A 195,824-nucleotide genomic window follows, 5' to 3' on the forward strand; every position below is an offset into this window, starting at 1 on the left:
TAATCAATTTGGTTTCTAGATATAAGAATTCTTTCTAGCTTTATCTTTTTATACAATATTGAAAAAAGTTTACTAATTATATCACTAATGATTATTAGAGTTAAGTTGAAACCAAATATAACACTTCCACCTAATAACGTACCAAATATCATTATCTCGATTAGTGCTCCTAAGAAAATAATATTTGTTAAATGCATTGAATATAGTAAAGATTTTTGTGACAACTGAAAGCTAGAACAAATTATATAAAAGTAACCTACTATGAAAACATTTGAATAAATCAGGTATTCTTTTGATATAAGGTATATTATTATATAATCGTTTAGTAAAATTAACATAGATATTAAAAGTGTAGTGAAAATAAACGAAAAAGTGTTAATTCCTTTTATAAGATTAGTGTTCTCTTTACGTTCAATAATTGATGATATATAAGGAAATATAGCTGATTCAAAACTTTTGTACATTGATCCTACCATATTAACTATTTTCTTGATTGCGCCAAAAACACCTACAATTTCAGTCGAAAAGAATGTATTAATAATCCAAATAATAAACATTTGTTTCATTTCAACAATATTATTACCAAAGAAATTGAAACTGTTATCCTTATAGATTTCTTTAATAGATATCAAAGAATTGATCTTTATATTTATAGTATTTTCAAACCTCATATATATAAAATACAGCTTTTTCCATGATAATAAAAGTATTATAAATAATTCTGTAGTGAGGTAGGTACATAAATAATGCAAGGCACTATCAAAAAAATCAAAATATATTAAAAGTAATATAATCAAAAGTCTTAATAAATTTCTTAAAATTGTTACCACAGTTATATAATTATAATCTTTATACATTAATGAGATATTGACTAAATATGTGTTTATTTGACTGAACACTAAATAACTAATAAAAACAATAATTATGCTAAAGCTTAAGTTATATATATATAAGGAAACTATAAAAGTTAATATAATTGATAATAATAAGATAAAACCACCAAAGTTCATATAAAACCTTAATATGCTATACTCCCTAGCCATGTCTTTTTTTTCTATACTATTTATTATTAGAGGAAGGATAGTATTTCCAGATACAACTTGATTTAGTATAGTTAATATTCCACCCAACGAGAAAACTAAAGTGAAAACTCCATATTCCGACGCGGATAAATGTTTAAAAACTAGAGGAAATGAAACCAGACCAATAATTGTCGTAGTAACATTACTAAAAATTAGCTTTTTGGCGTTTGCAAGAATTTCAGAATTATACTTTCCCTTATTCATGAAAAATTGTCTTCTTATATTTATAATCAGATGACAAATAATATTCCTCTGAATTAATTAAACTATTTAATAAATCACTATCTCGATAACTAATTAATTTGGCAGGATTACCTCCTACTATTGCAAAATCAGGCACATTTTTTGTGATAACCGCTCCAGCAGCAACTATTGCACCTTTACCTATATTTACATTTGGTAAAATTATTGCACTGTCACAAATCCATGCACCTTCTCCTATAATACAATGATATGTGTGATCAACATTATCATAAGGAATTGATTTTATCTGTTCCTTATAATTATGATTTGATGTTAATATTCTAACATTTGGAGCAATTATAACCCCACTTCTTATTGTAACTTTTCCTTTAGCATTAATATATACTCCAGGCCCTAAGTGAACAAAATTACTAATGATAACGTTAGATGGATAATGAATTTTAACTGAATGATGAATTTTAGTCTTATCTCCAATAAACTTTAGGCTTAATGATAGTCTTTTTATAAATACTTTATGTTTTGCCCATCTTATAACTTTTAAAAGCTTCATAACAATTTCTCCTCTATTAAATTGCCTAATTTTTAATATATTTTTACAAATTTATAGCATAAGCTTTTATTTAATGGAAACTAAGACACTATTATTAGTATAATATAATACAATACCAATAATCCACCATGTATCAAATGAATTTATGTTATTATGTGTGGAAATAAAAAACAGTACTACTACAATTAAGGATAAACACATTTTTCTAATATGTATTTCTTTTATTTTAATGGATAAACTAATTACTTTTTTAATATACAAAGTAAAGATGAGTAAACCTATTAATCCAGTTTCCGATAGTATTCTTAGAAAATCATTATGTGTAACTAGAAAATCATATTGAAAAAAAGTAGATAGAAAAGAAAAATCTGAGTATCCGTACTTATTGTTCATAAAGTATTCGGGGAAATTGTTATAACCCACTCCAAAAATCGGATATTCTAAAAAACCATCTATTGCTAATGACCATACTCCAATTCTTTGTGCATTACTTTCACTTAATTTATGAGCAAAATCCTGTAATAAAAAGGCTTTTGACCAATAAAATATCAATAAAAAAGTAACTATACCAACGGGAATAAATTTAAATATTTTTTTAAAATTTATTTTTGAACTTATAATAAAAACAGCAATAAGACCAATTATTGCACTACTCGAACTAGTAGATATAATACCTAAAGTAAATATTACTATGGTGAGAATGTCCTTATAGTTTATTGATTTTGATTTAAACATAAATACGTAAATGGTTAGTGATAAGACTAAATAAAAGCCTAAGTAGTTTGGATTTGAATAAACAACTTCCGATCTTGTATTTAATAAGACAAATTCGAGAAGGGCAAACGTAGATAAAATCACTCCATTGGTTGTAATTGCTGAAAGATAAATTTTAATATTTTCTTCATTTGTTGTGCTTCTTACCAATATTAAGGCTATTAATATAAAAGTAAAGTTAGTAATACCAGATATAAATAAGCTATTATAACTAGCGTTAATTCCGGACATCATTATTGTTAGTAAAAATAGTAATTCGTACTTATTTAATACTATCTTTTTCCTCTTACTAAGAAATAAAAATACGATTTTACTAAATCCCATAATAACAATTATTTGCAATAACTGCCTATATATAGGAACCGAGAAATTTGCAGAAAAATAAGGTATTAACGCAATATACATATATGAGAAAAACTCTACCTTATTTTTATATTTGATATAGTAAAATATAAAAATAACTGTCATTGCTATAGGTAATACACTTTTTATAATTAACAACGTATTACACCTCAATTGTTTTTACATTTAAATAACTATAAGGATTAAAAACACTTAGCAGTAATATACTAATATCTTATTACAGTTCAGAAACATACAGTATCTTAATAATAATCAATATCACACAAATAACTCACATATTATAAATATCTATAATATAAATTTATAGAGTATCTAGGTAGATTGTTTCTAATCTTTTTATTTCTTCTATTACAGAAAATCCTGCTTTCTCAACTTTTGAGCTTGCTATTTTCCTATCATTTTGTTTGGAACATTTTAGTATGATACTCTCTGCCCATTGTTCTGAGGATTCACTTAACGGCAGTCTTTCGCAATAATCTTCTACAACAATCTCATTAGTAATTTCATTTGAAATTATACATTGTAATCCAGAGCATTGTGCCTCCAATACAGCATTTGGAAATCCTTCATAAAAAGATGGAAACAAAAAGCAATCCATCGCAGAAAGTAATTCAGGAATATCTGACCTTTTCCCTAGAAAAAAAACTTTATTTTGAAGACCTAGTTGCGCTACTAAATTAATTACTTCTTCTCTTAATGGGCCAACACCAACTAAATACAATACAGCGTTTGGTTTTTTATGAACTATTTTTTGAAATACATTTATTATAAACTTATGGTTTTTAGCATAAAGAAAAGCTCCTATATTCCCGACAACAAATTTTTCCTCTACATTCATTTCTTTTCTAATCAGATAGCGTTTTTCTCCACTAAATTCATATTTATTAATCTCAATTCCATTATTTATAATTTCAAAATTAGAACCTCTGCCAAATAGCCAGTTACCAGCTAATTGAGATACTGCAACCAGTTTTAGTCTTTCTCTCGGTAATTTTAAAAAATTAATATAATGTAGTAAATTTGTTATTATTGATTTAGATGCACCGGCACTTCTACTATGCAGAATTACTTTAGAACCATATTTGAGTGCAATAAATATAGGTTCTATATAGCTCAATGTATTTAGATGACAATGAAAAATATCAAATTTTTCTTTTCTAAATAAAGCTTCTAAGTCCTTCTTATTTTGCATAATTGATTTACTTCTCGGAGTTATCTTATAAAATTGACTTCCCATTTTAGTAAATTCATCATAAAAACACACATCTATTTCATTAGTATCTAAGAAATCGAATTGAAATGAAGATTTGTCTATATGAGTTAAAATTTTATATAAATAAGTTTCAATTCCACCTCTATTAGAACTAAGACCGTAATGGAGTACTCTAATCAAGTTTCATTCACCTTCTGTCTTCTATAAACATTTCAATTATTTCCTTTTTGTACTTGTCAAAAACATTATTCCATTCATACTTAGTAGTAGCATCAATATAACCATTCGTTGCTATTTGATTTCTTAAAGTATGATTATTAATTAATTCCTCTAGTGCATGTTTAAGTGACTTTGAATCCCCTGGTTCTATCAATAACCCATTTATGTTATGCTTTATAATTCCAGATATCGCACCTACATCACTAACAATAAGCGGTAATCTCATTGCCATAGCTTCTAATATCGTCCTTGGCATTCCTTCGCTTACTGACGGCTGAATATAAATATCGGATTCATTCAAAATCGGTACAAACTTTTCTTGAGGTATCCAAGTAATTAAGTTGATTTTTTCATTACCTTTTGCTAACTTCATAAAATCTTTTAGCAATGGACCGCCACCAATTAAAGTAAGTTCTATGTCGTATTTCTTTTGTAATTCTAAAATTGTATTTATAGCAACATCATATGACTTCTCCCATACAAACCTTCCTACACTTACAACTTTTACTTTTTGATTAATTATATTATTAGTTTTTGGCATATTAAATAACTTCGTATTAACTCTATTTGGGATTACGACTATATTTGCCTTTACTTTATGTTCAGCTAACATATCCGACATTTTTTCACTTAATGAACGAACTTTTGTGGCATTAGAAAAGGAATATCTAATCATTTTCGCAATTACTTTATTATGAATTTTCCCACTACCCAATATATTGAAGTATTCTAATCCATGTATTTCAACCATTATAGGTGTTTTCGTTATTTTAGATACAATTGTTGCTAAATATCCACCTAATAAAGGACACTGAGATAACATAATATTTATTTTATACTTTCGAATAATTCTCAACATATAAATACTAGTAAAAAAGAAAGATTTAGCCTTTCCCAATTTTGGAACTAAGTGAAGATAAATATTTCCTTCTTTATAAGTATGAAACCTATTATCTTTTGATCTAGCCATAATATGATATTGATCAAAACCTCTAGAAAGTTCACACCAAATTCTTCTAGTTGCATGTTTAACACTTAGATCTGGGAATTCATTGGAGCTAATATGAAGTAAGTTCTTCATTCAAAATATCCTTTCTATATACATATCACTTACTACCTCAGTTGAATATTTTTTTACGGTTTTTAAATTTTCTTGAGATAGCACTTTTAAGTTTTCCTTATCACTAATTAAAGTACTAAGCTTTTCTTTGAACATTTTTATATCTTTTTTAGGTACCACATACTTTTTCTGTAAGGTGCCGAAGATATCATTAGTTCCCCCTGCATCTGTAGCTACAATTGGAAGACCACAAGCCATCGCTTCAATTACAACACGTGGGAACCCCTCTGTATAAGAAGGATTAATAAATATGTCCGCAGCTTTATAAAAATCTTGAACTTCTTTATTTGGTTTTGAACCTAATAGCTTAATTCTGTCACTAGCAGTGGAGTGCTTTATTAGATATTCAAGATGTGGTTTTTCTGGACCTTCACCAATAATCACTAATGTTGCATTTAGATCAGTTAATCTCTCATCTTCAATAATATAAGGAATATATAAATCTGTTTTCCTAACAGGTGATAGTCTATGAACCATCAGAATTATTTTTTCAGATTGGTTAAACCCTAAGCGCTCTTTAATCTTTTGTTTCTCATCAGAAGATGGAGGAGTAAACCTCTTTATATCTATATCATTGTACAGTAGCATCATTTTCTCTCTGTTAATTTTCAACTCATTAATATAGTAATCAATCATAGACTCTGGACCAGTAACAAAATGATTTACATTTGTCTTTACAAACCAAAATTTAGAATATGAAAAAATAAACCATATTATTTTTTTAAAAAAAGGTTTTTTCGCGTCTATTTCGTAAGTAGTTCCGCTATGCCAATAATATGTTTTTGCCCCATGTAACCTGGCCGAAACTATTGAAATAATCGCTGAATTCAAGGTGATTCTAACAAATATTTTTTTGTAACCATTTTTGATTAACCTAACTAAAATAGTATACAATTCAATGACTCTTTTGATATTGTTTTTTTCCTTTTGGCAAATTACTTGTATATTTTTATGATTTATTGATGGGACATCATCACACTTTTCAATTATTAGCACTATCTTTATACCTTTATCCGCCATAGCTAATAGCAGGTTTAATATATGATAAAAGTGTTGAACAGATTTATTTGAATAATGATTAAGAACATATACCATCTTTCTATCCATTATTAACTCCCTTATTATTAGTATTAGAGGTTTTAATATAGAAATTTTCTAACCATACTGAGCTATCCACGACATCATATTTTGCTTTTTTAATATTAAATAACATATTACCTCTTTTATACCCTTCAGAAGATCGCAAAATAGACTTTGCCCAATCAGATGTGGACGCATTTAATGAAAAATACTCCAGTGAACTAGTGAAAGAAACTTCCTGTGTAATTGTATCAGATGCTAGGATTTTTAAGCCCGAGGCCTGTGCTTCTACTAATGTTACAGGTAAACCCTCGTACAAAGAAGGAAATAAAAATATATCCATCGCCTGAAGCAATTCTGGAATATCAGGAATAACACCTGTGAAAATAACATTTTGAGATAAAGAAAGATCATTTACCTTTTTCTCAATAGATTGTCGAAGCATCCCATCACCAATTAATAACAACACGACATCTTTTTTCCTATCATAAACCTCTTTAAAAATTTCAATTATAAAATCATGATTTTTTTGTGGATGAAACCTACCAATGTGTCCAATCACAAACTTATCTTCTAAGTGGAGTTCTTTTCGCTTTTGTAATCTAGTTTCTTGATTATAGATGAATTTCTTGGTTTCTATTGCATTATTTAAAATATAAAAGTTGTCCCCTGTACAAGCTCTTTTGCCATACAACCAAATACCTGCTTTTTTTGAACAAGAAAATAGATAATCAGCAGTTAATCTTATTGGAAATTGCATAACATTTTTTACAAAAGCAGAAAAGCCCGTTCCAGAAGAGGTGTTATGGCTATGGGCAATAGTGGTTAAACCGTGTTTTTTGGCTATTCCAAGATAAATTGCTGCTGTACTTCTAACATGCCCATGAATAATTTTATATTCCGGATATTGAGTTAGAAAGTTTTTCCAACTCCTTTTATATTGTACATGATTCTTGCCTTTATATTGAGGCATACGGTATACTTTACCACCTAATAACTTTATTTCATCATCATAATCACATTTATCTTCAGTATGAACAATAAAGTCAAACTGAACCTTTGAACGATTAATGTTACGGTACAAATTCATAATCATAGTTTCTGCACCGCCTCGATTCATTTCTGCAAAAACTTGTAAAACTCTAATCGGAGCTAACATTACAAATTCACCTTATACCATTCAATTGCGGCCCCAATTCCTGTTTCAAAACTCCATTCAGGACTATAACCAAATAATTCCTTCGCTCTACTAATATCAGCATTACTATGTTTAATATCACCTTTACGGTCGGGTCCATAATTGGGTTTTATATTTTTTTCTAATGCTTTACATAATACATTATAAATATCAATCAAATATTCTCTGCCGCCATAAGCAATATTATAGGCTTGCCCTGCTGCCTCATGGGATGCATTACAAGCTTTCAAGTTAGCTTCAATTACATTTTCGATGTATGTAAAATCCCTACTCTGCTTACCATCCCCATTAATTGTTGGAGCTTCATTATTTAACAATTGTTTAATAAACTTTGGAATAACCGCTGCATAGGCACCCTCAGGATTCTGTCTTCTTCCAAACACATTGAAATAACGTAATCCGTATGTATCTAAGCCATATAACTTGGTATATAATCTCCCATATTCCTCATTAACTTTTTTAGTAAGAGAGTAAGGTGATAAGACATTCCCTTCCCTTCCTTCCTTTTTAGGAAGATTAGGTTCGTCCCCATATACCGACGAACTTGAAGCATAAACAAATTTTTTCACACCTGTTTGTCTTGCTGCTTCCATCATATTTAAAGTACCTTTTATGTTTACCTCTTCATAAAACAAAGGCATCTCAATACTTCTTGGAACACTCCCCCATGCAGCTTGATTTAAAACATAATCGATTCCTTCACAAGCTTTCATACATGTCTCAAGATTGCGAATATCACCCTCGATAAATTCGTAATTAGGATTATCTAAAAACTCTTCTACATTTTCTTTTTTACCAGTTGAAAGATTATCTAGCCCTCTAACTTTATAGCCTAATTTAAGTATTGCCTCTACTAAATTGGAACCAATAAAACCTGCTGAGCCAGTAACTAAAAATTTAGCCCCAACTGGAAACTCTAAATTTTGGTATCCCATTTTATAGCCTCCAATATAAAAAGCCCATTTGCTCTGCTTCTTTTCGATTAAACATTCCCTTTATGTCCATTAATACACAATTGTTTATTTCAGTATCTAATTCATATTCTGATGCAGCAGCAACTTCCTTCATTGCTTCTAAAGCTAATATTTCTGTTGTTCCGTACATCTTCTTAATATCTTTTAGACCTATTTCTTTAAATTCTTCATGCGGTACTGCGAATATAACTGCATCCATTTCTTTTATCTCTTCCATGCTGGATGGATTGATTCTATACTCATGCCATAGATCTTCTTTGTCTACAACAGGATCAACCACTTTTACTTCAATCCCATATTCTTCGAGTTCTTTGATCACATCTACTACTTTAGTATTTCTAACATCAGGACAATTTTCTTTAAAAGCAACTCCGAAAATAGCTACTTTTGCTCCATTTATTTGTTTATTAGCCTTGATCATTTTCTTTACTGTACTTTCAGCTACATACTTACCCATATCGTCGTTTATTTTTCTTCCAGAAAGGATAATCTGTGAGTAATAACCCATTTGCTCTGCTTTATATGTTAGATAGTATGGGTCAACACCTATACAATGGCCACCAACGAGTCCTGGGGAAAATTTAAGGAAGTTCCACTTCGTCCCCGCAGCTTCAAGTACGGCCTTTGTATCAATATCCATTTTATTAAAGATGATAGAAAGCTCGTTCATAAAAGCTATATTAATATCACGCTGTGCGTTCTCTATAACCTTTGCAGCCTCAGCCACTTTAATACTTTCAGCTCTATATACCCCAGCTTCTACAACTAGCTCGTATACTTTTGCAGCAATATCTAATGTCTCTTCATCCATACCTGAGACTACCTTTATTATCGTTTCTAACCTATGCTCCTGATCTCCGGGATTGATTCTTTCTGGAGAATACCCGACTTTAAAATCTACTCCACACTTTAGTCCTGATTCTTTTTCTAGTATAGGTACACATATATCTTCAGTTACTCCTGGATAAACAGTTGATTCAAAGATAACAATTGAACCTTTTGTTAAGTTTCTACCTAAAGTACGACTTGCAGATTCTATTGGCGTAAGATCTGGTGTGCGATCTTCCTTTACAGGTGTAGGGACTGCTACGATATGAAATTTTGCCTCTCTAAGCCTTGCTTCATCTGAAGTGAATTCTACAGATGTGCTTTTAATTACTTCGTTTCCAACTTCTTTTGTTGGGTCTATACCATTTTTATAAAGTTCAATCTTTTCTTTATTAACATCAAATCCTATTACATCAATTTTTTTAGCAAAAGCTACCGCAATAGGCATACCAACATAACCTAGCCCAATTAACGAAATCTTTTCTTCTCTGTTAACAATACTTTTATATAAATTCATCTCAGACTCTCCCTTTTTATTATAATTCCATTGACTTCATAATCGTTTTATTTATAATCTTCACATCATATTTCCTCGATGCAATTTTTGCACTTTCGTCACCCATGGTTTGAATAACTTCTGGATTTGAAATCATGTATTCCATTCTATCTACTAATCCATTGATGTCCTTGACCTTAACCAAAAATCCATTTAGTCCATCTGTAACAGTTTCTCTACATCCAGGTGCATTACTTGTAATAATAGATCTTCCCATTGCCATTGCTTCTAATACCGTTTTAGGAGTACCTTCATGATAAGATGGAAGTACATAAGTGGTACATTGAGTGATAAATGGTCTCACATCGTTTTGCTCACCAAAATATTCTATAATTCCGCTTTTTATATATGGCTTCAATTCTTCAGGTTTTAGTGCAGAAGGATTGCTATCGTAAGGACCTACAAGCAAACAACGAACCTTTGGATGACTTTTTTTAACTTCTTTACACGCTTCTAAGTATTCCATTATTCCTTTATCTTTAATAAGTCTACCGATAAAAAGAAATGACGGTTCTTGTGGGAAAGGAGTTGGTTTGAATTTATCAAGATTCACTCCGGAACCATTTATAATAACAGTTTTATCATCTTTAATCAGACCATTCTGAGTAAACTCATTTTTATCATCATGATTCTGAAAGAATACTTTCTTGCTGAACTGACAAGCAAACCGATATTCCATTTTCATAATCGTTTTTACTATTTTATTTTTTAAGCCTGTCCCCCTGAATATTGAGCCAAGTCCAGCTATCAAAGGATAGAACTCAGTAATACCATTTATCTTTGCAGCAATACTTCCATAAACAACTGTTTTGGCTTGATATGCGAATACTTTGTCCGGTCTTTCCTTTTTCATAAACTCATGAAGAGACATAATAGTTCTTAAATCTTTTAGTGGGTTCATTCCATTACGGTCTACATCTAGCTGTCTATACTGAATATTGTATACTTCGAATTTACTCTTCCAATCAGATACTGGTTCTGAACCTAACGCAATAACTGTATGGCCATTTTCAATAAATTCTTTCATCATATCCAATCGGAACCAAAACAATGAGGACGTATGGCTTGAAAGTACAGCTATTTTCATATCATTGCTCCTATCCTCTTTTTTGAATAATTCTGCTTTACTTTATATACTCTTGAACCTCAATTTGTATCCCTTCTTCAAAAGTCATGGGATTATAACCGAAGTCAAATTTCGCATTATGATGGGAATAACTTCTGTTCTCTCCCATTCTTTGAACTCTTTCTATATAATCAATTCTTCCTACAGTTAGTGTTTTAAGAATCCTTGCCATAAAAACTCCAAAGCCTAAGGGTACGCTTAGATATATGGTTTTTTTGTTCAGTTCTTTGCTTATTAATTTAAATACTTCAATCATTTTGATTGGCCTTTCACCTGAAAGATCGTAAGCCTTGCCTCTAGTTCTTTCTGGTGACATCAATACAGTAAAGAATGCTCGTCCTAAATCTCTTGCATTGACGGGTTGGATAAAACTGTTTCCTCTATTGATTACAGGCATTATTCTAAACTTATCCACCAACTTAATAAATTTACTCATATTGCTGTCACTTAGATCGCCGTAAATCATTGACGGCCTGAGTATTGTAATACTTGGGCAATTAGGTTCTTTAGTTAATTCTGAGATTTGTCCCTCTATAATCTTGTATCCTTCTGAAGCATTTTTGAATTGTGAGTATATCCCTGTAGTGTGAACCAAGATTGCTCTTTTTACTTTATTCTTAATAGCAGCTTTAACTACTAAAGGTGAATGATGGATATTATATATGTGCATGATTGTTTCAACCTCATGCATTATTCTTTCAACGAACTCTAGGTCATCTAGATTCCCAACAACCTTCTCTATATTTAATCCACTTTTATCCAATAATGTTGTATCAGAGGACCTTCTAACAATACAGCGAATAGGACCATCATAATTATTTTTTATAAGTTCTTGAAGAAAATATTTTCCTGTATGACCAGTAATTCCGGTGACAAGTAACATTTCTACACCTCTGTTATTCTATTTATTTACCAGTAGAACCTGTATTCTCAGTACATGAGACTTTCTGTTTACCCGTCCCACCTTCAACAACCCCATCACTCTTAACCACACTCAAAATGGTGCCAAAGAAACACTTAACATCCATCCAAAAACCAATATTCTCAACATATTCCCCATCTAGTTTGGCCTTAACCCCAATAGGAAGCTCATCTCTACCATTAATCTGCGCCCACCCAGTCAATCCAGGTGGTACATTATTTGCACCATACTTATCTCTTTCTTTAATAAGATCATATTGATTCCAAAGTGCTGGTCTTGGACCAATAATACTCATCTGCCCAACAAAGATATTCCAAATTTGAGGTAACTCATCTAGACTTGTCTTTCTTAAAAATATTCCCACTTTTGTGATATACTGCTCTGGGTTACCTAATAAATGAGTCGGCGTATCCTTTGGAGTATCTACTCTCATCGTGCGAAATTTCAAAATATTGAAATATGTTTTATTAATACCCACACGCTTTTGCTTAAACAATATAGAACCATTCGAATCTATTTTTATTGCTACTATTAAAATCAGAAAAATAGGGGAAAGTAAAACTAGTCCTATTAGAGAAAAAACAATATCTATTATTCTTTTAATTTTCAAATACATTGCTGTCACACTCCAACTTCAAAACTAAACTCATCTACCTATTTTTCATATAAATAAACTAACCCAGCATAAGCACTCTTTCCAAAATCCAATAAACCATACCTCTAGTTTATGGCTACAGTTTTATTCTGATAATCTTCAACCCGACCATTCGCTACATTCAACAAATACTCTCTCATCTCTTCAATTGTCATATTCTCAAATCCAAGAATAAAGTTATGAACGATAATCGGATTTATAGGACCAGCCTTCCCAATACAAATCTTAGGAAAAACCTGCTCTGAATGCACTTCGTTTTCATTTAGTAACTCCTCATACATCTTCTCCCCAGGCCGAATCCCCGAGAACCTAATCCCAATCTCATCCACACTATACCCAGACAACTTAATCAAATTCTTCGCCAAATCCACAATCTTCACCGGCTCACCCATATCCAACACGAAAATCTCCCCACCACGAGCCAACACACTAGCCTGTATCACTAAACGCGACGCCTCAGGGATCGTCATAAAATAACGAGTCATGTCAGGATGCGTAACCGTAACCGGCCCACCCGCTTGAATCTGCTTTGTAAATAGTGGAATCACACTCCCTCTACTACCCAAAACATTCCCAAATCGTACAGCCACAAACTTGGTATGACTATTCCGATCAATCTCCTGAATAACCAACTCCGCAAACCGCTTTGTTGCACCCATCACATTTGTCGGATTAACCGCCTTATCAGAAGAAACCAAAACAAACGTCTCAACACCGAAGGTGTCAGCTGCCTCCGCCACATTCTTCGTCCCAAAAATATTATTCTTCACTGCTTCCTCAGGATTTCGCTCCATTAACGGAACATGCTTATGAGCAGCGGCATGGTACACAATATCCGGTCTATGCTTATCCATAACCGTAAACATCTTATTCCGATCCTGAATATCCGCTATCTCTGTAACCAGCTCTATTTCGGGCCCTATAACTCCAAGTAACTCCATCTCAATGGTATAAATACTATTCTCCCCATGACCTAAGAGAATCAATTTTTTCGGATCAAATCGCAAGATTTGCCTACAAATCTCCGACCCAATTGAACCACCTGCACCCGTTACTAACACAACTTTTCCAGCAATGTTTTGTTCGATTTTTTCCGTATCCAATTCAACAGGTTCTCTACCTAACAAGTCTTCCACCTGAACATCACGAAAATGATTAACCGATACCTTCCCAACCATTAAATCCTCGATCATCGGCATAATCTGGGTCTTCGCCTTTGTCTTGCTACACTCTAGGAAAATATCATGTAACTCCTTCTTACTTAAGGAAGGAATCGCAATCACAATATGATCAATTTGTTTGTCCTGTACAACCTGTTCAATATCAGCTGCGCCGCCTACTACTGGGATCCCTAATATGTGAAGCTTATGCTTCTTTTTATCCTCATCAATGAAGGCAACAGGCTTTAAATCAGCATCCCTGTTCTGCAATAGCTGACGAACAACCATTGTCCCGGCTGCCCCTGCTCCAATGACTAACGTTCTTTTCTTCAGCTTTGAATCCTTCACATATCGACCTCGTAGGACTCTCCATATAAAACGTGATCCTCCGATTAAGATCATATGAATCATCCATGCAATGACCAGTCTGCGAGAATGTAAATCTTGAAAAACAAGTAATTGTACAATACCTGCCATCATAATCGATAGTGTGACAGATTTCCCAATCGCTATTAGCTCTGGGATACTCGCATACTCCCATGCCTTCTTATACAAATGGTAAACCGATGCAAAAACATGATGACTTACTAGCAAGGTTACGGAAGTAATAGCCAATGCAGTGATTGAGAATCTAGTGAAGTTAGGATGTAATAAAAAATAACTAATATAAATGGCTGCTAAGACTATGATTGAATCAACTGCTATTAGAAAAGCTAACCTTTTTCGATATGTCATTCTCTTTTGCCCCTTTCATTGGACTTTGAATTGTTTTACCGTATAAGTTTTGGAAATCATAAAGAAACAACATTTAATACTTTACGTAACAAAACCACCACTGGTTTGATTACGTAAAGCATTAATATTCGGGCATCCAACCCAACCTCACACCACACTACTGACGACAAACGTCTAAGGCTATTTATTCACCCACAGCATGACCGAGTGCCTCCATTGATACAGGTTAGGAGACATCACCCCATAATAATAGGAAGTTTTATAGGTTTGTAGATCTATAAAGCTTCCTTATGAATTTCTAAAATAATCCCAAAAACTTCTTCTGCTTCATTCTACTCGGGCTGTCCCTAAACACCGTTTCACCTAGAACTAGTAGCTCTGCATTCTCTTTTAGCATATAGACGGCTTGGACACCGAATTCCTTGTCCAGCTCTTCATAGGCTTGTCCTAGACGGAAAGATCGAGTGCTGATGTTATGAGCGTCACTCGCAATAAAATGCGTAAGATTATTCTCTAGTAACTGAAGCGAGAATGTACGTATTTTCTTCCCTAAATCCCCCACAACACTAGAAGCCGTCACTTGCGTGAGTGCACCCTTTTCTACCAAGTTGTACAGTATATCTGGATTCTCTATCATTTCCTGATTTCTCTCCGGATGGACAATAATTGGAGTAATCTCTTTCATCTGAAAATCATATAACAGTCTTTCCGTATATCTCGGAACATGATTGGAAGGTAGTTCTATAAACAGGTATTTCCCAGAATCATTCAAAGTTAGTATTTTACCATTTTGATAGTCTTCTAGAATTTCACCATAAATTCGAGGTTCTTGCCCTGGTAGGATCTTTAGTGGGATGTTTTCTACTACTAATGCTTCATTTACTTGTTTTACTTTTTCTACGATGATTTCTTTTGTGTTTTCATACTTCCTAGTAAAATGGGGAGTGCCCATGACTTGGGTGATACCATCTGAAACGGCCGCCTTCGCCATTATGATTGACTCATGGATGTCTTTTGGCCCATCGTCAATTCCAGGCAATATGTGACAGTGTATATCAATCATGACAATTCTCCCCCTTTTTTTACAATTTGCAACACTTATCTAATAGTAACACGGATGAATCATGATAGAAACGGGTGTATTTTGTCGAATCGTGACAACATACACATCAATTTTTTCCATAATAGTAGTAATACTGGCTATCCTTTTGCTGCTTGTTGTTCAGTACAACACCTAATAGCTTGGCTTTGGCATTCGTTAATAGTTCTTTTGCCCTAATGGCCAGCTCATTTTCTGTTTTTCCACTACTAACAACCATCACAACACCATCACACTGATTGGCTAGTACTTGAGCATCCGTCACCGCAATCACTGGCGGTGTATCAAAGATAACGATGTCAAATTGTTCGTATGCTGTTGCTAGTAAGTCTTTCATTGCTCTTGAACCCATGAGTTCAGCAGGGTTCGGTGGAATGGGTCCACTTGGAAGTACATATAGGTCTTCTTGCTCTGTTTCTCTACTCGCACTCTCGATCGTTGCTTGTTTTGTTAAGACATTCGTTAAACCAACATGATTGTTTAGGCGGAATGTATAATGAACTGTTGGTTTTCTTAGATCTGCGTCTATTAATAGAACCTTTTTACCCTGTTGGGCGAATACAACTGCGATATTGGCTGCTGTCGTGGACTTTCCTTCACCAGGACCAGCGGAAGTGACCATAATCGATCTAACATCCTGATCGACTGTGGAAAACTGGATATTCGTACGAATCGTCTTATATTGTTCAGATATCGGTGATTTTGGATTCGTCACCGTCACTAAGTTTCTATTTAATGCTTGAATGAATTTTTTTGAATTACGAACCAACGGATTCACCTCTTGATCTACGACTATTTTGGTTTGGTGCATCACCTTTTTGCTCCACTTCTTGTGTAATAACAGTAATTGCACCAAGCACAGGCAGTTCTAGTAATCTCTCAATATCCTGTTCAGTCTTAATTGTGTTATCTAAATACTCAAGTAGGAATGCTAGACCAATTCCTGTCATGGCCCCAACGATAAGTGCAATAGCCATATTTAATGCTGGACGCGGCTTAATTGGATCTGGATTCTCCGCCACTTCTGCTTTCGATAAGATGCTCACATTATCTACGTTCATGATCGTTGCAATTTCTTTTTTGAATACATTCGCAATTGTATTGGAAATATCTACTGCCATTACAGGATTTTCATCTTCTACTGTAATAGAAACGACCTGGGAGTTGTTTTCACTAGAAACAGCAATTTTTCCTATTTTTTCTAGCTTTAATTGGTCCTTTACTTTTTCAAGAATGGTCGGACTTTGAATAATGACACTATACGTGTTAATCAACTGTAGGTTCGTTTGCACTTCGCCAACGTTATACGCTTGTTGATCCGTTTTTGTCTGGTTCACCAGTATTTGAGTTGACGCTTGATAAACTGGTGTTAAGAAGAAATAACTTACAACCCCACTTGTCATCGTCGCTACCAATGTAAGGATCATAATAAGGCCAAGACGTTTTCTTAACGTCTGAAATAACTCTTTTAAACTAATCGTTTCTTCCATAATTTCCTCCTGAATGACTATAGTAAAATCGCACTAATATTCTAAGCTGGGTTTTATTTTTCTTTTTGATTGCTCTTGCTTACTCCACTTGAGTATAACAGTAATAAAATGCAACTTATCCCCCTAAAATTTTACCAATTTAAAACGTTAGTTAATTGGAGATTTCACCATCACTTATAAAGTAAGTAAGTAGAAACTCCGCCCATACTTCATGACCCTTTGCGCTCGGAATAGATTTAATCGAGAATGATGGATCTGGAGATAAGTATTTTTCTAGTTCACTAGATTTATAATCTGGCCAAGCACCCCAATGGTTTAGGTACGTATATTCGTTTTCAACTGCATATCGCTCTAGTTCTGCTACTTCCTTTGGATAATACGTAGCATTGTACAGCGGATTTGCTGGCTGAAGGAATATATAAATCTCTTTGTTCGCCTTTGTAAATTCATTCACGATATCATCGATATTATTCAATCTCTGTCTCAATTCAACTTCCCCGTTATCCATTAAGATAAAAGGCTCTAATAATAAGACATCCGGCTTTTGCGAAAGTGCTTCATCGAGTAGATTTTCTTTTAGCACCTCTGTCGAATTTTTATCTTGAATTTCTACGATGGAAATCTCGAATAGTTGTTCTCCGTATGTTTTGATTAGTTTCTCCTTAAATAACGTAGGCCATCCTAATGAATCTGAAGAAGTTGACTTCGAACCTAGGATAACGAATTGTAATGGTTTCTTTTCTTCGTCAGCATTTTTTAACCTATTCTTTAGTTCATCTGGAAGATTTTGCGTAAGTTGTTCTAGACTAGTTTCTTCATTAGAGCTACTAGTAACCGATTCCGGCTTAACAACTGACTGCACATCCTCTTCAATCTCTTCGACTAATGTACTTTTCATCCCCACATAGGTTGAGATTTTATCATTCCAATGAATCTTTCCTACAACGATTGAACCAACAGTTAAGAAAAGGACAATAACAAAAGCGGCTAATTTCATATTAATTAATCCCATCCTTGCAAATATATGTAATTTCTAAATTCCTCTTTTTTAGTTCTAAAGATCTACAAAAAACGTCAATACGACAAACGAAATACACCTTATATTACCCTATCCCACTACATTACTCAAACGAATTTCTACACTTTAACCAATCTTTTACGTTATTTTCTATAATGCGACAAATTCCGACAGGGATAGAGGGACAGGTACCTCGTCCCTACCCATCCAAAGGTAATGTGCATATTCGGCTAATATTTTTGAGAGGAACCAATTCTGGCTGGTTTACAGAATTTCACTCTTTAGTACGAAGGACTTCCGAACGAACAAAAGCATGAGATCTGTAAAAAATCTCATGCTTTCTTTTAGTATTTATCTTATATTAAAGTGAATTCATAACTACAGTTAATAATCCACCAACAATTGCCGCAAGAATCGGAAAAGAAATGTATAACATTACTTTTTTTCGTTCCTTCTGTTTATAAATCTCTTCTGGAGTAATCCACTGTGACATCTAATATTCCCCCTAATCTGTTGTGTTTATGTCGAATCATGTCTAATATCGTCGGAACAGAGAAAGAATTCATGGGTCAATTGGACTGTTTTTAAGGAACGAGAGGGACAGGTACTCAGTCCCTCTTTCATTACTTCCCCCCTTCATATTCTATCTATGGTTTACTCAACAAAACAAAAATAAAGCCGGGAATTTAAATTCCCGGCTTCAGATATATGTATTATTGCCTAGGTTCTTTCTACCTAAAAAGTTCTCTCCGGCGTTTCTTGCCTACTTTAATATATAACGTACCGTCTTCCATACATCGAAACATACGAATCCTAAAAAGTGATAAAGGTGTCCATATCTCTTTAAACACATAATAAGGCATAGTTCGTTATTCCCCTCTACTCTTTATAGGCAGCTTGGCTGGCATATCCAATTGATTTAGCCCCAGTAGCTTTGCGTCGCCTCTTTTCAAAGGGTTTGCCATTATCTTTTTTACTAGAATATCAAAGATCTATTAATTAATTTGTAGAATATTGTTGTCGAAAGTGGATTTTCTTTCTACATTTTTTTTGAACTGACTAAGGTTCACTCCACTAAAAAAAGCGATAAACTTTTTAAAGTATGATCACTTCTTTAGTCCATCTCATTTACTTGTTACTTCAATGTTGGATTCGATACTATTATCTCAGTATCTCCCGAGATCTTATATTCTTTCAGAGTAGAAGGAATGATGAAATGATCTCCCTTTTTAAATGGAAAGTCACCTTCTTTAGTTTGAACGACACCATCCCCCTCAAGAACACTAAACAAATAATAGTTATTATTTGTTTCTCTTACAAAGCTACCCTTTCCTTTCCAATGTTGGACAGTGAAGTAATCCTCTTCAATAAGAAGTTTACTGACAAATCCTTCTTCCACAGTTACAGATGGCCTAAAAGAAACATCCTTATGAGGGATGCTTGAAACGTCAATAGACTTCTCAATATGAAGTTCTCGAAGATGACCCACTGAATCTCTACGATCATAGTCATAAACTCGGTAGGTGATATCCGAACTTTGCTGCGTCTCAAGAAGTAGTATTCCTTTTCCAATCGCATGTATGGTACCACTAGGAATATAGTAAAACTCTCCCGGCTTCACCTTGACTCTTCGTAATAAATCGTTCCATGCTCCGTTTTTAACTAGCTGTTCAAACTCTTCTTTTGTTGAGGCATGGTGACCAAAAATCAACTCCGAATCTTCCTCGCAATCGATGATATACCAGCATTCAGTCTTACCAAAAGGATAATTTTCTACTTCTTTCGCATATGTATCGTCAGGATGTACCTGTACGGATAAGTCTTGACTGGCATCTAAAATTTTTGTAAGTAGCGGAAACTCCAGACCTTCTTGGTGCGCAAACAATTCACGATGATTTTGCCATGCCTCTAGTAAGGTTTTCCCTTGTAATGGGCCATTTAGTATTTCATTTGGTCCATTTGGATGTGCTGAAATCCCCCAACACTCACCCGTTGTTTCAGTTGGAATATTATAGTTGTAAATTTCTCTTAGCTTTGTGCCGCCCCATATTCGGTCTTTGAAAACGGGCTTAAGAAAAATGGGTTGTTGGTACATAAAACAAACTCCTTTTTTGAACTAATTTATGATTCCGATCAAGCCTGTTTATATGACTACTAGATAGGGTTTTAAATCAAACAGAACCTCAATAATCTTGTCCATAGTAAATCTCGATTGTTTCCAACGCAAAGGCATTGCAATTATTTCCCTTTTCCGGGCAACATCTGGCTAGTGACAAAAGCCAACTCATCGTCTACTAGTACGATACGAAAGCCGTGTATCCCTAAAGGTACACGGCTAGCTATATACGGATGCATTTGGGGTTTTATCTAACATTTCTCAAACATCAAAAGCGCCTCTTCATCTGCAATAATAGTCAAACTTCGGTGGTTTCTTAGAACGGTCGCAGGTACTTCTTCTCTTATATTCCCATGCAATAGTTCGTTTAATGCTTCTGCCTTTTTTTGACCTGAAACTAATAGAAGAATACTCTTGGCCTCCATAATGGTCTGAATTCCCATGGTTATGGCTTGCTTAGGCACGTCTTCAAGTTTAGTAAAGTACTGGGAGTTCGCAAGTCTCGTTGATTCCGCTAAATTCACAATATGGGTACGAGAGGAAAACGGCGTATTGGGTTCATTGAAGCCGATATGACCGTTTTGTCCTATTCCGAGTATTTGCAAGTCTATTCCACCACTTTGCTTGATCAGGTCTTCATATCGATTGCACTCTTCTGTTGTATCTGAAACGAGTCCATTCGGAATGTGTGCATTCTCTTCTTTTATGTTGATATACTGGAACAAGTTCTGTTTCATATAGGAATGATAGCTGTTAGGATCCTGCCGAGTTAGCCCTACATACTCATCAAGGTTAAAGGTTTGAATGTCGGAGTAGGAAGTATGATTTTGCTGATGGTCTTCTATTAATCGTTGATAGGTTTCAATTGGCGTTTGACCTGTTGCTAGGCCAAAATTCATGAATGGGTTACTTTTTACAGCATCTATTATGATTTGAGCTGCTTTTTTGCTTAATTCACTTTTCCCTTTTTCCACATACATTCTCATAAAGGAGTCCTCCTTTAGAATTCTTGATGATACACTAATTTACCTAGGCAAAATGTCATGACTACTTGATAATCCTTGTTAAGTACGACAATATCCGCATCTTTTCCAACCTCTAGACTTCCTTTACGATCAAGCACACCTATTTTGCATGCAGAGTTGTAGGATGTCATTCTTACAACTTCTAGAAGTGAACAGCCAGTATAGGACATGATGTTACTTAGAGCTTCATCCATTCTAAGGATACTACCAGCAAGAGTTCCATCCTCTAGCCTAGCTTCGCCGTTTTCCACCTTCACCTTTTGTCCACCTAATTCGTACACACCTTCTGCCAAGCCTTTTGCACGCATGCTGTCGGTTATCATAATCAGTGAGTCGAAACCCTTTATCTTAGTTGTTAGCTTGATCATTTCAGGTGATACATGAATGCCATCTACAATTAATTCAGCTGTTACATTGTCATGAAGATACACTCCACCCACTACGCCTGGCTCACGATGATGGATGCCTCTCATCTGGTTATAAAGGTGAGTCGCATGGCTGAGGCCATGGTCAACAGCTTGCGCAAACACTTCATAGGCAGCATCACAATGCCCAACAGAAGCTACAACCCCAGTAGAGTGCAGATGCTGTATTAAACGAAAATCCTTGTCTTTCTCCGGTGCTAGTGTAACAATCTTAATCTGATCTCCAGAAAGTTCTTGCCATCTTTGGAACTGTTTGGCATCTGCCTCTAGCATATATTTTACTGGCTGTGCACCCGCTCTTTTTTCGGACAAAAAGGGTCCCTCTAGATGAACACCTAGAACTTCTGCTCCGTCTTGGAGTTCTTCATTTCTAGTATATGAAGCAATAGTGGACAATGCTTGTTCAATTGTCTCTATACTCTGTGTCATTGTTGTCGGAAGAAAACCTGTCACACCTTCACTCGGAAGATAGTGACACATTCCCTTCAATGATTCCAATGTAGCATCCATTGCATCATGCCCTGCTGCACCGTGGATGTGGATATCGATCATCCCGGGTATCACATGATAGCCTTCAGGGATTTCTTTCACTTCATCAACATCTTCGGATATGCTTTCTCCGATATCCTGAATCTTTCCGTTCTCTATAAGTAAGGAACAATTAGGACGTATTGTCTCTAGTTGATAGACCGTTCCACCTTTTAATAGAATTCGTTTTTTCATTAAATGGCTCCTATTTCAGGCCAATGTAACTCAATTCCCTGATTGATTAGGAGCTCCTGAAATTCGCGAAGTAAGCTTTCGTTTTCTCGGATTTCAGTTGGGAGCACACCTTTATCAATGGCAAACGAAGCGAGGTACCCTGCAGATTCTCCTATATTCCATTCCACTGGATGAACTCGATAGCAGCCGTTTGTGATATGGGTTGTTCCAATATTTTTACAAGCAGGTAATAGGTTCTTTACTCTAATCGGTAAAAGGCTTCCAAGTGGAATTTCAAATGGTAGACTTTTCGCATAGAAAAAAGAGTTCGTTACGATAGTTGGATGGAGATCAATTCTGTAACATCCTATCCCGATGGTATCTTCATACCGTTGAATTCCTTGGTCACCACGTGTGTCGGCATTAATGTGCTCCTCTACAACGGTAAATTGCGCTTTGATTCGTCTCGATTCCCGAATGTAAGGGTACATGGCTAATCCGTCAGATGTTCCAAGCACATCTGAACGAAGACGAAGTCCTGGGTAGCCATTTCCTCCATCTACTCGAGGTGCTTCCGTTTGGAGCCAGTATAGCAAGGACAAACTTACCTGTTTAGCACCCTCGATATGCTTTGCTCGTTCTTCCTCAGTTACATCAATAATGGACCCGAGCCAATAATCATTTTGTGGCCAATTGATTAACGAAATATCGCCTTCGTAAAATCCTGGCTGATACAACGAAGGGTCTATGATACGACGATATTCCCATAAGCCAAGACCCTCCTCATCATTAAACATTCTAAAAGGTTTAGATCCGCCTGTATCAGCATCAGGAGCATACCAGCTTAATTGCTGGTGTTCAAGGAACGGGGCCTTATATTCTCGCCACCAGTCATACGATTCAGGTTTATCAATAACAAAATTCTCGCCTTCGATATAATCTAATGCCATGACATAGGTGATCGGCTGCATATCCATCGGGCTTGGTTCAGCTGGTGCATGGAGTTCACCGGTTTCCGCTCTTGATTCTGCTCCTGTCACATACTCTACTCCTGCAAGAGGAAGAACATCTCCGCATTCTGTGGCATCAAGAAAATAGTGGCCTAGTAGTATCGTTTCGTTGCCAGTGACAAGGTTTCTTACTGTTACTGATTGGACAAAATCACCATCTGATTCAGCATGGACGGCCTTCATTTCGGTATATAGCTGAATTTTCCCATTACTAACATAAGGTGCAAGCATATCCTGTAGGACTGTTAAAGCCACCTTAGGTTCATGACAGAGCCTGCTAACCCAGCCATCACCAGGATTTAATCGGTTTTGGTTTCTTGCCTTCTCTGTCAACGGATAATTCTGCTTGTAATACTCTCTCACCCGGTTTCGAAACTCACGATATGTAGCCGTACAGCCGAAGGACTCAATCCATTGATGCTCATCAGGAGGAACACCTTGGCTTGTTACTTGTCCACCTATCCATTTTGTTTCTTCTGTCATAATCACTTTTTTATTCATTTTGGCAGCTGATAATGCAGCAATAGTTCCCCCTATGCTTCCACCAATAATGATAATATCTGCTTTTAAAGTTGTTCTCACCACCACAAAAGCCTCCATTCTATTTTCTTAGTGGGACAGAGGGACAGGTTATCTGTCCCTCTTTTTTCAGTAGGGATTAGAGAGGGACAAGGGACCTGTCCCCTTGTCCCCAAAAGGAAGGAAACCAGCTCCAACTATGCCAGCTTGGTCTCCAAGTTCCGCCTTCTTAATGAGTAATGAATCTTGCATGCTTTCGTATAAATACCCCTTAACTAGAATCGTTAATTCATCTAGTAGTAATGGACTGGCATTCATGACTCCCCCACCTAGTACAAAAACAGAGGGGTTCAAGGTGTGGGCGAGGTTCGATATCCCAATCGCCATGTAATTTACAGCCTGGTTAACCATTTGCTTTGCCGACTCATTACCTTCACTTGCCAATTGAAACACATCCTCTGCTCGAGACACTGCAGGTCCAAGAAGTTCTTTTCCGAGTAGTCCAATGGCTGTTCCTGAAGCAACAGCCTCTAGAGCTCCTCCGTTCAGATTCGATTGCTTTTTACCATATGGGACAATGATCATATTGCCGATTTCTCCCGCATTTCCAGTTGCACCCTGAAGTATTCTTCCATTCAAGACAATCCCAGCACCAATTCCTGTGCTCCAGGTAATATAAACGACAGACGAATATCCCTTCCCAGCCCCTTTTATCGCTTCGGCAAGTCCCGCAACATTTGCATCATTATCAACAAATACCGGGACGGAAAAGACGTCTTGAAGGATTGACCTAATTGGAACATTACTCCAGCCAGGTAAGTTAGGAGGATCCATCACCACCCCAATAAAAGGATTCAGCGGGCCTGGTGAGCCAATGCCAATGCCAACAATGTGGTGTGTTCCCGCTACCTTCTCAATCATACCTTTGATTTTGCTAATCACATGCTCAGGTCCAAGGCTTGCTTCTGTTGGTTCTTTTAGAATGGTTATGATATCGCCTAGTTCATTGAGAAGGGCAACCCTAACATTCGTTCCACCAAGATCTACTCCAACGGAATACTGATTGCTAGACATCAGCATGCACTCTCTCTTTAGAAGAGACCTTTACTCCTATTTCAAAGGTACGGTCCCACGGTAGGTAGACTTCATCAAGAGATAGCTTCCATTTAGGATGGTAGTCTAGAATATGGCTATAGTGTTTATATTGTTCTGTAAAATGATGGCGAACGGTTTCTACTAATTCTTCCTTATCTACGTCTCCCGAGATTTCTCTTCTCACGATTTGACGAACATGACCTTGGTATAAATAATCATCTAGCAAACGAACACAGATTTGTTCAAAAAGGGCTTGCTGTGATTTTGCTTCTAGGATGTTCATCTTCTCTTGTTGAAGATAGACCATTGCGGCTTGGGCAACGACGGTTCCTAGTGTATTTCCGGCTGTATTCCAAGCTCCAAATCCCGAGAGACGTTGAAATATCCCAGACTGTAACAATGGAGGAAGCATCCGTTCATCCGCACCATTGGCATAAGCAAGATCGGCAACTGCGACGCTCTTTCCTTTGGCCACATAGTGTATTAAACGTCGCACCCACTCTCCAATATTACGGTCAGGAGTGTCGACCTCTTCTAAAAATTTTTGAAGAGCTAAATCACCCTGTCGTTTTCCGGGAACGTTAACCGCTAGCACGATATCTGCTTCTAATGAGTTATCAATCGTATAGCTGCCAATCACATGAATTTGTCCTTTAACTGACTCACATATCGGTCGATCTTCATACATGGCAGAGGATAACGCCCCTCTCTCCCCACTGTAAAACGGAAAGAATACTGGTGGCTTTACTCCCTCAAGCTGAAGAATCATTTTGGTTACTAACGAAGCGCCAACCTCATCTGCTCCTGGATATATATAAACCAGCTCATGTAATGAACGCTCATGAACAACTTTTGCTAACCATTCTTGTTCTTGAATATTAAAGCCATATTCGGCTGTATCATCCTGTGGAAATACTAAGGTGTCGAGAATACCTTGTTCCAAGAGATCAAAAAAAGATAGACTCATAGATAAGTTACGTTTTCTTGTAGTTAGATAATCTTCTAGTATGCTATCAGGAATTTTCGCTCTAGCTTGATCACGATTATCAAGAGCCTCTCCACTCTTCGTCTTCTCATATTGATGCTGGTAAAAGGAATACGCCCATATATGTGAACCATGATCCTTCCAATACTCTTTTTCCTCTTCGTTTACATTGTTATTGGAAATTCGCATGGTCGCACTAAACAGCATGATTTTTTTATCTGGATAACTTGCTTTTATATGTTGAATGATGGCCAATCTTTGTGTGATATCTTCAAACTTATCCTCGCTGATCCTTGAGGGAACAAGTCCACCATATCCTAGCATATCTGCAGATAGTACAAATCCATCTACAACTGGTGCTACATCTAGCAGCCACTTTTTCAAAGCTTCTAAATCAGCGGGCTGCTTTAGAAAACCAAGTGACTTTACCTCAGGAACTAGTACCTCCCAACCACCAATTCTAGCAAGCTGACATGGCAACTCTCGGGTGACAGGTCTAGCATCAACTGGTAAAAGAGCAATTTTTCTCTTCATAGCTACCGCTCTCCTTTAAAGGTGATTTCATATGTACCAATTTCTTTTGCTGAAAGACGGGCTACAGTAGGCTCAATTGTCTGTAGTACATGACCCTTGAAATTAACTTTTTCTATGTTCACTATTTTTCTACTGCTAGAAAATGCAAAAGACTCCATGTGTTCTGAAGGATTCCATAAACGAAGAACTAGTTTGTCATTTTTGACTCGAATACTACTCCATTGAATAACAGTAGAGTCCAGTTCTATGATCTTTTGCATAGACATATCTACAATTTTTCCAGAATAAAAACGTGGTGGTACTCGGTACTGGTGAGCACTCTTAGCTATTTCATGATTCTCTCGCTGACTTCCCACTTCAAAAGCAAACTCGTACTCATATGTTCCTATACATTGTGCCTTTGGTGTTTCCATGTTCGGTCCCGCTCCGCCACCACGTGTCCTAAGATCATCTCGTGATAACCACCCAACACTTCTTAATAGGGTCACTTCTATTGAATCAGAGCACACCTGATATTCCTGCAAACCTCTATGATAGAAAGCAAAATCTTCGGCTGCGATGAAAGAATAACTTGGATCTACTACGACCGGTACTTCTTTTTGCTTTGGAGCGTCAAACTGTTCCGTTCTGTTTGTTTCTCGTTTCACAACATCAAACGCAGAATCACTAAACGAATGGCTGATTTTTTTCCCAAGTGGAAACTTCAAGCGAAGACGTTGGTCCTTTGCCTGGTTTACTAGCATAACGTTTGCATAAATCTTGGAGTCACCTTCGAATACTTCAAGTGTGACATGAGCTATGTTTGTTACCCTCTCATTAGATGCTCCACTTCTATCATCGTTAAGACCCGCCGGAAGCTGAAGCTCCACCATATAGTTAATTCTTTGGTAATGCTTTTGGATAGAGATTGTAGGTTCGCCTACTATCACACCATTTGAAACCACATCAATCATTGGTGGTGAGTAGTTATATTCATCCCCTGCATCTAATGAGCTGTATAAATGAAGAAACCCATTATATTCCCGGTTCAAAGATTTATGGTATGCAGAAATTGTCCCATCTTTTTCAACCTTAATAAGAACTTCAGTATTCTCAATTGTTGTACCTACTGAGCTACCTATTGAAGCTTTCGTTCCTTCTGCTAGTTGGAATGCTGTTAATGAAAGGGAAGCAAGGTTCTCAACCTTTAGCGCCACATCAAAGGACGTTCCGTGCTTGAAGTCTGGAAATGCATCTAGTGGGGATTCGAATTTCCTATCTTTATAGCTATTTATAATGATGTGTTCATATTGGTTTTGATGTTCATCTAGTATGATAAATTCTTTTTCCTCATGTAAGAAAATAGTACCCTTTATCCAGCCCGAAAATGGCGTTGGATGCGGATTGAAAACGACAAATTGGCTGTCATCCTCAAATGGCTTTCTTGAAGCCTTGCCTGTTGCCGCAGGATCAGATATTCCTAACATGGAAAGTGCATCCTGCTGCAGCATATGTAAACGTTGGGATAGCTTTTCTGTACGAACTTCCATTTCATCATGAACTTCGTCTATACTACAGCCACATATACTATCGTGGGGATGGTTTAACAATAGTTGCTTCCATGTATCCTCTATAAAGCGATGTGGTACCTTGCCACCCATTATGGAAGCAAGCGTTAACAATGGCTCGGTATAGCCGACAAGCTCATCCTCTACCCTTTGATTCTGTTGCTTCACATACACCCGAGTTGAAAGGACATTCGGCAACACATAACATTGCTCATTCCCTCTCATTTCACCTTCATAGACGGAGAGATTGTTCGTTTTTTCCCGAATTGACTGTAAGTAAACCTCATAACTAGCTTCAATAAATTCAACCTCTTCTATTGAGCCATTTAATTCTTGGATTCGTTCTTTCATATTGTAAAAGGCAGGCATTAAATGATCTCCGCCATTGGTTAATAGAAGATTACGAGTGGTAGCAAAAGGTTTAACCTTTTCCACATAGTCTCTCATTTTAGTGATATAGTCTTCCTCATTCAATAAAGGTTGATAATAACCTTCAGGAAGAAAGACGGTTAATACCTCTGATCCGTTTGGTGCTTTCCACCAAAACTCGGATTGTTCCGGATTAATTCCTCTCCAAAGAATCGCATTATCTATTCCAAATCCTTGGAGAAGTTGCGGCATTTGCCCGACATGTCCGAATGTATCAGGTAGATAACCTACTTGCTGCGGTCTTCCATACTTTTTAGCGAGTGAGATTCCAATCTCTAAGTTTCGAATAAGAGATTCCCCAGATACTAAGAATTCATCAGCTAGAACAAACCACGGCCCAATGATCATTCTTTCATCTTTGATATAGCCTTTTACCTTCTCAAATTGCTCGGGCTCACAAACCTCAAGGTAATCTTCTAACGCAGCCATTTGTCCGTCTAAGACAAACTTCTTAATCTCATTAGAATCAAGCCCCTTTATAATCCGGTCCATCACATGGGTAAATCGGTAACGGAATACCTCAAAGGGAAGATACCACTCGCGGTCCCAATGAGTTTGAAAGACAATATAGCAAGTATAGCGTTTCTCCATCATCCTTTTACCGCTCCTTTCATCGCCCCTTCAATAAAGTGGCGCTGAAGAATCGCAAAGAAAATGATGATTGGAAGAACAGAGATGACTGAACCTGCCGCAATATAGCGCCAGTTATTCGAGAAGCTTCCAGCAAGTGTCGTTAACCCTAACGGTAAGGTGTACATGCTTTGATCATTTAGGATAATCAGTGGCCACAGGAAATCTCCCCATGCCATTACAAACGTGAAGATGGCCAGTGTAACAACCGAAGGCTTGACAAGTGGCATTAAAATTCTCCACCAGATTTGCCATGAGTTTGCCCCGTCCATTCGAGCTGATTCATCCAATTCATATGGAATGGTTAAGAAAGCTTGTCGCATGAGGAAAATACCAAATGCTGTTGTCGCATGAGGCAAAACCAAACCTGCATACGTATTTTGAAGTCCTAATTCTAGGCATAATAGATAGATAGGTATCATTAAAAGCTGAAAGGGAATCATCATCGTACTGATAATGAGAATAAAGACAATGTTCTTTCCTCTAAACTGCATACGTGCAAGTGGATAGGCAGCTAATGAGCAAAAAATGAGATTTAACGCAACTGTTAACACCGCCACAATGGAACTATTCATTAAATAAGTCCAGAACGGAAAGGCCTTCATTACTTCTACATAGTTTTGTAACGTAAATTTTTCGGGAATGAACTGTGGTGGATAGGCAAAGATATTTTCACTTCCTGATTTCAACGAAGTCGATAACAACCACAGAAAGGGACCTACCATTAGAATGGTGACTACAATTAATAATGTATAACTGATGATTCGACCAACTAGCTTTTTCGTGGTCATTGGTTTTTTAATGGTTTTCGTACGAATGATCGTTTCAGTACTTTGCAGTGGCGAATTCATGTTGGTCACCCCTTTATATCCGTTTCTTTTTTACTCATGAACTTAATATTTATGATCGATAAAACTAGTGTTATTAGAAACAAGATCACACCTGCAGCACTTGCATACCCCATTCTCAATTTCCCAAATGCTTCTTCATAAATATAGAAAACTAAGGTTTTCGAGCTGTTCAAAGGTCCTCCACCCGTCATCACGAAAATCTCTTCAAATACTTTCATCGCTGAAATAGAAGACATAATAGTAACAATCATGATAGATGGCATTAATAAAGGTATGGTAATATATAACATTTGTTTAAACTTACTTGCCCCGTCAATATCAGCTGCTTCGTACAAATCAGAAGGTATTCCTTGTAGACCAGCTAAGTAAATCACCATATAATAGCCAAGCCCCTTCCAGATCGTGACTGCCATAACCGAGAAGATAGAAGTCGTTGGTGACGTTAACCAATGGACAGGTTCACCAATGATTCCCATGCTGTCAAGAAGGTAGTTGAGCACTCCCTTATCGGCATACACCCATTTCCACGTAATTCCTACTACTACCATAGAAGTAACAACTGGAACATAATAGGCTGATCGGAAAAAGCCGATTCCTTTAATCTTTTGGTTCACAAGAATCGCTAAAAAAATCGGAAGTATGACAAGCGAGGGAACAACAACAATTAAATAGAGAAAGGTTTGAAAGAGGACCTTCCAAAACATATCATCTTGGAATATTTCTTTATAATTATCCACCCCGACAAATGCCGGCTCTGTCACCATATTGTAATCGGTAAAGCTAAGCCAAATCGCATTTAGCATGGGGTAAAAAATAAATGCACCTAGGACAATACAGCCCGGTATTAAAAATAAATAGGGAGTTAACGGACTTCTTTTCATAACAATATCCCTCTTTTCTTAGCAGCATCCATTGCCAGTTTGGCCGCTCCATACATACCAGCCTTATTTCCTAAAACTGCAGGTACGACGTTTATAGGAGACTGGTACTTTGCTAGTTTTTCTAAAAATAAATCCCACCAATAGATCTTTGAATCAATCACACCACCACCGATGATTACCACTTCTGGATCTATTGACACAGAGAGGTTATAGCAGGCTAATGCTAAGTAGTCCAAGTATTGATTCACTACTAGATTAATGGCTTCTTCTTTTTGATTGGAACATTTCTCAAATATCTCTCTTCCATGTTGAAACGGTGTTTTTACAACAGAATTTACTTCTTTCAATAGTGCACTTCCTGATAAATATTGCTCTATACACCCTAACTGTCCACAATTGCATGGTCTTCCAAACGGTACAAGAATGACATGTCCCCATTCTCCACCTTGATGGTGAGCTCCACTAGCTAGTGATCCGTTCATCACATTTGCTCCACCAACACCTGTCCCAAGTGTAAGCATAACTGCGTTTTGATAGGATTCTCCCACCCACAGTTCTCCTACTAACGCTACATTCGCATCATTTTCGACTACACATGGAAGTCGGTACTTTGATTCAATGACTTCCTTTATATTGGTTCCTTGCCAGTCCGGAAGGTTATCTGTCGCATAGACTACTTCACCTGAAATGGCATTGACTCTACCAGCAGTACCTACTCCAATGTAGTCAATGTTAGGTTTCTTTAATAGACGTTCTATAACAGACATTAGGGAAGCGGTTATTCCGTCTCTTCCTTTATGGATAGCGGTTTCTACCTCAACCATATCTAATACTGTTCTATCGTTTGAGATAACCATTCCTTTGATTCCTGTTCCACCAATGTCAATACCTATTACATTCATGCTTTCACCAACTTTTTAAACAAGCTTATTTAACACAGCACGCGCTGTACGTTCTTTCATCAAAACTGACTTCTCTTTATCACTCAGCGCTATACCTGTGCATAATAAATCAATGACAAATAACTGAGAGATTTTAGCTGCTAGGGATCCACCTTCTAGTGGCGATTCCTTTCCACCGCTTAGCAAGACGCAATCTGCTAACTTCGTAATAGGGGAACGAGCATAATAAGTGATGGCGATAATCTTTGCACCATTATCTTTTGCTACCTGTAAGGAGTCAATTGTATCTTTTGTACTCCCTGAAACACTCAACCCTATGACTACATCTGTGTTGTTAAAGGTAGCAGCCGTCATTGCTTGTATATGCGGATCAATAATGGCATCTGTCCGCTTTCCGATTCGTATAAATCTATTTTTGGCATCTAGGGAGGTTAATCCAGATGTGCCTACACCAAAAAAATGTACACTATTTGCATTCTCTATAAGAGTGATTGCTTTTTGAAGCATATTTTCATCCATCATATTCACGGTCTCATCAATCGCCATCTTCGTATAGGCAGCGATGGAGCCTATGAGGCTATCTGAGTCCTCTTCTTTTTGCTCTTTTACTGACGATATATCCTTAGCGATAGCTAGTTTAAATTCTTGATAACCCTTTAAACCAATCTTTCGGCAAAAACGAAGAACGGTCGTTTCCCCGACACTCGCAATATCCGCTAAATCGGTAACAGAGTAATAGATGACTTTCTCCATTTGTTCTAGTACGATATCCGCTACTTTTTGCTCTGATTTTGTAAGTGATGGATAATAACTACTAATAAGCCCGCCTAATTTGCTTCTCGTTTGTTGCGTTGTGTTTGTCATGCTCATGACCATCCTTTGATATCAAATTCACGAATTTTTTCGTTATGTCTTGTGGGCGGGTAATAGCCGAGCCTACCACAACGGTATGGGCACCAAGCTGTAGTGCTTTATTAGCTTGCTCAGGTGTAGAAATTCTCCCTTCTGCGAAAACAGGTATGGATAGTTTTTTCACCAGTTGGTCAATAAGTGTAAAATCGGGTTCAACTGATTGAGTAGAGTATGGAGTATATCCTGACATCGTTGTTGATACACAGTCACACTCAATTTCCTCAGCGTATACCCCTTCTTCAAAGGTAGAAATATCAGCCATTACAAGTCTATCTTTAGAATGAATGTAGCTAACAAGGGCTTCTAACGATTCTCCACCAGGCCGATCACGTCTTGTTGCATCAATAGCAATCATTTGAACGCCTGACAAAAGCAATTCGTCTACTTCCTTTTTTGTTGGTGTAATATAAACGGTACTATTCATATAATCACGTTTAATTAGACCAATCACTGGTAAATCAACTACTCTTCTTATCGCCGAGATATCCTTTAAACCGTTAGCCCGTATTCCTACTGCTCCACCCATTTTGGCGGCTATTGCCATTTTCCCCATCACTTCAGCACCGTGAAGCGGTTCATCCTCCAATGCCTGACAGGAAACAATCAATCCACTTTTTACATCTACAAAAAAATTCTTGCTGTCTTTCATTTCGTCACCACCAGTTCAAATTCCTACTTGAAAAGCTGAAGAACCCCATTTAGATCCGACTAGCAAATGTTCTTAAAACATAAAGGCGTTCTTTGCCTTTTTGGCCTTTTTGGTTTGAGGTTATTTGACCTCGAGGATCTGGGTGCTAAAGCTAAACACTACACTTTTTACAACAACTTCTTTTAGAGGATGTTCAAAAAGTCCGGCAAAAATAGCTTCGAATTTCTTCGTCAGCTCGTCTTTTCCGCTCCTCACGTATACAAAACATACGTGCAGGAAGCTCAAGACTTCACAGGCTCTTTTAGAAGAAAAAGGGAGAAAATCTCTCCCTTTTTCACTTTTCTTATTTGGCTAATAATTCATTCCATTTTTTTTCAGCTTGTGCAATTGCGTCTTCTGTAGACATTTCACCTAGCATCGCTGCTGCAAGTGCTTCGTTCATTGCTGTTTTTAATTCATTGAAGCTCTTCATTGGTGGAATTAACACTTCGCTATCACGTAATTGCTCGGCAGAAACTAGACGAGCTTCGTCAATTGGTGTTGGCTCAGCTGGAAGCTCTGTAAAATACGGATCATCAAGTGCTGATTCAATTGAAGGTAAGATTGGAACAATTTTATCAAATTTAACTTGATTTTCAGCATTTGTAAGGAAGATTGAGAATTTCACTGCTGCATCCTGATGTTCACTTTGTGTTGGAACAACTAGGTTCATAGCTGCTACGTTTTTCTTGTTTGTTTTACCTGTAATGATTGGTGCTGTCTTTGTCGCAGCCAGAACATCTGGTGCGTTTTCCTTCACTGTGTTTAGGAATTGTGGACCTGAAGCAAGGATCGCCAGCTCGCCAGCTTGGTACAGATCAACCGCTTTTGAATGTCCTTCTGTTAATACTTCACGTGGAATCAAGTCATTTTGATACAGGTTCACGAAGAACTCAAATGCTGCTTTTCCTTCTGCTGTATTAAATGTTGCTTTCGTCATTCCTTCATCTGTTAGGTCAACACCCATCATCACCATTGTTTCTAGTAAATGACTTCCATCAAGTGGTGGGAAGAATGCATACTTGCCTGTTTTTTCTTTTACTGCTTCTGCCACTGCTGTTAAATCTTCAAACGTTGCCGGAGCCTTATTCGGATCAAGTCCCGCTGCTTCGAAAATATCTGTGTTATACATCGTTACTTGTGAAGATAAGTACCAAGGGATACCGAACGTTTTACCATTAAATGTGTTTGATTTCCAAATACCTTCAAAGTATTCACTTCTAACGTCTTCTGGTACCATTTCCTCCATATCCACTAACGCATCTAATTCAGCTAACTGAGAAGCGAATTGTGGATTTAGATTGGCTACATCTGGAGCTGTTTTAGAAGCTACAGCAGTTAGAATCTTTTTCTCCATGTCACCCCATGGAATGTCTACCCATTTCACAGTAATATTTGAATTTTCAGCTTCGAAATCAGCAATGACTCCATTAATGTAATCATCGAATGTTGGTGATAACTGCATGGTCCAGAATTCAATTTCTACTGGCTCAGACGTTTCTTCATTTGCTGGTTTTGTTGTTTCCTCTGTTTTTTCAGCATCTTTAGGTTCGCTTGCTGTGTTATCAGCACCACAAGCCGCAGCAACCATCATCATAAGCATGAGTACTAAAGCAAATAACCAATTCTTTTTTAACATGAATCGTTCCCCCTTTAATTTTGTAAAAAATAATTAAGCGTCCGCAACAAATCTCTTCTCCAAAAATCCCATAGATGGTGTTCGTCTTCTTCGTAATATGTAACCATGGCTCCTTTATCTTCTAAACGAATTCTCATTTTTCGATTAGTAGTTAGGATATACAGCTGCTGGTTGGATATAGGTGAGATGAACTCATCCTCGTGACGACCAACAGCTTGGTAGATACGAACATCTTCTAGGCATTTAACAGATTGTAGTTGAGTAAAATTTTCTTCTGACAGTGCTGCGGACTGCATTAATACGTGAGTAAATTGCGCTGGTTCTTTACAAATTAGTGATAAAGAAACCGAGCCACCGAGTGAATCTCCAAGTAAGCCGATTTTGTGAATACACATACCCTTTAGGTGTAAGTCTAGCCTGACAGATGGGAGTAACTCCTCCAAGAAAAAGGATATATACTCCTGATGATGATCCCCGCTAGGATGATAAGAGTGATACCTCTGGATGGAATCGCCAGGTGGGATTAGAACTACGAAAAGTCCACGTTCAAACGTTACTTGTTTCGAAATTCGGTTCAGGGTTGTTTCCATTTGCCCAAGCTCCATATAATCCAATCCGTCTTGTACAAACAGTACGTCCACGTTTTTTGAATCAAACAACTCCCAGGTGAAAATGGTGTAATCCTGTTGAATATGAACACTACTGATAACGCTTTCTTTTTTTACAAACAAAAAAAATCACACCACCATTCATAGGCTATTGCCTATTTAACTAGAAGTCTACCATAGAATCTAAACATTGTGAATATATTCTCCAATATTTATTTTTATGGTGGATGATAACTCCAATTTATGATGACAAAAAATGAATTATGCCATTCTTTATCTAATGATTTGTAAAAGCTAACTATTTAAAAATGAAGGTACACTCTGTATATACATACTCTTATTCGTTCTTTTCTTATTACCTATCTAAACCCTCACGTATAAACACCCTCAGCTCGAATCTAGAATAAACTAGACGAGAATATTTTTTCCTCCTTTTTAACCATTTTCGGAGAATATATTCATTTGTATAGAATATTGTGATAACATACTAGACAATTAAACGAGTTTTGATTAGAGGGGACACGACTATTACTTTGAAAGCGTTACCATCTATAGAGTTATCCTCTATTCAAAACAATAAAAAACTAGATGACTGACACTCTAGTTCCCGTTTAGACATACGAGGAGGTGGATTATACTCAGATATCAATATCTGACTACAACAAAAGAACTAGCTTATGAGGATCATTTATTAATAGAGTGAGAGGAGAATTGGAAGTGAAAATAGTAACGACTAGGTTAACCAGAATAACCATGACTTTATTCATGATCATCGGCTTGATTATTTCAAGTCTAGGCACAGAAACGAATACATCTGCAGCGTTTAAAGAGGATGTTGTGAAGGCGAAAAACGGAAAAACTCATGTAATTAATGGATTTAACCAACTAAGAGGTGGTAATCAATTAGTTGCTTACACTCCTGAGTTTGGTGAAAGCACGAAGAACAACCGATGGGGCGTAGAAGTCGTTGTTGAAAACAATATAATTACTGAAGTCCGAGATGGAACGATCGCTGGAAACGATGCGTTTTATGACGCACCAATCCCTGACAACGGTTTCGTCCTATCTGGCCACGGTACAGCTAGAACATGGATTATTAACAATCTTCATGAGGGTGAGACTGTAGAAATTCTTTATGATATCATCTCGGATCCAACAAAGACATCCACTTTTTCAATAAAGAGTATTGATCCACAAGCTCCTCATGCATTCCCAGGTGGTCGTGGTGGGAATGAGCTAATTGCTTACACTCCCGCCTATGAATCTGCAACAACAGGGACAAACCAATATGGAGCCGAGGTAATTGTTCGAAATGGGATTGTTGTTGAAATGTCCGGTAGTAACTCTCCAATACCTCAAGATGGTTTTGTTTTATCAGGCCATGGCTTAGCTAAGGATTGGTTGCTTCAGTTTACTCAAGTTGGCGCAAAAATTACGATGAATAAAGAAACGATGAAAGTTACAGCTACTATTGATGCAAGCAGTTATATTCGCGCATCTGAATTAGTTTTAAAAGAAGCAGAAGCGTCCATTGAAAATGCTGAGCAAAAGTTTTTAGATGTGCCTTTAGAGCAAGCAAAGTTAACAATTCAAGAAGCTAAAGATGTCATTGTCGAAGCTGAAGCAGCTTTTGAGGTAGCTGATTGGACAAAAACGATCGAGCATTCTGAAAAGGCTACTCAACTTGCAAAGAATGCCTCATTTTTAACAGTTGAATCACGTGTAGTGGATGCTCGAGGCGTATGGCACCGTCCAGTTGAAAAGAATCGTGAGGAGATCATCGCAACATTAGATCGTCTATCAGAGTCAAACTATAATATGTTGTTTTTAGAAACATTTTTCCACGGATACACTATTTATCCAGGTAAAATTGCAGAGCAAAATCCTGATTTCCTAGGATGGGATCCTCTAGCAGTGTTTATCGAAGAAGGGAAAAAGCGAGGAATTGAAGTACATGCATGGGTACATACTTTCTTCGTCGGACATGAGTCGTTACATCCACCAGGACCCATCTTAAAAGAGCATCCCAATTGGGCTGCAGTGGACCGCCAAGGTGATTTACCTTCAAAAAAAGAAGTCGGTTATTATTATGTAAATCCAGCATTACCTGAGGTTCGAGATTTCTTATCAACACTATTTAACGAAACAACTTCAAACTATGACTTATCCGGATTGCACCTAGATTATATTCGTTATCCTGTCAGTATGCCGTATGATGTTGGTTACAGCTATGACGAATATAGTCGAAGCGAATTTAAAAAGGAAACTGGATATGATCCATTAGAAATTACCCCAGATGGCAACCCAGAAGCTTGGGAAAAATGGAATGTCTGGCGCGAACAACAAATAACAACCTTTGTCGAGCGTATTTATAAAGAGACAAAGAGTTTAAATCCTGAAATTGATTTATCAACTGCTGTTTTCCCAGAGGTAAGTGACGCGATCGATCAAAAGTTCCAAAACTGGATTGATTGGGTTGAAGCCGGCTATATGGACTTCATTACCCCTATGGTCTATTCGGTCGATAAAAATTATGTTGCAAAAGCTACAGAGGATTTTCTAAACAATATGAAGTCACCTGTATTATCTTATATTGGGTTAGCTCCATTTATTGGCTTCAGTGACGATTTGCTAGTTAACCAAGTAAATAGCGTTTATCAAAAAGGGGCATCTGGTCAAGTACAGTTCGCCTATCATAATCTAAAAGACTTTCACTTTAACTCTCTTAAAATTGGACCACAACGAAAAGAAGCAGTTGTACCTCACCGCGATCCTATGAACGCCGCTTCCATGCTTGTGTCTGATATTAAACGTAAAGTACGTGATGTGTATGTTGCAAAAGGCGCGATGAAAAAGACTGTTCAAACACCACTTACAGCTAAGCTCAACCAGATAATTCACAAACTAGAAAAGAAAGATATCAAAGGAGCCCTTCAGCACAAGAATGTCGCAGAGGAATTCATCAACGAAAGACAGAAACAAATCAATGAACATGTTATAGAGCACCTTCATCGAGACTTCGATCAGCTTGAGAAAATCTTGGAATTTGCCGAGTTTGATCAAGGGAGATAGTAGATTACACCTCTGTTTTTTAGATAGACTTTTATTGCGAAAGTAAGCAGACTATGTTTGATCTGCTTACTTTTTTACTTTTAAACAAAAGTAAATTTGTCTCTTTTATACCTTGATCTAGATTATTTCAAGATAACAAAAACAAGAGGTACTTTAAACAAACGTTTGATTAACTATAGAGGCAAACACCTTTATAATTGCTTTTGTATTAGCTATTTATAAATCGTCATCATTCCAATAAATAAATTTGTTTTACTAACATAAGTAGATTTTTGATTATTTAGCCAAGATAATTGCAGATTAAAAGAACCCCCGTTTATATTTTATATCGGGGTTCTTTTGATATATTTTGATATAATTAGATTTTTTTAGCTCCTAAATATCTAGCTTTATAATATTTTTCACTTAATTTACTTACTCTTACACCCTTTGAAGAACTAGCGTGAACGAAACTGTCGTTACCAATAAATATCCCCACATGAGAGGGTCCTTTTTTATAGGTTTGGAAGAATACTAGATCACCTATTTCAGGAGTATTCACTGTTGTACCAGCCTTCCACATATTTGCCGCAGTTCGTGGTAACTTTTTTCCAGCACTTGTTGAGAAAACATAGCCTATGAAGCCACTGCAATCAAAGCCTTTTTTAGTAGTACCGCCATAACGGTATGGAGTTCCTACTAGAGACGTTCCCAAATTAACTAATTGATCCGTGTTTACATTTTGAAAAGCAGATACTTCAAGTGTGCCCGGAAGTACATTTGAAGCCAATATGACTAAGGTTAGAACGATAGATAAAAGTATTTTTTTCATTTTTTTCATTCTCCTATGTAACTTTTATATTGTCAGAAAATTTAACTATTTATAGTATAACAAGTTTCATAGGTTAATAGAGTTACACTTTTGTAACAATTTCAGGTTATTATTACAATTTTGTAACAATGTGTCGAAGAATTACATGTGCGCATACAGACAAAAGCCATGTACCCACTAGGATACACGGCTCTTTCTGGCTATATCTTATTTATTTTGTACCATCCAGTAGATTAAGATCCCAAGTATCTACCTCTTGCCCATCTACTACTATTTTTCCAGATTGAATTGAAAATGGCTTATTAAATGTATAACTGACGGGCTCATTTTGATAGCTTTGGATTGATATTTCTTCATTAATATAATACTTATGGGGCTATAGTTTTTCTAAAATCTTTTTACTAGCCCTTTTACTATACTGCTTAGCTTCCACGCTAGAACAAAGAACAAAAAACAGGGTCCAATCCAACTGGACTAGACCCTGTTTCAACTTGTATTTTTTATTACTTCAACAATGCTTCGATCTTAGCAAGAATCACAGGATTAACTGCAAGTTCTCCGCCGAAACCTTCTACAAATTCAATATTGCTAGCTTTTAGATATTCTTCTGTTGAAGTATGAAGACTGTCTCCAACAAGTAGGATACCTGTATTGCTCTTAGCTGCAAGAGCTCCACCAGAAAGTGCATCTGGGAAGTTCTTTGAAGTTGAAAGGTACATCTTTGTTGAACCTTTTGCAAAGTGTTTGATAACCTCGATATTAGTATCGAACTCTGTTTCACCTGCAAGACGTGTCACAGATGGGAAATCCTTCACAACTGTGTTCGGGATAATCATTTCTCCACCAATTACGATTGTTTCTTCAACACCTAGTTTAGCTAATGCATCTTTCGTAGCTTTAGGAGCTTCATTACTATTTACTAATAGAATTGGTAATCCTTCCGCACCCGCATATGATGCTACAGAAAGAGCATCATGGAACATTTCCGCACTCACTACTACAGCTTTCTTTGATCCAGTAGGAGCAACTTCATTCGCAATTGCTACAGCTGTATCGTACTCTGTTGCACCAGCTAAGCGAACAATTTCAATTCCGCTGTTAATAGCTTTTAACTGAGCTACTACCGCAGGAGTGATAGCTAACTCTCCACCAAGAATATAAACCTTCTTAGCTCCAAGTCTTGCAATTTCTGCACTAATAGAAGCATCTAAATTTGCTTTTTCCGTTAATAAAAGTGGAGCATTGTGCTTTGCTGCAAGTGGAACTCCAGATAGAGCATCTACATAGTGGTCGCCACGAGCTAATACGACTACATCTGAAGACTCCCAACCATCTGAGCTAATCATTGCTGACGTATCATATAACGTTTCCCCAGCAATACGTGAAGTATGCTGATCACGATATACAGTTACTTCTTTCGTCACTTCATTTCCAGCAATGTCTAAAAGACGTAAAGACAATGTGTTATCTCCGTAATTTAATGGAAGCGTTACTTCATAATTTGTATCAGCAGGAGTCATAATATCAACAGGACTTAAAAATGGTTGTACGAACTCATGATTATCATCAACATATAATGATAAGTAATTATAGTTATCTGTTAAGTTAAGTGTTACTGTAACTTCTTCAACTGATTTTTCTACTGTTGCAGGAGCATCTACAACAATTCCTGGAGCCGTAGTATCAATAAATACTTTACGTGAAATTGAGAATACTTTACCAGATAAATCTGTTGCTGTAACAATTACATCATACTTGCCATCAGCATCAAATTCAGCAGTAGTAGCGAAGTTATATTGGCCTGTTGTTGCATCAAGAGTGAATTCAACAGTAGTACCGTTAACTGTTAGTGTATCTAATTTGAAATCATCTGTAACATAACCTTCTACTGGAACTGATTTCTCGTTATAAGCACCATATGGTTCTGGTGTTGAGAGGCCTAGGAAGATTAGAGGTAATTCATTATCACCAATTACTGCCTTACCGTTTCCAACGTTTGAAGCGTTGTCGATTGCAAATACTTCAACTAGTGCCTGTGCAGGTACACTCGTTAATGTAAATTGCTTTACATCAGCAGTAGTGCTGCCAACATTTACACCATCTACGAATACGAAGTAATCTGATACGCCAGTACCCGTTTCAACTGTTTCCCAGCTTACAACTTGTGTTTCAGGATCGAAAGTTGCTGTAACACTTGGAGCAGTAGTATCGATATAGACAGGAAGTTTCTTCGACTGCCATGCTGCACCATCATAATCAACTACAGATTTCATCTCGTAGTAGTACAAGCCATCTGCAACAGTTTGTGATTTTACTTTTCCGTCCCATGCACGAGCAGAACTGAATGAGTAGTAATCAGATGCTCCAGCATCATAGTAGTTTTTACGAACATCCGTCTCTAATAGAACTCTTCTTAAGAACTTGTTATTTTCATCTAAAACATTGAACTGTACTTCATCCGCATTACGAAGGAATGCCGGTAAAGGATAAATATCATCGAACGCTCCATCGCCGTTCGGTGAAACTGGGTAGAATGTTTGTCCTGCTTCATTTGTTACTGGAGCAACAAAGTTACCATCACCAAATAACATTTCTTGCCAACCTGAGTTTAATTCATAAAAGCGATCTTCGCCTAATACTTTAAATCCATCTACAATTTCTGGACGATCCCAGTTACCGTAGAATCCAAGATATGGAATAGTAAGATCAGCTTCACCAGCCGCAGCATCAAGTCTTACAAATCCTTCTATAAAAATGTCTTCTTTTAGGTCAGAAACTATTGGATTACCATCTACATCTTCTCCAACAATTTTAGCGTTTGTGAAGTCTACACTTACAGTGAAGTCTAAAGATTCTCCAGCTGGAACAGTGATTGTTTTTGGTGCATCAACTAAAGCACTATCAAGATCTCCTGCAATACGTGGATTATAATCAAGACCATCAGCACCTTGGTAGAACATATCTGTTAATACATCTGTATTTACAGTATATGTTGCATCCTCACTAGATACGTTTGTAGCTGTGAAAGTCATGTCAAACTTTGTTTCGGTAAAGTCTTTAAGCTCTACTTTTGCCTCATTAGTTTCTTTGTTTACTACATATACAGGAGTAGTTACTGCTGAATATGTCTGCATCATACCAGCACCTTGACGGCGTGGTGAGAATGGCTGATCATTCAAATCAATAATAACTTCTGAAGTATTCATTAGTAATACTTTCGCAAGATCTGTACGATCTGAAACCGAAAGCTCTCCAAAACGCGTATCTTCTTGTAGGTACTGTTGCACTAATGCTGCACCACCAGAAACGTGTGGAGCTGCCATTGAAGTTCCGCTCATTACGCCATAAGCATCATTTTGTAATGTAGAGTAGATTTTACCACCTGGAGCAGTAATTTCCGGCTTTAACTCTAAGCTCGGAGTAGTTCCCCATGATGTGAAACCAGTCATACGACCCATTTCAGGATCTTGTTGTGCAACAGTTTGTGTAAAATCTAATGTTACTGGTCCTGCATCAAGCGATGCCTCTAATGCTAAACCTTCTTGTCTAGAGATTTTCATGAATGGAATATCCCATCCACCTTGGTTTTTATAGAATACTGGTGAGGTTGAATTGTAAACAATAATTCCAACAGCACCTGCAGCAGCTGCATTCTGCGTTTTATCGAAGAATGATAGTGCTCCACGTGGAACTAAAACAACTTTCCCAGTTACATCTACTCCATTATAATCTGCAGGTCTACCCATTTTACCTTCTAGAGATATTAGCTCAATTGGCGCCTGTAGCTTAGTCCAATCATCAATCCCATAACCAACAGATGCGAAAGAATCATTTCCAGTTATAGTTACTGTATGCTCATATAAATAAGCAACATTTCCTGATGCAGCAACTTGAATCGTATCTTTGTTAAGACCTGGCGCTCCAACTACTCCAATGTCTGGATTCTTAGAGAAAGTATCGCTCCATCCATTACCAAAGTGAGCAGAGTTACCAGCTGATACAGAAGCAACAACACCATTTTCAACAGCTCTTGTAATAGCTAAATCTTCTGCACTTCTTTCATCATAGAAAGATGCAGTTGATCCTAAACTCATGTTTAATACGTCTGCACCTAGCTTGATTGACTCATCAATAGCTGCTAAGTAAACATCAGACCATGTTGAAGGATAGTTAGGGTCATTACTGAAAACCTTCATTCCTAGAACCTGAGCTTCTGGAGCAACACCTTTGATTCCGCCAGTTGCTTCATCACCATTCGCTGCTACCGTACCAGCAACGTGCATTCCGTGCATAGAAGCATCTGGGCCTAAATCTAGGATCGTCTGATTTTGGTCATAATAGTTATAGCCATAAGGTACTTTATCAGTGAAGAATTTCCCCTTTAAGTCTTGTTCTGATACCAAAGTGTCTACATCATTTTTGGATAGATCAGCTTTTAAAATATCATCAAGATTAAAATCCTTATGAGATGGATCCACACCAGTATCAATAACTGCAACTACCATTCCTTCGCCTTCATACCCAGCATCTGCCCATGTAGCATTAGACTGAATAAATGAATGACTTGTTTTCATATCAGGACGTTCTTCAGGGCGATTGTATTCATTAGCTAAGTATACGTTCTTAACGCCATCAATCGCTTCGATTGTCGCAACGTCTTCAAACTTCACTTCTCCACTAAAACCATTAAATGCAGTAGTAAAACTTAGTTTTTGGCTAATTTTAACATTTTTTGATTTAATTTTGTCCTTAATGCTTTTTTGTTGCTTCTGAATCTTAGCAGTCAAGGATTCCTTAACATTTTTAGATAATTCCTTATATAGAACACCTTGCTCTGTAGCATGCTCAACTGGAGTTTGTCCTTCTAGTTCTACAATTACACGAACTGTATCCGTAGGGTTAAGTGTAGCTTTTAAAGTGGTATCTTTAACATCAATCTTAGTGAATTCCTTTGCCTTTAACTCTTTGATTTGGCTAATCTTAGAAGCAAGATCAGTAGGTACTGAAGTAGTTGCTGAGGCTGTATAGCCTAGATTTGAGAATATTAAAGCAGATGCTAATACCGAACTGGCAATCTTTCTGCCTCTGTTTTTCTTCTTACTCATTTGCGAATCCCCCTATCATATACTCTGTATCTTTAAAACTACTATTCTAGAATACCTCCCTTTATTTTTTGTAACATTCACAAGAATGTAACAACACTCATATTTTAGAGTTTTCTAACGATTATGTCAATAGATTTCAGACTCAATGATACACATAGAGACATGACCTTTTACACCTTATCTCTCAAAAATAAATACTATAATCCCCTTTTTTTCATCAAAAACCCAGTAACATCCTAGTTCTTACAGCCTATCTATACTAGTGATTCAGTTACTATTATTTACTAAAATTAGAGTATATTAAACTGAATTATATTTATTTTTTTCTACATATTAATAGATTCCAACTCATCAGATTTTAAAGCCGAGGGGAAGCCGAGGGGACAGGTTCCTTGACCCATTAAAGTATACGGGTCAGAGGGACAGGCACCATGACCCTAAAAAGCTCATACTTATGACAATAGTAGGGATTTTAAAACTGTCTCTTTTTTTGCACTTATAGGTTCTTAAAATAAAAATAGATGGGACAGCTTCCTTGTCCCATCTATTTTTATTTTGGACAATGAATCTGCCCTATCCTCCTATCGAATACGCTGAATAACACTTCTTGAAATCCCTGTGATTCTTGATAACTGTCTTACCGAGATTCCGCTTAACTCTTTTAAACGACCTAAAGCTTCGTCTCTACTCTTTCTTTCAAGTGCCTGTAATACAGAGGTGCTGGGAATTCCCAACTTTTCAAGTTCCTCTCTTACCTCATCATCAGACTTCCTGGCTATTATTTTGTACTCTAAGCATTGATCTTCATTATGTTCGGTCATAAAGTGATTAAACAACGTAATTGCAGTCTCTTTGTCGGGAGAAAATTGTTTAAGTCCTAGGTCGGTATCCACGATGTTGATATTCCCGAAATACTCGTTTAGGCTAGTCCACTTACTTTCGAACACATTTCTTGTTAGGCCTGCCTTGAGTGGATTTTGATGGATGTATCTAAGAACATTCATAAAATAAGTTTTGGTCTCTACATTTTCACTCTTAAAACGTTCTTGAAATAAGTGGCCACAACGATCATATTTCAAGTTATACCAATACACATAACTTGAACTTATCCTCTTAATAACATTCGAAATGGATTCATCCGACTCTCTCATTAACAAATGAATATGATTGTCCATCAAACAATAACTATAAAGCTGATAATTACATAATTCTTTATATTTTTTCAGTGTCTCTAGAAACCTTCTCTTGTCCTCATCATCTTCAAAGATCGTTTGTTTATTAATTCCCCTCAAAATTACATGATATATTCCACTGATACTCTTTCGCCGTGCTACCCTTGGCATGTTTGGATCACCTCGAGGCTTTATTTGGGGTTTTTGTGGGTCATAGGGACAGGTACATCGTCCCTCGGTAGTTGTGTATTAGGCTACTGCATTCGCCTTACCGCATGGGGGACTTAGGGACCGTAAGCCCAATAGGATTTTTATGAGGGCCTGGAAAATTAGAAATTCTTTATATATCGACATCACATCCAATCGTCAAATTTCCACTGCATTCGTTTATGAGTCTTAAACAAAAGTATTGAGGCATACTTTTTTTTACAATATTCCACACAATTCGTGAATATCCTGCATTAATAGACAATTTTAGTTGGAATTTTGGGACACGTTACCTGTCCCCTTGGCAGCTTCAAATGCACGCTAATCAAAGAATGGGTCAAAGGAACCTGTCCCCATGGTTCATGACAGGTTCGCAATAATCAGGGGTATACGTCTAGTACTTTCGATTCATTTAGACAAAAACGTAGTATGTAATGGTCTTTTACTCTATTCTACTATTGCAATAAATACAAAATTTGCTAAGATTTAGAGTGTTGTGCATTTATTGAAAAAAATTGTCTATTTATTGGAGGACTAATATGGTTTTCGACGGTATTATTATTGCAATCGTTATCGCTCTTTTTCGAGGTGGGAATTTTTTAAATTTCGCAGATATGAAGCTCAAAGCAAGATGGATTTTCCCCATACTATTGCTCATTCAAATCGTCGTCTTCCTTACCCAAAGTAAATTCGAGGTAATAGGCGCCTATAGTAACTATATTTTTTTACTCGTTTATGTCATAGGATTACTTTTCTTATATATTAATCGTCATCACCCTGGCTTTACTCTAATCTTTATCGGTGTCCTGCTAAACTTTATCGTCATGGCAGCAAACGGCGGAAGAATGCCCGTTTCCCCAGAAGCAGCCAGTATTCTTGACCCCTTCTTCATTGAAGTCTTACAAAATGGATTATACGGAAAGCATGCCCTCATCACCGAATCTACTAGACTAGCCTTACTCGGGGATATCATTCCATTATCGGCGCCCTATCCAAAAGAACAGGTCATTAGCATTGGGGATGTCGTCATGAACATCGGAGTCTTCTTATTTATCCAGAACCTCATGGTGAAACCCAAAGTCAAAGATGTAGATACCCATGCAGAAGCAACTATTTAAAGGAGGTGAGATAAACATGAACGCAAGAACAAAAAATGCTATTATTAATCTATTAGTTATTGGTACTGTTATTGTTGCTTTAACATCTGGTTACAAGCTCCATTAATACTTAGTAGAGGAGTAATCATTATGATTACTCCTTGAAACTTTAAGAACTTGCGAGTGTGATTATATATGTCGAATGCATTAAAAATTAGTAATCTATATGTTGGATTAATAAGCATAACTGGAATTATGTTATTTATTGTTCACTTTAACTATGAAGTAAATAACCTGTCACTCTGGGTTCTTATTTACTCGTTAACAGGATCAGTTCTTTTATTTAATTCATTTAATATTAAACTCCTTCCATCTGGAAATTCTCTCTCCATGGATTCTTCCATTTATTTAGCATGTATTTTTATTTTCGGAATTAACATCCCACTGATGATTTTACTATTAAGTAGTATAGTTTATGCCTTGTTTAGTTATAAGACTATTTGGTGGAAGCACTTCTTTAATTTTGCAACATACTCATTTATGATCATTATCTCTTACTATTCATATACTCTCTTTGGTGGGGTTGCTGGAGCGATGGACATATCTAACCTAGCACCCTATGCTATATCACTTTCAGTTTACTTCTTAATCAATGTAATTTTAATTTGGATATTTTTTTACTTTTCTTCACCTCAACCTCTTTTTAAGGCTATTAAAGGATTTATTGACAAAGGTATTATTAGAGAATCAATCGTTAGCTACTTAAGTATATTAATGCTAGCACTAGTTTTAACCATCTTATTAAGGGAAGCAAAGTTTTTCGGTTTATTTTTATTCACATTATTAACGGTGCTGCTCTCTTTTGCCTATACAAAATTCTTCAATTTATATGAAGGCCTAGAAGAAAAAGCTTCAAAGGATTTCCTTACTGGCTTATACAACCATGGATACTTCAAACTAAGACTTGATGGCATTTTCAAATCTAGAGAAGATAAACGGTTACAATTCTGTGTTGCTTTACTAGATATTGATGATTTCAAAAGATACAATGATATGAACGGACATCTAGAAGGTGACGTTTTTCTTCAGTTCTTGGGTGAGTTTCTAACAGATAACACATCAAAAAAGGATTATATTGTTGCTCGCTATGGTGGGGAAGAGTTCGCGTTACTAATGCCCAATACAACTCATAGTGAAGCCTTCACTTTTTTAAATAAGCTAAGAAAAAAATTGAATGATACATATATTTTTGGAGCAGAGGATCTGCCGTTAGGCTGTATTTCCTTCTCCGCTGGAATTGTCGAGTACGAGCAAGGGATTCTAGATTCAACAGAGCTACTAAAGAAAGCCGATCATGCCCTCTATTATGCGAAGGCACAAGGAAAGAATAGTGTTCAGATTTACCATGAAGGGAACGATGTCTACCAGGGTGGCCTTCAAATCTTAAAAGACGTTGAGTGCCTTGAACAGCAATTGCAAATCTTCTTATCAAAGGATATGTATACATACCAGCATAGTAAGCGGGTATTCACCTATGCAGCTGACATCAGTGAGAAATTGAACCTGCATGATAGTGAAAAAAGATCTCTTATTTTGGGTGCTCTCATTCACGATATTGGTAAACTCGAAATTCCTAGAGATGTAATCAATAAAAAGGGTAAACTTAATCCCCATGAATGGGAAATGATGAAGAAGCATGTGATCTTCGGGAAAGAAATCGTTGCCTCAACAAAAAAATACGACGAGCTATTACCATTGATCGAGCTACACCATGAACGTTACGATGGAAAAGGCTATCCACACGCCTTAGCCGGCAAGAATATTCCGAAGCTAGCTCGTATTCTTTGTATTATTGACTCCTTTGATGCAATGACAACAGAGCGTCCATATCAAGCTACAAGGACGTTCGAGGAAGCAATTGATGAATTAAGACGCTGTTCTGGCAAGCAATTTGATCCAGAGTTTGTGAGACCATTTATTAGTATGATTGAAGAAAAGTATAAGGACCGATTTATGAATGTATTAAAAGAAGTTAGGCTACCTTAAGTGGTAGCCATTTTTTGTAATTTCAAAAAAGGAGAATAAGACCTCGTAAAATCATATATTCAATTATTTACCAAAGCATTGCAATAAGAAGGAATTCAATTTAAAATTAAGGTATATTGAAGTAATTGACTTCCTTAATGACACAATTTGCTAGTGAGTGATACCATATGAATTTGAAGACTTTTAACGTTTTAAAAAGTACAAATATATACATTTTATTCGTCGCTCTGTTGGGCATTTTTTTACTATATAGTCATCTTTCTTTTCCTAAAATTGATAATACCTCTGAGTGGGTATTGCTAATTATATTCATCTTTACCATTTTTTTATTGAATCAATATCATATTATTTTCCCGAATAGTGAAAATGGCATGAGTATGGACTCTACTATATACTTGGCTACTATCTTTATTTTCGGACTAGAATTTACACTACTAATCTTGACGGTGAATAGCGTCATTTTTGGCTTATACAAACGTAACATAGCCTTGTGGAAGCATGTTTTTAATTTATCTATCTATTCCGCCATGATTACTAGCTCTTATTATATATTTACTTTTACAGGTGGTGAAGTTGGCTTTTTTTCTGTTAGCGATTTAGGGTCCTATTTTTCCGCTTTAGTGTGTTATTATTTTATCAATGTGATGTTTATTGGATTCTACTATTACCTTGCAGCTTCAGTTAGCCTTCTTTCTACTTTTACCGAATTTCGAGAATCCCTTCCCAATTATATGGTTACTCTAGCACTAGCTCCAATATTAATGATTCTACTCGAATCATACCCTATTACTGGATTAATTCTCTTTACTTTCGTGATTGTCTTGCTATCGGTAGCCTTTAGAAAGTATCACTTGTTATACATGGAGGTTTCCAACGACAAGACTTACAGAGAGCAGATTCTTAACTCTTTACCCGTTGGAATTATCACAGTGAACGATATAACATCCGAAAATTACCTTAATACTTCTGCTTCCCGACTATTAAATTTGACTCATAACAAAGTAAAAGAACTCTTAGAGAGTCAAAACCTACCCATGTCAAATCAACATTTTTGGGAATTGATTTCATCCGGAAAAAATATCCAAAATATAAAAGCAACCTTTCAATTACCTAATAGAGAACACCATTTGCTCGTATCGAAATCAGAATTAATCGACCAAAATAACAATCATGTTGGTAGAATTCACTATTTTATGGATATTACAGAAGTAGAGGAACTAGAAAAACGAATCCATCAATCCGAAAAGCTTGCCCTCCTCGGAGAAATATCAGCAAGAGCGGCCCATGAAATTCGGAATCCACTTACCGTCATATATGGCTTCTTAACACTTATGAAGGAATCGTTTACAGAGGCTGAACGAGAAAAATTCCATATACCACTATTACTCAAAGAATTTGATCGTATTAACTCCATTATTGAAGAAATGCTTTTGATTGCTAAACCAAGTGCACCCTTGTTAACCAAGTCCTATTTAGAGGATATTATTAAAGGAATCCTCCCTTTGTACAATCAACACGATGAGAAGCAAAAGTTAGAATTTAATGTGAATTTACACCGTGTCCCTTTGTTGCTCGATCCAAAACAAATGACACAAGTCATGTACAATTTAATACGAAATAGCAGCGAAGCGATAGGTGGCAAAGGAACCATTTCTATTTACTCAAAGCTTCTACCGGAATCGTATCAGCTATTTATTCGGGATACGGGATTTGGCATTCCGATAGACTTACAAAAGACCATTTTTGAACCCTTTCTAACATCAAAGGAATCTGGAACCGGCTTAGGATTAACCATTGTTCATAGGATTGTCGAGAATCACTATGGGACTATTGAGTTGTTCTCAAGCACAGAAAATGGGACTACCTTTCTGATTATACTTCCACTATAGAGCCGAGGGGACAGGTCCCCTGACCCATTTACGGGTCAGAGGGACAGGCACCATGACCCTAAAAAGCTCATCCTTATGACAATAGTAGGGATTTTAAAACTGTCTCTTTTTTTGCACTTATAGGTTCTTAAAATAAAAATAGATGGGACAGCTTCCTTGTCCCATCTATTTTTATTTTGGACAATGAATCTGCCCTATCCTCCTATTGAATACGCTGAATAACACTTCTTGAAATCCCTGTGATTCTTGATAACTGTCTTACCGAGATTCCGCTTAACTCTTTTAAACGACCTAAAGCTTCGTCTCTACTCTTTCTTTCAAGTGCCTGTAATACAGAGGTGCTGGGAATTCCCAACTTTTCAAGTTCCTCTCTTACCTCATCATCAGACTTCCTGGCTATTATTTTGTACTCTAAGCATTGATCTTCATTATGTTCGGTCATAAAGTGATTAAACAACGTAATTGCAGTCTCTTTGTCGGGAGAAAATTGTTTAAGTCCTAGGTCGGTATCCACGATGTTGATATTCCCGAAATACTCGTTTAGGCTAGTCCACTTACTTTCGAACACATTTCTTGTTAGGCCTGCCTTGAGTGGATTTTGATGGATGTATCTAAGAACATTCATAAAATAAGTTTTGGTCTCTACATTTTCACTCTTAAAACGTTCTTGAAATAAGTGGCCACAACGATCATATTTCAAGTTATACCAATACACATAACTTGAACTTATCCTCTTAATAACATTCGAAATGGATTCATCCGACTCTCTCATTAACAAATGAATATGATTGTCCATCAAACAATAACTATAAAGCTGATAATTACATAATTCTTTATATTTTTTCAGTGTCTCTAAAAACCTTCCCTTGTCCTCATCATCTTCAAAGATCGTTTGTTTATTAATTCCCCTCAAAATTACATGATATATTCCACTGATACTCTTTCGCCGTGCTACCCTTGGCATGTTTGGATCACCTCGAGGCTTTATTTGGGGGTTTTGTGGGTCATAGGGACAGGTACATCGTCCCTCGGTAGTTGTGTATTAGGCTACTGCATTCGCCTTACCGCATGGGGGACTTAGGGACCGTAAGCCCAATAGGATTTTTATGAGGGCCTAGAAAATTAGAAATTCTTTATATATCGACATCACATCCAATCGTCAAATTTCCACTGCATTCGTTTATGAGTCTTAAACAAAAGTATTGAGGCATACTTTTTTTTACAATATTCCACACAATTCGTGAATATCCTGCAATGATAGACAATTTTAGTTGGAATTTTGGGACACGTTACCTGTCCCCTTGGCTCTGGCTTCCCCCCTGACTATGGGCCAAGGTACCTGTCCCCCTGGCTTATATCGTAGTAAAACTATATTTCGTCGTGGAATGGAAAACTTCATCTTTATCTAAAATACTGGATGGGAAATGTGGATGATGGATCGAGTCTGGCAGTCCTTGTGTTTCTAAGCATAATCCTAGATAGTTTCGTGATTGTGCTCCGCGAATGGTGAAATCATCTGATAGTTGTGTCCCCATATAGAGCACGACAGCAGGCTGGTCTGTTTCAATGGTTAACACTCGACCGCTTTCTTCATCGCGTAAAATGATCTCTTGATTATTGTTCTCCGTTAACAAAAAGGGATGATCATACCCTTTTCCTGCAAGTATCGTTTGAGGATGGTCTGCTTCTACGCCATCCTTGATACGTCTACCCTCTTTGAATTCAAACACAGTATTTTTAACAGGGAGAATTTCACCAGTTGGGATTAGTTCTTGATCAAGTTCGACAAAACAATCACTTTTCAAGGTTAACACATGGTCAAGAACATCTCTTTTGTGGTCTCCTGATAAATTAAAATACGAATGGTTTGTGACATTAAGTAGGGTCTTTTGGTCTGATTCGCCCTTATATGTGATGAAAAGTTCATTGTTGTTTGTTAATGTATACGTTACCTTCATTTGCAAATTTCCAGGGTATCCTTCTTCGCCGTCCTTGCTTAAATAGGAAAACTCGATACTCACCGAATCATTGTTTTCTGTAACCACGGTGTTCCATATGACTTTATCAAACCCTGTTAGTCCACCATGCAGATGGTTTCCACTGTTGTTTTTCGCAAGTTGATAGGAGATACCATCTAGCGAGAACTCGGCCCCCTTAATTCTTCCGGCAAAACGACCAACCACTGCTCCAAAGTAAGGAGAGTGCTCTACATATTCCCGGGTCGTGTCAAAGCCGAGCACCACGTTTTCAAATGTGCCATGTCGGTCTGGGACTAGTAACTTTGTAACAATACATCCGTAATCAATGCTCTCTATTCTCATACCAGCGTCATTCACCATTGTGTAGGACGTGATCGTCTGGCCGTTTACTTCTCCAAATATATTCTGTTCCACTCTCATTGGTTTACCTCCAATTCATTATAATATAGAAGCAAAGCGGCGGAAGGCAACTTGTCCTGCCTCATCCCGTTTGTAAACGCCTGCATCTTCTAGTGCTTTTAAGAATTTTTTCCCTACTTCTTGTCGAACGATTTCATCTACTGTATCAATCGTTGTTTTTGTTCCATACTGTTTCTTTAGTTCCTCTGCCCATGGTAGATGGGTCGCTTCTAGATTCTGTGGTTCACCAAGTATAAATTTCTTCACATCTTCAAGCTCCGTTTTTAATCTTGGTGGTAAGACAGCAAGCCCCATGACTTCGATTAAGCCGATGTTTTCCTTTTTTATATGATGCACATCCAAGTGTGGGTGGAAGATTCCAGAAGGATGTTCTTCGCTGGTCCGATTGTTTCGCAATACAAGATCAACCTCATAGTTTCTATTTTTCATTCGGGCGATCGGTGTAATGGTATTGTGGCTAGTTTCATCTGTGTATGCTTCGATTTCAACTTCCCTGTCCGTATGATTTTTCCATTTTTCTAAAATATAGTCAGAAGCATCAATTAGTTCGGTTTTGTCTGTACCTCTTAGACGAATCACCGACATTGGCCATTTAACGGTTGCAGCTTGGATGGATGGGTAGGAATTGATCGTGAAGACATAGTCATCCTTCGCCCTTGCCATTGCAAATTCATAGTTTCCACCCTGGTAATGATCATGGTTTAGGATAGATCCGCCAACGATCGGAAGATCGGCATTTGACCCCGCAAAATAGTGTGGGAATAGATCAACGAAATCTAATAACCTTGCGAAGGTTCCTCTATTAATCTTCATATCCCGGTGCTCACCTGACAACAAAATGCAGTGTTCATTGTAATAAACGTACGGGGAGTATTGAAAAAACCAAGGTTCCTCTTTTAATTCCAAGCGAATCATTCTGTGGTTAGAACGGGCCGGGTGACCAATTCTTCCTGCATACCCCTCATTTTCCACACAAAGAAGGCATTTCGGGTAATTGGAGGAATTAAATTTAATCTCTCTTTCCATCGCAATCTGTTTTGGATCCTTTTCAGGCTTTGACAGGTTGATGGTAATATCAAGCTCCCCGTACGTTGTTTCTACTGTATAATTTATATTCTTCGCGACGTCCCGTTTTTTAATATAGTTACTATTGGTGCTTAATTGGTAGAAAAACGTAGTCGATCTTTCTGGATTTTGCTTATATAACTGATAAAATTGTTTATTTACATATGATGGGCTTGGGATGAAAAGGTTGATTAGCTGACTAGAGAAGATCTCTTTTGCATCCAAGTAATCCTCAATGAGACCCTTTTCGATCGCATAGTCCACAAGTTGATCTAACAGCTCCGGTATTTCCTGATCTGTCTGACTTGTTACCACATCTGGAAAGCTATCAAATGCTAGTAGTGCCATCATCTGATTTCGGACGTATATTTCATCATCAGGATGAATCATTTCCACTGTAATCGCCTTTTGAAGAAAGCCCTGTATGACAGAGTAAACATGCATAGAAAAATCCCCCTACTGATTTTTGCCTTTCGGGTGTGAAGGTGCCATGTTTGGATTAGACCTCTAGTTGAATTTCCTTTGCACCGTCTCCAATACTTGCCACGTAAAAGGTTGCCTCATAACCGATTTTGTCCTTATATTTTTTTCCAACATCCGCTATGAATTCCTCTATTTTATCCTTCTCAACAATGGCGATGGCACATCCACCGAAACCAGCCCCTGTCATGCGAGCTCCAAGAGTTCCGTCTTGCTGCCAGGCTGCCTCAACAAGGGTATCTAGTTCCATTCCTGTCACTTCATATTTGTCTCGTAAAGAATGATGAGACTCGTTCATCAACCGACCGAATTCTGTAAGCTCCCCTTCTTTGAGTGCTTGCAAAGCCTTCAATGTCCGGTGGTTTTCATAGACGGCATGCTCAGCTCGTTTCTCCAGTGTGGGGTTATTTATGAAGGACTTATTTTCTTGGAATGTTTCTTCAGTTAGCTCACCTAGAGATTGAACCGAAACACCTTTTTGTAAACGAGAAAGGGCTGTCCCACATTCACTACGGCGCTGATTGTATTTTGAATCCGCCAGCTCTCTTCGTTTGTTTGTGTTCATAATAATGATCTGATGGCTCTCTAAATGAATGGGTGCATACTCGTACTTGAGCGTATTACAGTCAAGCAACATGCCAAAACCCTTCTTTCCCATGCCGATTGCAAATTGATCCATAATCCCGCTGTTTACACCAATAAACTCATTTTCGACTTTCTTCCCAAGCTTCACAAGATCCAGTCTTTCGATGTCTAAATCAAACATCTCATTCAACATCACGCCAATTAACATTTCCAGAGAGGCAGATGAGGAAAGACCTGCTCCATTTGGAATGTTTCCATAGATAAGGATGTCCAACCCGCTTTTTAGTGTGGAGCCCGCTTCCTTTATATAACGAATCATTCCCTTTGGATAATTGGCCCAATCATGCTCTTTTTTATAATCCAAATCCTCTAGAGAGAATTCAATGATGCCTGATTCTGAAAAATTCATAGAGTATAAGCAAATAAGATGATCTTCTCGCTTTCTGGCCACTCCATAGGTTCCAAAAGTAATGGCGCAAGGAAATACATGGCCACCGTTGTAATCGGTATGCTCTCCTATTAAATTTATACGACCCGGAGAAAAAAAGAAGCGAACCTCTTTCGTATCACCTGTTGGGAATTGCTCCTCAAAACTGTTTAGTAATTGTTGGTTATCCATCTATATAAAACTTCCCCTCAAATGTTCTCACCCTAGCAAGGTGAAGGAGAAACGGGACATCCCTCATTGGTTGTCCCGAAACTCTTACAATCCTATATACTACTGTTAAATGGTATCCGGGTGCCACATATCGTTTATATTCTTGATTTTAACTAGCTCACATTTAGGCTTCCGGTCACAGGTTAGTAGCCCGTTGATTAGTCATTTGAAAAAGAAGGTCTGAAAGCGCCGTCACTTACAAGCCAGCTAAATGATTTTCTTGCCTGGTACATTTAATCTAAATAAAGCATAGGCAACTAAAATCGTTCCAGTATGGCCGCAAATGCCAAGAAGGACATAATCTTCTAGTTCCCTTTTTTTTACAGGACTTGAGCGAAACCCAATTCTCGGAAATAAGCTAATGTAAAACAATAAAATTCATGCGGTGACTGGCGATACTAATTATAATTATTGCACAACTAATTATGATATTTTTATGCATAAAGGGGCTTTGTATATACTGATTTTCTTTGAAGTATTATTCTAGAGGCTAGGTTGAATTGGTTTTACAAGAAGTTGATTTGTCAAAAGGTCGTTTTTGCAAAAGTGATTTAGCTCATCCCCATCGTTTGTTGAACACGACGAATGTCTTTCTTATTGTTACAAGTCTCTTCTTTTAATATGTCTATGCTAATTCGATTTCTTTAGATTGTCTTTTTATTTCACCAAAATGTTTAGCATTTTGAAGCCTAAATTCGCTAATTTCAGCCGAAGTAAACTCAGTGCTACTTCTTAAAGTTGGTAATATACCAGGATGCTCTTTAAATTGTTCATTGATAAGATCAAACTTTTCACTATGACAGTCAAGTTTTACGTTAGTTTGTTGTAATGCAGCCAGAATTTTATCTTCCATTATGTTTTCACCTGCTTCTATTTTTTATATCATAATATGTATTAAACATAAACCAACCCGAGGTAATTTGGGTTATTTTTAACACTAAGCGCAATTGGAGTACTAGGAAAAACCTTAAGGCCTACAAAATAACCACTCTCGGAGTGTAATTGATCTGCATTTTGTATTATACTCCATATTCAAAAGACATTATTGGTTTGTGAAACATGTACATTCAAGTGATGACACTATTAATTCGTTCGTTTCCAGGCATCATAATAAATTTTAGCTTCTGAAGTAAGCCAATTCTGGGCTGCAGGTTTCTCAAGAAGGACTTGCTGTTCTATGAAGATTCGCTTCGCATGATGTAATTTTGTTTCCCTGACATACTGATTAAACAAATTTAATTTTTTCTTGTCAGGAAAAGTTAATATGTCAAAAGATCCATTTTCTTTTTCCTCTTTTATAATCTTAATAAATTCCTGGGCGTTTCCATTTAACATCACATAATTTTTAGCTTCCGTTAAACGTACCCATTCATTGTTAATCATATCTCGTGCACTAGAGTACCTGGAATCATCACACATGCTATTCACGAAAATAATTACGCTTTCAATCTTCAAAACTTCACCCCATATGTGCTAGATTACCTACTCTTATTATAGTATTTGGCTTTTTTCTGAGTCAATACTAGTATTTAACAAAAACCAACCCAAGACTATTGGATTGGTTTTTGTTGCCTATTTTTATTTTAAGAGTCTGTTCAAAAAGGAGGACAAAAAGAGCAAAGAAGTTCGAGGAAGCGAAGTCTTGAGCACCGGAGCGTATGTTTTGTATACGTGAGGAGCGGAGAGACGAGCTGACGAAGAAATTTGAAGCTATTTTTGCCGGACTTTTTGAACACCCTCTTTAAGGTGAATTTTCTAATCTCGTCATTTATTTCTCTTGCATAGCTCTCAAGTTCAAAGGCCATTTGGTTTAGTTGTTCCATGGATGCTGTTGTTTCTTCGATGGATGCCGCTACTTCTTCTGAACCAGCTGCTGTATCTTGACTGATCGACGAGAGCTCACTCGAATTCGTCACGAGTACATCCTTTGCTCCTACCATTTTACCCATTCTTTGAAGTGTGTTTGTGAAAAATCCTCCAAAAATACCTTTCCTGTTGCCATCTCTCTCTCTTGCTTATAAGTATTCCCTTTTTATGATGAATTGTTAGAATACCTCGCTGCTTTTCTTTGATTCTATTGCTCCCATACCTTCTAAGATCACTTTCGCATCCGAGTTTAAATGATTCAAAAAATCACTTTTTAATAGAAGTTGTTCTTTCCCTTTAATAGCGGTTTTTATTGAACGCACATCAAATTTTGTGGCAAAACTGTTTACAGCCATAACGGTAGCCATTTCTGACCTGGTTAATTGTTCTTCACCTGATTCTAATCGAGTGGTTAGAAATTTAACTAATTCACGTGTTTTTCCGGTGAGGATACTTCTGTATTGATTAAGGATATCAATATTCGCTTCAATTAATATTCTAGCCGTGACTAAATCCACATCATCAATTGACTTGTTAATTTTGGTTATCAACTCTTTAATTTTCACAGTGCTCACCTTCACTTCTAGGTAGTCTTCAATCTTCTTTTAGTACCCCTGATGTTTCTGCGTTTCCCAACTTCTACCACCTTGATTGATACGTCCTTTAATACCACGTGTCGAAATTTGTATTTTATTGTTATTAAATGATGAATTTGTCAAATTTTTATACTCTTTTGACAAATTATATTTCAACTAGACCATTATTACTATGGGACGGACTATTAGCCCGTTTAAAATGGGCTTGGAAACCTCTACCACTTCCCGCATTTATACCCAAGGTTTCCCATCATTTTTACAACTTAAATTTCACTTATTTTTCAAGTACCGTAGGAGGGCTTTAAAACTATCCTTATATATTATTTGCGTTTCATTACACTCTTAAAAAACACTTCACTATTCATATTTGAGTGATGACAAAAGCACCCCTACAAATTGTACGACTATTCCTAGTATTCTAGTTTCCTGGTCCTTCATACTCACAATACTCCCTAGGACAAACTACCAATTCCGGCTCTTACTTCACTAGCAAACTACCCGTTCTATCATATGAAAACGAATGTAAACTATTCTACGATATACCTACCGGCGGAATAATTGAAAAAGCGCGTTTTTTAGAAGGATATGTAGTGTTGCATTCATTACCAGAATTCCAGAGGATTTATGAGGAAGAAGAATGGTTAATTCATTATGCAATCAATCAGCTTCATTTATATAAGAATCAGGATGAGTATTATCAAGAAGGATTAATCGGATTATGGGAAGCATATGTACGTTTCGATGAAAGTCATGGGGCTAGCTTCCGGACGTTTGCTTTTCAAACCATTCGTGGGAAGCTTCTGACTTATTTAAGAAAATCTAAACGGATAGAAGATAGCCAAGCTACTTTAACAGAAGTGTTAATCGATACCACAGAAGATCAACAATTGACCCTTCCACTAGAACAGGAAACGATCTTAGACTATTGCGAAGGGCTAACAAAAGAACAACGGCGCTGGGTCATCCTTCACTTCATAGAGTGTAAAGGACAAAATCAAATTGCCAAACAATTGGGGGTTAGCAAAGATACAGTGAAGTCATGGAGACGGTATGCCTTGCAGAAGATTCGGAGGACTATTGAGAGGATAGACGGGTAAGAGAAGTTTGTGAGGAAAGCCCCCGTTCAGCTGAATGGGGGCTTTCCTTTGTGGATTTTAGAATACTTGCTACTCGATTGATTCGACAGTTGTGTGAGTTGTTGCTATAAGATGTGGTGCCACCATCCGTATGGCTCAACAATGCTAAAACCATATAAAAGAAAGATTGAAATCACTAATCCTGGAAACTTCATTGGTGGTATAACAGAAAATAATATTTTACATCATCCATCAAAAACCTTAACAGAAGAAGCTCTTAAGCAATTCCTTATAAACTAAAAACGAATGGCGACTAATCACTTTAAAAGTGGTTAGTCGCCATTTCTTATGACCCCAGTCATCGAGACCATTTAATTAGCTTGTGACACATGAAAAATCGGTTCGCGGCACAGGGCATCTACTTCCCATACCCCTCGGGGTTACTAGACTGCCATTTCCAAGAGTCCTTACACATCTCTTCTAGTCCCTTTTCTGCTTCCCAGCCTAATTCAGCTTTTGCTTTGGTTGGGTCGGCGAAGCATTCGGCAATATCACCTGGTCTTCGGTCCACTAGGCTGTAAGGAACTTTCTTTCCAGAAGCCTCTTCAAAAGCGTGTACCATTTCAAGGACACTATACCCTTTTCCTGTCCCAAGGTTGTATGCCTCTACCCCATTTGAGTTGTTCACCTTTTCTAGTGCTTTTAAGTGACCTTTCGCTAGGTCAACGACATGAATGTAATCTCTGACTCCTGTGCCATCAACTGTTGTGTAGTCGCTTCCGAAGACTTTTAGCTCATTTAATTTCCCTACCGCAACTTGTGTAATAAACGGCATGAGGTTATTTGGGATTCCGTTCGGGTCCTCGCCAATTCGTCCACTCTCGTGAGCACCAATTGGGTTGAAGTAGCGAAGGAGTGCAATACTCCAATCCTTATTTGAAACATATAAATCTCCTAAGATTTCCTCGATCATTAATTTCGTTCGACCGTATGGATTGGTTGCATGTAGATGGAAGTCCTCTGAGATTGGGACTTGTTTTGGCATGCCATAAACCGTTGCTGATGAGCTGAATACCATCTTGTAAACGCCAAATTTCTGCATAACCTCTGCAAGAATAAGTGTTCCTGTAATATTATTATGGTAGTAGTGCAATGGAATGGAGACAGATTCCCCTACTGCTTTTAGTCCGGCAAAATGGATAACGGACTCAATCCTGTTTTCTGAGAACACCTTCTCTAGAGCTTCTCTATCGAGTAGATCGACGTTATAGAATTTAATTTTCTTCCCTGTGATTTCTTCCACTCGTGTTAAAGCTTCTTGTTTACTGTTTGCAAAGCTATCCACTACAATAATTTCGTACCCTGCATTTTGTAATTCGATACATGTATGAGTTCCAATATATCCTGCTCCACCTGTTACTAAAATGGCCACGTTCATACCCCCGTTTTCCAAGGACTAGAGACAGGTAAACTGTCCCTTCATATCCTGTTAGTTATTATTACATATATTTACTATTATACAGCAAAATCATATCTGTTGTAGCCTTTTAAATGCCGGTACCGTTCTGAAATCGTTTTTTGTCTCGAAATACTTCATTAGGCTACAGGTACTAGAAAATGATGCCACTAGGCGACCACTTATGATTGATCCTATTGTTTGGGAAGTTGGCTGGCAAACCGTAAAAGATCGTGTCCTAGGTGAAAAGGAAAATCAGGCACCCGTTATAAAGTAGTTCACATGAATTTTTTAAAAAAAGGGGGAATGGCGCAATAGCTAGTGAAAAGTAGCCATTGGAGTTGGACTCCTTATTATATTTTTTACTTCCCCGTTACAAAATCACCCCAAGCTCATTCAATTTTTTAGTACTTGATTACCACCAGTTTCTTGTCCCAGTTTTACAAGCTAAACTGCATGATTTCGCCCGAATTTTACCTATATATGCATACATAGTTTGTCCCTTAAATACTCTGTAAAAAAGGGTATAAGAGGGGTATAAGATGAAGAAAATTGTGGGTGCTTTTATTATTTTTATAAGTTTCTTTTTGGGGACATCGAGTATAGATGCGGAGACGGGATATCAATTAATTATTATTAACAAGGCGACCAATCAACTTGCATTTTATGAGGATGGAAAGCTGATTTCCACTTTTAAAGTAGCGACAGGTAGAAGTAACGATTTAACACCTGAGGGGACGTTTAAGATTGTCACTAAGATTAAGAACCGGCCCTATTATAAGGATAAAATACCTGGTGGGGATCCGGCAAATCCTTTAGGGGACCGTTGGCTTGGACTCGATGCTTTGGGTACGTATGGTACGACCTATGCGATTCATGGAAACAATAACCCAAATTCCATTGGAACTTATGCCAGTGCAGGATGCGTCAGGATGTTTGACGAAGAGGTTCAGTGGCTATTTGAACAGGTTGATTTATATGCAACCGTGGTGATTACAAGTAGCACAAAATCCTTTGAAGCTATTGCCGCATCGGGTAATTATGTGCCTTACAGTAAGTTAGGTGGGGTTATGGTTGATAAGAAAAGTCCACAATTTGAGAATACAAATATTGCTGTATCTGCCAAGACTGTGAATAGTCCCCCTTCGCTCTATCGATTTTTAGTATTTGATGGTACAGAATGGACAACAGTACAGGAGTATTCCACAGCCAAACAATTTAATTGGCAACCCAAAATTGAAGGATCCTACCGACTTAAAGTACAAGTGAAAAGTACATCATCTGAAAAAGAGTTTGATGATGAAAAAGAAATTTCTTACGATATTATTGTGCCTGCTACGATTGAGTCTGTTGAAGGCAATACGGAGAGTCCACTACCCATTAATACCAACGTTACTTTTTCAACTGTGACAAATAGTGATGTTAACAACCTTGTTAAATACTCTGTCTTTGACGGATCTGATTGGGTGGTTGTGCAGGAGTATTCAGAACAGTCGAGTTTGAGCTGGAAACCCACTAATTCAGGCGAGTACAAAATAAAGGTACAAACCAAGCATACATTATCTTTAAATGAATCTGATACTGAAGAAGAACTGTCCTATACGATTTTTGAACCGGCGACGCTAACTACAGTCGCTGTGGATAGTGAAAGTCCACAACCGATTGATACGGCTATTTCATTTACAGCTGGTTCTGGGAATGAAGAATCTACGACTCTATTTAAATTTTTGGTTTTTGATGGTGTTGACTGGTCGACTATTGGGGAATATTCGTCGGCTTCTAGCCTTACTTGGAAGACTGCGGTATCTGGTGAGTACAAACTTAAGGTTCAAGCTAAGCACGAATTAAGCAAGGAAGAATTTGATGCTGAAAGCGAAATAAAGTTTGTCATCTTTGAACGGGGTATGTTAAATGAAGTGACGACGAATAGGAAAGGTTTTCAGCAAGTAGATAGTGAAATTAGTTTGAAAGTTGCTGCCACAAGTGACATGCTGTATCAGTTTTCTATTTTTGACGGAGTGGAGTGGAATCAATTACAACCCTACTCCTCTAATAATGAATTTGATTGGACTCCTACAAAATCAGGTTTTTACAAGTTGAAGGTTGAAATCAAACACAAGCTTTCAAATGAGGAATATGATGACGTGCAGGAATTCCCCTATGTTATTTTCAAATCAGTGCCAAACGAGGGAGTTTTGCCTGGTGCAGTAAGACTGGTGCGGAATGGTACACTTAAGGTTAAGGGACTTAAGGGTCGTCGAGGTTAATATTGTAAAAATGAAGTGAATCCTACTGGAATTTGGCAGTAGGATTCACTTTTGACATAGCTGTAGTGGATGTTCATACTAGGTTGTGAAACAAGATTATTCAAGTAGTGACAGGCACCTCATCTACCCAACCACTCCAAAAGTTCTTTTTCTCCCCACCAAAATGGACCAAAATCTAATACATATGAGATCGCTTCGCTTTCATCACGGAATCCAACGAAGGCTGATTGTTCTTTCGGAAGTTTTTTTTGTTTTAGTAGATAAGGTAGGACATTTGGATTGGCTTCTATCGCACGTTTTTTAAATTTTTCAAGTTGCTTTGTGATGCCCTTATTTTTATAGTGAATAAATAGTCGTCCAAATGCGGCGTGTGCATCATCTATGTCAAATTGCTCAAATATATCCTCTGCGTTAACATACATGCCTTCCATAAAATAAGCTTGCACGAGCGTATAACGAACACCTTGGTTGTCATTTGGGTTGAGGTCGAGAAGCTCTTCCAAATGAATAATAGCTTCATCTGTTTCGTCAGTCTCTAAAAGTAACATGGCTAGCTTAAGCTTTGCACGCATATAAGGTCTTGATTCGTGGAAGCCCCAGAAATGCCCCTTGTTTTGTTGGAAAAATCGTTCACCTAGGTCTCTGGTTCCCGCTAGTAAACCTTGTTCGAATAAAGATAATTTCTTTTGTATATCCCGCTCTTCTTCTCCTAAAATGACATAGGCATCGGCACAATTTGAGTATATGGAAAGAGCTTCTTCTGCCAATTTTTTTCGCTTTGTTGAGCTTTTTTCCTCAAATGCTTTGTATATAAGATCTTGAGCCGGGATTCGCTTCGGGTCTGTAAGTAAGTATTCGTCCCTAGGAAAATCAAACTCATGATCATCAAGATCAAATAGGTCTTCGTCTTCGTCCCAAACCTCTACAAGTTCTCTTAATGAATCAAGTTCTTCAGCCAGTGTATTCTCTAATTCTCTAATTTTGGTTGCTAACCCTGATGCGGATACACCGTACTCCTTGACATATCTATTTTTTGTAATTTCAAACGGATTTGTATGGGAATCAACCATATAATGAAGGGCCGCAACATATACCATTGGCTTCTGAATCCGCACTGGAGGATTTTGCTGGCAAAAGGAGTACCATAAAGTAACACCTAATCGAATAAGAGTATCAGGCACACCCTTTAGCTCAAGTTCTTGCTTAAGGATAGCTGCAACGCTTTGATGCTGTTCATTTTCCCATTCTAAATCCTCAATAGCTTCATCAATTGAGCCAAAAACAAGAGTTTCAACTATTTCGATAAACCAATCTTTATAGAAGGATTCTGGATCCTCTTCCGCTTCTTCGTATAGTTTATGAATAGCTTGCTCTACTCTTGGTGCTTCCTCCCTTTCGAAGTTCAACACCTCTACAAATATAGTGAAGCTCGCTTCATGCGGAACAAAAATACCAAATAAGAGATCCTGCTCAAAGAATTCTCTCTCTTCAAGCAAAGTAATCGGAAACTCTTTATTGCTGATGATATCTTTACCCAAGAAATGCGTAGAAGAAATCTTTTGAGTCACTTGGTATAAGGCAGGGAAACCGGCATCCCAGGATTCAACCATTTCCCTCACTCTTGGTCGTTTAATCGAAGCACCATACGTATTTAAATATTCCTTGATCACACTAGGCTTATCATCAGAATCACAGAAAATTCTCCAAAGGGCCCCGTGATGAGTCATTAACATAGCCGCTTCCTCTGGCATATCATCTAGCGGAAAACCCTCTAACTCCTCCTTTATCTCTTCCTCATAGTGATCCAAGGCAAAATTCAAGATCGCATGTTGCTGTGACACGAGCTCCGAAGTCAACATATCTGTAATTCCCACCACATTACTCGCCTGGCAGCATTTCTTGTATTTCTTCCCACTCCCACACGTGCACAAATCGTTTCGGCTAATTGTTTTCATCTAGTAAACTCCTTCCCTATAATAACAAAAATAAGAACGTCACTCCATCTAGTAATCTAGTTACTACTCATTATTCACTCTAAATCTACAAAATATACAATTCTCCGTTCCATTTTAAATCAAAACCGCCTCACTATTCAACGAATACTCGCAGGTAGTTTAGCGCTTTAAAGGAGTGGGGGCCTGGCCCCCACTCCTTTAAAGCGCTAAACAATTTGATTTTCACCCGTGTAGTAGCCGGGACCAAATATATCGTTTATATTGAAGAACGATCAGTATGATTTGTATGCTACACATGGCCTAGACGACACCCTTGTGTCTCCACACTTTTCATGTCTATCTGTTCAGATGAAAATCACTGTTTTGGATGATTAGTAATCAGGACTGGCTTAAAAGAGGCTTAGAATAAGGAAACCACACATAGTAAAAAGTAACGGAACAGGGATTAGCTACACAAAATTATATGAATTCCTAAATATCAAAAGGCTACCAAGACTGGTAGCCTTTTTTGAAACTACTATTTAGTGGGGCGATGCAACCGTCCCTTACTAGTTTTTTCTGAGTTTTTCTTCGTTTGAATTTTCATAGGTGGAGAGTTACTAGACATTTTAGCCTTGAGGGTTAAAGTGGATTTTGCTTGAGGTGAACCATCATCCTAAATACTAGTTAGACTGTATGGTGTCAATCCCTTTGTTTTACAAATTTCGCCACATCCCTCTCATTTCGCATCGTTTTTACCCAGATGTAATCCTGGTCTAGAACAATATCATTCAATCTTTCCAACGTCTCTGAATAATTCCTTCTACTCTCCATTTTCATGTCATTCATTTCTGTTTTCATCTCTTTTATTTCTGTTTTCATCTCTTTCATTTCTGTTTTCATCTCTTTTATTTCTGTTTTCATCTCTTTTATTTCTGTTTTCATCTCTTTTATTTCTGTTTTCATCTCTTTTATTTCTGTTTTCATCTCTTTTATTTCTGTTTTCATCTCTGTTTTGAATTCAGTCATCTCTGTTTTGAATTCATACATTTCTGTTTTGAATTCATACATCTCTGTTTTGAATTCAGTCATTTCAGTCTTAAAGTCAGTTATTTCTGTCTTAATTTCAGTAAATCCTTGTCTCATTTCTAAACCCATGTCCACAACTTTATGAATCAACTGCGCTAGCATTCCTTCAATATCAGGTTTCTGATTCTCGCTCATGTTTCTCACCTCCTATAGCCACCATTATACATTATTTTGTCAAAGGTGTGGTGAAGTCTCTAGTGATTTTGGTAGGTTTTCGATGAAACAAGTATATTTTGTGAGTGCTAAGGTAGTTATTTCCTCAGTTTTACAATTTTTTTCCACATCTCTCTCAATTCGCACAGCTCTTTCCCAGATGATATCCTGGTCTATCTCTTAGTTTGTCTAATAGCTCAGAATGGTTCCTTTTGATATACAATTTCACATCATTCATTTCTATCTTTAAAGCACTACCTTCTGCTTGAATGCTGTCCATTTTCTCGGTCATGTCCCCAAAACTTTATCAATCATCAGCGTTAACAATCCTTCTAAATCTTGCATCTTCCTATTCTCGCTCATGTCACTCACCTCCTATTATTATACATCTACTAGTCCTCTATCCCTAAATCTCAAACTACTCCCTTTTTATTTTTTTTGGATACACAGGTGTGCAACGAGAAATTTCGAAGGTGACATAGACACCGATTCAAAACGGTTACCTATCCAACCCTATTTACGTTATAATATAATAATGAGCATTTTTAAATAAGAGTGGTGAGAATGATGATGCAAAGTGAGCTTTCGAAGGAACAGCTTCAGTATTGTGCTGAGGAGATTAAGAGTGAGTTGAGTCCGGAGATTGATTATGACCGGGAAAAGATGAAAAAAGGGCTGAACTTATTCAGGCAGGGCAGTGTTTTTAATGCTGAGATGACGGATCGTTATATCGAGGCACGAGTTCAGGATGTAACACCTTTTGACGTGATGTTAGATTTGGATGTGTTTATTTTGAGCACATGCACGTGCCCAGCAGTAGGAATTTGTCGTCATAAGCTGGCCGCGTTTTTTTATACGTATGCCATGGTTGGTCGAGTCGGTGATTTTTTCCAAGAGTGGAAAAGTGAGCGTAAACCGGCACCCCTTTTGACTAGAAAAAAAGAACTACCAGAAGAGGAAATAAAAACAAGTGTGATTGGGAACACGGTTCGTAGCTGGCAAGCTTACTTTAAAAAGCAATATCAAGTTTTTAAAGAAAAGCCGAGATATGATCAGTATTCCTTTAATCAAATGTATCTATTTCAGAGCATTTACCGAACTTTTTTTCAACAAACACTCAGGTTACACGCTCCTGTGCAACCTTTTACAAAGGAATTATATATGATTCATGCCGCTGTGTTTACGATGCAAAGGCTTGTGGAGGAGTCTGAGCAATCACGACTTTCCCTTAGTAGTAAGGATTCTAATGTATATCCTTTTGTTCGTGAGCTGATTGATACCATTTTTAGTATGATAAGAGATGCCAAAAGCTTGGCTGTTCCGTTATCGGCTGACCCCCTATTAATCGAGACAAAGAATGAAATGAATAAGTTTCTATTTTGTGGGCACGAGTTTCAATACGACCGGATGCTTGCTTATTTTATTGTGTGGGGATCCTTGTTAAACCGTAATGAATGGTTGGATGAAACGAGGCTTGAGCTGCAAAAAAAGCAGAAGGCTTTTTTAGCCTCTAAAGATGCTCATGCAGTGGATTGTCAATTCGGGCTTGCTCACTTTGCCTATCTTCAAAACCAGGATGATGAAGCCATCAGGCTGGTGACTCAAATACAAGGAAATATCTTGGACTATTGCATGTATTGGACAGGCGATTTGGCTAAAATGAAAGAATGGACAAGGCAACGTAAATGGTTAGATTCATCCCTACCTTTATTGAAGGAATATAGCTCAAGTATGACCGATCATTACTCAAAGCGATCGATTGTTAAGCGTTTCCTTCCATTTTATATGGCGAATGCCGATCAAACACAGAATATACCTTTATACGTGGATGCGATGAAAGCCGTGCTTCCTTATAGCTATTCAGAGTACAATGATTATTTAGTAGAAGTGGAAGATTTTGAGACATGGACAGATTTGCAAATGCTTGTTGGCTATGACATTCCTGAGATTGGCCGAAGTGTGATAAAACATATCGAAAATACAAATCGTATGGTTCTGCTTCCTCTCTATCATAAGGCCGTGAATCAAGCGATTGGGCAAAAAAATCGTTCTGCTTATAAGGATGCTGTGAGATATTTGAAAAAGCTTAGAGCTCATTATCGTCAATTAAAGCAACTGGACCATTGGAATGACTATATTAGTCGGTTAGCCCTTGAGCATAAACGACTTCGGGCGTTTCAAGAGGAATTAGAGAGAGGAAAGCTGCTTCATGATTGAGATGAAAACCTTGAATGGAAGAGCGGAATGGATTGATTCAAAAGGAGTCTTTCTTTGGGTTGAAAATGATAAGGGTCGCAGTTTAACAATCGAGGAATGGAAAAGTGTAGCCTTTGCCCATCATAAGGCTACCTTTTATGGAACATTTTTAAAGAAACATGAATGGCATCAATACGAGGGGATTCTTCTCTCTCCGTGGGTTGCCCTTGATTATTTTTCAGAGAGCCATCATAACTCTTTATCTCCTCTTACATGGGGAGAAACGGCTAGTGAATTCCGTGGAATCGCACCTACATTAAAGCATGCCATAATGATAGGTGAGTTTATGCCTGATTTCGATGAGTGGAAGGATGGCAAAATAGGTTGGCAGCATACAAATGAGGCCTTATCTGACAAGGTGAAGGCTTGGTTTAGTATGGCGATCCAAGAATATATCGAAAGTGATCCTGAACTTTTCCAAATGTGGAGAGAGCTTCAATCACGTTATCCCCTTTTGAAAAAGACCGGGGTTGTCGCTGATGAAGAGGATTGGCTGCTTAAAATAGGCTGGAAAGAGGACTCCTCCCGTTTTCGGGTTGGTTTGCAACTAGAGGAACCGATTCAGGACGGGATGAACTGGATGTTGTCGGTGATTTTGCGAGACAAGGAAATACCGGATGAGATTCTCCAACTCAATGAAATGCGTGAGCTGGAAGAGGAAGATTCGGTTGCGATTCAAAAGGCGATTGACCGGATTATCGCGATGGTTCCTTGGCTTGAACATGAAGATGGTTTCAGGTCCACTTTAACAGAGCTTGAGGCATTTGAATTTTTGACAGAGTCTAGTTCGACGTTAACGAGTGCCGGAGTTGAGATTCTGCTTCCTGCTTGGTGGCAATCGATTAAGGATTCACAGCCTTCTTTAAAAGCAAAGATCAAAAACAGTCCGAGTTCTTCAAGACAATCGTTTGTTGGAATGAATGCCATAATGCAATATGACTGGCGCTTATCGACAAATGGTATTGACATCACAGAGGATGACTTCTCTCGAATGGTTGATGAGAAAAGACGACTAATCAACATCCGTGGTAAATGGATTCGACTGGATCCTGGGTTTATCAAGCAGGTTCAGACCATTATGCAAAAGGCCAATCGGGAGGGACTTCGGTTTTGGGATGTACTCGAGCAGGAATTGCTTGAGGAAGATCGAGATCGACCAGTAGATGAGCTGGACGGTTCACAGATTTTTCGTCATATTCAAATTGAGATGAACGAGCAGTTAGCCAGCATGATTCGTAAGCTTACCGAAGCGAAGGAGCTTCCTCCGGTTGTTGTACCTGCAGGGTTTCAAGGCTCCCTCCGACCTTATCAGCAGCACGGAGTTGAGTGGCTCCTATTTTTACGAAGCTTTGGATTTGGTGCCTGTTTAGCAGATGATATGGGGCTCGGTAAAACAATCCAAATGATTACGTATTTTCTACATGTCAAAGATACCGAAAAACCAGAGAAGCCTGCCTTAATTATTTGCCCGACCTCGGTGCTTGGAAATTGGCAAAAAGAGCTCGCTAAGTTTTCACCTGATCTTAAGGTGTATTTACATTACGGCTCGAACCGGAAAAAGCAGGCTTTACAAATCGCCCTTCAGGATGCAGATATTGTAGTGACTTCTTATGGATTGGCACATCTAGATGTAGAGGAGCTAAAGGAGATTCAATGGAGTACGCTTTGTATTGACGAAGCCCAAAATATTAAAAATGCAGATACGAAGCAATCACGATCTGTTCGGAGTCTAAACGCAGATCACCATATTGCTTTAACAGGAACACCGATGGAAAATCGACTTTCTGAACTATGGGCCATTTATGACTTTATTAATAAGGGTTATCTAGGCACTCTTCATCAATTTCATAAGCGATTTGTGGTGCCGATTGAGCGTGATCAAGAGGAAGTAAAAGTTAAACAGCTACAAAAAATGATTCGACCATTTTTACTAAGACGGACCAAAAAGGATCAAGAAGTGGCTCTCAACTTACCTGACAAGCAGGAGCAAAAAGAGTATTGCACCTTATCAGTTGAACAGGCTTCCTTATATGAGCAGCTTGTTCAGGATACCTTCTCTCAGATCGAAAAGCTGACGGGTATGCAGCGAAAAGGGTTAGTACTGAAGATGCTGAGTAAATTAAAACAGGTCTGCAATCATCCAAGTCTTTATTTAAAAGAGGAGCAGCCTAAAGGCATTGTGACCCGCTCAAATAAAATGGAAAAGCTAGCCGAACTGGTGGCCCATATAAATGAGCAAAACGAAAGCTGCATTATTTTTACACAGTATATTCAAATGGGAAATATGATTCGTGATTATTTGGAGAATGAATTCAAAGCACCCGTTCGGTTCCTAAACGGTAGCACCTCAAAGGTAGAGCGTGACCGTATTATTCAAGATTTCCAGGACGAAAAACAACGATTCTTAATTCTATCTTTGAAAGCTGGAGGAACGGGATTAAACTTAACCGCGGCCAATCATGTTATTCATTATGATCGTTGGTGGAATCCAGCAGTTGAGAACCAAGCAACCGACCGTGCTTATCGAATTGGACAAACAAAATTCGTTCATGTCCATAAGCTCATTACATCTGGTACATTGGAAGAAAAAATTGATGAAATGCTAGAGAAGAAGCAACAGCTAAACGAGGAAATCATTCAAAGTGAAGGCTGGATTACCGAGCTCTCCACTCGAGATCTTCATGAGCTATTTTCATTACGTGCCGATTGGAGTGAGTAATCATGGGTAGAAAAAAGAAGGAAAAACCAGTTGAATTAACCGAAACAAAGCATCCCGATAAGGCCAAGGAATGGCAGGATCTTTACGCTGCTTTGGCAGAGAAGATTAAAGCTGGGAAATAGTGAGTGGGTTTGGCCTCTATCGCTTTTGTGGTAGAGGCTTTTATGATTTTAGGTTGGAAAAGGAGATTTATACTAGGGAGATTGCGTAGTGTGTAGGAATGGGGTTGGCTTAATATAACTGGATTTCGGCGTATGTGGAAAAAATAATGTCTATCTGTAGCTTGCGACGTGTCTTTTGGAAAAAATAATGTTTATCTGTAGCTTGCGTTGTGGCTTTTGGAAGTAATTGTATAATTCCCGATAACTCTCCTAATTTCCGCTTATAAAATCAAATTTCGGCTCATAAATTGGAAAATCGGCTTATATAATAAGATTCCCGCTTATATAATAGGATTTTGGTTCATATAACTCTATTTCTCCGATATTAGGATCGGATAGTAGTCCTCAGACAATAGAGAGTCTGAAATAAAAACAATCATATACATAAATAGGATTATTTTCTACTAAACCAGCCTTTTATCAATAAAAACAGAATGATTCCCACTAAACCCCCAACACTATCTATCATAACATCCTGAATAAGTGGTGTCCGGTCCCCTGTGAAGTGCTGATGAAGCTCATCTTGGACGGCATATAGAATCACGAAAAAGAATGCACTAAAAAAACTACTAGTCGTTCGATTTCTTAATAGTGTCGCAAGTAAAGCACGACACGTAAAAAAGCCAAGTAGAAAAAAGATACCCAAATGAGCCCCTTTTCGAATGAAAAACTCCACAAATGAGGCGGCTCCTAAATTTTCGGCACTCACGTTATAACCTGCATAGTCAAACTGAATCTTAGAGAATGTAGCAGCTACCCATTCTTCATTGATAAAATCGGTCAGTAATGGTTTCACATCTTGATTTTGATACGGCTGCGAGGAGAACCAGAAAATTAAGCCTGCAATCATGAGGACGGGAATCCAATATAGAAGTTTTCTCATCAAATGTTCAACACCTTTTCATAAACGCTATATATGAGTCTACTATATATCCTCGATTTTGGGCAAATATGTTTGCTTGTGCGCAAGTTATTATATGGGTTCTTCATTTTTGCCTAGCAAACACAAATATAAGCCTCTGCTCAATGAACAGGGGCTTAATTAAGTTACTGATAAAACACATAAACAAGTAGCTTCCCCCACCCAAATAGTGAGATCCACAAAGGAATACTTAAACCAATACCCCATAACATACCCAGAGGGAATTTACCCTCCATTTCCGCGTCCACTTGCAACACATCCTATGGTCTTTCTACTAAGTGTATCCATGAGGGTCTAGGCATATTCCTTTGAAGCTAAGCTTTGCTATTTTCTTTCGGGTAGATCGGTTCTTCTTTTTAGCCCTTCAACCTCTTTGATTAAGAAATTTACTTCCGTTTCTGTTTCATTTTGTGAGCAATAATTACAACTGTCATAAAAAAGGGGTAAATAAGCATGAAATAATAACATGAAATTTTTCAAGGTGTTCATTTGGCGTAATATAATTTATGAGTTCAGGTATTGATATGATAGCAAGTAAGAATACAAATACAATAACCAAAAAAAAATTCTGTGAGTTTCTCATCATTTCAACCTTCCATTATTAATTTCTAAAACTTCATTACAAATAGGGAAAATATCATCTTTATTATGGGTGGCAATAATAATGGTTGCTCCTCTCTCACGTTCTTCTTTCAATATATCAAGTACTCGTTCCACACCTCTTTCATCAATAGCGTTGCACTAATTTAATTATAAATATTAAAAATACTCATAATCTTCACTTATCTTGTTAGTGCGATACCGTACTCACTCTCATGAATATAAAATAATGATTACCTATACCTAATGGCTACGCCTTAATGATGAAGCTTTTAATTTAAAGTTAAGGAACAATTCCTTTTCCATTATTGTTGTTTTTCCTTATTTATATATTACCTCCATCATTAGAATTTTTTCTTATGAGCCTTTATTATTATTAAGATAAATATGACAAAAGAGGATAATATTAAAACTAGCCTTTTTAGGGTACATATATTTGAACTTTTGTCATACAGCAGTTACACATTTCCATCAATATCTACATTTTAAGTTACATTATGACATTTTTTAATTATTTTCTATGACAATATTAATTATTGCTCACACATTTGTTCTAGTACGATAGTCTATCTGTTATGTGTTAGATTCTCGGAAATTAATGTCATATTATGCTTGATCAGGACCTTGATTTCAACTTGGCCTTGCTCTACATTCTCTAATCGACCCACAATTTCCCTTTGGCCTACCTCTAAGATCGCTTGGCCATGCTCTAGTTTCCCTAACCTTTTCACTGTTTCCCGCTGGCCACGTACTAGTCTTCTTTGACCTTGTTCTAGCTTCACTTGACCTTGCTCTAAATTCATTTGACCTTGTTCTAACTTCATTTGGCCTTGTTCTAGCTTCACTTGACCTTGCTCTAATGTATCTAATCTTTCAATTGTCTTAAGTTGTCCTTGTTCGAGGTTGTCTAATTTATCAATTATTAGGCTGAGTTTTTCGTTCAAATTAACTACCTCCATTCTGATTAATTATAGCATTTGGCTTTTTTAAAACCTAAATTCCATCCAAAAAAACTCTAAAAAAACTAGCCGCGAAGATGGGCTAGTTCAAGAATGGGGGCTTGTCACGCTCTGGGAATTGTGAACAAGCTAAGAGTGAGTTCATTGATTTTCTCTATGAATATTTATGGGGGAAAAGCTTAAAAGTCTCGCTTGATTTTTGCTACTAATATGACGGGCATCACCCCTTTCAACTTAGACGACTGCCTCTTTCTTACTGCTTAAAAACTTGATACCTTCTGCTACAACTTCTGTTACGTAAACCCTGCTACCCTCTTGATTTTCAAAATTCCTTGTTTGAATGCGTCCAGTTACTCCAATTACTGAACCCTTTTTGCAATAGTTAGCGGTATTCTCCGCATTCTTTTGCCAAAGCGTGCAATTAAGAAAATCTGTATCGTAATCACCATTTTGATTTTTAAAGTTACGATTTACAGCTAGCGTGATAGATGTTACAGCCTTTCCATCCTCTAAATACTTTAACTCCGGATCCTTTGTTAATCTTCCTACTAAAATCACTTTATTTATCATTAAAATCCCTCCTCGAAAGCTATCTTACCTCGAGGATCTTTTATTCGTAAAATCATTGAAATGGATATTTGAGATAGTCTTTTTTCTCAAGTCTTTATTTTTCCTTAAGTAAAATTCAATTTCGATCACATATTGTGATCTATAAAATTAATTCTATTGATTCTGACAGTTTTTTTCGACATTAGGTAAATTAAAATACGAGTATCGATTTTCATAGCCTATGCTTAAGCTTTCTAGCATTCTTGGAATTGGGACTTTCTCTCGTGGTGTGGCACTCTTCTGAGGTGATGATTTCGAATAGCAGATAACCGAAGGACCTGATTGGTGAAATAAGACGGTTACTCCAATTCCATGATTCCCATCATGTGAAAGATAGAGTAACTCAATAGATGGAGCCGAATGAGGAACATAACTTCTCCCCTGTTCCTTTACTTGTGATGAATTCTGTTTAGACAAAATTCGGGCTGATTGAAACACTGCATCCGAAAACCGAGGATGCATCTCCTTCAATTCAGGAGATGGGCTTGAAGAAAAGTGCAGGTGTGCAGGACCAATCCTCTCCTCCCTAGTATTTGAAAGTCCGTGTACCCGGATATCTGATAAATAGTAGTCTTCTATTTTCGTTTCCTCCTTTAAGGGAATTGAACTGGACGATTGGACATCCAGTTCATACTTCATTAGTGTGCAGAAGGTAATTGTTCCATTGAAACATTTGTTGTACTCGTCATAGAAGTAGACCCCTGAATACTAGCCACAACAATTATTGCGACAATAAGTAAACCGAAAAACCATTTTGCCATAAAATATCCCTCCCTTCCGTTAAGTTAATGTTACCTTATCTTCCAAACTCTTGCAGGAGCGAATTTTCTGAGCTAAGATGAAGCTATCTACAAAATTCTCCATTTTTCTCACTCAATCTTTTAAATCAAATAATCTAGTTATAATCGGAGGTTCGCATGTTTGAATGGGATTCTAAAAGGCTTGGTAAGGAGATAAAAGATCTTAGAATGCAAGCTGGGCTGTCACAAAGTGAATTAGCAGAGGATATTATATCTCAAGGACATATAAGTAATTTAGAAAAAGGAAAACTTGGAGTCTACCTTTCAGCTAAAAATTTATTTCGATTAGCAGAAAGACTTGGTGTCCCTGTTGATTATTTCTATCATGTAGCCACTTATAGTGAAATCAATTACGCAAACACAATAAAGGACAAAATAACAGAACTTATCAATATACAGGATTATCAAATGGCTTATCAGATAATTAAAAGAGAAAAAAAGAGCCCTGTATTTTTCAAGAACAGAAGAAACAAACAATTTCTACTGTGGCAAGAAGGAATTGCTCTCTTCTACATAGATAAACAAAAGGACCAAGTCTTACTACTTTTAAATGAAGCTCTTAAACTGACAAACTGCAATCCAAATATCAGTTCGGAGCAAGATATTGAAATCCTAAATAGCATTGGAATCATTCATTATGAAACAAATGATCAAATCAATGCTACAGCAACCTACAATAAAGCATTGAGAAAATTTGATGAGATTCCCTATATCAGTGACCCTTCAATCAAAACTAAACTCAAATACAATCTAGCAAAATCACAAACAGGCATCAAGAACTATCAAAGTTCTATTAAAACTTGTCTCGAAGGAATAAAATGGGCTGCCACCAATCATAGTTTGAAGTCACTTGGAAAATTACATTATCAGATTGCTTATAATCACTTGAAGATAGGTGAATTAAACGATGCCTATGATTATTTTACAAAAGCCAAAACTTATTTCGAATTGTTGGAAGACCATCAAAGTTTAAAAAAAGCAAATGAAATGCTAATCATTACAAAACAAAAACTAGTAGGATAGACTTAGGTCTACCCTACTTTTCCCTTCCGTACGTCACCCCAAACTCCAAATAAAACTTCAACAAAGTCAGTGCTTCGCCCCAGCCTGTTGCACAGCTGGCAAAGGCTATTAGATTTTCTTTGCTGGGGTGAGTAACATGTTTGGTGAATTTCAAGGATTGTTCCATCCTCGTCCTTTTCTAATGAAAAGGTAACCGGTTGTGATGGATTCACCAGGCTTCCATTCAAATTCAAAGGTGAAGCGTTGGTTTGGGAGTATGGTGGTAATTTCCCCTCCGTCTTCTGTTGTGACACGGCCGGGTCCGTACTCAACCCACTTGAATTTAATAAAGTCTTCCCCTATTTCCGTTCCTTTCGTAAACCAGGGATCCCAGAAGCCCTCTGAGGATCCCCACCATCAAGTCTTTGACTCCCTCTTTAGTCTTATTCATATATTAGAAGTCAGCACTTTTCCAATTAAATAGGCTTCAAGAGCATGATTCAATGAATTATATGATACACTTAATAGAGAAGGTACTCATCGGATTTTGTCATTTTATGTTCCAAAATATACTGTAACAGTCATTGGAGGAAGGTTCGATTTATGGATACTAATAAGAAGAAAACACATGTTCCTTTCCGTTTGAACATCTTGTTTTTTGTCGTTTTTTTGTTATTTGCCGGACTTATTATGAGACTTGGTGTTGTTCAAATTGTATATGGTGAGGATTATCGAAAAGAGGTCAACCGCACGGAGAATCGTGAAGTAAGTGTCTCGGTACCTCGTGGGGTTATTTATGACCGAGAGCATCGTGTTATTGTTGATAATTTGGCACAAAATGCGGTTACTTATACTAAGCCTCAAGGAACAAAGCCAGAAGAACTTATAAATATCGCCCAAAAACTAGCAACTCTCATCGACCAACACGAAGATCGATTTGAAAAGATTACAGAACGTGACTTTAAAGATTACTGGATTTTAACACGACCAGAAAAAGCAGCTGCTAAACTATCCGCATCGGAAAAGAAAGAAAAGGATCCGGATCCTTACCAGCTTCAGCTTGACCGAATTACTGAAGATGATTTAAAGGAAATTACAACCGATGAGCTTGAGGTGGTTTCTTTTTTTAGAGAAATGGTTAGCGGAAGAGCGTTAACACCTAAGATTATCAAAAAAGGGATTACAAACGATGAGCTTGCGATCATTAGTGAGCACTTAGCAAGCCTCCCAAATGTAGATGTCACGACCGATTGGGATCGAAACCCGCGAGTTGAGATTTTAAAATCCGTTCTTGGAGGCATCACTTCTGCAGATGAAGGGTTACCTGCTGACAAATTAGATTATTATTTAGCACGTGGTTATAGCCGAGATGACCGTGTTGGGAAGAGTCAGCTTGAAGAGCAGTACGAGGAAGTCTTATCAGGACAAAAGAAAAAGATCACCAATGAGACTGATAAATCTGGTAATGTTCTTGGTACAGAGGTTTCATATGAAGGAAAAAGTGGAAAAGACTTAATTTTATCCATTGATTTTGAGCTACAAGCAGCCGTAGATAAGATTGTTGAAGAACAGCTTCTTGCGGCAAAAGCCAATGGAGGTGGTCGATTCCTAGACCGTGCTTATGCTGTCTTGATGGATCCAAGGACAGGTGAAATCCTATCATTATCAGGGAAAGAATTAGTTAATGAAAACGGGAAATATACAGTGAAAGACGATGCATTAGGTACATTTACATCTGCTTATGCAATGGGATCTGCCGTAAAAGGGGCCACTGTTTTGACCGCTTTAGATAATGGATTACTAAATCCCGGACAGCAGATATATGATAGAACCATGTATTTTAAAGGTACCCCTCCAAAGGGCTCATACAAACCTGTATTAGGTATAGTGGATGACCGAGAAGCATTAAAGAAATCCTCCAATGTATATATGTTTCATGTAGCTTTAAGAATGATGGGTGTAAATTATACACCCCAGATGTCTTTACCACTTAGACCTGCTGCCCTTGAAGAGTTTAGGAAGAATTTTCATCAGTTTGGTCTGGGTGTAAAGACTGGTTTAGATCTGCCTTCTGAAAGCATTGGTTATCCTGGAACACTTACAGATCCTGGTCTTTTGCTCGACTTTACCATTGGGCAATTTGATACGTACACACCCCTTCAGCTAGCACAATATGTGTCTACGATTGCTAATGGGGGCTATCGTTTAAAGCCACAGCTCGTTAAAGAAATTCGTCAACCTTCTTTGGATAATGAACTTGGTCCCATTTTTAAACCTTTTGAACCCGTTATTATGAACAAAATTGAGATGAGTGACGAACATCTTTCTCGCGTGCATGAAGGTTTCAGACGAGTCATGCAAGAGCCAGGTGGGACCGCAACCAATTGGTTTGGGAAAGAACCATATAGGTCCTTTAAACCGGCTGGTAAAACAGGAACTGCTCAAGCATTTGTTGTCGAAAAAATAAATGGAGAAAAGATCATTCATAAAACGATTAATTTAACACTCGTTGGCTATGCACCTCATGATAACCCAGAGATTGCTTTTGCCATCGTTGTGCCTAACCTAAATTCTGATGAAAATCCTGTTAATAAGCTTATAGGTACAGAAATCCTAGCAAAGTACTATGAATTAAAACGAGCTAGAAGTGCAACGCCTGTGGATCCTAATGCAATCATTGTGGAAGACCCTGCACTTCAAGAATCTGAAACTGAGACGATTGAATAAAAAAAGTATTGGTGATGATTCACCAATACTTTTTTCATTTACATAACTCGCTTTGCCCCGACATAATATTTGGACCAGTATGAACTATCTAATGAATTAATCGCGATTCCACTTGAACTGGTTGCGGAAATAAATTTGTTGTCACCTATATAAAACCCTACATGAGAGATGACACCCGGTTTATTAACTGCGTAAAAAACAAGGTCACCAGGCTCGAGATTTGCTGTTGAAACGGTAGTCCCCATTTGGTAATAGTCACCAGAGGTTATCCTTGGCATATCCACGTCATGCTTGTTAAACATGTAGTACAAAAATCCTGAACAGTCGAACCCACTCGTTGTTGTGCCTCCCCATAAATACGGAACCCCTACGTAATTTCTCGAATCCTCCACGATCGCTAGCTTAAGTTGATCCATGGATTGTTCCTGTTGTTTTTCTGGTGCGGGTGCCGGTGCCGGTGCCGGTGCTTGCACTGAGCCTGGTATTACTAGCTGTTGTCCCACTTTTAGAAAATCAGAGGTTAAATGATTGGCTTGTTTTAGCACGGTTGTCGTTATACCATGCTTTTTGGCAAGTGCATAAAGGGAATCTCCAGATTGAACGGTGTATGTCGTCGATCCTTGGCTAACTTTTGCAACACCTGTGACTTTTAAGGATTGACCGACAAAAATCATGTTATTGGTTAAGCTATTTACTTGCTTAAGTTGATCGACAGACATGCCAAATTTCTTTGCGATCCCATAAAGGGATTCACCTGATTGCACGGTGTGCGTTTGGTTTGTTGATTGAGCGGCTTGGCTAGATACCTTCAATGTTTGCCCAGCAAAAATCATGTCATTGGGGAGGTTATTCAATTGCTTAATCCCATCGGTCGTTAGTCCGAATTTCTTCGCGATACTAAATAATGAATCTCCACTTTGAACTGTATAGGTTGCTGTTGTTTCGATATTGGTGCTTGTTGAAGTAGGGATGGTTAAGACTTGTCCAATGGAAATCGCATCAGATGTCAGTTGGTTTTCTTGCTTAATTTGAGCTGTCGTTGTAGCAAACTTCTTGGCTAAACTATATAATGTGTCTCCTGCCTGTACTGTATATTTGCTTTGTTGGGTAACAATGGAATCTGTTCCTGATGCTTCTGCTGACTGATTTGTTCCCCCTCCAAATGCTAAGGTTGTGACTACGATGGAACCAAGCATAACCTTAATTACATTTCCGTTTGCATTAGGGATTCTTGTGCTTATATATTCTTTGATACTTGCTTGTAAAGTTGTTTTTCTCTCAGATCTTGCTTGACCCAAATCTTGTGCAAATTCCGTAAGTGATGGGTCTAAATACAGGAGGATCGTCCCGTCCTGATCAATTCGGTGATTAATAATCATGGTGTTAGCTTCCCCCTTTTTTTTCTAGTTTCAACTAAAGGGGCTGTTTTTATTTGGTTTGGATGAGTGGGGAAATTTGTTAAAAATTAATATGATTATCCCTTTAACTCAGAACGAGATTCTCCGACACCAATTGTTTTTAAGAAAAGGTCAAATATGTGTCTATTTGGGATTTTCTATAGAAAATCTGTTTTCAAAAAACGTTGTTGCTTTTTAGAATAGGGGTTGATTGTAACGTGAGGATGCACCATTCCCCGGGGTGGGCGGTGAGCCTCCTCGGCCGAGAACGCCTTGCGTTGAGTCTCACCTGTCCCACTGCTCTAAGCAGGTGCCCGAGCACCAACTGTTCCAATCAACTCATTTATTTAAGGGTTGCCTGACACTTTTTAGAGAAAGAGCTTAAAGAAAAACACCAACACGACTACTTATTTTGAGCTAGTGGGATAATCAGTATAATTAAAACGAAGGCCCTCTTACCCGGGACCTTCTCCTGAAACTATTTCCGAGGGTTTAACCCACCCTGAAAAGGTGCTCCAGAACTCTGGATTTTCCTGTTCTAAACCCCAGTTTCCTGTTCCTTTTATTCCATATTTAGAAACAAGCTCATATTTTGCCTGAATGGATTCTTCGTTTTCGAACCATATGGTGTAATTACCTGGTTCTACTATTTCTCCAGACACCGTTAGAGCTGGATCTCCTGGTTTGATGGTAAAGGTTGCTTTTGGGGACTTACTTGCCTGATCAAACGTAACATGCCCGTTATACATGTTTATCGCTTGCATAACTTGCTCGTTTGAAATTCCGTATCCTCCAACACTTGACCCCTCTTTCCAATACCTACCATAGTGACCAATGCCGAGAACGATTTTGTTTTTCGGCACTCCATTGTTTATGGCATATTGAATGGACTTTTCTACAAAATCGATGCTAGCAATGGGTCCTGGTGCACTACCTGCATAGCTTTCATCATAGGCCATGACCATTAAATAGTCTGATGAACTCGCTAAATTAGTATAGTCATATGAGCCATGCCAACCGGTTTTGAAACCATTTGGATTTGCTGCGACAGCAACCGATACTTCTTTGTCAGCAGGTATTTTTTTTCGAAGCATTTTGGCGAATTCTGTATACTCATCCTGGTATTCATGAGTGACATTTTCAATATCAATGTTTACACCATCTAAATTGTAAATCTCTACTGCTTCTGCAATCTGGTCGGTCAGTACTACTCGATTTTCAAGTGCTTTTTCTCCGACTGCTCGTTCCCAGTGATTACTTAAAAATGGTACAACGCGTATTCCACTGCTTTGCATATTGGCAATAAAATACCGATCGACCACCTTTGTGAGCTTTAGTGACCCATCTGGATTGATATCAAAATAAGTGGGTGAAACCACATTAATGGATCCTTGAGTATGCTTCATTGTTTCCATGAAGGAGTTGGAGCTTCCGTGGTACAAGTACCCCATATTAAAGGAAGTAGTCTCAGAAACAGCTGTATGCTCAAGCCCTGCAACTAGGGGAACCTTAAGCTCTTGACCAATGAATACCATATCTGTTGATAAATTGTTGAGTGACTTCAGCTCTTGCACGGTCGTACCAAGTAAGGTTGATACTTTCCACAGAGTGTCACCCGATCCAACAACATAGCTTGAGATCCCTGTAATTTGTGGTTTACTTTTGTTTCCAAATGAGTCCACCTGCTGCACCGTAATGAATGGTTTTTGGCCATTTAAGGAAGTAATATCAATCGTTGAGTTAAAGGATTCGCTTATATTGATCTGATAGCTTTTCGTGATATTCGCCTGGCTTGATTGCCCAGATATATTGATGATAATAGTACTTTGTAATTCGCCTATCCCATTAATATTGTAAACATAACCGGTTGGTGTTCTCGTCAGCTTGCTCATTTGGACAACTGGTTGTGTAATCTTTGTGTCTTTCTGAATCGATTGGGTTATTGGTTGACTATCGTTTCCAGCAATGTCCTTCTGCGTGACAGAAACCTGTAGTTCACCTTCTGCCAGGTTGGATAGGTTCATGGGAATATGATACCTGCCATCAACAACTAAAGCGGACTCCTTGACTATACTTACTCCGTCTGTGATTTCAATTTTCACAATTGCCCCTTCTTCTTGACTTAAGCCTTGAATCGAGTAAGCATCGACATTAAACGAAGATACTTTTCCAGAATCCCCTACCTCTAGGGAAGAAACAATGGTTACAAGGGTATCTTTTACTATAGATATTTCCTTTGTAACTCCCTTATTTTCATGAATATCTTCTGTTAAAACTCTTCCAGTGATTCTACCATCTTTCAGTTTCGAGGCATTGGCTGTTAGTGCGAAATGACCTTCTTCATTTGCTTTTACCGTTTGAATAATGGTACTTGTTCCATCGGTGAGCTCAAGTTCTAGGCTAGCATGAGGTTCTGTGACACCTGTTAGGGTGTACTCATCCACAGATTCCATGTTGATGATTGGAGCAAAATCCATATCGAGACTTTTTGGACCGATTGTGTCAATAGTTGTGGACACTGTGGTGACTGGACTCTCATTTCCGACGTCATCTACTTGATGAGCGGTCATCGTTAATGTGTCTCCTGAAAAGCTTGATAAGTCAGTCTGCAGAGAAAATGTACCATCTACTCTTACTTTTGCTTCTAGCGTGACTACATTTCCTGTTGAGTCTTTAAAAGTTCCTTTTACCGTGCTAAGTGGTTCCCCTTTTCCAGAAAAGAAATAGGTAGTAGCATTGTTTTGCTGTAGCATGTTAAGTTCATCTATTACAACAGCATCAGGTGAAGTCGTATCTTTTTTCACAAGTTTTGTCACGGTATTGCTCTGATTTCCTGCAGCATCCCTTTGATAGATGAGCATTGTGAGTGTTCCATCCTGTAGGGTCGTTGTATCTACTACTGCTTCAAAGCTTCCGTTTACATCGGATTGAGCTTCTTTAGTAACTATAGTGCCTTGGATGTCTGATATGGAAAGATTGATACTTGTATTTGGTTCTCCACTTCCATTAATCGTGTAGGCGGCTGCAAGCTCAGCACTAATGGCAGGTGAATCAGAAAGAACGAGATTGCCGACAGATACATCCTTGGTTGATTGGTTGGTTGTAACTTCACCCTCATTACCTAAAGAGTCAAACGTCTTCGCTTCTACTGTAATGGGACCTTCATTTAGCATCCTCGCATCCACTTTAACTGAAAAATTCCCGGTAGCATCTGAGGTTGCTTGTTTGTTTATGGTGTGACTGTTATCCGTTATACTCACCTTCACTAATGATCCCGGTTCTGTTTGACCAGTTAGGGTAATTTCATGTTGGTTAGAGGCATTGATAAAGCTTGGTACACTAACAGTAGGTTTGCCTGGACCGACGGTATCTTTTGTTAGTGTTTGCTTTGTTGTTGGGCTTTTATTTCCTGCCTGGTCCGTAGCACTTGCTTCGATTGAGATTGGTCCGTCTTGCAAAGTAGTGAAATCTGACTTTAGAGTAAAGACACCCTCATCATTAGCGATCACTTCTTGTGTGATAGTGACGTTGGCTCCATCTGTGGCTGTGATCACAACCTTGGCTTGTGGTTCGGCACTACCTATAAGTAAGTAGGAAGCAACATTCGTTTGAAGAATCGTATCTAATGAACTCACTATTGGGCTAGCAGGTGAAGTCTGGTCTACGCTGACAACCTGCTCTGGAATCAGTAACTGTTGTCCGACAAAAATTAAATCAGTCGTAAGGTTATTGGTGCTTTTTAACGAATCCACTGTGACTGTGAATTTTTTTGCAAGTGAAAATAATGAATCACCTGAAACGATGATATATGTGTTTGGCTTCAAAGTTGGTGCTGGTGCTGGTGTAGCAACTGTTGTTGGCATCTTCAATATTTGGCCTGGAAAAATAGTTGTTGTTGTTAATGCATTTAGACGTTGTATTTCTTGAGTTGTAGTTCCATGATTCCTGGCAATTTGGTTTAAGGTATCTCCTGACTTTACGATATATTGAGCAGTTGCCGAAATCACAGGTGCCGGTTGCAAAGGTGTTATTGCAGTGGTTGTTGTTTTCGTAATGGGTATTAGTAGCTTTTGCCCAATAGATAGTCGATCCGTGGTGAGGTTGTTGGCCTCCTTAATAATGGTCACCGTTGTGTTAAGCTTTTTCGCAATAGCATACATCGAGTCCCCGCTCATCACAACATACGAGTAAAGTGGAATTTTAATTATTTGGCCAATATAGATCATGTCTGTCTTTAGTCCATTGAAAACCTTTATATCGGTTGTGGTGACTTGATACTTTCGGGCAATGAACGAGAGAGAATCACCACTTTTGACAGTGTGCGAAACGATAGGATAACCCTTTGCGATTTGATAAGTAGGTGTGCTAGCAGCTCTTGCCACAGTGCTTCTGAAGTCCCCCATATTAATCACACTAAGTAGCATAACGCCTGCCAAAATTTTAATAGTTTTAATTTTTATATTCGGATAATTTTCTTTGGCCATACGTCTTGCTTCATTTACTAAGACCTGCTGATTCTTTAGAGGATGACCAAGCTCACTTGCGAATTCTTCATGAAAACCACCAATATATATTTCAAGTGTAAACTCATAACCATCTTGGACCAGGTTGTATCGCTGAATATCCATTCCTTCACCTCTTTTTTGCAAATGTCAATAAGACTAGTGTTTGTTGAAGTTGGATTGTTCATGTAAAATCCGATCATTTTCATTGAATTTTACCCTTGTGAAGGGAATAGTTCAGTTGAAAATTAGTTATTTCTGCTTTATTCCGTCAGTTTTCAATATTTCCCATCATAATTTCCTTTTTCCCGTCAAATCCCCTAATAACCCCGACTGTTTAGGTACTGATCCGTCAAACGTTCAGTTGCTGCCCATAGATTTTCTTAGGTTTATATGTACTCATTTAGCTTTTTATAAATATCTATAATGTCACTTATTCTCATTCGAACGAGGCCACTTGATGAAGGCGCGACAAAATCGATGACACCTTCTACAACTGATATTGGTTGCACTCCCCAAGCTATTTTCTTTGTTTTGGTGAATTCTTGGTATACTCCTTTCCCTACGAAGCAGGCTACTTTTGGTTGATATTGCTTTACTTTTTTTTGCAAAATAACTCTACCTTCCTCGTATTCCTCTCTTGTAATTTCTAGCGCTTCCTTTGTTGGCCGTTCAACAATATTGGTTAACCCATAGCCAAGCCTTAGTAGATCTTGATCTTCCCTCGTGTTGTAGAGTCTCGGTGTTAAACCCGATTCATGGATGATTTTCCAAAATCGATTGTTAGGATTGGAAAAATGATGACCGCTTTCGCTTGATTGGATACTTGGGTTAAAACCAATAAATACAATTTTAAGTCCGGTTCTTAGATGGTCGGGAATTGGTTTCAAACGATCCCTCCTTGAGTGTTTTTACCGTTATTTTAATGCTTGAGGCATGAAAAGACAAAATGTAGGCATATGGACGATTGCAAGTACAATATGGTAACGTTTATGATTTGAGAAAAGAACATGCTATAATGGTGAAAACTCAGGGTACAAGGAGGAGCTATGAAAACATTTAAACTCGTGTCCTTAAGGATTTCACATCCGAATCACTTGGTAGAAAGTCAGGAAATTGTATTAGTAGACGGCCTCGTGATTAATAAGGAAGATGATGATAGACAGTGGTTGTTAGAGGGATATATGGATACGTGCTATGAGCACCTTTTCTCGAAGTTAAAAGATGAGGAACGAGAAGTAAAAGTAGAAGCAACCATTTCTCGAAAAGACAATGATCCTGCAACTTTTATTACGACCATCCAATCCATTTCTGTCATGGAAGACAATATCAGTGTTCTTTTTAATGGTCTTCTTGTCGGGAAAGCAGATATTTCAGAAAGTATTCTCACCGAACTTATTGGTGAAGGCTTCCACGGAAACCGATTATTACTGGAATTTAAAAAGCGTGTATCTGATAACAAGGTTACAGCCAAGTAAGGTTCTCTACGAAAGTTGTAGCGAGCTTTTTTTTGTTAGCCTATCGTTACTGGCGAGGATGAACGGAACTACTTATACTAAGGGTATCATGATTTTATTATGAGGAGGATCTAATGATATCCGTACTAATCCCAACCTATAATCGGTTAAACAAATTAGCTGAGCTTATGGAATCTCTTCATAGGCAGACGTACCAAAATTTTGAGATTTTGATTGTTAATGACTGTGGGATCTCGGTTAAGAAAGTAGTAGATTTGTATTCACATTTGCAAATCTCGGTTAGGAATCTAGCAGAAAATTCTAAGCAGGTTCATGCTAGAAATGTTGGTCTAGCTCAAGCGAAGGGAGACTATATTCTACTTTGTGATGATGATGACCTTCTTTTGCCTGACCATTTGGAGCGAAGTTTAACCGCCTTGGATGGATATGATCTTGTCTATTCGGATGTGGAAATTGTTGGATTTTCAGTTGTTAAGGGAACGAGAATGCCCATGAACCGCTTGTTGTTCGCTTATGAACACGATTTAGAGGCGATGAAAAAGTTTTCCACTTTTGTTTCATCAGGTTGCTTATACAGAAAAAGTATTCATGATACGATTGGTGATTTTGACGTAAACGTTCACAATTATTGGGATTGGGACTTTTTTCTTCGGGTATCCATTCAATTTCGAGTGAAGCGATTACCAAGAGCCAGTGTACTCTATGAATTTTCTGCCCTAGAGACGAATGAATCCAAGCATTTAGATGGAAAAAGAAACGCTTATTTATCCCGTTTTTGTGAAAAGCACGGTCTCGGTGAGCTGCCACAGGAGAATTTTTTCACATTATTGGAGAGGCCAGAAATGGTAAAGCGAAAAGCTAGCAGTGAAGTTTTATGGGATGGTCAACCTTTTGTATCAAGGCTTGTTATGTAAATGACCTGAGAAATTGATGACAACATTTATTTTTGAAACAGGGACATTTTCTAACAAGGTTAAGTAAGGGACTTGCGATGACTCGCAGTCCCTTTTTTAGTGGTAGTAATTTTTATACCATGTAACGAATTCGTCAAGCCCTCGTTCAAGAGAGGTAGAAGGCTGGTAATCAATCTTCTCTTTAAGCTTTGAAACATCTGCAAATGTCTCGACTACATCTCCGTTTTGCATCGGTAAAAAGGTAATAATTGCTTTTTTCCCAATTAATTCTTCTAGGAGGTTGATAAATGTTAGTAGCTTTACGGGTTCTTGATTTCCTATATTATATAGCTGATAAGGAGCGTAGCTAGTGTCGGGTGTTGGGTTTGTAGCATCCCAAAAGGAATCAGGCTCTGGAATGTGGTTCTTCAGCCTCACCATGGCTTCGACAATATCATCCACGTATGTGAAATCCCTCCTCATTTCGCCGCGGTTAAAGACCTGGATTGGTTTTCCTTCCAAGATTGCTTTTGTGAAGGAATAATAGGCCATGTCTGGTCTGCCCCAGGGACCGTAAACGGTGAAAAGTCGCATGCCTGTCGTCGGAAGCTGATAAAGATGGCTATAAGTGTGTGCCAATAACTCGTTCGCTTTTTTCGTTGCTGCATACAGACTGACAGGGTGATTGACTGGGTCTGTGGTTGAAAAAGGAATCTTCCTGTTTGCACCATAAACTGAGCTTGATGAAGCATAAAGTAAGTGCTCAATATTGTTATTTCTACACGCTTCTAATACATTTGTGAACCCAACAATATTCGAGTCAATATATGTTCTAGGATTCTCTAGGCTATAACGGACACCCGCTTGTGCAGCAAGGTGATAGACCGTTTTGATCTGATTTTCGTGGAATAGCCGGTCAAGTTCTTGTGGATTTATTATATCAAGCTCATGAAAGGAGAAACTCGGGAATTCCGCTAAAATATGTAAGCGATCTCTCTTCAGCTGCACATCATAGTAAGGATTCACATTATCCAATCCAACCACTTCATTGCCTTCTTGTAAAAGCCGTCTAGCTAAATGGAACCCAACAAACCCCGCAGCCCCCGTTACTAAAATCGCCATCTCTCTCTACCCCTCTACTCCTCTTGTTGAACTAAATTTACCACAAACCTCTTTCAAACATAAAGCCTGAAGCGGCTGCTTTACCACTTTAAAGGATTGGGGGCCTGTCCCCCATCGCTTTAAAGCGATGGGGGACAGGCCCCCGTTGCAGTAGAGCGTTGAAGTGATCACTCTTAGTTTATAAGGGTTTCTTTGTTTACTAGGTTGTCAGGGATCTCACCGCTTAGTGCTTGCAGTAGGTTCGTCGCAGCTACTTCGGACATGGTGATTCGGGTGTTGATGCTAGCTGAGCCAATGTGTGGAAGGACGACTAGATTGGGCAAGGATAGTAATGGATGGTCCAGAGTGACGGGCTCTTCCTCAAAGACATCTAGACCTGCTGCCCAGATTTTTTTTGATTTTAATGCATCATAAAGGTCCGCTTCATTAACCATGCCACCTCTTGCCACGTTGATTAGGATTGCAGTATTTTTCATGAGCGACAGTTCCCTTTTGGCAATCAAGTTCTTGGTTTCTTCTGTGTAGGGAGCTAGGATCACAACGAAATCCGATTGTGTAAGCAGGTCTTCTAACTCTACGTATGTCGCCCCGAGCTCGTTTTCTGTCTCGATATTCCTTGAGCGATTATGATAAAGGATTTTCATAGTAAAGCCCTTTGCTCTCCTTGCCACAGCAGTTCCAATACGACCCATTCCAATAATTCCAATTGTGGCTCCAAATACATCTTGGCCGGTAAGAAGCATGGGTGCCCAGGATTTCCATTCTCCTGTTCGAACAAACTCAGATGCTTCGGGAATTCTTCTAGCTGTTGCCATCAGTAAAGCGAAGGTTAAATCTGCTGTTGCTTCCGTTAGCACTCCAGGTGTATTGGTTACCATAATGCCCAACTCGTTTGCTGCTTCGATATCAATGTTATTAAAACCAACAGCAAGGTTACCTATGACTTTTAAATGAGGTGCAACCTCCAGTAGCTCGCGGTCAATTGTATCAGTTAGCATGCAGTATAATCCGTCAGCGGTTCTTATTTTTTCCATGAGGATCTTTCTAGGAACGGGAACTTCCTCTTCCTCCCACATAGTCACAACACAATGCCGCTTTAAAAGTTGCAAAGCTTTTTCAGGGATTTTTCTAGTAATATATATAGTTGGTTTCATGAGTATTTCCTTTCTAACCTTTATTATCTTTCTATTCTATCAGTATTTTTAAACATGGCATAATTCTCTTAGCATTCCTACAAAATTTAAATGTTTTACTGAATCACGTTGGATTCTATCTTTTATTAGCTTGGCATAAGATTAAAGCAAGCTTTAATTTTAACTAAATATTCAGAAATAAGAGGTGAGCTACGTGACGCAAACACTTTCAAAAGAGCATTTTATTTATGCATTCAGCAAGGAACACAATCCTGTGCTTCGTGTTCTTCCAGGATCCAGCGTGGTAATCAATACGTATGATTGTTTTCAAGATCAAATTCAAACAAACTCAACAAGAATTCAAGCTATTGATTGGGATCAGATTAACCCAGCTACTGGTCCCATTTTTGTAGAGGGTGCCGTACGAGGAGATATATTGAAGGTTACAATCGACAATATTGAGCTTGGAAATCAAGGTGTCATGGCTGTCGGACCTAATCTTGGCGTGCTTGGGCATAGAATTGATCAATTTGAAGCTAAGGTTATGCCGATTGAGAATGGTTTTGCCTTATTTAATGAGAGGGTCAAAATACCGCTCACCCCTATGATTGGAGTGATTGGAGTTGCGCCCGAAAATGAACCTGTATCCTGTGGAACACCAGGTGCACATGGTGGGAACATGGATACTACGCTTATTACTACAGGGTCCACTTTGTATCTCCCTATATTCCAAGATGGCGCTTTGTTTGGATTAGGTGATTTACATGCGGCTATGGGAGACGGAGAAATAGGTGTTTCTGGGATTGAAATTGCTGGAAAAGTGACCGTAACGTTGGATGTTATAAAAGGGTATTCCATTCGAATTCCCTTTGTACAAAATCGGGAAGGAATTGCATCCCTTGTTTCAGCGGAAACATTAGATGATGCTGCTAAGCAAGCTGTTGAAGAAATGATTGATTTATTACTCCCGTATACTGACCTTAGCTTAAATCATATCACCATGATCTTGAGTGCAGTCGGACAGTCTCAAATCTCTCAAATGGTTGACCCACTTCTAACTGCACGGTTTTTCGTACCGAATCTGGTACTTGAAGCATATAACATTCAGTTATTTCAAGACTACTAGGAGGTTGAATGATGAAGCCTTTTCAAAATCAATCAGATTCAGTTGAAAGTTTCGGATATAAACAAGAGTTAAAACGTTCTTTAACTCTATGGGACTTGTTAATTTACGGTCTTGTTTTTATGGTTCCCATTGCTCCATTCGGAATCTACGGATATGTAGCGGCGGGGTCAAATGGAATGGTTGCACTCGCCTATCTGATTGGGATGGTGGGGATGGTTTTCACTGCATTAAGCTATGCAAGAATGTCTGAAGCCTTTCCCATTGCAGGTTCTGTCTACTCCTATGCTCAAAGAGGGATCAATGACAGTGTTGGTTTTTTTGCAGGCTGGGTCATTTTACTAGATTATATCCTCATTCCATCTTTGCTTTATCTAGTAAGTGCTGCAGCATTAGGTGGGGTCGTTCCAGAGGTACCGACAATCATTTGGCTGCTCCTATTTATCGCGATTAATACCGTGATCAATATCCTCGGAATAGAAATAACCGCAAAGTTTAATAAGATTATTGTTGTTTTAGAGCTTATTGTCCTTGTTGTGTTTGTTGTGGCTGCCATTATCGCCATTTCTAGTGGGGTAAATGGAGCAGAGTTCAACTTTAAGCCACTTTACGATCCTGATCAATTTAGCTTAAGCGTGGTTATGGGAGCTGTTTCAATTGCCGTGTTGAGTTTCTTAGGCTTTGATGCCATCTCCACTCTTTCAGAGGAAGCAAAAGGCGGAAGAAGAGTTGTTGGGCGTGCCGTTGTTTTCTCCCTTTTAGTTGTTGGGGTACTATTTATCATTCAAACATGGGTAGCTGCATTAGTTTGGCCTGATTATACTTCTTTCGAAAATGCAGATGTGGCTTTTTATCAAATTGCCGAAATGGCAGGTGGACCTTGGTTAAAATGGACCACTATCATTGCTACTGCTCTAGCATGGGGGATTGCGAATGCACTCGTCGCACAAGCAGCCACCTCTCGAATTCTTTACAGTATGGCTCGTGATAAGAAGCTGCCTGGTATTTTATCAAAGGTACATCCAAAGTTCAAAACACCTTATGCAAGTACTATCTTAGTCGCCGTCATTTCACTAATTGTGACCATTTTCTTCGCTTCCAATATCGGAGAGCTTGCATCACTAGTTAATTTTGGAGCACTAACTGCCTTCTTATTCTTACACTTCTCGGTCATCTACTACTTCTTAATCAAACAAAAGAGTAAAGATTACATTAAACACTTACTTCTACCTGTTATTGGATTCTTGATTATCGGCTTCGTTTGGATTAGCTTAGACGTAAATGCCAAACAGTTAGGTTTTATCTGGATTGCCATCGGGTTAGTTTATATGATCTTCTTAAAATTCACGAAAAAAGGCACAAATTTATCCGATGATATTGGTAAATAACTAGTGAAAAGGCATCCCCTTGTCGGGATGCCTTTATTGCGTTAAAGCGGTGGGGGCCTGACCCCCGTTACGCTAACGCATTAACGTAACGGGGGTCAGGCCCCCACTACGTTAATGCGTTAATATGATGCAATGGCTCCGTCTGTTCGGGCTTCGGTTCCTCCTGTTAGGACGCCAGTTTTGGGGTCGCGCCAGATGATTTGGCCTCGACCGAAGCTGCCGCTGTCGAGTGCTACTTCGATTTGATGTCCTTTACGCGCTAGTGCTTGGGCGATATGAGTTGGGAAGGTTGGCTCGACGGAGATTTTTTTTCCTTCGAGCCATTGCCATCTTGGTGCATCTAGGGCTGCTTGTGGATTGAGATGGAAGTCCACTGTATTCATGACTACTTGTGCATGACCTTGTGGCTGCATATAGCCTCCCATGACACCAAATGGTCCCACTGCTTCGTTATCCTTTGTTAGAAACCCTGGAATAATGGTGTGATAGGTCTTCTTTCCAGGCTCCAATGAATTGTCATGATCCGGGTCAAGTGAAAAATCTGCTCCACGGTTTTGCAAAGCAATTCCAGTCCCTGGCACGACAATTCCGGATCCAAAGCCCATATAGTTACTTTGAATGAACGAAACCATGTTTCCTTCGGCGTCCGCTGTAGCTAAGTATACCGTTCCACCTGATGGAGGTGTTCCCGGTTCTGGTGTTAAGGCCGTATCACCAATTAATCCTCTTCTTACTTCTGCAAACTCTTCAGATAACAATTGTTCAGCTGTAACCGACATCTCTTCTGGGTCCGTTACGAATTTCATACCATCTGCAAAAGCTAGTTTCATCGCTTCGATCTGTTTATGATAGGTCTCTACAGAAACATTTTCCGTAAATTCAAAGCCCTTAAGAATGTTCAAGGCCATTAAAGCAACGATTCCTTGACCATTTGGCGGAATCTCCCACACATCATAACCACGATAGTTCACTTTTATTGGCTGTACCCATTCTGGTTTATAGTCCGCTAGATCCTCAGCCGAAATAAAACCACCATGAAGCTTCGAAAACTTACCTATTTTCTCTGCTAGTTCTCCACGATAAAAGCTTTCTGCCCCGGTTACTGCAATAGAACGTAACGTGCTCGCATGCCCCGCAGAACGCCATATCTCCCCAACTCCAGGAGCCTTACCATCAGGAGCAAATGTATCGAACCATCCCTTAAACTCATCGCCTTTGAACATTTTTTTGTATTTAGGATAGGCTAGGTTCCAATATTGCGCCAATATCGGGGAAAGTGGAAACCCGTTCTCAGCGTATTCAATAGCCGGCTTTAGCACTTCAGTTAACGACAGTTTTCCAAATCTTCTAGAAAGCTCTGCCCAAGCAGATGGTGCCCCAGGAACGGTTACAGGAACTAGGCCGAATTTCGGCATAGTCTTATGTCCCATAGCCTTTACAGCATCAATTGAAATACTTCTTGGTGCAGGACCACTTGCATTTAATCCATGCAGCTCCCCTTTTGTCCAAACAAGGGCAAATGCATCGCCCCCAATACCATTTGACGTTGGTTCCACAACTGTTAAGCATGCAGCTGTTGCTATAGCGGCATCAATGGCATTTCCACCCTTTTTCAGAATATCTAAACCCGCTTGAGCAGCCAGTGGCTGTGACGTTGCGACCATTCCATTTCTGGCAAAAGTCGTCATTCTTTGAGATGGATATGGATGATGAAGGTAGTCCATGTTCATCTTTACTTCACTCCCTCTATTTTTAAATTACTTCTTTTATCATAAAGGATACCTGTCTATGTTTCTATTGTTATCTGAATTTACTAAAAGTAATTCGAAATAAGCCTGATCATCGCATATGACGAAACAGGCTTATTTTTGATGCAAAAAAATGGACTGAACAACTGAACTAATCAAATTGATGTAGTAGGACTATTTAACCTACCGAGTAAATAAGTGTAAATCAAAAGTGTTTTAGAAATACGTACAAAATAAAACCACTTAGTACCCGATTCTCGACCAGTCAAATAAAGATCCGGGATCTGTTTTTCTCACGGGTGCATATTCATCGTGTCCGACCACGTGTTTTCTACTCCTGCGTATATCGGGATTTCTTTTATGTAAATCGTTTAAGAGTGTGTTAAGTGATTCATACTGAGCGTCTGTATATCCTATTAAAGATGGATCAACTAATTCATACGTTTGACTTCGTAAAATCGGTAGCATTTCATCTCGTGTTCCAATGGCCATAAGCTCAATACCAATTGAATAATCATTTAATCTGTTTTCGTATGCCGAAAACTCTGATAAAAATCCTGGACCGGCATGGAAAGCTATTCGTTCTTCTGGGACGAGACGGTATACTTGCCCTTCTCTGCCAATCAAATAATGCGCTGAAAAACCGTTTTCAATGAAAATGGTTTTTATATCTTCAAGATTATACGGTTCAGCAGGATTATGTTTAACGTTGCTTATAAAGTGAAGGACAACATGGGAAATGATCCCGATTCGTGGCTTCGAATTTTCTAAAGGCAACAAGGAATTTTCTGCTGAAAGGAAGTAAGTAATAACTTTCTTCTCCCCATTCCGTCCGGTCAGACCATTTAAATCATTTGTACCTTTTGCAGAACAACCAACTAAAAATACCAGTATAATTACAAGTACATACGCCTTATAACCCATCGCTTGCTCCTACTCCAATACTTTATGTTTACTTTCTATTTTCAAGTAATGTTCCTAACACAGAACCAACCAACACAATTATACAATGGCTAGCGGAAAAACACGACTCTTTATCGCTCTAAAGCAGTGGGGGCCTGGCCCCCGTCGCTTTAGAGTGTTAAAGCAAAAATTATTTATTTATTCATATATTCGAAAAAAGCCAGAAATTACTCACTAACAAACTTTCATTTATAGTACGAAAGTCGTGTATCAATAAAATTAGGAAACTTTGGTAAAATATTTCCATTGTCGACACTGTTCAACAAATTCCTCCGAACTCTCTTGTTATTATTTAAAAATAGAAATAAAGGAGGGGTCATCATAGATATTATAAGACCACTAAAAGAGAGAGTTATTTCCATACCAAATATTGAAATTAACGAAGAAATCAAACACTTTTTTTCAACTTTTCTCATTCATTCTATTATTTTTTTAATCTTCACACCATTCGCCCTATCAGTACCCGCTTATTTACTATTACATAGTTTTACAGCTCCATTTTCATTCTTAGGAACTGGTCTTTTTCTTCTTGGAATTGTTGTTTTTCTGACCTGGTTATTCGTATCTGTTCTTTTTTTCTATTCAGTTACAGAGCCCAAGACATGGCCAAGATGGGTTGCTCTTTCATGGCTTGTTATTTTAGTAGGGGCCTTTGTTACATGGATTGTCTTCTTTGATTCGGTTAAACTTGGTTAGATCCAGTAAGTACCTAACACTCTTTTAGGCTATGGCTCTATTCTTCTAACGACTTGTAACTTTTTTGTAGAAAAAGCAGTCTAATGGTGTAAAGAGTAGCTAGGGAGGGAAATCAAAATGCAGATTAAAACAAAGTTTGTATCGTTTTCTGTTAATGATGAGGATCTATTACATTTATCCGAAGAAGAACGTAACCTTTACCTAGATGAATTGGTAAAAAAGGCGTTGTCCACTACTTTTTTAGGTGAATGGTTTGATTAATTGAATACCTGAATATTCCCTTCCACAAATAGAGATAAAGCAGGCTGTCGTGTATCACAAAGAGTTCGGTTTTAAGGAGATCAATAATAAAACTACAGTTTTGGAGACGTGTGAATCGATGAGACTGCTGAAAAAGTCCTTTTTTTAAAAAAATGTGATAAAATACCTGTTGATTGTAACGAGAGGATGCACCATTCCCCGTGGTGGGCGGTGAGCCTCCTCGGCGTAAACGCCTTGCGTGAGTCTAACCTGTCCCACGCATCCCGCAGGTGCCCTAGCAAATTCCGTTCCAATCAACATATACTCCCTAAAATAGCTCATTTTTCGATAGAAACTATTTTTTTAGTGGCCTCGAATTGATACACGTCTTTTTGTTATTATTTGATTACCGGCAACCTCGGAAAACGGCGAGGACAGTAACCTAAGTTAGCCACAGATCCTCCTAATATGAATTTTGAGGCTTTCTTATTAATAAAATAGGCCATTGAATCATTTTCCTAGAGCGATTATAAAACATTAAAAAACTCGTCAAAATATGACGAATTTTTTATAAAAGTATGAAATTCGTTAGGTCAAACATGATAGCATTCCCATTTTCATTTGGAACAAAAGCATCTGAAAACTGAACTCTTTATTGTGTACCACAGCCTACTTTTTTAACATTTATTTTTTAATAACAATAAAACGACCTGGTTGGGGTGTTTCAAAGATTGCACTTTTCAAATTATAAACAGCCGGAACCGGTCTTTTATCGGGTAAAGAAACAACTGTATGTGTTTTTTGGTCGAGCTTTTCATATCCAACTATTTGAAGAACAGCTGGATTGGATCGCAATTTCTTCGACTTTGCCACGAACTTCCTTCGCTAGACTACCTTGATGTAGGCTTTCTAATCGAACGATGTAAGAAGCATATTTTGTGACAACTTGTATAGTCGCTTTTTTGTTTCGTTTGAACACTTCTTGAATCAGTAGATCTGAGAATACTGCTTCCGCTAGCTTATCTTCGGAATCAATGTAGATAGTTAGTCTATGGAATTTTTTATTTTCCTTAAGCAGCGTTTCAAGATTCTCTAAAATTGGTGTAACGATTACTCTTGTTTTATTACCTTCTTTTACTTTTGTTGTCTTGACCTGATCTTTTGTTTGGACCATTTCTCCAGGGTCTTTGATGTAGGTTGAGAATACAGAGAGCGTGTAGTCCTTTGTGTTCTTGCCGATAGCTCCACCATCGCCCTTAAAGATATCTTGTTTGTTCTCTTCAGATGGTTCGATGTGTAGATTTATATTATTTTCACCAAAGGTAAGTTTCACTTCATGACTAAAGGTCATATCATCCCTAATGACTACTTGCTCATCATTTATTGTGAGCTTTCCTTCTTTAATGGCATTACCAGTCACGGTCATACTGTCTTCACTTGTTTCACTTCCATTTGTTGGCCCCGTTAGAACAAGTGGCTGATCTATCCAACGGAGGATATAATCTTGAACGACCATCTTGTTGTTACCTTGGTTTTGGACAACAATCTTCATGTCTGTTCCGAATGCCCCGAATCCGTAATAGCTGATGTCATCATCATTACGGTCATTTGGCGTGTGATCTGTAAGTCCTTCTTGGTCCCATGAGCCATTCTTTACATACTTATAGGTAATTTCAGTTCCTTCTTGAACCTCCACCTTGTACTCCCAATCAGGGGTTACCGCACCGTTTCGGCTCATTTCCCAAGCTCCAGTATTCCAGCCATTGGAGCTATTTGGAATCGTAAGGGCTGCGTTAAGTGGTGTATTATCTGGTGCTTTTACTTTAAACGTAACTTCAACCATAACAATGTCCGGAGTTACACTTACAGCATTTGAATCAACATGGTTACCAAATTTGTCATACATTTTAATTTGGTATTCATATGTTTTTCCGTTTTCCACCTCGAAGTCACGGTAGGTGGTAACAGTAGGGTCCTCTAAAATCGTAACCAGTTGACCATCACGTTCAATGGTTAGTAAATATGCGTCATTCTCTACTGGTGCATTGACTGACCATGTTAAATTTACTTGACCTGACTCTTGCTCAGGCGTTTCAAGCTTAACAGATTCAGCTGGTGCTCCTGTGTCCTCTTGATTTTGAGTAAGATTGACGGTTTCGGTATTGGTTTCTTTCCACTCACGCCCATCGGTTGTGAATGCCATTTTATAGCTGTAAGTTCCTGTTTCTTGTTTCTAGGGGTTTAAATGCTGCTTGGAAAAGATTTGCTGCTCCGTCTTGTGTTAAATAGGTAGCATCAGATTCCTTCCAGGTTGCATCTGTGTCCTTTTTAACGAGAAGCTTCGCCTTTACACCTTCTGCAAGCTCAGTATCGGTTGCACCCTCAATGGTAATGACTGCGGTCATGCTATAGTTTGCTGACAAATCAAGAATGTTGTCTTGTAATTCCGAGACATTACTTATGCTTGCTGATGCTAGATCATAGTGTGGAATAGCAGCATTTGTCTCTGAGAGCTTTGATTCATTTCCATTTTTATCAACTGAAGCAATGGCAAAATAATACGTTCTACCGTTTGTTAAGTTATCGATTGTCAGAGAGTTTTCACTCGTTACTTTTACTTCTTTATATAGAGCACCTTTTATGTTGGTTTGGTTCACCTTATAGTTTTCGGCATCTCCTGACCAGCTAAGTGTTACAGACTTTGAACCTTCCTCTACCTCTAAGTCCGTGACAGAAGTAAGAGCACTAGGTAAAGCAGTCGGGTTCACTAGCATACGTCCCGATTGTCCTGGTACCGTCATACTTACCTCATTATTTGTAGTTGTCACGTTGTAGGAAGAAGCTAGTTGATCTGTTAGTGTCACTCCATTTTGAATGATATCTTTTACATTGATTGTAACGGTTTTCTCAGCCGTCCCTCTGTTTGTAATGATGAGGGCCGCTTTTTCATTGTTTGTACGTGTAAAAGCAAATACATCACCGCTTGCATAAACATGGTTTACATCCCCATGTGAAAAGAGCTCTTGGTCAGCAACACGTACTGCTCCAATTTTTTTATAGTGATTTAGTAAGTCTTGATCTTCATTCCCCCAAGGGTACGTTCGACGATCATCCGGGTCCTTAGAACCGGTTACTCCCGCTTCATCTCCATAATAAATGGTCGGTGCACCAGGATACCCCATCTGCATGATAGATGCTAGCTTGAGACGAGTTTTTCCAAGCTCCTCGTTATAGGTAGGATCTAATTTAGCTCGTTCAAAACTATCTGTGCCTCCACCTAGAAGGAATAGGGCACGTGGTGTATAATGTGAGCCCATGAGGTTCATTAAGGCATAAAACGCCTCTTTTGGATAATCCTCTTGAATCGCGTTAAAGGCTTGCTGTAAATCCTCTGCTTTTCCGTTTTTCATGTAGTTCATGACGGCACGCTCAAAACGGTAGTTCATAACAGAGTCGTATTGATCACCTAAGAAGTACTTGGAAGCATCATAACTTTTTCGATTGGTAGCCTAGGAATAATCCAAGTAAAAAGATAGTTCAAAATAACTAACCTTTACCACTGTAAAGCAGTGGGGGCCAGGCCCCCAGTACGGTGATGTGTTAAAGTGTTGAATGTAAAAAGGAGTCCACTTTTGAAAGTGGACCCCTTTTGTTTTTCATTAGAATGTTACAATTCAACCTTGTAGTTAGGAACCAATCCTGATTCTAGTTCTTTAATTTTGCATATATAATATATCGCTCAGGTGCGTTCCCTATAAAACCAAACGGATAACATGTTGTTAGAATTAATTCCTCTTGCTTGTTTTGTAGGGTTATTATACTTAGATCATCAGCTTTAACTATCTTTGTTTCTATTATTTCATAGGTGAAATCTCCATACGGCATTTGAATATTTATATCTTCACCAAGCTTTAGTTCTCCCAGTCTAGTAAAAACGGTGTCCCGGTGTCCTGATAAAACAATTTGACCACTTTGGCCTGGATAAAATGATCCAGCAAAATGCCCGACTCCCTTTACTAAATCATCGGGATCTGTCCCTTCTATAATTGCTAACTCCGATTGAATGGCCGGAAGTTTTAATAATCCAACTGTGTCTCCAATTTGAGGAGCTACAGTTTTAAGAGGCAAATCCTTATCTATAGGGGAACGATTTTCTACAAGTTCCTTGGCTTCGGTTAATGTTGTAGCTGCTTGTCTCTTTGAGTCGATAATATTCCACAAACTATAGATTGTGATCATCACACCAGCTATTAAAAGAATGAGAGGAAGAAATGAGCTAATCTTCATATTAAATTGACCTCTTTCTTTCATGGATATAAAAAGAATCACCTTCATACTAACACGCATCTCTGCAAAAAACTACCTGAAATTAATCAGGTAGTTTTTCAATTAGATTATGCAGTTACTTTTCTTCTTCTTTGGTAGAAGAATACTCCTGTTCCAATAACTAATAGGAAGATTCCCATTATTAACAGATTATGATTATTAGTAGCAGTATTTGGTAATGCATTACCAGATGTAGTGTTTGTAGTGCTATTATCTACGAATACACCATATTTACTAAAGTGTGTTGTAGTTGCCGTGATCATACCAGTTGTAGGGTCAAACACACTGTCATTTAGTGCTTCTACGATTTCATTCTTGTCATTAATATAGAAGACTTTAAGTTTCTTAGTATCTACATTACCCAATTTAGCAGTATCCACCTTAAATGAAAGTGTAACCTTTTCACCGTTGAAAGTAGTCACTTCTTTTGAACCAGCCATAATGGTGAAATCATAAATTTCACTGAACGCTTTGTCCGTAAGCTTCTTCTCTTGTACCTTCGCCATTGTGAAAGTAACATTTTGACCATTTGCAATCGTGCTAATTAACGAAATAAGCGACGTTGGTACGTTAAACTCAGCATCACCTTTGTCTATTACAAGATCTGACTTCTTAGCAAGTAGTTCATTAATCATTTCAGCTACAAAAGTTGTAACGAACTCAAGCTTATCTTCTGATTGCTCAGCATTTATGACAAATATACCATTTGTTGGAACGTCCTTCTTGTTGTCTACTGTCAGAACTATGGAATCTTTAGTTCCGGATCCAGTTGTCACCTTAACCTCAGTTCTTGGCTTGCTACCACCGTTGTTTCCTGTGTTTCCTGTGTTTCCTGTGTTTCCTGTGTTTCCTGTGTTTCCTGTGTTACCTGTGTTACCTGTGTTACCTGTGTTACCTGTGTTTCCGTTATTTCCGTTGTTACCTGTGTTTCCGTTATCTCCACCACTTGTTGGTGTTGGTTCCACTTTAATTCTTCCATCAACAGTTGTTGTGACAGTACCTAACTTTTGAATATAAGTTATTACTGCCTCGTCCAATGCTGGGAATTCATTTTTGATTGGGTAAGGTTTAAACATTGTGTACTCGTCTCCGCCAACAGCCATAAAGTCATTGGTTGCAAGGGTGTACGTTTTAGTTAGATCGATTGGTGAACCATTAATTTTTAGTGAGTGTACGCGACTACCTTTTGCTTTAGTTTCATCAAAAGAGAATGTCATTCCTGCAACATGTGGGAATGCACCAAGTGCTGTCGGATAGCTCCCCACACCATGCTCAAGTGCGGCTTTAATATCAGAACCTACTACATCCTTTGTAACAATATAGTTACCAAAAGGTAATACCGTAACTACTTCACCTTTTGTAATATCTCCAATTTGGATACTATCACGAATGCCTCCACCGTTTGTGATGGCTACATCAGCGCTTGTAATATCTTTCATTGAATCTGCAATAAGGTTACCTAAATTCGTTTCTTTCACACGTACTGATGTACGGGCTCCGTCAAGTAAAACAGCTGTTGTTCCAACTACTTGATTTAGGATTTCCTTTTGCTCTAGTTCAACTGCATCAATAACAGCTTTAACTGTTGGATCTGGTACGATATTCGCAGTGTCTGCTTTAGTAATTAATTTTCTTGTTTTGCTTACTAACTCTTTGCCATCAAATTCAAGCTCAACAACACCAAGATTTTCAGTGTATTCGCCTGCACTTACGATAAGAGTTCCACTTTCATTAATGTTATCAACCGTATGGCTGTGTCCATCAACGATTAGGTCAATACCTGGTGCTCCTTGTGCTACTTTAATACTTGTATCTGTACTAGAAGCATCCGTTCCTAAGTGAGATAGAGCAATAACCATATCTACTCCTTGGCCTTCTAACTCAGTTACCATTTTTTGAGCAGCTACAACAGGATCTGTAAATATCAATCCTTCTACATTTTTAGGATGCGTCTTATAGTGTGTTTCTGGAGTTGATAATCCAAAAATACCTATTTTAAGTCCGTCCACTTCCTTAATCATGTATGGAGGTAGTAATAATTCTCCTGTACTTTCAACTATGATGTTTGCACTTAATACAGGGAAGTCTGACATTCCTTTTAACTCAAGTAATCTTTCATACCCGTAGTTAAAATCATGGTTACCTGCTGCCATACCATCGTAGCCTACAGCATTTAATACATCTACAATACTCTTCCCTTTGTTTATTGTTGCAAAGGTTTGACCGTGGAAAGTATCTCCCGCATCAAGAAGTATTGTGTTTTTATTTTCAGCTTCATATTGTTTCACTATTGTTGATATCTTAGCAAAACCGATAGAATCTGCACTTTCTTTCACACGTGAATGTGAGTCGTTCGTATGGAGAATCGTGATTTTCGTGTTAGGTTTCTCCGCCATTTCCATATCGCTATCGAACCTTACACGGATGCGGTTACCTGAGGCTCCAGCTGATCCGATACCTTGTACCGAGATGTAATCCCCTACTTTAAAACGCTCTAAACCAAGTGGTAAATATCCATCTGTATGGATACGAGCATCATTTTGACCATCATTTACGATCATAAAGCTCTCTGCATCATTTATTTCCTTGATTGTACCTGACAATTTAACAAGCTGACCATTGTAAGTACCGTCTGTAACATTCTTTGCTGTTACCGTTTTTGGTTCTACTACATCTCCAGCACCAATGTATAAAATCTCCATATCGAAGTTTTCATACTCGAGTTCCAATTCACCTTCGAATGTCGTGATTCCACCAGTTGCGATCACTTCAGTCCCGATAGGAAGATCTTTTCCTTGTGAACCGAATAATGAAATACCGCCCGTTTCATCTTGAATATAGACTGTATCAAAAAACTTTCCAGTTGGAGCTGTAACAATACCCTTAACTGTTACAATATCCCCATCTTGAGCAGTTTCTCTAACTTCTGAAACGTTCTTGATTCTGTCTGTTTCTGCTAACCAATCCATTGTTTGAAGTGTAAAAGAAGTATTACTTACATCATTTACAATTTCAAAGTCAGAGTAGAAATGACGACCTGCTACGATAATTCTTCCTTCACCAATATACTCCTTGGCAATTAAAGGAATAGTAGCTCCATCAGGTCCTGATGTTTGGTTCGTATCTGCTTCCCCACCAATAGCAGGATTGTACGTGTGAAAACCAGTTTCAACATTATAGTTATATGATGTTGAATTACCAGCAACTAGTATTTCTAGTCCAGATGTAGAATCATTTGTTAATGCTTTAAGATTCTCGTCTACTAGTGATGATCCACTAAAATAGCGAATAGCATCAAGATTTTTATTTAATCCACTTGTAGTAGCTGGTGCTGTATGAGCATAAACCGACCACTTCATACCACCACTAAAATTCTTAGATGTATTAGGTTCATAAACGTTATCACTATTGATACGAATTCCTGAACCAATCTTATCTAATACTGGATTAAGCTTCTTATTATTAAAGTTAAAGTTGGATTTTGATGCTAGCATCAATGACCCTCCAGCTTTTACCCAATCATTAATAGCCGTTAGTTCTTCTTCCGTAAATGCTTTGTCTGGGGCGTTAACAACATATACATCATTTCCTGCTAATACTTCAGCAGTAATTGGTGAGTTGTTAAATTTCGCTTGGTACCCATAACGACGTAATAACTCCATATAGTTGTTCATTGAACCTGGAACATCAGCATTGCTGTGAGCTCCATCAACTACTACTTTTTTGCCGTTTGAAGCAACAACTTTAATAGACTTCGATATTTCTGTAACTGTTGTAACATTTTCGATTTCTGTTAGAACAGCAATAATCTTATCTTGACCTGAAGTTGTTGGTGTCCATGTAGCCGTTGCGGTTCCACGCTTACCAGGACCAACATAACCAATTGTGCCTGTACCTACTTGATTTTCAGCACTTACAGATCCACGGTAGAATTTCACTTCTAAGTTTTCAACAGAACGTACTCCCATATTACTAACTGTTGCTGTAAGAGTTGTTTCAGATCCAGGAACACTTGGATCTGGATTAATAGTAAGAAGTGTTAATTTAACATCACTTTCTCCACCTGCTGTGAAAATAGCACTTGCAGTTGTCCATAGGTTTTCCGTGTGAATGACCTTTACAACGTACCAGTTTGCGCCGTTTCCATCCTTAATCGTTGGATTCCATGTGTATTCTGTCTTCTCCCCTACCTTAATAGAGTCAACAAGGTTACCACCGTTTGTAAAAATTTGAATCTCGTCAATTGGATTATCTGCATCTTGTACCCAAATATCAAAGTTAAGATCAGTTCCATCTTGTACATCTAATGTACTACCCATCCATGATCCATTCGCTTTAACACGAAGCTTTGTATCACGAGCTTCAGTTGAATAAATGCGACGTTGTTTCATTGCTTCTAGCATCGAATCATTTGTTAAATCTTCAGCAATAACAGCTGTTAAGTTATCTGGAACTCCCCAGTTTGCTGAATGATTATCTTGTCCATTTATTGCACCAACGTGCCAGCCGTTATCCATTGCACGGAAGAAATGTTCTTCTGCACGAGCATAGCTGTATGGTGGTGCTCCATTACCTACTTCAATCATAGCCATTAAATGGTCTACTTCTGGAACGTAAGCAAGGTCGTTAAATGAATCACTTGGCCAGTTAGGATGGTTAAATGCTGCAACAACGTTTTCCTCAGTTGTTAACCAGTCATAAAAATCGCCAAGTTCAGTAACGGTCTTTTTCGCTTCAACATAGTCACTAGAATTGGTAATATTCAAGTGTCCCCAGTTTGATGAAGTCATTTCAAAACCACGCATTGCTAGGAAGTCCCCAGAATGCCCCGCATTGAATTCATTCATTTGTTGTTTCGTTTGTTCCCATTCAGAACCTACTTTTTCCATAAATTCTTTACGTTCTGAAATGTAGTCGTCTCCCTCTAACCAGTTAGAGTGGTCTGTCACGATTGTATAGTCTAATCCATTTTCATACGACATTTTATAGGCATCTGCTGGTGTACCTTTACCATCAGAGTAGCCTGTGTGTGCATGTGGAACACCAAAGTAGTAGTTATAAGCACTATCTTCTTTTTGTTCCTGAACATAGAAATAAGATACATATTCAGATTTTGCACCGGACACGTCAACTACTTCGATGAAAATACCGTGTTCACCTAGAGCTAGATCATTTTCAGGTGTATAGCTAAACGTTGATGCAGTTTGATCAAAAGTCGTTTTAGCTGAAACATCTACTTTATCAACCATAACTTTTACCTTTGCCCAATCTATAGCAGCATCAGCTTTGTCGATTTTACCTGAGATTACTGGCTTAACTTCTGTAACTGAAGCCATTTTTGCAGGCTTTACATTGTATACAACAGGAATCTTAGCTGTTGCAGGAGCTTCCTTTTTTACAAGGTCAGCACCATCACGAAGTTTAAGCTGTGGTGTTGTGTACTTTGCAGACACCCCAACAATATCGTAATATTCACCAACATTAAAGCCGGTTTTCAAGAAGTTTTCTGCTTTAGTATGATATAGTTTTGTCGTATTTTTAGCTGTGTCTTCAATAACAAAGCTATTTGCATCTGTCGTGATGTCATTAAGCTTCGCCATTTGAACTTTTACTAATTGACCTTCATATGTGTCAAGTTGGTCAAGAGTAATAACTGCTGGAACTGGTAGAGATTTAGTTCCGAGCTTTGTGATATTTTCGGCAGCTTCGACCGTAATTTGAGTCTCTGCTCTAAATGCACTCATTTTACCTTTGATCTTTACTTCATCGCCTACAGCATATGAAGTAAGGTCTACACTTTTACCAAATGTATCAATTTTAATACCAGAAGTAGCATCTTGGATGTACATGATTGCGTTTGTTTCAGCATGTGTAACTACACCTTGTACAGTTACTTCAGTCGTAGCAGCTTCTGCTCTTGCTGCTTTAATTGTTTTTATACTAGGATCAGCTGATGTAGCGTCAGCAACTGTAACATCGTCCTTGCTACGTAATAGGATTAGATATGTTCCTTGCTTCTCTTCTACAACACCAACTAAATCAACAGTGTCATTTACTACCATACTTAAATCTTCAAACTTATTACCCGTTCTACTATCTAATTTAGCAGAAGCATCAAGAGTACCATTGGTTACCGTGATGTTTGCATTAGAATAAGAATCAGAAGTAAGTGTTTTAACGGTAACACCTTTAAGTTTTACAAGTTGTCCTTCTTTCGCTTCTATTAGTTCTTCGATCGTGATTTCATCTGAAAGTGGTTCAGTTGAAGTTGCATTAACTACTTCTACTAATGTAGGTAAGACTTCAAACTTACCTTGATATTCTGCTGTTTTACCTGTAACTTTTACTGTCGCGCCTCTAGTTACACCAGTAACTGCAGTACTTGTATAGACTAATAGTCCACCAGTAGCATCTTGAATGTAAAATGATTTACCGCCAAGGCTTCCTGGTTCTGTTGTAACAATACCCTGAACAATCACATCTTTATCAATCCCGCCAGCTTTAACATCAGCCATAGGGTGAACTGAAGCGTCTACTGGTGGCTCTTCGACCGGAGTTCCAGTTGATGGTTGCTCGGCTGGAGAAGCTGAGTTTTGTGGATATGGAGTGCCGAGAACAAAATCGGTACTATTATTGTTTGAGTCAAAACCGTTCCCTTTTCCATCAGTGATTCCATCTGTATCACTTTTACGTTCTGCACTTCTTGTACTAGAGAGTGCTGCAGTTGCACCACTTCCCTCAAACTCATTGGCACCTCCATAGCCTACGAAATCTATTACATCAGTATCATCTTTTCCACTGATAAAATCTGTATTTTTGACTAGAGCTACTTTAGCATCTGAACCAGACATTGCGATCTCACCGACTGCATCTGGTGTTGGGAGATTCTCGGTTCCACCACTTCCAGCCTTAAGTTGGATTAAATAATATCCATAAGGTTGAATAGTACCCGTAATGTCCACCTTCGTTGGATATGATTCTAATTTAAATGTTCCAGCTTTTGAAGCATATTGAACTGACCATCCAGTTAATTCAATTGCTTGATTAGTAGGGTTATAAAGTTCAATGAAGTCATTCTTTAGAGTAGCACCAGAGTTCCCTCCACCACCATAAACTTCACTAATGACAACATGATCCGCTACTTCTGCATTTGCAGTGTTCGGTTGCATCGGTAAAATGCTCACTAACAATGCAAAAATCATTGCTAATGAAAACCATCTGCGATTACGACGATAATGCTTCGTAATTGTACTCAAATTTTCTTCCCCCTAAAAAATGATTACATACTATTAGTTGTTGGCTTTTGAAAATCTATTAACATTCAATAGTCTTCAATGCCTACTAATATTCCCTCTTTTACTCTATCAGACTATTGTAAAATTGTGTTTATTTTTTTGTAAAATTATGAACTATATTTTTTACACTATCTTAATATTTTCTACAGTATCACTTTAAATTCGACAAGTAGTATAATAATAGATATTAATTAGGAGGTTTTTTCATGAAATTAATACAATTTCAAAGAATTATATCGATTTTGGCAATCTTAACTATTTTAGTCATTTCACTTTTTCAGCCAACTGGTGTCCATGCTCATGCATTGAGTGCAAGCTTCGGAGAATTAGTACTCAAAGATACGAATGTTACTTACACTTTCTCTATTGATGATTTATCTGTTATAGAGAATTTAGAGATAGACTCTGATAGTAATTCAACTTTGTCTCAGGAAGAAGTTGATGTGGCAAAAAATGAGATAACTGATTGGATATCTCGAAACATCGTTATACAATCAAATGGTGTTTCACAGAGACCACTAATTGGTGATATGAAAGTCGAAAAGAGAAATGACAAAAATGTAGTTACTACTACATTCCTTTATGTAGTTTCGGAAGGTACTGACAAACTAACTCTGCAAGATAGCTTTTATACGGATTCAGACAATAAAACGACCTATACTCAGCTTCTGACCATTAACAATAATGGGGAGTTATCGGAAAGTATCCTTAAAGGAGAAAATCGTAAATGGGAGAGTAGTATTGCTGGTACAGGTGAAAAAGCAACTGGTACTCCTTGGTATTCGTTCTTCATTCTTGGAATGGAACATATTTTAACAGGTTACGATCATCTCCTTTTTCTTTTTGTTCTATTATTGGCTCGCCAAAGCTTTAAAGATTATGTAAAGGTGGTAACTGCTTTTACGGTTGCACACAGTATCACGTTAACACTTGGTTATTTGGACATTTTTGTTCTACCTTCCATAGTGGTTGAATCCATCATTGCTTTAAGTATTGTCTATGTTGCTATAGAGAACATCGTTCGAAAAGAAGTTAAAAGGCGATGGATTCTTACTTTTGCATTTGGACTCATTCATGGTTTAGGATTTGCTGGTTTGCTCTCTGAAATGTCTATTCCAAAGGGACATTTAGTCTTGTCCCTACTAAGTTTTAACCTAGGTATTGAAATCATTCAGGTAGCACTCGTTGCACTGCTTATTCCGGTCCTTTCAAGAGTTCAGAAATTAACTACCTATCCTACAATAATGAAATATGGATCTGTGGCCATCATTATAATCGGTGGATATTGGGTCATTGAACGCGTGTTTCAGCTATAATCAAAAAAGCCTTATGGAGTTTAACTCCCATAAGGCTTTTTGGCTATCTTTGTTGATGAACTTCAATTGAATCTGCTTTTAAACGGAACATACTGATTAGTCCCGTTGCCTCATCTACTTCTTCTCCCACTTCAAGGATTCCAAATGCCCATAAACCTGATTGTGTAAATTCAACTTCTTTTCCATCTGGTGGGTATATGGCAATGGCTTCTAAATACTTCGGATTATCTGCTGAACAAAAGGGACAAGCTGAACCTGGATTTGGAACAAGATAGATAAAGCGATTATCTATCGGAGTTAACTCGGTCATATACCCCATAATCCCAACTCTTTTACCATTTAGTTCTAACATCTTCTCTGATATTTCACCTTCACCTGTCGTAGACTTTGTAAAGAAATCCTCGAACTTGATTTCAGTTGGCCCGCCATCAGTCTGAGATCCTGTAGTTGTACTTTCTTTACTTCCACATCCAAACAATAGCAGCATCCCTGCAAATACTACAAAAACCTTTAAAATAGTTCTTTTCAAATCAATGCCCTCCTAAGTAAATTTGAGTGCTTTTTCTATTCTTTCTTCTTCAAATAAAGAGGAAGAAGTGGAAGTAGCGATATCAACATGGCTACACTAAATAATAGACTAGCAAAGATCAAATATTGAGGATCGTACTTGATATCCCCTAAAGAAATTCCGACATAGTATAGACTAATAGATTTTATAATAAAATAACTTCCGTAGGCTACTACTATTCCAAAAAGAGTACTTAATCCTATGATAATTGTAGATTCTAAGATGATTGTATAGATAATTTTCGTCCTAGATACACCTAGTGAGCGCAGTATACTTATTTCGCTTTTTCGTTGTGCTACCGAGCTAAGTATCGCAAATACAATAAATAAACCAGCTAATACAATAGAAACACCTACGAGTAGAATGGCCATTTGTTTACCATAATTAAAGGTCTCTAATAATTGCCTGAACACTTTAACAGGAAAGACTGCTTGTACTTCATGTTGTGCATTTAATTCTTCATAAAGGGCTGGAACATAACCTAATTGCTCCGGTTTAATTAAAATGGCTGTAATCTCCAAGCCTTCTTCATCATGCTCTTTTTCATTGTCATGTTCTGATTCTTCCTTGTTTTCTTCTTCGGTGTGTTCTTCGTGCTCTGATTCTTCCTTACCTTCTTCTTCAGAGTGTTCTTCGTGTTCGTCATCAACATGTACTGACCAAATACTCTCATAAGGGGTAAAAATCCCTTTGTCATCCGCACTACCGGTTGGCGAGAGTATCCCCACTACTTTATATTCAAAATCCTCGTGAACTTGTCCACTCTCTTCACTACCATGATTCCCAACAAATGTGTCACCGATTGATAATTTAGTATGTTTAGCTGAGTTATGACCTAGCACTACCTCACCTGGTTCTGCAAACCAGCTACCTTGACTTAGGGAGAACCTCTCCTGAAGTCCCTTTCTGAACGGTTGAAAATAATCAAGATTCGTTCCTACTATAGGTATTCCATAATAGGAATCTCCTAAGGCTAACGGAACGGCTTTTAATACCCGCTCATCCTTTTGCATAGCTTCAAATAGACTGTAAGGTATATTACCAGTTGGTACGTCAAGATACATGATACTATTTAAAGCAAGCTGAGTTGGACTTCCCTCTGCACCGATGACGATATCATAGGAACCCGCTTGTTTCTTAATCCCATCCTCTAGTCCAGAAGACATAAACATAACGGAATACGTTAGAGTCACAGCTAAAACAATGGCAATTACAGTAAATATCGTATTTATTTTTCTACCTTTTAGACTTAGTAACGTAAATTGAAAGATGTTCATATAAGTACCTCTTTTAAAGCCTTGGAATAAACTCTGTTTATATTCTCTATTTTTTCAATTCTTGGGAAACAATTAGCAACATTTGAATCATGTGTAACTGTTATTAATGTACTATTGTTATCCTTACTTAATTGTTGGATTAATTTAATTATTGCTAAGCCGTTTCTCGTATCTAAATTACTTGTTGGCTCATCAATAAGAAGGACTTTTGGGTTATTTAACAATGCTCTGGCAATGGCAACTCTCTGCTTTTCTCCTCTAGAAAGTAAATGAACAGTTTGATTCATTCTCTTTTCTAGTCCTAACTCAATTAATAGTGATCTTGCTTTATCCTTCACTTGTTTTTGGTTTGAATCTGAAATAGCCAGTGTTTGTATCATAACATTTTGTAAAGCTGACATTGATTCAAACAATTGAAATTCCTGGAACACCATACCGATATATTGCCCACGAAAGTGATCCATTTCCTTTTCACTTTTAGTATTTATTCTTTCGCCAATAAGTTCAATTGTCCCACTTGTTGGAGTGATGATACCTGAAATCAGCTTAAGAAGTGTTGTTTTTCCAGAACCACTTGGTCCCATAAGAGCAAGCTGTTCTCCGTCTTTAACTTTCAATTCCTCAATATCTAGTATAATCTCTTTCTGATTGTGAATCATAACTTCTTTCCTGACATTATTTAAAACAATTGAATTCTCCAAAAAATCACCTCTAGTAAAATATACTATATTGATTCTATCATTATTTTATTAATCTAATGTAAATGTTTGTCGGAATTTGTGAAAATAGTCCTTAATAAATTCATTCAAAGGGGGAGACGGTTACAAAAGGCGCACGTGAACAGCGAGCAGAAAATAAAAAAACCACATGCTCTTTCGCACATGGTCCTCACTGAATTATTTATCTTTATTTTCTTCATCCATACCCGTATCAGTGCCATCACCATTCATATCTTCGTTCGTACCTTCACCCATGTTTTCTTCCGTGTCTTCCATCATTCCTTCATTTCCTTCACCCGGAGTGCCTTCGCCTTCTTCCGTGTCACCAGGAGTCATTTCATCATCAGGGGTCATTTCACCTGTTCCACCCATGTCTCCGTTATCTTCCTCTGTCATCGTTCCATCGTCATCTGATCCTGGAGGTGCTGGATCTTGGTCATCTCCACAACCTGTCATTAAAAAAGCTGCCAGAATCGAACCCGTTAAAAGCATAAACCATTTCTTGTTCATATTCGTTCATTCCTTTCATTACTGTATTTTGGATGACCACCATCTTCCGGTCGTTGATTATCATGCCCAAGTTATAAAATAACTTGCATGTGAGAATATTTTTTTGTAAGATATGGAAAAAAGTCACCCTCAAATGTTCTTGAGAATGACTTTTTAGTTTTATTTTTCACCTAATGCAAACATAATTTCTGCTTCACAAACTAGCTCACCGTCTATAGTCGCGATTGCTTTTCCTTTTCCAATAGGGCCTTTTACTCGAATAATTTCTACTTCTAGACGCAATTGATCGCCTGGCTTCACTTGCTTTTTAAATCGGCAATTATCAATTCCTGTAAAAAAGGCTAACCGACCTCTATTTGCCTCTTGCTTAAGCATAGCTACTGCCCCAACCTGAGCTAGTGCCTCTACAATTAATACTCCAGGCATTACAGGGTAGTCTGGGAAATGCCCTGCAAAAAAGGGTTCATTGGCTGTGACATTTTTAATTCCAACAGCACGCTTTCCCTCTTCAATTTCAAGAATCTTATCTATTAATAAAAAAGGATAGCGATGGGGGATAATTTCTTTAATTTGATTAATATCAAGCATACTAAAATACTCCCTTATGTATAGTAAAAAGGAAGGATAATCCTCCTTCCTTTATACTTATTTTTTCTTAACTAGATCTAAGATATGAGTCCAAGTTGATTCTTCAAAGGCATCTTTTACTTCGCCGTTTCCAATTATTCCAAAGCCAACAGCTACACCGGCTAGTAGGCTAATAGCAAGAGAAACAATAATAATGAGTAAACGAAGCCAAATAGGGAAGAGACGGATCCGAACCTTAACCTTTTTTTGCTGTTCAGGCTTCTCTTTTTTATTCTTTTTAACTTCTTCCCTTGTTTTTACTTCAATTTTGTCCACGTTAGTCATCATCATTCCCCTTTGCTACGCCTATCGAATTCCATTCACAAGACCCATCATTTGATCTGCAATCGATATTGATTTTGCATTGAACTGATAAGAGCGCTGTGTATTAATCATCTCAGTCATTTCTTTTTGTAGGTCAACATTTGATTGTTCTAAAGCCCCTTGTTGTACCGATATATCAAATCGATCCATTAAACCAAATACATCCGCTTCCACCATACCCAGTTCCTCTAAGTTTGGAATCGAATAGGCATTGTTCCCAGCTGACTGAAGAACTTGTGGTCGTTGAATTTGAACTACAGATAAATTAAAGCTGTCTGCTGTTCCATCTTGGTAATTCACGGTTAGCTCACCATTTTTGCTGATTGAAAAGCTCGTAGAACCTTCTCCAAATATAATGGGACCTGATTCACTAAGTACTGGATTTCCTTCACTCGTAACCAACTGTGTAGCACCACTCGGTAAAACAGAAAGACTGAACGAACCATCTCTTGTATATTGCGTCTCACCATCAACTTCAATTTGAAAGAATTGATTTTCCTTTAATAAGGCTACATCCAAAGCACGGTCAGTCGTTTTTATACTCCCTTGTGCTAGCTGAAGGCTAGTAAGCGAGACCTTTGCCCCTACACCTTGTCTAATTCCATTTGGAGTAAGACGACCCTCTTCGTTGCGCTCTATTGGCTGATTATTATATTGTTGGAAAAGTAATTCTTGAAAATTCATTTCGCGGCGCTTATATCCTGTTGTGTTTAAGTTTGAAATGTTATGACTAATGTTATCCAGCTGCTTTTGAAGCTGCGCCATTGTATTTGTGGCAGTTATCATGGATCGATTCATTTATCTCACCTTTATATTAATTTTATAATCGACCAATTTCATTCACAGTCTTTTCCATGCTTTTATCATAAGCTTGGAGAACTTTTTGATTTGCTTCAAAAGCACGAAATGCGGAAAGCATTTGAGTCATTGTCTGGGCTGAATCTACATTTGAACGCTCAATGAAACCTTGTTTTAGTGAATAAGAAACTTCTTCGTTTCCTAAAACTGACGGAAGACCTTGTCCATCTTCGCCACGAAACAGTCCATTTCCTTCTTTTACAAGAGAATTAGGATCATTTGCCATTACTATATTTATTCTTCCAATGATTTGGTTATTTTCAACGATTGTTCCATCTTCTTGGAGTGAAAAGTCTCCGCTTGGAATGAGCATTCTTTCGTTGTTTTCGTTTAGGACATAAAAACCTTCATTAGTAGTTAAAAAGCCTTGTCCATCTATCGTAAAATTGCCGTTTCTAGTATAACGGTTTTGACCGTTTGCGTCTTGGACATTAAAGAATAATGCCGCCTTTTGACCTGTTTCTTGGTTACTAGGAACATTTTGTTCAAGAAGGGCAATATCTGTTTTCCGGCCTGTATCCTGAAGATCACCTTGAATAAAATTAGGTATTGCTTCTTGTATATAAGAACCAGTGTTAAGTCCGCCAATATTCTTTCCACCTGATAGATGTAGGCTAGTATTTGGTACACCATGGTTGTTTATTCGCTGCAGTAGAAGCTCGGGGAAAGCACGTACGCTTGCCTGGTCCGACTTAAAGCCTGGTGTATTTGCATTTGCCATATTATTCGTTAACATTTCAGTCATTCTTTGTTGCGTTAACATTCCTGACGCTGCTGTATAAAACCCTCTAAGCATACTGACCCTCCTTTCGGCACTGCTTGTTACCTCCATTATAAAGGAGACTAACACGAATCACACTAACCAAATTTACGTAATTTTTCTGTGTCTATTTCCAACTTTAGCTCCTTAGCACCTCGAGGTCAAATAACCCTAAGAGAAAAAAGGGGAACCTATCCTTTTTTTTGGAAAAAACCAGCTATGCCTGGGCCTTGAAAATTAGCTTTTGCATTTCTTATACGAAACTTCTTCTAGGAAGCTTGTCCATACTATCAAGCATAATACCCGTTCCAATTGCGACACAATCCATTGGATTCTCGGCAATGAGCACAGGAACGCGTAGTTCTTCAGAAAGTAATGTATCAATACCATGTAAAAGAGCGCCACCACCTGTTAGAATCACGCCACGATCAATGATGTCTGCAGATAATTCAGGAGGTGTTCTTTCTAGTACACCTTTAGAAGCTTGTACAATAACTGCTACTGATTCGCGTAAAGCTCTCTCAATTTCATCAGAACGAACTGAAATCGTTCTTGGAAGTCCAGATACCATATCACGACCTCGAATATCTATTTCTTCGTTACGTGCACCTGGGAATACAGTTGCAACTTTTATTTTTATATCTTCAGAAGTTCTTTCCCCGATCAAAAGCTTATATTCTCTTTTAATATAATTAAGGATTTCATTATCAAAACGATCTCCTGCCATTTTGATAGATGTGGCGGTGACGATATCTCCCATTGATAAAACTGCGATATCTGTTGTTCCACCGCCAATGTCCACTACCATGTTGCCACTAGGCTGAAAGATATCCATCCCTGCTCCAATTGCTGCAACTTTCGGCTCCTCTTCTAGGTACACTTTCTTTCCACCGCTTTTTTCTGCTGCCTCTTTAATTGCCTTTTGTTCAACCTTCGTGATGTTTGTTGGGCAACAAATCAAGATGCGTGGTTTAGAAAGGAACCCCTTCACATTGAGCTTATTTATAAAGTGCTTGAGCATAGCTTCTGTTACATCGAAATCCGCAATGACTCCATCCTTTAATGGACGGATCGCAACTATATTCCCTGGTGTACGTCCTACCATTCGTCTTGCTTCTTCCCCAACAGCAAGAACCCTCCCAGTATTACGGTCAATGGCCACTACTGATGGTTCATTCAAGACAATTCCTTTTCCTTTAACGTGAATTAAAACGTTAGCTGTTCCTAAATCAATCCCTATATCCCTTGCAAACATTCCTCAGGTCCTCCTTGCAAATTCAAACGATAATATCCTACTTGATATATTATCACAATTTGGCGTAGAGTATATGACTTCACTGAAAAAATCAAGGGAAATTTGTAAAAGTTTGTCGTGTAATGTTGAACACAGCTTTTTTCCAGTGAAAAAAATTATTTCACTGCCTCTTCATGTTCCTCTTTCTTATACTTCAACTTTGTTGCTTCTCCTCCACGCAAATGACGAATGGATTTATGGTAGTCAAGTATGTCCTTTACCTCCAGCGCCAAGTCAGGATTAATTTCTGGTAACCTTTCCGTCAAGTCCTTGTGAACCGTACTTTTGGAAACGCCAAATTCCTTCGCAATAACACGAACAGTCTTTTTGGTCTCCACGATATACTTTCCAATCTTGATAGTACGCTCTCTGATGTAATCGTGCACACTACTCGCCTCCCTAATTTGGATGTGAGAAGTGTGAAATGAGACTCGTTTTGTTACCTACGAAGTAGTAAGTTATGCTCGTTCATCTAAAGAGGATATTTTGTTTTTTGGATCCTTCGAAGACAATCGCGACCTCTCACCTCAAACACTCTCTTTGATAGGTTTGTAACATTGTATTAGCTTGGTTGTGGATATATGCTAAAAAGTCAATTGGGACAAGGGTTTTCTCTGATTTGACTGAAATTTTCGTCCTTGTTATGGATTTATGACAGCAAGAGCAAAATTAGTACAACTAATCTTTGGAGCACCTATGTTTAAATAGTAATAGGAGATTTTTCAGAGGTTTTTTTCCAGGAAGGAAATAATTATGACGAATTATTAGGGATGATTTATTTAACTGAGACCCATAAAACTGATCGCGTAAGAATCATTTGCTGAACCTATTTATCTTTATCAATTTAAAAATAATTCTTTTCATTCCTACTCAAATTGGATGATGCTGTCTAAATAGCACTATTTTCCGGGAAATAGGTCGAAATTAGTTAAAAAACCTAGTTAATTTATGCTTGTAAGAAGAAAATCCTATATCAAATAAAAAAGCAAAAAACTGCCACAGTGATAGCTGGCAGCCTCTCGCCGAAGGAGGACTCTAAGTGGTTAGACTATTCCTTACTTTTTATTTCTTCATATAACTAAGAACTTCTGAATCGATCTTTCCTGTTCCTTGCTCCCGTCCTTCAAAGTTTTCAGTATGTGTGTAGGCAGTTAGTGATTGATGTAGTTTTTCATCTGTAACATCTGAGGTAGAATCCAGGTAACCATGGCGATTTAGTTGTCTGATAAGATCTTCACGTACTTCCCCTTCAATGTCTAAGACGTTTTCTTCTTTAGTTGGTGCAAAGTATAACTGCTGTAGGTCATAGATTCGAATGAGTTCTTTGATAGGATCAGGATGATCATCGACACGAAGGTCGATATATCGGTCGTTGAAACCAGCATATCCACCCTTCTCTTTAACAACAAGAAGAGAAGCAGACTGCATACCTCGACTATCGCCACCCGCTTCTTGGCCAGCATCTAATGCTTTTAATAGGCGTTTTGCCAAGGAACCTTTTGTATCCTGAAATGTGCTAGCCATTGCCTGAACTGTTTCCTCACCTACTAAGATATTCCCTTGTACTGTAAAATTATTTCCAGTCACACCACCAGCCCAGTCGTAACACTTCTCACCAGTAAATGTCGCTGGATTTCCATTCGCGTCAACGATCCCTACTTGGCGAAACTGGGCTTCTTCGTCATTGTCTGTAAGCTGTTGGAGTGTTTCTTGAGCCGTCTTTCCTTCTTCCATTAGCTTTAATCCCATAGGGCCATAAGCCGTATTTGCATAGGATTGAGTGGCTACTGCACCAACACCTGCTTTTGCCCAAGGTACAACGGCACCTACGCCTAGAAATTTAGATTGAACCGCAATTCCTAACTCTTTTGTTTCTGGATCAAATCCAACAATTGAAAATGTCATTCTCGTTTCCCCCTATTCTAGCGAATGTATAATAATTTCTATTGCTTTTTGTAGATCATGCTGTGACCAACTCGGAATTTCACCTTGGTTAATGGCCATTTCATGTGACACAGGAATATGAATAACGCCTGCTTTCGTTTGTTTCTTTTCGGTATGAATGTGATGAAGAATCTTATACATAACAAAATTACATAAGTACGTGCCAGCTGTGTTAGAGACTTGTGCAGGAGATCCATGATCTTGCAGTTTGTTTATTGCGTAGGAAGAGTACCGAAATAACCGTCTGGTCCATCCTAGTCAATACGAGCATCTTGGAGGACTACTCCACTGTTATCGGCTGCACCATCTGAACAGCTAATGGCAATCCGCTCTTGCCCGTAATGTTAGATCTTCCCGCTGCCAATCCGAGAGAGATCACAACATCTGGCTCTATCTCTTCATAATATTGAATGACTTTCACTGAGTCCTATTAAATTCAACAGGCAGGACTCTACCATAGACCTCATAGTTTCCAAGCGCTCTTCCATCCAGCACTCTAGCAATACCCTTCGTCGGGTTCAACTTAAAATCCAAAAAAGGCACAAACCCCATTAACAACAACCGTTTCATCCAAGACCCCCTTTATCCCTTTAAAGCAGCGGGGGCCTGACCCCCGCTGCTTTAAAGCGTTTTGCCGTTAAACTAAATTGACTGTGCCTTAATGACTATTTCTCCAACTAATAGAGTAACTATAAAGTGGGAAAAACGATGAATTCTGCTTATATTAAGCTTTCCAAAATCCATCATTTTCAATCGATAGCAGGTTCCACATTCACAAAATAATTGTATCAGAAAATATAGAATATTTCACTTCCTTCAGTGCTTTAGTGTTGTGGGGGTCAGGCCCCCACTGCTTTATAGCGTTAAAGCACAAAAAAACCTGCCTTGTGCATAGGCAGGTTCTTGTATCAAGTTGTTGTTGTCGTTTGTGATATTATGCTTTTCCTTGACCAATGGATGCGTCTGGTGTGTCAGTTGTGTCTACTTCTGAATCTTCGTCACCTTGTTCAGGCTCTTCTTCTTCAGTACCCTTGTCTTCTTCTTTGTCAGCAGCATCTTTACCTGCTTCTGACTCTGTTGAAGCTTCTTCATTTTCATCTAGTAATGAAGCTAGAGTTTCTTCAAAGAAATCTAATGGATTCACAGGATCATCGCCTTTGCGAATTTCAAAGTGTGTGTGAATTCCGGCTTCTTCGTTGTATAGTGAACGACCTGCTGTAGCAAGCATTTCACCTTGTGCTACTTTTGCACCTTCTTCAACTTTTACATTCTCCAAAGCTGAATACATCGTTGTAATTCCATCACCATGTTCTAGCACTACTAAGAAGCCTAGTAACGGATCCTTTTCGACCTTTGTTACTGTTCCACTTAATGATGCAACTACATCAAAGCTTTTACCATCCTTGTTCTTAATATCGATACCTGTGTTACCAGCGTAACGATTTTCATAAAAAACTAGGGCAGCTTCTTGTTCTGCTTCAGTTGCTTTGTCATCATAGAATTGTTTTTGTACTTCTACAGAATCAACATCGGCAACTGGCATTGCAAACTTCTCGACATTACTTACTACTTCTACAACTTCCTGGTTACCTGCAGTTGGTACATCACTTACTGTGATATCAGTAGAATCAGCTAAATCGTTCGTACTGCTTTGATACCATAATACTGCTGTCAGAATAATTGCTGCACTTGCAAGATAAATTGCTGGGAATACCCAACGCTTCTTAAAGAATTGCTGTGTTCTTGACTTACGAGGATTGTGTTTTTCTTCCTCTCTCATCATTTATCATCACCTCAGCAACCATTCTGTACAGAATCTCTTAAATATATACATCCATTCAAAAAAAATAATAAATATTATCTTTCGACAAACGTTACGTAATTATTCATAGAGTATGAAAATTCTTTTCTGAATAAAAATATCTCTATTAAATAAAGCTACTTTTGATAAAAAAGTTTTCTAACTAGGCAGGAATTTCTATATTTCTCTAGTAAGTATAAAGGGAGTAAAAATAAGGAGTGATAAAACGATGAGTCGAAGACCCCGCTTATGGTACCCGGGTGCAATCTATCATATTACGAGTAGAGGAAATCGCAAGTCTGTTATTTTCAATGATCAAAGTGACTATCAAAAGTACCTAACATGCGTTGCTGAAACGAGAAATGAAATCCCTTTTCACCTCCATGGTTACTGCCTCATGCCCAATCACCTACACCTTCTTCTTGAAACAGAATCTATACATATTCAACGTATCATGTGGAGCTTCCAAACCTCCTATGCCAATTATTTCAATAAGAAATATAATTTAGAGGGTCATGTTTTTCAAGGGAGATATGGTTCTAAAATGATAGACTCACAAAAGTACTTTGTAGATGCTAATCGATACATCCACCTAAATCCCGTAAAAGCAGAACTCGTGGAGAACCCTTCAGAGTATGAATGGGGTAGCTATCAATATTATGTTAACGGTAACCCTCCCCCCTATCTAAACACCACAAAAACAATCTCCCTATTCCCAAGTCTTAGCAGCTATCAAATTTTTGTAGAACGAACAACAATCACAGTAGAATAAAAAGATATTCCTTTAACGAATTAACGTGTCGGGGGCCTGGCCCCCGGTGCGTTAATTCGTTAAAGTACTTTAATATCCAAATAAAGCGTCCTACTATGTTAGATTCACTAACTGTAGGACGCTTTATAATTATTCTTTAGCATTGCAGGTTTAGCTGGGGAGTGTTCAATCAATTATTTAGATGCTGTAATCTTCGGTACAAAAGGGTCAAGTGGGCTGATTTCTATTCCTTGATAGTAATGCTTTACAATATCTTGATAGTTTTTGCCTTCTTGTGCCATGCCGTTTGCGCCGTATTGACTCATTCCAACTCCGTGACCATAGCCTTTTGTTGTGATAACGATTTCGTTGCCTTTTCTCACCCAAGTAAAATCGGAGGATCTAAGTTTTAAGGTTTCACGAACTATACGACCGGAGGCCTTTTTGTCTCCGAACTGAACAGTAGCTACTCGATTTCCTGAAGTTCTTGCTATAATCTTTCCAATATCCTCATTAGCATTAATCTTTACTCCTAGCTTACTTTCAAATTCAGTGACGGAAATTGTTTCTGACGTCAAGTATTTCGGAGCATTTTCGTCCCAATGGCTCGCTACACTTCGTAAATAAGGGTACTCATTTCCCCAATATTCTTCCGAGTTCTCGGTGTAACCATTGCTAGTAGAGAAAAATGAAGCATCTATCGGTGTACTATTATAGGTTAGTATATGCCCTGCTGTTGCATTGACTGCTTCCGTAATCTTCTTTATTTTCTGCTCATAATCCGCGCCCCATTGTTTCTTTAATTCCAAATGATCTTTATATGCTTGATGTGTCTCAAACGAATCAGTCACCTGTGCACCTTCAGGAGTACCTAATTTCGTTACATTTAACATTCGATTTACTGCAAGAGTTCTTGCAGCTAGTGCCTGTGCCTTTAACGCCTCGACTTCAAACTCAGCTGGCATCTCTGAAGCTACTACTCCAACCACATACTCCTCTAACGGGATATTTTCAATTACATCTTTGGCAGATCGGTATACTGGAATATTAATGGCTAGTTCGTTCTTAACAGTTGGTGCTGACATTGTCACTGGCTGAAGATCCTCAACCAATGTCCCGCTCGTTTTGTCTGTAAACGGAATAACTAGTAGTGTAGGGATGAGCAATGTGACAATGAATAATAATGATCCTATTACAATAATTGGTTTGAACGATTTCAAACTTTCCAGCCTCCATCCGCTTCTGATTCAAGTTGCTTAATTCAATGTTATGGAGGAGGACAAGCTAATATGACTAAAATCTCTCAACTCTTGTAAAAAAAATAGTAGAGTTCCCTTTCGTGCTTTACCACGTTAATTTAGTGGGGGCCAGGCCCCCACTGCTTTAACGCGCTAAATAGTTGATATTTCAGAAAGTTTTGTAATAGTACTGTAAAGTATTATTATTTTTGTTTAGGCATAGACTAAGTTTAAGTGTTGTCAAAAAAAAGAAGCCTAGGAAGGCTTCTGATTATTTTGGGTTATGCGTTTATGTCTGATACTTTCGCTTCAATGATTTCTAGAGATGGTGATTCTTCTGTAATACGTTCAATGTCTGCACCTAGCGCTGCTAGTTTTCCGTGGAAGTTTACGTAGCCACGATCAAGATGCTTTAGCTCACCTACACGAGTGTATCCATCTGCTACAAGTCCAGCTATAATAAGTGCTGCTCCTGCACGAAGGTCTGTTGCAGAAACTTCTGCACCTTGAAGAGTGCCTGGTCCAGCTATAATAACTGAGCGGCCTTCAATTTTAATTTCACCGTTCATACGACGGAATTCTTCTACGTGCATAAAGCGATTTTCAAAAACGGTTTCGGTAATCATACTTGTTCCATTTGCTTGTAACAATAGTGCCATCATTTGTGATTGCATATCAGTTGGGAAACCAGGATGTGGCATTGTCTTAATATCAACAGCCTTCAGCTTATCTGGTCCAATTACGCGAAGACCATCATCCTCTTCAATAATGGTAACACCCATTTCTTCAAGCTTAGCCACTAACGAGCTTAAATGCTCTGGAACGGCACCTTGTACATAGACATTACCACCCGTTATAGCAGCAGCTACCATGAATGTTCCTGCTTCTATTCGGTCTGGGATCACAGCATGCTCGACCCCAACTAGCTTTTCTACACCTTCAATTCGGATAGTAGCTGTACCTGCACCACGAATTTTGGCACCCATTTTGTTGAGATAGTTAGCTAAATCAACAATTTCAGGTTCCTTTGCACAGTTTTCAAGGACTGTCGTTCCATTGGCTAATGTAGCCGCCATCATGACATTTTCAGTTGCACCAACACTTGGCGTGTCAAAATAAACTTTCGCTCCATGAAGTCGACCGTTCACTTCAGCCTCAATATAACCATTACCTACTTTAACATTTGCTCCCATCGCTTCAAACCCTTTAAGGTGTTGATCAATAGGACGGGAACCGATTGCACAACCACCGGGTAAAGCAACTCTTGCTTTACCATTTCGAGCTAATAAGGAACCCATGACTAAGACAGAAGCGCGCATCTTTCGAACGTATTCAAAAGGTGCTTCAGTTAATAACTCTTTCGTTGAATCAACAGTGATCTGACCATTCTCAAATGTAACATTTGCATTTAATTGTCGTAACACTTCATTGATTGTATAAACATCCGAAAGAGCAGGTACATCAGTGATTACACTTATACCTTCACTAGCTAAGATGGATGCAGCGATAACAGGTAGAACGGCGTTTTTTGCTCCTTCAACTTTGACAGAGCCGTTCAATTGCTTCCCGCCGCGGACGATGATTTTTTCCAAGGTATTCCCCTCCGCGTCCAATTTCTCTATATTAATATTCAGACGTAATGATTGGTGTTCCTATCACTACTGTAGTTTTACCGCCCAATCCTATATTTCTTAAAGCTAATTGTACATTCATCTTCCCGTTAATCGTAGGAAGATATTTCACCCACTGTTTAGTATATGCAGTAATTGAGACAAATGTCTCCTCGTTTACTAACTCGACAATTTGTGCATCAAATTCGTTTAATAGCCCTTCAGCCTTATCATATAAAACCTCTTCAATATTATCATTGAAATTCCCTTTAACACAAGAGAAATTTGTGGAATCTCCAAGAAGTATGTCAGTTTTTATATGATTAAATATAGGTAAAAAGGCCTTATAGTCCTCTTCAGACCAACCGGTTCCTGTTGCTTCATAAATAAGGTACGTATATGGGGTATTACTTTTAAAGGTAGTAGCTAAAGTTATTTTTTCTTTTATAGAATTATTATAATTCCTAACCCCTACAGCCTTGAATTGGTTACCCTCTTTTGTTGCACTCCAGCTAAACTGTTTCGTTAAAATAGTTAATTCTTCAATCTTTACGTCAAATTCCTTCTCGTTTTGAATAGAATCTAAACTTCCTTTTGTGTAGAGAGACCATTCTTGGATATTGATTTCTTCCTGTTCAAACACCTCAATGATATCAAGGATTTCAGCATTCTCCCCACTTGCTTCAATTGTCTTGTACCCAATCAATACACCTATCAAAACCATAATGAATAAAAAACTTACTATATCTTTTTTCAACACCGTTCACTTCCTCTCCATACAATCATTCTTGCCAGATTAGAGGTGAACATACTTGGAAAAAGTCGTCATGAACCGACAATGTCCACATACAACATTTCAATTTTATGAATTAGGTGTTTACTTAATGCTTTTCTACCTAATAAAAATTGAAAAAGCCATGCTACAAGAGCATGACTTTAGAAAATTAGTGGAAGCTGCTGGGACCATAGTAAATAGTCCAAGAAGAAATTACTTACTGTTGTGCCTATTGCAATAGTGACTACTAGCAGAAGGATTCTCGCTTGCCACACATAATTCGGCTTAATTAGTACATCAATTCTAATGGCTTGTAGGGCCCACCATGTGATCGTGATAAATAATAAATGAGAGAGGATACTTAATAGGGCTTGCTGCCCGAAAATTTGCTGAGCCACCATATAACCGCTCCTTATTACCTATTTTTTCGACAAAGTCATTTACATGTAAAAGAGAGGGCCTTTTTAGCCTCCCTTTATTCATTCTTGAAAGAAATCTAGAACAAAATTGGTATTTTGATAAAAAACATCTAGAGCTAGATTTGGGAATATTCCAAGGGATATAGTTCCAACTAAACATAAAATAATCAGCACTATGATACTTATTGGAAGCTTAATTCGTTCCTGATCTTCTGCTGGACGGAAAAAGATTTGTCCGAGTAGTCCGAAATAGTAAATATAGGAAATAACAGTAACCCCTATCATGATGGCTGCAACAACATAATGCTCCATAAACAAGGCACCTAAGAAGATATTTAGCTTTGCCATAAATCCAGCCGTACCAGGTATTCCTGCTAGTGAAAGGATAAAAACACCAAGTGAAATGGCTAAAAATGGTGATTTTCGATAAAGCCCTGCAAATTCACCAATATCTTCCTTACCCGTCTTAGTGACAATCAGTTGGAGGATAGCAAATGCTCCAAAGTTCATGAATAAGTAAGCAAGAAGATAGAACCAGATCGAATCTAAAATGAATGGTGATAAGGCCATAAATGCCACTAATACATAGCCAGCATGGGCAATACTAGAATAAGCAAATAATCGTTTTACATTTCTCTGGCGGAGTGCAATGAGGTTACCAACAATCATGGTCACGACTGCTAGGATGGCAATATAATTCCCCATCCCTACAAGCAAGCTCGTTGATCCAGCAGGTGTTTGAGAGAAAATCGTTAAAAAGATTCTTAAAATAATGACAAATCCTGCAGTCTTAGAAACAATGCTTAAAAAAGCAGTAACAGGCATTGGCGCGCCTTCATATACATCAGGAGCCCACATGTGAAAGGGAGCTGATGCTATTTTAAAGGCTAATCCCACAAAGATCATGAAAAAAGCAATAACGGTTAGAAATTGTAGTTCGGGCGAGAACAATCCTTTCAGTTGAGTACTTATGACAATTAAGTTCGTGGAGCCTGCTAGTCCGTAAAGATAGCTCATTCCAAACAAGGTAATAGCAGTAGAAATTCCACCGTTAATTACATATTTCATCGCCGCTTCGTTGGAAGGTATATGTCGTTTTCTTAACCCTGCTAAAATATATGAGGATATAGATAATAACTCTAATCCTACAAAAAGGGTAATCAAATCGCCACTTGATGCCATTATCATAGCTCCAAGTAAAGCTGTTAAAAATAAGTAATAAAATTCACCTTTATACTCGAGTTTCTCTTTTGGCTCGTAGTCTGCTGCCATAAGCATGACAAAACCTGCACCAAGTAATAAGAGAATCTTAAATACCTTTGAAAAAGAGTCGAGTCGGTACGTATTTTCTAAAATTTGAACAGCCGGCTGGTCGAGCTGCGTAAACAGCATTCCTAGGGCTACAATAATTCCTGCCAAACCAAGATACGCAAACTGTCTCCGATCAACACTTGGCTTCACAAACAGGTCCAGTAAGGAGAGAAGGGTGGCTACACCTAGGATGATGAACTCAGGTGCCATCGCTCCCCATTCAAAGCTCAATAATGTGTTTACATCCATTCTTCTAACCCCCTATTCCTAGCATGATGGTTTCAACTGTTGATTGTAGTGGTCCTGACAGTACATTTGGGTAAACACCGATTAAGATGATTAAACCTAGTAACACAATTACTGGAACCCATTCTACTTTCTTTAAATCATTCACTTCTTTTATGTCTTCCTTTAACGAACCAAAGGTCATATTTAACACGGCACGAAGTAAGTATACGGCTGTCATGATGATACCAATTGCTCCAATTGCAGCAATCACAGGCATTTCTTTAAATAATCCTAAGAATGCCATAAATTCACTAACAAAACCCGACATACCAGGTAAGCCTAACGATGCCATCGAACCAGCTAATAAAAAGCCTGCTGTTATTGGCATAACTTTTGCAAGTCCTCCTAAGCGAGCAAGACTCGTTGTTTCAAAACGTTCATAGAGAATTCCCACTAAAAAGAACAGTAGGGCAGAAATCAATCCATGGGACACGACTTGGAAAATGGCTCCTTGAATTCCAGCCTCATTTAAAGCTGCCAGACCGATTAGAATAATTCCCATGTGCGAAATACTAGAATAGGCCAAGACCATTTTAAAGTCATCCTGGATAAATGCTAGGAAGGCACCATATAGGAGATTGACAACTCCTAGCACTGCCAAAACAACCGAAAATGCGACAAATTCCTCGGGAAATAATCCAGCACCAAAGCGAATTAAACCAAAGGCACCTATTTTCAATAAGATCCCGGAGTGAAGCATAACAATTGATGGTGGAGCCTGTACATGAACACGAAGCATCCAGCTGTGCAAAGGGAAAATGGGTAGCTTAACACCAAACGCAATTAATAACCCTAAAAACAAGCCCCATCGAAGCTCACTAGAAAACGGTTTAATAATCTGTTCTGTGTCATACGTTCCATTTAAGATTTCACCTAACAACGCAATATTAGACGTACCTGTTCTTGCAAATAAAATGATAATAACAATTAAGAGGATAGCAGATCCTATTCCGTTATAAATTAAATAACTATAGGCCGCTTTTTCTTTATCAAAGTAACCCCATTTCCCAATAAGGAAGAACATAGGTATCAAAGTGAGTTCAAAGAATAGGAAGAACAGTATTAGGTTTTCAGCTGCAAATACTCCAAGCATTCCAATTTCAAGCAATAGGAATAGCATAAAATAGCCTTTCCATTCCTTTTTAATATTGATAGAAGCTATTGAAGCAAGTGTTGCTACGATCGTTGTTAATAGTAATAGGGCTAAAGAGAACCCATCCACTCCTAATTCATAATCAATAGCAAATAACCGGCCTTTATAAAGTTCAAAATTCCCTATTTGGATCCATTCATATACTTCTCCAAACGTTGATAGGGCTTTTCCAGAAAGGTATTGAACATAAATAATTCCTGCAACAAGCAGCGGAAGCAGTGTGCTCAAAAAACCTACTAACTTTATGGTTTTCTCCTGTGCTTTTGGCATGAATCCTAAAATCAATATACCAACCAGTGGGGAGAAAATTAAGAATGATAAAAGAATAGACTGATTCATCCTAAATACCCCCTCAGTACATAAATCAATAGGAGCAAGGCTAAACCAACAAACGCAACTGAACCATAGGTTTGCACTTGGCCATTGTGTGCGGCTGCACCAATACGGCTTGCACGGTTCACAAGGGCTTTGACTCCGTTAATAATACCTTCGATGATAAAAATTTCAATATATTTTAAGAATAAACTAAATGTCTTGGTCGCAAAAACCACTGTGAGTTGATAGAACTCGTCCACAAAGTATTTATTAGACAGAATTCCATAACCTGCAGGGAATCGACTACTCAACCAATCACGAGGAATCGTTTTATTTCCATAAATCATATAGGCTAATAAAATTCCACCAAGTGAAACGATAGTGGCAATTGCCATGATCCAAAGTGGACCCTCAGTATGAGCATAGCCAAGGGTTTCTGTTCCTTCTGTCAACCAGTCTCCTAAGAATGTCCCAAACCAAGGTGTATTCACATACCCAGAAACAACAGCCAGCACACCTAGTACGATCATAGGAATGGTCATAACGGATGGGGATTCATGGATTTGTTTCTGATTGCCGCGATTCTCCCCAGTAAACACCATGAAAAACAAGCGGAACATATAAAACGCTGTAAAGAATGCTGCTAGAACAGCTAGCCAAAACAAACCATAATTTCCTTTTGACCAAGCAGCTAGTAGTATTTCATCTTTACTGAAAAATCCTGAAAACAGTGGAACACCACTTATTGCTAGTGTTCCAATTAAGAACAGTGGTGCCGTTACACGAAGCTTTTTCCAAAGTCCGCCCATTTCCTCTATATTTTGAGTATGAACAGCATGAATGACACTACCAGCAGCTAAGAATAGTAGGGCTTTGAAAAATGCATGTGTCATTAAGTGGAAAACACCTGCCACATAGCCAGCAGATCCTAAAGCAAGCATCATGTAACCTAATTGACTGACCGTCGAATAGGCAAGTACACGTTTAATATCTTTTTGCACAAGACCAATCGATGCAGCGAAGATAGCTGTTATTCCACCAATAACCGCAACCGTATAGAGTGCTGTTTCACTTGCAGCAAAAAGCGGGAATAAAGCAGCTACAAGGTATACACCTGCCGCTACCATTGTTGCAGCATGGATTAAGGCAGAAACTGGCGTTGGCCCTTCCATGGCGTCAGGCAACCATGTGTGAAGTGGAAACTGTCCTGATTTCCCCATCGCTCCAATGAAGATGAGGATAGCTATAAGTGTAATCATTCCATTTGAAATGGCTCCAGCCTCAACGCTTGAAAAAATTTCATCATATTCAAAGCTACCTACTTGCCAAAACAGTAAGATGATCCCGATCAGTAAACCAACGTCACCAATACGTGTCATAATAAATGCCTTTTTGGCTGCAGCTTTTGCCTCACCTTTGAAGAAATAGAAACCAATTAGGAGGAATGAACCTAGCCCAACGAGTTCCCAAAACATATAAGTTTGCAGTAGGTTCGGTGATAGAACCAATCCTAGCATTGCAAAAGTAAAGAAACCTAAATACGCGTAATATATATGAAAACGTTCATCTTCATGCATATACCCTTTTGAATACATATGTACTAAGAAGCTCACAAGTGAAACAATGACGAGCATCAATGCGTTCAGTTGGTTAACTTCAAACCCAGCTGTTAACTGAATTTCTCCAATGGAAAGCCATGTGAATTCCGTTTTTACATTTGGTGCAGATAGACGATTGATTAGCACCAAGACGGAATATAGGAGGGAGAAAAACGTGAACACGATGCCTACGTATGCACTTGCTTCTTTCATCCGTTTGCCGAATATAAGTAGGATTAAAAAGGAGGCAAGCGGAAAAAGTGGTATTAGCCAAGCATTTTCCATCATTTGTTTATCAATCCCCTTTATTACTGATTTGCCTTTATAACCAGTATTTATTGCTATATTCAAGACAACTACTTTCAATTTTCGCTTGTCCCGATTTATTTCAAAAAGATACCACTATTCTCGGGTTATCTTTTGAGTGTATCCATCTCATCGACGTTCACAGTCGATTTATTGCGATAAAGTGCAATTAGAATAGCTAACCCAACGGCTGCTTCTGCTGCTGCAATCGAAATCGAGAAGAGTGTAAAAATTTGGCCAGTAATCCCTGGGGTTACTCCAAATTTACTAAACGCAACTAAATTTATATTGGATGCATTCAGCATGAGCTCAATTGAAATTAATACAATAACCGCATTTCGTTTCGTTAGAGCTCCGTATAGTCCAATACAAAATAATATTAATGCCAGTACGAGGTAGGCGGATAACGGAACGGAACTCATTCGTCATTCGCCTCCTTTTGATCATCTTTTTTTGCTAATACTATAGCACCAATCAAAGCTACTAGAAGCAAAACTGAAGTTAATTCAAACGGAATAATGTACTTCGAGTATAAAGTTATCCCGATTTGTTTCGTGTTTTCTACATGTAGGTCTGTTGGTTGGTCGCTTAGCTGTAGGTCGTATATCCCAAAATAAACAGTGATTGCAAAAGCAGCAATCCCCCCCATAATGAGGATCTTTTTCCCAAGGCTAGACCTAGCCTCACTCGTATCATTGTGTCTCGTTAACATGATACCAAACAACATAATAATGGTTATAGCACCTGAATAGATTAAAATTTGTACGGCTGCCACAAATTCTGCAGACAGCAGTACGTAAATACCTGCAATGCTTATAAAAGAGAATACAAGGGCTAGGACCATGTGGACGACATTCGAAAGGTTGATCATGAGAACACCACCTGCAATAGCCACTAATGCTAACACTAAAAATGCAATAAATTCGCCACTCACGCTTTATTCTCCCTTCTCACATTCGTATCATTTTCGTCTAGCCATTCAAGATTTTTGAAAAGATCATCCCGACTGTATGACGCAAGCTCAAAATTATTGGTCATCACAATAGCTTCTGTAGGACAAACCTCCGTGCATAAGTCACATAGTATACAAATTTCAAAGTTGATATCATATGTATCTATGATTTTCCCTTTTTTAGTTGGATCCGGATGCTTTTTCCCAGTCAACTGAATACAGTCTGTTGGACAAATATTGGCACATTGATTACAGACGATACACTTTTCTGGATAAAACTTTTGAATGCCTCGATATCGGTCTGGTAATGGTAGAGGCTCATTCGGGTAATCATAGGTTACTTTTTTCTTTGATAAGTTTTGAAGGGTATATTTCAAACCTTTCGCTAAGCCTAGCATCTTTCACACCCCTTTTCTAAAAACAATCCGTTTCTCTTAAAAGAAAAATTCTTTTAGTAATGCTGCGATGAAAATATTTAAAATGGCAACTGGTAATAATACTTTCCATCCAAACTCCATTAAATGATCGGCACGTAAACGCGGAAAGCTTACACGGATCCAAATTAAAACGAAAACAACCATAGAGAATTTTATGGCAAACCACACTGCACCTGGAATAAAGCTTAAGAACTCAAATGGTGCCAACCATCCACCTAGAAATAGAACAGTAGTTAATGCAGCCATTGCAAAGAAATAAACATATTCAGCTAGCATGAAAAATGCCCAGCGGAAGCCCGAATATTCAACATGGAATCCAGCAACTAATTCTGACTCCGCTTCAGGTAAGTCAAAAGGAGTTCGATTTAATTCTGCAACTGAAGCAATGAAGAAGATTAAAAATGCCACTGGTTGAAGGAGGATAAACCAAGCTGTCTCTGCTTGAGCTGCAACAATATCATTTAAATTTAAGCTTCCTGATAATAAAATAACTCCAATCACTGACATAACCAGTGGGATTTCATACGAGATCATTTGAGCTGCCGCACGCATACCACCCATTAGAGCATACTTATTGTTGGATGCCCAACCGCCTGTAACAACACCAATCGTCGTAATACCAGATATCGCAATATAATAAAGGAGCCCAACACCAATATCTGCAAATTGAAAAGCATCTGTAAATGGAATGGTTGCCAGCACCATAAATGCAGGTGTAAACGCAAGCACTGGAGCCAAAATAAACAAGGGCTTATCTGCTAATTTAGGAATGGTATCCTCTTTTAGTAAAAGCTTTAAAACATCTGCTACCGTTTGTAGTAATCCCCATCTTCCTCCGACTTGGTTGGGTCCAATACGCCCTTGCATAAAGCCCATTACTTTACGCTCTGCAAGGATACCGTATGTAACAAAGCCAAGAACGACCATAAGGAAGGCCGTGGCTAAACCAAAAAAGATGAGAAAATTACTTATACCTGGAGTAGATTGTAAAAGACCTTCAATCATTAGCCATCAACCTCCCCTAGTACGATATCAATTCCACCAAGTATAGCAATCAAGTTTGCCATATTTTCTCCTTCAAGAAGCTTTGGTAGAATTTGAAGGTTATAGAAGGAAGGACGTCTGAATTTTAACCGGTACGGCTCTTTCTTACCGTCACTGGCAATATAGCAACCGATTTCCCCACGAGGTGATTCGATGCGAACAAAGGCTTCCCCTTGTGGAACTTTTATAATCTTAGGCACCTTTGCCATGATTTCACCAACTGCTGGGAATTGTTCAACAGCTTGTTCAATGATTTTCAGAGACTCTTCAATCTCTTCCATTCGGCAATGGTAACGTGACCAGCAGTCACCTTCTTCTCTTACTGGAACATCAAAGTCAAAGCGGTCGTAAATGGAGTAGGGTTCGTCTTTACGTAGATCCCATTTCACGCCTGTACACCTTAGGTTAGCCCCACTTAACGAGTAGGAAAGGGCTTCTTGCTTTGTATACTTTCCAACACCTTTAACACGTGTCATATAGATTTCATTTCCCGTGACAAGATCATGATAGCCAGCAAGCTGTTTTCTCATGTAAGGAACAAAATCCCCAACCTTTTCGATCCAACCATCTGGTGCATCCCACTTTACTCCACCCACACGCATGTAGTTGAATGTGAGACGTGCTCCAGACAATTCATTTAATAGGTTAATAATCATTTCACGTTCTCTAAAAGCATAAAGAAACGGGCTTACTGCTCCAATATCTAATAGGTATGTTCCATACCATACTAAATGGCTCGCAACTCGTCCCAATTCCATCGCAAGAACACGTAAATATTCCGCTCTATCTGGAATTTTAAGGTCCATCATCGTTTCCACTGCATGACATAGAACATAGTTGTTGGTCATCGCAGATAAGTAATCCATGCGATCTGTATAAGGAATTATTTGAGTATATTGTAGATCTTCAGCTAGCTTCTCTGTTCCTCGGTGTAAGTAACCAATAACAGGAGTCGCTTCCTTAATGGTTTCACCATCAATTTTTAGTACAATCCGGAAAACACCATGTGTACTAGGATGCTGTGGACCTACGTTTAGTAGCATTTCTTCTGTGCGAATCAACGACTACACCTCCACATCGTATGGTTCATAGTCTTTTCGTAATGGGTAACCAACCCAATCATCTGTAAGCATAATTCGAGTTAGATTTGGATGACCTGTGAACTTAATTCCAAGGAGGTCATAGGCTTCTCTTTCTGGCCAATTTGCTCCATTCCACAGTAAAGAAAGTGAGTCTATCACTGGCTCATCTCTGTCAATCTTAACTTTTAATGCAACAGATTGATGATTTTTATACGAATATAAGTGTACATATACTTCCATATGTTTGACAAAATCAGTTCCATGTAGTTCAGATAAGTATTCAAATCTTAATTGTTCATTATATTTTAGGAACTCAGCAACCTTGTGAAAGTTTTCTCTTTTAGCTACCAAAGTTGGAACATCCTTTGATAGACGATTAATATAGGAGTCTTCTAGAACATCTCCAAGATGCTCTTGTATGACCTTAACATACTTATCTAAAGTCGGTTGATTAGGTGACGGCTTTTGCTCTTCCATTGGCTCGACTGAACTAGAGCCAGCTTTTGCTCTAGCCGCGACCGCGGCTGCGGCTTTTGCCTTAGCAGCAGCAATTGCCTTTGCCTTTTCATCATCACCATCTGGGGAGGTTCCATCCGTTTTTGCAAGAGCTCCTGCTTTTACTTTGGCGGCCGCGGCAGCTTTTGCTTTAGCAACGGCTATTGCTTTGGCTTTTGCCTTTGCTTCATCGTCTAGATTGTCTCCATCTGTTGAATCAGTTGTTTCTGACTGCTTGGCAAGTGCGGCAATCTTCGCTTTGGCCGCGGCTGCTGCATTCGCTTTGGCAACGGCTATTGCTTTCTGCTTGGCGAGGTCATCACCTTGGGCACTAGGGTCAGATGACTCCGTTTCTGCTGCTTGTTTATCTGCTAAACGCTTCTGGGCAGCCTCTTTTGCTTTTTGAGCTGCTTCTTTCTTAAGTTCTTCTTTTGTCTTTTCTGTGGCAGGCTCTTCAGTTGCTGTTTTTGCTGCTTCTGCTTGTTTATCTGCTAAACGCTTCTGGGCAGCCTCTTTTGCCTTCTGCGCTGCTTCTTTTTTAAGTTCTTCTTTTGTCTTTTCTATGGTAGAAGTAGGAGGCTCTGAATCTGCTACTTCTATCGTGCTTACTTGTTGAGCTTTTCTCTCAGCTAAACGGAGGAGTGCTTCTTCTTTTGCTTTTTGTGCAGCTTCTCGTTTCACCTGATCTAGGCTCTTTTCATCACTCATCGACTAGTCACCTGCTTTCCAGTCTTTGCTTCGTACTTAATCTTTTCTCTTAATTTATTAATCCCGTATATTAATGCCGCTGGGTTGGGTGGGCAACCAGGGATATAAACATCAACAGGTACGATTTGGTCCACACCTTTTACTACAGCATATGATTTTACATAGGGTCCACCTGCTGTCGCACAGGAACCCATTGCAATCACGTATTTCGGTTCTGGCATTTGATCATAAAGACGCTTTAAAACAGGTGCCATTTTTTTCGTGACTGTACCTGATACAATCATAACGTCCGATTGACGAGGAGACGTACGGAAAAAAGACCCAAAGCGGTCAAGGTCATAGTGAGAAGATCCCACACCCATCATTTCAATCGCACAGCAAGCTAAGCCAAAGGTTAATGGCCATAGTGAATTACTTCTGGCCCAGGCCTTTAGCTGTTCTAATGTTGCGAGGAACACATTACGCTGCAATTCTTCCATTTCTTCAGGTGTTATATTTTCAAGTTTTAAATCCATTTGAGTACACCCTTCTTCCATGCATAAATTAGTCCAATAAATAACATAAGTACAAATATAAGCATTTCAATAAGTGCAAAAATACCTAATTCTTCATATGCAACAGCCCATGGATAAAGGAAAACAGTTTCTACGTCAAAAATGACAAACATTAACGCGAATATGTAATATCTAACGTTAAATTGAACTCTAGCATCATGATAAGGTTCAATACCACTTTCATAGGTTGTTTGTTTCGCCTCAGTCGGTTTATGAGGTCGTAAAAAACGACCAGCAGTCAGTGCTACAACTGGTAGGATGATCCCTAAAGATAGAAAAATAAATACGATTACGTAGTTATTCTGGTATAGATTTAAAAGCTCCATATAATCAACTCCTATTCGCAACCAATCTTATTAATCATTTTTTTATAATCATTTCATTGTAACCGTAAACATTATATCATTTACGGATATTTGTGTCGATAAAGCTTGTTCATCATTTCCTAATGTCAGAGGATTTCTTTTCAAAGAGGTAAGGTTAAACGTTCCCACACCCAACATCCACTACATGTGTGGGTATGATCGAAGCTTATTTAAGGAACAGTGCCTCGGTACAAGGTCATATCCAAGAAGAATCAATCATTATCCAAAGGAAAAATAAGATAATGCCATATAAAGGACTACATCAATACAAAAAAGGGAGAATCCCATTAGATTTAACTACTTTCTGACTTTGTGAGTAGCTGTCAGTGAGTTAAATTTCCACATATAATCCGAAACATCGATTATATAAGCCAAATTAAGGATATATAAGCCGTCCTTCACTTTTATGATCCGAAACATTTGACTTATAAGCCATAACTGTCCATTTATTGTCCGTTAAACATATTTCTCCAAATAACCCAAACTTTAATTTAGAAGTTTTCAATCAAAAAAGCCCTAGGATGCTAATGCAACCTAAGGCTTTTTATCAATTATATACGTCCCGTTACTTTTAAACGATTTATTGCACGTTGTAGAGCAAGTTCTGCACGTTGCAGGTCGGTATCAGTATCTTTTGCTTGTAAGCGAAGTTCGGCACGTTCTTTGGCTGCTTGTGCACGGTCAACATCAATGTCGGCACCGAGTTCAGCAGATTGCGCAAGAACCGTTACTTTATCTGGACGAACTTCTAAAAATCCTCCAGTAACTGCAACGAGTTCCGTGTTGCCCCCAGTTTTTAAGCGAACTGTACCAATTGCAAGTGGTGCCACCATAGGGATGTGTCCTGGTAAAATACCAAGTTCTCCACTTTGTGCTTTCGTGCTTACCATTTCTACATCTGATTCATAGACGGGGCCATCAGGAGTCACTACACTGACTTGGATTGTCTTCATATTATAAACCTCCTATGTCCCAAGTATTATACTTCTACACCCATTGATTTCGCTTTTTCGATAACCTCTTCGATTCTACCAACTAAGCGGAATGCATCTTCAGGAAGGTGATCGTACTTACCATCTAGAATCTCTCTAAATCCTTTTACTGTTTCTTTTACAGGTACATAAGAACCTTGTTGTCCTGTAAATTGCTCAGCAACGTGGAAGTTTTGAGATAAGTAGAACTGAATACGACGAGCACGGTGAACGACTAGTTTGTCATCATCTGAAAGCTCATCCATACCTAAGATTGCAATAATATCTTGAAGTTCTTTATATCTTTGTAAAGTTGATTGTACTTGACGAGCCACATTGTAGTGTTCTTCTCCAACAATTTCAGGAGATAGTGCACGTGAAGTAGAAGCAAGTGGATCTACCGCAGGGTAAATACCCATTTCAGAAAGCTTACGCTCAAGGTTCGTTGTTGCATCTAAGTGAGCGAAAGTTGTTGCTGGTGCTGGATCCGTATAGTCATCCGCAGGAACATAAATCGCTTGAATAGAAGTAATTGATCCTTTGTTTGTTGACGTAATACGTTCTTGTAATTGACCCATTTCAGAAGCAAGTGTAGGCTGGTAACCTACGGCTGAAGGCATACGTCCTAAAAGGGCAGAAACCTCAGATCCTGCTTGTGTAAAGCGGAAAATGTTATCGATGAAGAATAGTACGTCTTGACCTTGGTCATCACGGAAATATTCTGCCATTGTCAAACCTGTTAAAGCTACACGCATACGTGCTCCAGGTGGCTCGTTCATTTGTCCGAATACCATCGCTGTTTTCTTAATAACTCCTGATTCACTCATCTCGTGGTAAAGGTCATTTCCTTCACGAGTACGCTCTCCTACACCAGCAAATACCGAAATACCACCGTGTTCTTGAGCAATGTTGTTGATTAATTCCTGAATTAATACCGTTTTACCAACACCGGCACCACCGAAAAGACCAATCTTACCACCCTTAATATAAGGAGCAAGTAAGTCAACTACTTTAATACCTGTTTCAAGAATTTCTACCTCTGTTGATAATTCTTCAAATGTAGGAGCTAGTCTGTGAATTGCGTCACGACGAACACCTGCAGGAAGAGCTTCATCAAGGTCAATATTTTCACCTAAAACGTTGAATACGCGCCCTAGAGTAATATCACCAACAGGTACAGAAATAGGTGATCCAGTATCAGTAACTTCTAATCCACGAACAACTCCGTCAGTTGAAGCCATTGCAATTGTACGAACAGTGTCGTCACCTAAGTGAAGAGCAACTTCAAGTGTTAACTTGATGCTAACTGCATTTTCTCCAGTTGCTGTATGGTTAATTGTAAGGGCATTATAAATTTCAGGAAGATGTCCAGATTCAAACTGTACGTCTACAACAGGACCCATAACTTGGGTAATACGTCCTTTTGTCATCGATTTCCCTCCTAACTTACTATTAGAACATTTTTTTGTATTTGACTATTTATTCGGATTTGGCTAGCTTTGGCACCCAGCCCGCCTGAGGTCAAATAACCTCAATCGGATAAAAGGGAAGTTCACCCTTTTCCCCACTTCAGAACATTTGCTATGCCAGAGGGAAAGACGGGCACTTCAGCTTTTCATTACTGCTGTTGTGCAGCTGCTCCACCAACGATTTCAGAAATCTCTTGAGTAATCGCTGCTTGACGCGCTCGGTTATATTTTAAGGTAAGGTTATTGATTAACTCCTTAGCATTATCAGTTGCACTCTTCATGGCAGTCATACGCGCTGCATGTTCACTTGCTTTCCCATCTAATAGAGCTCCGTATATTAAGGTTTCAGCATACTGTGGAAGTAAAACTTCTAGAATATCTTCTTGTGATGGTTCAAATTCATAGGAAGTTAACTTTGTAGAAGTAGCGATATCCGTTAATGGAAGTAGCTTTTTCTCGGTTACTACATGCTCAATGGCACTTACAAAGTGGTTATAGTAAAGGTATAATTCATCAAACGTTCCATCTTCGAATAGGCTAACTGATTTACTAGCAATATCCTTAATAGTTGCGAATGTTGGTAAATCACCTAATCCAGTGATTTCTGAAACTACCGGTACCCCACGCTTTTTAAAGAAGTTTAAACCGATTTTACCAATCACTACGACAGCAAACTCGTCATTGCTTTTGTGACGTTCTTTCATCGCCTGAAAAGCAGTACGTAAAATATTACTGTTGTATGCTCCAGCTAAACCACGGTCTGATGTGATAACGATATAAGCAGTTTTCTTTACTACCCGCGTTTGCATCATTGGGTGTGTAACACCGGTAGATCCTAGAGCAATGTTTGCAACCACTTCTTGAATTTTTTCCATATAAGGAACGAAAGCTTTTGCATTGTTTTCGGCACGATTTAATTTCGCTGCTGATACCATTTGCATTGCTTTTGTAATTTGACTTGTCTTTTTTGTAGAAGTAATTCTGGATTTTATATCACGTAAGGATGCCAAAGGTTTTCACCACCTTTTTTAAAATACCTAAAAGCATGTTTGTTTATGTTTTCACATGGCTTCTGTAAGTAGCTAAGTAACATAGAAATGCTACTTAGCTGAATCTATTACTCAGAAACAACGAAAGTATTTTTGAAGTTGTTTATCGCATTCGTAAAATCCTCATCGCTTGGTAGATCTTTCGTAGCTACGATGTGGTCAAGAAGCGCTTTGCTGTTATGATCTAACCATATTGAATACTCATCTTCAAAACGAGTGATGTCTGATACAGGGATATCATCTAAGAATCCACGAGTTAATGCATAAAGGATGGCAACCTGCTTTTCAACCTTTACCGGTTTGTTTAAACCTTGCTTAAGTACTTCTACAGTACGAGCTCCACGATTAAGTTTTGCTTGTGTTGCTTTATCAAGGTCAGATCCAAACTGAGCAAACGCTTCTAGTTCACGGTATGCAGCAAGGTCTAAACGTAATGTTCCAGATACCTTCTTCATCGCTTTAATTTGTGCAGATCCACCTACACGAGATACAGATAATCCTGCATTGATCGCTGGACGTACTCCCGAGAAAAATAGATCAGATTGTAAGAAAATCTGTCCATCCGTAATTGAGATTACGTTTGTAGGAATGTAAGCAGAGATATCTCCAGCTTGCGTTTCAACAAATGGAAGTGCAGTTATAGAACCTGATCCTTTTGCATCAGAAAGCTTAGCAGCACGCTCTAGTAAACGTGAATGTAAGTAAAATACATCCCCTGGATATGCTTCACGACCCGGAGGACGCTTTAATAGTAATGAAAGCTCACGGTATGCAGCAGCTTGCTTTGAAAGATCATCATATACGATAAGAACATGCTTACCATTATGCATGAATTCTTCTGCCATTGTTACACCCGCAAGTGGAGCTAAGTATTGTAATGGAGCTGGCTGAGATGCAGACGCAGTCACAACGATAGAATAATCTAATGCGCCATTCTTACGTAATGTTTCAACAACTCCACGAACTGTTGATTCTTTTTGACCGATCGCTACATAAATACAAATCATGTTTTGATCTTTTTGGTTTAGAATAGTATCAATAGCTACCGCAGTTTTACCTGTTTGACGGTCACCGATTACTAATTCACGTTGTCCACGGCCAACCGGGATTAGAGCATCAATTGCCTTAATACCTGTTTGTAATGGTTCGTGTACTGATTTACGATCCATAACTCCTGGAGCTGGACTTTCAATCGGACGAGTTTTTGAAGTCTCAATTGGACCTCTTCCATCTACTGGTTGTCCAAGAGGGTTAACGACGCGACCAACAAGTGCATCCCCAACTGGTACTTCCATGATACGGCCTGTACGACGTACTTCGTCACCTTCGCGGATTTTCTTGTATGGACCTAAGATAACAATACCTACATTATTGTCTTCAAGGTTTTGCGCCATTCCCATGACACCATTTGAAAATTCTACAAGTTCTCCAGCCATGACATTGTCGAGGCCATGAGCACGAGCGATACCGTCACCAACTTGGATAACTGTACCTACATCATTCACTTCAATTTCAGACTGATAGTTTTCAATTTGCTTTTTTATCAGCGCACTGATTTCTTCTGCTTTGATGCCCATGAAATTCACCCCTATCTACGTTCTATTAGTCAATAATTCACGTTCAATACGTGCTAATTTTCCACTTACACTTCCGTCATAAATACGGTTGCCTATACGGAGCTTCACTCCGCCAATTAAGCTTTTATCAACGATGTTTTGAATACGAAGAGTTGATTTGCCTACCTTTTTTGCAAAAGCTTGAGATAGTGCATTTTTCTCGTCTATTGTTAATTCTCTTACCGAGTAAACCGTTGCCTCCGCAATTCCTCTTGCGTCATTTGCAGCTTCTGTGAAGAAATCTACAATGCTTATGATAATTGCATGGCGGTTACGGTCGGTTAAAATCAGTAATGTATTTATAACAGGTGAAGAAAGGTTAGAAAAACTTTCCTTCACGATCAATTTCTTTTTATCTTTTGTAACCTTAGGATTGTTAAAAAGAGTGATTAGTTGCTTATTCTCAATAAAAACTGTTTTAACAACAAGAAGTTCTTGTTCGACTTGATCCAAAATGTTCTGCTCTTTAGCAACTTGAAAAAGTGCGATTGCATAACGTTTAGCTATTGTTCCATTACTCATCGCGCTTCTCCTAGACCTTGAGTGTACTCACTAATTAGTTTTTGTTGATCTTGCTCATTCAGTTCTTTTTCAATTACCTTAGAAGCAATAAGTACAGATAATGAAGCTACCTGCTCGCGCAGTGCAGAAACTGCTTGGTCTTTTTCTTGTTGAATCTCTTTTATTGCAGAGTCTTTAATGCGAGTTGCCTCAGTGCGAGATTCTTGAATAATGGAATTTCTTTGCTCTTCACCAAGCTTCTTTGCATTTTCAATTAATCCTTGTGCTTCTATGCGTGATTGCTTTAATAACTCTCGTTGTTCTTCAACTAACTTTTTAGCTTCTGAATTACTTACTTCAGCTGATTTTATTTCATTAGCAATCCGGACTTCACGTTCCTTCATAATGCCCATCAAAGGATTAAATGCGAAATAACGTAAAAGTGCTAATAGTACTAAGAATACAAATAGCTGAAATAGGATATCGCCCGTGTTTAACCTAAACGTACCAGCTTCTGCAGCTAAAATAAATAGATCGGGATTGAATGGCATATTGCTCACTCCTTTCAAAAAGTTCGGTGTTTTTCGACTTTTATCTATCGATTATGTCAAGAATATTCACTATTTTTACATAAAGGAATGGCGAAGATTCTCTAGTAGAGACGACTTCGCCACTATTGAACATTATTTTACAAAGCTTAGTTTTGACCCATTACCATGAACGCTACTACTACTGCGATGATAGGAATCGCCTCTACTAATGCTACCCCGATGAACATTGTAGTTTGAAGTGGAGCACGTAACTCAGGTTGACGAGCGATCCCTTCAACTGTTTTACTTACGATCATCCCGTTACCAAAACCTGCTCCTAATGCTGCTAAACCAATTGCAATTGCTGCTGCTAATGCACCCATTACTAATTCCTCCTTATAATATAAAAAATAAGTTAACTGTTAAAATTTATTTTAATGGTCATGACTAACTTTGTGTGCCATATAAACCATCGTTAACATGGTGAAAATAAATGCTTGTATTGCTCCAATAAATATACTAAATGCTTGCCATATTATCATTGGAATAAAAGCCATGACTGTACCGACTACCCCAGAGAAGAAATCTGTCTCATAGCCTGCTACTGCTAATCCAGCAAGTAATCCTAGTAAAATCTCCCCGGCGAAAATATTTCCATAAAGACGTAGACCTAATGTTAATGTGTTTGAGAATTCTTCAATAATCTTTAAAGGGAATAAAAATGGCATTGGTCTAAAGAATTCTCGACCATATTCCTTTGCCCCTTTAAGCTTTATACCATAAAAATGTGATAATGTAACAACCATTACTGCAAGAGTAAGTGTAATGATCGGATCAGCTGTTGGAGATTTCCACCATAAGGTATGTGTAGTTTTATCTATAATAGCAAACGGCAACCCTATCATGTTTGCAACAAATACATACATGAGGAGTGTCATCCCTAAGGTCAGGAATCTTCCACCTGTTTTCCAATCCATCGTACTATTAATAATGTTTTTGACAAAATCCATGACCCATTCAATGAAGTTTTGTGCTCCAGTCGGATATAAGGATAATGAACGGGTAGCTAAAATAGCTATGATTAACACGATGACAGCAGTAATACTTGTCATCATAATATTGGACCAACTAAATAGTAGTCCAAAGAATTCAACAGTAGGAGTTGAATGACCCAATTTGTGTTCACCTCTTTTCCCTGCTACTTAAAAAGTATTGGATGATAATATCTATCATAATGACAATATAACTTGTCATTAATCCCAGTATTGCTCCGGCAATGTGAATGTATGCTGGAAACCGGAGGGAAATTAAAACAACTAGGGCCCCTGAAGCTAGCCTTGTAAGTGTACCCAGTGATGCTGTACCTTTACCTTCTACTATAGCTTTTCCCAATCGGTCGATTTTCCTTACCATTACCCACAGATTGTAAAGACTCAGAATCGTTCCTAGTAATAATCCTAAAAATATAGTTTGATAAGGGGTAAAACCCCAACCAAGTAAATATAAAGAACACAAATATAGCATGTATTTTCTATATCTAACAAAGATGTCTTTCAAATCAATCATATGTACCTATTCTCCTGAGAAATATTGGCGTATTAATCGCAGCAAAGCATAAACACCTGCTGCAAGGCCTAGCAAGAGACCTATGATTAAAAATAGTGGGAAGGTACCGACCATCTGATCGATCCAGCGTCCAAGAAAAATCCCAACGAGGATTGAACCTACTAGTTGCGAAAGAATGGCAGACATTAAGGCCATTGCATGAAATGGATGCCGGTTTTTTTCGGGCATTTTTTGTGTTCCCCTTCGGCAACGACAAAGTCGTTTTTTCAATCTGAAGATTCAAACAAAACCTTGTTAGAATGCGCATGAAAACCTTATCACTTTTCCCTTTGTAAGCATACAATAGGGCATTGTCAATGTCAACGCATATCAGGTAAAAAGTTCACAAGCTCGCCTTTGATTGTTTTCAAATTGTTCACATTTATTTTTGTAGACATATCACTATATGAATCAGCTATACAGCTACATCCCTCACACTATTTTTTTTCTAAAATTGTAGATTCATTAATAGAAATTGTTACCTCTATCGTGTCCTCTCTCCCTTTATTCTTCGCGAAAACTAAACCTTTATAGACTCCCTTTAAACCAATCTCCTCTTTAGTTAATTGTTTTTTTACGATTCCTCTTGAAACGTCCTTCGCAAAATCTAAATATTTTATAAAGCGAAAAGTGTCTGGGTCATACAAAGCGATTCCAAATTCTTCTGCTCCTCCAGGAAGGTATGCTTCATAGAGATATGTTTCCGGGGAATCACCTTGACCGAACTGGAACCCCATAATTCGTGGATAGTCAGGTTCTTCTATTACAAATATATAAGGGAGATGTATGGGATTTCCCTCTTCATAAATCGTTAACCAATTAGAATGGATTCCTTCTTTTATAATAGAGGGGGTTATATCTAGTGACACGGTAACTTTTTTTTGCTGCTTTGGTGGAATACTTAAAGAGGATGGCAGTTTCCATTGTAGCCCATTCTCTGATTTGGGTAGCTCAAATGAATAGGTTTTCTCCTCGTTCGATTGGTTATCGATTGTAATGGTTACCTTTTTCTCTTTTCGTGTTTCCTCATTATGAAACATACCGAATGAAAAAGAACCTGGATAAACGAGTGTCTCTGCACGCACTGCTTTATCAATTTGTATTCGACCTGCGCCTTGTTCAATAGGAGAGTAGTAACCTTTTTCGTTACTTAGCCGCTTTGCCGTATTCATAAGTGCAGCTTTAATTTGATCAGGGTTCCAGTCTAGATGAGATTGTTTGATGAGAGCTGCTGCCCCAGCAACATGCGGAGCTGCCATACTTGTCCCCTGTAAGGATTCATATCCATTAGGGATCGTACTCTTGATATTCACGCCTGGTGCTACAACATCTGGTTTTATATCCCAAGTGTAGGTTACAGGCCCTCGAGAGCTAAAGTCAGCCATGCTATCTTCTATCTTTTTAAAACTTGTTTGGATGTAATTTGTTTTTAGAAGCGAACTCTTTAAATCATCCCCATCCTCTTTTGAAATAGAAACGACCGGAACCAATGCATCGATTTCCAATGCCCCTGCAAAATTACCTTTTACATTGTTATAGATAATTACACCTATAGCCCCTTTTTCAACAGCATTGGCTACTTTTTCTGTAAAAGGAATGGTTCCTCGCTCAACTAATGCAACATTCCCCTTTACATTTTCGGTAAAATCTTTTAAAAACCCTTTACCTGCGTCAACAAGCTTTTCCTCTCTCGAGAAATCCCATGGCTTCGCTCCTTGCATAGGTGTGAGTTCTATCTCACTCTTATTGCTACCCATTGTAAGAAAAGGTACCATTATAGGAGGTGTAGATGCCCCAACTGAAATAGCCTTTTGGGCAGTGCCTGGTGAACCTACCGTCCACATCTTTGGACCTGAGTTTCCACTAGATGTCACGGCTACTATTCCTTTTTCTACGGCCTTATTTAACGCAATACTTGTTGGCCAGTCTGGACCGTTTACATCATTTCCTAATGATAAGTTGATAATATCTACCTTATCTACTATAGCTTTTTCAATTGCGGCAATAACTTGCTCCGATGTCCCCATCCCACCAGGACCAAGTGCTCGGTACGCAATAATTTCAGACTTCGGCGCAACACCTTGTATCTTCCCATTTGCCGCAATAATACCAGCTACATGCGTGCCGTGCATCGTCGGAAGTCCTTGCTTGGATTTCGTCTCCATCGGATCACGGTCTTGATCAACTAGATCATATCCTCCTTTGAAATTTCGACGTAAGTCAGGATGAGAATAATCAATTCCAGTATCAATAATTCCTACTTTAATTCCTTCACCTGTTAATCTATGATCATGTACATCAAGATAGCTTCTAATCTCTTCTGCACCAATATAAGGCACACTGCGCTCAATGGTTGCTTTATATTGTTGGTTTGGATAAATATTTTCCACGCCAGGCATCTGCCTAATTTGCTCAATATCCTCCTTTGTGCCCGTAAGAGAAAAACCATTAAAAGCTGTCTCAAATTCAGTCTTGAGAGAAACAGAGGATAGGTTCTTAACCTTTCGGAGAACCTCTTCTTTACTTAGTTTATCGGTAGAAACAATAACAGATTGTATTTGATTTTCTTCTATCTCTGGTAATGGAGGATGAAGGGGAAATGTAAACAAATCACTCAATGCATACGTACCAGGCACAGTTAAAAACACTAACATAATCGATAACGAGAACACATTAACAAATCTACTCATCTATCCCACCTCTTACCCTAGCTTGTGCCGCAACAACCAGTTCCATTCCAGAAAATAGAACGTTTTAACGCTTTAAAGGAGTGGGGGCCAGGCCCCCACTCCTTTAAAGCGTTAAATTAATCACCTTATTGAAAAGTATAGTAAATGAGAATGTCTCCTATCTAGAATGCCAAAGAAGAAGGGGAATGTTTCCCCTTCTTCTTTTATGTCATCAATATTATTACCTATTACTTTGTCCCAAATAATCGATCTCCGGCATCACCTAGGCCTGGTACGATGTAGCCGTGGTCGTTGAGCATTTCGTCCATTGCCGCTACATAAATATCAACATCTGGATGCTCTCTTTGAACAAGTTCTACACCTTCTGGAGCTGCGATAATGCACATTAATTTAATGTTTTTCGCTCCACGCTTCTTTAAGGAGCGGATCGCTTCTGCGGCTGAGCCGCCTGTTGCAAGCATCGGATCTAATACGATGAAATCTCTTTCTTCGACATCACTCGGAAGCTTCACATAATACTCAACGGGTTGCAAGGTTTCTGGGTCACGGTATAAGCCTATATGTCCAACCTTTGCAGCTGGAATCAACTTTAGAATCCCGTCCACCATCCCAAGCCCAGCACGAAGAATGGGGATTAAGCCTAGCTTTTTACCCGCTAGCACTTTCGACTTCGCAATGGCGACAGGTGTTTCCACTTCTATTTCTTCAAGCGGAAGATCTCTTGTGATTTCAAAGGCCATCAAGCTTGCTACCTCATCTACTAACTCGCGAAACTCCTTCGTTCCTGTTTTCTTATCACGTATGTATGACAATTTATGTTGAATTAATGGATGGTCAAAAACGTAAAGTTTGCTCATTTTCTACAACTCCCTTTCTACTACACTTCCATAGATTTTACAGAAAAAGCTATCGTACTTCAAGCAAAGCTATTTTTTTATTACAAAAAAAACAGACCCTCATGAGGCCTGCTAATTATTAAGCATATAAAGGATATCTCTTTGTAAGCTCTAACACTCGCTTTGACGCTTCTTCTAATGTAGCATGATCTTCTGGATTACGAAGTGTTAAGGCAATAATAGATGCAATTTCATCCATCTCCGCTAAGCCAAATCCTCTAGTTGTTACTGCCGCAGTCCCAATTCGGATGCCGCTTGTAACGAACGGACTTGCAGGATCAAATGGAATGGTATTTTTATTAACCGTAATCCCAACTTCATCTAACACCTTCTCCGCTACCTTACCTGTAATGTTCAATGAACGAACATCAATTAATAAAAGGTGATTATCTGTTCCATCCGAAACAATACTCAAGCCTTCTTTTTTCAAGGCATCTGCTAGTCTTGCTGCATTGGTAATGATGTTTTCCGCATACGTTTTAAAGCTATCTTGTAGGGCTTCTCCAAATGCCACGGCTTTCGCTGCGATCACATGCATTAATGGTCCACCTTGAATTCCTGGGAAGATAGATTTATCAATTTGTTTAGCAAACTCTTCTCTACATAAAATCATTCCACCACGAGGACCGCGCAATGTTTTATGTGTCGTTGTTGTCACAAAATCGGCATACGGAACTGGACTTGGGTGTAGACCTGCTGCAACCAACCCGGCGATATGGGCCATATCCACCATTAAGTAGGCACCTACTTCATCGGCAATTTCACGGAAACGTTTAAAGTCGATTTCTCTAGGATACGCACTTGCTCCAGCTACAATCATTTTCGGTTTATGTAATCGTGCTTTTTCTAAAACATCCTCATAAATGATACGATGGGACGTTTCATCTACACCGTATTCAACAAAGTTATACTGAATTCCACTGAAGTTTACATGACTACCATGAGTTAAGTGGCCACCGTGAGAAAGATTCATTCCAAGAACTGTATCCCCTAGTTTCAAAACAGTGAAATAGACTGCCATATTGGCTTGTGCACCTGAATGAGGTTGGACATTGGCATGTTCTGCACCAAACAATTCCTTTGCTCTCGCGCGGGCTAGGTTTTCTACAACGTCAACATGCTCACAACCGCCATAATAACGGCGACCCGGGTAACCTTCTGCATACTTATTCGTCAAAACAGAGCCTTGTGCTTCCATAACAGCTTCACTGACAAAATTTTCAGAAGCAATTAACTCGATCTTCTCTTTCTGTCTTTTTCGTTCTGCTTCAATTGCTTCAAATACAAGATTGTCTTGCTGTGATAAATTACCCATCGTCCATCCCCCTTATATTGTATACGCCTTCACTTTTTCATTTTACCATCTTTCACAAGGAGATAATAGACGAATCATTTTCAATTTAAATTAATAAAATGTTCGTGTATGATTAACTAAAATAACCAGCTTTTAAAAGGAGAAAATGTTAATGCCTACCGTAAAGGAATTGAAGAAGGAAGAAGAGTGGATAACTGCTTATCCTGTTATGAATGAACTTCGGACTCATCTTTCAAAAGAAGAGTACTTAGTGCTTCTTGAAAAAATGGTGCCACAAGGCTACCGCATGTTTGCGTTATATGAGGGTGAAGAGATTGTAGCACTAACAGGGATTATTGAATTAGTCAATTTCTATCATATGAAACACATCTATGTATATGACTTAATCACAAAGCAATCAGAACGCTCTAAAAGGTATGGGGAACAATTACTTTCTTATATCCATGACCTAGCCAAAGAACAAGGATGCCATCATGTCGCTTTGTCTTCTGGATTACAACGACTGGATGCTCACCGTTTCTATGAGGAAAAAATGAACTATAATAAAACCTCTTTTTCTTTTCTCAAATCAATAAACTAAAAGAAGCCGAGCCATTCAGATTCGAATCGCTCGGCTTCTATAATGACAACTTTTTCATTCTCTCAGCTTTATAAAGGAAGTATTTCTTCTTTTGACTCTTCAATGGGAGCCTGGCGGAAAGCGAACACATAATATACAACCACGATACCTGCATATAGCAACCAAGGTAGGTTAACATTTATCAGCATTAGTAGGATTGCAACCATCGTTGGTAACGTGATGGCATAAAGACCCATACTATAAAGAGTTCCATATGAGTACGACTTCTTTAAAATACTTGCTGCAATCAGTCCAAGAAGGGCATAGAGGAAGCCCATGACTAACTTGCTAACAAAGAACCAAATGACAATTCCAATTCCATAGAGAACAATGGACCACGATAAAAACGGCAGGAAAGTAAGAAGCATTTCTTTATCCACATAAAAGGACCCAAAATCTGATAGGCTAAATTCAGTTGTTTGAATTCCATCATGTGTCAAAATAGATTCGTTCGTGATTAATGTAACATTTCTATACTCCTCAAGTAATTCTTCGTAATTGTCTCGTGTATAGGTACCCGTATCATCAATGATGACCGGATCTTCCTCTGATTCACCCAAAATGATCGGCTCATCACCTTCGACAGATAGCTCCCCGTTTTCAAAGACGAATCCTGGTAATTCCTCTTTTACATTCTCGATCATAACTGAATATGCAAGGTATGCTTTTACTGATTGGACTGTCCCGTTAAGGACTCCAAGTGTCAATGCAAGTAGGAGTAAATATAAAATGGCTCGACCTATTCCTTCTTTTGCCATGTTCGGCAATTCTTTAGGACGGATGACAGAGTTCTTTACTTTTCGAAAAAATGATTGCTTTTGTTTTTGATTTTCCATGTACTTCCACACTCCCCTTTTTACCAATAGTATATCAGGAAAATTCATTCTTTTGCGGGACTTTCCTCCTACTACTTAGTTAACTAAAAAAGGCAACCACTCCAAATGAATGCCAGCCTATTTTCTTAACAGGAAAGATTGCTTTTTTCATTCGTATAAACTGCTCTCGTACCTCCGATGAGCTTAGGTCTTGTTTTCGCCATTGTTACATGGGCATGACCAAGCCTTTTCTCTTTCGTTCGGATTGGGACGGCTACATGCTTTAAATGCATCCCGATGAATGTATCACCGATATCAATACCAGCATCTGCTCGGATGAATTCAACCACTACCGGCTCTGAAAAGCTTTGATACGCATATGTTGCCATCGCCCCTCCCGCTGTTCTGACAGGAACAACCGTTACTTCTTCTAAAAAAAGTCGTTTTGCAGTCTCCCGCTCAACAACGATTGCCCGGTTCAGATGCTCACAGCATTGAAAAGCAAGATGCGTATTTGTTTCATTGGCTAAAATGGATAGCTCCTCGAAAATCATTTCAGCTACTTCCTTCGTGCCAGCCGTGCCTATTCTCTCACCTATGACCTCACTTGTACTACAGCCAATGACAATCACTTGATCCTTCAACAGGCTGACTTGTTGCTTGAAATCTTCTAGGATAGCTAGAAGAGTACCTCTCCAAATCTCGATTTCCGGCTTCATTGTTTGCAACATCCCTTCAGCACACTATTCACCTTGATTTGTTGACCCTTCAAAAGACATCATTTTATCTATTCGATTCTTATGTCGTCCGCCCTCAAATTCAGTGGTTAGCCAGATTTTTGCAATTTCACGTGCAAGACCTGGGCCGATCACTCGCTCACCCATTGATAAGATATTGCTGTCATTATGTTCACGTGTTGCTTTTGCACTAAACATATCATGGACAAGGGCACAACGAATTCCCTTTACCTTGTTCGCCGCAATACTCATACCAATCCCCGTTCCACAAACCAAAATACCCCTATCTACTTCACCATTCGCTACCTTTTCAGCCACTAGAATGGCATAATCCGGATAATCGACCGATTCACTGCATTCACAACCTAGGTCCATATAGTCTATTTTCATTTCATCCATTAGATTCTTTATTTCGGCACGGATATTGATTCCACCGTGATCTGAAGCGATTGCTACTTTCATAGGAACACCTCTACATTCTTATTTATTTCTATCCATGGTACAGTTTTTTTTCATTTTTTTCAATTCGTGTGACAATACGCTTTATTCTTTCGTTATCTTACTAACTAACAATTGAACACTACTATTTAATTCTTTGTAGGTCTGTCTATACACCTCAAGCGAGCCGCCATAGGGATCTATCACATCAGTTGATTGATCTTGGCTAAATTCTTTAATTGTAAATGTTTTTCCTATCGCCTCTGGAAATTTTTTTAGAGCAAGCTCCTTGTGAGAATGAGTCATAGTCAAAATATACGTTGCCCATTCCACTAGTTCACGAGTCAAAACTTTAGATGAATGTTCAATAGGTATCCCTTGCTCACGAAGTGCTTCAACTGTATTGGTTGAAGCAGAACTGCCGTCTGTTGCAAATACCCCAGCTGATTTTATATTTATTTCCTTTATATGATGTTTTGCAATAGCCGCTGCCATTGGACTTCTACATGTGTTACCCGTACATACAAATAGGACGTTACTCATCCGTTTACACCCCTTTGGAGATCCTTTTCATACTATTGTTCTACCATTATTTTTACGATTAGACAAATAAGAGGCCTTGCTTCATTTCAATTTAACATAAAAAAGAAGCAAGTTTTCACATGCTTCTAAAAAGGTAAAAGTAGCTTGATCCCAAACGCAAAAAGGATACTGCCTCCTAATGCCTCACTGTAAGTCCCAATCCATTCTTGCACTCTTCTCCCGAGTAACAATCCAATCCAGGTCAAAACCATGCTTACAAGTCCAAACATTAAGATCGCTATAATAGTATGAACTTTATAAATTCCTAGACTTAATCCGACCGAAAAGCTGTCTAAACTGACACTCAAAGCAAAAACGACGAGCCCAAGCCCAATAGGTGTAATCATCGGCTCATTGTCCTTTTTGAAGGAAGAAATAATCATTTGAGTACCTAGAAGCAACAATAATACCCCTCCAACAAGGGTAGCGATGGTACCAAACTGATCTGATAGGAATCTTCCTATCAAAATTCCAACTAAAGGCATCCACACGTGGAAGATACCGATTGTGACACCTATGTAAAAGATTTGCCGAAGTCGAAGCTTAATTAACCCCATTCCAAGCCCAACTGAAAAGGCGTCCATCCCTAAAGCAAATGCCATAATAAATAAAGTAACGACCTCTCCTAAAACGGCTGAAATATCCATACCCTACCCCCTTTGGACTTGCTCTATCTCAAGATATGCACGTCCAAGAGGAAGTAGAAGGGAATTTATTTTTCAATGATCTTTTGATGTGCCGCTGCTTTTTCCAATCGATTCATAATTGCATCACCCATACCTATCGTCGGGAATGATTCACTAAAGATAATATCCACCTCAGCCTCATCAAATTTCCGTAACGTTTCATATAAGCGACTAGCTACAGAATGTAGGTCCTGTCTCGCTCCACAAGAAAGAACGACTTGGGCCTGATAGAGGTGTTTCGTTTCATCTGTGGCTAAAACCCCTACTCTCTTTTTGCGAGCCATTTCTTTATCAACTAGCTCCTGAATAAATGGTAAAGAGCCTTCTACTATATAAAGAGGAGCCTCTGGAGCATAATGTGCATATTTCATTCCCGGTGATTTCGGTGCTTCATTTTGTTGTTTTAAGGCAGGATCTACCCTTACCTCACCTGCAATTCCCTCTACTTGCTCCTTCGTTATTCCGCCCGGCCTTAGAATGACAGGAATTCCTTCTGTGCAATCTACAACCGTTGACTCTAGTCCAACTCCGGTGAATCCACCATCCACAATTCCAGCGATTCTTCCATTTAAGTCGTTCCATACATGATGAGCCGATGTTGGACTTGGTTTACCTGACCGATTCGCACTTGGAGCAGCTATGGGTAAACCCGCTTCTCGAATTAAGGCGATTGCAACGGGATGATCTGGCATCCGAACAGCTATTGTGGATAACCCAGCTGTAACTTTATCAGATACCACGTTTTCTTTTGCCTGGAAAATCAATGTTAATGGCCCTGGCCAGAACTCATCCATCAGCTTTTCTGCTAATGGTGAAACATAGCTTACGAGGGAATCCAGCTGTGACCTTTCAGCTATATGTACAATTAAAGGATTATCACTCGGGCGGCCTTTTGCCATAAATATTTTCCCTACAGCATTTGTGGATAAAGCATTTCCACCAAGCCCATAAACCGTTTCGGTTGGAAAAGCAATAACCTCATCTTGTTTTAATAACTCTGCTGCCTGTTTGATTTGTGGGTAACTTGTGGATAAATCGCTTTCTACATCCACAATCCACGTCTTTGTTTCCATGATGCTACACCTCTATATCAACAATATCTCTATTTATTAAACCATAAAAAGGTCTATTTATAAACATTTCACTCTGCTTTTGGAGAGATCCTATTGTTATCAACAAAACAAGCCAAGTTATCCACAGAACTGTGGATAACTTGGCTCTTTTGTGTACATTATGTGGATAACCTAAAATGTGAACTCCATGATTAAAGCATCCTCTACTTTTAAGGATTCCTCCACATGCTCAGCTGTTAAAATATGATGCGGGACATCGGTGATCTCTTTCCTAACAAAGCCAAGCAGTGTGAAAAACTCGACAGATACACGTTTATTCGTTGCTAAATAAAGCCTGGATATTTCTTTATCTCTTGCTAACTTTAAAATTTGTTGAAACATGTCTAGTATATTTGTTTGGTCCGTTCTTGGGGAGATGACCAGAGAGCGAAGTAATCCGTCGCAACCCATCCTTTGAATACCTAATGTTCCGAGCATTTTCCCATCTAGATCCTCCATCACAATAAAATGGTCAATTTGTTCTTCAAGTCCTTTTGCACTGACCCCCGCTTGTCCCAAGAATGTCTCCATCTCACTTAAATCCTTAGATTGTGCTGCACGAATAATAGTAGTCATTCAACTTCCCCCTCATAGGTTACTTCTACCTTTGCTAATAAACTATGAGAGAATTCGATTAAATAGACCATTTACTAGATTCTTTTATCCGAAAACTTTCGAAAACCATTCTACTATAAAGAACTTTACTTCTACTTCCTCACCCTGTTCCTCTTCTACTACTAAAGCTGCTGATGGTTCTTCCTTTGTTGGATCCACTGCATCACCATTACCAAAATCCAAGAAGCATAGTGGAGGAAATAAAACGCACCACCAGTTATTACCTTCACCCTCGCCTAATGAAATCAGGATGGCTTCATACTCACCTGCGGGATATATGTAAGTTCCGTATATTTTCGTTGGGAATTTAACTTGCTTTCCGTAATTAACTGTATATGTCTGATCTATTTTTTCTTCCTTTAAAACGTTTTCTACAATATTCTCAATGTCCCCTAGTCTGCTTTGAATCAGTGTTCTTGCTGCCTGGATCGAAGTTAATTCCTCTACCCAAAGTGTAATCTCTTTATTGACTTCATCACGAATTTTTCTCTTAAGTGTTTGGTCTCCTTCAGCATTGCTATTGGCAAGTATTCTAAGCCTTATCGCTTCGTCGGGTATGACGACTGCTTCGTTTGTTGCTGCCATTGCCGGTTTAAAATTTACTGATAGGGTTGCTCCTATAAATAAGAGTAATATATATATAAGTACTAGTTTAGTTGATTTCAATCTCCCACACCGTCCCTTCATAAGACAGTTTGGACAAAAGTTGAATATCTTAAACTAGTAAAATCAAAAAATCTAGTAAACTTTTAAAAAGTAGGTGATTGGTTGATGTGCGGAGTAGAAAATGAGGGTCAAGTTTTGTGTTAAGTCGAATTGCTGAGTATATTAAAGTTGTAAAAAATTGTATATATTCTTATAAATAGTCACTTTTGGCTGATAAATCTCGATTTCCGCTCACATTACGAAAAAAACTCTTATAAAATGGAATTTCGGCTTATAAAGGGACTATTCTGGCTTATAAGTTCTAGATGGGCTAAGAATCAAGGGATAGCACCGACCTAAATCGAATAGATAGAGTAGAGATCCTACCCAGAAAATGAAAAATTGCATCCTTTTTTAACTATTTTCAGTCTTTCCTTCTAAAAAACAAAAAAAGATCAAGGAGTCATCCTCCCGATCTTAATGTAATGTTGCAAAAACCATTCGATCTTTACCGTTAATATCAAATTTCACTTCTACAGATGCATTCGGGAACGTTTCAATCATGAGATCAGCAACAGCTGAAGCTTGCCCTGCACCGACCTCAAACGCTATAAGTGACCGTTCGTTTAGTACTTGAGGAAGCTCCACCATAAACCTGCGGTAAAAATCTAAACCATCCTCGCCTCCAAAAAGGGCACGGTGGGGTTCATGGTCTTTTACAATATCGGACAATACTTCGCATGTTGGGATATACGGAGGATTTGATATGACGATATCTAGCTTTTTCCCAGATATTATAAATGGAGTTAACAGATCACCGAGCATAAATTCTACCCTACCACCCAGACGTTGTGCATTTTCACGTGCAATTTCAATTGACTTATCAGCGATATCCGTAGCCGATATGTTCAAGGTTGGTTTTTCTAATGCTAAAGTAATAGCAATTGCCCCACTGCCAGTTCCGACATCCACTACCTGTAGTTGCTGGTTGTCAGGGAAATGTTCCTCCATTCGTTCTAGCAACCCAAGCACTAGCTCTTCTGTTTCTGGCCTTGGAATCAACACTTCCTGATTTACTATAAACCTTCGCCCATAAAATTCTTCATAACCGGTGATGTGCTGGACTGGAATTCCTTTTTCATGCAGATGAACTGCTTCTATAAAGGCTTCCTTTTGCTCCTTGGTTAAATCGTCTCTCATGTTCATAAACAGTTTCGTTCGATCCCAATCTGTCACATGAAGGAGTAAAAGCTCTCCCGCTTTCGCTTCTCTACCCGCATGCTCTAAAAAAGAAGAAGCCCATTTTAGGGCTTCATACACTTTTGTAAACAATTATTCGTCCCGTTCCATTCGGCTTGCTTGGTCTTCCATAATTAAAGCATTGATGACCTCGTCAAGCTTCCCTTGAAGAATTTGATCAAGTTTTTGGATGGTTAACCCAATACGGTGATCGGTCACACGGTTTTGCGGGAAGTTATACGTACGAATACGCTCTGAACGGTCACCTGTACCTACGGCTGATTTTCGGTTAGCGTCATATTCATCTTGAATTTCTCGCTGAAATTTATCATAAACACGAGCACGTAAAACTTTCATTGCTTTTGCTTTGTTTTTGATTTGTGATTTTTCATCTTGGCACGATACGACTACCCCTGTAGGAATATGGGTTAAGCGAACAGCAGACATCGTCGTATTTACCGATTGTCCACCAGGACCACTAGATGCAAAGGTATCCGTACGAATATCTTTATCATGAATCTCGATTTCTACTTCTTCAGCTTCTGGTAAACAGGCAACCGTAGCCGTTGATGTATGAATCCGACCACCCGATTCCGTTTCAGGCACACGTTGTACACGATGAGCCCCATTTTCATATTTCATCTTGGAGAAGGCACCTTTGCCGTTCAGCATAAAGATAATTTCTTTATAACCACCAACACCTGCTGAAGAAGTTTCAATGACATCTATTTTCCAGCCTTGCATTTCTGCAAAACGAGCGTACATACGATAGAGGTCACCCGCAAATAGAGCTGCCTCATCCCCACCAGCTGCTCCACGAATTTCAATAATAACGTTTTTGTCATCATTCGGATCTTTTGGCAACAAGGAAACACGTAAACGTTCAGAAAGTTCAGCTGACTGCTCTTCCAATTCACTGATTTCCATTTTGACCATCTCACGCATTTCAGCATCCAGCTTTTCGTCTTGCATTGCCTTAGCTTCTTTTAGTTGCTCATGAACAACTTTATATTCACGGTAAGCCATTACCGTATCCTGTATATCTGATTGTTCCTTAGAATATTCACGTAGCTTCTTTGTATCATTCACAATTTCCGGATCACTCAAAAGCTCATTTAGCCTATCATAGCGATCCTCAACAGCTTGCAATCGATCTAGCATAATCTTCACCTCTTAATTTTTCCATAACATTCTAATTATAGTATAGAGGGTTAGGGGAGTCAAAGCAAATCCACGGGGTTCCAGGAACATGTCGAATTTTCTATACTTTTTGATCATAATTTCCCTTCAGAAAACTTATTCGTTTAATCTCATCGTCGATTTGAACATATTCTAAATACTTATTCATTCTTTCAATACTTGACCCAGAAAAATTGTTAGTTAATGGAGAAGAATCTAGAAAAGGGGGATTTTTATAACCAAGTTTATAGTTTTTATAGCTACTCCATGCATATTGCTCGGGGGTTTCTATCATATAAGCTTTTAGAGGATTTAAATGAATATACCTACTCACTTCTAACATTCCTTGTGGTGAGGTTATTTCCTTACTGTAAAACCTACCATCATAGACATATCCCGACAATCTGTAACGATTATTATAATATTGTGCATATTTTCTTTTAATATCTCCCACAATTTTAGAAGTAGAGTCTACTGTAGAGTTTAATTGAAGATGAAAATGATTTGTCATAATGCAATATGACGCTAGATTAAACGGGGTCTTTCCATTAACTTCTTGAAGGATGTACATAAAAATAGTGAAGTCACGGTTATCCAAGAATAATGCATCTCTTCGATTCCCTCTTGAAACTACATGATAGTAAACGGTAGGATCCCATATTCTTTTCTTCCTAACCATTTATTTCTTTGCTTTTAAGTACGTCGAATGTGGTTCACGGTAGAAAATCGATTCTCTTAAAGACCCTTCTAAATTTAAACCAATACTCGACACTTTAACAGTAATATATATCACTCCCTTTAAGTTGCTTTTTTATTAGCTCTAAGTGTTTTCGACATACATCCATAATATCCTTTATATTATTTTAATTTTTTTCGACAAAAAACGGGTGGTTCCTGGAACCACCCTAATGTCTGCACCGTGGTTCATATGACTCTGATGCTCCAACCAATATAATCGGGTCATCGTAAGAAGCCGGTTCTTCGTTAATTAATCGTTGAGTTCGACTAGCAGGAGATGCACAAACTGCGCAAACAGCCTGAAGCTTTGTTACATGCTCAGCAATTGCCAGTAACCGTGGAACTTGACCAAACGGTTCCCCACGGAAGTCTTGATCTAAACCAGCTACTATAACTCGGTATCCTTGATTTGCAAGCAATTCCACGACTTCTAGCACATGGTTGTCAAAAAACTGGACTTCGTCAATTTTGTTGCCATGAATTTGTACAGGAACAATGTCTTCTATAACTCAAATATTAAACAGTTTAATTAAAATCCCACCTACTTATTTGAATATGCAGTATCTATAATATAATCCAGTCATTACTTTCATGGATAATTTTCCACAACTGTGTAAAAAATTATTAAAGCAACTAGAGTACAACTTCCAAACAGAGGAAGGTAAGTACCTTCTTTTTTTATATAACTTTTTTTTAAAAAAAGCACTCTAAACATCAATACTTAGAGGGATAAATGATACTATAACCGATTTTTTCATTTGAATTATGAAGTATATGCACTAAAGCAATCCCATTAGAGGCAAACTGATACTACTATTGTGGTTGTTAATTTTTCTTTTGAAGATAGATCGAAGTAGAGTGATTTGAGTTTCAGACATAGCAAAATTATATCTTAAAAACAATCAGAGTATATTCTAATTCGCAATCGAAGGGAACTTAATAAATGAAAAAGATAAATCGGGACAGAAAACAACTTTAGGAATGATGCATATTAGCTTCCATAGCACACGCCATAATGGTTGCTCACTACACTGAATTATCTCACGAACAATCTCGGGATAAATTTAATTATAACGTTCAAGATAGTTCAGGTACTCGTGGAACATTAACCTTTAACCCTAACTACTTTGTAGGTGTTTTTCGAAACATATTTAGTCAACGAGAGTATATAGATGCCCTGGATTATTTAGCAGTGTTCCCCAAGATGTAGATCATCCTTCTGTCTGTTGTCTATATTTATTCAACCTGAAACTAGATGGTTTTGCTCAGCAAAAGTACTAAATCACTCAAATCATAACCTTTTACTTTTCTACTTCTTAAGTTTAATTTGAATAAGGATTAATTGCTGTATTTTATTATCCTATTAATCAAGCAATTTCATACAGCTCGCTTGCTCTCTCTCGTATAAATGAAAGCTGTTCTATATTAGCAAAAGAAAGTTAATAAGAGTTATCTTAGTAAACAATACTAATTTAAAAAATAAAGAACCTTGTCTATCATAATAAAATTGGCCTACACACATTTTGAGTAGGCTAATTTAACATTTCTTCATATAATTGTTTAATGAAATTCACATATTCCATATTTTGAACAATTTAGGTTGAACACTAACTAAATGAAGTCAAAAGGTGAAGTTCAAAAGTGAAATGTAATTTTTTTATGATAGCCTAATTTAGTTGTTGCTTTCTATTTCACCTGTAGTGGCATTAATTATTAGTTTTCTACTAGTTGAGGATTCAATTATAGTCAATTCAGCTATCCATTGATTACTTTCTTTTACAAATTCAAGGTTATCAATAATGAAATAAGTATCTCCTATAAAATTAACTATGGTCTGGATAATCTTCGCCTTAGTAAGATCATTTTCTGGATTATCAGTAGTAAGAACTTTTGCTTCAACTGCTTTACCTTCAGCTGGCAGTGATTCTAAAAGTGGAGCAATTACCTTTACTTGTATGCCCACTCCAATCTCTAAATTTTCAAAAGAACTAATCTCATTGCTTTCAGTTATCTGGATATCCTTACTTAACCCTAATAAAAATAGACTATTCTTCTCACTGCTGGAACTTGTCTTACCAGAAACTAATAGGTTACTCTCACCCTTTGATAGAACAACCCCGTTTATTAGTGTGTAATTATTTTTCTTATCCTCACTTTTAGATATATTAGAGCACCCCACTATTGAAAACAATAATAAAAGAATTAAGAATTTTCGAAAGCACATACCCTACACCTTCATTCCTCTGAGGAGATATAATAGAATTTATTATGATTTTAAGTTTGCTGTTTTCAAATTTTAAGCAGAACAACTTTAATATGAAGTTACCACATTAATATTCATTCCACTTATAACATATTGTATATGGGAGTAAGTTCCTCCAGCTGCTGCATGTATACCTACAAGTTTATTCCCTTGAAATATTGGCGCTCCACTATCTCCCCCTTCTGAGGCATAAGATGCTTTTCTCATATTAGTAAAATAATACACTTCACCTGTGGACACTTTTCTTGTCTCTCCAGCCCAGCTAGTATCCGTCAGTAATCCACACTTAATTGTATTCGTTGTAGCTCCAGAAATACAAACCTGTTGACCTATTACTTCTTGAGAAAACGATTGGGTAGAAATAATCTTCACAGCTGTGTGATTCCCTGCAGCAAAAATGTAAGGTGACAAATCTGAACCCGATACTTTTATGACTGCCGAATCATTATTTCCTCCGTTATATTTCCTTTTACTAACTGTACCTAGATTCAATCCGGCATGTCTAAACATGTCTCCTATGCTATCTGTACAGTGTCCAGCAGTTACAATATACAAGTTATTATTGGCCTTATCCTGTGCCGAAAAGCCTGCTGTACATCCATTCCCTCTAGGTCCTGTGATTCTAGTTCCAGCCTGTACTGGTCTAGTATGGTGTTCAACATATATTGGTTGCACTTCTTTTACTGAAATTAACTGTTCATCAAACATACCCATAATTAAATCTACATCACTTTGCTTATACGGATGAACACCTATTACTATTTTATTGTTTTCTAAATCAATTCTAACAGACTGTAATCCAATTCCCATATCTTTTATGGTATCTTTTTTACTAGAAATATAGTCTTGATATTCCATTAAATCAGTATCAGAAACATCAGTTTGATATATATTTATAATATTCTTATTGTAATATAAGTTCTTTAATTGTGCCGTTTCTGTTCTAGTTAGTTGTTCCTTAAAACCGATATTTAGTGTACCACCATTTTTCTGGTCAATGTACATAGATGCAAACTTTTTATTATTTAAATTTTTTGCTATATATTCTTTAACTTTAGGAATATATTCATTCTGAGATTTAAATCTATTGTCAATTTTTAAAAATTCCTCTTCTGATAAAATTACACCGAATTTAAAGTTGAACTTATCATTTCCGTTTTTATATGAATGAATTAGATTTTGAATATATTTTGGATCATCATTAAGTCCTATTTCACTTCTATATCTAATAGACTCTTGCAACCTCTCAATTTGCTGTGAAGCACGTAATTCAAGTATAGAATCTGGTGCAGCTGCTTTGCTCGTAGTAGAAAACATGGGAAAGAATAGAGGTAAGGCTAGTACTAGAGCAATGAAAATTTTACTAAAATTTCATAATATTTCTCCTTTTCAGTAAATTTAAGATTTTTATAATAATACCATAATTGTAAATAGTTTGTATATATAGTATTTGTTTCTCATTTGCTATCTTCATGGCAAACTCTTCTTTTTCTCTATCGAAAAATGAAAACATATAAGCACTCATACTATAAATCGAGTAGAGGGAAAATAAAAAATTAGTTTTATTTTCGCCCCTCTCACAACACTTATCCCGACTTCTTAATTATTCCGACTTTTATTAGTTAGCCATTAAAAGCATGGGATTTCTTTATGTTTTTGATGGCTCGTAAGGTTAAAAAATCAGAATAATATATGTCTATAATAAACCATAAAGACGTTTGATTAGTTCTTCATCATTCTGCCATGATGAGACTTTCTGTCCCTGTGTCAAGGGATTTATATTGCTGATTGAACCACCCACTATTAATGCAAAGTATTTGAGAATCTCTTTATATTTTCCATCTAGATAATCAAATTTAATAGTAAAGGCAGACTGAGTTCGGGTATCTTTATGTTGCTTATTGCAGTACCAAATATCATTTGAAAACTTAAAATCACCATATTGTTTGGATTTTAGTTCTAATTGTTCTTTTAAAAGGTCTATATTTAAAGTGTCTATAAAAATCTGGGAATAAATATCTTCTAATACCTGTTCTTTCGGAATATAAGTATTATTTTTGTTCAAGAGATAACCCCTCTTTTTCAGCAAACTTTTTCACTTGTTCAATAGTACTTTTATAGATTTCTGATAGACTTACTTGCTCTTGGTACATCATATGTGACACATAATCAGTAACACCCTCAGTAATATAATTGTTTGCTAGTTCTTCCAAATAAACTTTCTGTTCATCGTATAATTGTTTCCACATTGGTAATTTTTGAGGGCCTGTAATTAAGAGACGACAGCCAACACATTTCTTCTTTCTACATGGACCAAATGAGACATGTGTTTTGCACAATGTCCATGCCATTCAGGTGTTTCACGTACCCCTAATTAAAAGGACAAAACAGGTGGTTCATAGAACCACCCTAATGTACCTTAACGTTTATGTGATAACGCGGCACAGCTCCAGTAATGCTTTTTAGAAGCTTGTGACGGAGATGATCACGTTCGTTTTCTGTGTAGGCTTCGTTTGTTGTGTGTACTGTCACATATGCATCATTACCGTTGATGAACACGGAACCGGGGGTGACGTCATCAAAAGTGTCTACGACTTCCCTAATCTTATCCTGATCTGTACCAATATTAGGTCTACTTTCAGTTACATCAATATAATTAGTCGCACTTTGATTCGTTAAAAATTCTTCATCACCAAGGTCTCGTTCATAGAATCCATCTTTTTTCTCATTATATTTCATGAGCTGCACACCGTTTTGATCTTCCACGGTTTGAACATTACCACAACCTTGGAGAACTAAACTGATTCCCAAACACAAAAATATAAGCAGCCTTTTACACATTAGTGAATCCCTCCTACAAATAGGATTCCCTTTGCGTTAAAGCTGCTTACATGGAAAATATTTCGAATTAATATGTTTCTTGTTTATCAAGGGCGAGCAATGCAGGCTTGTTGCGAACTTCATGACAATGTCTGCACCGTGGTTCATATGACTCTGATGCTCCAACCAATATAATCGGGTCATCGTAAGAAGCCGGTTCTTCGTTAATTAATCGTTGAGTTCGACTAGCAGGAGATGCACAAACTGCGCAAACAGCCTGAAGCTTTGTTACATGCTCAGCAATTGCCAGTAACCGTGGAACTTGACCAAACGGTTCCCCACGGAAGTCTTGATCTAAACCAGCTACTATAACTCGGTGTCCTTGATTTGCAAGCAATTCCACGACTTCTAGCACATGGTTGTCAAAAAACTGGACTTCGTCAATAGCCACAACATCAACATCTGAAGTAACATACGTTAAAATGTCCCGAGAAAAGGATACAGGCCGTGCTATGACAGATGTACCATTATGAGAGACAACATTTTCTTCGCTATATCGATTATCTATCATTGGTTTAAACACTTGAACATGCTGTTTTGCATATTGAGTTCGCTTTACACGTCGGATAAGCTCCTCTGATTTCCCTGAAAACATGCTACCACAGATGACCTCAATCCAACCGCTTTTTTTCATTTCATACATATATGACGGTCTCTCCCTTCCTCGTCTTTACATGTCACCCTGGAGTCACTTGATTGACCGGATTATAATAATTTGTTTTAAGTAAGTTATATAGTAAGCAGTATTTGATAGGATTGACTTGTTTATCCATTAAAAAGAAAAACCAGTCAGCTCATGCTGCTAGACAAGCAAAAAAAGCAAGCAAGAGATAAACACTTGCCTGCTTTTTGAATAAAAATCAGATTAAAACTTCTTTTAAATATAGCTTTTTAAAAAGTATTTCGTACTTGTACGAAATTACTTAATACCATATTTCTTGTTAAATCTATCTACGCGTCCATCTGCAGTAGCAAACTTTTGACGTCCTGTATAGAATGGGTGACAGTCCGAACAAATCTCGACTTTAACCTCGTTCATTACAGATCCGGTTTCAAATTCGTTACCACAAGCACACTTAACATTAATCTTTTTATAGTTTGGGTGAATTCCTGCTCTCATTTTTTTCATCTCCTTCCGCCCTGAAACTAGTATGTGAATCAGAGTAAGTTTTATCTCAAAATATCGTAAGTGAAATCAATCATACACATGCATAATAATCTCACTGCTAAAATAACACATGAAGAAATTATAGCAGGACTATGTTGCTTTTGCAACCATACATTATTAGATGATATGAATTTGGTGAAGAGAAAAGCAGAAGTTCCTTGCTCAGAGATCAGGCATATTCATTTACTTAGGACATACAACCGTTCAATTCCTTAATGTCACCAAGTTTTTGGGTAATCAGCCGGGATTAACCGCTTGTTTCCCTAAAATCAGCTGTACCTACCTACCTTGTATTTGCTCCAGTTTTTGGTTCATTCATCAGCTGAATAAATTCATCATTTGTTTTTGTTGATTTTAATCGTTTTAAGAATCGTTCAACAAAATCAGGAGAATCTGTCAATCCTCTTCTAATTGCCCATAGCTTCTCTATTTGATCCTTCGGTACCAGCAATTCTTCTTTTCTCGTTCCAGAACGACGTACATCAATCGCTGGGAAAATACGTTTTTCAGCTAGAGAACGGTCAAGATGTAGCTCCATATTTCCTGTTCCTTTAAATTCTTCATAGATAACATCATCCATACGTGATCCTGTTTCAACTAAAGCAGTTGCAAGGATGGTTAAGCTACCGCCCTCTTCAATGTTACGAGCAGCACCAAAGAAACGCTTCGGACGATGGAATGCAGCCGGGTCTATTCCCCCTGATAATGTTCTTCCGCTTGGAGGAATCACAAGGTTATAGGCTCTAGCAAGTCGAGTGATACTATCCATTAGAATAATAACATCTTTCTTGTGCTCCACTAAACGCATGGCTCGTTCAAGAACTAGCTCAGCAACTTTAATATGGTTTTCAGGCACTTCATCGAATGTTGAACTTACAACATCTCCAGCAACGGAACGCTCTATATCGGTAACTTCCTCTGGACGCTCGTCCACTAGAAGAACAATAAGTTCAGCTTCTGGATGATTCGTTGTGATACTATTTGCAATTTCCTTTAGTAGCATTGTTTTTCCAGCTTTAGGAGGTGCAACAATCAGACCACGTTGCCCAAATCCTACCGGGGCAATTAGATCCATAATCCTAGTAGACGCTTGATCTGGACTAGTTTCAAGGATAATTTGACGGTCTGGATATAAAGCCGTTAGGGCAGGGAAATGGACACGTTCCTTTGCTGTTTCCGGATTTTCTCCATTAACAGCCTCAACGTGAAGCAACCCATAATAACGTTCGTTTTCCTTAGGAGGTCTAACTTTTCCAGATACTTTATCACCGTTCCGCAAATCAAAACGTCTTATCTGAGAGGCAGAGATGTAAATATCTTCAGAACTTGGCGAATAGTTAATTGGCCTCAAGAAACCAAAACCTTCGGACTGAATAATTTCTAATACACCTTCCATAAACATAAAGCCGTCTTTTTCTGCTTGTGCTTTTAATATCGCAAAAATTAATTCTTTTTTGGTTAGCTTACTATAATAAGAAACCTTATAGCTTCTAGCAAGCTCATATAGGTCCTTAAGTTTTAGTTCTTCTAAACTTGAAAGGGTAAGACTATTACTCACGAGAACACCACTCTTTTTCAACAAGATTATTGTACGTTACAAACAAGCGCTTAGTATCCAATCTTTTCAAACTATACGTATAGACAAAAAAAGGATCTATAAATAAATTACGGTTAAGAAAAGAAAGATAGAAGATTTCTTCGAAGTGAAATTTGAAGAAGAAGCATGATAAGCGAATCATAACACGTAGCCAATTTCTATTTTACCCTTTTTGTACTAGTTTAATCAATACTTGATTAATGGAAATCTTGTGACAGATTCTGCGACCGATATCAGCTTTTGTCAAAAAAAGTAGGAGTAGTGAAAAAATTGTCACTGCTCCTACTTTTTTTTTAGGCTGTTTTCGTAAACATTGTTGCTTTTTAAAATAGGGTTGATTTCCACTCCAGGATGCTCGCTTTCCGCGGGGCGAGCGGTGAGCCTCCTCGGCGCAAGCGCCTGTGGGGTCTCACCTGTCACGCTGCTCCCGCAGGAGTCGAGCATCCTTCCGTTACAATCAACTGTTTACTTAATAGTTTTTATATTAAAAAATATGTTCGAAAACAACAATCTTTTAGAAAAGAGCCTTTTTTTATTATGATTAAGGCTTCATTACTAAGTTTGGTTTCTTATTTAAACTATGTCTTCCATCAATGAACCTGACAGTACCTGATTTTGCTCGCATGACAAGAGAATGAGTCGTCCCGATTGAACCTTTAAATTGCACACCTCTTAGAAGTTCCCCGTCTGTTACACCTGTTGCTGCAAATATGGCATCATCACCTTTTACTAAATCCTCCATAAATAGAACACGGTTAACGTCCAAGATCCCCATCTTTTGACAGCGAATTAGCTCCTCTTCAGATTGCGGCAAAAGCTTACCTTGGATTTCCCCACCTAGGCATTTAAGCGCAACTGCTGCTATAACACCCTCTGGTGCTCCACCAGATCCGAAAAGTATATCAACACCCGTGTGGTCAAAGGCTGTATTGATGGCCCCTGCAACATCACCATCAGTTATTAACTTTATTCGCGCACCGGCTTCTCTTATTTCTTGAATGATTTTCTCATGTCGTGGTCGATATAAAATAGTTGCCACTACATCCTCAATGTCTTTGTTTTTTGCTTTCGCAACTGCTCTAAGATTATCTAAAATCGAAGCATTAATATCAATCTTGCCAACTGATTCGGGCCCGACTGCAATTTTATCCATATACATATCTGGTGCATGTAAAAGATTGCCGTGATCAGCAATAGCAAGAACCGCTAATGCGTTCCAACCACCCGTTGCTACAATATTGGTTCCTTCTAACGGATCTACTGCAACGTCGACTCTTGGACCATAGCCTGTCCCTAGCTTTTCGCCGATGAAAAGCATTGGGGCCTCATCCATTTCACCTTCTCCGATCACAACAGTTCCTTTCATAGGTATGGTATCAAAAACATCGCGCATTGCTGAGGTTGCCGCATCGTCTGCTTCGTTTTTAAGGCCTCTTCCCATCCATCTTGCTGATGCTAAAGCTGCTGCTTCCGTTACACGCACAAGTTCCATTGATAAGCTACGTTCCATCACAATCTCTCCCCTATTATCTCTATTTAAAATTCTATCCTATTTGTTTTTGTATGTATGACATAACCTAATTGCCTTTTGTACGGAGAATTCCAACTATGAAACTGACTGAAATCCCTCATATAGATGAATATAGAGTCATATAAATAAAAATATGTTATACCAATTGTGTATTACCACAAATAGTATAACATATTATGTTCAATCTGTTATTATGAATTTTGAAGTTGTTCAATCTCTTTTTCTGACATACTTTCACGCCAGATAACAGCACCAAGCCCACTGAGTTTATCTACTAAGTGTTCATATCCACGATCTATATGCTCAAGTCCTGATACTTCTGTGATTCCTTCTGCCATCAATCCGGCTACAACAAGTGCAGCACCTGCTCGTAAATCACTTGCACGGACTTTTGCACCTTGTAGTTTGGACGGGCCGTTAATAATGGCTGAACGTCCTTCTACTTTAATGCTTGCATTCATTCTTCTCAACTCGTCAATGTGCTTAAAACGTGCTCCATAAATCGTGTCCGTTACAACACTTGAGCCCTGCGCCTTTGTTAACAAAGATGTAAGTGGCTGTTGAAGATCTGTCGGGAATCCTGGATAGACAAGAGTTTTTATATCAACAGCTTTAAGCTTATCCGTACCTCTGACAATAATTTGATCATCCTGTGTTTCAATGGTTACACCCATTTCACGAAGTTTTGCAATGAGAGACTCAAGGTGTAAAGGAATAACATTATCAATCAATACTTCTTCCCCCATTGCTGCTCCAATAACTAAGTATGTACCTGCTTCAATACGATCAGGAATGATGGTATGCCTGCAGCCCTGCAATGAATCGACACCATCAATGCGGATCACATCCGTACCAGCACCTTTAATTCTAGCACCCATGCTCGTTAATAGTGTAGCCACATCAATAATTTCAGGCTCTTTAGCAGCATTTTCAATAATAGTACGACCTTTAGCTCGAACAGCAGCCAACATGATATTAATGGTCGCACCTACACTGACGACATCTAAATAAATTCTTGCTCCTATTAATTCGTCAGCTCGTAAATAAATGGCACCCTGCTCATTGGTAACTTTTGCACCAAGTGCTTCAAATCCTTTTATATGTTGATCAATGGGTCTTGGACCTAAATGACAGCCACCTGGTAAACCAACCACTGCTTTTTTAAACCGACCAAGCATCGCTCCCATTAAATAATAGGAAGCACGTAACTTTTTTACCTTACCATTTGGAAGTGGCATCGAAATCATTTGAGATGGATCCACAATGATTTCACTATTGTTTAAGGTTACTTTTCCACCAATCTCTTCTAGCAAGTCAGATAATATTTGTACATCCGAAATGTTCGGCAATCCATCAATAAATACAGGGGATTCCGCTAGAATGGTTGCCGGAATTAAAGCCACCGCACTGTTTTTAGCACCACTAATACGTACGGTTCCTCTTAATTTATTTCCACCTTCTATTTTAAGCTTATCCATATAAAGACTCCCTTCTTCTTAAAGGTCCTGTCGAAGGGTAGCGAGGTTAAAACGTACCTCAAAAGCATTTAGAGCCCTTCCACATATCTTTTACCTTTTATTTTACACGAAACTGAGAAAATTATGTAATGAAAAGGAAAAATTGAGACAAATTATCTAGACAAGATAAATTTTAGCATTTTTTGATTTCATTCCATTGGTCTATCATACCTTATGAAGCCAAAAATGAGGAAAAAATTGTAGAAAACTGGAGAATTCGCTATTTCGTTAAATAAAACCTGCCTATTTAGAGTGGGGATTTGGTCTGGGGGTGCAATTTGGTCTTAGTTTTCTTCTTGGTTTTGGTTAAATCTTGGTTTTATCTTGGTTTCGTGCCGAGGCCGCCCTTCCCGGAACAGGCTTCTCCACTCCCATGACTGTTTGTAATACAGGTGCTCCGCGAGATTGTGTGGTTTCACATCGAACAAAAGGCGAAAAGCGCCCCGTTTTGCCTCAGGCATAGCAAATGTTCTGAAAAAATGAAAAAGTTGGTTTTCCCTTCTTTTTTCAGAACATTTGACCTCGAGGGGCAGGGCGCTTGCGCCGGATTCAGATGCACTAGCCCATATAAATTCTGATATTATAAAAAAGGACGAATGAAAAGCTCGCTTTTCAATTCGTCCTTTTTTTAGACTTGAAGTAGGGAGCGGTTCACCCTTACTTCCTAACGATTATTCCAATCCTCTAAAAACTGCTCAATACCTTTATCGGTTAGTGGATGATTAAAAATTTGCATGATTACTTTTAAAGGTACGGTTGCAATATGTGCTCCTCTTAAAGCTGCTTCTGTTATATGTTGAGGATGTCTGATGGAAGCGGCAATAATTTCTGTTGGTAGATCATGAACCATGAAGATGTCAGCAATTTTACTAACTACCTCTAATCCGTCATGACCGATGTCATCAAGCCTACCTAAAAATGGAGAAACATAAGTTGCACCAGCTCTAGCAGCTAGGAGTGCTTGATTCGCAGAGAAAATAAGTGTCACATTGGTCTTAATTCCAAGTTCACTAAACACCTTAACTGCCTTTAGTCCATCTGGAGTCATGGGTACTTTTACGGTAATATTTGGTGCGATTGCTGCTAGCTTCTTACCCTCTTCAATCATTTCTTCAGCCTTAAGTCCAATTACTTCTGCACTTACAGAGCCAGATACTTCAGCTGTAATCTCACGTAAACGATCTTCAAATAATACACCTTTTTCCTTTGCTACAAGGGAAGGATTGGTTGTTACTCCTGAGAGTATTCCAAGAGCATTTGCCTCTTTAATTTCCTGTAGATTAGCCGTATCAATAAAAAATTTCATCATTCTTCCTCCTTAGTAAGTATTTCTGAAATAACGAAACCGCCTAATTAGGCGGTCAGGTAATGATGGATTTGTGCTATGCTCGGTTAGAAGAACCGAATTCACGCATCTTTCCTTTTACTGTTTCTTTTATAGCTTCACGAGCAGGCCCTAAATATTTACGAGGGTCATACATTTCTTTGTCTGATTCTAGCATTTCACGAACCTTCGCAGCTGAAGACATTTGGCTTTCTGTGTTCACATTTATCTTGGCTGTTCCAAATGATATAGCCTTTTGAATATCCTTGGTTGGGATCCCAGTTCCACCATGTAGTACTAGAGGAATACCAATCGAATTTCCAATCTCTTCCATTTCCTTGAATCCAAGGTTTGGCTCACCTTTATAAGGTCCATGGACCGATCCCAAAGCTGGAGCTAAGCAATCGATACCAGTGCGTTTGACAAGCTCTTCACACTCTTTAGGGTCTGCGTAAATGACACCATCCGCCACTACATCATCTTCTTGACCACCGACAACCCCGAGCTCTGCTTCAACTGAGATTCCGTGGAAATGAGCAAGCTCAACTACTTTTGAAGTCGTTTGAATGTTTTCCTCAAACGGGTGGTGAGATGCATCAATCATAACGGATGTAAAACCAGCATGGATTGCTTTTGCACAAGCCTCAAAGCTTGAACCATGGTCTAAGTGAATGGCAACAGGTACGGTTACCTTGTACTCTTCCATAAGTGCTTTTACAATTTCAACTACTGTTTTTAAGCCACCCATATAACGGCCTGCACCTTCTGAAACCCCTAAGATCACGGGTGAGTTTTCTTCTTGTGCTGCTTGAAGAATTGCTTGAGTGAACTCTAAATTATTTAAGTTAAATTGACCAACAGCATATCCTTCTGCTTTTGCTTTCTTTAGCATTTCAGTCATTGAAACTAAAGGCATTGATTTATCCTCCTTATGTATCCAAATACTTGAGCTTATGATTAGAACCATTTGTTTGAAGTCTCAAGTTATTTTCCCCTTGAAAAGTTCAATTATGTAAAACAATTTCAAACGGCTCTTTGCCCTTTTTTAGCATACCAACAATTCCTGAAAACAGCAATAATCACGAAGTAATCTGCTTTTATGAACGGATTTGTAGATGGTTTTTTACCGCATCTCTAATTTCATCAATATCAAAAGGTTTTGCAAAGTGGGTAATTGCACCTAAGTCCTTAGCTTCTTGAATCATATCAAGCTCACCATAAGCCGTCATAATTATGGCTTGAATATCAGGATCAACTGCTTTCATTCTTTTTAATATCTCAATTCCATCCATTCCAGGAATTTTCATATCTAATAATACTAGATCAGGCGAATGCTTATCAACAATATCTAGTGCTTGAAATCCGTTAGCAGCTTGAAAAGTGGTATAGCCTTCTTTTTGAAATACTTCATTTAAAAGAATACGAATTCCGAATTGATCGTCAACAATTAATATTTTTCCAACCATAATATTCACTCCCTAGTTTACTCTCCGTAGTATCTTAGACTATTTCTCTCTACTTCCTTTTTTCTCCTTCTTTTTTGTCGAAATGTTTCTCGACAAATATCTACTAAATTCTATCTATTTCGTGTTTTGGATCTCATTCGCTATAATAGTACCAATGATAATTAGAGAAGGTAAGTGATCTTATGTTAAAAATGTTCACCACTCAGCTGCAAGGGGTCTTTAAGAAGATAGAAGAGAAAGAAACCATGAACATAGAGGAAGGAGCTCGTTTACTTTCTCAGGCTTTAATAGGAGAGGGCACCGTTTATATTTATGGATTTGACGAGTTAAAGGCAGTTGAACTCACTGCTACTATGGGACCTGAGACATTAAATGGGGCTAGATCATTAAATGTAGAAAACGACTTGGCTGACGTCACATCATTGGATCGGGTATTACTCGTTACTCGGTATTCAACAGATCCAGAAGCAATCCAGCTTGCAAAAACCCTACTAGAGAAAGGGATTCCCACTGTTGCAGTATCATGTGTGGTCAATCAAGAGCAAGAGTGCTTACATCATATAGTCGATGTACACATTGATAGCCAATTATCAATTGGACTGTTGCCAGATGAGGTGGGAGGTCGCTTCGGACTTCCGACTGCTGTCATTGCTTTGTATACGTACTACGGTCTTTATTTTACGATTCAAGAAATATTGGACGAATATGAGTGAATAAGAAAACTGAGTGAGGATGAGCCTCACTCAGTTTTCTTATTGTTATGTAACCTCCGGCTATAGACTTAAAACCTGCCTAACTGATAGTAACTCCGTTTTACCAAGATAGATCATACCATTGATACTCCATAACGAAACTCATTCTTTCAACTCGGAAATCTCCTATTTACTCTTTAAATGACTCGAATTCCAAGAAAAAATAGTAGAAACCTATTATATATTTGAAGAATTCGACTAGGTTTGAATAAGGTCAGATTTCATTTAAAAGCGGAAATCTAATTTATATTTTCCTGAAATTAAGATTTATAAGCCGTTTTTCATTTTTATTGTCCGAAATTCAACTATATAAGCCAAAATACTAGTTTACGAAATTAATACAAAATGTACCAAATGTTCACTCCACTCAACAAAGGCTGATGACATACTAGTGCCACGATATAAAGAAAATAAAACCCTCAACAATTGAGGGTTTTATTTTAGACTTATTTATTGTGTAAAGCAGCATTTACAAATTCTCTAAAGAGTGGCTGTGGTCTTGTTGGACGTGATATAAATTCCGGATGGAACTGAGAAGCAACAAACCAAGGGTGATCTTTTAACTCAATAATTTCAACTAAGCGACCATCTGGACTTGTACCAGAGAAGATAAACCCTGCTTCTTCCATCACTTGACGATAGTGGTTATTAAACTCATAGCGATGACGGTGACGTTCATAGATCACTTCATCCTGATAGGCTGCATAGGCTCGAGTTTCTTCAAGAAGCTTACAAGGTTGTAGACCAAGTCTTAAAGTTCCACCCAAATCTTCTATATCCTTTTGCTCAGGGAGAAGATCAATAATTGGATGTGGTGTATCTGGATTTATTTCAGCCGTGTGAGCTCCCACTAAACCGAGTACATTACGGGCAAACTCAATGGATGCAAGCTGCATTCCTAAGCAGATTCCAAGGAATGGCACTTTATTTTCGCGAGCATATTGTGTGGCAGCAATTTTGCCTTCAATTCCACGGTCACCGAAGCCACCTGGTATTAAAATTCCATCTACATCCTGTAGTAAATCTTTTACATTGTCCATGGTCACATGTTCCGCGTTAATCCATTTTACTTGAACGTCAGTGTCATACGTATAGCCTGCATGGCGAAGTGCTTCAACGACTGATATATAAGCATCTTGAAGTTCTACATACTTACCAACTAATCCAATCGTCGTTTTTTTGGAAAGGTTTAGAACCTTATCTACTAGTGCCTTCCATTCAGTCATGTCAGCCTCTTGGCATGTTAGCTTTAAGTGTTCACAAGTGATTTGGTCCAAACCTTGTTTTTGTAAGGAAAGAGGGACAGCGTATAGTGTATCTGCATCTAGTGCCTCGATAACTGCTTTTTGATCAATGTCACAGAATAGGGCAATCTTATCCTTCATATCTTGAGAAATCGGCATTTCAGAACGGACAACAATAACGTTTGGCTGAATACCTAAGCTTCGAAGCTCCTTCACACTATGTTGTGTAGGTTTTGTTTTCATTTCACCAGCAGCTTTAATATAAGGGACGAGGGTACAATGTATGTACATCACATTATCGCGGCCAACATCACTCTTAATTTGGCGTATGGCTTCTAGGAAAGGTAAAGACTCAATATCACCTACTGTGCCACCAATCTCTGTAATTACTATGTCAGAGTTTGTCTCTCGACCAGCACGGAAAACTCTTTCTTTAATCTCATTTGTAATATGAGGAATGACCTGTACGGTTCCACCATTGTAATCTCCACGGCGTTCCTTTTTCAGAACGGTTGAGTAAATTTTCCCTGTTGTCACACTTGAATACTTTGTGACATTAATATCAACAAAGCGCTCGTAATGGCCTAAATCAAGGTCTGTTTCTGCACCATCATCCGTTACAAATACTTCACCATGCTGGTATGGACTCATCGTTCCAGGGTCTACATTTATATAGGGGTCAAACTTTTGAATCGTCACACTTAACCCTCTATTTTTTAATAATCGTCCTAATGATGCGGCTGTTATTCCCTTCCCTAGAGATGAAACAACTCCACCTGTTACAAAAATATACTTTGTCATGTTGATCCCCCTCATCTGTTTCTTGTCTATTTTTTTTGGAGAGTAGCCATTTAGAAGAGCGAAAGCGCCTTGTTCAGATTCTAGCATAGCAAATGTTTACTTTATTGTTTCCTAAAAAATAAAAAAAGCAAAAACTACTTCACCTTTTAGAAGGGAGCAATCTTTGCTTCTTTTATGTAACGTTGCTGACAACGTTCCGTTTTACTAGAGCCCAAATATGATTTTATAGACAGGCTATAAAAATGTCAAGAGGAGATTATTGGTCTTTTTCGTCTTCATCCTCTTTTTCTTCTAAATCATCTTCTTCATCTTCAAGATCATAATCTTCGTCTAGTAGTTCATCATCAAAATCTTCGACATCATCTTCTTCTTCTTCGTCAACAGCTACTTCTTTTTTGACTAGTACGACTTCCTCATCTTCATCTTCTTCGTCATCATCAAGATCGTCAATATCATCTAATTCATCTAATTCATCTATATCATCATAATCTTCATCATCTAACTCATCAAAACCTTCTACTTCTAATTCATCCTCATCCGTTGCCTTCTTAGCACGCTTCTTTTTCGCCTTAGGAACTGGAGCAACCTCTTCTTCTACTTGGTCATAAGGATACCAACTTCTTATTCCCCAACGGTTTTCACCAACAGCAAGAAAACGACCATCTATATTCAAATCTGTGTAGAATTGAGACATTCTTGATCTTACTTCTTCCTGTGTAAGCCCAAGAAGCTTTCCTAACTCTTTAACAAGATCTTTAAACGGAATAGCCTGTTTATTTGCAGCAAGTAATTCATAAGTCAACTCAATCATGGATAACTGCTTAATTTGTTCCTGTGGTATTTTTTTTAAATTCAAGTCACGGCACTCCCTTTCTATGTATAACAACTTGTTACATCCCCAATTAATTTAAAAGGATTTCAAGATCCTATTAATTCTAGATATAAACCTATAATAAACATACTTTTCATTATAAACAAATTTATACCAATTATGCTACAAATGTGTAAGGTTTTTTTTCATGCGTTCCAGGTACCACCCGAATTTTGTCGATTTATTTCGAGAAGTTCCTGGAACCACTAAAAGGAAACCACGTAAAAAGGAGCGGTTAGGCTCCTTTTTATTTACATATTTCGGCGATATTGACCGCCCACTTCATATAGGGCTCTCGTAATCTGTCCTAAGCTTGCCACTGATACGGTTTGTAAAAGCTCTTCGAATATATTGCCACCTGAAATAGCAACATGCTTAAGGCGCTTTAATGCTTCTTCTGTTTGATCACTATATTGTGCCTGGAATGTAAGTAGGTTTTGAATTTGCTGTTCTTTTTCCTCTTGTGATGCACGGGCAAGCTCAATGTTATTTAAATCTTCCTCAGAAGGAGGAGTTGGATTTAAGTATGTGTTTACACCGATGATCGGCAATTCCCCAGAATGCTTTTTCATTTCATAAAACATGGATTCTTCTTGTATTTTTCCACGTTGATATTGTGTTTCCATCGCTCCAAGAACGCCACCACGATCATTAATTCGTTCAAATTCTTGAAGCACAGCTTCTTCAACAAGGTCTGTTAATTCTTCTATAATGAAGGCCCCTTGAAGTGGATTTTCATTTTTGGTTAATCCATGTTCCTTCGTAATAATCATTTGAATGGCCATTGCACGACGAACTGATTCTTCTGTTGGCGTTGTAATCGCTTCATCATACGCATTTGTATGAAGGGAATTACAGTTGTCATGGATCGCCATTAAGGCTTGTAGTGTTGTTCTGATATCATTAAAATCAATTTCTTGGGCATGTAAAGAACGACCGCTTGTTTGAATGTGATACTTTAGCTTTTGACTACGTTCGTTTGCACCGTATTTGTCACGCATAACGATAGACCAAATTCTTCTCGCCACACGACCGATGACTGTATACTCTGGGTCCAATCCATTACTAAAGAAGAAGGAAAGATTGGGTGCAAAATCATCAATATTCATACCACGACTCAGGTAATACTCCACATACGTGAATCCGTTTGCTAATGTAAAGGCTAATTGAGATAGTGGGTTTGCTCCCGCTTCGGCAATATGGTAGCCAGAAATCGATACAGAATAGTAATTTCTCACGTTTTGCTCGGTGAAGTACTGCTGGATATCACCCATCATTCGAAGGGCAAATTCAGTCGAGAAGATACAAGTATTTTGTCCTTGATCCTCTTTTAGGATATCAGCTTGAACCGTACCACGAACATTTTGGAGTGTCATCTCTTTAATCTGAACGTATTCTTCAATTGTCAAAATTCTACCTAGATCTTGCTCACGTTTTTCCACTTGTTGATGGATGGCTGTATTGAAAAACATAGCCAAAATGATGGGTGCTGGACCATTGATTGTCATCGACACAGAGGTAGAAGGTGCACATAGGTCAAAGCCTTCATATAACTTCTTCATATCCTCCAACGTACAAATGCTGACACCACTTTCCCCAACTTTCCCATAAATATCAGGACGGTAGTCTGGGTCTTCACCGTATAATGTGACCGAATCAAATGCGGTACTTAAACGCTTGGCATTGTCATCCTTTGATAAGTAGTGAAAACGACGGTTCGTTCTCTCAGGTGTACCTTCACCTGCAAACTGACGTTTCGGGTCTTCACCTTCACGTTTGAACGGGAATACACCAGCTGTAAACGGGAAAATGCCTGGAACATTTTCTTTGTAAATCCAACGAAGAATTTCTCCGGAATCTACGTATTTCGGTAAGGAAACTTTAGGAATATCAAGTCCTGATAAACTTTTCGTTGTAAGTTTAGTCACAATTTCCTTATCTCGGACCTTCGTCACAAACTCTGTACCCGAATACATTTTCTTCAGAGACTGCCAGCTTTCAAGTAGTTTCTTCGATTCAAGAGTAAGCTTGTATTGAAACGTCTCTTTTGCTTCCTCTAACGCTTTAACCGTTTGTTCTTGGTCCCAAACCGCTTCAATTGCTCCATCAATTTGGAATAATTTACGAGCTACTTGCACTTGCTCTTCAGTCATCTTGTGGTATCCACGGATTGTTTCTGAAATCTCTCGTAAATAGTAACGGCGGTTGTTTGGAATGATGACATTTTGTTTTTGAACCAGATTCTCTTTTGAGAATGAAGTAGACCAATCCGTTTTTGTCTTTTGGTTAATCAGCTCTACTAAAGCCGCAAAAAGTGAATTTGTACCTTGATCATTAAATTGGCTTGCAATGGTACCATAAACCGGCATTTTTGACAGGTCTGTTTCAAATAACAAATGACTGCGTTGATATTGTTTTTGAACTTGGTTCTTCGCATCCTCTGAACCTTTGCGTTCAAATTTATTAATAACGATTAAATCAGCGAAGTCAATCATATCAATTTTTTCCAATTGAGATGGCGCTCCAAATTCACTCGTCATTACATACATGGCGATATCACTGATTTCACTAATCTCTGCATCACCTTGACCAATCCCACTCGTTTCAATGATGATAAGGTCAAATCCAGCTGCTTTAACGACAGAGATTGCATCTTTAATTGCAAGGGAAAGCTCTGTACTAGACCCACGTGTTGCTAAGCTTCTCATAAATACGCGAGGGTTAAATATGGCATTCATCCGTATACGATCTCCAAGAAGAGCCCCTCCTGTTTTTCGCTTCGTCGGATCTACGGAAAGAACTGCTATCTTAATATCCTCTACTTCATTTAAAAAACGGCGGACCAGTTCGTCTGTTAGGGAGCTTTTACCTGCTCCACCCGTACCTGTAATCCCGAGAACCGGAACGTCAATGGCAAGCTCTTTCACTTGCTCTAATATTGATTCGGCTGAGACTGCTATTTCATTTTTCGTGCTAACTTGACCTTCTGCTAGAGTAATTAATCTAGTAATGGATTGAATATTACCTTCTTTTAAACCCTCAAGTTCATCTGTTATCTCGGTAACCGTTGGAAAATCACATTCTTCAATCATTCGATTAATCATGCCTTGTAGGCCATGCTTCCGACCATCTTCCGGTGAGAAAATACGAGCAATCCCGTACTCATGTAGTTCTTTTATTTCTCTTGGAATGATGACACCGCCACCGCCACCATAAATACGAATATGCGTGGCATTTCGCTCTTTTAACAGGTCATACATATATTTGAAGTACTCTACATGTCCACCTTGGTAAGAAGAGATCGCAATCCCTTGAACGTCCTCTTGGATCGCTGCTGAAACAACCTCTTCCACTGAACGATTGTGGCCCAGGTGAATCACTTCAGCACCGCTCGCTTGAATAATACGACGCATGATGTTGATGGAAGCATCATGTCCATCAAACAAACTAGAAGCTGTAACAAATCGGATATGATTTTTCGGTTTATAAATTTCAACCACAGCCATAAGAACCCTCCTACTAATCTTTGTTTATTTACTTGCTCCGATTCCGTCTAAAACATTTTGAATTTGTAGATTGGTATACTCTTCAAGCGTGTAGATTTTCTGCAGTGCCCACCTTCTAAATCCCCACATTTGACCTTGAACAAAGATATTGTGTGCAACTAGCTTTCTTTGCTTTTCCGGAAGGCTAAATTCACCATTTTCGACACAGCTCGTTAAGATCGTTTCAAACATCTCGACCATTTCGAGTTCTTTTTGGAGTACATACGGAAGGGCATCCTTGGATAGAGATTTGGCCTCTTGGTACATAACAAGCACCTCATCCTGCATTTCATCCATGACTTTAAAATAGTAGGTAATGGCTAAAGTGAGACTTTTTATATCTCCTCGCCTCGGATCAATGTCTCTATTTAATAGATCACTTACCTGGTCATAAATTCGGTCACACACCAAATACAGAACATCTTCTTTTTTCCGAATATATTCATAGAGTGTTCCGATACTAAACCCAGCTGCCTTGGCAATCTCTCGTGTTGTGGTGCGGTGGAAGCCCTTGTCTTTAAATAAAGAGACCGCTCCTTTTATCATTTGGTTCCGTCTAATTTCAATCAAGCGTTCGTCTTTGACAGACGCTGGAACGTCCTGTTTACTCATTTTCTCATGCACCGCCTATACTAGAGGAAGGAGCTAGCTGTAAAAGATGTACTAATACAATCAAATGCTCCCATTCTCTAAGCATTATTTTGCAAGCATTCTTGAAATTACTAGACGTTGGATTTCCTGAGTTCCCTCATATATTTGTGTGATTTTTGCATCACGCATAAAACGTTCGACTGGATAATCCTTTGTATAGCCATATCCACCAAAAACTTGAACGGCCTCTGTTGTCACCTTCATTGCTGCGTCTCCTGCGAACAATTTAGACATAGCAGATTCTTTCCCATATGGTAATCCTTCAGATTCTAACCAAGCAGCCTGGTACGTTAGTAATCTAGCAGCTTCAATGCTTGTTGCCATATCAGCTAATTTAAAACCAATTCCTTGTTGTTCAATGATCGGTCTACCGAATTGTTTACGTTCCTTCGCATATTCAACAGCTGCATCTAGAGCACCTTGAGCAATACCCACAGCTTGAGCAGCAATTCCGTTACGTCCGCCATCAAGTGTCATCATGGCGACTTTGAAGCCCATGCCTACACTCCCAAGTATGTTTTCTGCTGGCACACGGCAGTCTTCGAAAATGATTTCTGTCGTAGGAGATGAACGAATTCCAAGTTTCGATTCCTTTTTTCCGACCGAGAAGCCAGGGAAGTCTTTTTCTACGATAAAGGCTGTCGTTCCTTTTGTTTTTTGCTCAGGATCGGTTACAGCGAAAACGATATAAAAATCAGCAATACCACCGTTTGTGATGAAGATCTTAGCTCCATTGAGGATATAGTCATTTCCATCCTTTTTAGCATTCGTTCTCATACCGCCCGCATCAGAACCTGAACTAGGCTCAGTTAACCCGTAGCCACCGATTGATTTTCCCTCTGCCATTGGACGAAGATACTTTTGCTTTTGCTCCTCAGTCCCAAATTTAAACACAGGCCAGCCAGCAAGCGACGTGTGCGCAGAAAGAGTAACTCCTGTTGAAGCACAAACGCGTGATAATTCTTCAACGGCAATTACATAGGCTAAATAATCACTACCAATTCCACCATACTCTTCTGGCCAAGGAATCCCCGTTAACCCAAGCTCCGCCATCTTATTAAAAATATCCATATCAAAGCGTTCCTCTTCATCACGCACAGCAGCTGTCGGAGCGACCTCATTCCTCGCAAAATCACGTACCATCTTTCGAATCATTTCATGCTCTTCTGACAACTTAAAATTCATTATCATTTCCTCCTTATATGGGTCAAGTGGATGGGTACCTGTGCTAGACCACTGAATTCATAACTTAGTAATTGTAAATAATTTAGAGAATGTTTTAAAAGACATTATTTTTTTCAACCGTGTTGATTGGAGCGAAAGTTGCGAGACTCCTTGCTAAGAGCAGCGGAACAGGTGAGACCTAGGCTTTTTCACGATAGTGAAAATAGCCTTCCATCCTATGGCGCCGAAGTAGGCTTTTTCACGATAGTGAAAATAGCCTTCCATACTATGGCGCCGAAGTAGGCTTTTTCATGATAGTGAAAATAGCCTTCCATCCTATGGCGCCGTAGTAGGCTTTTTCACGATAGTGAAAATAACCTTCCATCCTATGGCGCCGTAGTAGGCTTTTTCACGATAGTGAAAATAACCTTCCTTTTTCGCCGCCCCGTGGTATGGTGCATCCCCTCGCTACAATCAACAGCCCAGGTTAAGCAGAACCTTAAGAAAATAGTGGACTTTATTAGTAGTCTCTACTTGTCCATGAGTCCCTAATTACAACTTTTTGCTAATTACTAGACGCTGTATCTCACTTGTTCCTTCATAAATTTCTGTGATTTTTGCATCACGGAAGAAGCGTTCAACAGGGTAATCCTTTGTATACCCATAGCCTCCGTATACTTGAATGGCTTCGATGGATACCTCGACAGCTGTTTTTGAAGCGAACAGCTTGGCAATGGATGCTTCTAGTCCACATGACTGACCCTGCATGCGTAGGGATGCCGCTCTATATGTTAAAAGCCTTGCTGCTTCAACATTAGTTGCCATATCTGCAATCTTAAAGCCAATTCCTTGCTGGTCAATGATTGGTTTACCGAATTGCTTACGATCCTTTGCATAGGAAATGGAGTGCTCTAAAGCAGCTTCAGCTATACCTAATGCTTGGGCAGCAATTCCAATTCGTCCAACATCTAAGTTTGCCAAGGCTACCTTAAAACCCTCACCTTCTGATCCAAGAAGGTTCTCTACTGGAACTTTTGCATCCTCAAAGGTTAGTTGAACTGTTCTAGAACCATGTAACCCCATTTTATGTTCATCTTTTCCGATAATCAGTCCAGGTGTATCCTTATCTACAATAAAGGCTGTTATTCCTTTACTTCCTGCTTCAGGATCTGTTGAAGCAAACACGATGTAGGTGTCTGCCTCCCCACCATTAGTGATGAAAACCTTTGAACCATTTATCATATAGTGATTGTTATTTAATACAGCACGGGTTTTCAGGCTACCTGCGTCAGATCCTGCACCAGGCTCCGTTAGGGCAAAAGCACCTAAATATTCACCTGAAGCAAGCTTTGGAATGTACTTTTTCTTCTGTTCTTCTGTTCCAAAATAGAGAATCGGATTCGTTCCAACAGACGTATGAACGGATAGAATAACCCCCATTGTTGCACTTACTTTAGAGATTTCATGTATGGCGATAATGTAGGACATAAAATCCATCTCTGCTCCACCATATTGTTCAGGAATAGGGATTCCCATAAGTCCGAGCTCCCCCATCTTCTTCAAGACGCTCCTAGGAAACTCCCCTGCTTCCATTCGCTCTACAAACGGAGCAATCTCCGTCTCCGCAAAATCCCGAACCATCTTCCTCATCATCTCTTGCTCATCCGTAAACCGTAAATCCATGCAGTCTTACCTCCTTTATCGCACTAACGCAATGGGGGCCTGACCCCCAGTGCTTTAACGCATTACCACACTGAGGGCCTGGCCCCCAGTGTTTTAAAGCTTTAAAGCGTTAAACTATCGACTTACCCATATGTGTAAAACCCTCTGCCTGATTTCTTCCCTAGCCAGCCTGCTTTGACGTATTTACGAAGTAATGGACATGGACGGTATTTGTCGTCTCCAAAACCTTCGTGTAAGGTTTCCATAATGTAAAGACAAGTATCTAGACCAATAAAGTCTGCAAGTGTAAGTGGTCCCATTGGATGATTCATTCCGAGCTTCATTACGTCGTCAATGGCTTCTACTGAAGCAACTCCCTCATATACCGTATAGATTGCTTCGTTTATCATAGGCATGAGGATACGGTTTGCAACAAACCCTGGGAAGTCATTTACTTCAACAGGTACTTTCCCGAGCTTTCTAGTAATCTCTTCAATGGTGCTATATACCTCATCTGCTGTAGCTAGCCCACGAATGATCTCGACGAGCTTCATTACAGGTACTGGATTCATAAAATGCATGCCAATGACCTTTTCAGGACGCTTTGTGGCGGCTGCAATTTCTGTAATCGGTAGTGAGGATGTATTGGTTGCTAAAATCGTATGAGCTGGAGTAATTTCATCAAGTTCAGCAAAAATTTTACATTTAATCTGCATATTCTCGACAGCAGCTTCAATAACAAGGTCAACCTCTTTAGCATTTGAAAACTCTGTTGAGACTGTGATTCTTCCAAGTATTTTTGATTTCTCTTCGTCTGCCATTCGTCCTTTTTCAACCTGACGAGACAAATTTTTATTAATGATCCCAATTCCCTTTTCAACAAACTCAATCTTTAGGTCATGTAAGAACACATTATATCCTGCCATTGCACACACTTGGGCAATTCCTGATCCCATCTGCCCAGCACCAATGACCATTATTCTTTGCACGTTCATGCTTCTATTCCTCCTCTTGTAAACACTTTATCGCTTTAGCTAGATAGGGGCCTGACCCCCACCGCTTCACCGCTTTAACTCAGTGGGGGACAGGCCCCCACTCCTTTAACGCGTTACTTGGATCATGATGGCGTCGCCTTGGCCTCCGCCGCTGCAGATGGAGGCGATGCCGATTCCTCCGCCTCTGCGCTTTAGTTCGTGAGCTAGTGTGAGAATGATTCGTGCTCCACTTGCTCCGATTGGATGGCCTAGAGCGACTGCTCCACCGTTCACGTTTACCTTTTCAGGATCTAGACCTGCAATCTTTCCACTTGCAAGTGCAACAGCAGCGAATGCTTCATTTACTTCAAATAAATCAATATCCAGAAGACTCTTGCCTGTTTTTTTTAGTAGTTCATTAATGACGATCCCTGGTGTTTTAGGGAAGTCCTTTGCTTCGGTTGCGATGGCTGCATGGCCCACAATAACAGCTAACGGCTCTCTCCCTTCACGGATGGCTCGTTCTTCACTCATCAAAACAAGTGCAGCTGCACCGTCATTTATACCAGGAGCATTACCTGCTGTGATTGTTCCGTCTGCCCCAAATGCAGGGCGAAGCTTGCTTAATGCATCAATAGTAGAATTTTTTCTTGGTGATTCGTCATCTTTCACTACAATTGGAGTACCTTTACGAACTGGAACCTCTACGGGAATGATTTCTTCTGCTAAGATGCCCTCTTCTGCGGCTTTCACTGCCAACATATGACTACGAAGAGCCCATGCATCCTGGTCAGCTCGCGTTAACTCTAGCTCCTTGGCCACTCCATTACCATATGTCCCCATGTGTACTCCATCAAACGAACAAGTTAATCCATCATGAACCACCAGGTCGATCATTGGAGAATCACCCATTCGAAGACCCCATCTTGCTTTAGGCATAATATAAGGGGCATTGCTCATGGACTCCATTCCACCCGCCACAATAACCTCTTCGTCACCAGAACGAATAATCTGGTCAGCTAAAGTGACACTTCGCATTCCAGACGCACAGACTTTATTAATTGTTTCCGTTTTAACTTCCCAAGGAATTCCGGCATATCTTGCTGCCTGACGTGAAGGGATTTGCCCTTGCCCTCCTTGTAAAACTGTTCCGAGGATCACTTCTTGCACATCTTTTGATTCCACATTCGCTCTAATTAATGCTTCCTTAATAACAAGTCCACCAAGTTGAGCGGCTGAAAACGTACTTAACCCGCCACCAAATTTGCCAAAAGGTGTACGAACTCCACTTAAAATAACTGTTTTACTCATTTTTTGTCCCCCTCAAAAAAGTAATAGTAAACGCTTACAACGTATTTCTCTCTATTTCAAAATTCACGCTTGTCAGAAATCCGATTGAACGCTCGCTCGATTGAAATCCATAAAAGTGGGTGTGCGTCATCCACACACCACACCTATACTATATTCATAGTTTGCTAGTCTTACGACGCGATTTCTTTTATCTCGCCAACAACTGATTTCTCAAGAATTTCAACAACATCCAGTGTTTGCACTGTCTCTTCTACTTCCTTCGCCTTGGTTCCGTCACTGATCATCGTTAAGCAGTAAGGACATCCACTGCTGATGATAGATGGATTCACCGCTAAGGCTTGTTCAGTTCTCGCAACGTTCACACGGGTACCCGAATGTTCTTCCATCCACATTAGACCTCCACCAGCTCCACAGCACATTCCTGTTTCACGATTTCGCTCCATTTCCACAAGCTTTACCCCAGGTATTGCCTTTAGGATTTCGCGTGGTGGATCATATACCTCGTTATAACGCCCTAAATAACAAGAATCATGGAAGGTTACGGTCTCGTTCACTTCATACTTTGGCTTTAGACGTCCCTCTTTTACTAGTTCAGCTAAAAGCTCTGTATGGTGATACACCTCTGCTTCAAGACCAAAATCAGGATATTCGTTTTTGAAAATGTTATAAGCATGAGGATCGATTGTAACGATTTTCTTCACTTCGTTACTCTGGAACTCTTCTATATTTTTCGCAGCAAGCTCTTGGAACAAAAATTCATTTCCTAAGCGTCGTGGTGTGTCACCAGAGTTCTTCTCCTTATTACCTAAGATCGCAAACTTCACACCTGCTTCATTTAAAAGCTTTGCAAATGAAAGAGCAATTTTTTGACTACGATTATCGTATGAACCCATTGAGCCAACCCAAAATAGGTATTCAAACTCTTCTCCAGCCTTTTTCACTTCTTTAACCGTTGGAATAATGACATCCTCGCGGGCTGTTCTCCAATCCTCACGCTCTTTTCGGTTTAATCCCCATGGATTTCCTTGTCGCTCAATATTGGTCATCGCACGTTGGGCATCTGGATCCATTTTTCCTTCTGTTAAAACAAGATAACGACGAAGGTCAATGATTTTGTCCACATGTTCATTCATAACCGGACATTGATCTTCACAGTTACGACAGGTTGTACACGCCCAGATTTCCTCTTCTGTAATGACATCCCCAATTAAGCTAGGGCTGTACATATCAAGTGCACCAGCAGATTCAGTGACACCTTTACCCGCTGCCATCATAGCAATTTGGTTTCCTTGCGTGTTTGAAAACGCAACAGCTGGGACCCACGGAGTTCTTGACGTAACAGCAGCTCCCGTATTAGTCAAATGATCACGCAACTTTAAAATCAAATCCATCGGTGACAGCATTTTCCCGGTCCCTGTTGCAGGACACATATTCGTACAACGTCCACATTCCACACAGGCATATAAATCAGTTAATTGATTTTGAGTGAAATCCTCAATTTTACCTACACCAAATGATTCCTGTGTCTCATCCTCGAAATTAATTTTCTCTAATTTACCAGGTTTTGAAAGACGATTAAAGAATACATTCGCAGGCCCTGCAATTAAGTGAGCATGCTTGGATTGAGGAACATATACTAAAAACGTTAGTAGGAACAGTAAATGAATCCACCATGAAATGTAAAACACAACTATTGAAGCTGTTTCACCCATTCCACTTAAGATAAAAGCAATACTTGAAGCAATTGGTTCACTCCATGTTAGTTCATGCTGATGCCAGATAATCCCCATTCCATTTCCCATCAATACAGATATCATTAAGCCACCGATGAAAAGAAGAACTAGACCAGACTTAAAGCCTCTTTTTAAACGAACTAGCTTTTCAACGTAGCGACGATGGAACGCCCATACTACTGCAACTAAGATCATTAAGGAAACAAGCTCTTGGAAGAATGTAAAAGCAGGATATAAAGGACCTAGTGGCAAATGCTGACCAGGAGCTAGCCCCTTCCAAATAAAATCAAGGGCACCAAATTGGACAAGTATAAAGCCATAAAAGAACATAATGTGTATAATTCCGCTTTTTTTATCCTTTAATAGTTTCTTTTGCCCAAAAACGTTCACCCATATTTTATTCAATCGCTCTTTAAGCTGACCATCAAACTCAACTTTTTTTCCGAGCTTAATAAAAGCAAGACGTGATTGAACTAAATATACAAACAAGTAAACAGCGTAAGCGGTTACAATCAAAAATGCAAATAAGTTAATCCATAGTAGTGGACTCATTGGTTGACCCCTTTCTGTGAAGTAATAATGATTGATTATTCAAGGGATTATCTCCCTTTCGCAAACAATTTTAACAGTAATAAATATTCAGACATCATGCGTTCATACTTCTATTATAATATGAATGAGCATTCAGTCAACACATTTCATTCGTGTGCATTGATTCTTATCAATAAGGTGACACTAAAAGGCAGAGTATAGTAGGAAAATAGCCATTTGTTAGGGGGATCCAAGTTATGGTAATCTTCTTTCTGATCATCCTCTTTATCATTTTATGGGCATTAATTGACTTCAAGCTTGGCAGGCATTTTCATATAAAACGAATATTGAAACAGGAATTCCCATTCCGAAAGAGTACGATTACTTTATTTAATACCGGTCAAAAGCTTTATGATGATTTATTTCAACAGATTGAAAAGGCAACCAAGCATGTCCATATCTTATTTTATATTTTGAAGGATGATAAAGTCAGTGAAGCATTCTTAGAGCTATTAATGGACAAAGCAAAACAAGGGCTTGAAGTTCGTCTCTTATTAGATCGAATAGGTAGTAACAAATTATCAAAGAAAAAGATGAAAGAGCTTCGTGAAAATGGAGTATTTTTTACGTTTTGTCACATTCCAAAATTCCCCTTTTATTTTTATTCATTAAATGAAAGAAACCATCGGAAGATCTCTGTTATTGATGGCAAGGTCGGATATATTGGTGGCTTTAACATAGGAAGAGAATATATTGGCCAAGACCCTAAGTTAGGTGATTGGAGAGATTATCACTTAAGAATTGAAGGTGAGGGTGTTCAAGACCTTCAAAAGCAGTTTTTACATGATTGGGAGGATTCGACAAAGGAAAGACTTCACCTCAATGATTTATATTTCCCACCATTGCTCACAGGTGAAATTTTACATAAGTTTGTTCCTACTGATGGAGCTTATTTACAGCATATTTTTCAAGAGTTGATTCAAACTGCAAAAGAGGAACTAATCATTGGGACCCCTTACTTTATTCCAGGGAAAACTATTTTTAACGATCTTATAGAAGCTGCAAATCGTGGAGTGGTGGTTAAGATCATCGTACCCATGAAAGCGGACCATTTCTTTGTGAGAGAAGCGGCATTTCCTTATTTTAAGCAACTCCTTGAAGCAGGATGTAAGGTATACCGATATTATTATGGCTTTTTTCATGCCAAGGTTATTGTGAAGGATGGACAAATATGCGATATCGGCACAGCCAACTTTGACAAGAGGAGCCTTTACCTGAATCATGAAATCAATTGTCTCATCTATGACCAACCATTCGTCCAATTGGTTAAATCAACTTTAGAAAAAGATCTAGATTTTGCAGAAGAATTGACATTAGAAGATTTAAAAAAACGTTCCCTTCTTCAAAGAGGAAAAGAAAAAATCTCCACCATTCTTTCAAAATTTCTATAAACGGCACTTCAACGCTTTAAAGGAATGGGGGCCAGGCCCCCATTCCTTTAAAGCACTAAACAGTTGGGAGGAAACCACCTGTGCGTATTCGGTTTGGTTATGTTTCTCAGGCTCTTTCATTGTGGGATGCTTCTTCCTCTAAGACGATCACATTTACAAATTGGAGAAAACTTGGGAAAGAAGAGCGTATTCCGAGGCTGGTTGAAATTGCGAAGGTTAATATTCGTAATACGAAACGAGCAGTGCTCTATAATATTGCGCATGAAATGGAGTTGTATCGTCTCTCGTCTTCCATTGTTCCTTTAGCCACCCATCCAGAAGTAAACTGGAACTATCTATCCGATTTATTAGAGGACTTACAAGACCTTGGTGACTATATAAAAGCGTATAAGCTTCGTGTTAGTTTTCACCCTAATCAATTCACTCTGTTCACTAGCGACCGCTCTGAGGTTACTCTTAATGCTGTGCGAGATATGGAGTATCACTTCAATCTTTTAAATGCGATGGGAATTGCAGATGAATCCTTACTAAATATCCATGTCGGAGGAGCTTACGGAAATAAACTAGAGGCCATAAAAAGATTTAACGAAAATATTAAGCTTCTCCCCACTTCTATAAAAAATAGGATGACATTAGAAAATGATGATAAAACGTACACACTAACGGAAACATTAGCAGTTTGCACAGACCATAAAATTCCACTCTTGTTTGATTATCATCATCATATGGCGAATCCCTGTGAAAAGTCACTCGAGGAGATTCTTCCTGAGGTTTTCCAAACGTGGGAGCATTTCGGTCTGATTCCAAAGGTTCATATTTCCTCCCCTAAAAACGAGAAGCAATTTAGACATCACTCAGATTTCGTTAGCCTAGAATTTATCATGCCATTTTTAACACTTGCTAAGTCAATAGGCACTGACTTTGATATCATGATTGAAGCTAAAGAAAAAGATCGTGCTGCTTTAAAGCTAGTCGAAGATATCTCTAGCATTCGTGGTGTGAAACGAGTGAGCGGTGGCTCCGTTTTTTGGAAATAAAAAATCCTTCTCATTCTAAACTCTGAGAAGGATTTTTTTCTATTTTATCCACGGTATCATCGGAGCTACCCAGCTAAAAAGCTTGAAGCCTAAGTAAACACCGACAATGCCTGTGACTCCTGCAAGTGCTGGAGGTGCCGGGATGGGTAGTCTTAATAATGCGAATAGAAAACCAACTACGGTTCCTGTTAGTAATGATAATATGACTTCCTTCATGATTGACATCCTTTCAGAGGTTACTTCTAGTCTAAATTGTAAGTATCACCTAAATAAAACAAGGTAACCTTGGGTAAAGCTCAGTAGTGAGGTAAGGTTTACATTTTCTCCGGAGCCGTAACACCAATGAGAGCTAATGAATTTTTCAACGTAATTTGAACAGCCTTCATTAAAGCATATCGAACTTTGCTTAACTCAAGCTTTTCCACATCTAATACTTTTTCGGCATTATAAAAACTGTGAAGAGCTGAGGAAAGTTCAAATACGTAATTCGTCATGCGGTGCGGCATTCTCTTTTCTGCTGCTTCAGCAACAGCTACTGGGAATTCACCTAGCTTCTTTAACAATTCAATTTCTTTTTCAGATTGAGCTAGTTCAAGGTTTAACTCGGCTGACTCATGGATGTTCATTTCTTCACCTTGTCGTAAAATGCTGCAAACACGAGCATGAGCATATTGCGCGTAGAACACTGGATTCTCATTTGATTTGGAAACAGCCAGATCCATATCAAAGTCCATATGTGAATCCGCACTTCTCATGGCAAAGAAATAACGCATCGAGTCGACTCCGACCTCGTCCATTAACTCACGAAGGGTTACGGCCTTTCCTGTTCGTTTTGACATTTTGACCTTTTCACCATTTTGGTAAAGCTGAACCATTTGGATAATTTCTACCTCTAATGCCTCTGGTCCATAACCAAGTGATTGAATAGCAGCCTTCATACGTGGAATATACCCATGGTGATCCGCTCCCCAAATATTGATAAGCTTGTCATGACCACGCTCTAGCTTATCCTTATGATAGGCAATGTCAGGGGTTAAATACGTGTACGACCCGTCATTTTTAATTAAAACACGATCTTTATCGTCACCAAAATCGGTAGAACGCAACCAAGTAGCCCCGTCCTCCTCAAAAACCTTGCCTTGTTCGTGTAAGGTTTTTAACGCTTCATCAATTTTCCCGTTTTCATATAAAGAAGTTTCTGAATACCAAACATGAAAGGGCACCCGGAAGCTCTCTAAATCTTTTTGAAGTTTTTCTAATTCTACTTTTAACCCATATTGACGTAAGAAGGTATAGCGTTCCTCATCTGTCGCTAAAACAAAGCGATCCCCAAACTCGTCAGCGATTTTTTTCCCAATTCCTATAATGTCCGCACCATGATACCCATCCTCAGGCATAGTCTTTTCTAATCCCAACGCTTGAAAATAACGTGCTTCTATAGAGCGTGCCAGGTTATTAATCTGATTACCTGCATCATTTATGTAGTATTCTCTTGTTACTTCATAGCCAGCTTTTTCTAAGATATTACAAAGAGTATCACCAACAGCCGCACCACGTGCATGGCCTAAATGAAGGTCTCCCGTTGGGTTAGCTGAGACAAACTCGACATTGATTTTTACTTGGTTCCCAGTCGACGCTTGTCCATATGTATCCCCGGCTGCTACAATAGTCGGAATTAAATCCACCAAATAACGATTATCCATATAAAAATTAATAAACCCAGGACCTGCTATTTCAATTTTTTCAATAGAAGCCTTCGTTCTGTCAAAATGACTCACTAGTTCCTCTGCAATAACACGAGGTGCTTTCTTTGCTACCCGAGCAAGTTGCATGGCAATATTGGTCGCATAGTCACCATTTGTCTTGTCTTTTGGCAGCTCAAGAATAATTTCTGGAATTTGGTCTTCCGATGCTAATTCTGCTTTTAGAATGGCTTCTTTTATTTCTGCCTTTAACCGTTCTTTTACTTGTTCAACAACATTCATCGCCTTATTCCTCCTTAAATTGAATTTCTAAAGAATATGTCCCGATACTTTCACCTTGCATAAATAGTGTATATTTCAACTGAAACAGTCCTGATCTATCACGTTCGTCCCATGAATGCATCAGCCTGTCAGTGTGCGCCTTCACTTCTAGTTTCACTTGAGGAGTTTCGTAGATCCCACTAGTTTCTTGCTTTAGTTTAAACAGAACTCTCATGTTTACGGAACCAGACCGTTTAATCCAAGCCTCTTCCTCTGACCACCTAATTAGCGTGTTCACTTCAGCTTGATCCTCTAGCTTTTCCTCGAACATTAAATAAGATTTATGGTTCATTATGTAGTATTGACCAATTGTTTGAAATGAAAAATCAACTTTATCTTCACCGTCATTTATTTCACTAGAAAAGTTGATGTGTACAGGCATTCTTACTGCTTGATTCAAGCATCCCACGTCCTTATCCTATATAACTTTATAAGTATATAGATTTCTTTTGAAAAGTTCAATATTCCGGAGTAGAATAGCTGGAATATTCGACAAGATCCGGGCGGTTTTCTTTATTTTGATTAAAATAAAAAAAACGACACTAATTCAAAAGATGAATTTTAGTGTCGTCTTTTTTAGATACTCTTGATGGTGTCCTTTTAAAGGATAAGTTTTGTTTCATTCTTTTGTCGTATTTTTTCTTTTTTTTGCAGTTACCAAAACTCAATAAATAATATAGTCTTCAATCTCTTTTTTAATAAATATTGTTCCTAAAGTTTTATTATCAATATTTATATCTTCTAACAGTTCTTCAAATCGCAGGAAAAATCGATTTAATACATGTCGAAATTAGCTTAGCGTATGTTTTCCGCATTTCCAACGTTAAGACTTTTGAAACAAGTCTTATGAGACGCTGTGAGAGTTATTTTTATTGGAATGAGATTTTGTATCAATAGCCTTCAACTTAAGGTTAAAACATCTTTGTTTGCCCCTAAGTTTACCTGATATTCTTCCTAGTCTGGTGAATCCTATATAACTTTCTCCAATATGCCCTATTCCTTACATCAGAATCCTTTTTGAGGAAAAAAATCTAGGTGCATAAACATCTAGATTTTTCTATATTCTCTCTAAAAACCTCTTTTAATCAAATTTGTTTAACTTTTTTTAAAAGATTTTAGTATACAATAGCAAATTGTAAAGAATACAAAATCAACATAATTCAATGGTATAAGATTATAAAATAGTGAAAAAATAATCAAAAAAATCAATAAAATGGCAATGAAAAAATAAGTCGAATGAAAAATCAATACCCCTTTTTTTCCCCAATTATTTATTTGATTTTGTAAAATGAAGTAATTTAATGCTAAAACGATAACTCCTGTAAGTATAAACTTGGGTAAATAATTAAAAGAATCGACCGCATTTTGATTTACTATGGGATTTAAATAGTGAATAACAATAAGAAATGTAATAAAAATTCCAATTGTCAAAATTCTGGGTTTATTAGCTTTCATTACACTTTTCTCCAAGTAGTGGGTTTCTTTCATAGTGTTTATTGTAAATCGCTTACTTTTTATCTGTTTTTTTGTTTGTCACAAGGTAGGTAAACTGACAGTACAAAAAAACCAGCATTTGCTGGCTCATCCTGTTTTCGTACTATTTTGTTTCCGTTCGAAACTCGCTGCTGTAATTAGAACATCACTTTGGTTTTTGCCCTGGAAGGTCATTTTCCAACTACTTTTCTTTTTCAGTCTTCCTTCTCCTGTGCTGACCTTTGTAAATCCCTCTGTCATGAGGTTCACCGCGTAGATTGTAATGGCAAAGAACAAGATCGGTGTCAACGGAATCCAGATAGCTGTTTGAAGATAACGTTGCGCATCTCCAATTAGTCCTGACCATTCCATCGAGAAGGTAGTTGGTGGATCTGGGGTAAGTAGATCATAGGAAACAACAGTGCCTCCAAAGAACAAGTGAAGAAGTCCTAAGTGTGAGAGTATGAGTAACACTTGAATAACCTGCTGCCCAAACATAATGACAAACTTTTCTCTCAAAGAAGGAAGAATATGCCTTCTAATAATATGAAGTTTGCTCGCACCTAAGGTTTGAGCACTAATAATAAAGTCCTTTTTCATTAGGGATGAGCTCTCATTTCCAATTAAGACGGCCAAAATGGGTACAGTTAGCATTGTAAGGACCATCACTTCTATCGAAACCCTCTCAAAGAAGCTGTGCTGAAATCCTTCTGGCCCCATCCATAGAACGGGATATAGGATATAATAAGCAATTAAACTGAGTGGAATATAGTGAAACGAATCAATAAACCCGTTTATGTTTTTCCTGAACCTTGTTAAATAGGAGCTAAAAAGAACTCCTAATGGAATGGCTACTGCAACTCGTAAAAAGGCAATAATAAAGGCTGCAATAATCGTATACTTCGCTCCAATGATCATTTTATTTAACATATGGAGTCCAAGTGCGTCGGTGCCAAACCAAATGTCTTTATTTGGTGACAGAGGAGAGGATGCTTCAAGGGCACCCTCTTCATTATAGACATAATATGTTTTTGGAACCTCGTCTTTGTAAACGGCTGTGTAGACAAAGCTCGACACAAGAAGAGCTGAAATAATGAGAAATCCAATTAAAAACATAGGCTGTGTCAGTAATTTTTTCATCATAACGACTCTCCTCCATTCACTCTATTTTTCAGTAATGATTCAAAAATAGTATAGAGGAGGAAGATAGGAATAAAGAGTAAGAGAATACCCATTGTAAAAATTTCAGGTGACATATATTTACTTAAGAAACGAGTAATCCCGAAAATATTAAATAGATACTCAATGATGAATAAGTTAGAAAGCATAAACCAGACGATCTTCTTTGATTGGAAAAACAAACTGACTGAAGCATTGCGTAATATATGGACAAGTAGAATGGCAGGATATGAAACACCCTTCATTCTTGCCAAATCCACATAGTCCTTCTTCAACTCTTGTTCAAACAGCAATACACTCAATCGATAAAGCTGAATGGTAGGAAAGATAGCTAAGCATAGCATCGGCAGCAGGTAGACTCTTTCCTCTGAAAGGGTCACGAAATTAATTAATAATATATTGGTTTTTTGATAGAAAAATACAATGAAAAACTGCATTATAAATACAATGAAAATATCAGGAAGTGACTCAAATATATAGATAAAAAGCTTCGTTTTCCCTCTATGCTTGCTCGGTATTAACATGGTTAGATAGGTTAGAGCCGTTGAAATAAAATAGGCAATCAATAACGCGCCTAGTAGTAGAGTTAATGAATAGAGAACAGGCTCAAATAGAAAAGGAAACAGCTCTCTCTCCACACCATTCCAATCATATGTAAGACTTGTATAATTCATTATTCCTTCAGCAATTTGTTTCACTGTACTAAAATAGCTTGTAAAACTAACAAGCCCTCCACTTGTTCCATTAAATATAGACGGCAGTGCACCGACCAAAATAATTCCCAAACATGCAACGATAAACTGCATACAAATTTCGACTATGCGTGGCATACTTGTCCCCCTTGCTTTATCTTTTAGAGGATGTTCAAAAAGTCCGGCAAAAATAGCTTCGAATTTCTTCGTCAGCTCGTCTTTCCGCTCCTCACGTATACAAAACATACGCGCAGGAAGCTGAAGACTTCGCTTCCTTGAACTTCTTTGCTCTTTTTGTCCTCCTTTTTGTACAGGATCTTTTAGACTTTTCTCATTTTTTATTCTTTTTAAATAATAGCACAAAAACTCGGAAGAGAAAGTAATTCCAGATACTTTTTTTACAATTTTTAGATGTTCTGCTACCGAACTGCACTGGGATATAAAAAAAGAAAAGGGCTATGTTTACTTTTTTTTAAAAAGTAAAAAGACCATAGAGATGGGGGCACCCTATGGTCTAAATCTATTATTGCGATAATGTCCTATCAGATGATGCATTTTTTGATTTTGAAGCCGATGCAAAGCCTACATAAATAGAGGCGAATGCAATGATGAAGTGAAGAATGTTGTCAGCTAATAAGAAAATAATTCCTAAGAATTCATGGGTAAACAGTCCGAGAACAGCAACCCCTAGATAAACAAGTCCAAAGATTCTTGCGTATAGAGCACTTTTTGACTCACTACTACTTGCCCATAAACCAATAACACCAGAGAGTAGATGTACACTATTATGCACGGGAGTTAAATGAAAAATGGCTTCTAACGGTAAGAAAAAACCAATGACTCCGAGTACGATAAAAACAAGACTCAATACTCTAACAAACTTTGCTGCCATGGTAATCCTCTCCTTAATTAGTTTTCATAAAGCTAACGAAGGATCAGAGATTTTGGATCTATTTTTTTAAAAAAATAGATCCAAAAGAAATGGAAAATGTTACTAATGAAAAAGAGAGTTAATTATGAAGGAAAACTTCTCGACATGCTCGAATTCTTGGCCGAATACTGGAGAAGAAGCTTTTCTGCCCTTCTCCAAGTACTTTTCAAAGAGAAAGACCGAACATCCAAGGGCCGAAGGCGACTACTTGACCATGAGCGCATCTTCAACAATATTCTAGTGCAAATTGAACAAGAGGAGGACTGGTTTTTAAACAATGACGTAACCTAAGACCTAAACTTCTAATATGTAAAAAAATGGATAAGAACAACCTTCATACAAGACCCCCTTATCCTTTTGGCTAAATTACAAACCAAATAAAAACTGAATATTGAGTATAGTTATTAATTGGAAAATAATTAATAATAATTCCAATTAATTTCACTTGACTCTGTAATATTTTTTTTATGCAATGCTAGTGTTCCAAAGGAAAAAAATCTATAACAACTGTCTTTTTGAAAATCGAGTAGAGGGAAAATAAGTTAACTTATTTTCGCCCCTCTCACAACACCGTACATACGGGTCTCGTATACGGCGTTTCAATTTATATTACAGTGTGTACTTTTAATAACGTTCTAAAGCAGAGGGTACTCCCCTTTG

At 38.2% G+C, this 195,824-nt stretch carries 167 protein-coding genes and 1 riboswitch; of the genes, 22 read left to right on the forward strand and 145 right to left on the reverse strand.

Annotation, left to right across the window (positions count from 1 at the left end; translation table 11 throughout):
- From ACOI1C_RS06600 to ACOI1C_RS06755, 32 genes are all read right to left on the reverse strand, one after another.
- On the reverse strand, positions 1–1,286 hold a 1,286-nt coding region (locus tag ACOI1C_RS06600), incomplete at its 3' end, for a lipopolysaccharide biosynthesis protein (RefSeq protein ID WP_422509219.1).
- Complete coding sequence (locus tag ACOI1C_RS06605) at positions 1,279–1,836, reverse strand: acyltransferase (RefSeq protein WP_422509221.1); 558 nt, start codon at positions 1,834–1,836, stop codon at positions 1,279–1,281. The genes ACOI1C_RS06605 and ACOI1C_RS06600, both read right to left, overlap by 8 nt.
- Positions 1,837–1,902: 66 nt before the next feature.
- Positions 1,903–3,111 carry an O-antigen ligase family protein gene (locus ACOI1C_RS06610; protein WP_422509223.1) on the reverse strand — a complete coding sequence of 403 codons (1,209 nt, stop codon included), beginning with the start codon at positions 3,109–3,111 and terminating at the stop codon, positions 1,903–1,905.
- A gap of 163 nt (positions 3,112–3,274) precedes the next feature.
- Positions 3,275–4,366 carry a glycosyltransferase gene (locus ACOI1C_RS06615; RefSeq protein ID WP_422509225.1) on the reverse strand — a complete coding sequence of 364 codons (1,092 nt, stop codon included), beginning with the start codon at positions 4,364–4,366 and terminating at the stop codon, positions 3,275–3,277.
- Between the two features lie 7 nt (positions 4,367–4,373).
- Positions 4,374–5,486 carry a glycosyltransferase family 4 protein gene (locus ACOI1C_RS06620; RefSeq protein WP_422509227.1) on the reverse strand — a complete coding sequence of 371 codons (1,113 nt, stop codon included), beginning with the start codon at positions 5,484–5,486 and terminating at the stop codon, positions 4,374–4,376.
- On the reverse strand, positions 5,487–6,632 hold the full coding sequence (locus ACOI1C_RS06625; protein ID WP_422509229.1) for a glycosyltransferase family 4 protein: 1,146 nt from the start codon (positions 6,630–6,632) through the stop codon (positions 5,487–5,489).
- Positions 6,625–7,764 carry a glycosyltransferase family 1 protein gene (locus ACOI1C_RS06630; protein WP_422509231.1) on the reverse strand — a complete coding sequence of 380 codons (1,140 nt, stop codon included), beginning with the start codon at positions 7,762–7,764 and terminating at the stop codon, positions 6,625–6,627. Before ACOI1C_RS06630 ends, ACOI1C_RS06625 begins: the two co-directional genes overlap by 8 nt.
- Positions 7,764–8,738, reverse strand: coding sequence for an SDR family oxidoreductase (locus ACOI1C_RS06635; RefSeq protein WP_422509233.1), 975 nt, complete (start codon positions 8,736–8,738; stop codon positions 7,764–7,766). The genes ACOI1C_RS06630 and ACOI1C_RS06635 overlap by 1 nt, the downstream gene beginning before the upstream one ends.
- Position 8,739: 1 nt before the next feature.
- Positions 8,740–10,122 (reverse strand): nucleotide sugar dehydrogenase, encoded by a 1,383-nt coding sequence (locus tag ACOI1C_RS06640; protein WP_422509235.1) that lies wholly within the window; start codon positions 10,120–10,122, stop codon positions 8,740–8,742.
- Positions 10,123–10,141: 19 nt separating this feature from the next.
- Positions 10,142–11,248 (reverse strand): glycosyltransferase family 4 protein, encoded by a 1,107-nt coding sequence (locus ACOI1C_RS06645; protein ID WP_422509237.1) that lies wholly within the window; start codon positions 11,246–11,248, stop codon positions 10,142–10,144.
- A gap of 37 nt (positions 11,249–11,285) precedes the next feature.
- Positions 11,286–12,170: an SDR family oxidoreductase gene (locus ACOI1C_RS06650; RefSeq protein WP_422509239.1), complete on the reverse strand. Its 885-nt coding sequence runs from the start codon at positions 12,168–12,170 to the stop codon at positions 11,286–11,288.
- A 22-nt stretch (positions 12,171–12,192) separates the two neighbouring features.
- The gene (locus tag ACOI1C_RS06655) at positions 12,193–12,825 is read right to left on the reverse strand and encodes a sugar transferase (protein WP_422509241.1); all 633 of its coding nucleotides are present in this window, start codon (positions 12,823–12,825) and stop codon (positions 12,193–12,195) included.
- A 104-nt stretch (positions 12,826–12,929) separates the two neighbouring features.
- The gene (locus tag ACOI1C_RS06660) at positions 12,930–14,759 is read right to left on the reverse strand and encodes a polysaccharide biosynthesis protein (RefSeq protein WP_422509243.1); all 1,830 of its coding nucleotides are present in this window, start codon (positions 14,757–14,759) and stop codon (positions 12,930–12,932) included.
- A gap of 298 nt (positions 14,760–15,057) precedes the next feature.
- The gene (locus ACOI1C_RS06665; RefSeq protein ID WP_422509245.1) at positions 15,058–15,822 is read right to left on the reverse strand and encodes a tyrosine-protein phosphatase; all 765 of its coding nucleotides are present in this window, start codon (positions 15,820–15,822) and stop codon (positions 15,058–15,060) included.
- 106 nt (positions 15,823–15,928) lie between these two features.
- Positions 15,929–16,669: a CpsD/CapB family tyrosine-protein kinase gene (locus ACOI1C_RS06670; protein WP_422509247.1), complete on the reverse strand. Its 741-nt coding sequence runs from the start codon at positions 16,667–16,669 to the stop codon at positions 15,929–15,931.
- Positions 16,617–17,348 carry a YveK family protein gene (locus tag ACOI1C_RS06675; protein WP_422509249.1) on the reverse strand — a complete coding sequence of 244 codons (732 nt, stop codon included), beginning with the start codon at positions 17,346–17,348 and terminating at the stop codon, positions 16,617–16,619. The genes ACOI1C_RS06670 and ACOI1C_RS06675 overlap by 53 nt, the downstream gene beginning before the upstream one ends.
- Before the next feature lie 151 nt (positions 17,349–17,499).
- A complete protein-coding gene (locus ACOI1C_RS06680) occupies positions 17,500–18,345 on the reverse strand; it encodes an SGNH/GDSL hydrolase family protein (protein ID WP_422509250.1) in 846 nt (281 codons plus the stop codon).
- A gap of 382 nt (positions 18,346–18,727) precedes the next feature.
- Positions 18,728–18,859 carry a hypothetical protein gene (locus tag ACOI1C_RS06685; protein WP_422509252.1) on the reverse strand — a complete coding sequence of 44 codons (132 nt, stop codon included), beginning with the start codon at positions 18,857–18,859 and terminating at the stop codon, positions 18,728–18,730.
- Positions 18,860–19,254: 395 nt separating this feature from the next.
- Positions 19,255–19,339: riboswitch (cyclic di-GMP riboswitch) on the reverse strand.
- A gap of 162 nt (positions 19,340–19,501) precedes the next feature.
- The gene (gene manA / locus ACOI1C_RS06690; RefSeq protein ID WP_422509254.1) at positions 19,502–20,461 is read right to left on the reverse strand and encodes a mannose-6-phosphate isomerase, class I; all 960 of its coding nucleotides are present in this window, start codon (positions 20,459–20,461) and stop codon (positions 19,502–19,504) included.
- Positions 20,462–20,733: 272 nt separating this feature from the next.
- Entirely contained in the window at positions 20,734–21,468 is a 735-nt protein-coding gene (nagB, locus tag ACOI1C_RS06695) for a glucosamine-6-phosphate deaminase (RefSeq protein WP_422509256.1), read from the reverse strand.
- 14 nt (positions 21,469–21,482) lie between these two features.
- Positions 21,483–22,655, reverse strand: coding sequence for an N-acetylglucosamine-6-phosphate deacetylase (nagA, locus tag ACOI1C_RS06700; protein ID WP_422509258.1), 1,173 nt, complete (start codon positions 22,653–22,655; stop codon positions 21,483–21,485).
- Positions 22,655–24,244 carry an FAD-dependent oxidoreductase gene (locus tag ACOI1C_RS06705; protein WP_422509260.1) on the reverse strand — a complete coding sequence of 530 codons (1,590 nt, stop codon included), beginning with the start codon at positions 24,242–24,244 and terminating at the stop codon, positions 22,655–22,657. The genes nagA and ACOI1C_RS06705 overlap by 1 nt, the downstream gene beginning before the upstream one ends.
- Positions 24,245–24,292: 48 nt before the next feature.
- Positions 24,293–25,237: an ROK family protein gene (locus ACOI1C_RS06710; protein WP_422509262.1), complete on the reverse strand. Its 945-nt coding sequence runs from the start codon at positions 25,235–25,237 to the stop codon at positions 24,293–24,295.
- Positions 25,230–26,777 (reverse strand): DUF4127 family protein, encoded by a 1,548-nt coding sequence (locus tag ACOI1C_RS06715; protein WP_422509264.1) that lies wholly within the window; start codon positions 26,775–26,777, stop codon positions 25,230–25,232. Before ACOI1C_RS06715 ends, ACOI1C_RS06710 begins: the two co-directional genes overlap by 8 nt.
- Positions 26,778–26,779: 2 nt before the next feature.
- Positions 26,780–29,347, reverse strand: coding sequence for an alpha-mannosidase (locus tag ACOI1C_RS06720; protein WP_422509266.1), 2,568 nt, complete (start codon positions 29,345–29,347; stop codon positions 26,780–26,782).
- Positions 29,344–30,234: a carbohydrate ABC transporter permease gene (locus ACOI1C_RS06725; RefSeq protein WP_422509268.1), complete on the reverse strand. Its 891-nt coding sequence runs from the start codon at positions 30,232–30,234 to the stop codon at positions 29,344–29,346. The genes ACOI1C_RS06720 and ACOI1C_RS06725 overlap by 4 nt, the downstream gene beginning before the upstream one ends.
- A 5-nt stretch (positions 30,235–30,239) precedes the next feature.
- The gene (locus ACOI1C_RS06730; RefSeq protein ID WP_422509271.1) at positions 30,240–31,115 is read right to left on the reverse strand and encodes a carbohydrate ABC transporter permease; all 876 of its coding nucleotides are present in this window, start codon (positions 31,113–31,115) and stop codon (positions 30,240–30,242) included.
- The gene (locus ACOI1C_RS06735; RefSeq protein ID WP_422509273.1) at positions 31,112–32,017 is read right to left on the reverse strand and encodes an ROK family protein; all 906 of its coding nucleotides are present in this window, start codon (positions 32,015–32,017) and stop codon (positions 31,112–31,114) included. Before ACOI1C_RS06735 ends, ACOI1C_RS06730 begins: the two co-directional genes overlap by 4 nt.
- Before the next feature lie 15 nt (positions 32,018–32,032).
- A complete protein-coding gene (locus ACOI1C_RS06740; protein ID WP_422509274.1) occupies positions 32,033–32,881 on the reverse strand; it encodes a MurR/RpiR family transcriptional regulator in 849 nt (282 codons plus the stop codon).
- A complete protein-coding gene (locus tag ACOI1C_RS06745) occupies positions 32,832–33,578 on the reverse strand; it encodes an N-acetylmannosamine-6-phosphate 2-epimerase (protein WP_422509275.1) in 747 nt (248 codons plus the stop codon). Before ACOI1C_RS06745 ends, ACOI1C_RS06740 begins: the two co-directional genes overlap by 50 nt.
- A gap of 343 nt (positions 33,579–33,921) precedes the next feature.
- Positions 33,922–35,256, reverse strand: coding sequence for an ABC transporter substrate-binding protein (locus ACOI1C_RS06750; RefSeq protein WP_422509277.1), 1,335 nt, complete (start codon positions 35,254–35,256; stop codon positions 33,922–33,924).
- A gap of 14 nt (positions 35,257–35,270) precedes the next feature.
- Positions 35,271–35,987 (reverse strand): alpha/beta hydrolase, encoded by a 717-nt coding sequence (locus ACOI1C_RS06755; protein WP_422509279.1) that lies wholly within the window; start codon positions 35,985–35,987, stop codon positions 35,271–35,273.
- A 594-nt stretch (positions 35,988–36,581) separates the two neighbouring features.
- Between ACOI1C_RS06755 and ACOI1C_RS06760 the strand changes: the two genes are divergently transcribed.
- Positions 36,582–38,936, forward strand: a complete 2,355-nt coding sequence (locus ACOI1C_RS06760) for a glycoside hydrolase family 10 protein (RefSeq protein WP_422509281.1) — start codon at positions 36,582–36,584, stop codon at positions 38,934–38,936.
- Positions 38,937–39,294: 358 nt separating this feature from the next.
- On the opposite strand, the gene ACOI1C_RS06765 is transcribed toward ACOI1C_RS06760, so the two are convergent.
- The 3 genes from ACOI1C_RS06765 to ACOI1C_RS06775 all read right to left on the reverse strand — a co-directional run bounded on the left by ACOI1C_RS06765 (position 39,295) and on the right by ACOI1C_RS06775 (position 46,195).
- The gene (locus ACOI1C_RS06765) at positions 39,295–39,747 is read right to left on the reverse strand and encodes a C40 family peptidase (RefSeq protein WP_422509283.1); all 453 of its coding nucleotides are present in this window, start codon (positions 39,745–39,747) and stop codon (positions 39,295–39,297) included.
- 503 nt (positions 39,748–40,250) lie between these two features.
- Positions 40,251–44,852, reverse strand: coding sequence for a cell wall-binding repeat-containing protein (locus tag ACOI1C_RS06770; protein ID WP_422509285.1), 4,602 nt, complete (start codon positions 44,850–44,852; stop codon positions 40,251–40,253).
- Between the two features lie 581 nt (positions 44,853–45,433).
- Positions 45,434–46,195 carry a transposase gene (locus ACOI1C_RS06775; RefSeq protein ID WP_422509287.1) on the reverse strand — a complete coding sequence of 254 codons (762 nt, stop codon included), beginning with the start codon at positions 46,193–46,195 and terminating at the stop codon, positions 45,434–45,436.
- 575 nt (positions 46,196–46,770) lie between these two features.
- Between ACOI1C_RS06775 and ACOI1C_RS06780 the strand changes: the two genes are divergently transcribed.
- From ACOI1C_RS06780 to ACOI1C_RS06790, 3 genes are all read left to right on the forward strand, one after another.
- Positions 46,771–47,349: a DUF5317 domain-containing protein gene (locus ACOI1C_RS06780; protein WP_422509289.1), complete on the forward strand. Its 579-nt coding sequence runs from the start codon at positions 46,771–46,773 to the stop codon at positions 47,347–47,349.
- A 174-nt stretch (positions 47,350–47,523) separates the two neighbouring features.
- Positions 47,524–49,374, forward strand: coding sequence for a diguanylate cyclase (locus tag ACOI1C_RS06785; protein ID WP_422509291.1), 1,851 nt, complete (start codon positions 47,524–47,526; stop codon positions 49,372–49,374).
- 377 nt (positions 49,375–49,751) lie between these two features.
- Entirely contained in the window at positions 49,752–51,263 is a 1,512-nt protein-coding gene (locus ACOI1C_RS06790; RefSeq protein ID WP_422509293.1) for a two-component system sensor histidine kinase NtrB, read from the forward strand.
- 202 nt (positions 51,264–51,465) lie between these two features.
- Here the strand turns inward: ACOI1C_RS06790 and ACOI1C_RS06795 are convergent, their stop codons facing one another.
- The 8 genes from ACOI1C_RS06795 to ACOI1C_RS06830 all read right to left on the reverse strand — a co-directional run bounded on the left by ACOI1C_RS06795 (position 51,466) and on the right by ACOI1C_RS06830 (position 58,891).
- Complete coding sequence (locus ACOI1C_RS06795; protein ID WP_422509295.1) at positions 51,466–52,227, reverse strand: transposase; 762 nt, start codon at positions 52,225–52,227, stop codon at positions 51,466–51,468.
- A gap of 388 nt (positions 52,228–52,615) precedes the next feature.
- Complete coding sequence (locus ACOI1C_RS06800) at positions 52,616–53,662, reverse strand: aldose epimerase family protein (protein ID WP_422509297.1); 1,047 nt, start codon at positions 53,660–53,662, stop codon at positions 52,616–52,618.
- Between the two features lie 18 nt (positions 53,663–53,680).
- Positions 53,681–55,171 (reverse strand): UDP-glucose--hexose-1-phosphate uridylyltransferase, encoded by a 1,491-nt coding sequence (galT, locus tag ACOI1C_RS06805; protein WP_422509299.1) that lies wholly within the window; start codon positions 55,169–55,171, stop codon positions 53,681–53,683.
- Positions 55,172–55,226: 55 nt separating this feature from the next.
- The gene (locus ACOI1C_RS06810) at positions 55,227–56,411 is read right to left on the reverse strand and encodes a galactokinase (RefSeq protein WP_422509301.1); all 1,185 of its coding nucleotides are present in this window, start codon (positions 56,409–56,411) and stop codon (positions 55,227–55,229) included.
- Between the two features lie 664 nt (positions 56,412–57,075).
- The gene (locus tag ACOI1C_RS06815) at positions 57,076–57,303 is read right to left on the reverse strand and encodes a hypothetical protein (RefSeq protein ID WP_422509303.1); all 228 of its coding nucleotides are present in this window, start codon (positions 57,301–57,303) and stop codon (positions 57,076–57,078) included.
- A 230-nt stretch (positions 57,304–57,533) separates the two neighbouring features.
- The gene (locus ACOI1C_RS06820) at positions 57,534–57,905 is read right to left on the reverse strand and encodes a hypothetical protein (protein ID WP_422509305.1); all 372 of its coding nucleotides are present in this window, start codon (positions 57,903–57,905) and stop codon (positions 57,534–57,536) included.
- Positions 57,906–58,045: 140 nt separating this feature from the next.
- The gene (locus tag ACOI1C_RS06825) at positions 58,046–58,390 is read right to left on the reverse strand and encodes a hypothetical protein (RefSeq protein ID WP_422509307.1); all 345 of its coding nucleotides are present in this window, start codon (positions 58,388–58,390) and stop codon (positions 58,046–58,048) included.
- A 105-nt stretch (positions 58,391–58,495) separates the two neighbouring features.
- A complete protein-coding gene (locus ACOI1C_RS06830) occupies positions 58,496–58,891 on the reverse strand; it encodes a hypothetical protein (RefSeq protein WP_422509309.1) in 396 nt (131 codons plus the stop codon).
- Between the two features lie 611 nt (positions 58,892–59,502).
- On the opposite strand from ACOI1C_RS06830, the gene ACOI1C_RS06835 reads away from it, so the two are divergent.
- The gene (locus ACOI1C_RS06835) at positions 59,503–60,009 is read left to right on the forward strand and encodes a sigma-70 family RNA polymerase sigma factor (RefSeq protein WP_422509311.1); all 507 of its coding nucleotides are present in this window, start codon (positions 59,503–59,505) and stop codon (positions 60,007–60,009) included.
- A gap of 397 nt (positions 60,010–60,406) precedes the next feature.
- Here ACOI1C_RS06835 and galE read toward each other — a convergent pair whose 3' ends face one another.
- A complete protein-coding gene (gene galE, locus ACOI1C_RS06840) occupies positions 60,407–61,420 on the reverse strand; it encodes a UDP-glucose 4-epimerase GalE (RefSeq protein ID WP_422509313.1) in 1,014 nt (337 codons plus the stop codon).
- A 566-nt stretch (positions 61,421–61,986) separates the two neighbouring features.
- On the opposite strand from galE, the gene ACOI1C_RS06845 reads away from it, so the two are divergent.
- Positions 61,987–63,711 (forward strand): triple tyrosine motif-containing protein, encoded by a 1,725-nt coding sequence (locus ACOI1C_RS06845; protein ID WP_422509315.1) that lies wholly within the window; start codon positions 61,987–61,989, stop codon positions 63,709–63,711.
- A gap of 119 nt (positions 63,712–63,830) precedes the next feature.
- Here the strand turns inward: ACOI1C_RS06845 and ACOI1C_RS06850 are convergent, their stop codons facing one another.
- Both ACOI1C_RS06850 and ACOI1C_RS06855 read right to left on the reverse strand, forming a co-directional pair.
- The gene (locus ACOI1C_RS06850; RefSeq protein WP_422509317.1) at positions 63,831–65,666 is read right to left on the reverse strand and encodes an SEC-C metal-binding domain-containing protein; all 1,836 of its coding nucleotides are present in this window, start codon (positions 65,664–65,666) and stop codon (positions 63,831–63,833) included.
- A 681-nt stretch (positions 65,667–66,347) separates the two neighbouring features.
- Positions 66,348–66,869 (reverse strand): hypothetical protein, encoded by a 522-nt coding sequence (locus ACOI1C_RS06855; protein WP_422509319.1) that lies wholly within the window; start codon positions 66,867–66,869, stop codon positions 66,348–66,350.
- Between the two features lie 582 nt (positions 66,870–67,451).
- On the opposite strand from ACOI1C_RS06855, the gene ACOI1C_RS06860 reads away from it, so the two are divergent.
- Positions 67,452–69,104 (forward strand): SWIM zinc finger family protein, encoded by a 1,653-nt coding sequence (locus tag ACOI1C_RS06860; RefSeq protein WP_422509320.1) that lies wholly within the window; start codon positions 67,452–67,454, stop codon positions 69,102–69,104.
- Positions 69,097–71,862: a DEAD/DEAH box helicase gene (locus ACOI1C_RS06865; protein ID WP_422509322.1), complete on the forward strand. Its 2,766-nt coding sequence runs from the start codon at positions 69,097–69,099 to the stop codon at positions 71,860–71,862. The genes ACOI1C_RS06860 and ACOI1C_RS06865 overlap by 8 nt, the downstream gene beginning before the upstream one ends.
- 555 nt (positions 71,863–72,417) lie before the next feature.
- Here the strand turns inward: ACOI1C_RS06865 and ACOI1C_RS06870 are convergent.
- The 6 genes from ACOI1C_RS06870 to ACOI1C_RS06895 all read right to left on the reverse strand — a co-directional run bounded on the left by ACOI1C_RS06870 (position 72,418) and on the right by ACOI1C_RS06895 (position 75,874).
- Complete coding sequence (locus ACOI1C_RS06870; protein WP_422509502.1) at positions 72,418–72,906, reverse strand: VanZ family protein; 489 nt, start codon at positions 72,904–72,906, stop codon at positions 72,418–72,420.
- Between the two features lie 621 nt (positions 72,907–73,527).
- On the reverse strand, positions 73,528–73,662 hold the full coding sequence (locus ACOI1C_RS06875; protein ID WP_422509324.1) for a hypothetical protein: 135 nt from the start codon (positions 73,660–73,662) through the stop codon (positions 73,528–73,530).
- Between the two features lie 449 nt (positions 73,663–74,111).
- Entirely contained in the window at positions 74,112–74,489 is a 378-nt protein-coding gene (locus ACOI1C_RS06880; RefSeq protein ID WP_422509326.1) for a hypothetical protein, read from the reverse strand.
- A gap of 249 nt (positions 74,490–74,738) precedes the next feature.
- A complete protein-coding gene (gene ssb / locus ACOI1C_RS06885) occupies positions 74,739–75,074 on the reverse strand; it encodes a single-stranded DNA-binding protein (RefSeq protein ID WP_422509328.1) in 336 nt (111 codons plus the stop codon).
- 153 nt (positions 75,075–75,227) lie between these two features.
- Positions 75,228–75,752, reverse strand: a complete 525-nt coding sequence (locus tag ACOI1C_RS06890) for a hypothetical protein (RefSeq protein ID WP_422509330.1) — start codon at positions 75,750–75,752, stop codon at positions 75,228–75,230.
- Positions 75,752–75,874 carry a hypothetical protein gene (locus ACOI1C_RS06895; RefSeq protein ID WP_422509332.1) on the reverse strand — a complete coding sequence of 41 codons (123 nt, stop codon included), beginning with the start codon at positions 75,872–75,874 and terminating at the stop codon, positions 75,752–75,754. The genes ACOI1C_RS06890 and ACOI1C_RS06895 overlap by 1 nt, the downstream gene beginning before the upstream one ends.
- 156 nt (positions 75,875–76,030) lie before the next feature.
- Between ACOI1C_RS06895 and ACOI1C_RS06900 the strand changes: the two genes are divergently transcribed.
- Positions 76,031–76,936, forward strand: coding sequence for a helix-turn-helix domain-containing protein (locus tag ACOI1C_RS06900; protein ID WP_422509333.1), 906 nt, complete (start codon positions 76,031–76,033; stop codon positions 76,934–76,936).
- 582 nt (positions 76,937–77,518) lie between these two features.
- The gene (locus tag ACOI1C_RS06905; RefSeq protein ID WP_422509335.1) at positions 77,519–79,642 is read left to right on the forward strand and encodes a peptidoglycan D,D-transpeptidase FtsI family protein; all 2,124 of its coding nucleotides are present in this window, start codon (positions 77,519–77,521) and stop codon (positions 79,640–79,642) included.
- 38 nt (positions 79,643–79,680) lie between these two features.
- Here ACOI1C_RS06905 and ACOI1C_RS06910 read toward each other — a convergent pair whose 3' ends face one another.
- The 3 genes from ACOI1C_RS06910 to ACOI1C_RS06920 form a co-directional block, all read right to left on the reverse strand.
- A complete protein-coding gene (locus ACOI1C_RS06910) occupies positions 79,681–81,021 on the reverse strand; it encodes a LysM peptidoglycan-binding domain-containing protein (RefSeq protein ID WP_422509337.1) in 1,341 nt (446 codons plus the stop codon).
- Positions 81,022–81,494: 473 nt separating this feature from the next.
- Complete coding sequence (locus ACOI1C_RS06915; protein WP_422509339.1) at positions 81,495–85,667, reverse strand: LysM peptidoglycan-binding domain-containing protein; 4,173 nt, start codon at positions 85,665–85,667, stop codon at positions 81,495–81,497.
- A 263-nt stretch (positions 85,668–85,930) separates the two neighbouring features.
- On the reverse strand, positions 85,931–86,431 hold the full coding sequence (locus ACOI1C_RS06920) for a mismatch-specific DNA-glycosylase (protein WP_422509341.1): 501 nt from the start codon (positions 86,429–86,431) through the stop codon (positions 85,931–85,933).
- Between the two features lie 159 nt (positions 86,432–86,590).
- Here ACOI1C_RS06920 and ACOI1C_RS06925 point away from each other — a divergent pair, with 159 nt between their 5' ends.
- Both ACOI1C_RS06925 and ACOI1C_RS06930 read left to right on the forward strand, forming a co-directional pair.
- Positions 86,591–87,019, forward strand: coding sequence for a YwpF family protein (locus tag ACOI1C_RS06925; protein WP_422509343.1), 429 nt, complete (start codon positions 86,591–86,593; stop codon positions 87,017–87,019).
- Between the two features lie 113 nt (positions 87,020–87,132).
- Positions 87,133–87,933, forward strand: coding sequence for a glycosyltransferase family 2 protein (locus ACOI1C_RS06930; protein ID WP_422509345.1), 801 nt, complete (start codon positions 87,133–87,135; stop codon positions 87,931–87,933).
- 96 nt (positions 87,934–88,029) lie between these two features.
- On the opposite strand, the gene ACOI1C_RS06935 is transcribed toward ACOI1C_RS06930, so the two are convergent.
- Both ACOI1C_RS06935 and ACOI1C_RS06940 read right to left on the reverse strand, forming a co-directional pair.
- Positions 88,030–89,034: an NAD-dependent epimerase gene (locus tag ACOI1C_RS06935; RefSeq protein WP_422509347.1), complete on the reverse strand. Its 1,005-nt coding sequence runs from the start codon at positions 89,032–89,034 to the stop codon at positions 88,030–88,032.
- 173 nt (positions 89,035–89,207) lie between these two features.
- Positions 89,208–90,188 (reverse strand): 2-hydroxyacid dehydrogenase, encoded by a 981-nt coding sequence (locus ACOI1C_RS06940; RefSeq protein ID WP_422509349.1) that lies wholly within the window; start codon positions 90,186–90,188, stop codon positions 89,208–89,210.
- A gap of 184 nt (positions 90,189–90,372) precedes the next feature.
- Between ACOI1C_RS06940 and ACOI1C_RS06945 the strand changes: the two genes are divergently transcribed.
- Both ACOI1C_RS06945 and ACOI1C_RS06950 read left to right on the forward strand, forming a co-directional pair.
- Complete coding sequence (locus ACOI1C_RS06945; protein ID WP_422509351.1) at positions 90,373–91,293, forward strand: acetamidase/formamidase family protein; 921 nt, start codon at positions 90,373–90,375, stop codon at positions 91,291–91,293.
- Positions 91,294–91,304: 11 nt separating this feature from the next.
- On the forward strand, positions 91,305–92,678 hold the full coding sequence (locus ACOI1C_RS06950) for an APC family permease (protein WP_422509353.1): 1,374 nt from the start codon (positions 91,305–91,307) through the stop codon (positions 92,676–92,678).
- Positions 92,679–92,797: 119 nt separating this feature from the next.
- Here the strand turns inward: ACOI1C_RS06950 and ACOI1C_RS06955 are convergent, their stop codons facing one another.
- Positions 92,798–94,402, reverse strand: coding sequence for a gamma-glutamyltransferase family protein (locus ACOI1C_RS06955; RefSeq protein WP_422509504.1), 1,605 nt, complete (start codon positions 94,400–94,402; stop codon positions 92,798–92,800).
- 267 nt (positions 94,403–94,669) lie between these two features.
- Entirely contained in the window at positions 94,670–95,350 is a 681-nt protein-coding gene (locus ACOI1C_RS06960; protein ID WP_422509355.1) for an N-acetylmuramoyl-L-alanine amidase, read from the reverse strand.
- A gap of 852 nt (positions 95,351–96,202) precedes the next feature.
- On the opposite strand from ACOI1C_RS06960, the gene ACOI1C_RS06965 reads away from it, so the two are divergent.
- Positions 96,203–96,346, forward strand: coding sequence for a hypothetical protein (locus tag ACOI1C_RS06965; RefSeq protein WP_422509357.1), 144 nt, complete (start codon positions 96,203–96,205; stop codon positions 96,344–96,346).
- Positions 96,347–97,139: 793 nt separating this feature from the next.
- Here the strand turns inward: ACOI1C_RS06965 and ACOI1C_RS06970 are convergent.
- The 4 genes from ACOI1C_RS06970 to ACOI1C_RS06985 form a co-directional block, all read right to left on the reverse strand.
- Positions 97,140–98,528 carry a hypothetical protein gene (locus ACOI1C_RS06970; protein ID WP_422509359.1) on the reverse strand — a complete coding sequence of 463 codons (1,389 nt, stop codon included), beginning with the start codon at positions 98,526–98,528 and terminating at the stop codon, positions 97,140–97,142.
- A 1-nt stretch (position 98,529) separates the two neighbouring features.
- The gene (locus ACOI1C_RS06975) at positions 98,530–99,744 is read right to left on the reverse strand and encodes an alpha-amylase family glycosyl hydrolase (protein ID WP_422509361.1); all 1,215 of its coding nucleotides are present in this window, start codon (positions 99,742–99,744) and stop codon (positions 98,530–98,532) included.
- A 286-nt stretch (positions 99,745–100,030) separates the two neighbouring features.
- Entirely contained in the window at positions 100,031–100,612 is a 582-nt protein-coding gene (locus tag ACOI1C_RS06980) for a class D sortase (RefSeq protein WP_422509363.1), read from the reverse strand.
- Between the two features lie 107 nt (positions 100,613–100,719).
- Positions 100,720–107,907, reverse strand: coding sequence for a 5'-nucleotidase C-terminal domain-containing protein (locus ACOI1C_RS06985; RefSeq protein WP_422509365.1), 7,188 nt, complete (start codon positions 107,905–107,907; stop codon positions 100,720–100,722).
- A gap of 245 nt (positions 107,908–108,152) precedes the next feature.
- Between ACOI1C_RS06985 and ACOI1C_RS06990 the strand changes: the two genes are divergently transcribed.
- Positions 108,153–109,262 carry a HupE/UreJ family protein gene (locus tag ACOI1C_RS06990; RefSeq protein ID WP_422509367.1) on the forward strand — a complete coding sequence of 370 codons (1,110 nt, stop codon included), beginning with the start codon at positions 108,153–108,155 and terminating at the stop codon, positions 109,260–109,262.
- 43 nt (positions 109,263–109,305) lie between these two features.
- On the opposite strand, the gene ACOI1C_RS06995 is transcribed toward ACOI1C_RS06990, so the two are convergent.
- The 14 genes from ACOI1C_RS06995 to ACOI1C_RS07060 all read right to left on the reverse strand — a co-directional run bounded on the left by ACOI1C_RS06995 (position 109,306) and on the right by ACOI1C_RS07060 (position 119,926).
- Positions 109,306–109,791 (reverse strand): hypothetical protein, encoded by a 486-nt coding sequence (locus tag ACOI1C_RS06995; protein WP_422509369.1) that lies wholly within the window; start codon positions 109,789–109,791, stop codon positions 109,306–109,308.
- Positions 109,792–109,826: 35 nt separating this feature from the next.
- Positions 109,827–111,107 (reverse strand): ABC transporter permease, encoded by a 1,281-nt coding sequence (locus ACOI1C_RS07000; protein WP_422509371.1) that lies wholly within the window; start codon positions 111,105–111,107, stop codon positions 109,827–109,829.
- Complete coding sequence (locus ACOI1C_RS07005) at positions 111,104–111,808, reverse strand: ABC transporter ATP-binding protein (RefSeq protein ID WP_422509373.1); 705 nt, start codon at positions 111,806–111,808, stop codon at positions 111,104–111,106. The genes ACOI1C_RS07000 and ACOI1C_RS07005 overlap by 4 nt, the downstream gene beginning before the upstream one ends.
- 195 nt (positions 111,809–112,003) lie before the next feature.
- Entirely contained in the window at positions 112,004–112,336 is a 333-nt protein-coding gene (locus tag ACOI1C_RS07010) for a hypothetical protein (protein ID WP_422509375.1), read from the reverse strand.
- 159 nt (positions 112,337–112,495) lie between these two features.
- Positions 112,496–112,924, reverse strand: a complete 429-nt coding sequence (gene fabZ, locus ACOI1C_RS07015) for a 3-hydroxyacyl-ACP dehydratase FabZ (protein ID WP_422509377.1) — start codon at positions 112,922–112,924, stop codon at positions 112,496–112,498.
- Positions 112,925–112,981: 57 nt separating this feature from the next.
- Positions 112,982–113,248, reverse strand: coding sequence for a DNA-directed RNA polymerase subunit beta (locus ACOI1C_RS07020; protein ID WP_422509379.1), 267 nt, complete (start codon positions 113,246–113,248; stop codon positions 112,982–112,984).
- A gap of 21 nt (positions 113,249–113,269) precedes the next feature.
- Positions 113,270–114,085, reverse strand: a complete 816-nt coding sequence (locus ACOI1C_RS07025) for a flagellar hook-basal body protein (RefSeq protein WP_422509381.1) — start codon at positions 114,083–114,085, stop codon at positions 113,270–113,272.
- A gap of 22 nt (positions 114,086–114,107) precedes the next feature.
- Positions 114,108–114,941 carry a flagellar hook-basal body protein gene (locus ACOI1C_RS07030; RefSeq protein ID WP_422509383.1) on the reverse strand — a complete coding sequence of 278 codons (834 nt, stop codon included), beginning with the start codon at positions 114,939–114,941 and terminating at the stop codon, positions 114,108–114,110.
- A 217-nt stretch (positions 114,942–115,158) separates the two neighbouring features.
- Positions 115,159–116,160 carry a rod shape-determining protein gene (locus tag ACOI1C_RS07035; protein ID WP_422509385.1) on the reverse strand — a complete coding sequence of 334 codons (1,002 nt, stop codon included), beginning with the start codon at positions 116,158–116,160 and terminating at the stop codon, positions 115,159–115,161.
- Positions 116,161–116,315: 155 nt separating this feature from the next.
- Positions 116,316–116,585: a sporulation transcriptional regulator SpoIIID gene (gene spoIIID, locus ACOI1C_RS07040; protein WP_422509387.1), complete on the reverse strand. Its 270-nt coding sequence runs from the start codon at positions 116,583–116,585 to the stop codon at positions 116,316–116,318.
- Between the two features lie 676 nt (positions 116,586–117,261).
- The gene (locus tag ACOI1C_RS07045) at positions 117,262–118,104 is read right to left on the reverse strand and encodes a DUF1028 domain-containing protein (RefSeq protein ID WP_422509389.1); all 843 of its coding nucleotides are present in this window, start codon (positions 118,102–118,104) and stop codon (positions 117,262–117,264) included.
- 12 nt (positions 118,105–118,116) lie between these two features.
- On the reverse strand, positions 118,117–118,359 hold the full coding sequence (locus tag ACOI1C_RS07050) for a hypothetical protein (RefSeq protein ID WP_422509506.1): 243 nt from the start codon (positions 118,357–118,359) through the stop codon (positions 118,117–118,119).
- 201 nt (positions 118,360–118,560) lie between these two features.
- Positions 118,561–118,713 carry a hypothetical protein gene (locus tag ACOI1C_RS07055; protein WP_422509391.1) on the reverse strand — a complete coding sequence of 51 codons (153 nt, stop codon included), beginning with the start codon at positions 118,711–118,713 and terminating at the stop codon, positions 118,561–118,563.
- A gap of 364 nt (positions 118,714–119,077) precedes the next feature.
- Positions 119,078–119,926, reverse strand: a complete 849-nt coding sequence (locus ACOI1C_RS07060; RefSeq protein WP_422509393.1) for a peptidoglycan DD-metalloendopeptidase family protein — start codon at positions 119,924–119,926, stop codon at positions 119,078–119,080.
- 247 nt (positions 119,927–120,173) lie between these two features.
- Here ACOI1C_RS07060 and ACOI1C_RS07065 point away from each other — a divergent pair, with 247 nt between their 5' ends.
- The gene (locus ACOI1C_RS07065) at positions 120,174–120,716 is read left to right on the forward strand and encodes an REP-associated tyrosine transposase (RefSeq protein ID WP_422509395.1); all 543 of its coding nucleotides are present in this window, start codon (positions 120,174–120,176) and stop codon (positions 120,714–120,716) included.
- A gap of 173 nt (positions 120,717–120,889) precedes the next feature.
- Here ACOI1C_RS07065 and spoIID read toward each other — a convergent pair whose 3' ends face one another.
- The 28 genes from spoIID to glyA all read right to left on the reverse strand — a co-directional run bounded on the left by spoIID (position 120,890) and on the right by glyA (position 147,987).
- Positions 120,890–121,915, reverse strand: coding sequence for a stage II sporulation protein D (spoIID, locus tag ACOI1C_RS07070; protein ID WP_422509397.1), 1,026 nt, complete (start codon positions 121,913–121,915; stop codon positions 120,890–120,892).
- A gap of 299 nt (positions 121,916–122,214) precedes the next feature.
- Positions 122,215–123,525 carry a UDP-N-acetylglucosamine 1-carboxyvinyltransferase gene (murA, locus tag ACOI1C_RS07075; protein ID WP_422509399.1) on the reverse strand — a complete coding sequence of 437 codons (1,311 nt, stop codon included), beginning with the start codon at positions 123,523–123,525 and terminating at the stop codon, positions 122,215–122,217.
- 31 nt (positions 123,526–123,556) lie between these two features.
- Positions 123,557–124,300, reverse strand: coding sequence for a YwmB family TATA-box binding protein (locus tag ACOI1C_RS07080; protein WP_422509401.1), 744 nt, complete (start codon positions 124,298–124,300; stop codon positions 123,557–123,559).
- 179 nt (positions 124,301–124,479) lie between these two features.
- The gene (locus ACOI1C_RS07085; protein ID WP_422509403.1) at positions 124,480–124,719 is read right to left on the reverse strand and encodes a DUF1146 family protein; all 240 of its coding nucleotides are present in this window, start codon (positions 124,717–124,719) and stop codon (positions 124,480–124,482) included.
- Between the two features lie 78 nt (positions 124,720–124,797).
- A complete protein-coding gene (nuoN, locus tag ACOI1C_RS07090; RefSeq protein ID WP_422509405.1) occupies positions 124,798–126,297 on the reverse strand; it encodes an NADH-quinone oxidoreductase subunit NuoN in 1,500 nt (499 codons plus the stop codon).
- Between the two features lie 4 nt (positions 126,298–126,301).
- Positions 126,302–127,828 carry an NADH-quinone oxidoreductase subunit M gene (locus ACOI1C_RS07095; protein ID WP_422509407.1) on the reverse strand — a complete coding sequence of 509 codons (1,527 nt, stop codon included), beginning with the start codon at positions 127,826–127,828 and terminating at the stop codon, positions 126,302–126,304.
- Entirely contained in the window at positions 127,825–129,690 is a 1,866-nt protein-coding gene (gene nuoL / locus ACOI1C_RS07100; RefSeq protein ID WP_422509508.1) for an NADH-quinone oxidoreductase subunit L, read from the reverse strand. Before nuoL ends, ACOI1C_RS07095 begins: the two co-directional genes overlap by 4 nt.
- Before the next feature lie 125 nt (positions 129,691–129,815).
- Positions 129,816–130,130: an NADH-quinone oxidoreductase subunit NuoK gene (gene nuoK, locus ACOI1C_RS07105; RefSeq protein WP_422509409.1), complete on the reverse strand. Its 315-nt coding sequence runs from the start codon at positions 130,128–130,130 to the stop codon at positions 129,816–129,818.
- Positions 130,127–130,642, reverse strand: coding sequence for an NADH-quinone oxidoreductase subunit J (locus tag ACOI1C_RS07110; RefSeq protein WP_422509411.1), 516 nt, complete (start codon positions 130,640–130,642; stop codon positions 130,127–130,129). The genes nuoK and ACOI1C_RS07110 overlap by 4 nt, the downstream gene beginning before the upstream one ends.
- The gene (nuoI, locus tag ACOI1C_RS07115) at positions 130,639–131,058 is read right to left on the reverse strand and encodes an NADH-quinone oxidoreductase subunit NuoI (protein ID WP_422509413.1); all 420 of its coding nucleotides are present in this window, start codon (positions 131,056–131,058) and stop codon (positions 130,639–130,641) included. The genes ACOI1C_RS07110 and nuoI overlap by 4 nt, the downstream gene beginning before the upstream one ends.
- A 36-nt stretch (positions 131,059–131,094) precedes the next feature.
- Entirely contained in the window at positions 131,095–132,102 is a 1,008-nt protein-coding gene (gene nuoH / locus ACOI1C_RS07120; protein ID WP_422509415.1) for an NADH-quinone oxidoreductase subunit NuoH, read from the reverse strand.
- Positions 132,102–133,202, reverse strand: coding sequence for an NADH-quinone oxidoreductase subunit D (locus ACOI1C_RS07125; RefSeq protein WP_422509417.1), 1,101 nt, complete (start codon positions 133,200–133,202; stop codon positions 132,102–132,104). The genes nuoH and ACOI1C_RS07125 overlap by 1 nt, the downstream gene beginning before the upstream one ends.
- Positions 133,203–133,205: 3 nt before the next feature.
- Positions 133,206–134,426: an NADH-quinone oxidoreductase subunit C gene (locus tag ACOI1C_RS07130; RefSeq protein WP_422509419.1), complete on the reverse strand. Its 1,221-nt coding sequence runs from the start codon at positions 134,424–134,426 to the stop codon at positions 133,206–133,208.
- On the reverse strand, positions 134,423–134,941 hold the full coding sequence (locus ACOI1C_RS07135; RefSeq protein ID WP_422509421.1) for a NuoB/complex I 20 kDa subunit family protein: 519 nt from the start codon (positions 134,939–134,941) through the stop codon (positions 134,423–134,425). The genes ACOI1C_RS07130 and ACOI1C_RS07135 overlap by 4 nt, the downstream gene beginning before the upstream one ends.
- Positions 134,932–135,306, reverse strand: coding sequence for an NADH-quinone oxidoreductase subunit A (locus tag ACOI1C_RS07140; RefSeq protein ID WP_422509423.1), 375 nt, complete (start codon positions 135,304–135,306; stop codon positions 134,932–134,934). The genes ACOI1C_RS07135 and ACOI1C_RS07140 overlap by 10 nt, the downstream gene beginning before the upstream one ends.
- A gap of 590 nt (positions 135,307–135,896) precedes the next feature.
- Entirely contained in the window at positions 135,897–136,298 is a 402-nt protein-coding gene (locus ACOI1C_RS07145; protein WP_422509425.1) for a F0F1 ATP synthase subunit epsilon, read from the reverse strand.
- 26 nt (positions 136,299–136,324) lie between these two features.
- Positions 136,325–137,746: a F0F1 ATP synthase subunit beta gene (atpD, locus tag ACOI1C_RS07150; protein WP_422509427.1), complete on the reverse strand. Its 1,422-nt coding sequence runs from the start codon at positions 137,744–137,746 to the stop codon at positions 136,325–136,327.
- Positions 137,747–137,934: 188 nt separating this feature from the next.
- Entirely contained in the window at positions 137,935–138,795 is an 861-nt protein-coding gene (gene atpG / locus ACOI1C_RS07155; RefSeq protein ID WP_422509429.1) for an ATP synthase F1 subunit gamma, read from the reverse strand.
- 107 nt (positions 138,796–138,902) lie between these two features.
- The gene (atpA, locus tag ACOI1C_RS07160) at positions 138,903–140,411 is read right to left on the reverse strand and encodes a F0F1 ATP synthase subunit alpha (RefSeq protein WP_422509431.1); all 1,509 of its coding nucleotides are present in this window, start codon (positions 140,409–140,411) and stop codon (positions 138,903–138,905) included.
- Between the two features lie 15 nt (positions 140,412–140,426).
- Positions 140,427–140,972 carry a F0F1 ATP synthase subunit delta gene (locus ACOI1C_RS07165; protein WP_422509432.1) on the reverse strand — a complete coding sequence of 182 codons (546 nt, stop codon included), beginning with the start codon at positions 140,970–140,972 and terminating at the stop codon, positions 140,427–140,429.
- Complete coding sequence (atpF, locus tag ACOI1C_RS07170) at positions 140,969–141,502, reverse strand: F0F1 ATP synthase subunit B (protein ID WP_422509433.1); 534 nt, start codon at positions 141,500–141,502, stop codon at positions 140,969–140,971. The genes ACOI1C_RS07165 and atpF overlap by 4 nt, the downstream gene beginning before the upstream one ends.
- A 146-nt stretch (positions 141,503–141,648) precedes the next feature.
- Positions 141,649–141,864: a F0F1 ATP synthase subunit C gene (atpE, locus tag ACOI1C_RS07175; RefSeq protein ID WP_422509434.1), complete on the reverse strand. Its 216-nt coding sequence runs from the start codon at positions 141,862–141,864 to the stop codon at positions 141,649–141,651.
- A 51-nt stretch (positions 141,865–141,915) separates the two neighbouring features.
- A complete protein-coding gene (gene atpB, locus ACOI1C_RS07180) occupies positions 141,916–142,656 on the reverse strand; it encodes a F0F1 ATP synthase subunit A (protein ID WP_422509435.1) in 741 nt (246 codons plus the stop codon).
- Positions 142,657–142,663: 7 nt separating this feature from the next.
- A complete protein-coding gene (locus ACOI1C_RS07185) occupies positions 142,664–143,047 on the reverse strand; it encodes an ATP synthase subunit I (protein WP_422509436.1) in 384 nt (127 codons plus the stop codon).
- 6 nt (positions 143,048–143,053) lie between these two features.
- On the reverse strand, positions 143,054–143,275 hold the full coding sequence (locus tag ACOI1C_RS07190; protein WP_422509437.1) for an AtpZ/AtpI family protein: 222 nt from the start codon (positions 143,273–143,275) through the stop codon (positions 143,054–143,056).
- 248 nt (positions 143,276–143,523) lie between these two features.
- On the reverse strand, positions 143,524–145,776 hold the full coding sequence (locus tag ACOI1C_RS07195; RefSeq protein ID WP_422509438.1) for a S8 family serine peptidase: 2,253 nt from the start codon (positions 145,774–145,776) through the stop codon (positions 143,524–143,526).
- Between the two features lie 227 nt (positions 145,777–146,003).
- Positions 146,004–146,633, reverse strand: coding sequence for a uracil phosphoribosyltransferase (upp, locus tag ACOI1C_RS07200; RefSeq protein ID WP_422509439.1), 630 nt, complete (start codon positions 146,631–146,633; stop codon positions 146,004–146,006).
- Between the two features lie 118 nt (positions 146,634–146,751).
- Positions 146,752–147,987 carry a serine hydroxymethyltransferase gene (gene glyA / locus ACOI1C_RS07205; RefSeq protein WP_422509440.1) on the reverse strand — a complete coding sequence of 412 codons (1,236 nt, stop codon included), beginning with the start codon at positions 147,985–147,987 and terminating at the stop codon, positions 146,752–146,754.
- Positions 147,988–148,138: 151 nt separating this feature from the next.
- Between glyA and ACOI1C_RS07210 the strand changes: the two genes are divergently transcribed.
- Positions 148,139–148,567, forward strand: coding sequence for a GNAT family N-acetyltransferase (locus tag ACOI1C_RS07210; protein ID WP_422509441.1), 429 nt, complete (start codon positions 148,139–148,141; stop codon positions 148,565–148,567).
- Positions 148,568–148,635: 68 nt separating this feature from the next.
- On the opposite strand, the gene ACOI1C_RS07215 is transcribed toward ACOI1C_RS07210, so the two are convergent.
- From ACOI1C_RS07215 to ACOI1C_RS07335, 25 genes are all read right to left on the reverse strand, one after another.
- On the reverse strand, positions 148,636–149,442 hold the full coding sequence (locus ACOI1C_RS07215) for a DUF1189 domain-containing protein (RefSeq protein ID WP_422509442.1): 807 nt from the start codon (positions 149,440–149,442) through the stop codon (positions 148,636–148,638).
- Positions 149,443–149,567: 125 nt separating this feature from the next.
- Positions 149,568–150,140, reverse strand: a complete 573-nt coding sequence (locus ACOI1C_RS07220) for a TIGR01440 family protein (RefSeq protein WP_422509443.1) — start codon at positions 150,138–150,140, stop codon at positions 149,568–149,570.
- A 24-nt stretch (positions 150,141–150,164) separates the two neighbouring features.
- Positions 150,165–150,620 carry a ribose 5-phosphate isomerase B gene (gene rpiB, locus ACOI1C_RS07225; protein ID WP_422509444.1) on the reverse strand — a complete coding sequence of 152 codons (456 nt, stop codon included), beginning with the start codon at positions 150,618–150,620 and terminating at the stop codon, positions 150,165–150,167.
- Between the two features lie 81 nt (positions 150,621–150,701).
- Positions 150,702–151,139, reverse strand: a complete 438-nt coding sequence (locus ACOI1C_RS07230) for a low molecular weight protein arginine phosphatase (RefSeq protein WP_422509445.1) — start codon at positions 151,137–151,139, stop codon at positions 150,702–150,704.
- 125 nt (positions 151,140–151,264) lie between these two features.
- On the reverse strand, positions 151,265–151,825 hold the full coding sequence (locus tag ACOI1C_RS07235; protein ID WP_422509446.1) for a manganese efflux pump MntP family protein: 561 nt from the start codon (positions 151,823–151,825) through the stop codon (positions 151,265–151,267).
- Positions 151,826–151,890: 65 nt separating this feature from the next.
- Entirely contained in the window at positions 151,891–152,937 is a 1,047-nt protein-coding gene (locus ACOI1C_RS07240; protein WP_422509447.1) for an L-threonylcarbamoyladenylate synthase, read from the reverse strand.
- A gap of 171 nt (positions 152,938–153,108) precedes the next feature.
- Positions 153,109–153,552, reverse strand: coding sequence for a GNAT family N-acetyltransferase (locus ACOI1C_RS07245; RefSeq protein WP_422509448.1), 444 nt, complete (start codon positions 153,550–153,552; stop codon positions 153,109–153,111).
- Between the two features lie 84 nt (positions 153,553–153,636).
- The gene (gene spoIIR / locus ACOI1C_RS07250; protein ID WP_422509449.1) at positions 153,637–154,257 is read right to left on the reverse strand and encodes a stage II sporulation protein R; all 621 of its coding nucleotides are present in this window, start codon (positions 154,255–154,257) and stop codon (positions 153,637–153,639) included.
- Positions 154,258–154,713: 456 nt separating this feature from the next.
- Complete coding sequence (gene prmC / locus ACOI1C_RS07255; RefSeq protein WP_422509450.1) at positions 154,714–155,568, reverse strand: peptide chain release factor N(5)-glutamine methyltransferase; 855 nt, start codon at positions 155,566–155,568, stop codon at positions 154,714–154,716.
- Positions 155,569–156,636 carry a peptide chain release factor 1 gene (gene prfA / locus ACOI1C_RS07260; RefSeq protein ID WP_422509451.1) on the reverse strand — a complete coding sequence of 356 codons (1,068 nt, stop codon included), beginning with the start codon at positions 156,634–156,636 and terminating at the stop codon, positions 155,569–155,571.
- Positions 156,637–156,736: 100 nt separating this feature from the next.
- Complete coding sequence (locus ACOI1C_RS07265; RefSeq protein ID WP_422509452.1) at positions 156,737–157,333, reverse strand: transposase; 597 nt, start codon at positions 157,331–157,333, stop codon at positions 156,737–156,739.
- A 226-nt stretch (positions 157,334–157,559) separates the two neighbouring features.
- Positions 157,560–157,898, reverse strand: a complete 339-nt coding sequence (locus tag ACOI1C_RS07270; protein WP_422509510.1) for a hypothetical protein — start codon at positions 157,896–157,898, stop codon at positions 157,560–157,562.
- A 1,166-nt stretch (positions 157,899–159,064) separates the two neighbouring features.
- Positions 159,065–159,616, reverse strand: a complete 552-nt coding sequence (locus ACOI1C_RS07275; protein ID WP_422509453.1) for a DUF3221 domain-containing protein — start codon at positions 159,614–159,616, stop codon at positions 159,065–159,067.
- An 87-nt stretch (positions 159,617–159,703) separates the two neighbouring features.
- The gene (locus ACOI1C_RS07280) at positions 159,704–160,897 is read right to left on the reverse strand and encodes a S1 family peptidase (protein ID WP_422509454.1); all 1,194 of its coding nucleotides are present in this window, start codon (positions 160,895–160,897) and stop codon (positions 159,704–159,706) included.
- A 454-nt stretch (positions 160,898–161,351) separates the two neighbouring features.
- Complete coding sequence (locus ACOI1C_RS07285) at positions 161,352–161,720, reverse strand: hypothetical protein (protein WP_422509455.1); 369 nt, start codon at positions 161,718–161,720, stop codon at positions 161,352–161,354.
- A complete protein-coding gene (locus ACOI1C_RS07290; protein WP_422509456.1) occupies positions 161,707–162,006 on the reverse strand; it encodes a hypothetical protein in 300 nt (99 codons plus the stop codon). The genes ACOI1C_RS07285 and ACOI1C_RS07290 overlap by 14 nt, the downstream gene beginning before the upstream one ends.
- Positions 162,007–162,064: 58 nt before the next feature.
- Positions 162,065–162,496, reverse strand: coding sequence for a YhcN/YlaJ family sporulation lipoprotein (locus ACOI1C_RS07295; RefSeq protein WP_422509457.1), 432 nt, complete (start codon positions 162,494–162,496; stop codon positions 162,065–162,067).
- Positions 162,497–162,563: 67 nt separating this feature from the next.
- Positions 162,564–163,178 carry a thymidine kinase gene (locus ACOI1C_RS07300; protein WP_422509458.1) on the reverse strand — a complete coding sequence of 205 codons (615 nt, stop codon included), beginning with the start codon at positions 163,176–163,178 and terminating at the stop codon, positions 162,564–162,566.
- A gap of 276 nt (positions 163,179–163,454) precedes the next feature.
- On the reverse strand, positions 163,455–163,655 hold the full coding sequence (rpmE, locus tag ACOI1C_RS07305) for a 50S ribosomal protein L31 (protein ID WP_422509459.1): 201 nt from the start codon (positions 163,653–163,655) through the stop codon (positions 163,455–163,457).
- Between the two features lie 331 nt (positions 163,656–163,986).
- On the reverse strand, positions 163,987–165,261 hold the full coding sequence (gene rho / locus ACOI1C_RS07310) for a transcription termination factor Rho (protein ID WP_422509460.1): 1,275 nt from the start codon (positions 165,259–165,261) through the stop codon (positions 163,987–163,989).
- 580 nt (positions 165,262–165,841) lie between these two features.
- Positions 165,842–166,810 (reverse strand): class II fructose-bisphosphatase, encoded by a 969-nt coding sequence (gene glpX, locus ACOI1C_RS07315; protein WP_422509461.1) that lies wholly within the window; start codon positions 166,808–166,810, stop codon positions 165,842–165,844.
- Positions 166,811–167,022: 212 nt separating this feature from the next.
- Positions 167,023–168,309: a UDP-N-acetylglucosamine 1-carboxyvinyltransferase gene (locus ACOI1C_RS07320; RefSeq protein ID WP_422509462.1), complete on the reverse strand. Its 1,287-nt coding sequence runs from the start codon at positions 168,307–168,309 to the stop codon at positions 167,023–167,025.
- A 703-nt stretch (positions 168,310–169,012) separates the two neighbouring features.
- Complete coding sequence (fsa, locus tag ACOI1C_RS07325) at positions 169,013–169,654, reverse strand: fructose-6-phosphate aldolase (protein WP_422509463.1); 642 nt, start codon at positions 169,652–169,654, stop codon at positions 169,013–169,015.
- Positions 169,655–169,730: 76 nt separating this feature from the next.
- The gene (locus ACOI1C_RS07330) at positions 169,731–170,588 is read right to left on the reverse strand and encodes a class II fructose-bisphosphate aldolase (protein ID WP_422509465.1); all 858 of its coding nucleotides are present in this window, start codon (positions 170,586–170,588) and stop codon (positions 169,731–169,733) included.
- 181 nt (positions 170,589–170,769) lie between these two features.
- The gene (locus ACOI1C_RS07335) at positions 170,770–171,141 is read right to left on the reverse strand and encodes a response regulator (protein WP_422509512.1); all 372 of its coding nucleotides are present in this window, start codon (positions 171,139–171,141) and stop codon (positions 170,770–170,772) included.
- A 179-nt stretch (positions 171,142–171,320) separates the two neighbouring features.
- Between ACOI1C_RS07335 and ACOI1C_RS07340 the strand changes: the two genes are divergently transcribed.
- On the forward strand, positions 171,321–171,851 hold the full coding sequence (locus ACOI1C_RS07340; RefSeq protein WP_422509467.1) for a DUF2529 domain-containing protein: 531 nt from the start codon (positions 171,321–171,323) through the stop codon (positions 171,849–171,851).
- Positions 171,852–172,336: 485 nt separating this feature from the next.
- Here ACOI1C_RS07340 and ACOI1C_RS07345 read toward each other — a convergent pair whose 3' ends face one another.
- The 9 genes from ACOI1C_RS07345 to ACOI1C_RS07385 all read right to left on the reverse strand — a co-directional run bounded on the left by ACOI1C_RS07345 (position 172,337) and on the right by ACOI1C_RS07385 (position 186,398).
- Entirely contained in the window at positions 172,337–173,935 is a 1,599-nt protein-coding gene (locus ACOI1C_RS07345; RefSeq protein ID WP_422509469.1) for a CTP synthase, read from the reverse strand.
- 256 nt (positions 173,936–174,191) lie between these two features.
- A complete protein-coding gene (gene rpoE, locus ACOI1C_RS07350) occupies positions 174,192–174,791 on the reverse strand; it encodes a DNA-directed RNA polymerase subunit delta (protein WP_422509471.1) in 600 nt (199 codons plus the stop codon).
- A 266-nt stretch (positions 174,792–175,057) separates the two neighbouring features.
- The gene (gene icmF / locus ACOI1C_RS07355; RefSeq protein ID WP_422509513.1) at positions 175,058–178,306 is read right to left on the reverse strand and encodes a fused isobutyryl-CoA mutase/GTPase IcmF; all 3,249 of its coding nucleotides are present in this window, start codon (positions 178,304–178,306) and stop codon (positions 175,058–175,060) included.
- Positions 178,307–178,336: 30 nt separating this feature from the next.
- On the reverse strand, positions 178,337–178,963 hold the full coding sequence (locus ACOI1C_RS07360) for a TetR/AcrR family transcriptional regulator (protein ID WP_422509473.1): 627 nt from the start codon (positions 178,961–178,963) through the stop codon (positions 178,337–178,339).
- A gap of 84 nt (positions 178,964–179,047) precedes the next feature.
- Positions 179,048–180,187, reverse strand: a complete 1,140-nt coding sequence (locus ACOI1C_RS07365; RefSeq protein WP_422509475.1) for an acyl-CoA dehydrogenase — start codon at positions 180,185–180,187, stop codon at positions 179,048–179,050.
- Positions 180,188–180,718: 531 nt separating this feature from the next.
- Entirely contained in the window at positions 180,719–181,849 is a 1,131-nt protein-coding gene (locus ACOI1C_RS07370; protein ID WP_422509477.1) for an acyl-CoA dehydrogenase, read from the reverse strand.
- 122 nt (positions 181,850–181,971) lie between these two features.
- Complete coding sequence (locus ACOI1C_RS07375; RefSeq protein ID WP_422509479.1) at positions 181,972–182,823, reverse strand: 3-hydroxybutyryl-CoA dehydrogenase; 852 nt, start codon at positions 182,821–182,823, stop codon at positions 181,972–181,974.
- A gap of 105 nt (positions 182,824–182,928) precedes the next feature.
- Positions 182,929–184,113, reverse strand: a complete 1,185-nt coding sequence (locus ACOI1C_RS07380) for an acetyl-CoA C-acetyltransferase (protein ID WP_422509480.1) — start codon at positions 184,111–184,113, stop codon at positions 182,929–182,931.
- A 170-nt stretch (positions 184,114–184,283) separates the two neighbouring features.
- Positions 184,284–186,398, reverse strand: coding sequence for a (Fe-S)-binding protein (locus ACOI1C_RS07385; protein WP_422509482.1), 2,115 nt, complete (start codon positions 186,396–186,398; stop codon positions 184,284–184,286).
- Positions 186,399–186,634: 236 nt separating this feature from the next.
- On the opposite strand from ACOI1C_RS07385, the gene cls reads away from it, so the two are divergent.
- Together cls and uvsE are read left to right on the forward strand one after the other, a co-directional pair.
- Positions 186,635–187,828: a cardiolipin synthase gene (cls, locus tag ACOI1C_RS07390; RefSeq protein WP_422509484.1), complete on the forward strand. Its 1,194-nt coding sequence runs from the start codon at positions 186,635–186,637 to the stop codon at positions 187,826–187,828.
- Positions 187,829–187,908: 80 nt separating this feature from the next.
- Positions 187,909–188,865 carry a UV DNA damage repair endonuclease UvsE gene (gene uvsE / locus ACOI1C_RS07395; RefSeq protein ID WP_422509486.1) on the forward strand — a complete coding sequence of 319 codons (957 nt, stop codon included), beginning with the start codon at positions 187,909–187,911 and terminating at the stop codon, positions 188,863–188,865.
- 39 nt (positions 188,866–188,904) lie between these two features.
- On the opposite strand, the gene ACOI1C_RS07400 is transcribed toward uvsE, so the two are convergent.
- From ACOI1C_RS07400 to ACOI1C_RS07425, 6 genes are all read right to left on the reverse strand, one after another.
- Positions 188,905–189,081, reverse strand: coding sequence for a XapX domain-containing protein (locus ACOI1C_RS07400; RefSeq protein ID WP_422509488.1), 177 nt, complete (start codon positions 189,079–189,081; stop codon positions 188,905–188,907).
- A 98-nt stretch (positions 189,082–189,179) separates the two neighbouring features.
- Positions 189,180–190,850, reverse strand: a complete 1,671-nt coding sequence (argS, locus tag ACOI1C_RS07405) for an arginine--tRNA ligase (protein ID WP_422509490.1) — start codon at positions 190,848–190,850, stop codon at positions 189,180–189,182.
- A 4-nt stretch (positions 190,851–190,854) separates the two neighbouring features.
- Positions 190,855–191,289, reverse strand: coding sequence for a DUF1934 domain-containing protein (locus ACOI1C_RS07410; RefSeq protein ID WP_422509492.1), 435 nt, complete (start codon positions 191,287–191,289; stop codon positions 190,855–190,857).
- Positions 191,290–192,470: 1,181 nt separating this feature from the next.
- Complete coding sequence (locus ACOI1C_RS07415) at positions 192,471–193,505, reverse strand: ABC transporter permease (protein WP_422509494.1); 1,035 nt, start codon at positions 193,503–193,505, stop codon at positions 192,471–192,473.
- Positions 193,502–194,479 (reverse strand): ABC transporter permease subunit, encoded by a 978-nt coding sequence (locus ACOI1C_RS07420; RefSeq protein ID WP_422509496.1) that lies wholly within the window; start codon positions 194,477–194,479, stop codon positions 193,502–193,504. Before ACOI1C_RS07420 ends, ACOI1C_RS07415 begins: the two co-directional genes overlap by 4 nt.
- A 277-nt stretch (positions 194,480–194,756) precedes the next feature.
- On the reverse strand, positions 194,757–195,125 hold the full coding sequence (locus ACOI1C_RS07425) for a DUF4383 domain-containing protein (protein ID WP_422509498.1): 369 nt from the start codon (positions 195,123–195,125) through the stop codon (positions 194,757–194,759).
- Positions 195,126–195,230: 105 nt separating this feature from the next.
- Here ACOI1C_RS07425 and ACOI1C_RS07430 point away from each other — a divergent pair, with 105 nt between their 5' ends.
- Positions 195,231–195,455 (forward strand): hypothetical protein, encoded by a 225-nt coding sequence (locus tag ACOI1C_RS07430; RefSeq protein ID WP_422509500.1) that lies wholly within the window; start codon positions 195,231–195,233, stop codon positions 195,453–195,455.
- Positions 195,456–195,824 lie beyond the last annotated feature (369 nt).

It is taken from the genome of Bacillus sp. DJP31 (assembly GCF_049310945.1).
Classification (GTDB): domain Bacteria; phylum Bacillota; class Bacilli; order Bacillales; family SA4; genus Bacillus_BS.

Bases quoted from the DNA above. Each gene is read 5' to 3' on its own strand.
- ACOI1C_RS07370 (WP_422509477.1), bottom strand. From the start codon at position 181,849: ATGGATTTACGGTTTACGGATGAGCAAGAGATGATGAGGAAGATGGTT.
- cls (WP_422509484.1), top strand. From the start codon at position 186,635: ATGGTAATCTTCTTTCTGATCATCCTCTTTATCATTTTATGGGCATTA.
- ACOI1C_RS06910 (WP_422509337.1), bottom strand. From the start codon at position 81,021: ATGATTATTAATCACCGAATTGATCAGGACGGGACGATCCTCCTGTAT.
- ACOI1C_RS06670 (WP_422509247.1), bottom strand. From the start codon at position 16,669: ATGCACCAAACCAAAATAGTCGTAGATCAAGAGGTGAATCCGTTGGTT.
- ACOI1C_RS06895 (WP_422509332.1), bottom strand. From the start codon at position 75,874: ATGGCAAAATGGTTTTTCGGTTTACTTATTGTCGCAATAATTGTTGTG.
- ACOI1C_RS07085 (WP_422509403.1), bottom strand. From the start codon at position 124,719: ATGGTGGCTCAGCAAATTTTCGGGCAGCAAGCCCTATTAAGTATCCTC.
- ACOI1C_RS07300 (WP_422509458.1), bottom strand. From the start codon at position 163,178: ATGTATGAAATGAAAAAAAGCGGTTGGATTGAGGTCATCTGTGGTAGC.
- ACOI1C_RS07365 (WP_422509475.1), bottom strand. From the start codon at position 180,187: ATGAATTTTAAGTTGTCAGAAGAGCATGAAATGATTCGAAAGATGGTA.
- manA (WP_422509254.1), bottom strand. From the start codon at position 20,461: ATGTACCAACAACCCATTTTTCTTAAGCCCGTTTTCAAAGACCGAATA.
- nagB (WP_422509256.1), bottom strand. From the start codon at position 21,468: ATGAGAATGTATGTGGAAAAAGGGAAAAGTGAATTAAGCAAAAAAGCA.
- ACOI1C_RS06900 (WP_422509333.1), top strand. From the start codon at position 76,031: ATGTTTGAATGGGATTCTAAAAGGCTTGGTAAGGAGATAAAAGATCTT.
- ACOI1C_RS06845 (WP_422509315.1), top strand. From the start codon at position 61,987: ATGAAGAAAATTGTGGGTGCTTTTATTATTTTTATAAGTTTCTTTTTG.
- ACOI1C_RS07065 (WP_422509395.1), top strand. From the start codon at position 120,174: ATGAGTCGAAGACCCCGCTTATGGTACCCGGGTGCAATCTATCATATT.
- ACOI1C_RS06620 (WP_422509227.1), bottom strand. From the start codon at position 5,486: ATGAAGAACTTACTTCATATTAGCTCCAATGAATTCCCAGATCTAAGT.
- upp (WP_422509439.1), bottom strand. From the start codon at position 146,633: ATGAGCAAACTTTACGTTTTTGACCATCCATTAATTCAACATAAATTG.
- ACOI1C_RS07425 (WP_422509498.1), bottom strand. From the start codon at position 195,125: ATGGCAGCAAAGTTTGTTAGAGTATTGAGTCTTGTTTTTATCGTACTC.
- ACOI1C_RS07135 (WP_422509421.1), bottom strand. From the start codon at position 134,941: ATGGATTTAAAACTTGAAAATATAACACCTGAAGAAATGGAAGAATTG.
- ACOI1C_RS06705 (WP_422509260.1), bottom strand. From the start codon at position 24,244: ATGGAGGCTTTTGTGGTGGTGAGAACAACTTTAAAAGCAGATATTATC.
- nuoL (WP_422509508.1), bottom strand. From the start codon at position 129,690: ATGATGGAAAATGCTTGGCTAATACCACTTTTTCCGCTTGCCTCCTTT.
- ACOI1C_RS07235 (WP_422509446.1), bottom strand. From the start codon at position 151,825: ATGGATATTTCAGCCGTTTTAGGAGAGGTCGTTACTTTATTTATTATG.
- ACOI1C_RS07385 (WP_422509482.1), bottom strand. From the start codon at position 186,398: ATGAGTCCACTACTATGGATTAACTTATTTGCATTTTTGATTGTAACC.
- ACOI1C_RS06750 (WP_422509277.1), bottom strand. From the start codon at position 35,256: ATGTTAAAAAAGAATTGGTTATTTGCTTTAGTACTCATGCTTATGATG.
- ACOI1C_RS07275 (WP_422509453.1), bottom strand. From the start codon at position 159,616: ATGTGCTTTCGAAAATTCTTAATTCTTTTATTATTGTTTTCAATAGTG.
- rpiB (WP_422509444.1), bottom strand. From the start codon at position 150,620: ATGAAAGTAGCAATCGCTTCAGATCACGGTGGAATCAATATCCGTGCC.
- ACOI1C_RS07320 (WP_422509462.1), bottom strand. From the start codon at position 168,309: ATGGATAAGCTTAAAATAGAAGGTGGAAATAAATTAAGAGGAACCGTA.
- ACOI1C_RS06680 (WP_422509250.1), bottom strand. From the start codon at position 18,345: ATGAAATTAGCCGCTTTTGTTATTGTCCTTTTCTTAACTGTTGGTTCA.
- ACOI1C_RS06785 (WP_422509291.1), top strand. From the start codon at position 47,524: ATGTCGAATGCATTAAAAATTAGTAATCTATATGTTGGATTAATAAGC.
- nuoN (WP_422509405.1), bottom strand. From the start codon at position 126,297: ATGGATGTAAACACATTATTGAGCTTTGAATGGGGAGCGATGGCACCT.
- ACOI1C_RS06630 (WP_422509231.1), bottom strand. From the start codon at position 7,764: ATGTTAGCTCCGATTAGAGTTTTACAAGTTTTTGCAGAAATGAATCGA.
- ACOI1C_RS06980 (WP_422509363.1), bottom strand. From the start codon at position 100,612: ATGAAGATTAGCTCATTTCTTCCTCTCATTCTTTTAATAGCTGGTGTG.
- ACOI1C_RS07420 (WP_422509496.1), bottom strand. From the start codon at position 194,479: ATGTTTTGTATACGTGAGGAGCGGAAAGACGAGCTGACGAAGAAATTC.
- ACOI1C_RS07265 (WP_422509452.1), bottom strand. From the start codon at position 157,333: ATGGTTAGGAAGAAAAGAATATGGGATCCTACCGTTTACTATCATGTA.
- atpA (WP_422509431.1), bottom strand. From the start codon at position 140,411: ATGGGCATCAAAGCAGAAGAAATCAGTGCGCTGATAAAAAAGCAAATT.
- ACOI1C_RS06735 (WP_422509273.1), bottom strand. From the start codon at position 32,017: ATGAATGTAATAGGTATTGACATTGGTGGAACAGGAATCAAAGGAATG.
- ACOI1C_RS07060 (WP_422509393.1), bottom strand. From the start codon at position 119,926: ATGATGAGAGAGGAAGAAAAACACAATCCTCGTAAGTCAAGAACACAG.
- glpX (WP_422509461.1), bottom strand. From the start codon at position 166,810: ATGGAACGTAGCTTATCAATGGAACTTGTGCGTGTAACGGAAGCAGCA.
- nagA (WP_422509258.1), bottom strand. From the start codon at position 22,655: ATGAAAAAACGAATTCTATTAAAAGGTGGAACGGTCTATCAACTAGAG.
- ACOI1C_RS06725 (WP_422509268.1), bottom strand. From the start codon at position 30,234: ATGAATTCGCCACTGCAAAGTACTGAAACGATCATTCGTACGAAAACC.
- nuoK (WP_422509409.1), bottom strand. From the start codon at position 130,130: ATGAGTTCCGTTCCGTTATCCGCCTACCTCGTACTGGCATTAATATTA.
- ACOI1C_RS07140 (WP_422509423.1), bottom strand. From the start codon at position 135,306: ATGGAGCTTTTAAATCTATACCAGAATAACTACGTAATCGTATTTATT.
- prfA (WP_422509451.1), bottom strand. From the start codon at position 156,636: ATGCTAGATCGATTGCAAGCTGTTGAGGATCGCTATGATAGGCTAAAT.
- atpF (WP_422509433.1), bottom strand. From the start codon at position 141,502: ATGCCATTCAATCCCGATCTATTTATTTTAGCTGCAGAAGCTGGTACG.
- ACOI1C_RS07210 (WP_422509441.1), top strand. From the start codon at position 148,139: ATGCCTACCGTAAAGGAATTGAAGAAGGAAGAAGAGTGGATAACTGCT.
- ACOI1C_RS06890 (WP_422509330.1), bottom strand. From the start codon at position 75,752: ATGAAGTATGAACTGGATGTCCAATCGTCCAGTTCAATTCCCTTAAAG.
- ACOI1C_RS06720 (WP_422509266.1), bottom strand. From the start codon at position 29,347: ATGATGGAGAAACGCTATACTTGCTATATTGTCTTTCAAACTCATTGG.
- ACOI1C_RS07145 (WP_422509425.1), bottom strand. From the start codon at position 136,298: ATGAAGACAATCCAAGTCAGTGTAGTGACTCCTGATGGCCCCGTCTAT.
- ACOI1C_RS06775 (WP_422509287.1), bottom strand. From the start codon at position 46,195: ATGCCAAGGGTAGCACGGCGAAAGAGTATCAGTGGAATATATCATGTA.
- ACOI1C_RS07035 (WP_422509385.1), bottom strand. From the start codon at position 116,160: ATGTTTGCAAGGGATATAGGGATTGATTTAGGAACAGCTAACGTTTTA.
- ACOI1C_RS06660 (WP_422509243.1), bottom strand. From the start codon at position 14,759: ATGACATATCGAAAAAGGTTAGCTTTTCTAATAGCAGTTGATTCAATC.
- ACOI1C_RS07220 (WP_422509443.1), bottom strand. From the start codon at position 150,140: ATGAAGCCGGAAATCGAGATTTGGAGAGGTACTCTTCTAGCTATCCTA.
- ACOI1C_RS06975 (WP_422509361.1), bottom strand. From the start codon at position 99,744: ATGAACTACATGAAAAACGGAAAAGCAGAGGATTTACAGCAAGCCTTT.
- ACOI1C_RS07030 (WP_422509383.1), bottom strand. From the start codon at position 114,941: ATGCTTAGAGGGTTTTATACAGCAGCGTCAGGAATGTTAACGCAACAA.
- ACOI1C_RS06685 (WP_422509252.1), bottom strand. From the start codon at position 18,859: ATGTCACAGTGGATTACTCCAGAAGAGATTTATAAACAGAAGGAACGA.
- ACOI1C_RS06795 (WP_422509295.1), bottom strand. From the start codon at position 52,227: ATGCCAAGGGTAGCACGGCGAAAGAGTATCAGTGGAATATATCATGTA.
- ACOI1C_RS06990 (WP_422509367.1), top strand. From the start codon at position 108,153: ATGAAATTAATACAATTTCAAAGAATTATATCGATTTTGGCAATCTTA.
- ACOI1C_RS06905 (WP_422509335.1), top strand. From the start codon at position 77,519: ATGGATACTAATAAGAAGAAAACACATGTTCCTTTCCGTTTGAACATC.
- ACOI1C_RS06655 (WP_422509241.1), bottom strand. From the start codon at position 12,825: ATGTATTTGAAAATTAAAAGAATAATAGATATTGTTTTTTCTCTAATA.
- ACOI1C_RS06810 (WP_422509301.1), bottom strand. From the start codon at position 56,411: ATGGATAACCAACAATTACTAAACAGTTTTGAGGAGCAATTCCCAACA.
- ACOI1C_RS06710 (WP_422509262.1), bottom strand. From the start codon at position 25,237: ATGTCTAGCAATCAGTATTCCGTTGGAGTAGATCTTGGTGGAACGAAT.
- ACOI1C_RS06955 (WP_422509504.1), bottom strand. From the start codon at position 94,402: ATGGACTACCTTCATCATCCATATCCATCTCAAAGAATGACGACTTTT.
- ACOI1C_RS06960 (WP_422509355.1), bottom strand. From the start codon at position 95,350: ATGGGTTATAAGGCGTATGTACTTGTAATTATACTGGTATTTTTAGTT.
- ACOI1C_RS07130 (WP_422509419.1), bottom strand. From the start codon at position 134,426: ATGAGTGATGAAAAGAGCCTAGATCAGGTGAAACGAGAAGCTGCACAA.
- ACOI1C_RS06950 (WP_422509353.1), top strand. From the start codon at position 91,305: ATGAAGCCTTTTCAAAATCAATCAGATTCAGTTGAAAGTTTCGGATAT.
- ACOI1C_RS07010 (WP_422509375.1), bottom strand. From the start codon at position 112,336: ATGAACAAGAAATGGTTTATGCTTTTAACGGGTTCGATTCTGGCAGCT.
- ACOI1C_RS06770 (WP_422509285.1), bottom strand. From the start codon at position 44,852: ATGAGTAAGAAGAAAAACAGAGGCAGAAAGATTGCCAGTTCGGTATTA.
- nuoH (WP_422509415.1), bottom strand. From the start codon at position 132,102: ATGATTGAAGGTCTTTTACAATCTACTCCAGGTATAAGTAATTTTCTC.
- ACOI1C_RS07295 (WP_422509457.1), bottom strand. From the start codon at position 162,496: ATGTGTAAAAGGCTGCTTATATTTTTGTGTTTGGGAATCAGTTTAGTT.
- ACOI1C_RS06825 (WP_422509307.1), bottom strand. From the start codon at position 58,390: ATGGTAGGAGCAAAGGATGTACTCGTGACGAATTCGAGTGAGCTCTCG.
- ACOI1C_RS06645 (WP_422509237.1), bottom strand. From the start codon at position 11,248: ATGAAAATAGCTGTACTTTCAAGCCATACGTCCTCATTGTTTTGGTTC.
- ACOI1C_RS07020 (WP_422509379.1), bottom strand. From the start codon at position 113,248: ATGACTAACGTGGACAAAATTGAAGTAAAAACAAGGGAAGAAGTTAAA.
- ACOI1C_RS07000 (WP_422509371.1), bottom strand. From the start codon at position 111,107: ATGAACATCTTTCAATTTACGTTACTAAGTCTAAAAGGTAGAAAAATA.
- argS (WP_422509490.1), bottom strand. From the start codon at position 190,850: ATGAATGTTGTTGAACAAGTAAAAGAACGGTTAAAGGCAGAAATAAAA.
- ACOI1C_RS06855 (WP_422509319.1), bottom strand. From the start codon at position 66,869: ATGAGCGAGAATCAGAAACCTGATATTGAAGGAATGCTAGCGCAGTTG.
- ACOI1C_RS06815 (WP_422509303.1), bottom strand. From the start codon at position 57,303: ATGGAAGATAAAATTCTGGCTGCATTACAACAAACTAACGTAAAACTT.
- ACOI1C_RS06930 (WP_422509345.1), top strand. From the start codon at position 87,133: ATGATATCCGTACTAATCCCAACCTATAATCGGTTAAACAAATTAGCT.
- ACOI1C_RS07415 (WP_422509494.1), bottom strand. From the start codon at position 193,505: ATGATGAAAAAATTACTGACACAGCCTATGTTTTTAATTGGATTTCTC.
- ACOI1C_RS06740 (WP_422509274.1), bottom strand. From the start codon at position 32,881: ATGACAAACACAACGCAACAAACGAGAAGCAAATTAGGCGGGCTTATT.
- ssb (WP_422509328.1), bottom strand. From the start codon at position 75,074: ATGATAAATAAAGTGATTTTAGTAGGAAGATTAACAAAGGATCCGGAG.
- ACOI1C_RS06790 (WP_422509293.1), top strand. From the start codon at position 49,752: ATGGACTCTACTATATACTTGGCTACTATCTTTATTTTCGGACTAGAA.
- ACOI1C_RS06745 (WP_422509275.1), bottom strand. From the start codon at position 33,578: ATGAAAGACAGCAAGAATTTTTTTGTAGATGTAAAAAGTGGATTGATT.
- ACOI1C_RS06970 (WP_422509359.1), bottom strand. From the start codon at position 98,528: ATGGCATTCACAACCGATGGGCGTGAGTGGAAAGAAACCAATACCGAA.
- ACOI1C_RS07190 (WP_422509437.1), bottom strand. From the start codon at position 143,275: ATGCCCGAAAAAAACCGGCATCCATTTCATGCAATGGCCTTAATGTCT.
- ACOI1C_RS07025 (WP_422509381.1), bottom strand. From the start codon at position 114,085: ATGAATCGATCCATGATAACTGCCACAAATACAATGGCGCAGCTTCAA.
- atpE (WP_422509434.1), bottom strand. From the start codon at position 141,864: ATGGGTGCATTAGCAGCAGCAATTGCAATTGGTTTAGCAGCATTAGGA.
- atpD (WP_422509427.1), bottom strand. From the start codon at position 137,746: ATGACAAAAGGACGTATTACCCAAGTTATGGGTCCTGTTGTAGACGTA.
- nuoI (WP_422509413.1), bottom strand. From the start codon at position 131,058: ATGCTAGGCTTAGCGAAAGGTTTGAAATATACCCTTCAAAACTTATCA.
- galT (WP_422509299.1), bottom strand. From the start codon at position 55,171: ATGCATGTTTACTCTGTCATACAGGGCTTTCTTCAAAAGGCGATTACA.
- ACOI1C_RS07045 (WP_422509389.1), bottom strand. From the start codon at position 118,104: ATGACATTTTCAATTGTTGGATTTGATCCAGAAACAAAAGAGTTAGGA.
- ACOI1C_RS07380 (WP_422509480.1), bottom strand. From the start codon at position 184,113: ATGAGTAAAACAGTTATTTTAAGTGGAGTTCGTACACCTTTTGGCAAA.
- ACOI1C_RS06665 (WP_422509245.1), bottom strand. From the start codon at position 15,822: ATGATTGATATACACTGTCACATATTGCCTGGAATTGACGATGGGCCA.
- ACOI1C_RS06765 (WP_422509283.1), bottom strand. From the start codon at position 39,747: ATGAAAAAAATACTTTTATCTATCGTTCTAACCTTAGTCATATTGGCT.
- ACOI1C_RS06650 (WP_422509239.1), bottom strand. From the start codon at position 12,170: ATGTTACTTGTCACCGGAATTACTGGTCATACAGGAAAATATTTTCTT.
- ACOI1C_RS06605 (WP_422509221.1), bottom strand. From the start codon at position 1,836: ATGAAGCTTTTAAAAGTTATAAGATGGGCAAAACATAAAGTATTTATA.
- ACOI1C_RS06730 (WP_422509271.1), bottom strand. From the start codon at position 31,115: ATGAAAAGAAGTCCGTTAACTCCCTATTTATTTTTAATACCGGGCTGT.
- ACOI1C_RS07195 (WP_422509438.1), bottom strand. From the start codon at position 145,776: ATGAGTAGATTTGTTAATGTGTTCTCGTTATCGATTATGTTAGTGTTT.
- ACOI1C_RS06675 (WP_422509249.1), bottom strand. From the start codon at position 17,348: ATGGAAGAAACGATTAGTTTAAAAGAGTTATTTCAGACGTTAAGAAAA.
- ACOI1C_RS06860 (WP_422509320.1), top strand. From the start codon at position 67,452: ATGATGATGCAAAGTGAGCTTTCGAAGGAACAGCTTCAGTATTGTGCT.
- ACOI1C_RS07215 (WP_422509442.1), bottom strand. From the start codon at position 149,442: ATGGAAAATCAAAAACAAAAGCAATCATTTTTTCGAAAAGTAAAGAAC.
- fabZ (WP_422509377.1), bottom strand. From the start codon at position 112,924: ATGCTTGATATTAATCAAATTAAAGAAATTATCCCCCATCGCTATCCT.
- ACOI1C_RS07430 (WP_422509500.1), top strand. From the start codon at position 195,231: ATGAAAAAGAGAGTTAATTATGAAGGAAAACTTCTCGACATGCTCGAA.
- ACOI1C_RS07360 (WP_422509473.1), bottom strand. From the start codon at position 178,963: ATGAGTAAACAGGACGTTCCAGCGTCTGTCAAAGACGAACGCTTGATT.
- ACOI1C_RS06965 (WP_422509357.1), top strand. From the start codon at position 96,203: ATGCAGATTAAAACAAAGTTTGTATCGTTTTCTGTTAATGATGAGGAT.
- ACOI1C_RS07375 (WP_422509479.1), bottom strand. From the start codon at position 182,823: ATGAACGTGCAAAGAATAATGGTCATTGGTGCTGGGCAGATGGGATCA.
- ACOI1C_RS06865 (WP_422509322.1), top strand. From the start codon at position 69,097: ATGATTGAGATGAAAACCTTGAATGGAAGAGCGGAATGGATTGATTCA.
- ACOI1C_RS07330 (WP_422509465.1), bottom strand. From the start codon at position 170,588: ATGCCTTTAGTTTCAATGACTGAAATGCTAAAGAAAGCAAAAGCAGAA.
- ACOI1C_RS06715 (WP_422509264.1), bottom strand. From the start codon at position 26,777: ATGAAGAGAAAAATTGCTCTTTTACCAGTTGATGCTAGACCTGTCACC.
- ACOI1C_RS06870 (WP_422509502.1), bottom strand. From the start codon at position 72,906: ATGAGAAAACTTCTATATTGGATTCCCGTCCTCATGATTGCAGGCTTA.
- ACOI1C_RS06780 (WP_422509289.1), top strand. From the start codon at position 46,771: ATGGTTTTCGACGGTATTATTATTGCAATCGTTATCGCTCTTTTTCGA.
- ACOI1C_RS07340 (WP_422509467.1), top strand. From the start codon at position 171,321: ATGTTAAAAATGTTCACCACTCAGCTGCAAGGGGTCTTTAAGAAGATA.
- ACOI1C_RS07400 (WP_422509488.1), bottom strand. From the start codon at position 189,081: ATGAAGGAAGTCATATTATCATTACTAACAGGAACCGTAGTTGGTTTT.
- ACOI1C_RS06640 (WP_422509235.1), bottom strand. From the start codon at position 10,122: ATGAATTTATATAAAAGTATTGTTAACAGAGAAGAAAAGATTTCGTTA.
- ACOI1C_RS07185 (WP_422509436.1), bottom strand. From the start codon at position 143,047: ATGATTGATTTGAAAGACATCTTTGTTAGATATAGAAAATACATGCTA.
- ACOI1C_RS07165 (WP_422509432.1), bottom strand. From the start codon at position 140,972: ATGAGTAATGGAACAATAGCTAAACGTTATGCAATCGCACTTTTTCAA.
- ACOI1C_RS07240 (WP_422509447.1), bottom strand. From the start codon at position 152,937: ATGGAAACAAAGACGTGGATTGTGGATGTAGAAAGCGATTTATCCACA.
- ACOI1C_RS07055 (WP_422509391.1), bottom strand. From the start codon at position 118,713: ATGAAACGGTTGTTGTTAATGGGGTTTGTGCCTTTTTTGGATTTTAAG.
- ACOI1C_RS06625 (WP_422509229.1), bottom strand. From the start codon at position 6,632: ATGGATAGAAAGATGGTATATGTTCTTAATCATTATTCAAATAAATCT.
- ACOI1C_RS07245 (WP_422509448.1), bottom strand. From the start codon at position 153,552: ATGACTACTATTATTCGTGCAGCACAATCTAAGGATTTAAGTGAGATG.
- ACOI1C_RS06635 (WP_422509233.1), bottom strand. From the start codon at position 8,738: ATGGGATACCAAAATTTAGAGTTTCCAGTTGGGGCTAAATTTTTAGTT.
- ACOI1C_RS07290 (WP_422509456.1), bottom strand. From the start codon at position 162,006: ATGGCATGGACATTGTGCAAAACACATGTCTCATTTGGTCCATGTAGA.
- ACOI1C_RS06935 (WP_422509347.1), bottom strand. From the start codon at position 89,034: ATGGCGATTTTAGTAACGGGGGCTGCGGGGTTTGTTGGGTTCCATTTA.
- ACOI1C_RS06800 (WP_422509297.1), bottom strand. From the start codon at position 53,662: ATGAGAGTGGAACAGAATATATTTGGAGAAGTAAACGGCCAGACGATC.
- glyA (WP_422509440.1), bottom strand. From the start codon at position 147,987: ATGGGTAATTTATCACAGCAAGACAATCTTGTATTTGAAGCAATTGAA.
- ACOI1C_RS07230 (WP_422509445.1), bottom strand. From the start codon at position 151,139: ATGAGTAACGTCCTATTTGTATGTACGGGTAACACATGTAGAAGTCCA.
- rpmE (WP_422509459.1), bottom strand. From the start codon at position 163,655: ATGAGAGCAGGAATTCACCCAAACTATAAAAAGATTAATGTTAAGTGT.
- ACOI1C_RS07095 (WP_422509407.1), bottom strand. From the start codon at position 127,828: ATGAATCAGTCTATTCTTTTATCATTCTTAATTTTCTCCCCACTGGTT.
- ACOI1C_RS07345 (WP_422509469.1), bottom strand. From the start codon at position 173,935: ATGACAAAGTATATTTTTGTAACAGGTGGAGTTGTTTCATCTCTAGGG.
- fsa (WP_422509463.1), bottom strand. From the start codon at position 169,654: ATGAAATTTTTTATTGATACGGCTAATCTACAGGAAATTAAAGAGGCA.
- ACOI1C_RS06925 (WP_422509343.1), top strand. From the start codon at position 86,591: ATGAAAACATTTAAACTCGTGTCCTTAAGGATTTCACATCCGAATCAC.
- ACOI1C_RS06915 (WP_422509339.1), bottom strand. From the start codon at position 85,667: ATGGATATTCAGCGATACAACCTGGTCCAAGATGGTTATGAGTTTACA.
- ACOI1C_RS06940 (WP_422509349.1), bottom strand. From the start codon at position 90,188: ATGAAACCAACTATATATATTACTAGAAAAATCCCTGAAAAAGCTTTG.
- ACOI1C_RS06850 (WP_422509317.1), bottom strand. From the start codon at position 65,666: ATGAAAACAATTAGCCGAAACGATTTGTGCACGTGTGGGAGTGGGAAG.